Annotated in this window: 203 protein-coding genes and 4 pseudogenes; 115 read left to right on the forward strand and 92 right to left on the reverse strand. The window is 72.5% G+C overall.

The window, feature by feature from the left end:
* Positions 1-213: 213 nt before the first annotated feature.
* Positions 214-1,848 carry an amidohydrolase gene (locus ACPA54_RS28575; RefSeq protein WP_423534260.1) on the forward strand — a complete coding sequence of 545 codons (1,635 nt, stop codon included), beginning with the start codon at positions 214-216 and terminating at the stop codon, positions 1,846-1,848.
* Positions 1,845-2,978: a C45 family autoproteolytic acyltransferase/hydrolase gene (locus ACPA54_RS28580; protein ID WP_423534261.1), complete on the forward strand. Its 1,134-nt coding sequence runs from the start codon at positions 1,845-1,847 to the stop codon at positions 2,976-2,978. Before ACPA54_RS28575 ends, ACPA54_RS28580 begins: the two co-directional genes overlap by 4 nt.
* 952 nt (positions 2,979-3,930) lie before the next feature.
* Here the strand turns inward: ACPA54_RS28580 and ACPA54_RS28585 are convergent.
* From ACPA54_RS28585 to ACPA54_RS28600, 4 genes are all read right to left on the reverse strand, one after another.
* Entirely contained in the window at positions 3,931-5,049 is a 1,119-nt protein-coding gene (locus ACPA54_RS28585) for a CAP domain-containing protein (protein ID WP_423534262.1), read from the reverse strand.
* A gap of 215 nt (positions 5,050-5,264) precedes the next feature.
* Positions 5,265-5,780, reverse strand: a complete 516-nt coding sequence (locus ACPA54_RS28590) for an NUDIX domain-containing protein (protein ID WP_423534263.1) — start codon at positions 5,778-5,780, stop codon at positions 5,265-5,267.
* A gap of 30 nt (positions 5,781-5,810) precedes the next feature.
* The gene (locus ACPA54_RS28595; RefSeq protein WP_423534264.1) at positions 5,811-6,428 is read right to left on the reverse strand and encodes a HEAT repeat domain-containing protein; all 618 of its coding nucleotides are present in this window, start codon (positions 6,426-6,428) and stop codon (positions 5,811-5,813) included.
* An 11-nt stretch (positions 6,429-6,439) separates the two neighbouring features.
* Entirely contained in the window at positions 6,440-6,793 is a 354-nt protein-coding gene (locus ACPA54_RS28600; RefSeq protein ID WP_423534265.1) for a hypothetical protein, read from the reverse strand.
* 140 nt (positions 6,794-6,933) lie between these two features.
* On the opposite strand from ACPA54_RS28600, the gene ACPA54_RS28605 reads away from it, so the two are divergent.
* The 3 genes from ACPA54_RS28605 to ACPA54_RS28615 are packed head-to-tail and all read left to right on the forward strand — an operon-like array spanning position 6,934 to position 9,907.
* Positions 6,934-7,989, forward strand: coding sequence for an ABC transporter substrate-binding protein (locus tag ACPA54_RS28605; RefSeq protein WP_423534266.1), 1,056 nt, complete (start codon positions 6,934-6,936; stop codon positions 7,987-7,989).
* A 17-nt stretch (positions 7,990-8,006) separates the two neighbouring features.
* Positions 8,007-9,119, forward strand: coding sequence for a FecCD family ABC transporter permease (locus tag ACPA54_RS28610; protein ID WP_479729412.1), 1,113 nt, complete (start codon positions 8,007-8,009; stop codon positions 9,117-9,119).
* Positions 9,116-9,907 (forward strand): ABC transporter ATP-binding protein, encoded by a 792-nt coding sequence (locus ACPA54_RS28615; RefSeq protein WP_423534267.1) that lies wholly within the window; start codon positions 9,116-9,118, stop codon positions 9,905-9,907. The genes ACPA54_RS28610 and ACPA54_RS28615 overlap by 4 nt, the downstream gene beginning before the upstream one ends.
* Positions 9,908-10,146: 239 nt before the next feature.
* Here the strand turns inward: ACPA54_RS28615 and ACPA54_RS28620 are convergent, their stop codons facing one another.
* Together ACPA54_RS28620 and ACPA54_RS28625 are read right to left on the reverse strand one after the other, a co-directional pair.
* A complete protein-coding gene (locus ACPA54_RS28620; RefSeq protein WP_423534268.1) occupies positions 10,147-10,575 on the reverse strand; it encodes a PaaI family thioesterase in 429 nt (142 codons plus the stop codon).
* A gap of 83 nt (positions 10,576-10,658) precedes the next feature.
* The gene (locus tag ACPA54_RS28625; RefSeq protein ID WP_423534269.1) at positions 10,659-11,975 is read right to left on the reverse strand and encodes an acyl-CoA dehydrogenase family protein; all 1,317 of its coding nucleotides are present in this window, start codon (positions 11,973-11,975) and stop codon (positions 10,659-10,661) included.
* 111 nt (positions 11,976-12,086) lie between these two features.
* Between ACPA54_RS28625 and ACPA54_RS28630 the strand changes: the two genes are divergently transcribed.
* From ACPA54_RS28630 to ACPA54_RS28640, 3 genes are all read left to right on the forward strand, one after another.
* Positions 12,087-12,977, forward strand: coding sequence for an SDR family NAD(P)-dependent oxidoreductase (locus ACPA54_RS28630; protein ID WP_423534270.1), 891 nt, complete (start codon positions 12,087-12,089; stop codon positions 12,975-12,977).
* A 110-nt stretch (positions 12,978-13,087) separates the two neighbouring features.
* Complete coding sequence (locus ACPA54_RS28635; protein ID WP_423534271.1) at positions 13,088-14,068, forward strand: NADPH:quinone oxidoreductase family protein; 981 nt, start codon at positions 13,088-13,090, stop codon at positions 14,066-14,068.
* Between the two features lie 3 nt (positions 14,069-14,071).
* Entirely contained in the window at positions 14,072-14,668 is a 597-nt protein-coding gene (locus ACPA54_RS28640; RefSeq protein ID WP_423534272.1) for a TetR family transcriptional regulator, read from the forward strand.
* 3 nt (positions 14,669-14,671) lie between these two features.
* Here the strand turns inward: ACPA54_RS28640 and ACPA54_RS28645 are convergent, their stop codons facing one another.
* Positions 14,672-16,789, reverse strand: coding sequence for a hypothetical protein (locus ACPA54_RS28645; RefSeq protein ID WP_423534273.1), 2,118 nt, complete (start codon positions 16,787-16,789; stop codon positions 14,672-14,674).
* Positions 16,790-17,039: 250 nt separating this feature from the next.
* Between ACPA54_RS28645 and ACPA54_RS28650 the strand changes: the two genes are divergently transcribed.
* Together ACPA54_RS28650 and ACPA54_RS28655 are read left to right on the forward strand one after the other, a co-directional pair.
* Entirely contained in the window at positions 17,040-17,486 is a 447-nt protein-coding gene (locus ACPA54_RS28650; RefSeq protein WP_423534274.1) for a hypothetical protein, read from the forward strand.
* Positions 17,487-17,581: 95 nt separating this feature from the next.
* Positions 17,582-19,159 (forward strand): glycosyltransferase family 39 protein, encoded by a 1,578-nt coding sequence (locus ACPA54_RS28655; protein WP_423534275.1) that lies wholly within the window; start codon positions 17,582-17,584, stop codon positions 19,157-19,159.
* Positions 19,160-19,207: 48 nt separating this feature from the next.
* Here ACPA54_RS28655 and ACPA54_RS28660 read toward each other — a convergent pair whose 3' ends face one another.
* Together ACPA54_RS28660 and ACPA54_RS28665 are read right to left on the reverse strand one after the other, a co-directional pair.
* Entirely contained in the window at positions 19,208-19,441 is a 234-nt protein-coding gene (locus ACPA54_RS28660; RefSeq protein WP_345679455.1) for a hypothetical protein, read from the reverse strand.
* Between the two features lie 171 nt (positions 19,442-19,612).
* On the reverse strand, positions 19,613-21,829 hold the full coding sequence (locus ACPA54_RS28665; RefSeq protein WP_423534276.1) for an MMPL family transporter: 2,217 nt from the start codon (positions 21,827-21,829) through the stop codon (positions 19,613-19,615).
* Between the two features lie 436 nt (positions 21,830-22,265).
* On the opposite strand from ACPA54_RS28665, the gene ectA reads away from it, so the two are divergent.
* The 6 genes from ectA to ACPA54_RS28695 all read left to right on the forward strand — a co-directional run bounded on the left by ectA (position 22,266) and on the right by ACPA54_RS28695 (position 26,595).
* Positions 22,266-22,781: a diaminobutyrate acetyltransferase gene (gene ectA / locus ACPA54_RS28670; protein WP_423534277.1), complete on the forward strand. Its 516-nt coding sequence runs from the start codon at positions 22,266-22,268 to the stop codon at positions 22,779-22,781.
* A gap of 58 nt (positions 22,782-22,839) precedes the next feature.
* Entirely contained in the window at positions 22,840-24,102 is a 1,263-nt protein-coding gene (gene ectB / locus ACPA54_RS28675; protein WP_423534278.1) for a diaminobutyrate--2-oxoglutarate transaminase, read from the forward strand.
* 25 nt (positions 24,103-24,127) lie between these two features.
* On the forward strand, positions 24,128-24,559 hold the full coding sequence (locus ACPA54_RS28680; RefSeq protein ID WP_423534279.1) for an ectoine synthase: 432 nt from the start codon (positions 24,128-24,130) through the stop codon (positions 24,557-24,559).
* A 26-nt stretch (positions 24,560-24,585) separates the two neighbouring features.
* Positions 24,586-25,458 (forward strand): ectoine hydroxylase, encoded by an 873-nt coding sequence (gene thpD, locus ACPA54_RS28685; protein ID WP_423534455.1) that lies wholly within the window; start codon positions 24,586-24,588, stop codon positions 25,456-25,458.
* A 367-nt stretch (positions 25,459-25,825) separates the two neighbouring features.
* A complete protein-coding gene (locus tag ACPA54_RS28690; protein WP_423534280.1) occupies positions 25,826-26,194 on the forward strand; it encodes an RNHCP domain-containing protein in 369 nt (122 codons plus the stop codon).
* Positions 26,191-26,595 carry an RNHCP domain-containing protein gene (locus tag ACPA54_RS28695; RefSeq protein ID WP_423534281.1) on the forward strand — a complete coding sequence of 135 codons (405 nt, stop codon included), beginning with the start codon at positions 26,191-26,193 and terminating at the stop codon, positions 26,593-26,595. Before ACPA54_RS28690 ends, ACPA54_RS28695 begins: the two co-directional genes overlap by 4 nt.
* 57 nt (positions 26,596-26,652) lie before the next feature.
* On the opposite strand, the gene ACPA54_RS28700 is transcribed toward ACPA54_RS28695, so the two are convergent.
* The 9 genes from ACPA54_RS28700 to argG form a co-directional block, all read right to left on the reverse strand.
* Complete coding sequence (locus tag ACPA54_RS28700; RefSeq protein WP_423534282.1) at positions 26,653-27,420, reverse strand: polysaccharide deacetylase family protein; 768 nt, start codon at positions 27,418-27,420, stop codon at positions 26,653-26,655.
* Between the two features lie 79 nt (positions 27,421-27,499).
* Entirely contained in the window at positions 27,500-27,661 is a 162-nt protein-coding gene (locus tag ACPA54_RS28705) for a hypothetical protein (RefSeq protein ID WP_345679446.1), read from the reverse strand.
* Entirely contained in the window at positions 27,658-29,007 is a 1,350-nt protein-coding gene (locus ACPA54_RS28710; RefSeq protein ID WP_423534283.1) for a glycosyltransferase family 2 protein, read from the reverse strand. The genes ACPA54_RS28705 and ACPA54_RS28710 overlap by 4 nt, the downstream gene beginning before the upstream one ends.
* A gap of 269 nt (positions 29,008-29,276) precedes the next feature.
* Positions 29,277-30,482, reverse strand: coding sequence for a cytochrome P450 family protein (locus ACPA54_RS28715; protein ID WP_423534284.1), 1,206 nt, complete (start codon positions 30,480-30,482; stop codon positions 29,277-29,279).
* 129 nt (positions 30,483-30,611) lie between these two features.
* Positions 30,612-31,676, reverse strand: coding sequence for a phosphotransferase family protein (locus ACPA54_RS28720; protein ID WP_423534285.1), 1,065 nt, complete (start codon positions 31,674-31,676; stop codon positions 30,612-30,614).
* The gene (locus ACPA54_RS28725; protein WP_423534286.1) at positions 31,673-32,470 is read right to left on the reverse strand and encodes an SDR family NAD(P)-dependent oxidoreductase; all 798 of its coding nucleotides are present in this window, start codon (positions 32,468-32,470) and stop codon (positions 31,673-31,675) included. Before ACPA54_RS28725 ends, ACPA54_RS28720 begins: the two co-directional genes overlap by 4 nt.
* 53 nt (positions 32,471-32,523) lie before the next feature.
* Positions 32,524-33,594, reverse strand: a complete 1,071-nt coding sequence (locus ACPA54_RS28730) for a fatty acid desaturase family protein (RefSeq protein WP_423534287.1) — start codon at positions 33,592-33,594, stop codon at positions 32,524-32,526.
* 156 nt (positions 33,595-33,750) lie between these two features.
* Entirely contained in the window at positions 33,751-35,529 is a 1,779-nt protein-coding gene (locus ACPA54_RS28735) for an arabinofuranosyltransferase AftB family protein (protein WP_423534288.1), read from the reverse strand.
* 432 nt (positions 35,530-35,961) lie between these two features.
* Positions 35,962-37,419: an argininosuccinate synthase gene (gene argG, locus ACPA54_RS28740; RefSeq protein ID WP_423534289.1), complete on the reverse strand. Its 1,458-nt coding sequence runs from the start codon at positions 37,417-37,419 to the stop codon at positions 35,962-35,964.
* A gap of 336 nt (positions 37,420-37,755) precedes the next feature.
* Here argG and ACPA54_RS28745 point away from each other — a divergent pair, with 336 nt between their 5' ends.
* Complete coding sequence (locus ACPA54_RS28745; protein ID WP_423534290.1) at positions 37,756-38,034, forward strand: hypothetical protein; 279 nt, start codon at positions 37,756-37,758, stop codon at positions 38,032-38,034.
* Here the strand turns inward: ACPA54_RS28745 and ACPA54_RS28750 are convergent.
* Positions 38,025-39,899 (reverse strand): glycoside hydrolase family 3 protein, encoded by a 1,875-nt coding sequence (locus ACPA54_RS28750; protein WP_423534291.1) that lies wholly within the window; start codon positions 39,897-39,899, stop codon positions 38,025-38,027. The two genes, ACPA54_RS28745 and ACPA54_RS28750, sit on opposite strands and share 10 nt — an antisense overlap.
* Positions 39,900-40,018: 119 nt before the next feature.
* On the opposite strand from ACPA54_RS28750, the gene ACPA54_RS28755 reads away from it, so the two are divergent.
* Positions 40,019-41,098 (forward strand): Lrp/AsnC family transcriptional regulator, encoded by a 1,080-nt coding sequence (locus ACPA54_RS28755; RefSeq protein WP_423534292.1) that lies wholly within the window; start codon positions 40,019-40,021, stop codon positions 41,096-41,098.
* Between the two features lie 21 nt (positions 41,099-41,119).
* On the opposite strand, the gene ACPA54_RS28760 is transcribed toward ACPA54_RS28755, so the two are convergent.
* Positions 41,120-41,647: a nuclear transport factor 2 family protein gene (locus ACPA54_RS28760; RefSeq protein WP_423534293.1), complete on the reverse strand. Its 528-nt coding sequence runs from the start codon at positions 41,645-41,647 to the stop codon at positions 41,120-41,122.
* A 114-nt stretch (positions 41,648-41,761) separates the two neighbouring features.
* Here ACPA54_RS28760 and ACPA54_RS28765 point away from each other — a divergent pair, with 114 nt between their 5' ends.
* From ACPA54_RS28765 to ACPA54_RS28780, 4 genes are all read left to right on the forward strand, one after another.
* On the forward strand, positions 41,762-41,941 hold the full coding sequence (locus ACPA54_RS28765; protein WP_423534294.1) for a ribbon-helix-helix domain-containing protein: 180 nt from the start codon (positions 41,762-41,764) through the stop codon (positions 41,939-41,941).
* Positions 41,931-42,305 carry a VOC family protein gene (locus tag ACPA54_RS28770; RefSeq protein ID WP_423534295.1) on the forward strand — a complete coding sequence of 125 codons (375 nt, stop codon included), beginning with the start codon at positions 41,931-41,933 and terminating at the stop codon, positions 42,303-42,305. Before ACPA54_RS28765 ends, ACPA54_RS28770 begins: the two co-directional genes overlap by 11 nt.
* Positions 42,298-43,167, forward strand: a complete 870-nt coding sequence (locus ACPA54_RS28775) for a class I SAM-dependent methyltransferase (RefSeq protein ID WP_423534296.1) — start codon at positions 42,298-42,300, stop codon at positions 43,165-43,167. The genes ACPA54_RS28770 and ACPA54_RS28775 overlap by 8 nt, the downstream gene beginning before the upstream one ends.
* A gap of 154 nt (positions 43,168-43,321) precedes the next feature.
* Entirely contained in the window at positions 43,322-44,074 is a 753-nt protein-coding gene (locus ACPA54_RS28780) for a dienelactone hydrolase family protein (protein ID WP_423534297.1), read from the forward strand.
* Between the two features lie 35 nt (positions 44,075-44,109).
* Here the strand turns inward: ACPA54_RS28780 and ACPA54_RS28785 are convergent, their stop codons facing one another.
* Positions 44,110-44,928 (reverse strand): YqjF family protein, encoded by an 819-nt coding sequence (locus tag ACPA54_RS28785; protein WP_423534298.1) that lies wholly within the window; start codon positions 44,926-44,928, stop codon positions 44,110-44,112.
* 175 nt (positions 44,929-45,103) lie between these two features.
* Here ACPA54_RS28785 and ACPA54_RS28790 point away from each other — a divergent pair, with 175 nt between their 5' ends.
* Positions 45,104-45,511 carry a hypothetical protein gene (locus tag ACPA54_RS28790; RefSeq protein ID WP_423534299.1) on the forward strand — a complete coding sequence of 136 codons (408 nt, stop codon included), beginning with the start codon at positions 45,104-45,106 and terminating at the stop codon, positions 45,509-45,511.
* A 27-nt stretch (positions 45,512-45,538) separates the two neighbouring features.
* Here ACPA54_RS28790 and ACPA54_RS28795 read toward each other — a convergent pair whose 3' ends face one another.
* Positions 45,539-45,907: a YciI family protein gene (locus ACPA54_RS28795; RefSeq protein ID WP_423534300.1), complete on the reverse strand. Its 369-nt coding sequence runs from the start codon at positions 45,905-45,907 to the stop codon at positions 45,539-45,541.
* Positions 45,908-46,063: 156 nt separating this feature from the next.
* Between ACPA54_RS28795 and ACPA54_RS28800 the strand changes: the two genes are divergently transcribed.
* Positions 46,064-47,497 (forward strand): pyridoxal phosphate-dependent decarboxylase family protein, encoded by a 1,434-nt coding sequence (locus ACPA54_RS28800; RefSeq protein WP_423534301.1) that lies wholly within the window; start codon positions 46,064-46,066, stop codon positions 47,495-47,497.
* A gap of 67 nt (positions 47,498-47,564) precedes the next feature.
* Here ACPA54_RS28800 and ACPA54_RS28805 read toward each other — a convergent pair whose 3' ends face one another.
* From ACPA54_RS28805 to ACPA54_RS28815, 3 genes are all read right to left on the reverse strand, one after another.
* Entirely contained in the window at positions 47,565-48,014 is a 450-nt protein-coding gene (locus tag ACPA54_RS28805; RefSeq protein ID WP_345679425.1) for a PPOX class F420-dependent oxidoreductase, read from the reverse strand.
* A gap of 472 nt (positions 48,015-48,486) precedes the next feature.
* Complete coding sequence (locus ACPA54_RS28810) at positions 48,487-48,918, reverse strand: glutaredoxin family protein (RefSeq protein WP_423534302.1); 432 nt, start codon at positions 48,916-48,918, stop codon at positions 48,487-48,489.
* Between the two features lie 76 nt (positions 48,919-48,994).
* On the reverse strand, positions 48,995-50,437 hold the full coding sequence (locus ACPA54_RS28815) for an MFS transporter (protein ID WP_423534303.1): 1,443 nt from the start codon (positions 50,435-50,437) through the stop codon (positions 48,995-48,997).
* A gap of 109 nt (positions 50,438-50,546) precedes the next feature.
* Between ACPA54_RS28815 and ACPA54_RS28820 the strand changes: the two genes are divergently transcribed.
* The 6 genes from ACPA54_RS28820 (at position 50,547) to ACPA54_RS28845 (ending at position 56,062) form a co-directional block, all read left to right on the forward strand.
* Positions 50,547-50,828 (forward strand): metal-sensitive transcriptional regulator, encoded by a 282-nt coding sequence (locus ACPA54_RS28820; RefSeq protein ID WP_423534304.1) that lies wholly within the window; start codon positions 50,547-50,549, stop codon positions 50,826-50,828.
* Between the two features lie 150 nt (positions 50,829-50,978).
* On the forward strand, positions 50,979-51,248 hold the full coding sequence (locus tag ACPA54_RS28825; protein WP_423534305.1) for a heavy-metal-associated domain-containing protein: 270 nt from the start codon (positions 50,979-50,981) through the stop codon (positions 51,246-51,248).
* A gap of 136 nt (positions 51,249-51,384) precedes the next feature.
* Positions 51,385-52,425: a hypothetical protein gene (locus tag ACPA54_RS28830; RefSeq protein WP_423534306.1), complete on the forward strand. Its 1,041-nt coding sequence runs from the start codon at positions 51,385-51,387 to the stop codon at positions 52,423-52,425.
* Positions 52,426-52,585: 160 nt separating this feature from the next.
* On the forward strand, positions 52,586-54,952 hold the full coding sequence (locus ACPA54_RS28835) for a heavy metal translocating P-type ATPase (protein ID WP_423534307.1): 2,367 nt from the start codon (positions 52,586-52,588) through the stop codon (positions 54,950-54,952).
* A gap of 163 nt (positions 54,953-55,115) precedes the next feature.
* Complete coding sequence (locus ACPA54_RS28840) at positions 55,116-55,541, forward strand: SRPBCC family protein (RefSeq protein WP_423534308.1); 426 nt, start codon at positions 55,116-55,118, stop codon at positions 55,539-55,541.
* Between the two features lie 71 nt (positions 55,542-55,612).
* Positions 55,613-56,062 carry a GNAT family N-acetyltransferase gene (locus ACPA54_RS28845; protein ID WP_423534309.1) on the forward strand — a complete coding sequence of 150 codons (450 nt, stop codon included), beginning with the start codon at positions 55,613-55,615 and terminating at the stop codon, positions 56,060-56,062.
* Here the strand turns inward: ACPA54_RS28845 and ACPA54_RS28850 are convergent.
* The 4 genes from ACPA54_RS28850 to ACPA54_RS28865 all read right to left on the reverse strand — a co-directional run bounded on the left by ACPA54_RS28850 (position 56,046) and on the right by ACPA54_RS28865 (position 59,138).
* Complete coding sequence (locus ACPA54_RS28850; protein WP_423534310.1) at positions 56,046-56,531, reverse strand: carboxymuconolactone decarboxylase family protein; 486 nt, start codon at positions 56,529-56,531, stop codon at positions 56,046-56,048. The two genes, ACPA54_RS28845 and ACPA54_RS28850, sit on opposite strands and share 17 nt — an antisense overlap.
* Positions 56,532-56,634: 103 nt before the next feature.
* The gene (locus tag ACPA54_RS28855; protein ID WP_345679414.1) at positions 56,635-56,919 is read right to left on the reverse strand and encodes an SHOCT domain-containing protein; all 285 of its coding nucleotides are present in this window, start codon (positions 56,917-56,919) and stop codon (positions 56,635-56,637) included.
* Positions 56,920-56,964: 45 nt separating this feature from the next.
* The gene (locus ACPA54_RS28860) at positions 56,965-57,417 is read right to left on the reverse strand and encodes a DUF6325 family protein (protein ID WP_423534311.1); all 453 of its coding nucleotides are present in this window, start codon (positions 57,415-57,417) and stop codon (positions 56,965-56,967) included.
* 212 nt (positions 57,418-57,629) lie between these two features.
* Positions 57,630-59,138, reverse strand: coding sequence for an MFS transporter (locus ACPA54_RS28865; RefSeq protein WP_423534312.1), 1,509 nt, complete (start codon positions 59,136-59,138; stop codon positions 57,630-57,632).
* Between the two features lie 251 nt (positions 59,139-59,389).
* Between ACPA54_RS28865 and ACPA54_RS28870 the strand changes: the two genes are divergently transcribed.
* Both ACPA54_RS28870 and ACPA54_RS28875 read left to right on the forward strand, forming a co-directional pair.
* On the forward strand, positions 59,390-59,761 hold the full coding sequence (locus ACPA54_RS28870) for a YciI family protein (protein WP_423534313.1): 372 nt from the start codon (positions 59,390-59,392) through the stop codon (positions 59,759-59,761).
* A complete protein-coding gene (locus ACPA54_RS28875) occupies positions 59,758-61,008 on the forward strand; it encodes an RNA polymerase sigma factor (protein WP_423534314.1) in 1,251 nt (416 codons plus the stop codon). Before ACPA54_RS28870 ends, ACPA54_RS28875 begins: the two co-directional genes overlap by 4 nt.
* Here the strand turns inward: ACPA54_RS28875 and ACPA54_RS28880 are convergent.
* Positions 61,005-61,895 (reverse strand): IclR family transcriptional regulator, encoded by an 891-nt coding sequence (locus ACPA54_RS28880; protein ID WP_423534315.1) that lies wholly within the window; start codon positions 61,893-61,895, stop codon positions 61,005-61,007. The genes ACPA54_RS28875 and ACPA54_RS28880 overlap by 4 nt on opposite strands.
* A 146-nt stretch (positions 61,896-62,041) precedes the next feature.
* On the opposite strand from ACPA54_RS28880, the gene ACPA54_RS28885 reads away from it, so the two are divergent.
* The gene (locus ACPA54_RS28885) at positions 62,042-63,070 is read left to right on the forward strand and encodes a carboxymuconolactone decarboxylase family protein (protein WP_423534316.1); all 1,029 of its coding nucleotides are present in this window, start codon (positions 62,042-62,044) and stop codon (positions 63,068-63,070) included.
* 34 nt (positions 63,071-63,104) lie between these two features.
* Here the strand turns inward: ACPA54_RS28885 and ACPA54_RS28890 are convergent, their stop codons facing one another.
* Positions 63,105-63,644 carry a hypothetical protein gene (locus ACPA54_RS28890; RefSeq protein ID WP_423534317.1) on the reverse strand — a complete coding sequence of 180 codons (540 nt, stop codon included), beginning with the start codon at positions 63,642-63,644 and terminating at the stop codon, positions 63,105-63,107.
* Between the two features lie 206 nt (positions 63,645-63,850).
* On the opposite strand from ACPA54_RS28890, the gene ACPA54_RS28895 reads away from it, so the two are divergent.
* Entirely contained in the window at positions 63,851-64,387 is a 537-nt protein-coding gene (locus tag ACPA54_RS28895) for a hypothetical protein (RefSeq protein WP_423534318.1), read from the forward strand.
* Positions 64,388-64,417: 30 nt separating this feature from the next.
* Here ACPA54_RS28895 and ACPA54_RS28900 read toward each other — a convergent pair whose 3' ends face one another.
* On the reverse strand, positions 64,418-65,104 hold the full coding sequence (locus tag ACPA54_RS28900; RefSeq protein WP_423534319.1) for a hypothetical protein: 687 nt from the start codon (positions 65,102-65,104) through the stop codon (positions 64,418-64,420).
* Positions 65,105-65,259: 155 nt separating this feature from the next.
* Here ACPA54_RS28900 and ACPA54_RS28905 point away from each other — a divergent pair, with 155 nt between their 5' ends.
* The 4 genes from ACPA54_RS28905 (at position 65,260) to ACPA54_RS28920 (ending at position 68,885) form a co-directional block, all read left to right on the forward strand.
* Positions 65,260-65,406: a hypothetical protein gene (locus ACPA54_RS28905; protein WP_423534320.1), complete on the forward strand. Its 147-nt coding sequence runs from the start codon at positions 65,260-65,262 to the stop codon at positions 65,404-65,406.
* A gap of 35 nt (positions 65,407-65,441) precedes the next feature.
* A complete protein-coding gene (gene mtnK, locus ACPA54_RS28910; protein ID WP_423534321.1) occupies positions 65,442-66,686 on the forward strand; it encodes an S-methyl-5-thioribose kinase in 1,245 nt (414 codons plus the stop codon).
* Positions 66,687-66,757: 71 nt separating this feature from the next.
* Positions 66,758-67,888: a PfkB family carbohydrate kinase gene (locus ACPA54_RS28915; protein WP_423534322.1), complete on the forward strand. Its 1,131-nt coding sequence runs from the start codon at positions 66,758-66,760 to the stop codon at positions 67,886-67,888.
* Positions 67,889-67,952: 64 nt separating this feature from the next.
* Complete coding sequence (locus ACPA54_RS28920; protein WP_423534323.1) at positions 67,953-68,885, forward strand: pseudouridine-5'-phosphate glycosidase; 933 nt, start codon at positions 67,953-67,955, stop codon at positions 68,883-68,885.
* A gap of 42 nt (positions 68,886-68,927) precedes the next feature.
* Here the strand turns inward: ACPA54_RS28920 and ACPA54_RS28925 are convergent, their stop codons facing one another.
* The 3 genes from ACPA54_RS28925 to ACPA54_RS28935 form a co-directional block, all read right to left on the reverse strand.
* Positions 68,928-70,667, reverse strand: a complete 1,740-nt coding sequence (locus ACPA54_RS28925) for a protein kinase domain-containing protein (RefSeq protein ID WP_423534324.1) — start codon at positions 70,665-70,667, stop codon at positions 68,928-68,930.
* 120 nt (positions 70,668-70,787) lie between these two features.
* Complete coding sequence (locus tag ACPA54_RS28930) at positions 70,788-71,501, reverse strand: hypothetical protein (RefSeq protein WP_423534325.1); 714 nt, start codon at positions 71,499-71,501, stop codon at positions 70,788-70,790.
* A gap of 66 nt (positions 71,502-71,567) precedes the next feature.
* Positions 71,568-72,557 carry an intradiol ring-cleavage dioxygenase gene (locus ACPA54_RS28935; protein WP_423534326.1) on the reverse strand — a complete coding sequence of 330 codons (990 nt, stop codon included), beginning with the start codon at positions 72,555-72,557 and terminating at the stop codon, positions 71,568-71,570.
* 125 nt (positions 72,558-72,682) lie between these two features.
* Here ACPA54_RS28935 and ACPA54_RS28940 point away from each other — a divergent pair, with 125 nt between their 5' ends.
* Positions 72,683-73,984: a CaiB/BaiF CoA transferase family protein gene (locus ACPA54_RS28940; protein ID WP_423534327.1), complete on the forward strand. Its 1,302-nt coding sequence runs from the start codon at positions 72,683-72,685 to the stop codon at positions 73,982-73,984.
* Between the two features lie 125 nt (positions 73,985-74,109).
* Here the strand turns inward: ACPA54_RS28940 and ACPA54_RS28945 are convergent.
* A pseudogene (locus ACPA54_RS28945) lies at positions 74,110-74,220 on the reverse strand (MerR family DNA-binding transcriptional regulator); the annotation flags it as partial.
* 251 nt (positions 74,221-74,471) lie between these two features.
* Between ACPA54_RS28945 and ACPA54_RS28950 the strand changes: the two are divergent.
* From ACPA54_RS28950 to ACPA54_RS28965, 4 genes are all read left to right on the forward strand, one after another.
* Positions 74,472-75,182 (forward strand): TetR/AcrR family transcriptional regulator, encoded by a 711-nt coding sequence (locus tag ACPA54_RS28950; RefSeq protein WP_423534328.1) that lies wholly within the window; start codon positions 74,472-74,474, stop codon positions 75,180-75,182.
* Between the two features lie 137 nt (positions 75,183-75,319).
* Positions 75,320-75,772, forward strand: coding sequence for a large conductance mechanosensitive channel protein MscL (locus ACPA54_RS28955; RefSeq protein ID WP_423534329.1), 453 nt, complete (start codon positions 75,320-75,322; stop codon positions 75,770-75,772).
* 242 nt (positions 75,773-76,014) lie between these two features.
* Positions 76,015-77,469, forward strand: a complete 1,455-nt coding sequence (locus ACPA54_RS28960; protein ID WP_423534330.1) for an aldehyde dehydrogenase family protein — start codon at positions 76,015-76,017, stop codon at positions 77,467-77,469.
* A 121-nt stretch (positions 77,470-77,590) separates the two neighbouring features.
* Entirely contained in the window at positions 77,591-78,460 is an 870-nt protein-coding gene (locus ACPA54_RS28965) for an eCIS core domain-containing protein (protein WP_423534331.1), read from the forward strand.
* 125 nt (positions 78,461-78,585) lie between these two features.
* Here ACPA54_RS28965 and ACPA54_RS28970 read toward each other — a convergent pair whose 3' ends face one another.
* Entirely contained in the window at positions 78,586-80,112 is a 1,527-nt protein-coding gene (locus ACPA54_RS28970; protein ID WP_423534332.1) for a COG1470 family protein, read from the reverse strand.
* 259 nt (positions 80,113-80,371) lie between these two features.
* Between ACPA54_RS28970 and ACPA54_RS28975 the strand changes: the two genes are divergently transcribed.
* Positions 80,372-80,995, forward strand: coding sequence for a helix-turn-helix transcriptional regulator (locus tag ACPA54_RS28975; RefSeq protein ID WP_423534333.1), 624 nt, complete (start codon positions 80,372-80,374; stop codon positions 80,993-80,995).
* Between the two features lie 131 nt (positions 80,996-81,126).
* Here ACPA54_RS28975 and gcvH read toward each other — a convergent pair whose 3' ends face one another.
* Complete coding sequence (gene gcvH, locus ACPA54_RS28980; protein WP_423534334.1) at positions 81,127-81,522, reverse strand: glycine cleavage system protein GcvH; 396 nt, start codon at positions 81,520-81,522, stop codon at positions 81,127-81,129.
* A 247-nt stretch (positions 81,523-81,769) separates the two neighbouring features.
* Between gcvH and ACPA54_RS28985 the strand changes: the two genes are divergently transcribed.
* The 3 genes from ACPA54_RS28985 to ACPA54_RS28995 are packed head-to-tail and all read left to right on the forward strand — an operon-like array spanning position 81,770 to position 86,902.
* Positions 81,770-84,145 carry a VWA domain-containing protein gene (locus tag ACPA54_RS28985; protein WP_423534335.1) on the forward strand — a complete coding sequence of 792 codons (2,376 nt, stop codon included), beginning with the start codon at positions 81,770-81,772 and terminating at the stop codon, positions 84,143-84,145.
* 7 nt (positions 84,146-84,152) lie between these two features.
* A complete protein-coding gene (locus tag ACPA54_RS28990; RefSeq protein ID WP_423534336.1) occupies positions 84,153-84,848 on the forward strand; it encodes a Pvc16 family protein in 696 nt (231 codons plus the stop codon).
* Positions 84,845-86,902 (forward strand): ATP-binding protein, encoded by a 2,058-nt coding sequence (locus ACPA54_RS28995; protein WP_423534337.1) that lies wholly within the window; start codon positions 84,845-84,847, stop codon positions 86,900-86,902. The genes ACPA54_RS28990 and ACPA54_RS28995 overlap by 4 nt, the downstream gene beginning before the upstream one ends.
* 115 nt (positions 86,903-87,017) lie before the next feature.
* Here the strand turns inward: ACPA54_RS28995 and ACPA54_RS29000 are convergent, their stop codons facing one another.
* Complete coding sequence (locus ACPA54_RS29000) at positions 87,018-87,350, reverse strand: type II toxin-antitoxin system PemK/MazF family toxin (protein WP_423534338.1); 333 nt, start codon at positions 87,348-87,350, stop codon at positions 87,018-87,020.
* Positions 87,351-87,559: 209 nt separating this feature from the next.
* On the opposite strand from ACPA54_RS29000, the pseudogene ACPA54_RS29005 reads away from it, so the two are divergent.
* Positions 87,560-87,823: pseudogene (locus ACPA54_RS29005) on the forward strand (transposase); the annotation flags it as partial.
* A 56-nt stretch (positions 87,824-87,879) separates the two neighbouring features.
* Here the strand turns inward: ACPA54_RS29005 and ACPA54_RS29010 are convergent.
* Positions 87,880-88,281: a hypothetical protein gene (locus ACPA54_RS29010; RefSeq protein ID WP_423534339.1), complete on the reverse strand. Its 402-nt coding sequence runs from the start codon at positions 88,279-88,281 to the stop codon at positions 87,880-87,882.
* A 27-nt stretch (positions 88,282-88,308) separates the two neighbouring features.
* Entirely contained in the window at positions 88,309-91,941 is a 3,633-nt protein-coding gene (locus ACPA54_RS29015; protein ID WP_423534340.1) for a hypothetical protein, read from the reverse strand.
* A gap of 298 nt (positions 91,942-92,239) precedes the next feature.
* Here ACPA54_RS29015 and ACPA54_RS29020 point away from each other — a divergent pair, with 298 nt between their 5' ends.
* The 13 genes from ACPA54_RS29020 to ACPA54_RS29080 all read left to right on the forward strand — a co-directional run bounded on the left by ACPA54_RS29020 (position 92,240) and on the right by ACPA54_RS29080 (position 105,490).
* Entirely contained in the window at positions 92,240-93,772 is a 1,533-nt protein-coding gene (locus ACPA54_RS29020) for a phage tail sheath family protein (protein ID WP_423534341.1), read from the forward strand.
* Positions 93,773-93,790: 18 nt separating this feature from the next.
* On the forward strand, positions 93,791-94,234 hold the full coding sequence (locus ACPA54_RS29025) for a phage tail protein (protein ID WP_423534342.1): 444 nt from the start codon (positions 93,791-93,793) through the stop codon (positions 94,232-94,234).
* A complete protein-coding gene (locus tag ACPA54_RS29030) occupies positions 94,234-94,695 on the forward strand; it encodes a hypothetical protein (RefSeq protein WP_423534343.1) in 462 nt (153 codons plus the stop codon). Before ACPA54_RS29025 ends, ACPA54_RS29030 begins: the two co-directional genes overlap by 1 nt.
* Positions 94,692-94,835 carry a DUF6760 family protein gene (locus ACPA54_RS29035; protein WP_345678816.1) on the forward strand — a complete coding sequence of 48 codons (144 nt, stop codon included), beginning with the start codon at positions 94,692-94,694 and terminating at the stop codon, positions 94,833-94,835. The genes ACPA54_RS29030 and ACPA54_RS29035 overlap by 4 nt, the downstream gene beginning before the upstream one ends.
* A gap of 153 nt (positions 94,836-94,988) precedes the next feature.
* Positions 94,989-97,136: a hypothetical protein gene (locus ACPA54_RS29040; RefSeq protein ID WP_423534344.1), complete on the forward strand. Its 2,148-nt coding sequence runs from the start codon at positions 94,989-94,991 to the stop codon at positions 97,134-97,136.
* Positions 97,137-97,267: 131 nt separating this feature from the next.
* Entirely contained in the window at positions 97,268-97,699 is a 432-nt protein-coding gene (locus tag ACPA54_RS29045; RefSeq protein WP_345678814.1) for a phage tail protein, read from the forward strand.
* A 3-nt stretch (positions 97,700-97,702) separates the two neighbouring features.
* Complete coding sequence (locus tag ACPA54_RS29050) at positions 97,703-98,491, forward strand: CIS tube protein (RefSeq protein WP_423534345.1); 789 nt, start codon at positions 97,703-97,705, stop codon at positions 98,489-98,491.
* A gap of 4 nt (positions 98,492-98,495) precedes the next feature.
* On the forward strand, positions 98,496-100,412 hold the full coding sequence (locus tag ACPA54_RS29055) for a VgrG-related protein (protein WP_423534346.1): 1,917 nt from the start codon (positions 98,496-98,498) through the stop codon (positions 100,410-100,412).
* Between the two features lie 14 nt (positions 100,413-100,426).
* Entirely contained in the window at positions 100,427-100,699 is a 273-nt protein-coding gene (locus ACPA54_RS29060) for a PAAR domain-containing protein (RefSeq protein ID WP_423534347.1), read from the forward strand.
* A 4-nt stretch (positions 100,700-100,703) separates the two neighbouring features.
* Entirely contained in the window at positions 100,704-101,111 is a 408-nt protein-coding gene (locus tag ACPA54_RS29065) for a GPW/gp25 family protein (protein ID WP_345678810.1), read from the forward strand.
* A complete protein-coding gene (locus tag ACPA54_RS29070; RefSeq protein WP_423534348.1) occupies positions 101,108-103,063 on the forward strand; it encodes a putative baseplate assembly protein in 1,956 nt (651 codons plus the stop codon). Before ACPA54_RS29065 ends, ACPA54_RS29070 begins: the two co-directional genes overlap by 4 nt.
* A 1-nt stretch (position 103,064) precedes the next feature.
* Positions 103,065-103,604, forward strand: a complete 540-nt coding sequence (locus ACPA54_RS29075; RefSeq protein WP_423534349.1) for a phage tail protein — start codon at positions 103,065-103,067, stop codon at positions 103,602-103,604.
* A gap of 1,334 nt (positions 103,605-104,938) precedes the next feature.
* Entirely contained in the window at positions 104,939-105,490 is a 552-nt protein-coding gene (locus tag ACPA54_RS29080; protein WP_423534350.1) for a discoidin domain-containing protein, read from the forward strand.
* A gap of 52 nt (positions 105,491-105,542) precedes the next feature.
* Here ACPA54_RS29080 and ACPA54_RS29085 read toward each other — a convergent pair whose 3' ends face one another.
* The gene (locus ACPA54_RS29085) at positions 105,543-106,361 is read right to left on the reverse strand and encodes an AfsR/SARP family transcriptional regulator (protein WP_423534351.1); all 819 of its coding nucleotides are present in this window, start codon (positions 106,359-106,361) and stop codon (positions 105,543-105,545) included.
* Between the two features lie 369 nt (positions 106,362-106,730).
* On the opposite strand from ACPA54_RS29085, the gene ACPA54_RS29090 reads away from it, so the two are divergent.
* Complete coding sequence (locus ACPA54_RS29090; RefSeq protein WP_423534352.1) at positions 106,731-108,152, forward strand: DUF2252 domain-containing protein; 1,422 nt, start codon at positions 106,731-106,733, stop codon at positions 108,150-108,152.
* Positions 108,153-108,159: 7 nt separating this feature from the next.
* Here ACPA54_RS29090 and ACPA54_RS29095 read toward each other — a convergent pair whose 3' ends face one another.
* Both ACPA54_RS29095 and ACPA54_RS29100 read right to left on the reverse strand, forming a co-directional pair.
* Positions 108,160-109,401, reverse strand: coding sequence for a threonine/serine exporter family protein (locus tag ACPA54_RS29095; protein WP_423534353.1), 1,242 nt, complete (start codon positions 109,399-109,401; stop codon positions 108,160-108,162).
* Positions 109,402-109,484: 83 nt separating this feature from the next.
* Positions 109,485-110,708, reverse strand: coding sequence for an MFS transporter (locus ACPA54_RS29100; protein ID WP_423534354.1), 1,224 nt, complete (start codon positions 110,706-110,708; stop codon positions 109,485-109,487).
* An 816-nt stretch (positions 110,709-111,524) separates the two neighbouring features.
* On the opposite strand from ACPA54_RS29100, the gene ACPA54_RS29105 reads away from it, so the two are divergent.
* The gene (locus tag ACPA54_RS29105) at positions 111,525-112,040 is read left to right on the forward strand and encodes a hypothetical protein (RefSeq protein WP_423534355.1); all 516 of its coding nucleotides are present in this window, start codon (positions 111,525-111,527) and stop codon (positions 112,038-112,040) included.
* Positions 112,041-112,089: 49 nt separating this feature from the next.
* Here the strand turns inward: ACPA54_RS29105 and ACPA54_RS29110 are convergent, their stop codons facing one another.
* The 4 genes from ACPA54_RS29110 to ACPA54_RS29125 form a co-directional block, all read right to left on the reverse strand.
* Positions 112,090-112,440: a hypothetical protein gene (locus ACPA54_RS29110; protein ID WP_423534356.1), complete on the reverse strand. Its 351-nt coding sequence runs from the start codon at positions 112,438-112,440 to the stop codon at positions 112,090-112,092.
* 140 nt (positions 112,441-112,580) lie between these two features.
* Positions 112,581-113,234, reverse strand: coding sequence for a pyridoxamine 5'-phosphate oxidase family protein (locus ACPA54_RS29115; protein ID WP_423534357.1), 654 nt, complete (start codon positions 113,232-113,234; stop codon positions 112,581-112,583).
* An 89-nt stretch (positions 113,235-113,323) separates the two neighbouring features.
* On the reverse strand, positions 113,324-113,881 hold the full coding sequence (locus ACPA54_RS29120; RefSeq protein WP_423534358.1) for a nuclear transport factor 2 family protein: 558 nt from the start codon (positions 113,879-113,881) through the stop codon (positions 113,324-113,326).
* A 91-nt stretch (positions 113,882-113,972) separates the two neighbouring features.
* The gene (locus ACPA54_RS29125; RefSeq protein WP_423534359.1) at positions 113,973-114,449 is read right to left on the reverse strand and encodes a GNAT family N-acetyltransferase; all 477 of its coding nucleotides are present in this window, start codon (positions 114,447-114,449) and stop codon (positions 113,973-113,975) included.
* Between the two features lie 259 nt (positions 114,450-114,708).
* Between ACPA54_RS29125 and ACPA54_RS29130 the strand changes: the two genes are divergently transcribed.
* Together ACPA54_RS29130 and ACPA54_RS29135 are read left to right on the forward strand one after the other, a co-directional pair.
* The gene (locus tag ACPA54_RS29130; RefSeq protein WP_423534360.1) at positions 114,709-115,314 is read left to right on the forward strand and encodes a hypothetical protein; all 606 of its coding nucleotides are present in this window, start codon (positions 114,709-114,711) and stop codon (positions 115,312-115,314) included.
* Positions 115,311-116,555, forward strand: a complete 1,245-nt coding sequence (locus tag ACPA54_RS29135; protein ID WP_423534361.1) for an FAD-dependent monooxygenase — start codon at positions 115,311-115,313, stop codon at positions 116,553-116,555. The genes ACPA54_RS29130 and ACPA54_RS29135 overlap by 4 nt, the downstream gene beginning before the upstream one ends.
* Before the next feature lie 618 nt (positions 116,556-117,173).
* Here the strand turns inward: ACPA54_RS29135 and ACPA54_RS29140 are convergent.
* Positions 117,174-117,689: a DinB family protein gene (locus tag ACPA54_RS29140; RefSeq protein WP_423534362.1), complete on the reverse strand. Its 516-nt coding sequence runs from the start codon at positions 117,687-117,689 to the stop codon at positions 117,174-117,176.
* Between the two features lie 67 nt (positions 117,690-117,756).
* The gene (locus ACPA54_RS29145; protein ID WP_423534363.1) at positions 117,757-118,167 is read right to left on the reverse strand and encodes a VOC family protein; all 411 of its coding nucleotides are present in this window, start codon (positions 118,165-118,167) and stop codon (positions 117,757-117,759) included.
* A gap of 223 nt (positions 118,168-118,390) precedes the next feature.
* Between ACPA54_RS29145 and ACPA54_RS29150 the strand changes: the two genes are divergently transcribed.
* From ACPA54_RS29150 to ACPA54_RS29160, 3 genes are all read left to right on the forward strand, one after another.
* The gene (locus ACPA54_RS29150; RefSeq protein WP_423534364.1) at positions 118,391-118,927 is read left to right on the forward strand and encodes a VOC family protein; all 537 of its coding nucleotides are present in this window, start codon (positions 118,391-118,393) and stop codon (positions 118,925-118,927) included.
* A gap of 288 nt (positions 118,928-119,215) precedes the next feature.
* The gene (locus ACPA54_RS29155; protein WP_423534365.1) at positions 119,216-119,782 is read left to right on the forward strand and encodes a GlcG/HbpS family heme-binding protein; all 567 of its coding nucleotides are present in this window, start codon (positions 119,216-119,218) and stop codon (positions 119,780-119,782) included.
* Positions 119,783-120,067: 285 nt separating this feature from the next.
* On the forward strand, positions 120,068-120,685 hold the full coding sequence (locus ACPA54_RS29160; protein WP_423534366.1) for an ankyrin repeat domain-containing protein: 618 nt from the start codon (positions 120,068-120,070) through the stop codon (positions 120,683-120,685).
* Between the two features lie 102 nt (positions 120,686-120,787).
* Here ACPA54_RS29160 and ACPA54_RS29165 read toward each other — a convergent pair whose 3' ends face one another.
* On the reverse strand, positions 120,788-121,231 hold the full coding sequence (locus ACPA54_RS29165; RefSeq protein WP_423534367.1) for a YybH family protein: 444 nt from the start codon (positions 121,229-121,231) through the stop codon (positions 120,788-120,790).
* Positions 121,232-121,348: 117 nt separating this feature from the next.
* On the opposite strand from ACPA54_RS29165, the gene ACPA54_RS29170 reads away from it, so the two are divergent.
* Entirely contained in the window at positions 121,349-122,248 is a 900-nt protein-coding gene (locus ACPA54_RS29170) for a LysR substrate-binding domain-containing protein (RefSeq protein WP_423534368.1), read from the forward strand.
* A 408-nt stretch (positions 122,249-122,656) separates the two neighbouring features.
* Here the strand turns inward: ACPA54_RS29170 and ACPA54_RS29175 are convergent, their stop codons facing one another.
* Positions 122,657-124,135, reverse strand: a complete 1,479-nt coding sequence (locus ACPA54_RS29175; protein WP_423534369.1) for a long-chain-fatty-acid--CoA ligase — start codon at positions 124,133-124,135, stop codon at positions 122,657-122,659.
* Between the two features lie 180 nt (positions 124,136-124,315).
* Here ACPA54_RS29175 and ACPA54_RS29180 point away from each other — a divergent pair, with 180 nt between their 5' ends.
* From ACPA54_RS29180 to ACPA54_RS29210, 7 genes are all read left to right on the forward strand, one after another.
* A complete protein-coding gene (locus ACPA54_RS29180) occupies positions 124,316-125,323 on the forward strand; it encodes an AraC family transcriptional regulator (protein ID WP_423534370.1) in 1,008 nt (335 codons plus the stop codon).
* A gap of 265 nt (positions 125,324-125,588) precedes the next feature.
* Entirely contained in the window at positions 125,589-126,659 is a 1,071-nt protein-coding gene (locus ACPA54_RS29185; RefSeq protein WP_423534371.1) for a beta-keto acid cleavage family enzyme, read from the forward strand.
* 55 nt (positions 126,660-126,714) lie between these two features.
* On the forward strand, positions 126,715-127,689 hold the full coding sequence (locus ACPA54_RS29190; protein ID WP_423534372.1) for a quinone oxidoreductase family protein: 975 nt from the start codon (positions 126,715-126,717) through the stop codon (positions 127,687-127,689).
* A 48-nt stretch (positions 127,690-127,737) separates the two neighbouring features.
* Positions 127,738-128,661, forward strand: coding sequence for a TauD/TfdA dioxygenase family protein (locus ACPA54_RS29195; RefSeq protein WP_423534373.1), 924 nt, complete (start codon positions 127,738-127,740; stop codon positions 128,659-128,661).
* 26 nt (positions 128,662-128,687) lie between these two features.
* Positions 128,688-130,067 carry an MFS transporter gene (locus ACPA54_RS29200; RefSeq protein WP_423534374.1) on the forward strand — a complete coding sequence of 460 codons (1,380 nt, stop codon included), beginning with the start codon at positions 128,688-128,690 and terminating at the stop codon, positions 130,065-130,067.
* Entirely contained in the window at positions 130,064-130,654 is a 591-nt protein-coding gene (locus ACPA54_RS29205) for an RBBP9/YdeN family alpha/beta hydrolase (RefSeq protein WP_423534375.1), read from the forward strand. The genes ACPA54_RS29200 and ACPA54_RS29205 overlap by 4 nt, the downstream gene beginning before the upstream one ends.
* 91 nt (positions 130,655-130,745) lie before the next feature.
* Complete coding sequence (locus ACPA54_RS29210) at positions 130,746-131,333, forward strand: HutD/Ves family protein (protein WP_423534376.1); 588 nt, start codon at positions 130,746-130,748, stop codon at positions 131,331-131,333.
* Positions 131,334-131,364: 31 nt separating this feature from the next.
* Here the strand turns inward: ACPA54_RS29210 and ACPA54_RS29215 are convergent, their stop codons facing one another.
* Entirely contained in the window at positions 131,365-132,195 is an 831-nt protein-coding gene (locus ACPA54_RS29215; protein WP_423534377.1) for a glutamate racemase, read from the reverse strand.
* A 179-nt stretch (positions 132,196-132,374) separates the two neighbouring features.
* Between ACPA54_RS29215 and ACPA54_RS29220 the strand changes: the two genes are divergently transcribed.
* The gene (locus ACPA54_RS29220) at positions 132,375-133,211 is read left to right on the forward strand and encodes a hypothetical protein (protein ID WP_423534378.1); all 837 of its coding nucleotides are present in this window, start codon (positions 132,375-132,377) and stop codon (positions 133,209-133,211) included.
* A 12-nt stretch (positions 133,212-133,223) separates the two neighbouring features.
* Here the strand turns inward: ACPA54_RS29220 and ACPA54_RS29225 are convergent, their stop codons facing one another.
* Positions 133,224-134,939, reverse strand: coding sequence for an IclR family transcriptional regulator domain-containing protein (locus ACPA54_RS29225; RefSeq protein WP_423534379.1), 1,716 nt, complete (start codon positions 134,937-134,939; stop codon positions 133,224-133,226).
* A 217-nt stretch (positions 134,940-135,156) separates the two neighbouring features.
* On the opposite strand from ACPA54_RS29225, the gene ACPA54_RS29230 reads away from it, so the two are divergent.
* Together ACPA54_RS29230 and ACPA54_RS29235 are read left to right on the forward strand one after the other, a co-directional pair.
* Entirely contained in the window at positions 135,157-136,335 is a 1,179-nt protein-coding gene (locus tag ACPA54_RS29230; protein ID WP_423534380.1) for a thiolase family protein, read from the forward strand.
* A 140-nt stretch (positions 136,336-136,475) separates the two neighbouring features.
* Positions 136,476-137,249: a TetR/AcrR family transcriptional regulator gene (locus tag ACPA54_RS29235; protein WP_423534381.1), complete on the forward strand. Its 774-nt coding sequence runs from the start codon at positions 136,476-136,478 to the stop codon at positions 137,247-137,249.
* A gap of 98 nt (positions 137,250-137,347) precedes the next feature.
* Here ACPA54_RS29235 and ACPA54_RS29240 read toward each other — a convergent pair whose 3' ends face one another.
* On the reverse strand, positions 137,348-139,900 hold the full coding sequence (locus ACPA54_RS29240) for a DUF7617 domain-containing protein (protein ID WP_423534382.1): 2,553 nt from the start codon (positions 139,898-139,900) through the stop codon (positions 137,348-137,350).
* A 267-nt stretch (positions 139,901-140,167) separates the two neighbouring features.
* Here ACPA54_RS29240 and ACPA54_RS29245 point away from each other — a divergent pair, with 267 nt between their 5' ends.
* From ACPA54_RS29245 to ACPA54_RS29260, 4 genes are all read left to right on the forward strand, one after another.
* Positions 140,168-141,040, forward strand: coding sequence for an alpha/beta fold hydrolase (locus ACPA54_RS29245; RefSeq protein ID WP_423534383.1), 873 nt, complete (start codon positions 140,168-140,170; stop codon positions 141,038-141,040).
* A gap of 63 nt (positions 141,041-141,103) precedes the next feature.
* Positions 141,104-141,376 carry a BlaI/MecI/CopY family transcriptional regulator gene (locus tag ACPA54_RS29250; RefSeq protein WP_423534384.1) on the forward strand — a complete coding sequence of 91 codons (273 nt, stop codon included), beginning with the start codon at positions 141,104-141,106 and terminating at the stop codon, positions 141,374-141,376.
* Positions 141,373-142,179 carry an HAD family hydrolase gene (locus tag ACPA54_RS29255; protein WP_423534385.1) on the forward strand — a complete coding sequence of 269 codons (807 nt, stop codon included), beginning with the start codon at positions 141,373-141,375 and terminating at the stop codon, positions 142,177-142,179. Before ACPA54_RS29250 ends, ACPA54_RS29255 begins: the two co-directional genes overlap by 4 nt.
* A gap of 72 nt (positions 142,180-142,251) precedes the next feature.
* Positions 142,252-143,361 carry a cation diffusion facilitator family transporter gene (locus tag ACPA54_RS29260; RefSeq protein WP_423534386.1) on the forward strand — a complete coding sequence of 370 codons (1,110 nt, stop codon included), beginning with the start codon at positions 142,252-142,254 and terminating at the stop codon, positions 143,359-143,361.
* A gap of 52 nt (positions 143,362-143,413) precedes the next feature.
* Here the strand turns inward: ACPA54_RS29260 and ACPA54_RS29265 are convergent, their stop codons facing one another.
* From ACPA54_RS29265 to ACPA54_RS29275, 3 genes and pseudogenes are all read right to left on the reverse strand, one after another.
* A complete protein-coding gene (locus ACPA54_RS29265; RefSeq protein ID WP_423534387.1) occupies positions 143,414-143,800 on the reverse strand; it encodes a VOC family protein in 387 nt (128 codons plus the stop codon).
* A 65-nt stretch (positions 143,801-143,865) separates the two neighbouring features.
* Positions 143,866-144,048: pseudogene (locus ACPA54_RS29270) on the reverse strand (ATP-binding cassette domain-containing protein); the annotation flags it as partial.
* A 114-nt stretch (positions 144,049-144,162) separates the two neighbouring features.
* Positions 144,163-145,428 carry a tetratricopeptide repeat protein gene (locus tag ACPA54_RS29275; RefSeq protein ID WP_423534388.1) on the reverse strand — a complete coding sequence of 422 codons (1,266 nt, stop codon included), beginning with the start codon at positions 145,426-145,428 and terminating at the stop codon, positions 144,163-144,165.
* Positions 145,429-145,585: 157 nt separating this feature from the next.
* On the opposite strand from ACPA54_RS29275, the gene glsA reads away from it, so the two are divergent.
* Together glsA and erm are read left to right on the forward strand one after the other, a co-directional pair.
* Positions 145,586-146,956, forward strand: coding sequence for a glutaminase A (gene glsA, locus ACPA54_RS29280; RefSeq protein WP_423534389.1), 1,371 nt, complete (start codon positions 145,586-145,588; stop codon positions 146,954-146,956).
* A 318-nt stretch (positions 146,957-147,274) separates the two neighbouring features.
* The gene (gene erm / locus ACPA54_RS29285) at positions 147,275-148,123 is read left to right on the forward strand and encodes a 23S ribosomal RNA methyltransferase Erm (protein ID WP_423534390.1); all 849 of its coding nucleotides are present in this window, start codon (positions 147,275-147,277) and stop codon (positions 148,121-148,123) included.
* Here erm and ACPA54_RS29290 read toward each other — a convergent pair.
* Positions 148,062-148,883 (reverse strand): APH(3'') family aminoglycoside O-phosphotransferase, encoded by an 822-nt coding sequence (locus tag ACPA54_RS29290; protein ID WP_423534391.1) that lies wholly within the window; start codon positions 148,881-148,883, stop codon positions 148,062-148,064. The genes erm and ACPA54_RS29290 overlap by 62 nt on opposite strands.
* 10 nt (positions 148,884-148,893) lie before the next feature.
* Positions 148,894-150,336: a MocR-like pyridoxine biosynthesis transcription factor PdxR gene (gene pdxR / locus ACPA54_RS29295; protein ID WP_423534392.1), complete on the reverse strand. Its 1,443-nt coding sequence runs from the start codon at positions 150,334-150,336 to the stop codon at positions 148,894-148,896.
* Positions 150,337-150,383: 47 nt separating this feature from the next.
* Between pdxR and ACPA54_RS29300 the strand changes: the two genes are divergently transcribed.
* From ACPA54_RS29300 to ACPA54_RS29310, 3 genes are read left to right on the forward strand one after another with little or no spacing between them, the layout of a single operon-like run.
* Positions 150,384-150,836 carry a carboxymuconolactone decarboxylase family protein gene (locus tag ACPA54_RS29300; RefSeq protein ID WP_423534393.1) on the forward strand — a complete coding sequence of 151 codons (453 nt, stop codon included), beginning with the start codon at positions 150,384-150,386 and terminating at the stop codon, positions 150,834-150,836.
* A gap of 27 nt (positions 150,837-150,863) precedes the next feature.
* On the forward strand, positions 150,864-151,034 hold the full coding sequence (locus ACPA54_RS29305; protein WP_423534394.1) for a hypothetical protein: 171 nt from the start codon (positions 150,864-150,866) through the stop codon (positions 151,032-151,034).
* A 60-nt stretch (positions 151,035-151,094) separates the two neighbouring features.
* On the forward strand, positions 151,095-152,285 hold the full coding sequence (locus tag ACPA54_RS29310; RefSeq protein WP_423534395.1) for a hypothetical protein: 1,191 nt from the start codon (positions 151,095-151,097) through the stop codon (positions 152,283-152,285).
* A 41-nt stretch (positions 152,286-152,326) separates the two neighbouring features.
* Here the strand turns inward: ACPA54_RS29310 and ACPA54_RS29315 are convergent, their stop codons facing one another.
* Positions 152,327-153,271, reverse strand: coding sequence for an alpha/beta hydrolase (locus ACPA54_RS29315; RefSeq protein ID WP_423534396.1), 945 nt, complete (start codon positions 153,269-153,271; stop codon positions 152,327-152,329).
* Positions 153,272-153,406: 135 nt separating this feature from the next.
* Between ACPA54_RS29315 and ACPA54_RS29320 the strand changes: the two genes are divergently transcribed.
* Together ACPA54_RS29320 and ACPA54_RS29325 are read left to right on the forward strand one after the other, a co-directional pair.
* Positions 153,407-154,063 carry a TetR family transcriptional regulator gene (locus ACPA54_RS29320; protein WP_423534397.1) on the forward strand — a complete coding sequence of 219 codons (657 nt, stop codon included), beginning with the start codon at positions 153,407-153,409 and terminating at the stop codon, positions 154,061-154,063.
* Positions 154,064-154,188: 125 nt separating this feature from the next.
* Positions 154,189-156,477 (forward strand): FdhF/YdeP family oxidoreductase, encoded by a 2,289-nt coding sequence (locus ACPA54_RS29325; RefSeq protein WP_423534398.1) that lies wholly within the window; start codon positions 154,189-154,191, stop codon positions 156,475-156,477.
* A gap of 52 nt (positions 156,478-156,529) precedes the next feature.
* Here the strand turns inward: ACPA54_RS29325 and ACPA54_RS29330 are convergent, their stop codons facing one another.
* Positions 156,530-158,662 carry an FAD-dependent oxidoreductase gene (locus ACPA54_RS29330; protein ID WP_423534399.1) on the reverse strand — a complete coding sequence of 711 codons (2,133 nt, stop codon included), beginning with the start codon at positions 158,660-158,662 and terminating at the stop codon, positions 156,530-156,532.
* A 346-nt stretch (positions 158,663-159,008) separates the two neighbouring features.
* Here ACPA54_RS29330 and ACPA54_RS29335 point away from each other — a divergent pair, with 346 nt between their 5' ends.
* Positions 159,009-160,979 (forward strand): hypothetical protein, encoded by a 1,971-nt coding sequence (locus ACPA54_RS29335; protein WP_423534400.1) that lies wholly within the window; start codon positions 159,009-159,011, stop codon positions 160,977-160,979.
* Between the two features lie 92 nt (positions 160,980-161,071).
* A complete protein-coding gene (locus tag ACPA54_RS29340) occupies positions 161,072-162,106 on the forward strand; it encodes a YihY/virulence factor BrkB family protein (RefSeq protein ID WP_423534401.1) in 1,035 nt (344 codons plus the stop codon).
* Between the two features lie 32 nt (positions 162,107-162,138).
* Here ACPA54_RS29340 and ACPA54_RS29345 read toward each other — a convergent pair whose 3' ends face one another.
* The gene (locus ACPA54_RS29345) at positions 162,139-162,363 is read right to left on the reverse strand and encodes a hypothetical protein (RefSeq protein ID WP_423534402.1); all 225 of its coding nucleotides are present in this window, start codon (positions 162,361-162,363) and stop codon (positions 162,139-162,141) included.
* A gap of 136 nt (positions 162,364-162,499) precedes the next feature.
* Here ACPA54_RS29345 and ACPA54_RS29350 point away from each other — a divergent pair, with 136 nt between their 5' ends.
* Positions 162,500-162,907 (forward strand): VOC family protein, encoded by a 408-nt coding sequence (locus ACPA54_RS29350; protein ID WP_423534403.1) that lies wholly within the window; start codon positions 162,500-162,502, stop codon positions 162,905-162,907.
* A gap of 12 nt (positions 162,908-162,919) precedes the next feature.
* On the opposite strand, the gene ACPA54_RS29355 is transcribed toward ACPA54_RS29350, so the two are convergent.
* The 8 genes from ACPA54_RS29355 to ACPA54_RS29390 all read right to left on the reverse strand — a co-directional run bounded on the left by ACPA54_RS29355 (position 162,920) and on the right by ACPA54_RS29390 (position 170,758).
* Positions 162,920-163,975, reverse strand: a complete 1,056-nt coding sequence (locus tag ACPA54_RS29355; RefSeq protein WP_423534404.1) for an NAD(P)-dependent alcohol dehydrogenase — start codon at positions 163,973-163,975, stop codon at positions 162,920-162,922.
* A gap of 306 nt (positions 163,976-164,281) precedes the next feature.
* Positions 164,282-164,791, reverse strand: coding sequence for a YybH family protein (locus tag ACPA54_RS29360; protein ID WP_423534405.1), 510 nt, complete (start codon positions 164,789-164,791; stop codon positions 164,282-164,284).
* A gap of 155 nt (positions 164,792-164,946) precedes the next feature.
* Complete coding sequence (locus ACPA54_RS29365; protein WP_423534406.1) at positions 164,947-165,408, reverse strand: DUF3237 domain-containing protein; 462 nt, start codon at positions 165,406-165,408, stop codon at positions 164,947-164,949.
* 66 nt (positions 165,409-165,474) lie between these two features.
* On the reverse strand, positions 165,475-166,263 hold the full coding sequence (locus tag ACPA54_RS29370; protein WP_423534407.1) for an ABC transporter ATP-binding protein: 789 nt from the start codon (positions 166,261-166,263) through the stop codon (positions 165,475-165,477).
* Positions 166,256-167,257 (reverse strand): ABC transporter ATP-binding protein, encoded by a 1,002-nt coding sequence (locus ACPA54_RS29375; RefSeq protein WP_423534408.1) that lies wholly within the window; start codon positions 167,255-167,257, stop codon positions 166,256-166,258. Before ACPA54_RS29375 ends, ACPA54_RS29370 begins: the two co-directional genes overlap by 8 nt.
* Complete coding sequence (locus tag ACPA54_RS29380) at positions 167,254-168,141, reverse strand: ABC transporter permease (RefSeq protein WP_423534409.1); 888 nt, start codon at positions 168,139-168,141, stop codon at positions 167,254-167,256. Before ACPA54_RS29380 ends, ACPA54_RS29375 begins: the two co-directional genes overlap by 4 nt.
* Positions 168,138-169,082: an ABC transporter permease gene (locus ACPA54_RS29385; protein WP_423534410.1), complete on the reverse strand. Its 945-nt coding sequence runs from the start codon at positions 169,080-169,082 to the stop codon at positions 168,138-168,140. Before ACPA54_RS29385 ends, ACPA54_RS29380 begins: the two co-directional genes overlap by 4 nt.
* A complete protein-coding gene (locus ACPA54_RS29390) occupies positions 169,079-170,758 on the reverse strand; it encodes a CocE/NonD family hydrolase (protein ID WP_423534411.1) in 1,680 nt (559 codons plus the stop codon). The genes ACPA54_RS29385 and ACPA54_RS29390 overlap by 4 nt, the downstream gene beginning before the upstream one ends.
* 144 nt (positions 170,759-170,902) lie before the next feature.
* On the opposite strand from ACPA54_RS29390, the gene ACPA54_RS29395 reads away from it, so the two are divergent.
* Entirely contained in the window at positions 170,903-171,466 is a 564-nt protein-coding gene (locus tag ACPA54_RS29395; protein ID WP_423534412.1) for a TetR/AcrR family transcriptional regulator, read from the forward strand.
* Between the two features lie 83 nt (positions 171,467-171,549).
* On the opposite strand, the gene ACPA54_RS29400 is transcribed toward ACPA54_RS29395, so the two are convergent.
* The 7 genes from ACPA54_RS29400 to ACPA54_RS29430 all read right to left on the reverse strand — a co-directional run bounded on the left by ACPA54_RS29400 (position 171,550) and on the right by ACPA54_RS29430 (position 185,074).
* A complete protein-coding gene (locus tag ACPA54_RS29400) occupies positions 171,550-172,995 on the reverse strand; it encodes an amidase (RefSeq protein WP_423534413.1) in 1,446 nt (481 codons plus the stop codon).
* 54 nt (positions 172,996-173,049) lie between these two features.
* Positions 173,050-174,675, reverse strand: coding sequence for an ABC transporter substrate-binding protein (locus ACPA54_RS29405; RefSeq protein ID WP_423534414.1), 1,626 nt, complete (start codon positions 174,673-174,675; stop codon positions 173,050-173,052).
* Between the two features lie 819 nt (positions 174,676-175,494).
* Positions 175,495-177,495 (reverse strand): CocE/NonD family hydrolase, encoded by a 2,001-nt coding sequence (locus ACPA54_RS29410; protein WP_423534415.1) that lies wholly within the window; start codon positions 177,493-177,495, stop codon positions 175,495-175,497.
* A gap of 106 nt (positions 177,496-177,601) precedes the next feature.
* Positions 177,602-178,543 carry an alpha/beta hydrolase gene (locus tag ACPA54_RS29415; protein ID WP_423534416.1) on the reverse strand — a complete coding sequence of 314 codons (942 nt, stop codon included), beginning with the start codon at positions 178,541-178,543 and terminating at the stop codon, positions 177,602-177,604.
* 125 nt (positions 178,544-178,668) lie between these two features.
* Positions 178,669-181,494, reverse strand: a complete 2,826-nt coding sequence (locus ACPA54_RS29420; RefSeq protein WP_423534417.1) for an ABC transporter permease subunit — start codon at positions 181,492-181,494, stop codon at positions 178,669-178,671.
* Entirely contained in the window at positions 181,491-183,731 is a 2,241-nt protein-coding gene (locus ACPA54_RS29425; RefSeq protein WP_423534418.1) for an ATP-binding protein, read from the reverse strand. Before ACPA54_RS29425 ends, ACPA54_RS29420 begins: the two co-directional genes overlap by 4 nt.
* A gap of 32 nt (positions 183,732-183,763) precedes the next feature.
* Positions 183,764-185,074 (reverse strand): type 1 periplasmic-binding domain-containing protein, encoded by a 1,311-nt coding sequence (locus ACPA54_RS29430; protein ID WP_423534419.1) that lies wholly within the window; start codon positions 185,072-185,074, stop codon positions 183,764-183,766.
* Positions 185,075-185,193: 119 nt separating this feature from the next.
* On the opposite strand from ACPA54_RS29430, the gene ACPA54_RS29435 reads away from it, so the two are divergent.
* Together ACPA54_RS29435 and ACPA54_RS29440 are read left to right on the forward strand one after the other, a co-directional pair.
* Positions 185,194-186,039, forward strand: a complete 846-nt coding sequence (locus ACPA54_RS29435; protein WP_423534420.1) for an alpha/beta fold hydrolase — start codon at positions 185,194-185,196, stop codon at positions 186,037-186,039.
* Positions 186,036-188,399 (forward strand): alpha-L-rhamnosidase-related protein, encoded by a 2,364-nt coding sequence (locus tag ACPA54_RS29440; RefSeq protein ID WP_423534421.1) that lies wholly within the window; start codon positions 186,036-186,038, stop codon positions 188,397-188,399. Before ACPA54_RS29435 ends, ACPA54_RS29440 begins: the two co-directional genes overlap by 4 nt.
* Here the strand turns inward: ACPA54_RS29440 and ACPA54_RS29445 are convergent.
* A complete protein-coding gene (locus tag ACPA54_RS29445) occupies positions 188,369-189,007 on the reverse strand; it encodes a TetR/AcrR family transcriptional regulator (RefSeq protein WP_423534422.1) in 639 nt (212 codons plus the stop codon). The genes ACPA54_RS29440 and ACPA54_RS29445 overlap by 31 nt on opposite strands.
* Positions 189,008-189,080: 73 nt before the next feature.
* On the opposite strand from ACPA54_RS29445, the gene ACPA54_RS29450 reads away from it, so the two are divergent.
* Complete coding sequence (locus ACPA54_RS29450; RefSeq protein WP_423534423.1) at positions 189,081-191,552, forward strand: beta-glucosidase; 2,472 nt, start codon at positions 189,081-189,083, stop codon at positions 191,550-191,552.
* A gap of 125 nt (positions 191,553-191,677) precedes the next feature.
* On the opposite strand, the gene ACPA54_RS29455 is transcribed toward ACPA54_RS29450, so the two are convergent.
* On the reverse strand, positions 191,678-192,745 hold the full coding sequence (locus ACPA54_RS29455; RefSeq protein ID WP_423534424.1) for a LacI family DNA-binding transcriptional regulator: 1,068 nt from the start codon (positions 192,743-192,745) through the stop codon (positions 191,678-191,680).
* 173 nt (positions 192,746-192,918) lie between these two features.
* Here ACPA54_RS29455 and rhaI point away from each other — a divergent pair, with 173 nt between their 5' ends.
* The 6 genes from rhaI to ACPA54_RS29485 all read left to right on the forward strand — a co-directional run bounded on the left by rhaI (position 192,919) and on the right by ACPA54_RS29485 (position 200,706).
* Positions 192,919-194,085 (forward strand): L-rhamnose isomerase, encoded by a 1,167-nt coding sequence (gene rhaI / locus ACPA54_RS29460; protein ID WP_423534425.1) that lies wholly within the window; start codon positions 192,919-192,921, stop codon positions 194,083-194,085.
* A 49-nt stretch (positions 194,086-194,134) separates the two neighbouring features.
* Positions 194,135-196,183, forward strand: a complete 2,049-nt coding sequence (locus ACPA54_RS29465) for a bifunctional aldolase/short-chain dehydrogenase (RefSeq protein WP_423534426.1) — start codon at positions 194,135-194,137, stop codon at positions 196,181-196,183.
* Positions 196,184-196,303: 120 nt separating this feature from the next.
* Complete coding sequence (locus ACPA54_RS29470) at positions 196,304-197,803, forward strand: rhamnulokinase (protein WP_423534427.1); 1,500 nt, start codon at positions 196,304-196,306, stop codon at positions 197,801-197,803.
* Between the two features lie 40 nt (positions 197,804-197,843).
* Entirely contained in the window at positions 197,844-198,623 is a 780-nt protein-coding gene (locus tag ACPA54_RS29475; protein WP_423534428.1) for a (Fe-S)-binding protein, read from the forward strand.
* On the forward strand, positions 198,620-200,056 hold the full coding sequence (locus ACPA54_RS29480; RefSeq protein ID WP_423534429.1) for a lactate utilization protein B: 1,437 nt from the start codon (positions 198,620-198,622) through the stop codon (positions 200,054-200,056). Before ACPA54_RS29475 ends, ACPA54_RS29480 begins: the two co-directional genes overlap by 4 nt.
* Complete coding sequence (locus ACPA54_RS29485; protein WP_423534430.1) at positions 200,053-200,706, forward strand: LutC/YkgG family protein; 654 nt, start codon at positions 200,053-200,055, stop codon at positions 200,704-200,706. The genes ACPA54_RS29480 and ACPA54_RS29485 overlap by 4 nt, the downstream gene beginning before the upstream one ends.
* A gap of 119 nt (positions 200,707-200,825) precedes the next feature.
* On the opposite strand, the gene ACPA54_RS29490 is transcribed toward ACPA54_RS29485, so the two are convergent.
* Positions 200,826-202,766: a flavin-containing monooxygenase gene (locus ACPA54_RS29490; RefSeq protein WP_423534431.1), complete on the reverse strand. Its 1,941-nt coding sequence runs from the start codon at positions 202,764-202,766 to the stop codon at positions 200,826-200,828.
* A 222-nt stretch (positions 202,767-202,988) separates the two neighbouring features.
* Between ACPA54_RS29490 and ACPA54_RS29495 the strand changes: the two genes are divergently transcribed.
* The 4 genes from ACPA54_RS29495 to ACPA54_RS29510 all read left to right on the forward strand — a co-directional run bounded on the left by ACPA54_RS29495 (position 202,989) and on the right by ACPA54_RS29510 (position 206,804).
* Positions 202,989-203,945 (forward strand): alpha/beta hydrolase, encoded by a 957-nt coding sequence (locus tag ACPA54_RS29495; RefSeq protein ID WP_423534432.1) that lies wholly within the window; start codon positions 202,989-202,991, stop codon positions 203,943-203,945.
* Between the two features lie 63 nt (positions 203,946-204,008).
* Positions 204,009-204,650, forward strand: a complete 642-nt coding sequence (locus tag ACPA54_RS29500; protein ID WP_423534433.1) for a TetR/AcrR family transcriptional regulator — start codon at positions 204,009-204,011, stop codon at positions 204,648-204,650.
* Between the two features lie 93 nt (positions 204,651-204,743).
* Positions 204,744-205,499, forward strand: coding sequence for a TetR family transcriptional regulator (locus tag ACPA54_RS29505; protein WP_423534434.1), 756 nt, complete (start codon positions 204,744-204,746; stop codon positions 205,497-205,499).
* 546 nt (positions 205,500-206,045) lie between these two features.
* A complete protein-coding gene (locus tag ACPA54_RS29510; protein WP_423534435.1) occupies positions 206,046-206,804 on the forward strand; it encodes a FadR/GntR family transcriptional regulator in 759 nt (252 codons plus the stop codon).
* A gap of 353 nt (positions 206,805-207,157) precedes the next feature.
* Here the strand turns inward: ACPA54_RS29510 and ACPA54_RS29515 are convergent, their stop codons facing one another.
* On the reverse strand, positions 207,158-208,105 hold the full coding sequence (locus ACPA54_RS29515) for an alpha/beta hydrolase (RefSeq protein ID WP_423534436.1): 948 nt from the start codon (positions 208,103-208,105) through the stop codon (positions 207,158-207,160).
* A 118-nt stretch (positions 208,106-208,223) separates the two neighbouring features.
* Between ACPA54_RS29515 and ACPA54_RS29520 the strand changes: the two genes are divergently transcribed.
* Positions 208,224-208,775, forward strand: coding sequence for a TetR/AcrR family transcriptional regulator (locus ACPA54_RS29520; RefSeq protein WP_423534437.1), 552 nt, complete (start codon positions 208,224-208,226; stop codon positions 208,773-208,775).
* A gap of 42 nt (positions 208,776-208,817) precedes the next feature.
* Here ACPA54_RS29520 and ACPA54_RS29525 read toward each other — a convergent pair whose 3' ends face one another.
* Positions 208,818-209,330, reverse strand: a complete 513-nt coding sequence (locus tag ACPA54_RS29525; RefSeq protein ID WP_423534456.1) for an MFS transporter — start codon at positions 209,328-209,330, stop codon at positions 208,818-208,820.
* Between the two features lie 109 nt (positions 209,331-209,439).
* A pseudogene (locus ACPA54_RS29530) lies at positions 209,440-210,336 on the reverse strand (MFS transporter); the annotation flags it as partial.
* Between the two features lie 364 nt (positions 210,337-210,700).
* Here ACPA54_RS29530 and ACPA54_RS29535 point away from each other — a divergent pair.
* Entirely contained in the window at positions 210,701-213,349 is a 2,649-nt protein-coding gene (locus ACPA54_RS29535) for a family 78 glycoside hydrolase catalytic domain (protein WP_423534438.1), read from the forward strand.
* 98 nt (positions 213,350-213,447) lie between these two features.
* On the opposite strand, the gene ACPA54_RS29540 is transcribed toward ACPA54_RS29535, so the two are convergent.
* Complete coding sequence (locus tag ACPA54_RS29540) at positions 213,448-215,055, reverse strand: ABC transporter substrate-binding protein (RefSeq protein ID WP_423534439.1); 1,608 nt, start codon at positions 215,053-215,055, stop codon at positions 213,448-213,450.
* A 371-nt stretch (positions 215,056-215,426) separates the two neighbouring features.
* Between ACPA54_RS29540 and ACPA54_RS29545 the strand changes: the two genes are divergently transcribed.
* Positions 215,427-215,597: a hypothetical protein gene (locus ACPA54_RS29545; RefSeq protein ID WP_423534440.1), complete on the forward strand. Its 171-nt coding sequence runs from the start codon at positions 215,427-215,429 to the stop codon at positions 215,595-215,597.
* 74 nt (positions 215,598-215,671) lie between these two features.
* Here ACPA54_RS29545 and ACPA54_RS29550 read toward each other — a convergent pair whose 3' ends face one another.
* Both ACPA54_RS29550 and ACPA54_RS29555 read right to left on the reverse strand, forming a co-directional pair.
* A complete protein-coding gene (locus ACPA54_RS29550) occupies positions 215,672-216,853 on the reverse strand; it encodes an acyl-CoA dehydrogenase family protein (protein ID WP_423534441.1) in 1,182 nt (393 codons plus the stop codon).
* A complete protein-coding gene (locus ACPA54_RS29555; protein WP_423534442.1) occupies positions 216,850-218,034 on the reverse strand; it encodes an acyl-CoA dehydrogenase family protein in 1,185 nt (394 codons plus the stop codon). Before ACPA54_RS29555 ends, ACPA54_RS29550 begins: the two co-directional genes overlap by 4 nt.
* Positions 218,035-218,313: 279 nt before the next feature.
* Here ACPA54_RS29555 and ACPA54_RS29560 point away from each other — a divergent pair, with 279 nt between their 5' ends.
* Positions 218,314-219,363 (forward strand): hypothetical protein, encoded by a 1,050-nt coding sequence (locus ACPA54_RS29560; RefSeq protein WP_423534443.1) that lies wholly within the window; start codon positions 218,314-218,316, stop codon positions 219,361-219,363.
* Between the two features lie 86 nt (positions 219,364-219,449).
* A complete protein-coding gene (locus ACPA54_RS29565) occupies positions 219,450-219,932 on the forward strand; it encodes a nuclear transport factor 2 family protein (protein ID WP_423534444.1) in 483 nt (160 codons plus the stop codon).
* A gap of 118 nt (positions 219,933-220,050) precedes the next feature.
* On the opposite strand, the gene ACPA54_RS29570 is transcribed toward ACPA54_RS29565, so the two are convergent.
* Positions 220,051-220,794, reverse strand: a complete 744-nt coding sequence (locus ACPA54_RS29570) for a helix-turn-helix domain-containing protein (RefSeq protein ID WP_423534445.1) — start codon at positions 220,792-220,794, stop codon at positions 220,051-220,053.
* A 260-nt stretch (positions 220,795-221,054) separates the two neighbouring features.
* Between ACPA54_RS29570 and ACPA54_RS29575 the strand changes: the two genes are divergently transcribed.
* Positions 221,055-221,729, forward strand: coding sequence for a DUF4097 family beta strand repeat-containing protein (locus ACPA54_RS29575; RefSeq protein ID WP_423534446.1), 675 nt, complete (start codon positions 221,055-221,057; stop codon positions 221,727-221,729).
* A gap of 104 nt (positions 221,730-221,833) precedes the next feature.
* Here the strand turns inward: ACPA54_RS29575 and ACPA54_RS29580 are convergent, their stop codons facing one another.
* The 4 genes from ACPA54_RS29580 to ACPA54_RS29595 form a co-directional block, all read right to left on the reverse strand.
* Positions 221,834-221,980 (reverse strand): hypothetical protein, encoded by a 147-nt coding sequence (locus tag ACPA54_RS29580; protein WP_423534447.1) that lies wholly within the window; start codon positions 221,978-221,980, stop codon positions 221,834-221,836.
* A gap of 108 nt (positions 221,981-222,088) precedes the next feature.
* Complete coding sequence (locus tag ACPA54_RS29585; protein ID WP_423534448.1) at positions 222,089-223,450, reverse strand: dihydrolipoamide acetyltransferase family protein; 1,362 nt, start codon at positions 223,448-223,450, stop codon at positions 222,089-222,091.
* A gap of 88 nt (positions 223,451-223,538) precedes the next feature.
* Positions 223,539-224,609 carry an alpha-ketoacid dehydrogenase subunit beta gene (locus ACPA54_RS29590; RefSeq protein ID WP_423534449.1) on the reverse strand — a complete coding sequence of 357 codons (1,071 nt, stop codon included), beginning with the start codon at positions 224,607-224,609 and terminating at the stop codon, positions 223,539-223,541.
* A complete protein-coding gene (locus tag ACPA54_RS29595; RefSeq protein ID WP_423534450.1) occupies positions 224,606-225,745 on the reverse strand; it encodes a thiamine pyrophosphate-dependent enzyme in 1,140 nt (379 codons plus the stop codon). The genes ACPA54_RS29590 and ACPA54_RS29595 overlap by 4 nt, the downstream gene beginning before the upstream one ends.
* 170 nt (positions 225,746-225,915) lie before the next feature.
* Here ACPA54_RS29595 and ACPA54_RS29600 point away from each other — a divergent pair, with 170 nt between their 5' ends.
* Together ACPA54_RS29600 and ACPA54_RS29605 are read left to right on the forward strand one after the other, a co-directional pair.
* A complete protein-coding gene (locus ACPA54_RS29600) occupies positions 225,916-226,521 on the forward strand; it encodes a TetR/AcrR family transcriptional regulator (protein ID WP_423534451.1) in 606 nt (201 codons plus the stop codon).
* A gap of 575 nt (positions 226,522-227,096) precedes the next feature.
* A complete protein-coding gene (locus ACPA54_RS29605; RefSeq protein ID WP_423534452.1) occupies positions 227,097-228,029 on the forward strand; it encodes a Tat pathway signal sequence domain protein in 933 nt (310 codons plus the stop codon).
* The last annotated feature ends 32 nt before the right edge of the window (positions 228,030-228,061 follow it).

Consider the following 228,061-nt stretch of genomic DNA (forward strand, 5'->3'; position numbering starts at 1 on the left):
CTTCTTCTATCCCCCCCGCCGGGGGGGTTGGCGCGCGGGGGGGGGTTTGTGGGGGGCGCCCCCCCCCCCCCCCCCCCCCCCCGGGGGGGGGGGGGGGGGGGGGGGGCGCCCCCCCCCCCCCCCCGCCGCCGTCTCCGCAGGCACCCCGCCGACCGGTACCGCGCCGACCTGTACCGCGCTGAACCTGTACCGCGCTGAACCGAAGGAACCCCCGTGTACGCCGACGCCATCGTGCTCGCCCACCACGTCGAACACCCTGCGGACACCGTCCCCGGCCCGGCCGCCGACGCCGTCGCGATCGCCGACGGGCGGATCGTCGCCGTCGGCACCCGCGACTCCGTCGCGGCGCTGCGCGGCCCGGACACCGCCGTCCACGAATTCCCCGGCGCCACCGTCCTGCCGGGCCTCGTCGACGTGCACGCGCACCCGGTGTGGGGGTCCATCTCGATCGGCAGCGGCGTCGACCTGTCCCGCGCCGCGACCCTCGGCCAGGTCCTCGACCGCCTGGCCGAGGCCGCCGCCGGACTGCCCGACGGGGCCTGGATCACCGGGTACGACCTGGACGTGAACGTCTTCGACGGCGACCCGACCGGGGACGCCTTCGGCGCGCGCTTCCCGGGCCGCCCCATCTCCCTCATGACCCGCGACGCGCACGCCCTCGTCGTCAGCCCCGCCGTCGTCGACCAGCTCGGCCTCACCGGCGCGGAGACCTTCACCGACGCGTCGTCGATCGAGGTCGGCGTGGACGGCCGACCCACCGGCTACGTCGTCGAACTCCAGGCCATGGACCTGGTGTTCCCGCACTACCCGGAGATACCCGTGCCGACCGCCGCCGGGTACGTCCGCGACCAGCTCGACATCCTCGCCGACAGCGGCCTCACCGGACTGCACGCCCTCGACTTCGGAGACCCGTCCGAAGACGTCTACCGGCACCTCGAAGAACACGGCGACCTGCCGCTGCGGATCCGCTGCTCTCCGCTGGTGCCCGCCGACTCCGGCCCCGACGTGTGGCAGGAAGTCGCCGACCTGCAAGGCCGCGGCGGCCGCCGCTGGCACGTCGAAGGCGCCAAGTTCATGCTCGACGGCACCGCCGACAACGGCACCGCCTGGTTCGACCACCCCGACATCCACGGCGAGAACCGCGAACCGCTGTGGCGCGACATCGACGCGTACCGTGCCGCCATGCGGTTCTTCACCGAACGCGGCATCCCGACCGCCACCCACGCCATCGGCGACCAAGCCGTCCGGCACGCGCTCGACGTCATCGCCGAGATCGGCCCCGTCGCCGCCGCCCCGCACCGCATCGAGCACATCGAGTCGATCCCCGACGACCTCCTGCCCCGCTTCGCCGAACTCGACGTCGTCGCCAGCCTCCAGCCCGTGCACGGCACCCGCCACACACGCGCCGACGGCACCGACAACTGGTCCCGCCGCATCGGCCCCGAACGCGTCGCGCACGGCTGGCGCACCCGCGACCTCCTCGACCACGGTGCCACCGTCGTCCTCGGCTCCGACTGGCCCATCGGCCCGGGCGACCCCCGCGTCGGCCTCGCCGACTGCCAGCTCCGGCGCCCCGTCGAAGAACCCGACACCAAGCCCGTCCAACCGGGACAAGCCCTCACCGCCCGTGAGGCCTACGCCGGCATGACCGCCGCCGCGGCCCACGCCGCCGGCGCCGCCGACACCCTCGGCCGCGTCGCCCCCGGCTACCTCGCCGACCTCACCGTGTTCGCCGCCAACCCCCTCGACCTGGCGCCCGACGCGCAGCCCGGCAACGCCGTCCTCGCCACCGTCGTCGGCGGCGAGATCCGGCTGACCGCACACTCCCGGAAGGACGCCCGCCCGTGACCACCCTCCCCGACGGTGCCGCCGCGGGTATCGCCGCCGACCATGCCGCGTTCCTCGCCGGCCGGCGCCCCGCCGAACGCACCCACGTCCGCGTCGACGCCGCCGACCCGCACGCCCGCGGCCGCGCCCGCGGCGCCCGACTCCGCGACGCGATCCCCGCCGCGTTCGCCGTCTACGAACGCTTCTTCACCCTCGGCGGCCTCACCCCCGACCGCATCCGCACCGACGCGGAACGCGCCCTCGACGCCGTCGGCGCGTTCCGCCCCGCCGCCCGCGCGGAAATCGAAGGCATCGCGGCCGGCGCGGGCCTCGACGTGTGGCAGATCGCCGCGCTCAACGCCCGCACCGAAATCCTCGCGGGCAGCACCACGATCGCCCCCGGCGAATGCACCACCATCGTGCGCACCGGCGGAGACGGGCCCTTCGGCGTCCAGACGTGGGACTGGCACGTCGAACTCGCCGCCCACTGGCACACCCTCGAATCGCACGGCGGCCCCCGCACCTTCGTCGGCCTCACCGAGGACGGCATCCTCGGCAAGATCGGCATCAACGACGCCGGACTCGCCCTCCACTTCAACATCCTCGGCCACGAACGCGACGGCATCGGCGGCATCCCCATGCACGTCCTCGCCGCGATCGTCCTCGGCGAAGCGGGCAGCGTCGCCGAAGCGGTCGACATCGTCCGGACGGCTCCGGTGGCTTCCTCCGGCTCCTTCGCCCTCTTCGACACGGCGGACGCGGCGCTGCTCGACCTCAGCCCGGTCGGCGTCTTCCCCGTCCCGGCGAACGGCTACCTGCTGCGCACCAACCACTTCCTCACCCCGGAACCGGCCGCCGGCGAGAAGACCTGGCTCTACCAGCCGGACTCCGGCGACCGCCGCGACTTCGTCGCCGCGCGCCTCGCGGCCGCCGAACCGCCCGCCTCTGCCGCCGACTTGCCGGTCCTGCTGCGGACCGGCCCCGGTGAACCCCCGGTGACCTGCCTCCCGGACCCGACCCAGCCGACCGGCCAGCGCTGGGCCAGTCTGGCCACGGTGACCCTGTCCCCGGCCACCCGCACCGCGGCAATCCTCGACGGGACGCCGGCGGAGGCGGACAGCCGTCCGTGGCGGGTGCTGCGGGCGGGGTGAGTGCGGGCGAGTGTGGGCTGAGCGGGTGGTGCGGGGCGCGGCTCGTTGTCCGGGAGGCCGACTGCCGCTCGGCGACGCCGGAACGCCGAACGGCCGGGCGGCCGATCGGGCGGTTGGGAGTCGGGCGGGTGGTCGGGTGGGCGAGCCCAGCAGCAGCAGCGGAAGCGCACGGCCTCCGGACGGCGCGCGTCAACGGTGACGGGGGACGGCTGCGGACGCGAGGGGCGGCTGACGGGACTGCGACCTGGTCCCGCACTGGTCCCGTACTGGTCCCGCACCGCCGCGGCCTTCGCGGTCGTCTTTCCGCGCCCCCAGGCCGTGTCCGGTGGATCCTCGGACCCCTCACGGCGCCGCGCCCCGGCACCGCATCCGGGCCGGGCGGCTCTCCCAAGGCGGCGTTCCAGGCTCTGGCACGTACGGCCGAGTACGAGCTGCGGGCCTGCGCCTTGGGATGCACGGCACCGGACACCGTGAGGGGTCCGAAGATCCACCGGACACGACCCAGCCCTGCGTCACGTCGGCTCGCGGACATCCGCGTCGTGCGCAGCCGTGCGCGGACTTCGGCCGCCGAGCCGTCGCCGTGTCTGCGCGGGCGGCTCGGCAGCGGCGCGAGAACGGTGACGGCCGTCGGGGCGGGTGACGGCCGTCGGGGCCGCGTCGGCGACCTCCGGGCCGGGCCGGGCGGTGCCCCCTTCGTCTCCGCGATCGTGCGCCTCGACGAAGGCCGGACCGTGCAGAGCACGTCGCCTACACCTTCGCCCCGCGCTCCTGAGCCACCGCCACCCGCAGAAACGACTCCCCACATAGCGCCCAGGCGGCCGGGTGGTTCGTCGTCCGCATGGGCGCCGGACGACGAACCCCGCCGGTTCTCGGACGTGTCGAAGGCGCGGGCCGCCGGGCCCGTGAAGTCGGGCGACCGCCATTGCGGTCACGCGGACCTCATCCCTCCGGCTCAGCTTGTCGACCCGAAGTTCTGCGTCCACCACGGCCCGCCGCTGCCCGTGGTGACGCCGACGCCGATCTCCGTGTAGCGGCACTGGAGGATGTTGGCACGGTGGCCCGGGCTGTCCATCCAGGCCTTGACGACGTCCTCGGGAGTCTGCTGGCCGCGGGCGATGTTCTCGGCCCAGGACATCGCCGCATAGCCCGCCGCGTCGATACGGTCCCCGGGGTCGGAGCCGTCCGGCGCGGTGTGGTCGAAGTAGCCGCGCTTGGCCATGTCGTCCGAGTGGCCTTGCGCCGCGGCGGTGAGCTTCGTGTTGACGGTCAGCGGGCCGCACCCGTTCTTCGAGCGCTCGACGTTGACCAACTCGACGACACGCTGCGCGTAAGCCGAGGCGGTCGACGTGGTGCCCGGAGCCTTCGCCGCGGTGGTTTTCGGGGTGGCGGCGGGGCTGAGCTTGGGAGTCGCGGCCGGCTTCGTGGCGGGGGGAGCGGCCGCCGGGAGAGTGGCGGGAGCCGCGGGTGGCTTCTCCGGGGTGGAGGGCGCCGCGGTCGCCGCGTCGGCGGGCTGCGTCGACGGCTGCCCGGCCGGCTGCCCCGGGGTCTGCGAACCGCCCGGCGCGGGCGCGGTGTTCGGTGCCGCGGTGTCCGGCTTGGTGGTGAGCCGGGTGTCCGGGGCGCTCGGGGTGTTCGGGGCGCTCGGGGTATTCGGGCGGGACTGCGGGACGCGGGACCCGCCGCCGACCGGTATCGCCCGGGACTGCGTGTCCGCCGCGTCCGCACCCGGGAACGGGAGTCCGGCCGCCGCGTTCGCCTGCGCCGTGTCACCCGTGGTCCGTCCGTCCGGACCGCCGACCCCGAGACCCGCAACCAGCCCCAGCCCGGCAACCAGCCCGACACCGACCGCCAGCGGCCCCGCCTTCCCTTGGTACGGCGGCGGTTCCTTGCGGTGCCGGTGCGGCGGCCCGTCGACACCACTCGAACCGGCGACGCCGATCCGTTGCCCGCGCTCGGCCCGATGCCGCCCGCGCGAGCTGCGCGCCGTGGGGCGGCGGTGGCGACCGGGAGGGGCCGCCTCGTCCGACCGCCCGCTGTCGTCCGGCGCGGTCGGCCATCGATACGTGTCCATGCGTCCTTCCGACGGAAACGGCACGTGTCACCTCGCCGCGCCCGCACCTGCGGGCCGGCGAACGTCGGCAACACGGCCCGGCATTCGTCCCGACGCGACCGGGGGGAACGGGCCGCGACCGAGCTGGTGCCTCCGACGCTACGACCCGCCGACCCCGTTCCCCCGCTCCCCAAGGAACCCCTAACCACGTCTTCGGACGCTGTTAAGCCAAGCCGTCAATCCGCCGCCCCACGAGCGGACACCCCGTACCCCGTCACCCCTGCCTCCCGCGCCCGATACGCACGGCACAGCCGGTCGTACCCGGCCGGGCCCTGCAAGGCCGCCGCTTCGCCGAGTGTCGCCCAACGCCACGACAAGGACTCCGCGTCCAGCCGAATCGGCGTGTCCGCGGGCACCGTCCCCCCGTCGAACACGAACTGGAGGACGGGCGCGGCCATCGCCCCGTCCTCGCGCGGATCGGCCGGCCGCCAGTCGACATCGAGCAACGCCCCGACGGGCAGCCGCAGTCCGGTCTCCTCGAACAGCTCCCGCACCGCACACGCGGCCGGATCCTCCCCGTGATCCGTACAGCCGCCCGGCAGCAAGTACCCCGCCCGGTAGCTCGCTTCGAGCAGCAGCACCCGTCCCGCGGGATCCGTCACCAACACCGCCGCCCCGACGTAATGCCGAGGCAAGGTCGCCAACCAGTCCTCACGAGGGAGAAACCCGTCGGGTGTGCCGGTCGAAGTCATCGCGTCTCCTACGTCGTGCGAACGCCGCGGTCAGTCGGGCCACGGCGACGGATCCCACGCGGCGTGCGGCGCAAGCATGTCGTGCACGCAGAGCCGCAATCCGCTGGTGGGGTCGACGGGCCGAAACCACGGCACCCACTGGAATAGACACCCGTGCCGGGCGGTGTCCGGATCGGTGAGGAAGGCCCGGAGCTCGTCGGGTGCGGGCTCGTCGACCAGGCACAGCCAGGCAATCCCCGCGGCGATGCGGACATGCCGCTGCCGCTCGGGATCCGACCACCACTCCCGCGCCCACGCGACCGTCCGCTCGTCGCGCCGCTCCCGGCCCAGTTGGGCGAGTGCCAGGACCAGGCTTGCCTGCGCGGCCGGGTCGTCCTCCATCCCGAGACGGCGGTGCAGCGCCGACTCGATCGCGGATGTCTCACCGATCGCGAGCGCCAGGACGAACACAGCCGCGGCGCGGACTTCCGGGTCGGCGTCGGCGAGAAGCGGAAGCAGCAGGTGCCGGTCGTCGGTGATGACGGTGCGGGCGGCCTGGAGCGTCCAGTCCACGGGGCAGCCGACGGCGCCGATCATCATGCGGTCTTCGGCGACGCGCAGGAGTCCGTCGCGGGTCGAGTCGCCAAGGTGCTGACACCGGGCACTCACCGCGACCAGCGTCAGCACGTCCGCGCGCAGACCCGGCACCCCCGACGCCGCCGCCCGGAGCAGAAACGGCAGCGCCAGAGCCGCTGCTTCGGTCGTGCTGCCCTGATGATGCAGCGCGTCCACAGCCCCGACAGCGCACGCGCGGCGGCGTCGGGGTGGTCGGAGACCAGAGTGGCCAGCAGGCCGGGGACTTCGTCGCCGGGGCCGTAGAAGTGCGGGAACCGCGCCCACGGGAGCGCGTCGTAGCGCAACTCGTCGATGGCCTTCCGCGGAACGGCCTTCATGGCGGCACGAACGTCGCCGGGACCGTCCACCCACCGCTCCGGCCAATCCGCCCACGGGTCGTCCTCCACGACCTCGGACATCCCCGTCCTCCTCCCCGATACGACCGTAACGAGCGGCAGCCAACCAAAGGGGCCGGATGCCGGGAACTCCGCCGCCCCGGCATCCGACTACCAGGGGGCACGAGCGCGGACCAGCGCGCCGGCGACGACGAGGAGTGCGGATGTTCCGGAAGCGGATGCTCACCGCGGCAATACTCGCGGTGGCTTGCCTGGGGGTGTCGGCGTGCGGCAGCGACAGCGGAGGTACGAAGCCCGCCGCGGCGAACACCGATACGGGACCGGTGGGGCGTACCGCGTATCCGCTCACGATCGAGAACTGCGGCAAGACGTACACCTACGCCAAGGCTCCGTCGCGGGTCGTGGTGATGAGCGGCGGTTCCGTCGCCGAAGTGTCGTCGATGCTGGCGCTCGGGCTCGGTGACCGGATCGTCGCGAACGCGCAGGCGTACGGCGTGTCCGACGAGCCCGGGCGGGCCGAGGCGATCGCCGCGCTGCCGACCGGCGGGGTGAAGAAGAACGAGATGATGGACATTCCGCGCGAAGCCATGCTCGCCCAGCGCCCGGACTTCGTCATGTCGACGTACGGCGGCGGCTTCGCGGCCGACAGCGGCTTCGCGACGCGCGACGACCTCGCCGCGGTCGGCGCCAACACGTACGTTCCCCGCGCGACCTGCGGCGGTCCGGGCTCGATCGACGGCACCCAGACCATCGAGGACAGCTACGCCCTGCTGCGCGACCTCGGCCGCATCTTCGACGTCGGCGACCGCGCCGAACAGCTCATCGCCGCCTCGCGGAAGCAGATCGGCGACGTGACCGCCAAGGTGGCCGGGCAGCAGTCCAAGCCGAAGGTCATGCTCATCATCCCCGGCATGAACATGGGCTCCGCCGAGTTCAGTTCGATCGGTGCCAACGGCATCTGGAACGACATCATCGGCAAGGCGGGCGGCGTCAACGCCTTCGACGGCACGACGAAGGAACTCTTCGCGAACCTCAGCAAGGAGCAGGTCGCCGCCGCGCAGGTCGACGCGGTGATCATCGTCGACTACCTGAACCCGGACCCGGCCGCCGACGCCGCCAAACTCTTCGCCCGGTTCCCGCAGTGGGAGGCCGCCAGGAACAACACGTTCGTGGTGCTGTCCGACTCGGTCTACCTCGGTCCGAACAACGCCACCGGGGTGGATCGGCTCGCCCGGCTGCTGCATCCGCAGGCCTTCTGAACTCCGGGAAACAACAGATGACTTCGGATACCCAAGTGGCGCCGCGCCGCGGCTTGCGTACGGTGTCGCGGAAGGCGGACGTGCGCCCGCCCCGTCCCGCGCCGCTGCACGGTGTGCCGCTGCTGCCGTGTGTGCTCGTCCTGGCCGCCGTGCTCATCGCCGTCATGCTGGCGGCGGTCGGGGTCGGATCGGTCCGCATTCCGCTCGGCGACAGTTGGCGGATCGTCACCGGCCACCTCACCGGGTCGACCGGCGGACTCGACCCCGTCCAGGACCAGATCGTGTGGCGTTTCCGCGTCCCCCGCGTCCTGCTCGCCGCGCTCGCGGGCGCCGGACTGGCCGTCGCGGGCGTCGTGCTGCAGGCGCTGGTCGGCAACCCGCTCGCCGACCCGTACGTGCTGGGCATCTCGTCGGGCGCCTCCACCGGCGCGGTCCTGGTGATGACCGGCGCGGGAGCCGCCGCGGGCGGCATCGGCGTGTCGGCGGCCGCCTTCGCGGGGGCCGCCGCGGCCACCGTGCTGGTCTTCGTCCTCGGACAGCGCCGCGGGCGGCTCTCGCCGCTGCGCCTGGTGCTGTCCGGAGTCGCCGTCGGCTACCTGTTCACCGCCGCCACCGGCTACTTCCAGCTCAAAGCGTCCCCGAACGAACTGCGGCAGGTCATGTTCTGGATGCTCGGCTCCGTCGCCGGCGCCCGCTGGGAACAACTGCGGGTCGTCTCGGTGGTCGTGGCCGCCGTCACCGGCATCCTCATGCTGTTCGGCCGCCGCCTCAACGCGCTCGTCACCGGCGAGGAACAAGCCACCGCCCTCGGTCTGGACGTCAACCGGCTCCGCATCGGGCTGCTCGCCGCATCCGCCCTGCTGACCGGCGTCGTCATCGCCGTCACCGGCGGCGTCGGGTTCGTCGGACTGCTCGTCCCGCACATCGTCCGGCTCGCCTTCGGCGCCGACCACCGGCGCGTCCTGCCGCTGTCCGCGCTCCTCGGCGCCATCTACCTCGTCGGCGTCGACCTCATGTCGCGCACCGTCGACACGCCCAACGAAATCCCCCTCGGCGTGTTCACCGCCGCCGTCGGCGCACCCGTGCTGCTCTGGCTGCTCCGCCGCGACCGACCGGGACAGGACGCATGAACCTCACCCTGACCGCCGTCCGCGCCGACCTCGGCGGCATTCCTGTCCTCGACACCGTCGGCCTCGAGGTCGCCGACGGCGACGTCGTCGGCCTGGTCGGGCCCAACGGCAGCGGCAAATCCACCCTGCTGCGCACGGTCTATCGAGCCCTGCGGCCGAGTTCGGGGACCGTGCTGCTCGGCGGCGACGACGTGTGGACCCTGCCGGTCCGCACCGCGGCGCGCCGCACAGCCGCCGTCCTCCAGGACACCGCACCGCCGGAAGGCCTGACCGTCACCGAAACCGTCGCGCTCGGACGGACACCGCACCACGGCCTCTTCGACCGCGACACCGCCCACGACCGCACCGTCGTCGAGGCGGCCCTGCGCCGCACCGGCGCCGACGTCCACGCCGACCGGCTGGTCACCTCCCTCTCCGGCGGCGAACGCCAACGGGTCATGCTCGCCCGCGCCCTCGCTCAGGAACCCCGCCTGCTGCTCCTCGACGAACCGACCAACCATCTCGACATCCGGGCCCGCTTCGAACTCCTCGCCCTGATCCGTGAACTCGGCCTGACCACCCTGGCGGTCCTGCACGACCTCGACCTGGCCGCCCGCACGTGCGACCGGCTCGTGGTCCTGGACCACGGCCGCGTCGCCGCGGCCGGACCGGTGCCGGACGCACTCACCCCGGAGATCCTGCGCGAGGTCTTCGGCGTGTGCGCCACGGTCGCCGTGCACGCGGACGGCGTCACGCGGATCACTTATGCGGCCGAACCACTTGCGGAACGTGTACGCGCGGAGGGGTAGGCGGGCTGGGCGGGATAGGCGGGATAGGCGGGGGAGACGGTCAGGACGCGATGCCGGGGCCGGCGACGGTGCCTTCAGGACTCCGATCGCGAATCACGCGCGCGGCCGCCACCCGCTCCGCCCCTTCCTCCCGCCGGTTCGGCCCTCAGGCCCCGGCGCCCCGGCGACGCCTTCCGTGGCGGCAGGGGAGCCTGGCACAGCGAGCGGCCCTGACCAAGCCGATGGGCGGCCCTTCGCTCTCAGGCCTCCCCCTGCCTCGTCCCCGTGGCCACGATCGTGCCCTGGGCCACCGCGACAAGGTGTTCCGTCCCGTCGCGGACCACGAAGACCGAGCACTGGCACACCGCTTGGCGGCGGGTCGTGGCGACGGCGCGGGCCCGGGCGATCACCGTCTCGCCCACCGCAGGCTTCACGTAGTTGATCTTGTATTCGGCGGTCAACGCATCCCCGCCGAGCGCCAACCCGCCCGCGAACGTCAGCGCATTGTCGGCGAGATAGCTCAGCACCCCGCCGTGCACGAAGCCGTGCTGCTGGTGCAGTTCCGGGCGATTGGCCACCCGGATCTCGGCGGAATCCGGGCCCACGGCGGTCAGCTCCGCACCCAGGAAACGGGTGAACGGCTGGGCGTCGAAGATGCCGTGGGCGAAGGTGGCGAGATCGGTGGTCATGCCGCCCATCATCGCCGATCACCACCGCCGATCACCTCCGCCGTTCGGCCGGCCGCCGACCCCACCCCCGCTGGGCCGGCCGCCTATCCCGCCGCCGCTCGGCCGGCCGCCAACCCGGCCGCCGCCCGCAACTCCGCCCACTTCGCCTCCGCCGCCGGGCGGCGGCTGGGCACGTGCTCCGTCGGCCACCCCTCGACCGGCGTGTGCCGGGCCAGCAGCGTGCGGGCCAGCACCGACTTGTGGAGTTCGTCCGGACCGTCGCCGATCGACCCGAAACGCGTCGTGCGGTACCACGACTCGATCGGCAGATCCGCCGAGTAACCCAGCGCCCCGCACACCTGGATCGCCCGGTCGAGGACGGCCAGCACCACCTTCGACACGTGGGCCTTCACCATGCCCAACTCGGCACGCACCTCCCGCGCACCCAGCCGGTCCATCCGCCACGCGGTCTGGAACGTCAGCAGCCGCGCCGCCTGAATGTCCGTGTGGGACACGGCGATGTAGTCCTGCACCATCTGGTGCTGCCCCAGCGTCCGCCCGTGCGACGTCCGCGACACCGCCCGCTCGCACATGATGTCGAGCGCCCGCTGCGCCTGGCCGAGCCAGCGCATCGCGTGGTGGATCCGACCGCCGCCGAGCCGCTGCTGGGCGAGGACGAAACCGTCCCCGGGTCCACCGATCAGGTGATCTCCCGAGACCCGGCAGTCGCGGAACACGATCTCCGCGTGGTTCCCGGGACGGCCGAACGACCGCTCCGGATGCCCCATCGTCGGAATGTCCCGCACGATCTCCATACCGGGCGTCCCGGCCGGGACGACGAACACCGACGCATGCCGGTGCGGACGCCCCTCCGGGTCGGTCTCCGCGAACACCAGCACGAAGTCGGCGACGCTGGCGTTGGTGATGAACCACTTGTGGCCGTTGATCACCCAGTCGTCGCCGTCGCGCACCGCCGTCGTGCCGATCACCGTCGGGTCGGCGCCCGCGTGGAACGGCTCGGTGAGGGCGAACGCGCTGGAGATCTCGCCGCGCAGGTTGGGCCACAACCAGCGTTCCTTCTGCGCCTCGGTCGCGCCGTGGGCCAGCAGTTCCATGTTGCCGCTGTCCGGCGCCTGGACGCCGAAGATCGTCATGGACATCATGCAGCGCCCGATGACCTCGGACATGAGCGCCAGCTTGAGCTGCCCGAAGCCCCGGCCGCCGAGCTTCGGGTCGAGGAACGCGCCCCACAAGCCCTGCGCCTTGACCTGGTCCTGGAGGTGCTTCTTGACGGTCTTCCACTCGTCGGGCGGGAGTTCGTCGAAGACGGGTTCGAGCGGGATCAGATGGTCGTCGACGAAGCCGCGCATCCAGGCGAGCTGTGCGGCGAACTCGGGGTCGGTCTCGAAATCCCATGCCATGGACGGGGATTACAGCGTAATCACGATGTGATGTCGAGAGGTTCCGGGCTCGCGGCCGCCTTGATAGAACGGCGCTGCCCGTGGTCCGGTGGCCGGTCGAGGAGGTTCGCGGTGAGCGAAGCAGCAGGGGATCCAGGTCGCATCGCGGGGCAGACGCCCCGTCTGGACGGACGTACCGCGCTGGTGACCGGCGGCGGCACCGGGATCGGCAAAGCGATTGCGTTCGCCTTGGCCGAGGCCGGGGCAGTGGTGACGATCTGCGGGCCGGACGCCGACATGCTCGCGGACGCGTGCGCCGAGTCGGTCGCCGCGGGCTGGGGCGAACTGCGGGCGGCGACCGCGGATGTGACGGACGAGGAGCAGATCACCGCGGCCGTCGACGTGGCCTCGCGTGACGGCGCGTTGGACATTGCCGTGGCCAATGCGGGTGTGGCCAGGCCGGGTTCGCTGCTGCACCTGACTGCCGACGACTGGATGGGGCCGATCGGGGTCAACGTGCTGGGGACCGCGCTCACCATCAAGAGCGCGGCGCGGGCGATGCGGGCCAAGGGCGGGTCGATCGTCACGATCTCGTCGATCGCGGCCGTGCGGCCGGTCGCGTTCATGGTGGCCTACTCGGTGTCGAAGGCCGCGCTCGACGAGCTGACGCGGTGCGCGGCCGCGGAACTCGGGCGGTTCGGGATCCGGGTCAACGGCGTGCGGCCGGGCTGGATGCGCACCGAGGCGGGTGCCGCGGCCGCGGCCAGTGACGCGAATCAGGCCCTGATCCGGGCGTCGACGCCGCTGGCCGGGTCCGGGGCCGCGGACGATCCGCTCGGCGACCCGGCCTACGTCGCGCGGGCGGTCGTGTATCTGGCATCGGACCAGGCGGCGTGGACCACGGGGCAGTTGCTGGGCGTGTGCGGCGGATCGTCGCTGCCGCCGCCGGCGGGCGACTTCGGGTATGTGGCGCGGATGCTGTACCCGGGAGAGATGGCGCGGGATTTCGCCGGGCCGGAGTAGCGGCGACCGGTGGTCTCGAACCGGGTGGACAGCCGGTGGACAGCCAGGCGGACGGGCTGTCGCGGAGGCCGTGGCGATTGTGGTGGCCGTGGGTGGAAGGAGAGGGTCGCATGCGTGCGTGGCGGGTGAGTGGGCCGGGTGAACCCGGCGACGTGCTGGGCTTGGCCGAGGTCGAGCTGCCGGAGCCCGGGCCCGGGCAGATTCGGATGCGGGTGGCGGCGGCCGGCATCGGGCTGCCGGACGTGCTGATGTGCCGAGGGTCGTACCCGCTGACGCCCGCGGTGCCGTTCACCCCCGGGCAGGAAGCCGTCGGCGTGGTGACGGCGGTGGGGGAGGGCGTGGATATCGCGGTCGGCGCCGAGGTCATGGCCGTGACGGCGTTTCCGACCGGGCACGGGGCGTTTGCGGAGGAGTGTCTGGCGTACGCCGGTTCGACCTTCGCACGGCCGCCCGGTCTCGACGACGCGGCCGCCGCCGGATTCTGGATCCCGCATCTCACCGGGTGGCTGGGATTGGTGACCCGCGGGCAGGTCGCACCGGGGGAATGGCTGGTCGTCCTGGGGGCGGCCGGAGGCACGGGAATGGCCGCGGTGCAGCTCGGGCGGGCACTCGGGGCGCGCGTGATCGCGGTGGCCGGCGGCTCCGAGCGGACGCGGTTCTGCCGGGAGCTGGGCGCGGACGCGGTCGTCGACCATCGCGAGGGGCCGTTGGCTCCTGCGCTGCGGGAACTCACCGGCGGACGGGGCGTCGACGCGATCTACGACCCGGTGGGCGGCACCGCTGCCGAGGACGCCGCCGGGGCGCTGGCGCGGGGTGGCCGGTTGCTGGCCGTCGGCTTTGCGAGCGGGGCGTGGGCGGAGGTCCCCACGGCGCGGTTGGTGATGGCCAATACGTCGGTGGTGGGGGTGTATGCGGGGGGCATTCCGCGTCACGAGTTGGACTTTGTCCACGAGCAGTTGTGCGGCCTTGTGACGGAGGGAAAGCTGGGCGGGGCGGTCGGGTCGGTTCGTCGTTTCGAGGAACTTCCCGATGCGCTGGAACAGTTGGGGGACCGTCGGGTCGTGGGGAAGCATGTGCTTCGGGGGGTGTGACGGGTGAGCAGAACCGACGCGTTCGCGTTGGATGCGGAGCGGATCGTCGATGCGGCGATGGCGATCCTGCTCGAGGACGGGCTTGGCGCGGTCAGCATGCGGAGTGTCTCCGCCAGGCTCGGCGTATCGCCGGTGCCGCTCTACAGCAGGGTCGGCAACAAGGAAGCGCTGCTGGAGGCCGTCGCCGACCGGCTGCTCGCGGATGTGTCGCCCGTGTGCGGCGACGAGGAGACATGGGACGTCTACGCCCGCCGCTGGGCCGAGCAACTGCGGCTGCGCCTGCGGTGCGTGCGGGACAGCCGACTGATCGCGGCGCCGGGCCGCCGGGCATACGTCGAGGCGTCCCGGCCGCTCATCGCGGCGATGCGGCGCGACGGCTTGGCCGCCGACGAGGCGGTGCGCGCCTGTCGGCTGATCACGTGGGCGACGGTGGGGTTCGTGGCCTTGGAAGCGGGCGCCGAACCGCCGCCCGTCGGACGGCACCGGGGCGCCGGACCGGGAGGCGATGCGGAAGGTGTGACAGCGCAGGACGCGGATGCACTGTTCGCGTCGCAGGTGCGGTACGTGGTGGAGGGGGTCGTGCGGGACCGAGCCCTGTGACGGTCAGGCGCGTTCGAGGGATTTGGTGCGGGTCTGTCCCGGGCTCCGGGTGACGGCCCCGCTGTTCGGTGTTGCCGGGGTGGGCGACGTCGAGATTCCCGGGTGCATCGGCGAGGGTAGGGGAGTGGCCATGCCCCGCCCGGCGGTAACGGCTATGGCCGATGCCAGGTGCCGGGGTGGGAGCGGTCCGGCGAATCCGCCCTGGACGGCTTCCACATGGGCGATCTGACCGGCGAACGCTTCGGCGCCGCCGTGGGGCCCCGCCCACTGCATGAAGTGGCCGCCGGGGAACTCCATGAGGCGGACGTCCGCGCCGGCGCGGGCCGCGACGCGCGCGTACGGGAAGGTCTGGTCCTGCGCGTACGTGCGCGTGTCCTGCATCCCGAAGCTCAACAGTATGACGGGCGATGGTGCCCCGGAGTGCCGCACAATGCCGTGGTCCCGCATGTGCCCGTAGGCACAGGCCGCGGACAGTTCCGGGCCGAACGAGTTGGCGCCGGCGTTGCAGAACCCGATCCCCTGCGAGAGTCCCTGGGCGTCGAAGCGCAGGAACACCGAGCGCAGTGCGGCACCCCGGAACAAGTCCGAACGCAGCCGGACGGCTTCGGCGGCCGGGCCCGCCTGGGACGAGCCGCCCATGAGGAACATGCGTCCGGGCTCCGCCGCGCCGCGTTCGGTCAGGGCTTCGGCAGCGCCGATCAGGAGACCGGGCAGCTCGGCGACGCCGTTGCCGCCCTGGCGCGGGTGGTCGTGGTACACGACGGCGGTCGCGCCGCCCGCGGCGTGGACGGCATCGTCCACCATGTGCTGGTCGGGCGACCGGCCGCTCTGGATGTATCCGTAGAACGGATAGGCGTCGCGCATGACGACGGTGGGGGGCCGGCCGCTGCCACGGGCCTTCGCGGGGGCGGTCAAGCGCACGACTCCGGTTTGGCCGGGCTTGCTGCCGAAGCGGAACGGGATGTCACGGGTGACGGTCGGGGTGGGCCCCGGGCCGCGTGTGCGCAGGTCCTGGGACAAGCGCGGCTCGTGAGGGCCGGATGCGGCGTTCGGGTAAGCGGTGAGCCGCTGGCCCCCGATGTCGTTCCAGACGATGACGAGTTGCCGGGTATTCGTGCGGCTGTCCGTCACTTCGGAGGCGGCGGCGATGGAGGCGAACGGGGTGCCGGGGGAGGTGAACTCCCGGACCTGGGTGAGGCGCGGGCCGCGAGAGGTTTCGTTGACCTGGTGCAGAACGAGGGAGTCCCGGCCGTGGTGCGTCTTGGTCAGCGTGACGCGGCCGTCATCGTGGACGGCGAAGGCACGGAGGTGGATGCCGCGTGCCTTGTCGCCGGTGGCGAGGGTTTGGCGGCTGCCCGGGTTGCCGAGCTTGTGCAGCGGGGCCCGGACCAGGGCGCCGTAAGGGCGGCGGCCATGGTCGGTGGTGAGGAAGTAGGCGTAGCCCTGGTGGATTTTGAGGGACTTGGATCCGGCGCTGGTGGTGTCGACGAACGCGACCCGCGTCGGGCGGCGTGGGTCGGTGGTGAGGTCGTAGACCGAGGCGCGGTGCTGCTGTCCGGTGCCGGAGGTTTCCGACACCACCAGCCAGCGGTTCTCGCCGTCCTTCTGCACCGACATTTCCGGGATGAACGTCTCCGAGCCCCAGCGGGGCGGCGCCAGTTCGACCGGGACGTCGGGTGCGGGGGTGTCGGCGAGGGGATTCTCGCGCAGCATGACCCGGACGGCACTGAGCTGCGGCTTGTCCGTGTGGACGACGTGGTAGAGGCGGCCCGGGCGGTCGCCTTCGGGCACGTCGTATGCGGTACCGCTGTCCCGGCCGAGGCCGAAGGGGCCGCCGCCCACCGCGCGGCGGGTCTCCGGATCGACGACGACCCAGGGGCCGAACTCGGACCCGTCGGCTATGCCGGCCAGGACTTTCGAACCGACCATTGTCCAGTGGGCGATGTTGCCGCCGTGAACGAAGTGGGCCGGGTCCACGACGGTTTCGACCGTGTCGAGGCCCGCTTCGGGGCGGACGCGGACGATTCGGGTCTTCGGCCACTCCGGCAGGCGAAGACCGAGGTACCACCAGCCGTCGGCGGCGACGGGAACCCCCGTCACGACCGCCGACCTGGCTGCCATGGCGCGAGTCCACCGCTGGAGGGCCGCGGGGGGTAGCGGAGTGTCGGGCATCGCCGGTTCCTTCGCGCCGCGTGGTGACTGTTGTCGACGGGTGCAGTGTGATGGGCGCGGTCGCGCGGTGACGAACCGGAGTGCGGTTGCCGCGAAAGTCCTGCGCACCGGGGATGGGACAAGACGGGGCGGGCACAGCCGAGAGGAGGAAATCGGACTGCGGAGTGCCCCTGCCGAATGCCGTGCGAGGCTGTGCGGCATGGCACCTTCCCTGGTCCGCGGACTCGCGCTGCCCGACCGGCTGATCGCCCTCATCGACTCCGGACGTTGGCGGCACCCGGGAGATGACGTGCTCGCGGACGTCATCCCGTGGTTCGCGTCCCCGCTCGACTTCCTGTCGACCCCGGAGGCTATGGAGTGGGAATCCGGATCGATGGACGTGCTCGCCGACCGCACCTTCTTCCACGAGGCACGCGGCAGCACAGCACCCGTTCCGCTCGAACTGCCGTGGCTCGACGTCGAACAAGCCGTGCTGATCGCCGTCAACCGCATCCCCGGCGACGACGTTGCGCTGGCGCTCGACTACCGCTCCGATCCCACGGACCCGCGTGTTGTCGGCAGCGACTTCTGGACGGATCCGCCCGCGTGCCAATGGCGTTTGGTAGCACCCGCGTTCTCGTCATTCGCGGCGAGCTTGGGCCTGTAGGCCCTCGGGTGCTACCGGCGGAGGACGTCGTCGCCGTATCCTTCCGCTGCTTGCCGCGTGCAGTGTCCCGGGGATGGGGGAGAGGGGAACGCTCGGTGGTGCAGGACAGACAGGTCGGGCGGGTTCGGCAGAGCAAACCGGCGGAGCGGGCCCAGCAGGCCAAAGACCCCGATGCGCCCGCGCCCCGGGAACCGCTGCCCCCGTTGGCCGTCCTCCCCCTCGCCACCACAACCCTCACCCTCACCGCACTCCTCACCGCCCTCGCCCCCCGTTACGGCTTCCACCGCGACGAGCTGTACTTCCTCGCCGCCGGCCACCACCCCGCGTGGGGCTACGACGACCAGCCGCCCCTCACCCCGCTGCTCGCCCGTTTCTCCACCGCGGTCTTCGGCGAGACGCCCGCCGGGCTCCGCGTCGTCGCCACCCTCGCCGCGGTCGTCATCGTCGTCCTCGCGGCCCTGATCGCCCGCGAACTCGGCGCCGGGGCAAAGGCGCAGACCCTCGCCGCCGTCTGCACCGCGTCCTCCGGCCTCGTCCTCGCCGTCGGCCACATGGTCTCGACCGCGACCTTCGACCTGCTCATGTGGCTGCTCGTCACCTGGATCGCGCTGCGGCTCCTCCGCACCCGCGACCCCCGCTGCTGGCCCGCCCTCGGCCTCGCGGTCGGGGTCGCCGGACAGAACAAAGACCTCATCGTCCTGCTCGTCGCCGCACTCCTCGCCGGCATCCTCACCGTCGGCCCGCGCGACGTCCTCCGCGGATGGCGGCCGTGGCTCGGCGCTCTCATCGCCCTGGCGATCGTGCTGCCCGACGTCGTGTGGCAAGCCCGCCACGGCTGGCCCCAGCTCACCGTCGCCCGCGGCATCAGCGAAGCCGACGGCACGCTCAACCGGACGATGTTCGTCCCTCAGCAGATCCTCTTCCTCTCCCCCCTCCTCGTCCCCGTCTGGGTGCTCGGCTTCCGCCGCCTCCTCCGCGACCCCGCCGTCCGCTGGGCCCGCGCCGTCGCCGTCGCGTACGCGGTCACCTGCGCCGCGATGCTCGCCATCGGCGGCAAGGCCTATTACGCCCTGGCCCTGCTCATCGTCGTCATGGCCGCCGGCTGCGAACCCCTGCTCGCCTGGATGGGCGGCCACTGGCGAACCCGCCGCGCCCGCCTCGTCCTCACCGTCGGCGTGCTCCTGGCCTCCGTCAACGCCGTGCTGGTGCTGCCCCTCCTACCGCCACGCCACCTCGGCATCCCGAACGCGGTCGACCAGGAGCAGGGCGAACAAGTCGGCTGGCCCGCCTTGGTCCGCACCGTCGCCGACGGCTGGGCGCAGATCCCTACCGACCAGCGCGCCAACGCCGTCCTCTACGCGGTGAACTACGGCGAAGCCGGCGCCCTCGCGCACTACGGTCCCGACCGCGGCCTCCCGTACCCCTACTCCGGCCACGTCGCCTTCTACGGCTGGGCCCGCCCCCCGGACTCCGCCACCGGCCCGGTCCTGCTCGTCGCCAAGGAGTCCAAAGTCGACCGGCAGCGCCCCTACTTCACCGGCTGCCGCCAGGTAGGCCGTGTCGACAACGGCCACGGCGTCGACAACGAGGAACAACACGCCGTCGTCCTCTTGTGCGCGGGCACTGCGGAACCGTGGTCCCAACTGTGGCCCCACCTGCGCAAGTACTACTGATCTCGACCGGCGCCGGACAACTCCCGGGGGCGCAATACGCCCCCGCATTCACCTCCGCGGCGGCGGCGTCCCCGCCACCAGATCCACGTACTCCCGCATCCCCGTCACCACGACCTCCACGGGCACGCACCCCTGACCTTCGTCCAGCGCCCCCGCCGCCGCGTTCAGGAGTTTCACGACCGTCCCCTGCAGATGCCCCAACTGCCACGCGACGCCCGGCTGTTCCAGTGTCGGGACCGCCGCGACGGCGGCCGCCAAGCCACGGATCTCGTTGCCCTGCATCAGCGGATCTCCCTCCGAAGGCGAAGCGGCCGACCACCGCTGCACCGACCACCCCCCGAAGCTCAACGACCGGGACCCCGCCGGGGATACGGACTCGCAAGGTGAACGCATGTTTGCCAACAGGCCCGTTCGCGCCCGCACGGCCGCCGCGTTCACCATCCGTGCGAGCCGCTACCCTTTCCTCCCCGCCTCCTCTTTTCCCGCATCCGCCGCCCACAGCGCGTCCTGCCTTTCCTCCAGCCGCTTCCCCTCGATGTCCGGGTCGGGGACATAGCGGGCGAACCACTGCGGGTGGTACCAGAGCTTGGCCTTCGCCATCGCCATCACCGCGGGCACCAGCGTCAGCCGCACCACGAAGGCGTCGAGGAACACCCCGACCGCGAAGCTGAAGCCGATGGCCTTGATCGTGGGGTCGTCGGTGAACATGAATGCCACGAAGATGAAGAACATGATGAGCGCGGCCGCCGTCACCACGCGGGCGGACTGCGCCGTGCCGCGTTCCACCGCGCCGCGGGCGTCCCCGGTCTTCGTGAAGTCCTCTTTGATCCGGGAGACGACGAAGACCTCGTAGTCGCTCGACAGGCCGAAGATGATCGCCAGCATGATGATCGGCAGGAAGCTGATCGTCTCCGTCGGCGTGATGCCGAAGATGTGCCGGCCCCAGCCCCACTGGAACATCGCCACCTCGGCGCCGAATGCCGCGGCCACCGAAAGCAGGAAGCCGAGGATCGACTTGATCGGCACCAGGATCGTCCGGAACGCCAGCGTCAGCAGCACGAACGCCAGCCCGACCACCACCACGAGGAACACCGGCAGGGCGTCGGCGAGCTTCTGCGACACGTCGATGTTGGACGCGGTCGTGCCGCCGACCAGGATCGGTGCGCCGACCGACGCCTCGATCGTCGCCCGGTTGTTGCGGATCTCGTGCACGAGGTCCGCGGTCGCGGTGTCGTTCGGCCCGCTCTGCGGGATCACCCGGACGACGCCGACCTGCCCGTTGTTCGCCAGCGGCGCCGCCACGGCGACGTCGGGCTGCTGCGCGAGCACCCCGGCGAGCTGCACCAGAGACGACTGCTGGACCGCGCCGTCGGCGACCACCAGCAGCGGCCCGTTGTAGCCGGCGCCGAAGTGCTCCGCGGTCAGGTCGTACGCCCGGCGCTGTGTCTTCGACGTCGGCTGCGACGCCCCGCTCGGGAGGCCGAGCTGCATGTCCAGCGCGGGCACCGCAAGAAGAAGGAGGAACGCCACGCCCGCCACCGTGACCACGATCCGGTTGTGCACGACGAACCGGGCCCACCGGGCCCCGAACGTGCGGGCCGGTTCCAGCGCCGACGTCTTGGCGACGTCCTCGTGGTGGTGAGGGCGCAGCCGCGTGCTGATGAACGAGGTGACCTTGGTGCCGGCGAACCCGAAGAGCGCCGGAATCAGGGTGAGCGCGATGAGCAGCGCGATGGCGACCGCCCCTGCCGCGCACAGTCCCATGACGGTGAGGAAGGGGATGCCGACGACGGACAGCCCGCACAGCGCGATGATCACGGTGAGGGCGGCGAACACGACGGAGCTGCCCGCGGTGCCGGCGGCGAGTGCGGCGGAGTGTTCGACGTCCATGCCGCGCAGCACTTGGTTGCGGTGCCGGAAGAGGATGAAGAGGCCGTAGTCGATGCCGCAGGACAGACCGAGCATGATCGCGACGGTCGTGGAGGCCGACGCGATGTTGACCACCGAGGCCAGTGCGGTCACGCCCATGAGGGCGATGGCGACGCCGATGATGGCGGTGAGGATCGGCATGCCGGCGGCGACGAGAGCGCCGAGGGCGATCACGAGGATGACGAAGGCGACGCACAGGCCGATGATCTCCGGCACCTCGGAGACCACGATGCGCCAGCCGGGGAAGACGCTGCCGGAGTATTCGACCTGGACGCCCGCGGCCTTGGCCGGTGCGTTGGCGTCTTGGAGGGCGTCGAGGGACGCGTCCTTCACGTCCGCGGGCTGCCCGTTGTACTGCACATAGGCGAGGGCGACGCGCTGGTCGGGGGAGATGCCCTGGTCGGTGAAGGGGTCGGAGACGGAGACGACCTGCGGCACTGTCTTCATCCGCCCGACGGCGGATTCGATGCCGTTGCGGTACGCGGCGTCGCCGACCTTCGCGCCCTCGGGTACCGCGAACACCACCTGCGTCTGCCCGCCCGCGAGCGCGGGGAGCTTCTTCTGGAGCAGATCGGTGGTCTGCTGCGACTCGGTGCCCGGGATGGTGAAGGTGTCGTTGGTCTTCCCGCCGCTCGCAATCGCGGTCACGATGGTGCCGACGGCGATGAGCAGCCAGATGCCGAGCACGAGGCGGCGGCGCCGGAACGCCCAGCGTCCGAGCCGAAAGAGATACGTGGACAAGCGTTCGCCTCCGCGATCGACCGCACGATGTCATAATCTGTCCGGATTATCCGGTTTTGGCGGTGATCTCTCCGGAGGGCGCGCCGTCAGGTGGCGATCCTCACAATTCTGTGACGCGTGGTAGCGCTGAGGTGGGTGTGGGGCGATTTCCGGCCTCCCCGCACTTGCGTTCGAGCGGTGCCGTCGTTCGGGGGAAAGCCGAGAATCTCCGCCGCTACGTCAACGCGGCGAAAAGATCTGCGGAATCGTGCCGCGGATAAGAGAGAAAAGCCGGAAAACCGGGCGTTCGACACGCCGGTATTCAGTCGTGATGTTTGCCGTCCGGGTGGCTGGGCTACGCGCGGGCGGGGGCACGCGGAACGTAGCCGATCACGGGCCGACACGGAACCCCAGGGCGAATCGGCCCGGACGCGGGACCTCGGTAAGTTGCCTAGGCATGGCTCAGAACCCCTTTGCCGAAGACCTGGTGCTCGAAGCTCCCGGCATCGACGACGGTGCGGATCTGTGGCGGCTGACGCGCGATGCCGGTTCGCTCGATCTGAACTCGGCGTACCACTACTTGCTGTGGTGCCGGGATTTCGCGGCGACGTCGGTGGTCGCCCGACACGACGGAAGGATTTGCGGATTCGTCACCGGATACGTCCGGCCCGATGTGCCCGACACCCTCATGGTGTGGCAGGTCGCGGTTGCTCCGGACGCCCGCAAGCGCGGCCTCGCGGCCCGCATGATCGACGAACTCCTGGAGCGTCGAGGCCGGTTCGGCCAGAAGTACGTGGAAGCCACGGTCACCCCCGGGAACACCGCCTCGATGGCGCTGTTCCGCGGCTTCGGCCGCGACCGCGGCGCACCCGTGCGCGAGTGCGACCTGTTCGCGGCCGCGCAGTTCCCCGGAGGCGGGCACGAACCCGAAGTCCTGTTCCGCATAGGACCGGTCGACCCGATCGGCGGCTAGCCCTCGGCCGCCGGCACCAAGCCCCCTCACCATCACAACGTCAGGAATGCTTTTGAGCGTGACGGACCTGCCCCCCGTCTTCACGACCCTCGAATCCGAAGTGCGCGGCTACTGCCGCACTTGGCCGACGGTCTTCGACCAGGCCCGCGGATCCCGCGTCTACGACGCGGACGGCCGCAGCTGGGTCGACTTCTTCGCCGGCGCCGGCGCGCTGAACTACGGGCACAACAACCCGCGGATGAAGCGCCCCCTTCTCGAGTACCTGGAACGCGACGGACTCACCCACGCGCTGGACATGGCCACGCACGCCAAACAGGCGTTCCTGGAGACGTTCGACGAGGTGGTCCTCAAACCCCGCGCGCTCGACTACAAAGTCCAGTTCCCCGGCCCCACCGGCACGAACGCCGTCGAGGCGGCCCTCAAACTGGCCCGTAAGGTCACCGGACGCGAAGCGGTCGTGGGCTTCACGAACGCGTTCCACGGTATGACGCTCGGCGCGCTCGCCGTCACCGGCAACTCGATGAAGCGCGCCGGCGCGGGCATCCCGCTCGTGCACGCCACGCCGATGCCGTACGACAACTACCTCGGCGGCCGCACCCCCGACTTCCTGTGGTTCGAGAGCCTCCTCGAGGACAGCGGCAGCGGGCTCAACAAGCCGGCCGCGGTCATCGTCGAGACCGTGCAGGGCGAAGGCGGCATCAACGTCGCGCGCGCCGAATGGCTGCGCGGGCTGGCCGAGTTGTGCAAGCGGCACGACATCCTGCTGATCGTCGACGATGTGCAGATGGGCTGCGGCCGCACCGGCCCGTTCTTCAGCTTCGAAGCCGCCGGGATCACCCCCGACATCGTGTGCCTGTCGAAGTCCATCAGCGGCTACGGCCTGCCGATGGCGGTCACCTTGTTCCGCCGCGAGCTGGACGTCTGGTCGCCCGGCGAGCACAACGGCACGTTCCGCGGCTACAACCCGGCCTTCGTCACGGCGACCGCCGCGCTGGACTACTGGCGCGACGACGCTCTGGAGAAGGAGGTGTTCGCGTCCGGCGAGCAGATCGGGCGCGTCCTCGGCGACCTCGTCGACGAGTTCGCCGGGCTCGGCGCCGAGCAGCGCGGCATCGGCCTCGTCCGCGGCCTCACCTTCGAGGACCCGGACACCGCCGACCGCATCAGCGCCGAGGCGTTCCGCCGCGGTCTGCTCGTCGAGACGTCCGGCCCCCGCGGCGAAGTGGTCAAACTGATGCCCCCGTTGACCATCGCCCAGGACGAACTCGACGAAGGCCTCGACCTGTTCACCTCCGCCGTCCGCGCCGCCGCGCGCGGCTGACCCGCCGGACCGGGAAGGAACCCGCATGATCGTTTTGTCCATCGACGACCTGGACGGCACCGACCGGGACGTCAAAGCCGCCACGTGGCGCAGCCGCCGCATGATCCTGGCCCGTGAACGCGTCGGCTTCTCGCTGCACGAGACCGTGATGTACGCCGGCACCGAGACGTCGATGTGGTACGCCAACCACATCGAGGCCGTGTACTGCGTGCAGGGCCACGGCGAGCTGACCGACGAGGAGACCGGGCAGCGCTACCGCATCGGGCCGGGCGACCTGTACGTCCTGAACGGACACGAGCGCCACACCATGCGCCCGGCCTCCGACATGCGCTTCGTGTGCGTGTTCAACCCGCCGGTCACCGGCCGGGAAGTGCACGACGAGGACGGCGTCTACCCGCTCGTCAAGGAGATCGACGAGATCGGGGAAACCGCCGGAATCGAGGGGGTCGAGGCGTGATCGCACACGTGGAGGAGGCCACGGACATGTACCCCACCCGGGCATCCGCCGGTGTGCACGTCGAACTCCCGCGCCGGGAGCCGGCCGTCTGGGGCGGCGACGTCCCCGGGCCGTGGAGCGACGCCGAGCTGGAGGCCTACGAGCAGCGCGGCTACGCGACCGTCGAGGGTCTCCTGTCGCCCGCCGAAGTCGCCGCGGACCTCGCCGAACTGCACCGGCTGCGCAGCGAACCGATGCTGGCCGACGACGAGCGGGCGATCCGGGAACGCGACTCCGACCAGGTCCGCTCGGTCTTCGAGGTGCACCGGATCAGCGACCGGCTGCGCGCGCTGGCGCACGACCCTCGGCTGGTCGACCGGGCCCGGCAGATCCTCGGTACGGACGTCTACATCCACCAGAGCCGGGTCAACTACAAGCCGGGCTACGGCGGCAACGGCTTCTACTGGCACTCGGACTTCGAGACGTGGCACAGCGAGGACGGCATGCCGGCCATGCGCGCGCTGAGCGTGTCCATCGCGCTGACCGACAACCACGCCACCAACGGGCCGCTGATGATCATGCCCGGGTCGCACCACGGGTTCGTCCCCTGTCCGGGCCAGACCCCCGACGACCACCACCGCGTGTCGCTGCGCGCCCAGCAGGTCGGCACCCCGGGGCCGGCGCTGGTCCGCCGCCTCGCGGACCGGCACGGAATCGACGCGATCACCGGGCCGGCCGGCTCGGCGACGTTCTTCGACTCCAACTGCATGCACGGTTCCGGCGACAACATCACGCCGTACGACCGCGCCAACGTGTTCATCGTCTACAACAGCGTCAAGAACACCTTGGTCGCCCCGTACGGCGCGCCCAAGCCCCGCCCCGCGCACATCGCGTCGCGGGACTTCACGCCGGTGCCCTGACCCGGCAGCGGTAGCGGCGCCCCGAAACGGGCTCCCGGCGAGCACACGGAGCCGCCCGCCGGGAGCCTTTCGGCGTACCCGGAGCCGCACCCGGAGCCGTGCCCCGAGCCGTACCCGGAGGCCGCCGGGAAATCCGGTGGCCTCCGCACCGGCGCCGTGGTTAGCCTGGCCGCACGCCAGTTGTGACCACGTACCGGGGCCGTCCGCGCGCCCGGTGACCGGGCCGCCGTGCCCACGGAGAGGGTGTCTTGATGTCCCGGCACGCGCCGAGCGCGCTTCGCCGCACCGTCTGACGGTTCGCCATGCCGACGCCGCTCGGCCTGCTCTTGCTGCCCCGAATTCGTTTCCCGGCAAGGAGCACACCCGGGTGTCCACCCCTCATCATCGACCGACCACCGACACGTTCTCGTGCGTGCGCTGCGGCCTGACCGTGTCCGCCGCCGCGCCCGACGGGAACCCGCGCCACCACTGTCCGTCCTGCCTGCACGCGCGGCACATCGCCGACCCCGCGGACCCCGCCGGGGGCGGCCGCGGCGACTGCCGCGGACGGATGGCGCCGATCGCCGTCGCCGTGCTGCGCACGGGCGACTGGATGCTCGTCCACCGCTGCGTGCGGTGCGACGGACTCGCCTCGTCCCCGGTGCACGCGGACGACAACCAGCTCGTCCTCATGCGGATCGCGGTCCGGCCGCTGGCCGAGCCCCCGTTCCCGCTCGAAGCGTTCGGAGCGCTGTGAAGCGGCGGGCGGCACGTCGGCCGCAACGTGCCAAGGACGTCCTGCACGGGCAGGGCAGCAAATCCACCGGAGAGTTCCGGTGCGCCGGCTGCCGGCTCGCGGTGCCGCTGCGGGCGCCCGGCACCGGGCACCGCAACCACTGCCCGAACTGCCTGGCCAGTCGGCACGTCGACCGGCGTATACCCGGCGACCGCGCGGCGGACTGCGGCGGCCGCATGGACGCCGTCGGCCTGACCGCACGGGCCGACGGCGAATGGCTGCTCGTCCACCAATGCCGCTCCTGCGGCGCACTCGGCACCAACCGCATCGCGGGCGACGACAACGCCTTGGCGCTCGTACGCCTCGCGATGCGGCCGTTGGCCGATGCCGCGGTGGCCCGTCGGGTGCTCCTCACCTTGTGAGGCGTCCCCCGGCGGTGCGTCGGCGGCGGACGGGGTGACCGGGGCGCCGCCGACGTGTCACCAGTGCGCGGCGGTGGCGTAGAAGGTCGTGCCCGGCCACGCCTCCACGGGCGTGGCCGACGGCACGACCTTTCCGGCGCACAGTCCGCGGGCGGCGAGGCCGTCGACGATCCGCGGGATGGCGGAGAGCGTGGTGGCGTAGCCCTCGTGCAGCAGGATGATGCCGCCCGGCTGGACCTGGAGGGCGTTGTCGACGATGGCGTCGGTGGTGATGCCGTTGTAGTCGAACGAGTCCGTGGTCCACAGCACTTCGGTCATGCCGAGGACGGCGGCGTCCTGCCGGATGTCCGCGTTGGTGCGGCCGTAGGGCGGGCGGAACAGCGTCGGGGCGGTGCCGGTCTGCGCGAGCAGGATCTGGTTGGTGCCGAGCAGCTCGTTGAAGGCGGCGGGCTCGCCCTGTTCGTCGAGGAACGGGTGGGAGTAGCTGTGGTTGCCGATCCACTGCCCGTTCTGCGCCAGCAGGTCGACGTTCTCCGGGTAGTCCAGGGCGTGCGCGCCGGTGAGGAAGAAGGTGGCGCGCACCCAGCCGGCGTCCTGCAGCGCACGGACGTAGTCGGGGGTCATCGCCGTGGGGCCGTCGTCGAAGGTGATGGCGACATAGCCGTTGGCGCACGGCGTGGCCGCGCGGGCCGCGGGTGCCTGCGGGCCGACGGCCAGGAGGCAGACGGCGGCGGTGGCCGCGGCCAGGCGGGCGACGCCCCGGCGGGCCCGGGTGCGGCGCCGGGAAGCAGGGGCAACAGGGGATGCGGGGGATGCCTTGGGCATCTGGTCCTCCGAGTCGGGGTCCGCGGGCAAGGCACAACAAGCGTCGGCCCACGCGGTCTGCGGGGGCCGACGCCTGTCGTCAGCGGGTGCGCGCCGGGAATATCCGCTTCAGCGCCAGTCCGGCGCTGAACAGCGTGAACGCCGCGACGAGCGCCCACATCAGGTTCACCGCGCCGGTGGCCGCGAGGACCCCGCCGGTGCCCGCGGCGGCGGCACCCGTACTTGCGTTGTACAACCTCACCACTTCCTTTCCTTGTTGCGAAGGGCATCCCAGAACGCTTTCGCCTGGGCGGCTTGGAGGAACAGGTCGAAGGCCATCTCCACGACCACGAGACCCCCGAGGAACATCTGCAGGGGGCCGCGGCTGCGGACGGTGACCGCCCGTTCGAGGGCGAAGATCGCGGTGACGATCATCCAGACCGGTTGGACGTTGACGCGCCCGGTGGTCGCGAACGCGAAGACCAGCGACGACAGGTAGATGAAGATGACCAAAAGGCCGATCAGGGAAAGAAATTGCCGACCCCAGTAGCCGCGGGTGACGCGGGTCCATCCGTAGTCGGTCAGGTTTTCCAGTGCGCCTCTCTTCCAGCGCAGGCGCTGATTGAACAGATCGCGCCAGGTGAGCATCACTTCGGTTTCCAGCGTGCATTTCGGCGGGCAGATGATGCGCAGCCCCAAATGCAGGATGGCCAACGTGAGTTCGTTGTCCTCGGTGAGCACGCGGGTGTCGTAGACCTGCGGGCTGCCCGGCAGCTCCTTGGCGCGGCGGGCCTCGACAACCTCCTGCAGGGCCACGGCGCGGAAGAGCGTCGCGGTGCCGGTGAGGACGAGTGCGCGGCCTTGGAGGCGCTGCACGTCCCGCACGTAGCGGGCGTACTCGTTGCGTTGCAGCATGCCGACGAATCCGCCGCCCGGCTTGCCGGTGAAGGTCCCGCCGACGCCGGCCCACTGGCCGGTGGCGAGGCGTTCGAGGCCGTGGCCGAGGAACTCCGGGCCGAGGGTGGAGTCGGCGTCCATGACGAGGACGGCGTCGAGCGGCCCCAGGTCGGGCAGCAGCCGGTCGAGGACCTGGTTGAGGCCGCCGGCCTTCTTGTGCTGGTTTTCGACGGTTTCGTAGACGTCGACGCCCTTGGCATGGGCGATCTCGATCGTGCGGTCGCGGCAATTGTCCGCGATGACGATGATGCGCTCCGGCGGCCGCTGCTGGGCCAGCAGCGAATCGATCGTGTCGCCGATCTGGTCCTCTTCGTTGTGTGCCGGGACCAGGGCGGTGATGCGCATGTCGGCGACATCGACCTCGGGCAGCGAGCGGCGCCGCCGCCGCTTGGTGCGGAGGCGGAACGGCGCGGCCTTGCGCGGCGCGTGCTTGGCGCGGCGCCCGGCGGCGGCCTGCGGGGTCGGCGCGGCGGGTGCGGCGGGCGCGGGCGCGGCGGGTTCGAACGCGGGCACCGGCCGGGTCAGGACGGCGGTGGAGGTGTCCGCGGAGAGGTGGGTGACACGTATCGGCGAGGCGGCTCCGGGACGGAACCAGTCGTCGGGAACTGCCGTGTCCGGTATGCCGGGCACGCTCGAGGGCTGTTCGTCCATGTCTCCGCCGCTGCTTGCCGCCTGCCCCTGCGGGCAGGCGTGCCGAATTGCATCAATTCGGAGAGCGGAACGACATCCCCCACCCGGCGTCCCCCCGGACGCCGCGTTCGGCTAACAGCAGCGATGGCACCGCATTGAATGCGCTCCCCAGGCGTCACCGCGCACAGGAATTGTGTGGCACCGGGGGGCGAAAGTAAACGTGAGGGCCATCACGCCCATTCGGCCAAATGGTTGATCGAAATGCCGTTTCCGGGAGTGGGATCTGTCATTTACCGATGACCAGGTCGGGCGGGCTCGCCGCCGACGACCGGCAGTGCGGCCAATCCGCGTACCCGCAGCGACTGGTGCCAGACGGCGGGGTCCTCGTCCGACAGGCGCAGGTCCGGCAGCCGGTCGAGGAGCGCGGTCAGCGCGACCTCGGCTTCGAGGCGGGCCAGGGGAGCACCGATGCAGTAGTGGACGCCTTGGCCGAAGCTCAGGTGGCGGTGCAGGTCGTCGCGGCCGAGGTCGACCGTGTCCGGGGCGGTGAAGCGCCGCGGGTCGCGGTTGGCGGTGGCGAGCGCGAGCATGACGGTCTCGCCGGCCGGGACCACCGCGCCGCCGATCTCGACGTCCTCGACCGGGAAGCGGCGGATGGCGAGCAGCGCGGGGGACTCGTGCCGGGCGACTTCCTCGACCAGGGCGGCGATGCCGTCGCCGCGGGCCGCGGCCCGGACGCGTTCGTCGGCGAGCGCGGCGTAGGCGGCACCGGCGATCAGGTTGGCCGAGTTCTCGTAGCCCGCGAACAGCAGCAGGAACGCCAGCGAGGTGAGTTCGTCCTCGCCGAGCCGGTCGTCCGCGTCGCGTGCCGCGACGAGGTCCGACAGCAGGTCGCCGGACGGCTGCGCCCGCTTGTCCGCGACCAGGGTGGTGAAGAAGGCGTACATCTCCCGGACGATCGCCGCCATGCCCTCGCGGGTCGCCTCCGCGCCCAGCAGCCCGGCCGTCCACTCCCGGAACCGGCCGCGCGACGCCGCGGGCACGCCGAGCAGTTCGGAGATCGCCAGGACGGCGTACGGCGTCGCGAAATCGGCGACCAAGTCCGCCGACCCCTCGGCCGCCAGCCGCGCCGCCACGGCGTCGGCCAGCCCCCGCGCCGCATCCGTCAACGCCGGGCGCAGCTCCGCCACCCGCCGCGCGGTGAACGCGGGCCCGGCGAGGCGGCGCAGCCGGGTGTGGTCCGGCGCGTCCATGTTGAGCAAGTTGGCGTCGAGCGCGGGCGGCAGCGAAAAGCCTTGGTAGCCGCCGGGTTTGGCGTTCCGCTTGGACAGCGAGAGTCGCGGGTCGGCGAGTGCCCGGTGGACGTCCGCGTAGCGGGTGACCAGCCACACCGACGTCCCGTCCGGCATCGTCACCTGGTGCACGGGCCCGGCCTCCCGCAGCCGCGCGCCGATGCCGTGCGGATCCGCCGCGTATGCCGCCGCCATGTCGCTCATGGCGGCGATCATCCCATCGCGGCGGACCCGCGGCGGACCTCGAACACGCGTCACACAGGCGTGGCTCAGGCCCGCTCAGGCCCGCTCAGGCCTCGGGCGGCCGTCGAACGGCCTTCGGCCGGACCGGAATCAGGCCCCGATCTCGTCCAGGAGCTGCCGCAGCGCCGTGGCCGGCGGGTTGTCGCGCCAGATGGTCTGGGCGGCCGGGATCTCGCCGCGGGCGACACGGCGGTTCATGGCGCGGACCACGATGGCGGCGTAGCGGAAGCCGGCGAGGACCTCGAAGGGGGTGGTGTCGCCGGGGTCGCGCCCGGCCGCCGCGGCGTAGCGGGCGCGCTGCTCGGCGCGGTCCGGTTCGCCGTCGAGACGGGCGATGCCGAGGGCCTCGTGCATCGTGCGGTCGAAGAACAGCCACCAGCCGAGGTCGAGTTCCGGAGGTGCGATGGCGACGGCCTCGAAGTCGGTCACGCACACCGGCTCGATGCCGCGCCAGATGATGTTGCCGGGGCGCGCGTCGCCCCACGCGATCCCGGGCTCGCCGCCCTCGGGGAGGTTGGCGTGCAGCCAGGTGCGGGCCCGGTCGAGGACCGGGTGGTCGCGGCCATCGAGTTCCCGGTCGGCGTATGCCGACCAGATGGCGAACTGACGGGCGGCCGTCGGCTTCTCACCGGGCGGCACGAGCCAGTCGAGGCCGGCGGCGTGCCGGTCGGCCCGGTGCAGCCGGGCGAGCACGTCGAGGCCGTTCGCGATCATCGTGCGCCGGTCGGCGGGAGCGGCGTCGAGGAACGGGCCCGCGGCGGTGTACGGCGGGTTCTCGACCGGCACCCAGCCGTCCACGAAGCCCATGACGAAGAACGCCGACCCCAGCACGGCCGGGTCGTCCTCGTAGCCGATCAGCGGCGCGACGGGGATGTCCGCGGCGACGGCCAGGCCGCGCATCGTGCGGTACTGGATGGCGATCTCGGGGCCGTCGTTGGCCGCCTGCGCGGGGTACATCGCCGGGTCGGCGGTCTCCCGGCGCAGCACGAGCCGGTGCTCGGTGTCGGCGGTGGTCGCGCGCAGGAGGACCGTTTCGGCGGAGAATCCGCTGCCGGGGCGGCCGTCCAGGGCGACCCGGACATCGCCGCCGCCGAGGTGCGGGGACAGCCAGCGGGCGAGCGCGTCGACGCCGTCGCCGGTGAGGTCGCGGGTCACGATGCCGCCTTTCCCGCCGCGCCGTTCGCGGCCGCCGGAGCGGACACCGCGGTCATGTCGCGCAGCCACACCGGGGACGTCAGGACGCCGAGGATCGCCGCGGCGGCCTGGTCGAGGGTCATCGGGCCGCCCGGGCCGTTGTCGTGGACGTAGCCCAAGGCCTGCCACTGCGGGGACAGTTCGAGGAGCAGGTCGCGGTCCCACGACGCCATGATGTCGCTGCCGAGCGCCGAGCCGATCCGGACGTTCGCGACGCAGACGTCGGGGTGCTCGGCCTGCCACGCGCGGGCCATCGCTTCCAGGGCGGCCTTGCTGGCCGCGTATACGCCCATGCCCGGCAGCGGCCGGTCGACCGACGACGCGGACACCAGCACCGCCCGGCCGCCCGACGCCCGCAGGTGGGGGAGCGCGGCGGCGGTGACACGTGCCGCGCCGAAGACGTTGGTGGCGAAGGTATCCGCCCACGTGTCCATGTCGGCGTCCGCGATGCGGCACAGCACGTCGACGGCCGCCGCGTACACCACCGCGTCCAGGCCGCCGAGCGCCGCGGCGGCGTCCGCGACCACCGCCGCACAGGAATCCTCGTCGCGGACGTCGCACCGCAATGCCACCGCGCCGCCGCCCGCCTCCGCCGCGGCCGCCTCCACCCGGTCGGCCCGCCGCGCCGCGAACGCCACCGCGGCGCCCGCTTCCGCGGCCTGCGCGCCGAGCGCGCGGCCGATTCCCGAGGACGCACCGATGATCAGGATCCGCGAGCCGTCGAGTGCGCCCGTGCCCTTGCCGTCCCTGCCCATACGACCGCCTTCCGTTCTGCCGTGCCGATCAGGCGGTTTGTATCTTGACCAAGTCAAATAGACAAGCGGGCTCCGTGTGACGTCCGCAGCCCCGCGCCGACCCCGTGCATGTGGGACAGCGCCTGCCGGTACGACTCCACCGCCCCGGTCTCCAGGTACGGCACCCCCAGCCGCGCGCAGTGCGCCCGCACGATCGGCTGCGCCCGCCGCAGGCTGAACCGCGGCATGTTCGGCACCAGGTGGTGCTCGATCTGGTAATTGAGCCCGCCCATCAGCCAGTCGGTGACGCGGCCGCCGCGCACGTTGCGGGACGTCAGCACCTGGCGGCGCAGGTGGTCCCACTTCTCGCCCGGACCCGGCATCGGCATGCCCTTGTGGTTCGGCGCGAACACCAGGCCCAGGTGCACGCCCATCAGCGCGTGCTGGAGCAGGAAGAACGCGATCGCCTTGCCGGGCGACATCGCCGAGAACAGCACCCCGAAGTAGAGGCCGACGTTCGCCGTGATCAGCGCGCCTTCGACGCGCCGCTCCGCACGCGACCGGTTCCGCAGGTCGACGATGCTGCCGATCTTCAGGTTGAGGCCTTCGAGGAGCAGCAGCGGGAGGAACAGCCGCGCCTGGTGCCGGGTCAGCCACCCGGCGAAGCCGCGCCGGGAGGCCGCCTGCCCGGCGTCCCACACCAGGACGCCGGCCCGCACGTCCGGGTCCTTGTCGAGGTGGTTCGGGTTGGCGTGGTGCCGGTTGTGCTTGGCGATCCACCAGCCGCTGCTCATGCCCATGAGGAGGTTGCCGTGCAGCAGCGCCATCGCCCGGTCGGTGCGGTGGCTCCGGCCGATCTGGCGGTGTCCGGCGTCGTGGCCGACGAACATCGCCCGCACCCCGAACAGCGCGGCCGGAACGGCCAGCGCGAGCTGCCACCAGGTGTCGCCGAGCAGCACGACACCGGCGAACGTGCCGACGAGCAGTGCGATGCCGGTGCCGATCGACAGCGCGTAGCGGAGCGGCCGGCGGTCCAGCAGCCCGGCGGTCTTGAGGTCGGCGAGGAGCGGGGCGAAGTCGCTGCCGCGCCGCCGTTCCTCCGCGGTCTTCGCTGGGGCAGGGGCGGCCAGTGCGGTCGGTGCCATGGGAACTCCCGGGAGCGGATTACGGGTTCCCTGGTGACGCTAGGTGCGCGGATGGTGCTGCTTCGATCCGGCGAGCCCCCGGGCTGCGGCGGACCGGCCCCCGGGGAAAGGTGGGGCCAGACCCCCCGTGCCGGGGGCCTGGCCTCCTGGACGCCGTCAGCGCGCCCCGCAGAATTTCGCCTCGGCGGCGAACGGGTCGCGGGGGATGCGCAGTGCCGTGCGGTGGTAGGCCCCGGTCAGGTTGCGGAGGAAGCGGGATGCGGTGAGGGGTTCGCGGACGGACGCGAGGAGTTCGCGCAGGTCCCCGCACCCGAGCGCGTGCCGGGCGGCGGCCAGCGATGCCGGGGTCACGGCGGCGATCCCGGGGACGTCGGCGACCGACGGGTCCAGTTCCAGGGCGAGCAGCCACACGTCGCCGAGGGGCTTGCGGTGCCCGGGCCAGTTGCGGTGCGCGCCGGGGGCGTACTCCAGGTGGGCGCCGACGGTGTTGGCGAGGCCCCAGGTCTCCACGATGTACTGGTCGAGCGGCACCAACGCGCCCGTGACGCCGAGGAATCCGCCGGGGAACGACACCCGGCTCGACCCGTGCCCGGGGCCGAGCGGCAGCAGTTGCCCGACGCTCATGTCGGGGGCGAGGCGGACGAACACGGGGCGGTCGGCGGCCATGCCCTCGGCGACGGCGTCGCGCAGCTTCGGGAACGCGGCCGTCCACGCGGCGACGTGGTCGGCGTTCGGCGAACCGGTCAGCGCGATGTCGCTGTCCCGGACCCGGATCGAGATCGCGGTGTCCCGGGCGTGGTACGCCGCCGGATGCCACGGCCCGACCACCGCCACGGCCCATACGGACGTTGCCGCCGCGACCGCGATCGTCCCGGCGCGCACGGGCACCAGCAGGACCGGGAGCAGCGCGAGGAACAGGGCGGGGAGCAGCATGCGTCCGTGCATGTAGTCGCCGCCGATCCGCACGACGTACCCGGCGTGCAGCGCGGCGGCCGCGACCGGGACGAGCGGAACGACCCACCGGGCGGGCGCCGGACGGGAGCGGAGCAAGTGCGCCACGGCCAGGGCGCCGAGGAGGGCGAGGGGCACGTACAGCCACAACGGCCCGGCGAAGTCCGCCGCGTAGCGGAGCCCGCGGACGGGGTCGCTGTCGCCGGGCTCCTTGGTGAGGCCGGGCATCGGGACGAGCAGGCCGTAGTAGCCCGCCCGGAAGATCTCGTACGCGACGGGCAGTGCGAGCGCCGCGGCGAGTTGCCCGGCGGCCTGGCGCAGGCCGGGCCGCTGCACCCACCACAGCCCGGTGAGGAACACCGCGGTCACGATCGCGAAGTCGGGGCGGACGAGGAACCCGAGCCCCGCCCACACCGCGTACGCCGCCCGGCTGCGTGCCTCGGGGAAGCGGTGCGCGCGGACCAGCAGCCACCAGCACCCGGCGAGCCAGAACGTGCCCAGCCCGCTGTCCAGTCCGGACCCGGCGAAGTCCCAGAACACCGGCACGGCGAGCAGCACGAGCGCCCCGGCGGGCAGCAGATGCCGCGGGCCAGCCGTGGTGTGCAGGCGGCGGGTGGCGTCGAGCGCGACCGCGAACCCCGCGGCGGTGAGGAGGATGCCGGCGAGGACCGCGGTGAAGCCGAGGTCGCCGGGGGTCACCGCACCGAACACGACGAGCAGCCACTGCCACAGCGTGCTGGTGTCTGCTTCGACGCGCTCGCTCAGGTTCACGGTGGGCCCGTGCCCGGCGAGGATCTGCCGGACGGTCCGCAGGAAGATCGTGCCGTCGTCGGTGAGTGCACGATGCCGCCACCCGAGTACCGCCAGGGCGAGGACGGGCAGCGCGACGGCGAGCGCGTTCCCCCACCGGGCGCGGGGGACACGCGGGGACTCCGGAACGGTGGATTCCGCGGGTGCGGCGGAGATCGCCGTGGCGGTGGTCACGAAGGCTCCTGGGGTGGGTGCGGCGCGCCGACGGGCGTCGTGAGCAGGCGCTCCAGTGCCCGTTTCCCCACCCCCCGAACCGCCCCACCCGAGACACGCCCCAATTCCGCCGAATCACCACGCCGTCTGCTCGTCCGCTCGTGTGCTCGTCTGCCTGGTCGCCCGCTCGGGCTGCTTGCCTGCTCGCGTGCCCGCTCTCCTGCTTGCCTGCCCGTCTGCCCGTCTGCCCGCTCTCCTGCTTGGCTGTTTGCCCGTTGCCCGTTGCCCGTTGCCCGTTGCCTGTTTGCCTGCGTGCCCGTTTGCCCGCTCGGCCGCCTCCCGCGAGGAAACGCGAAACGCCGGGCTTCGCAAGGGCGGTGCCCTGCGGAGCCCGGCGTCGTGTGCGCGGGGTGCCGTCCGGTTCGCGGTACGTGCCGGTGCGGCGTGTCCGGCTTAGTCCACGCCGAATTCCATCGCGGCGCGGTCCAGCAGCTGGTCCTCAAGCTGCTCTTCCTCGTCGACCTCGCCGCGGGCGGCGATGGCCTCGGCGCCGCCCTCGGGCAGGTTGCCGATCAGGCCGGTCGCGGCCGCCTGGGCGGCGCCCATCGCCGGGTGCGCGGTGCCGATCAGGCCGATGCCGGTGTACAGCTCCAGCTTGGCGCGCGAGTCGGCGATGTCGAGGTTGCGCATGGTCAGCTGGCCGATCCGGTCGACCGGGCCGAACGCGGCGTCCTCGGTGCGCTCCATCGACAGCTTGTCCGGGTGGTAGCTGAACGCCGGGCCGGTGGTGTTGAGGATCGAGTAGTCCTCGCCGCGGCGCAGCCGCAGGGTGACCTCGCCGGTGACGGCCGCGCCGACCCACCGCTGGAGCGACTCGCGGACCATCAGCGCCTGCGGGTCCAGCCAGCGGCCCTCGTACATCAGGCGGCCGAGGCGGCGGCCCTCGATGTGGTACTGCGCGAGGGTGTCCTCGTTGTGGATGGCGTTGACCAGCCGCTCGTAGGCGGCGTGCAGCAGCGCCATGCCCGGCGCCTCGTAGATGCCGCGGCTCTTGGCCTCGATGATCCGGTTCTCGATCTGGTCCGACATCCCCAGGCCGTGCCGGCCGCCGATGGCGTTGGCTTCCATGACCAGGTCGACGGCGGAGGGGAACTCCTTGCCGTTGATGCTGACCGGGCGGCCCTGCACGAAGCCGATCGTGACGTCCTCGGTGGGGATCTCCACGGAGGGGTCCCAGAACCGCACGCCCATGATCGGGTCGACGGTCTCGACGCCGGTGTCCAGGTGCTCGAGAGTCTTGGCCTCGTGGGTGGCGCCCCAGATGTTGGCGTCCGTCGAGTAGGCCTTCTCGGTGCTGTCCCGGTAGGGGAGGTCGTGCGTGACCAGCCACTCGGACATTTCCTTGCGGCCGCCCAGCTCGGTCACGAAGTCCGCGTCGAGCCAGGGCTTGTAGATCCGCAGGTTCGGGTTGGCGAGCAGGCCGTAGCGGTAGAACCGCTCGATGTCGTTGCCCTTGAACGTCGACCCGTCGCCCCAGATCTGCACGTCGTCCTCGAGCATGGCCTGCACCAGCAGGGTGCCCGTGACGGCGCGGCCGAGCGGCGTCGTGTTGAAGTAGGCGCGGCCGCCGGAGCGGATGTGGAACGCGCCGCAGGCGAGCGCGGCCAGGCCCTCCTCGACCAGCGCCGCGCGGCAGTCGACCAGGCGCGCGATCTCGGCGCCGTACGTCTTGGCACGGCCGGGCACCGACGCGATGTCGGGCTCGTCGTACTGGCCGATGTCGGCGGTGTAGGTGCACGGGACGGCACCCTTGTCGCGCATCCACGCGACCGCGACCGACGTGTCGAGCCCGCCGGAGAAGGCAATGCCGACCCGCTCGCCCGCGGGAAGAGAGGTGAGGACCTTGGACATGGGAAGAGTATGCAGGGTTTCGCATGAACATGCAAAGCCGGTTTCTCCGGCGCGTCGGCGAGATCCCCGCCGCAGAGCCGCCGAGCGCTGGGCCTAGGCCCCGGCGTCCTCGTCGCGTCGTACGGACAATACGCCCTGCACGTCGGACAACCGGCACAGCAGAGCATGCGGGTCCCCCGGCCCCTCCAGCGCGAGGTTGAGTGCGGTGGTCCGCCGCCGCGCGGCCGCGCTCCGGAAGCGCGGGATGCGGCAGGTCCGCGTCGGGGAGGCCGCCGAGCCGCTCGGTCCGTGTTGGGCGTGAACGCCTTGGCGAGGTACGGGTGCACGCCGCCGGCCGTGTCGTTCACCATCAGCGGGTCGAACAGCGCGTTGGCGAGCAGCAGCATCGGCTGGCTGACCAGCGTCGAATCGGCCGGGTCGACCTTGGCGAACGGCCGGTCGAGGCCGACCCGCAGCGTGCCGCCCTCCTTGGCCGGTCCCGCGGCGGGCGCCGCGGGCTTGCCGGACACCGCGTCGTCGGAGGTGGAACAGGCGCTCGCGGTCGCGAGCAGGCCCGCGACGGCGGCGGCCGCGACGGCGATCCGCGCGGCGCCGGAGGGAGCGGATCATGCGTAGTCCTCGCTTTCTGAAGAAGCGTCGGGCTGTGCGTGGGGCCCTGTGTGAGCCGATGTGTCGGCCGATGTGCGGGGCGGTGCGTCGGGTGCGGTGCGCGGCGCGGACGGGTGCCCGAACCGGAACAGCGGGTCGGCGGTGTCGAACGGCACGTCCTCGCGCGATTCCTCGACGGCGCGCATCGACGACGGCAGGTCGAACGGCAGCCGCCCGACGGCCTGCGCGCGGCCGAACACGACGTCCAGCACCAGGTCGTCCGCCGCGCCGAAGTCGCCGAGCAGCAGGGCCGTGCCGTCCGCCAACCCGGTGAGTACCGCGGGCCGGTCGAGGCAGATGCTCACCGCAAGCGGCACCGCGGCGCCGAGCTTGCGGAGCCGGTCGAGTTCCTCGGCCCGGAACGCCAGGGAGCCGGCGTGGAAGCCGCCCTCCAGGAAGCCGTCGCGTTCCTCGTAAGGGGCCGCGAGGCGGACGACCGCGGCGTCGGCGTCCTCGGGACGGGCGACGACGGTGCCGTACGCGGCGGCGGCCTCCGGGTCGACGTTCTCCACGTAGATCCGGCTGCCCGCGGGCAACGGATCCCCGGCCAGCCGCACGAGGGCCCGCTGTTGGACGGTCCGCCCGAGCGTGCGCGTTTCCGCGGCGCCGACCAGCTCCTCGGCGGCGTCCGCGTCGACGTACGGGTCGTCGAACAGCCCGAGCCGGAACTTGTCGCGCAGGATCCGCCGCACCGACGCGTCGATCCGCGCCTCGGTCACCGCGCCGGACCGCACCGCGTCCACGATCAGTTCCGGCCGCGTCTCGCCGCCGAACTGGTCCACATCCGCGTCGAGCAGCATCCGCACCTGCTCCGCCAGCGGCAGGTGCTCGACGCCCCAGTTGCGGGCGGGCAGCGTGCCGCGGCCGGGGATCGTCATCCCGGCGAGCAGGTTGAAGTCGGTGCAGATGACGCCGTCGAAGCCGAAGCGCTCACGCAGCAGCCCGACGAGGACGTCGCGGTTGAAGCACGCGCCGACCTCCGCCATGCCGGTGCCGGCCGGGATGCCGTAGCCGGGCATGACCTGTGCGCAGCCGGCCTCCAGTGCGGCCCGGAACGGCCGCAGGTGGTAGTCGAGGTTGCCGCCCGGATAGGCGCCGAAGCGGCCGTACGAGAAGTGCGGGTCCTCGCCGTCCGCGGTCGCCCCGCCGCCGGGGAAGTGCTTGACCATGCACGCGACGCTGTCCGGCCCCAGTTCCGCGCCGCCCTGGAAGCCGCGGATGTACGCGACGAGCATCCGCGACGCCAGGTCGGCGTCCTCGCCGAACGTGCCGTGGATCCGTGCCCACCGAGGCTCGGTCGCCAGGTCCGCCATCGGGTGCACCGCGACCCGGATGCCGACCGCGCGCAGCTCGCGCGCCGCCGCGGCGGCGAACTCCTCGACGAGTGCGTCGTCGGCTGTCGCGGCCAGCCCGATCGGCTCCGGACCGCGGCTGAACCCGCCGGTCAGATGCGCGACCAGGGGATTCGCCGCGAAGCCGTGCCGTGGGTCGGACGCCAGCGTGACCGGGATGCCGAGCCGCCGCGCCGCCGCCAGATCCTGCAGGTGGTTGTTCCAGCGGGCCATCACCCCCGGCCCGGGCATGGTCATCAGCAGGAAGTTGGTGATGCCCAGGTTGCTCAGCTCGGCGGATTCCTCTGGGAACACGCCGGGGTTGAGGGTAAAAATGCGCCCGTGGCACATCTGCGCGGCCTTTTCGGCCAACGTCATGCGGGCGAGCAGGTCCGCGACCCGGTCCTCCACGGGCAGGCGCGGGTCCTCGTACGGCTCCATCGTGCCGTTGTGGTTGAGATCGCGGAACAACGTCCCGTCGTGATGGCGCAGCAGTTTCACCGTTCGTCCTTGCGGGTGTCGTCGGCGGTACACGGACCGGCCGGGGATCACCGCCAGAGTTGCCGGTGCACGCCGCACGTCCCCGCGGATGGCCGAAGTCGTCCTGAGAGGCCCTACCGATGCACGATTTGAACGCCGCACCCGGCCCCGATGCTCTGGATGAACTCGACCTGGCGCTGGTGAACGCCCTCCAGCTCGCGCCGCGCGCGTCCTGGTCCGACCTGGCCCCCGTCCTCGGCGCCGCTCCCGCCACGCTGGCGCGGCGGTGGCGCCGGCTGGCCGGGACGGGGGCGGCCTGGATGACCGGCTTCATGGGCGTGCCGCAAGGGATTCCCTCGCAGGTCGGCAAGGCGGTGCTGGTCGAGATCACGGTCGCGCCCGGCCGCATCCCGCACGTGGTCGCCGAGCTGTCGCGGCAGCCGAACATCATCAACATCGAGCACCTGACCGGCGGACGCGACCTCTTCGCCTGCGTGTACGCGCCGGACGCGGGGCGCCTCGCGCTCTACCTCCAGGTGCGGCTGCCCGCGGTGCCGGGCATCACCGGGATCCGTGTGCAGATGCCGCTGCGCCTCTACAAGGACTCGGCCGCGTGGCGGCTGCGGGCGCTGGACCGCGACCAGCGGCGGCAGCTCGCCGAGCTGGGCCGGGTGACCGCGCCGGCGCCGTTCGCCCTGGACGCCGACGACCTGGCGATCGTCGAGCAGCTCGGGCCCGACGGCCGGATCAGCACCGCCGAACTCTCCCGGCGGTTGGGACTGAGCGGCGTGACGGTGGCGCGGCGGCTTTCCCGGCTGATGGGGGCCGGATACGCGCGTTTCCGGTGCGAGGTCGCCCGGTCGTTGACCGGCTGGCCGTGCACGGCGACCTGGTGGCTGCGAGTGCCGCCGGACGAGCTGGACGCCACCGCCGCCGAGCTGTCCGGGGGCGGGGACGTGCGGATGTGTGCGACGGTCACGGGCCCCGCGAACGTGATTCTGGTGATGTACCTGCGGTCCGCGGCCGATGCCAGTCTGCTGGAAGCGGACTGGGCGCGCCGCTTTCCGCGGATGGCCGTGCAGGACTCGGCGATGACGCTGCAGGTCGTGAAGTGTCTGGGCTGGCTCGTCGACACGAACGGTTTCGGCACCGGGTTCGTGCCGTTGGGGATGCCCGACGAGGGCGGCGCGGAGCGGGGGATGGCGTCGGTGCCGGCGTGACCGCGACGGCACCGCACGGCCTCAGCCCAGGAACTGCCGCGACGGGTCGGCGCCGTCTCGGGACGATCCGCCTTCGTGCTTCTCGATCGCGGTCATCGCCGCGTCGTGGAGCGTCACCGACTGCAAGTCCGGGACGTGGCGGCGCTCGTCGATGGCCCAGCGGCCGTCCCGCAGCGACCAGCGGTCGAGGTAGCGGCCGCGGACGACCGTCTCCGCCGTGCGGTCGGGGCCCGCGGCGGACTGCAGGGTGACCGTCACGTACGACTCGCTGACCGCGGTGTCACCGTCGACCTCGACCAGGACGTTGGCGATCTGGTGCGAGTGCCCGGTCATCGCCGCATGCTGGACCCACACCCAGTCGACGAACTCCGCACCGGTGCCCTGGAAGAACGGCCGGTAGTCGGCGGTCCCGCCGGGATGCCAGACGGCCAGGGCCGCGTCGCGGTCCATCCGGTCCAGGGCGCGGCAGTAGCGGTACAGGACCTCGGTGATGGCCTGCTTGGCGAGCAGGACGGACAGGGCATTGCCGGACACGGCGTCGTCGGTCATGGCGCCCGAGTATTACCTGACGACCTATCAGAAACAAGGTGATCGAACAGCCCGCGGCGGCCTTCGTCGGGCCGCCGTTCGCGCGACGGCGTCTAGATTGCTAGCATCCTAGGCATGGCGGCCGAGCGACAGGTCAAGCAGTTCAACGTCTATCTACCGGTCGACCTCGTCCGCGAGGTCAAGCATCACGCCGTCGACACGGAGCAGTCACTCTCCGCAATAGTCGCAGCGGCACTCACGCAATACCTCCAACGCGCGGCGGACGCCGGAAAGGAGCACACCGATGGCGACTGAAGGCATCGAAGGATTCCTCGTCGAGACCCGCAACTACGGTGCGACGGCGGCGTTCTGGAAGTCCCTGGGCTTCCGGAGCGTGCTGGAGACCGAGCACGGCTCCGGGCACTGGGCTCACCCATCCGGCGGGCCGTACGTGTTCATCGTCGAGCAGCAGGACCGCGAGCTGACCACGCACCCGGTCCTCAAGGTCGCCGACTCCGCGGCGTTCGCCCCCGAACGGGAGCCCGACTTCGCGCAGCCGTTCACGCCCACCCACTGGGGCGTCGACCAGGCACTCGTCCGCGACCCGGACGGGCGGATCGTCGCCCTCGAAGCCCCGCTGCCGGAAGGCAGGCACGCGGAGGGACACCACCATGGCTGAGCCCGTGCGCCCGGACGGCGAGCAGGAGCCCGACCACACCGCGGTGCGCGTCGCCTTGTGGCGTGCTCTGCACGTGCAGGCCGACGCGCCGCCGCACGTCCTCGACGACGAGGTCGGCCTGAAGCTCGCCGACCCGGGCGACGACTGGCGGGCGCGCGGCGACATGACGATGCCCGGCGTCGAAGGCGTCCGTGCGTCGATCGCCGCCCGCGCCCGGTTCGTCGAGGACCTGGTCGCGGAGCAGGCCGACGCGGGCGCGACGCAGTACGTCGTCCTCGGTGCGGGCCTGGACACGTTCGCCCAGCGGCGCCCCGAACTCGGCTCCCGCATCCGGGTGTTCGAGGTCGACCAGCCCGGCACCCAGGCGTGGAAGCGGCGCCGGCTCGCCGAACTCGGCTATGCCGTCCCGCCGTGGCTGACCTTCGTCCCCGTCGACTTCGAAGCGGGCGACTCGTGGTGGGACCGCCTCAAGGACGCCGGCTTCGACCCGGCACAGCGGACGGTCGTCGCGTCGACCGGAGTCAGCATGTACCTGACGCGCGAAGCCAACATGGCGACGCTGCGGCAGGTCGCCGAGCTGGCACCCGGGTCGGTGTTCGCGGGCACGTTCCTGCTGCCGCTGGACATGCTCGAGCCGGACCAGCGGGCGGTGCAGGACTTCTCGATGCGGAACGCCGCCGCGTCGGGCACGCCGTTCCTGAGTCTCTACGCGCCGGACGACATGAAGTGGGCGGCGTGGGACGCCGGGTTCTCGAAGGCCCGGCACGTGTCCCCGGACGAGCTCGCGGAGCGCTACTTCGCGGACCGCCCGGACGGGCTCCGGCCGCCGCGCGCGGAGCAGTTCCTGGTCGCCGAGGTGTGACCCGGCGGGGGCCCGGCACCGGGCCCCCGCCTGCGCGTTGTCCGCTGCGCGCGGGCCGGCTGCGTTTCCCGCCGCGGGAGCGATCACCGGCGAATATCGTGGCGCACGCGGCTCGGTGGGGCCGCGTCCGCTACGGGGAGAGGCAGCGACCGGAATGAACGTCGTCGGGCAGGACGTGGAGATCGATGTCGACGGCTCGGCCATGGCCGCCTACACCGCCCGGCCGGCCGACGCCCGGCTGCGGCCCGCGGTGCTGGTGTGCTCGGAACTGTGGGGGCTGACCGACGACGTCCGGGCGCTCGTCCGGGACGTCGCCGCGCTCGGCTACGTCGCCGTGGCACCGGACCTGTACCACCGCCTCGACGCCGACACCGCGCGCGGATTCACCGAGACCGACGCCAACCGCACGCGCGCCTTCGAACTGGTCGCGCAACTGACCCGCGAAGGCGTCGAGCAGGACCTGCGCGCGTCGCTCGACCACGCGCACGCCCGGGCCGATGCTGCGGGAAAGCCGGGCATCCTCGGCATGAGCCTCGGCGGCCACCTGGCGTTCTACGCCGCGAGCCGCCTCGACCTCGCCGCGGCGGCGATCTACTACCCGGGCTGGCTGCCGGTCGCCGGGACCGCGCTCAGCCGTCCCGAACCGCTGCTCACCGTGGCCCCCGCGATCGCGCAACGCGAGGTGCGGCTGGAGCTGTTCTTCGCCGAACTCGACCACGTCATCGACGCCGAGCAGCGCGACGCGATCGCCGCCGGGCTCACCGCGGCGGGCGTGCGCCACGAGATCACCGTGTACGAAGGCGCGGCCCACGCCTTCTTCTTCCCGGGGCGGGAGCCGTACCACAAGGCTTCGGCGGACGACTCGTGGCAGCGCGTGGCGGGACTGTTCACGTCCGAACTGGGCTGACGCGCGGCACCTCGCCGGTCGTCCCGGGGCGTGTCCTAGGGGCACCGCAGCGGCGGCCCGAACCGGGTCCGGACCCCCGGCGAGAACAGCACGCTGACCGGGGGACCGGACACCGGCGGGAGGCCCGCGCCGACCAGCAGATCGTCCTCCCACGCCAGCAGCTCGGCGTGCCGGAGCGGCCACGGCGGGTGCTCGTTCGGGAGGTACAGCGTGCGGCCGTGCCAGGCCACGTGCAGGCCCCAGCGGGCGGTGAGGAAATCCGCCAGGTCGTCGGCCTCGTACGGCGGGCCGACGCGGATGTGGACGCTACCGCCCGCGCCGCGCGGTCCGGGGACGCGGCGGGCCGTCGTGTAGCGGAATTCCGGGTGCTCCGCCGTCCCGAGCCGCTCGACGCGCATCCGCGCCCACATGTACGGCAGCGCGAACGCCGCCCGCGCCACGGCCACCGGCAGCAGCCGCGCGGCTTCCAGGGAGCGGAAGACGACGCCGCGCCGCCCGGCCCGGTCGACCGAGTACAGCCGCACATTGGTCTCGGCGAAGCTGCCGAAGTAGGGGATCGCCGGGCGCGGGCCGAGCGAGATGCGGTCCATGCGGAAGGGAACCAGGCCGACGTAGGTAGCGCCGTCGATCGTGTCCGGCACCGTGCCGGGCGGCAACAGCGGTGCGACGAGGGCGGGTTCGACCGGCCAGTGGAGGAACGTGAGGTCCAGCCAGCCCTGCGCGAGCAGGGCGGGACGCACGGGGCGCGGTGCGGTGCGGGTGACCGGCTCGGGCTCGGGGGACAGCGGGGACGAGGGGGCCGACGGGTGCGGCGCCTCCGGGTGCTCGGGCTGCCGCGGCGGGGAGGTGGCCATGCCCCAGTGTGCCTCGGCCGGCCGCCCCCGCGCGCCAAGCGGGGCGGCCGGGGGCGGCCGATCAGCAGGGCGCCCAGGGCGCTGCCGGTACCGGCGCGCCGTGGCCGGCCCCAGGCCGGCGGCTTTGCCGAGCCGATCACGGTGGAGAGGCGCCCCGGCCGGGTAGCCCGACAGTATGCGACTCGGTAAGAAAACCCCGCCGCCGATGCACGTGGCGATGATCGTCCACGAGCCCGAGTCCGGCCCCGCCCCGACGCGCGGCACCCGGCGCCCCGGCAAGCGCGTGCGCGTCGCCGTCGCGGGCTCCGTCGCGGCACTCCTGGCGTGGCCGGCCGTGCGGGCCGCCCGCGCCCACTGGAACCCGCCGCCGCCGGAACTCGACGCCCCCATCCCCCCGACCCGCGCCGACCCCGAGCGTCCGCCGCCGCAATTCCACCTCGCGCCGGGACCGCTCGCCGGCCACTTCGAGCCCCGCGAACCGATGGAGATGCCGCACAGGCACATGCGCGACCGGACGCTGCCGCAGGAGCTGACCGGATACGGCAACCTCGGGACGCGGCCGCGGCACCCGCCGGAGGAGTGAAGCAGGCCGCCGACGGCGGTGGCCGCGTCACTCGCCGCCCATGCCGAACCAGTCGTGGACGGCGCGCACCTCCACGGCCACCACATGGAAGTCCAAGAGCCGCCGGGCGATCTCCACTGCCCGCTCCCGCGACGCGCACTCGACCACGTAGTACGCCGTCGCCTGCTCGGTCGCGGACGTCAGCGGCCCGCCCGCCGCGGATGCCGGCTTGGCGCCGCGCCACCGCAGCGTGGTCGTGTCGGCCGGATAACCCAGTCCCGCGCCGTTGAGCATCTCGCCCGTCTCCGCCAGATCGCGGTGCAGCGCTTCGTGGCGGGCGAACACGTCGGCGCGCTCCGCCTCCGTCATCGCGGCGGTGGCGGCCGGGTCGGCGTACATCAGCACCAGGAACTTCATGCCGTGGTCCTCACCGCGAACTCCATGCCGGGCTCCTCACCGGGGACATCCATCCCGCGATCCTCGCACCTGGCCGCGAACTTCCCTGGCATTCCAGACCAGTTCGCGCGATATGCAACCGGTGCGCGGCGGCTGCCGGGCTGATTGACTGGCAATATGACCGACCCGATCGACGACCGCGACGAAGCCGCCGCCGCGCTGGAGCGGGTGTTCCGGGCCGCGGGCCCCTACCTCGACGGGCTGACCGACCGGCCCGTGCGCGACGCCAAGGCCGAAGACCTGCTGCTCGGCCACCTCGGCGGGCCGCTCCCGGAAACCGGCGACGGCACTCTGGCCGGCGTCGAGGAGCTGCTCCGGATCGCCACCGAAGCCGCCACCGGAACCTCCGGCCCGCGCTTCTTCCACCTGGTCGTCGGCGGGGCGACCCCCGCCGCGATGGCCGGCGACTGGATCACCTCGCTGGTCGACCAGGCCGCCGGGCTGCACGTGGCGTCACCGCTCGCCGCGCGCGCCGAGACGACCGTCCTCGCCTGGCTCAAGGACCTCTTCGGCATCCCCGCGTCCTACGGCGGCGTGCTCACCCCCAGCGCCACCCTTGCCCACGTCACCGGCCTCGCCTGCGCCCGCACCTGGTGGGCCGGGCAGCACGGCGTCGACGTCGCCGCCGACGGGCTCTCCGGCCTGCCCGCGATGCCCGTCCTCACCAGCGGCCTCGTCCACCCGAGCACGCGCAAGGCCCTGCAGATCCTCGGCTGCGGACGCGACACCCTCCGCACGTTCTCCCGCGACGACACCGGACGCCTGGACCTCCCCGTGCTGGCCGAGGCCCTCGCCGAACTCGGCGGCGCCCCCGCGGTGCTCGTCGGCAACCTCGGCGACGTCTACTCCGGCGACTCCGACCCGCTCGACGCGCTGGCCGACCTCGCGGAACGCCACAACGCCTGGCTGCACGTGGACGGCGCGTTCGGCCTGTTCGCCGCCCTGTCGCCGCGCACCGCGCACTTCGCCCGCGGCGTCGAACGCGCCCACTCCATCACCGCGGACGGCCACAAGTGGCTGAACGTCCCCTACGAGAGCGGCTTTTCCTTCGTCCGCGACCGCGAGTTCCTCGCCCGTGCCTTCGGCGGCTGGGGCGTCTCCTACCTGCCGGAGGCCGACGGCGCGGAAGTCGACTACAACACGCTCGGCCCGGAATCCTCGCGCCGCGCCCGCGCCCTGCCGATCTGGGCGACCCTGCGCGCGTACGGCCGCGACGGCTACCGCGCGATGGTGGAACGCCACCTCGACGCCGCCGCCCACCTCGGGCGCCTCCTCGACGCGTCCGACGACTTCGAACTCCTCGCCCCCGTACGGCTCTCCATCGTCTGCTTCCGCTACCGCCCGCCCGGCGTCCCGGACGACCGCCTCGACGACCTCAACACCCGGCTCGGCGAAGCCGTCCTGCGCGACGGCCGCTTCTTCGTCGGCACGGCCGCCTACCGCGGGGCGAAAGTCCTGCGCTGCGCGCTGGTCAACTGGCGGACCACGGACGCCGACGTGGAGGCCCTGCTGCCGGTACTGCGCGAGGTGGGGCGGCAACTGACGGAATGACCGCGCGCCGGCTTGCGCGGGGCCGCCGGATCCCGGCCGCCCCGCAAAGCCGGCGCCAGGGCGCTCGTCAGTCTTCCGCGGCGATCTGCCGGGCGCCGCCCGGCTGGTCGCTGTCCTTGAGCCCGCCCCAGCCGTGCCAGCGGTCGATCTCGATCCAGGCGCTGACCCGGGCCCGGTCGCGGATCGCATACGCCTCGCCGCCGTAGTGCCGGGAGAGCCGGTCGATGTCCGCCAGGTCCTTGTCGTCGCGGAACTCCACGACCCGGCCGATGAGGGACAGGTGGGTGTACCAATTGCCCTCGTCGAGGATGGTCAGCGTCACGCGCGGGTCGTTGCGCACGTGGTCGAGGCGGCGGCGCCCTTCGTCCATGTTGACCAGGACGCGGCCGTCGTCCTCCCACAGGTACCAGGTGGCGGTGGAGACGGGCTGGCCGTCCTTGCGCAGCGTCGTGATGACGGCCGGGTTCGCCTTGCGCGCCATGGCGATCGCCTGCTCGGGCAGCGGCGGCTTGCTCACAGGGGTGTCCTTTCGGTCGCGCCGCGGCACCGGGGACCCGTGGTCGACGAACACGCCCGGCGGGTGCCCGCGGCTTCGGTCATGCCCCAGCCTTGCACCTGCCCGGGGCCAAGGCCGGGCGTGTCGCACCATGATCGGCAAAAAGAATGCGCGCCTGCCCTGCCCCGGCCCGGTCGGCCCCTCCGCGATGACGAGGATCATGAAGTACGACGTGGGGTGGGGTGTCCGGGAGCGTGGTTGCCGCAGGCCGAGCCACGTGGAGCCGTGTGCGTTCAGCCCGCGCAGCGCGGCGGATTCCGGCGAAGGGGTGCCGGTGTCCCCGGGCCCGCGCCGCGCGGGCCGGCAGCCTGTCGCATCGGGTGCGGTCCCGCCTCGTTCACCTTCCGCAGTGCGACACTCAGCAGGCACGCCGCGAGGCATTTCGCCACGGGGTGGCGCAACGCCCGGCGCAAGGTCTCCGGTTGCGGCGGGGTCACCGGTCTTCGCCCGCCGGCCGTTCGCCGGACCGGTGAGGTGCCCGGCCGGCGGGCCGGCCCTCCGGCGGCCGCGCCGCCTGCTCCCCAGGCCGATCGTGGTCGGGCCGACCACCGACTTGGCCGCCGGACAGCCCCGCGGGGCCTCGCTCGCCGGGCAGTCCCCCCGCCTCCCCGGCTCCCGAACCGCCCCACCCGGCAATCATCCGCTCCACCTTGGTCACGTCCGGCTCCACCACCAGTGTCCCGTCCGGCAGGGTGAGCGTGGGGACGCGCCGGCCGCCCTGTTGCAAGCGGTAGACGGCCTTGCGGGCCTTCTTGTCCTCGTCGATGTCGAAGTACTGGTAGGGGATGCCGCGTTCGTCGAGCAGGGCGCGGACTTCGGCGACGCTCGGGCACCAGGACGTTCCGTACATGCGGATCTCCTCCATGGCGCGGGCTCCTTCCGGAAGTGGCCTGTGCCACCGACCGTGAAGCGCAGGTCGGTGGCACAGGGCGTGAGAGACGTCAGGCGACGTCGGCCGTCTCCCGCTCCGCGCCCTCGGCGTCGGCCGGCGCGGACGAGCCGCGCAGGGTGACGATCGCCAGCAGCGCACCCGCGGCGGCGATGCCCGCGGCGCCGAGGAAGGCCGCGGAGAAGCCGTCGGTCAGGGCGGACGCGTTGCCGATCTGCCGCGAACCGTGCGCGGCGGCGACCGCCGTCATCGCGGCCAGGCCGAGCGCCGAGCCGATCTGGTACGAGGTGTTGACGATGCCGGACGCCAGGCCGCCCTCTTCCGGCCGCGCGCTGGAGATCGCGGTGCCGAGCGACGGGATGAAGGCCAGGGACATGCCGGTCGCGGCCACCAGCGACGCGGGCAGCACGTCGACCCAGAAGGTGCCGTCGGCCCGGACGAACGACAGCCACAGCATGCCGCCCGCGAGCAGCGCCATGCCGGCGACGATCAGGTTCTTCGGCCCGAACTTGGCGATCAGGCGCGGCGCGACGGTGATCATCATGACCATGATCGCGACGGTCATCGGCAACAGCGCAGAGCCGCTCGCGAACGCCCCCAGACCCAGCACCTGCTGCAGGTAGAGGTTGAGGAAGAACCACATCGGCACCCACGCGCCCGCCATCAGCAGCTGGGCGAGGTTCGCGCCGCCGAGGTTCGGGGTGCGCAGGATCCGCAGCGGCATCAAGGGCTCGGCCTTCTTCGCTTGGACGAGCAGGAACAGCAGCACCAGGGCGAGGCCGCCGGCCAGCACCAGCAGGGTCTCCGCCGAGCCCCAGCCGACCTCGGGCGCGCGGACCACCGAGTACACGACGACGGCCAGGCCGCCGGTGGCCAGGATCGCGCCCAGCCAGTCGATCGAGCCGCGGCGCGCCGGGGCGGACGGCATCAGCGACGGGGTGAGGACCAGGGTGAGAGCGACGACCGGCAGGTTGATGTAGAACACCCACGGCCAGCTCGCGTACTCGGTGATCAGGCCGCCGAGGAACACGCCCGCAGTACCGCCCGCGGGGGCCGCCGCGCCGTACAGCGCGAACGCCTTGGTCAGTTCCTTCGGGTTGCCGCCGAACAGCATCATCAGCAGGGTCAGCGCGGACGGGGCGATCAGCGCCGCACCCGCGCCCTGGACGGCGCGGCCGGCCAGCTCGACCCACACGTCGCCGGCCAGTCCGGCGACCAGCGACCCGACGCCGAGCACCACCCATCCGGCGGTGAACATCCGCTTGGCGCCGAACAGGTCGGACAGCCGGCCGCCGAGCAGCAGCAGTCCGCCGAAGGCGATCACGTAGGCGTTGAAGACCCAGGACAGGTTCTCCTGCGAGAAGCCCAGGTCGGTCTGCATGTCGGGCAGCGCCACGCCGATGATCGACGTGTCCATGATGACCATGAACTGGGCGAGCGCGATGAGCGCAAGTGCGGCCCAGCGGCGCGGGTTGGGTACATCGGGCGCGGACATCTCCACCACTTCCGATACGGGGTACGGGTACCTCTGGATTTCCGAACGCCGCCGAACATACCCTAGGGGGGTACCGTATGTGAAGGCGAAAGTTCGAGGAGGAGCTCCGATGGCCGGATATGCGGCGGACAAGAAGGCCTGCATGGCGCGGTTGAAGCGGGCGGAAGGCCAGGTCAGGGGCCTACAGCGGATGGTGGAAGAGGATGCCTACTGCCTGGATGTGCTGACTCAGGTCTCCGCGATCACCAAGGCCTTGCAGGCTGTCGCGCTCGGATTGATGGACGACCACCTGGGTCATTGCGTGGCTGCGGAGGCGGTCGAGGGTCGCGGCGCGATCGAGGTGAAAGTGCGCGAAGCGGCCGAGGCGATTGCCCAATTGGTGCACGCCTGAAGGGTGTTCGTCGATCCTGCGGACCCTTCGCCGGGGGTCGAGTCAGGGGGAGTCGGCTTGACAAGATACCCAAGGGGGGTATGTTGTGAGTCGTGAAGCCGCCCGGACCGGCCGGCGGCGCCCCCACGATCCCCGCCCAGGAGGCATCCCATGAGCACCACCACCGCGACCACCGCCGAGTACTCCGTCTCGGGCATGACCTGCGGGCACTGCGTCTCGTCGGTCACGGCCGAGGTGCGCAAGCTCGACGGCGTCACGGCCGTGAACGTCGACCTGGCCGCGGGCCGGGTGACGGTGTCCGCAGCCGGGGCGATCGACGACGCCGCGGTCGCTGCCGCGGTCGCCGAGGCCGGCTACCAGGTCGTCGAGGCCCCGAAGGACGAGAACCCGGGCGCGTCCTGCTGCGGCAGCTGCCACTGAGCACCGCCGATACCCGGCCGGGGTGTCGGCGAGCCGAGCCGGCACCCCGGCCGGGACTGCTGCCCGCACACACCGCGCCCGAGCGCCACCCCACGACCCGAATCCCGAGCACCACCCCACGAAAAGGAGAACGGCCATGAACACGGCCACTCGCGTCGGCGCGTTCGCGGCCGGCCTCGCCCTGGCATTCGGCGCCGCGTACGGCGTCGGCAACGCGGTCGGCCCGGTCGGCGGCGGTTCGTCGCCGCACGGTCACGACTCGGCCGCGTCCCCGAGCGCCGCGGGCGACGGCCACTCCGGGCACACCACCCCGACGGTCGCCGCAAATGCGGCAGCCGCCAATGCCGCGGTCGCGGGCGGCCTCCAGGTCTCCGAACGCGGCTACACGCTGGTGCCCCAGCGGGAACCCCTGCCGGTAGGCGTCCCGACCGAGTTCCGCTTCCAGGTCCTCGGCCCCGACGGCCGCCCGTGGACCCGCTACGACCGCGCCCACGACAAGGACCTGCACCTCATCGTCGTCCGCCGCGACCTCTCCGGCTTCCGGCACGTCCACCCGACGCTCGGTGCCGATGGCACGTGGCGTATCCCGCTCACCTTCGCGGCCGCGGGCGACTACCGGGTGTTCGCCGACTTCACGCCGTCCGGCGACCCGGCCGGCGGGCTGACCCTCGGCGCCGACGTGGCGGTGCCCGGCGACTACCGCACCGTGCCGCTGCCGGCGCCGTCGCGGACCGCCGAAGTCGACGGCTACACCGTCACGCTGAACGGCGACCTGGCGACCTCGGCGAGCATGCTGACGCTGTCGGTGAGCAAGAACGGCGTGCCGGTCACCGACCTCCAGCCCTACCTCGGCGCGTTCGGCCACCTCGTCGCGCTGCGCCAAGGCGACCTCGCCTACCTGCACGTGCACCCCGAGGGCGCGCCCGGCGACGGCAAGACGCCCGCGGGCCCCGGTATCTCGTTCCACGCCGAAGCGCCCAGCGTGGGCACCTACCGGCTGTACCTCGACTTCCAGCACGAAGGCATCGTGCGAACCGCCGAGTTCACCGTGACGGTCGACCCGGGCGCGGCCCCCGCCGCCTCGCCGACCCCGTCGGCTCCGAGCGGCACGAGCGGCACGAGCAGCCCGAGCAGCCCGAGCGGCACGAGCGACGAAGGCGCCGGACACGAGCACTGACCGCACCTCGTACCACCACCCCCGGCCGGCCTCGCGCGCCGCGGAGCCAAGGCCGACGGTTGTTGACTACATACCCCCCTAGGGTATGCTGAGCACGTGATCGCGGGACGGCGTGGGCCGCCACCGCCGGAGTACCACCCGTACCCCGCACCACCGGGACATGACGAAGGAGCAGGCGATGAGTCCGGACACCGGGACCTCGGCGCCGCGGGACGCCGCGCAGATCGAATTGGCGATCGGCGGCATGACCTGCGCGTCGTGCGCCAACCGGATCGAGCGCAAGCTCAACAAGCTCGACGGCGTCACCGCGACCGTCAACTACGCCACCGAGAAGGCCAAGGTCACCTACGAGGGAGACGTCACCCCCGAAGCCCTGGTCGCCCAGGTCGAGGCGGCCGGCTACACCGCGGAACTCCCGCCCCCGCCCAAGGCGTCCGGCGCCGCGGCGGACCCGGTGCCGGAGACCGACGCCGAGGGCGGCCGGATCCGCGCGCTGCGCGACCGGCTGATCGCGTCCGCGGTGCTCACCGTCCCGGTGATCGCGATGGCGATGGTCCCGGCCTGGCAGTTCACCAACTGGCAGTGGCTGTCGCTGGCGCTCGCGTGGCCGGTCGTGCTGTGGGGGGCCTGGCCGTTCCACAAGGCGGCGTGGACCAACCTCAAGCACGGCACCTCGACGATGGACACGCTGGTGTCGATGGGCACCCTGGCCGCGCTCGCCTGGTCGGTGTACGCGCTGTTCTGGGGCACCGCGGGCGAGGCCGGCATGACCCACCCGTTCTCGTTCGCCATCGAACGCAGCGACGGCGCCGGGAACATCTACCTCGAAGCCGCCGCGGGCGTCACCACGTTCATCCTGGCCGGCCGCTACTTCGAGGCCCGTGCCAAGCGCCGCTCCGGCGCCGCGCTGAAGGCGCTGCTCGAACTCGGCGCCCGCGACGTGGCAGTGCTCCGGGACGGCCGCGAGACCCGTATCCCGGTCGAACAGCTCGCCGTCGGCGACCTGTTCGTGGTCCGTCCGGGCGAGAAGATCGCCACCGACGGCACCGTCGAACAGGGCACGTCCGCTGTCGACGCGTCCATGCTCACCGGCGAATCGGTGCCCGTCGAGGTCGGCCCCGGCGACACCGTCACCGGCGCGACCGTCAACGCCGGCGGCCGCCTGGTGGTCCGCGCCACCCGGATCGGCGCCGACACCCAGCTCGCCCAGATGGCCAAGCTCGTCGAGGACGCGCAGAACGGCAAGGCGCAGGTCCAGCGGCTCGCCGACCGGATCTCCGGGGTGTTCGTGCCGATCGTCATCGCCCTCGCCATCGCCACGCTCGGGTTCTGGCTGGGCACCGGCGAAGGCATCGCGGCGGCGTTCACCGCCACGGTCGCCGTGCTGATCATCGCCTGCCCGTGCGCCCTCGGCCTGGCCACCCCGACCGCGCTCATGGTCGGCACCGGCCGCGGCGCCCAGCTCGGCATCCTCATCAAGGGCCCCGAAGTCCTGGAGTCCACCCGCCGCGTCGACACCGTCGTCCTGGACAAGACCGGCACCGTCACCACCGGCCGCATGACCCTCGTCGACACCCGTCTCGCGGAAGGAGAGGCCGAGGCCGACGTGCTGCGCCTCGCGGGCGCCCTGGAGAACGCCTCCGAGCACCCCATCGCGCAGGCGATCGCCAAGGCCGCCGCCGAACGCACCGGCGACCTGCCCGAGCCGGAGGACTTCGCCAACGTCGAAGGCCTGGGCGTGCAGGGCATCGTGGACGGGCACGCGGTCCTGGTCGGCCGCACCCGGCTGCTCACCGAATGGGCCCTGGACCTGCCCGCCGACCTCGAACGCGCCAAGGCCGACGCGGAAGCCCTCGGCCGCACCGCGGTCGCGGTCGCCTGGGACGGCAAGGCCCGCGCGATCCTCGTGGTCGCCGACGCCGTCAAGCCGACGTCGGCGGAAGCCATCCGCCGGTTCAAGGAACTCGGCCTCACTCCGATCCTGCTCACCGGCGACAACACCACGGTTGCGCAGGCCGTCGCCGCGCAGGTCGGCATCGACCCCGACAACGTGTTCGCCGAGGTCATGCCGAAGGACAAGGTCGACGTGGTGACCCGGCTGCAGGGCCAGGGCCAGGTCGTCGCGATGGTCGGCGACGGCGTCAACGACGCCGCGGCGCTCGCCAAGGCCGACCTCGGCCTGGCGATGGGCACCGGCACCGACGTCGCGATCGAAGCCTCGGACCTGACCCTGGTCCGCGGCGACCTCCGCGCCGCCGCGGACGCCATCCGGCTGTCCCGCAAGACGCTCCAGACCATCAAGTCCAACCTGTTCTGGGCGTTCGCCTACAACATCGCGGCCCTGCCGCTGGCCGCCTCCGGCATGCTCAACCCGATGCTCGCCGGCGGCGCGATGGCCTTCAGCTCGGTCTTCGTCGTCTCCAACAGCCTCCGCCTGACCCGCTTCAAGGCACTGGCCGACAAGACGCCGGTCCTCGACGGCCCCGTGGCCCTCGCGGAGAACCCGCGGGTGGGTGCCGCGGTCTGACCACGGCACCCGAGGAGTGGCCCCGTCGCACCACGCGGCGGGGCCGCTCGGCATTGTGGTCCAGGTCATATCGGGCCCGGCGATGACTCCGCGGCCCCGCCCCGGTCTAACCCCTCGACGACAGCAGCCGCGCAACGCGGCGCCGAACACGAGAGGTTCCGACATGAGCGAGAACACCACCACCGGCTTCCCCTACACCGTCACCCGCGTCATGAACGCCTCCGTCGCCCGCGCGTGGGCCGCGTACACCACCGCCGCCGAGTGGCCGGCCTGGTTCGGCGCCGCCGAAGGCAGCGTCGAGATCGACGTCCGCCCCGGCGGCGCCTGGAAGTCCACGCTGCTCACCCCCGACGGCGGGCAGTTCCCGCTCACCGGCACGTTCCTCGAGGTCGAGGACGGGCACCGGATCGTCCTGTCGATGGACGTGCCGGGCGCCCCCGCGGAGGTCATGGCGATCACGTTCGCCGAGCACCCGGACGGCGTCGAGGTCGTCATCGACCAGACCAACGCCACCGAGGAAGCCCGCGACATGGCCCGCGAGGGCAGCACGATGATCCTGGCGGGCCTCGCCGCGCACATCGAAGCCTGACCGGGCGCCGACGGAATCGGTTCCCTCCGGGCCTCGGAGGGCCGTCCGGAACGGCCCGCTAGCGTGGGCCCATGCACGCCTGGCACCTGCGCCCCGCCTCGGCGGCCGACGTCGAGCCGGCCGCCGAACTGCGCGCCGTCGTGATGCGGCCCGACCTCGAACGGCTCGGCCGCTACGACGACCACCGCGTCCGGCAGCGCCTCCGCGACGCCTTCGAGCCCGCGCACACGTGGGTCGTCGAAACGGGCGGAGCGTTCGCCGGATGCGTGGCGCTGCGCCCCGCCGACGGCGGCTATTGGCTGGAGCACTTCTACCTGGCGCCCGACGCGCAGGGCGCCGGCATCGGCTCGGGTGTGCTGCGCCGCCTGCTCGACCGGTGCGACCGCGAACGGGCGCCGGTCCGGCTGAACGTCCTGCAAGGGAGTCCGGCGCGGCGCCTCTACGAGCGGCACGGGTTCGTCCCGGAGTCCGAGGACGCCGTGGACGTGTTCATGGTGCGGCCGCTCAGCCCTGCGCCGTGACGGCCGGGCGCACCGGGTGCTTGCTGAGGATCGACACCCGGTTGAACGTATTCATCGTGATGGCGACCCACAGGACGGCGGCGATCTCGTCGTCGGTCAGGACCGGCCGGGCCGCGGCGTAGGCGGTGTCCTGCGCGGCGGCGTCCGCGATGGCGGTGGCGGCTTCGGCGAGCGCCAGCGCGGCGCGCTCCCGGGCGGTGAACAGCTCGGTGTCCCGCCACGCGCTCAGCGTGCCGAGGCGCTGCGTCGTCTCGCCCGCGCGCAGCGCCTTGCGGGTGTGCAGGCTCAGGCAGTACGCGCAGCCGTTGATCTGCGAGACCCGCAGGTTGACCAGCTCGATCAGCAGCGGCTCCAGGCCGGTGTCCGCGGCGCCTTGGCGGACCGTCTCCCGGGCGGCGACGAACGCCTTGAACGCCTCGGGCGTCTGCTTGTCCAGGTAGATCCGGGCGGGCGGCGTCGGGACGGCCATGGGGACTCCTCGCTGAACAGGCGGAACACGCGTCGATGCGGCGCCCTCGGGGGCGCCGCATCGCCTAGTGGATCACGCTCGGTGCCGCAGCGGGCACCGGCCCTCAGCCGTTCAGAATGCGCTGCTTCTGCGCCTCGAACTCGGCGTCGGACAGGACGCCCTGCTCCTTCAGGTCGCCGAGCTGCTTGAGCTGGGCGAGCTTGTCGTTCATCGGGTCGGACGGCGCCTCGGCGGGCGGCTGCTGCGCGTACACGACCTGCTGCGGCTGCTGGGGGGCTTCCTGCTGCGCCCAGCGGCCGGCCTGGCGCCGCGAGACCCGGTTGGACACGGCGGTGGCGGTGCCGGCGACGACGGCGGTCCGGGCGACGCCGCGGAGAAGACCTGGCATGGTTTCTGCCTCCTGCTTTCGGTGCGGGCGAACGGGTGCGGCGGCTCAGCCGCCGGCTTCGGCGGCCTCGAGCGCTTCGAGCGCGTCGACGACGGCTTCCACCGGGATGCGGCCGCTCGCGACGACCCGCGCCCCGTTGCGGCGCAGAGCGGTCGCGAAGGGGGCGGCCCACAGGTTCTCGTAGACGATGATGCCCGCGGCGGTGCCGGTCTCCAGGGCGGCGCCGGCCTCGGCGAGGTCGTCGTCGCCGAGCAGGCCGGAGGACGCGCCTTCGAAGACGGCCAGGTCGAGTTGCCCGTCCGCGTCGAAGTCGGCGATGTCGATGCCGACGATGGAGCCGTCCGGCTGCTTCGTGACGAACAGCAGGTCGAGAATGCGGATGATGCCGCGGTCGACCAGGTCGACGAGCAGGGGCAGCCCCTCGCCCTTCATGCCCTCGCTGGGGAACTCGACGACCAGATAGTCGATCGGGCCCGTTTCGATGAGATCCTCGCTCACCTTGACTCCTCGGGTGGGTGGCCGCCTGCGGCGGGAGAGCGTCGACGGCCGTGGTGCAGTCGCGGCACAGCCGAACGAGGCAGTCGTCGGTTTTTGAAACCGGCGCGGCCTTATCTCTCCACCATGCGCACCACGGCTCCGGCCTCGCCACCGGAGCCGCGGTGCGGAACCCGCCCGCCGGGCCGTCTCCCGTCGAACGGCCGAGACACGGCCTACGCGTCGACCTCCTCGGGCACCGGAGTTTCGGTGTCGGTCGTGTCGTCGGTCGGCGCGGCGGGCCGCATCGTGGTGACCAGGACCGCCGCCAGGACGAAGATGCCCGCCGCGACCAGGCCGGTGACGTGCAGGCTCGCGGTGAAGGCGTCCCGGGCGTCGTGCAGCAGCGACGTGCTCCGGTCGGCCGGGAGGGTGCGGCCGGCGGCGACGGCGTCGGCGATGGTCTCGGACGTGCCGCCCATGCGGTCGCGGTAGACGGCCGCGGCGAGCACGCCGAGGAAGGCGAAGCCGAGGGACCCGCCGAAGTAGTTGCCGGTCTCCGACATCGACGCCGCCGATCCGGCGCGCTCGGGCGGCACGGACCCGACGACCAGCCCGGTGCCCAGCGCGAACAGCGGCCCGGTGCCGAGCGCCAGGACGGTGATCCCGGTGATGACCAGCGGCAGCGCGACCGCGCTGCCGGGTTCGACGGCGACCAGAAGGAGTCCGCCGAGCGCCGACACGACCAGGCTGCCCGCGATGGCGGTGGTCTGCGGGATGCGGCGGGCCAGGGCCGGGGCGGCCATCGTGCCGCCGGCCACGCCGAGGCCCATCGGCGCGAACAGCAGCGCCGACACCGCGGGGGAGTAGCCGAGGACGCTTTGCAGATACTGGGTCACCAGGAGCCCGGTGCCCGCCATGGCGATCCCGGCCAGCACCAGGCCGACGAGGACGGCGGTGAAGGGGCGGTTGCGCAGCAGCCGCAGGTCGAGCAGCGGCGTGGCCAGGCGCAGCTGGCGGCGGACGAAGACCACGCCGATCGCGGCGCCCGCGATCAGCGCGACGGCGGGACCCGCGGACGCGTTCTCCACGGCGAGCTGCTTGATCCCGTAGATCATCGGGAGGACGGAGGCGAGCGACAGGGCGACGCTCGCCGGGTCGAGGCGCCCGGCGTGGTCGCTGCGGAACTCCGGGAGCAGGATCGGTGCGGCGACGAGCAGCAGCAGCATCGCGGGCACGGCGACCAGGAAGACCGAGCCCCACCAGAAGTGCTGGAGCAGCAGCCCGGCGAGCACCGGGCCGAGCGCGCCGCCCGCGAACTGCCCGGTCGCCCAGATCGCGATCGCCTTCCCGCGCTGCCGGTCGTCGCGGAACATGTTGGTGATCAAGGCCAGCGTCGACGGCGCCAAGGTCGCCCCGGCGACCCCCAGCAGCGCCCGGACGACGATGAGCATCTCGGGACTGGTGGAGAACGCGGCCACCACCGACAGCACCGCGAACGCTGCCGCGCCGATCATCAGCAGCCGCCGCCGGCCGATCCGGTCGCCGAGCGTGCCCATGGTGATGACGAGGCCCGCCACCATCAGTCCGTAACTGTCGCTGATCCACAGTTGCTGCACGCTGTCCGCGCCCAGGTCGGCGCTGAGCTGGGGGAGCGCGAGCAGCAGCGCCGTCATGTCCATGGCCACGAGGAACGTCGGTAGGACGAGGAGGCCCAGTCCCAGCCATGCCCGGTCGACTCGCATGTCGGAAGCTCTCTTCTGTCGTGGTGTCACAGTCGTGATGCCGTGATGCCGTGATGCCGTGATGGGGTGGTGCCGTGTGCGTGTGTCGACCGGTGGTCGGAGCGGCGCCGGGCTTCTTGACGTCGGGCGGCGGAAAATCGGTGGCGGAAAATGCGTGCGGAAAACCGGGCGGGGGATGTCAAGACGACGGCGTCGGCTCCGACCACCACGCGAAGGCCCCGCCGGGGCCCGCGCACCAGGAGGAGAACGAGATGCAGTTCCTGATCAGCATGCACGTCAACCCGGCCGTGCTGGACGCGCTGACCGACGCGGAGAAGGCGGCGATCGGCGAGGGCCACGGCAAGTTCATCGCCGGCCTCAAGCAGTCCGGGGAGCTGATCACCACGCAGGCGCTGGTCGACCCGTCGCAGGCCGTGGTCGTGAAGGTCCGCAACGGGCAGCCGGTGGTGACCGACGGGCCGTTCCTGGAGTCGAAGGAATACCTGGGCGGCTTCTACCTGGTCGACTGCGAGAACAAGGAGCGGGCGATCGAGCTGGCCGCGCAGATTCCGGACACGGCCGTCGAAGGCCTGGGTGTCGAGGTGCGTCAGGTGATGTTCGCCGACGGACAATTGGAGGCATGACGGCGCCACCCTTCGAGGACCTGCTGCGTGAACTCACGCCGCAGGTCCTCGGCATGTTGATCCGCAGGTACGGGCAGTTCGAGGGCTGCGAGGACGCCGTCCAGGAAGCCGTCCTCGCGGCCGCCGTGCAGTGGCCCGCCGAGGGGGTGCCCGACAACCCGCGCGGCTGGCTGGTCACGGTGGCCTCGCGACGGCTGATCGACGCGATGCGCAGCGACCACGCCCGCCGCGAACGGGAGACCGCGGTGGCGGCCGAGGTGGTGCCGGAGGACGTCCCGGACACCGACGACACGCTCGTGCTGCTGTTCCTGTGCTGCCACCCGACGTTGACCGCGGCGTCGCAGACCGCGCTGACGCTGCGCGCGGTCGGCGGCCTGACCACCGCGGAGATCGCCCGCGCGTTCCTGGTGCCGGAAGCGACGATGGCCGCCCGGATCAGCCGGGCGAAGCAGCGCATCAAGGCCGCGGGCAGCTCCTTCCGGCTGCCGGAGCCCGCCGACCGCGAAGACCGGCTGCGGGTCGTGCTGCACGTGCTCTACCTGATCTTCAACGAGGGCTACACCGCGTCCTCCGGCACCGAACTCCACCGCGCCGACCTCGCCCGCGAGGCGATCCGGCTGACCCGCATGGTCCACGCGCAGTTGCCCGACGACCCCGAAGTCACCGGCCTGCTGGCCCTCATGCTCCTCACCCACGCGCGCCGGGCGGCCCGCACCACGCCGTCCGGCGACCTGATCCCGCTGGACGAGCAGGACCGGACGCTGTGGGACGCGGAGTTGACGGGGGAGGGGATAACGCTGGCGAAGACCGCGCTGGCCGGCGCCGCCCTCGGTCCGTACCAACTCCAGGCCGCCATCGCCGCCACCCACGCCGACGCGGCCGCCGCCGAGGACACCAACTGGCAGCAGGTGCACGCCCTCTACATGATCCTGGAGCGCATCGCCCCGAACCCGATGGTGACCCTGAACCGCGCCATCGCCCTGGCGGAGGTGGAAGGCCCCGCGGCCGGGCTGGAGTTGCTCGCGACGCTGGACGACGACGACCGCATGTCCGGCCACCACCGCCTGCTGTCGGTCCGCGCGCACCTTCTGGAAGAGACCGGCGACCGGGCCGCCGCCTACGACCACTACCGGCGCGCGGCCAAGGCGACGGCGAGTCTGGCGGAGCGGCGGTACTTGGAGATGCGCGCGGGACGGGTGCGGCCGGATGCGGAGAGCGCGGATCGGCCCATGTCCGACCCGGCCTAGGCCGTCCAGGGGTTGACGCCGCCGAGGGCTTTCGTGGCCGCTGTGGTGGTGGCGACGAGGGTGTCGGCGATGCGGCGCCGGGTGTCGGGGTCCGGAGTGCCGTCGACGACGACGGTGAAGACGTACGGCTGGCGGCCGTGGTGGTCGAAGATCGGCGCGGTCATGTGCCGGACGACCGCGTTCGGGACTTCCTCGCCGGGCAGTTCGTACTCGGTGAAGGTCAGCGGCGGCAGGTGGCGGAAGAGCTTGCGGAGGACCGCCTGCGGGAGGTGCGAGGAGACGAGCTGGGCGATGACGGCGTGGCCGATGTCGTCCGGACCCGCTTCGCACTCGACGACGTAGCCGCGCTGCCGGGCGTCCGCGGCGAGGGCGAAGACCCGGTCGGGGCTGCCCGCGAGCGGGACCAGCGGGGTGCGGGCGAGCCACGCGTGGAGGTCGGCGTCCGGGTTCCAGAGATTGTTGACCAGGCCCAACGGCGCTGCGGCGGGGAAGCGTTCGCCGACGAAGTCGCGGGTGTCGCCGGTGGCGAGGACGCCGCGGCGGTCGAGCACGACCACGTGGGCGTCGATGTTGGCGACCAGCATGCAGCTGCCGGCCTCCCGGTGCAGGGCCTCCAGGTGCGGGCGGATCAGGTCGAGCGGCGCCACGCTGCTCTCCGCCGCGGTGCCCATGCGCAGCAGGGCCGGGCCGGGGCCGTACGTCTTGGCGTCGTCGCGGGTGAGCAGTCCCGCCGAGCTGAGGCTGGCCAGCACGCCGAGGCAGGTCGGCTTGCTCATCTCCAGCCGCTCGGCGATCTGCGTGAGCGTCAGGCGTTCGCCCGGGTGGTCGGTGAGCAGCGTGAGAATCCGCACCACGCGGTCGGCGGAGGGGGATTGCCGGTCGGTCATCGCGCGCACGCCTCCCGCGGCCGGTCGATGGTTGACGGTGTGTCAGATCCGAGCCTAGCATCGAATTCTCATATGCGAATCCCGAATTCAGCATATGGAATTTCTGGCTGAGCAGGCAAGCGGACGTCGACCCGACAGGAGCGCACATGGCCGGCTGGTTGTCCCGTATCGAGGCGGAAGCGACGGACTTCCCGGGGACGTTGGGGTTGTTCCCGGAATTGCGGACGAGCTACGCCGACTACTTCACCCGGCTGTGGAACCCCGGGGTGCTCGACCCGCGGACCACCGAACTCGTGCGGCTGCGCATCGCCCAACTCCACGAGTGCGAGACGGAACTCGCGGTTCGGACGCGTCCCGCGGTCGACGCCGGTCTCGACGACGCCAAGGTCGCGGCGCTGGCGAAGGGCGGGGGCGACCCGGCGTTCGACGCCGTGGAGTCGGCCTGCCTGGACTTCGCCGAGCAGTTCGTCATGGCGCCGGGCGGCGTCTCCGACGAGGACCGCACGCGCCTGACCGAACTGCTCGGGATGCCGCGCGTCGTGGGCCTGGCGATGGCCTGCGCGGTGTTCGACGGCTTCGCCCGGTTCAACGTCGTGCTCGGCACCCACACGATCACACCGGGCACCGGTGTCACCGTCGCCGAACTGCCCGGACTCGACCCGGCGGCGCCGGCCACGCCGCCGCCCACCGACCCGGCGGACCCGATCGCGTCCAGCCCGTTCGCCCTGCAGCCGGATCTGCTGGCGTCGTTCCTGCGCCTGTACGGGACGCTGTGGTCGAACGGCGTCGTGGACCACGCCTCGAAGGAGGTCGCCCGGCTCCGCAACGCGCGTGTCACCGACTGCCGTTTCTGTCGTGCGGTCCGGTACGACCAGGCCACGGCGGCCGGGCTCACCGAGGACTTCGTCGAACTCATCGACGACGGATTCGAAGCCAGCGCGCTCCAGGAGCGCCACAAGACGGTGATCCGGCTCGCCGACGTCTTCCTCGGCAACCCGCACGGCGTCACGGACGAACTGCGGAACGAACTGGTGGCCGCCTACGGCGCCGCCGGGACGGTGGAACTGACCGCCGGGTTGGCCTTGTTCATGGGCTTCTCGAAGATCGCCGTGAGCCTGGGAACGATCCCGGAGGGCCTCCCGACCCGGATCCCCTTGCCGACGCCGCGACGCTAGAGGGAGGATGCGCCCCGCCGCGGCTGCCGCTGCGTCAGCGTGTCGGGGCGTTCTCGATGATCCGGGTGGCGTTTTCCGACATGACCGCATCGATTTGACTGGGATGACCCGTTCCGAAGGGCTCCGGGGTCGGCGTCGGAGCCCGGGTCCGGGCCGCTTCGACCAGCGGGCCGATGTTGCGTTGGGCCATGGCGACCTGGCAGTTCATGCCGTGGAAGTCCGTGCGGCAGGCGGGGATGTCTTTCACCAGCGGCCACCAGCGCACGAGTTCGGGGTCGTTCCCGGGCGGAACGTCCTCGGCGGGCGGCGGCGAGGCGGGCGGCGCGTCGGTGGTCGGGGCCGCGGTATCGGACGGCCCCGGAGTGGGGTTGTCCGCAGGCGGAGTGTCCGTAGCGGCGGTGAGCGCCGGGGTGATCGGCTCCGGGGCGGTCGCGACGACTGCGGCGCCGGTGGCCGCTTCGGCGGTCACCGGGTGCGACGACGACGTGCGGCTGCACGCCCCGATCGTCGCGAGTACCGCCGTCATCGCGACGGCGAACGGTATCCACACTCTGGTCCTGCCGGTCCTGGCCATGCTGCGCTCCCCCGAACAACCGGTCGTCCACAAGATCGTCGGACGGGCGTCATTGTGGGATCGGCGCCGTGGGGTGGCAAGAGAGAACCGGCTGCGACGCCGCAGGGTTGGCAAACGCTGGGTGGTTGCTTGGTGCGGCCTTGACCAAATGCGTGGGGATCAGCAAGATCGCTCACCGGTTCAGGATCCGTATCGGGGGGCGTTCCATGCCTGCGAAGAAGTGCACGAAGGTTGTCGTCGGCGGGGTTGCCGCGGCGGCCATGGTGCTGGTGTCGGGGTGTTCGTCGCCGGCCAAGGCCAAGAAGGTGCCGGACGACCTGTGTGCGGTGATGACCGCCCCGCCGCTCACCCGGCTCCTGGCCGGGGGAACGCCGCAGCACCGGGCGAAGAACGACAAGCTGACCTCGCGGGCCGACTGCGAGCTGTCGAGCGGCGCCGACGACTTCGAGGTCGACCTCGAACGGCACGGCGGCACGAAGAAGCACGGGGCGAGCTACTGGTCCCAGCGCGCCTACAAGTCCACGAAGGACTCGCACACCTGGACGTACCGCTGCTCGAACCCGCCCGCCTCGCCGCGCCTGGGCAAGGACTCGTTCGAATGCCGGTCGGACAAGCGGCTGGAGATCACCGTCCGGAAGGGCAAGGACGTGCTCTCGCTGGTCCTCACGGGTCCTCGGGCGGCGCAGCCGGACGCGATCGAGGTGCTGCGGGGGTATGCGGACCAGATCGTGAAAGCGCTGTAGGGAGGCTGATCGGCAGCCGGGTGCCGTTGGTCAACCCTCCTGCCGCACAGTGCCGTTCGTGTCCCTTGCATAGGCCTGCCGTGCCTCGGTGTTCTGTCCGTGGACCGCGTGGAAGGACGCCTCCGCCAGCAGCCGGGCGGCGGTCGCGGCGCGGGTCATCGCCTGCGCCCCGGAAGCGATGACGCACGCCGTCGCCGTGCGGAGCGCCAAGTCGACGGCGGCGGCGCGGACCGCCAGGCGTTCGGCGAGGGCCTCGGTGGGCGGTTGACCGTCCGTCAGGGCATAGGCGCGTGTGCGGAGTTCGGCCGCTCGCCGGGTAGCGTGCGCGGCCCGGGTGGTGAACGGCGGGTGGGCGCCCAGGAAGGCCGTCGTGGCGTGCAGGTTGCCGAAGAGGGCGGGGTGGGCGTTCGCGCTCTGTGTGTGGTGGTCGCGGAGCCACGGGGCCACGGGCCGGAGCGACACGATCTGCGGCGGCGCGACGCGCAACTCCGTGACGCGGACGGACACCGCGTAGGTGGCGTTCATGCTCCACAGGTCGTGGGGGCGGACCGTGCCCGCGTCGGCGAGTTCGGCGGATGAGAGCAGGGCGAACAGGATCCGCCGGTCGGGCGTCGACGCGCCGAGGAGGACCGCGTCGACCAGTCCCCAGCCGGTCAGCCACGGGATGTGACCGGACACCCGCCACCCGCCCGCGCCGTCGGGCGTCGCGGTGAGCATTGGCGGGCCCGGGCGGGCGAGGTGGGAGACCGCGTGCCCGCACAGGACCCGGCCGGTGCGCAGGGGCGTGAGCCGGCTTTCGCGCGGGTCCGCGGCATGCCGCGGCGTGGCACGTATGGCGGACCGGGCGTTCCCCCGAGCAGGTTGCCCCGCGCATGCGGGCGCCGGTGCCCGGGGAAGCCGTGTACGTCGTCAGCGACTGCTGGACCGGCGACCCCGGCTCGATCCCCGGCGTTCTCCGCTGCGCGGAGGACGTCCTGCGCGACCACCTGGGCCTGCCGGAACCGCCGTGGCTCGGGTAGCCCGGTAGCCCCACATTCCACCGACGAGGAGGACCATGACCGACCCCGCCGCCCCGACCGACCCCACCGCGCTGCTGGGGCACCTCGCCGGGCATCCCGCGCTGGCCGACCGGCTCGGGGGCGACCCGGCACGCTGGTCGGTCCGGGAAATCGGCGACGGCAACGTCAATTTCGTGTACGTCGTCCGCGGCCCGAACGGCGCCGTCTGTGTGAAGCAGGCTCCGCCGTACGTGCGCGTCGCGGGCCCGAGCTGGGCCCTGACCCCGCGCCGCGTCCTTTTCGAGCACCGAGCCGTCGTGGAACACAGGTCCCACGCACCCGAGTTCGTCCCGAGGCCGTGGTACGTCGACGCCGAATCCCACCTGCTCGCCGTCGATTTCCTCGAAGGACACACCGTCATGCGCGGCGAGCTGGTCGACGGAGCCCTCCACCCGCACTTCGCCGCGCAGGCCGCGCGCTATTTGGCGGACACCCTCTTCGGTACCTCCGACCTCGCGCTGACCGCAGCTCGCAAGCGCGAGCTGACCGCGTTCTTCGAGACCAACACCGCCATGTGCCAGATCATGGAGGACATGGTCTTCACGGAGATCTACCTGCCGCACCCGCGGAACCGGTGGACCAGCCCGGAACTCGACGATGACGTACGGCGGTTGCGTGACGACACCGAGCTGAAGCTGGCCGTCTCCCGCCTGAAGTCCCGCTATCTGTCGTCGCGGGACGCGCTGCTGCACGGCGATCTGCACACCGGGTCGATCATGGTCTCGGCCGACGGAATCGCGGTGATCGACCAGGAGTTCGCGTGCTACGGGCCGATGGGGTTCGACATCGGCACGCTGCTGGCGCACCTGCTCATCGGCTACTTCGCCGCGGGCGCGCACGGGCCGGAGCGGACGGTGCAGCGCGCGTGGCTGCTGGTGGCGGTCGAGGAGGTGTGGGAGGGCTTCCGCGCCCGGTTCGCGGAGCTGTGGCGGACGCGGGCGGCCGGGGACGCCTACCCGGCGGCGCTCTTCGACGGCGCGGATCTGGAACCGGAACGGCAGCGCTACCTCGACGCACTGTTCACCGAGTCCCTGGGCTTCTGCGGCGCCGAGATCCTCCGCCGCGTGATCGGCTTCGCCCGCCCGGACGACTTCACCACGCTGAAGGACCCGGCAACCCGCGCGGCCGCGGAACGCCGCGCGCTGGCCCTGGCGAGGTCTTTGGTGACGGAGCCGGGGCGCTATCGGACCGCGGCGGAGGTGACGGAGGCGGCGCGGGGAGGCGTGAGGGGTGAGACGTGAGGCGTGAGGGGTGAGGCGTGAGCGCTTCAGTCGTTTGCATACATATCTAAAGGAGCTTTATTCTTCTAAGCATGGCCCTGACCGACCGAGAGCGCGAGATCGTCGACCTGCTGCGGGTCGATCCCCTCCTCACGCCTGCCGAGATCGCCGACCGCCTGGGCACCACGCGGGCGGCGGTCAACGTGCATCTGTCGCATCTCACCCGCAAGGGCGTGCTCCGGGGCCGCGGCTACATCCTCAGCGAGGAGCCGTCCGCCGTGGTGATCGGCGGCGCGAACCTCGACATCAAGGCGCGCAGCGCCGCCCCCGCGATCCTCGCCACCAGCAATCCGGGCTCGGGCTCGATGGCGGCCGGCGGGGTGGGCCGCAACATCGCGGAGAACCTCGCCCGGCTCGGCACCCCCACGTACCTGGTCGCCGCGGTCGGCAACGACGCGATGGGGGAGCGGCTGCTCGCCGACACGTCCGCGGCGGGGGTCCGGCTCGACCACGTGCACCGCAGCGGGCATCCGACCGGCACCTACACCGCCGTCCTCGATGCCACCGGCGAACTCGTGCTCGCCGTCGCCGACATGACCGCCACCAGCAACCTCATGCCGGAACACCTCGGCCCGCTCCGCGAACTCCTCGCGCACGCCGGGCTCCTCGTGGTCGACGGCAACCTTTCCGCGCCGACCGCCTCGCACGCCCTCGACCTCGCGCTCGCCGCGGGCGTACCCGCCCTCTTCGAGCCGGTGAGCGTGCCGAAGGCCGCGGTGCTGGCTCCGCTGATCGCCGCGGACCGCCCGCTGTTCGCCGTCACCCCGAACCGCGAGGAACTCACCGCGCTGACCGGTCTGCCCAGCGGCACCGACACGGAACTCCTGGCCGCCGCGGCGAGTCTGCACGAGCGCGGCGTGGCGCACGTGTGGGTCCGCCTCGGCTCCCGCGGCAGCCTGCTGAGCAGCGTGGACGACGAACCCGCCTTCGTCCCGGCGCTGTCCGCGGCCGTCGAGGACGTCACCGGCGCGGGCGACGCGATGCTCGCCGCCTTCGCGCACGCGCTGCTGGCCGGGCATGCCCCGCGGCAGGCCGTCGACCACGGCACCGCGGCCGCCGCGCTGACCATCGAAAGCGCGCACACCGTCCGCCCCGACCTGTCGCCGCGCCTGCTCGCCCAAGCCCTCGCCGAGCGCACCGACCGCCGGCCGACCCCGGCCTAGACCCGCGACTCCGCGACTCGGCGACTCCCCACCTCCGACCCCGCCACGAGCACCAGGAGCACCAGTGACCCGCACCCCGCACCCCGACCTCGTCCTCACCGAGGAAGTCCGGGACGCCCTCGCGGCCGGCCGGCCGGTCGTCGCGCTGGAGAGCACGATCATCAGCCACGGCATGCCGTACCCGCAGAACGTCGCGATGGCCACCGAGGTCGAGGACATCATCCGCGCCCACGGCGCGGTCCCCGCGACCATCGCGGTGCTCGGCGGCCGGGCCCGCATCGGGCTCACCCCGGACGACCTGGAACTCCTCGCCACCGCGCCGGACGTGGCCAAGGCCAGCGTGCGCGACCTGCCGTACGTGATGGCCCGCGGCGCGCACGGCGCCACCACCGTCGCCGCCACCATGCGCCTCGCCGCGCTCGCCGGGATCCGGGTCTTCGTCACCGGCGGCCTGGGCGGTGTGCACCGCGGCGCCCCGCAGAGCTTCGACATCAGCGCCGACCTCGTCGAACTCGCGCAGACCGACGTGGCCGTGGTCAGCGCCGGCGTGAAGAGCATTCTCGACATCGGCCTGACGCTCGAACACCTGGAGACCGGCGGGGTCCCGGTGATCGCCTACGGCACCGACGAGTTCCCGGCGTTCTTCTCCCGCAGCAGCGGCTTCGCGGCGCCGATGCGGGCCGACTCCGCCGAGGAGATCGCCGCCATGATGCGCGTCAAGTGGGACCTCGGCATCGCGGGCGGCCTGAACATCGCCAACCCGATCCCCGAGGCCGACGAGATCCCGGTCGCCGAGATGGACGTCGTCATCGACCAGGCCCTCGCCGACATGCGTGCGCTCGGCATCACGGGCAAAGAGACCACGCCCTACCTGCTCGGCCGGATCGTGGAGATCTCCGGTGGCGCAAGCCTCAAGGCCAACATCGCGCTGGTGAAGAACAATGCGCGGCTGGGTGCCGCGATCGCCCTCGCCTACGCGGCCGACCCGGCCCGCTGACGGGTCGGCCGTGCGGGGGCGGACCGGGGCGGACGGGGTCGGCTAGCCGGACTTCTTGTCCAGCGGCCCGGTCGGGTTGCCGGTGTTGGGATCGACGGCGGTGAACAGGAGCTTGCCGTCCGGGCGGAGCGACAGCGTGATGTCGCCGCCGCTCGTGCAGAACGGGTTGGTCGCGTTGCCGCTGCCCTGGACGTCGGTCAGCTTCACCGCGTTTCCGTCGACGCCGGTGAGCTTCATGCTGCCCTTGCACTCGATCCCGAACGCGCTCATGGTGCTGGAGGCCACGACGTCGCCGTACTTGCCGGCGCTCACCGTGATGGTGACCTGTTCCTTGAGGACGCCGTCCCGCGTCGTCGCGGTGCCTGTCCAGGTGCCGACGAGGGCGGGCGGGAGGCTGCCTTGCCCGGTCGGCAGGCCTGGCGGAGCCGTGGAAGGCGGGGGCGACGGCGTACCGTTCCCCCCGCCGGTGACCGGCGTGACGGTGGCCGTGGCCGGAGCGGTGGGGGTCGGCGTCGACGCCCCGGACCCGCCGTCGTCGGTGCTGTTGTCGCCGGTGGCGAAGTAGATCCCGGCGGCGATACCGCCGATCACGAGCACGGTGACGTACGGGACCAGCCGCTGCCACTTCGGTTTGTCGCCCGGCTCGCCCTCGCCCGGCGGGTGCTGCGGCGGTTCCCCGAACGGCCGGGCGTCGTACGGCCCCGGCCCCGCGGCCGGCGGTGATCCGGTCTCCCGCCCCTGCGTCGGCAGCGCCTCCGGCCCCGGTGCGGTGACCTTGTCCCGCGCCCAGTCGGGCACGGCGTCCGCGGGCCCGGAAGGCTCGGCGGGTTCCGGTGCGCCGACATAGGCGGCGTCCGTCTCTGCCGCGTCGCCCGGATCCTCCGCGTCGTGCTCCAGTTCCAGCAGCGCCACCGCGCGGCGGCTGACGTCGTTGGCCACCTCCGGAGGCAGCCACGCCGCGGCGAGCAGCGCGTCGATGTCCCCGTCCGGGACGGCCGCGCGCCGGACTTCGCCGGGCGTCGGACGGTCGGCCGGGTCCTTGGCCAGGCAGGCCGCGACGATCGGACGCAGCGCTTCGGGGACGTCGTCGAGCTGGGGCTCCTGAGCGAGGAGACGGAACAGCAGGGCCTGCGCGTTGCCGTCGCCGAAGGGGCCGGTGCCGGTCGCGGCGTACGCGAGCACCGCGCCGAGCGCGAAGACGTCCGTGGCCGGGCCGATCGGTTCGCCGCGGACTTGTTCGGGGGAGAGGAAGCCCGGCGAGCCGAGGATCGTGTCCGTGCCGGTCAGTACGGTGGCGTCCATGGCGCGCGAGATGCCGAAGTCGATCACGCGCGGGCCGTCCGGCGACACCATCACGTTCGACGGCTTCAGGTCCCGGTGCACGACGCCCGCTTCGTGGATCGCGGTGAGCGCCGCGGCGAGACCGCCGGCGAGGACCCGCACCGCGGGCTCGGGCAGGGGACCGCGCGTGGCGACCGTCTCGTGCAGGGAGACGCCGGGGACATAGCCGGTCGCCAGCCACGGCCGCTCGCCCTCGGTGTCGGCGTCCAGGACCGGCGCCGTCCACACCCCGGCGACCCGCCGCGCGGACTCGACCTCGCGGCGGAACCGGCTGCGGAAGCCCGGATCGTGGGCGTAGCCCGGGTGCACCACCTTGAGCGCGACGGTGCGTCCGGTACGGCTGCGGCCCACGTAGACGCGTCCCATGCCGCCCGAACCGAGCAGGGCCAGCACGCGGTAGGTGCCGAGCCGACGCGGATCGTCGGCCCCGAGAGACCTCATGTTCCTCCTCACCCGGGTGGTGCCCGGCCTTGCCCCGCCTCGACCCTACGGTGTGGCGCGGGGCGGGAGGCCAGGGAAAACCCTCGGATGACCGCGCCCGCGCCGCGGCCGAACGCCCGTTCAGCCGCGCCGGAACCAGCGCCGCTTGGCGTCGGCGTCGGCGTCGGCGTCGGCGTCGGCGTCGGCGTCGGCGTTGGCGTCCACGGCCGGGGCCGCCGGGCCGCCGGTCTGCGCCGGGACGAACGGCGCCGTGGACCGGAACGTTTCCGCAACGCGGACCGCGACGGCCTGCCGGGCGAGCACGGCCCGGACCCGGGTGAGCGGGTGGTCGGGGAACCGGGCGTCCCACTCGGGGGCGTCGGCCGCGCTGTAGGGGAGGGGGAGTTGCGCGTCGGGCGCGTAAGGGTGCGGGAGGAACACCTTGTCGGGGGCGCCCAGGGAGTTGAACACCAAGGCCTCACGTAGACCGGTCATGCCCTCCTCGGCGGCCTGCACCTTGACGACCACGCTGCGGTCGGCGCGGGGGAGGGTGAACGAGCCGATGAACACGAGCCCGTGGTCGCGGCCCGGGATCCGGGTCTTCAGCACCTGCCGTATCGCCGGAAGCCCGTCGACGGCGACCACGTCGATCTCGATGGCCGCGACGCCCTGCCCGGCCGCGTCCAGCGTGTTGAGACGACGCAGCGAGGCAAGGTCGTCCAGGGCCGCGGGCACGTCCGGGACCAGGCCGAACTCGTGGACGCTGAGCACGCTGCCGGCGTCGTCCGTCCAGAAGTCCGGCCGGTCCGGGACCGGGGTGAAGCCGGCGAGGTCGAGTGCGGTGAGGAAGTGCATCGGTCGATCATGGCGTGCCGCGGCGACGGGTTCCAGGGCGGAAGCGGCCGGACCCGGCCGCGCGCGCTATCCGGCCGGAGGCTGTGCGCCTTCCGGCGGTTGCCCGCCCTGCGGGGGTCGTCCGGTGGGCGGTTGACCGGTCGGCGGTTGTCCGCCCCCGGGCGGTTGTCCGCCGGGTGCCCCGCCGCCCGATGCGCCGCCCGGAGCCTGCCCGCCGCCGCCGTCCGTCTGGTTCGCCGACGGGTCGATGCCGAGGGTGAGCGTGCCGACGTACCCGGCCGCGGGATTGGCGGAGTCGACCGCCGTGACCGTCATCAGGCCGTCCTTCGTGCCGCCGCCCGTGTAGACCATGTCGCCCGCCAGCTTGGTCGGCGTGCCGGTGTGCCGGGTGTACGGGGCGAGCTTGTAGACCGCCTCGCCGATCGCGTCGTCGAAGAACAACTGCCCGGTGAAGTTCGTCTTGCCGCCTTGGTAGGTGCCGTCGGCCTGCTGGCCGCCGGTGTGCACCTTCACGTGGATGTGCGTGACGCGCGGCGTGTACCAGCCCGGCACGATCGTGGTGAACTCGACGACTCCGTCCGCACCCGCGATCTGGTAGCCGCGCAGATACGTCTTGTCGTTCGCGCCGCCGGTGTCCTCGCTCTCCGCCGGCGCGTTCCCGCCCGGGCTCGCCGTGGTGTAGCCCGAGTAGTACCCCCACGCGTCGCAGTGCCAGATCTCCACGGCGGCGCCCGCCACCGGATTGCACGAGGCCGTCGTGTCCTGCACGGTCAGGCGCACGGTGAGCGGCACCCCGGCCTTCCCTTCCCGGATGTCGCGTCTGACCAGCGCTTTGTCCAGGTAGTACGGGCCCTGCGTGACGTTCGTGGACAGCACGCACTGCGTCGTCCCGGCGGAACCGCCCGCGGACACGCTCGCGCTCGGCTGCGCACCGCCCGCCGCGCCGTCCTTCCCGCCCCCGGAGGAGTCGCTGCAGGCGGTCAGGGCCAGTCCGGTCGCCGCCGCGCCCGCCCCGAGGGCCAGGAAACGCCGCCGGTTCATGTCGTGTTCGGTCATGGCGCCAGCATCCCGGCCGCGGATGAGAAGGCGGTGAGAACCGTATGAGGAACACGACATCGCGATCACTATGCGATTGTCCTGGGCAGGATGACCACCGGAGTTCGGCGGACGACGGGAGTGCCATGAGCGGCTGGGGCAACGCGGAGAGTGCGGCGTACCGCGAGGCGGCGTACACCGAGGTGGAGGGCGACGGCGGTCCGCGCGGGTTCGGGAGGCCGCTGGACGGCGTGCGGGTCCTGGCCGTCGAGCAGATGCAGGCATTGCCGTACGCGACCCAGATGCTGGCGCGGCTCGGCGCCGAGGTGATCAAGGTCGAGGCGAGGGACGGCGGGGACTCCGGCCGCGGCTCGCTGCCGTCGATGGCCGATCCGGACGGCCGTCCGGTGGGCGCCACGTTCCTGCGCAACAACTTCGGCAAGCGCAGCATCGCCGTCGACCTGAAGAACCCGGAGGGGCTGGCGGTCGTCCACGCGCTGGCGGCCAAGGCCGACGTGGTGTGCGAGAACTTCAAGGCGGGCGTCGCGCGGCGCCTCGGTCTCGGGTTCGAGGACATCGCGGCGATCAACCCGCGCGCGGTGTACCTGTCGGTGTCCGGGTTCGGCAACACCCGGGAGACGCCGTACGCGACCTGGCCCGCCTACGCGCCGGTCGTCGAAGGCATGGCCGGCCTGTACGAGTTCAAGCGCCCGCCCGGCGTGCCCCCAATCGTGTCGCCGCTCGGCGGCCTCGGCGACACCGGTTCCGCGCTGTTCGCGGTCATCGGCGTCCTGGCCGCGCTGCGGCACCGTGAGGCGACCGGGCGTGGCCAGTACGTCGACATCGCCATGTACGACGCGATGATCGCGCTCAACGACACCGGCATCGGCTACTGGTCGATGGGGCTCGAACACGGCGGCCTCGCCCCGCTGATCAACGACGCCTTCATGGCGCGCGACGGTTACGTGATCGTGCAGTGCGGCCGCCCGCACATGTTCGAGGCGCTCGCCCGCCTCGTCGGCCGCACCGAGTGGCTCGACGATCCGCGCCTGGCGGGCCCGCAGGACTGGTTCGACCACCTCGACGACCTCATCCGCCCCGGCATCGAGGCGTGGGCCGCCGACAAGACCCGCCGCGAGGCGTGCGCCGCCCTCACCGCCGCGGGCATCGCCTCCGGGCCGGTCAACACGCCCGCCGACGTCATCGCCGACCCGCACGTCAAAAGCCGCGACATGCTCGTCGCCATGGACCGCACCGACGACGTCCCCGGCCCGGTCCTGACCCCCGGAAACCCGGTCAAACTGTCCCTCGCCGAAGAACAGCCGGAGACCCGCGTCCCGTGGCTGGGCGAACACACGGACGAGGTCCTCCGCGACGAACTCGGCCTGAGCGACGCGGAGATCGCCCACCTGCGGGAGGCGGGGGCGGTGGGGGCGGCGGGTTCGTGACGGGTGGCTCGACCGGCCGGCCATCGACCGGCGTCGGTGTCACAGCCGGCCCTCGGCTCCCGCGATGCGCGCCGTGTCCGTGCGGAATCTGCGGCAAACGGGCGGTCGGTGGCGTCCTACCGCAGGTACCCGGCGTCGCTGCGGCCGCTCGGGGAGAGCAGTCCGGCTCGGTCGTCATGATGCAGCGTCCGCACCGTCACCTCGGCGAACGCCGCAACCTGCCCCACGGAGTACATGCCGTGCCCTTTCGTCGGGCCCAGCTTCGGGCCTGACGCAGGGTGAGGGGCAAACCGGCGGCCCGGTGTCCACTCCGGGGCCGCCGCAGCGGTCACTCCGCCGCGTGGACGAGCCTTCCGCCGACGTACGTCCGCGCCACGCGGGTCGCGGCGATCTCGTCGGCCGGGCCCGTGTACGGGTCGCGGTCCAGGACGTTGACATAAGTCGGGCGGCGGCCGGGGAGGCCTCCGGGTGCCGTAAGGTCGCGGGTATGGCGGAGCGTGTGGTTTCCGAGCCGCAGCGGCGGCGCCGACGGCCGACCCGGAAGGGGGCGGTGCTGTCGCACGCGCTGATCGTGGAGACGGCGCTGGCGCTGGTGGACGAGCACGGTGCGGATGCCCTGTCGGTCCGGCGCCTCGGCGCCGCGCTCGGCGCGGACCCGACCTCGATCTACCGGTACTTCCGCAACACCGACGACCTCCTGCTCGCGGTCGCCGACGAACTCCTCGGCCACGCCCAGGAAGGCTGGGCGGAGACCGGCGACTGGCGCGCCGATGTACGGGACCTCTCCCTGCGCCTGCACGCCGCCTACGCCAAACACCCGCGGGCGGCCACGCTCGCCGGGCACCGCACCACCGGCCGCGCCCACGAGATCCAGGCCGTCGAGACCCTGCTGCGCCTGCTCCGTGCGGCGGGCTTCCCGGACGACGATGCCGTGCGGTACTACCACGCCCTGGCCGACCAGACCCTCGCCTTCGCCGTCCAGCACGCCGCGGCGCTGAGCCTCCCGCCGGACGCCCTGGCCGCGGACCGCGAGGTCTGGCAGGGCACCTACGCGAAACTCGCCCCGGAAACCCACCCGAACATCGCCGCCACCATGCCGCTGCTCGACGCGGAAATGCAGCACGGGGCCTTCCCCTTCGCGCTCGACCTGCTCCTGGACGCGATCGCGGCACGGCTTCCGGCCGCCGCGAGCGACTGACGGGGCGCCCGCGGCCGGGTTCCGCCGGTCGGGGGATTGCCCGGGTACTTTCGGCGAGTTGAACCGATTATCGGGATATCAACTGGCAATCTGAGCCCGAAAAGTCGTATTAATTCGGGCTTAGGTGGGTGGCGATTGTGCTCAAAAGTTTCAAAGGCTTCCTCATGCGGGGCGACATCGTCACGGTTGCCGTTGCCCTGATCATCGCGCTGGCGTTCAGCACCCTGATCAAGGCCTTCACGGACTTCGTGATCAACCCGATCGTCACCCGGTTCCAGGGCGGTTCGTCGGTCGGACTGGGCTGGCAGCTCGGCAAGTCCGGCAACGTGGCGACCTACCTGAACATCGGCCAGTTCATCTCGGCGGTCATCTACTTCATCATCTTCATGGCGGTCGTGTTCTTCCTGATCGTGCTGCCGTACAAGTCGTACCAGCAGCGGCGCGGCGTGAGCGTGTTCAAGGAGGACGGCCCGGAGAAGACCTGCCCCGCGTGCCTGTCCGAGGACCTGCCGAAGGCCGCGAGCAAGTGCAAGTACTGCGGCACCGACCAGCCGTCGCCGGGCGCCGCCACGGCGGGCGCCTCGATGTAGCCAGGCGGGGCCGGTCGGGGCCGGTCGGGGCCGGTCTGGGCCGGTGTCTGGGCCGGTCAGGGCCGGTCGCAGTCGGTCGCGGATGGTCGTGATCCGTCGCGGTCGGTCGCGGCCGCAGGGCCGTGGGGGCCCGGGTGGGAACGGCGGGTGCTCTCTCTCACAGTTGGTGCTTGATTCGATCAACCTCAAGGGATTGGGTTTAGCCTCCGCAGGACGCCGTACTACCTGACAGGGGTTAATCCGTGCACCTGAGCCTCGACGCCCTCGAAACCACCGGCCTGCTCGTCGACGGCGCGTGGCGGTCCGGCGGGCTCGGCCGGTTCGACGACGTGTCGCCGGGCACCGGGGCCGCGTTCGCGACCGTGCCGGACGGCGACACCGCGGACATGGCGGCCGCCGTCGAGGCCGCCCGCCGCGCGTTCGACGCCGGGCCGTGGCCGCGCATGTCGGGCGCCGAGCGATCCGCGTGCCTGACGCAGCTGGCCGAGGCGCTCAAGCGGCACGAGCCGTTCTTCGACCACCTCGCCCGGGTCGAGTGGGGCGTCGCCAACGACCGGCCCGGCCAGGTCATGGCGGCCGCGATGATCACCGCAGGGGCGGCGCAGCTCGCGCTCGTGCCCGCCGAGGAAGAGCTGGCCGCGCCCGGCGCGTCCGGCACCCTCGTGCACGAACCGCACGGCGTCGTCGCGGCCATCACCCCGTGGAACTACCCGCACACCCTCAACCTCACGAAGGTCGCGTCGGCCATCGCCGCGGGCAACACGCTCGTCCTCAAGCCGTCGCCGCTCAGCCCGCTGGCCGCGGTGGCGCTCGCGTGGATCGTGGCGAACGAGACCGATATCCCGGCGGGCGTGGTCAACATCGTGCCGACCACGTCTCTGGAAGCCGCCCAGGCGCTGACCGCCGACCGGCGTGTCGACATGATCTCGTTCACCGGCAGCACCGCCGTCGGCAAGACCATCGCCGCGGACGCGGCGGGCACCCTCAAGCGGCTGGTCCTCGAACTCGGCGGCAAGTCCGCGGCGATCCACCTGGGCGACCTGGACGACGCCGCGTACGACACGCTCGCCGCCCGCGCGCTCTTCGACGGCTGCCTGCGCCACGCCGGGCAGGCCTGCCTGCTGCAGAGCCGCCTGCTCGTCCCCGCGGACCGCGAACAGGACATCGTGGCGCGCCTGGTGGCGGCCGCCGAGAAGGTCCGCGTGGGCGACCCGCTCGACGACACGAGCGACATGGGCCCCTTGATCAGCCCCGCGCAGACCGACCGCGTCCTCGCCGACATCGCCGACGCGGTGGCCGACGGCGCCACCGTCGCCTACGGCGGCACCCGCGTGGAAGGGCCGGGTACGGGCAACTACCTGGCGCCGACGATCCTCACCGGCGTCGCCAACGACATGCGGATCGCGCAGGACGAGGTCTTCGGACCGGTCCTCGCGGTCATCCCCTACCGCGACGAAGAAGAAGCCGTCGCGCTCGCGAACGACTCGCGGTTCGGCCTGGTCGGCTCGGTGTGGGGTGCGGACACCGACCGCGCGGCCGGGGTCGCCAAGCGGCTGCGCGCCGGGCAGGTCACGGTGAACGGCGCCCGCGCGCTCGGCCCGTTCGGCGGGTTCAAGGAATCCGGCATCGGCCGGGAGCAGGGCCTGGAAGGCCTGCGCGAGTACACCGAGACGAAGACGGTCAGCCGGCCTGCGTGATCCGGTGCCCTTGCGGGCAAGCCGCGGTGTCCGGGAGCAGGGCACCGCGGGATGGACGGCGGGGCGGCACGCGCGGAGGGTCGTGGGGAGGGCGGTTCGCCGAGGGGCCCCGGAGGTGTCCATGCGCGCGCACGACCACGACCACGACCACGACGAGGACCGGACGGGAACCCGCGCCGGCCCGGAACACGACCACGAGCACGCCGCCCTGGTGTACCGCGCGGCAGCGCTCGGCCGACCGGACGTGGTCGGGCGCGCGGGCCTGAGCAGCCTGCAGCGGGCCGCGGGCAACGGCGCCGTGCGGGCGATGCTGGCCGACGACGAGAAGGAGCGCGCGCCCGCGGCACAGCGGGCCGCCGCGGAACCCGCGCCCCGGTCGCGCGTGCACGAGGTCGTCGGGTCGGGCGGCGGCGCGCCGATGGACGGGGACACCCGCGCCGACATGGAAGCCCGGCTCGGCGCCGACTTCGGGGACGTGCGCATCCACACGGACGGGCGGGCCCACGAATCGGCCACCGAGGTCGGCGCGCACGCCTATACCGTCGGCAGCGACGTGGTGTTCCAGCGCGGCATGTACGACCCGGCCTCGCACGACGGCAAGACGATGCTCGCGCACGAACTCACCCACGTCGTTCAGCAGCGCAGCGGACCCGTGGAGGGCACGCAGACCGCGGGCGGCATCCGCGTGAGCGACCCGTCGGACCGGTTCGAGCGGGAGGCGGTGGCCAACGCGGACCGGGTGATGTCCCTCCCGGCCCCGACCGCGCCCACGCCGGACGTCGGAACGGGCGCAACGAGCGTGGCCGCCGCACCCGCGGGACCGTCGGCACCGGTGCAGCGGGCCGTCGACGAAGGCGCCGAGGGGGCCGCGACCGCGGCGGCGGTGCAGCGCGAAGAAGACGAGGACGAGGAACCGGCGGACGTACAGGGGGCGTTCGTTCAGCGGGCGGAGGACAAGTCGGACGAGGAAGAGGACGAGCCTGCGGAGTGACAAGCCGCGCCAGGATCCGATCCGGTGCCCGAGTCGGCGGAGCGACGAGCCGCGTAGGCAACCGGCCCGGTCCCGAGGCGGTCTCGCCTCGGGACCCGGATCGGGCTCCGCGCTGCCTCGCGCCGCTACGCCCCCGGCTTCAATATCCCGCCCAGCAGCAGCGATTCCACACACCCCGACGGCGCCGGGGCCGCCACCGGGCGGCCGACCTGGGCGCAGTTCACCGTCATGGTCAGCGACGCGCCGCCGGGCACCACGACCGGGGTGACGAAGTGGTAGTCCTGGTCGCGGAAGTTCTCCAGCGCCAGGCTCAGAATCGGCTTGTCCTGGTTGGCGATGACCAGCGTGCCCGCGTCGCCTTGCGGGTTCTGCACGACCAGGTCGGTGAGTTCGAAAGCCTGTCCGGCCGGCACCTCGTACGCCGACGAACTGCTGTCCCCGCCTGCGGCATCCGTGACTTCGAGACGCGCGCTCGTGGGCTTGGCGCTCGCCGCACCGCCGGGCGCCCCGCCGCCGGGCTGCCCCGGATCGCCGTCCGGGTTCCGGCCGGGCTGTCCGCCGCTCTGGCCGGGGCGCGGGCTGCCGCCGCCGGAGCCGCCTGAGCCGCCGCCGTTCAACTGCCCGCCGTTGGCACCGCCGTTGGCGCCCGGGGACGGTGTCGCGCCCTTGCCTTCCGGGTTCTGCGCCTTCTCCTGCGCGGCGTTGACCACATCGGGGGTGACCGCGTCGCGCGCGGCTGAGCGCACCGTCGGGCGGAGCACGCCGAACCACAGGCCGACCAGCAGGCCGGCGACGACGACCAGGGCGATCAGGGCGCGCGGCGTCCACCGGGGCAGCAGCGCGCGCTGCTCGAACGTCCCGTCCAGCAGCACGGTCACCGGCGCCGGAGTATGCGGTGCCTCGCCGGACGGCGAGGGCGGCGGGGGCGGCGAGGCGGGCGGCGAGGCGGGGGCCGAGGCGGGCGGCGGGGGCGCCGGGGCAGCGGCGGGCTCGCCGGGCTTGGCGCCGTCCGTGGCGCCCGGTGCCGTCGTGGGAGCGGCGGCCGCCGCCATCGCCGTCGACACCGCGATCTGGAACGGGTGCGTCCGCGGCGGCCCGAACCACACCAGCTTCGTCGGCCGCATGCCGACGTCCGCGAACTCCGCGCGCCCCGGCGGAATGGCGAACTCGGCCTTGGCGAACCGCGGCACGGCACCCCGGCCGCCCGGCTGCGCGACCAGCTTCGCGGTGACCGGTGTGTTGCCGCGGTTGTCGACCGCGACGCGGTGCTTGCCCTTTCGGGCGGACTGCGATGACCGCGGGAGCAGTTCCGCGGTGATCTCGGTGAACGGCAGGACGGTCACGGTGCCCTCGGGGACGACCGCGGTGTCCGGGTTGTTCGTCGGCACGACTCGGATCCCGTACGGCGCTTCGCCGGCGGCCGTGCCCGGGTCGCGCGGCGGCCGCAGCCGCACCGTGACGGTCTCCGCCGTCTCCGGGTACAGCGACACGCGGTCCGGTTCGACCGTCGTCCACGCCGCGCACGGGCCGACCACCTCGAAGCGGTATTCCTCGACGGTGCTGCCGGAGTTGCGGATCTGCAGGGGGACGTCGGCCGCGCCGCCCGGCTCGACGGAGACCTCCGGCGTGTCCAGGGTTGCCGTAGCACTCATGAACCGCACCGTAGGGGCGGGCGGGTGCCCCTGGCAGGAGTGCGCGAGGAACACTTTCGGGCACCGGGGATGCCCGTCGAGTCCCCGCCGTTGAGCGCTTGTTGACCGCTCGTGGACCGCTTTTCGGCATACTGCGAGTCCGGAATCCGGGCAGCGGGCACCGCTCCCCGGATTCCGACGGCTGCCCGCACGGGCGAGCCGACCGGGGGCGGTGGGGAGAGGACGGGAAGACGGACGGGAAGACCACGGGGAGGAAGCGGTGGAACGCATCACGGTCGGACTGCGGGCGCAGGATCCGGTCCTGGAGGCGGGACTGGCCAGCCAGGTCCGGGCCAGACCGGAACTGTCCCTGCACAAAGGGGAAGAGGAAGAGTCCGCGGTGGTCATCGTGGTCGTGGTCGACCACGTCGACGACAACGCGCTGCGGGAACTGCGGAACGTCAAACGCACCACGTCCTCCCGCGTCGTGCTGGTCGCCTCGCACCTGGACGACCAGCACCTGGTCAGCGCCGCGGAATGCGGCGTCGCGGGCATCATCCGCCGCACCGACGCCACCCCGGAACGCCTCACCAACGTGATCCGCGCGGTCGCCCGCGGCGAAGGCAGCGTCCCCGCGGACCTGCTCGGCCGGCTGCTGGAACAGGTCGGCCGCTTGCAAGGCCAAGTCCTCGGACCGCTCGGCCTCAACGTCAACGGCCTCGCGGAACGCGAAATCGAGGTGCTACGCCTGATTGCGGAGGGCTACGAGACCGCCGACATCGCCACCAAGCTGTCGTACTCGGAACGCACCATCAAGAACGTGCTGCACGGGATCATCTCCCGCCTGCACTTGCGCAACCGGGCTCATGCGGTGGCATATGCGCTGCGGCAGGGGCTGATCTGACGCCGGACTCGTGACCGGACGCGGACCCCTACCGGCCGCCCGTCCGCGGTTCGACGCCGGCCTTCCGGCAGACGGCCGCGGCATGGGCGGCCGGCACGGCCGACAAAGGGCAACGCGAAGGACACGTCGCCCTAGTCCGCCGCCTCTTCCTTCAGGTAGTCGGCGTACGCGGCGGCGTCGAGCAGGCCGTCCGGGCTCGCCGGTCCGTCGGTGCGGAGCCGGATCAGCCAGCCGTCGCCGTAGGGGTCGTCGTTGACCTGCTCGGGGCTTTCGTTCAAGAACTCGTTCACCTCGACGACCTCGCCCTTCAAGGGCACGTAGATCTCCGACACGGCCTTCACCGACTCCACGCTGCCGAACGGCTGGCCGGCCTCGAAACGGTCGCCCACGTTGGGGACCTCGACGAAGACCACATCGCCGAGCTGGCGCTGGGCGAAATCCGTCAGGCCGATCAGGATCCGGTCGCCCTCGATGAGGACCCATTCGTGGTCCCTGCTGTACAGGCGATCGCTCGGGATGTTCGCCATGCCGGCCTCCGGGGCTGGGTTTTCGCACGTGATGGTTGGGCGACGGCAAGCCTGCTACACGCGGGACCAGGCGTGAAAGCGGTTCCACTCGGACGAGTGAACGGTATGGGGAGCCGGGGACCGTCGGGCCGGAATTGCCCCTGCGGACCATGCGCCGTTCCCTCCGCACTGTCCGGGTCCACGCTGCGCGCCGGCCGCCCGCGCCGGGAAGCTGGTGGGGTCGGGTACCGAACGCGGAGGGGGCGCTGTGCGGCGGCGACGTGTCTGGCCCGGGGGACCGCTGTCGTACCACCATTTCCCCGGCCGGGCCTTCCGCGCCGATGCCGTGGCCGTCGTGCTCGTGCTCGTCTCGATCTGCGGGACCGCGCTGAGCGTCAGCCTGACCGTGGGCGTGGGCCCCGGCGGCTCGCCCGGCGGGTGGCCGGGCCCCGGGTCGCCGTGGCCGACCACGACGGGCGCGTCGGGGACGACGCCGGGAAGCACCGCGACCGGTGGACCCGGCGGACCCGGCACGAGCGGTCCCGGATCCGGCACGCCGACGACGCCCCGGCCCACCGGCACCGGCCTCGGCACTCCGACCACCATTCCGCAGACCACCATCCCGCCGACCACCGCGCTCCCGACCACCACCGCCCCCACGTCCGGCAGTCCGACCGCCACCGGCACCTCCACGCAGCAGCCCGACCCCCCGGCCCCCGCCGTCATCCCCCATGCCGTCGATCTCCCCCTGAAGCCCGGCACGTCCACGGTCGTCGACAAGAGGGTCCGCACCCCCGCCATCCCGCCGCGCCCCGACATCGTGCTGCTCGTCGACGGCACCGCCAGCATGCAGCCGTCCATTGACGACGTGCGCAAGGACATCGGCACCATCACCGGCAAAGTACGGGCGAGCCAGCCCGATTCGCGGTTCGCCGTGGCCACGTTCGGGGACCAGGAGGTCGACAAGGAGCGGGTGTTCCAGCTCTTCCAGCCGCTCACCTACGACCTGGACGCGGTCGAGCGCGGCGTGGGCAAGCTCGACGCGACGCGCGGGAATTACAGCAAAGGCCCGTCCGAGGACTGGATCAACGCCGTCTGGCAGATCGCCCAGGGGGCCGGCGGCGGCACGCAGTTCCGGGCCGGGTCCAGCCCCATCGTGGTCCTGGTCGGCGACGCGTCGAGCCACGACCCGAGCAAGAGCCACTCGCTCGCCGACGCCATCCGGGCGGCCAAGCAGCGCGGGATCCGGGTCATCGCGGTCGACGTGGCCACCGACATCGGCGACGGCCTCAACGGCAACGGCGACAACGGCAAGGGCTACAAGGACGATCCCCTGCACGACCCGAACCAGGCGACCACGCTGGTGAACGCCACCAACGGCAAGCTGTTCCGCGGCATCGACCCCGCGAAGGTCGCCGACACGATCGCCGACGGCCTCGCCAACCTGCCCACCACCGTGGGCTACCGGCTCGTGGACTGCCCGCCGTCGGTTTCGGTGTCCCTCGCCCCGCCCACCCGCACGGTGACCAGCGGGCAGGACGCCACGTTCAAGGAGACCGTCGCCGTCGACGGGAATGCCCCGCAAGGCACCGAACTGACGTGCACCGTGCAGTTCGTGATCGGCGCCGAGACCCCCGAGCAGCAGGTGGTCGGGCCGGGCGACGACGGCGAGCCGCGGCTGCGGCAGAGCATCACCATCCCCGTCGCGGACGTCACCCCGCCGGTCGTCACCGTCGACAACCGGCGCGCGGTGGCCGGGTGGGACCAGCCGGGCGCACGCATCGACTACACCGCCACGGCAGTGGACGCGATCGGCGGCCCGTTGCCGGTGACCTGCGCCCCGCCGTCCGGCACGGTCTTCCCGGTCGGGACGACGACCGTCGTCTGCGCCGCCGCGGACGCCTCGGGCAACACCGGCCGCGCCACGGCCACCTTCACCGTCACCCGGGCCCCGGAACCGCCCGCGCCACCGCCTCCGCCGTCCGCCGACGTCACCGTGGCGGTCGCGGTCGCCCCGACGCCCGGCTACACCGGGACGCCGGTCACCGTGCGGTACACCGTGACCAACGCCGGTCCCGACACCGCCACCGGCATCGTCGTCTCCGGCGACGCGCCCCCGGCGGCGGCGCCCGGCACGCTCGACGCCCGCCCGCAGTCGGCGTGCACCCGGCAGAACCCGTGCTCGCTGGCCGCCGGCGGGCGCCTCGAAGTCGTCCAGGACCTCGTCTACACCGGCCCGGTGCGGAACGGCACGCTGCGCGGCGGCGTCGCCGCCGGGCAGCCGGATCCGAACCCCGCCGACAACACCGCGACAGCGCCGGTCACCGTGCTGCAACCGCAGCTCACCGTGTCGCCCGCGGTCGCGTCCACCGGGCAGGTCGTGCAGGTGCACGGCACGGACTTCCCGCCTGGCACGACGCTGACGTTCGCGTGGGACGCCGGCATCACCGCCACGGCCGCGCCGACCGTGGTGCCGGCCGGCGGCGGCTTCGACGCGCAGGTGCTGATCCTGCGCAAGGACCGGGTCGGGCCGCGCAACCTCGTGGTCGGGCAGTCGGGTTCGCCGTCCGCGCAGGTGCCGGTGCTCGTGGTGCCGCGCAACGACCAGCCGCCGGGGCTGGGCGCGGCCCCGGCGGCGGGGTGAGCCGCGCGTGATCCACGAAGTCGACGACGCACTCCGGGCGTTGCTGCGCGCCGAGGCGTTGGACCGGACCTCGGTGTCGGTGGTGTTCGACGCGCCCACGCGCGATTGGGCGGCGAAGGTCAACGCGCCGACGGTCAACTTGTACCTGTACGACATCCGCGAGGACATGCGGCGCCGCGAACGCGGGCTCTACAACGAGTACGACGAGCAGGGGATCGTGGTCGCGCGCCGCCGGCCGCCACGGTACTTCAAGCTGTCGTACCTGCTGACCGCGTGGACTCGCCGACCCGAGGACGAACACCGGCTGCTGTCCGAGCTGTTGGCCTGCATGCTGCGCTACGAGGCGCTGCCCAAGGAGCGGATCGCCGGGACGCTCGCCGAACTCGGCGTGCCCGTACCGCTGTCCATCGCACTGCCGCCGCCCGAGGACCGCTCGTTCGCTGACGTGTGGAGCGCGCTCGGCGGGGAACTCAAGCCGTCCCTGGACGTGGTGGTGAGTGTCCCGGTGACCGCCTCGCCGGTGTACGCCGCCGGACCGCCCGCCGGGGAAGGCATGCAGGTGTCCCTGGACGGCTTCGCCCCGCCGCCGCGCCCGGCCCCCGGCAGCCCCGAGGAGAAGCCCGTCTACGGCCGCACCGACCGCGAGCGCGCCCGCCGGGCCATGACCCGGCGCTCCGGCGGCGCGCCGAAGGGGAAGACATGACGGACCCCGGCGACGCCACAGGCCTCCGGCACTTGCTCGCTCGCGTCGTCCTCGTCGAGGAACGGGTACGCCGCGAGGTCGAGCGCCGCCAAGCCGACGACCCTGATCCCGACGACGCCTTCCGCGGCCTCTACCTCAGCGACGACGCCGTCGCCCGCCTCCTCGCCACCCGCCGCTCGCCCGAACCCCCGGCCCCGGACGCGGCCGACCGCCTCGCCGCGGTGGAAGCGGAGGCACCCGCGTCCTCCCGTCTGCTCCGCCTCGCCCGGGACTTCGGCCTGACCCCCCTCGACGTCGAGATCCTGTTGATCACTCTGATCCCGGACCTCGACGAACGCTTCGAGTCCTTCTACGGCTACCTCAACGACGACGTCACCCGCCGCCGCCCCTCCATCGGCCTCGCCCTCGCCCTCTGCGGCGTCTCCCCGGCCGACGCCGGAGCCCGGGCGCGCCTCAACGCCCACGCACCGCTTCGCGCGCACCGCCTCGTCACCGTCGAAGACCCCGAACGCCCTTTTCTCACCCGGGCCTTGCGCGTCCCCGACCGGGTCACCTCGCACCTGCTCGGCGACGACGCCCCCGACCCGCGGCTGACCGGACTGCTCACCGACTGGGCGGGCCCCGGGGCGGTCGGCGACCCGGCGCCGCTCGCCCGCGTGTTCGCCTCCGGCGTCGGTCTCGCCTACCTGCGCGAGGAACAGGGCGGCGCGGGCACGGCGTTGGCCCTTCAAGCGCTGGCCGCGGCCGGCTACGGCGCACTCTGCCTCGACCTCGACGCCCTTGCCCGCGACCCGCACCACCACGACGTGGTGGATGCCGCGGTACGCGAAGCCCGACTCACCCACGCGGGACTGGTCTGCGCACCCCTCGACGTCGTCGCCCGGGAGCACACCGCGGTCGTCCGGAACCTGACCGCCGCCCCGGACCTCCCCATCGCCCTGGTCGGCCGCCTGCCCTGGGACGCCTCGTGGTCGGCCCGCCCCCCGCTGCACCTCGCCGCCCCGCGCGTCGCCCCCGGGGGCCGCGCGGACCTGTGGCACCACGCCTACCCGGGCCCCGCGCCGGTCGACGTCGACATCGAGGCAGCCCTGGCACCGTTCCTGCTGACCCCCGCGCAGGTCGCCGCGGCCGCGCACGCCGCCGCCCAGCAGTCCGTCCTCGACACCGGACCGCTCACTCTCGCGCACATCCGGCACGGCGCCCGCGCGCAGAACGCCGCCGGACTCGACCGGCTCGCGCGGCGGATCACCCCCGAGGTGGGCTGGGACGACCTCGTCCTCCCACGCGGCACCAAAGACCGGCTCCGCGAACTGACCGCCCGCGCCCGGCACCGCGACCGCGTCCTCGGCGACTGGAGCATGCGCCCGGGCGGCGGCCGGGGCCGCGGCGTCGCCGCGCTGTTCGCGGGCGACTCCGGCACCGGCAAGACCATGTCCGCCGAGGTCATCGCCGCGGACCTGGGCCTCGACCTCTACACGGTCGACCTGGCCACCGTCGTCGACAAGTACGTCGGCGAGACCGAGAAGAACCTCGAACGCATCTTCTCCGAAGCCGCCGGCGTCAACGGCGTCCTGCTCTTCGACGAAGCCGACGCCATTTTCGGCAAACGCTCCGAGGTCAAGGACGCCCACGACCGCTACGCCAACGTGGAAAGCGCCTACCTCCTGCAACGCATGGAGTCCTTCGACGGGCTGGCCATCCTCGCCACCAACCTGCGCGCCAACCTCGACGACGCCTTCACCCGCCGCCTCGACCTCGTCGTCGACTTCCCCGTGCCCGACGAGCACGACCGCCGCCGGCTGTGGGACCGCTGCCTCGGCGGCTCCCTCCCGCGCGCGGCCGACCTCGACCTCGACTTCTGCGCCAAGTCCTTCGAACTCGCCGGCGGCAACATCCGCGCCATCGCCGTCACCGCCGCCTACTTCGCAGCCGACGCCGGCACCCCGGTCACCATGCCCCACCTGATCCACGCCATCCAACGCGAGTACCAGAAACTGGGCAGACTCACCTTGCCCCACGAATTCGGGCCGTACATGGACCTCTTGACGGCCTAGTACTCCAGCTGTAGATCGTGATCCTGCGAGTGGAGGCGCCGCCGATATGGCGCGGCCACCGTTGACCATCTCGACAAGACCGGCCGTGCCATCGGCGGTGTCCGTCCCTCTCGGCCTACTTGAGCCCACCGAGACGAAGGGCCTCCTCGATCTCGCCGAGCTTCGCGGACGGCAGCACGCCCGCCTGCCCGAGCAGGTCCTCCCTGGCCAGGGTGACCAGCCACGTGCAAGGGATGAGGCCGGGACGTGGAAGTGCGACTCTAAGGACGCCTTCGAGAGGCAGTCCTTCGGGGGCACCTACTGCCACCTCAACGGCCACGCCGCTGATATCGGTGCCTGCGGGAGCGACGACCTGCATCGCCAAGAAACCGGACGCCTCTTCTCCCGACAGCAGTACGACTGCCGTCTGCTCGTCGAAATCTGCCCACCAGACTTCGCCACGTCGCATATGTCCTCCTGACACGGGACGGCGTGCCTGCATCGCCCCTTCGGCCGCCGCCCACTCCAGCCACAGATCGTGACGTTGGCTGTCAGAGCCGGTGAGAAGGCGGCTGTGGCCACCGGTGATCGTCGTGAGTTGTGTGGACCAACGAAGAGACGGTGGCCCCATGTCACAGCGTAGATCCCGCCCGCCGGCGGGATGCGTTCGAGGGCTTGATGGGCCGGATCGCGGGGCGCTTCACCCGGGTCGAACCCCGGCGCAGGGCGGCGCGGTTGGTACTCGGGCTGTTGTCGGACCTGCCGAGAAAGAACTGCTGGACCATCGCCGAGTGGGCGGGCGAGACCACTCCGGACGGCATGCAGCACCTGTTGAGCAGGGCCACATGGGATGCCGATCAGGTCCGCGACGACGTGTGCGGTTACGTGGTGGAGCACCTGCACGACGACCAGGCGGTGCTGGTAGTCGACGAGACCGGCGACGATTACCGGCGACAAGCCACATCCCAGGCATGAAGACCACCTCTACAGCTGGAGTACTAGGCACCATCGGGCCGGACGGGAATCCACTCGTCGTCCTCGTCGGCGCCCGGTGGCTCCGCATAGACGGCGAAGTGCCGCGCGGCCTCGCCGACGAACTCGCGGAAATTATCGACGGTGATCCGCGACGGCCAGTCGGCCAGCAGCGCGACCAAGGCTTCGACCTCCTCGCCGTATTCCACGCTGATGCGGAGGCCGCGGCCGTCGCTGACGCGAGTGAACTCGAACAGGACCCGCTGCGCGAATCCCTCGTGGTCCAGATGGACCCGCAGGCCTGCGTTGACCATTTCGAAGTCCGCCACGCCGACGAGCTGGTGGCGTTCGGTCGGGTTCCATCCGGATGCGGTGAGCCGGGTCAGCTCCTCGTCGCCGGAGTCGTCCAGGAGACGGTCGAGATCCATGGTGCCAACTTTCGCAGATCGCGGGACTCAGCCCAACTTGACGATCGGTTCTTTGAGGTTCTTTTCGTGGGTCGCCGCGAAGTCGTGCGACCGGCGCAGCAGATCCTGGAACGCGTCGGTGGGGATCAACAGCGAGCTGTCGGCGTTCTTCGTCGCGAGATGCCCCTGCTGGTAGAGCTTGTCGAACGCCATGTCCGCCAGAATGTCTTCGCGCACTTCGATACCGGCTTGCCGCATGACCTGCAGCCCGTCCAGGGCCGCCGTGCTGTTCTTGCCCTTGTACGCCGCGAGCGAATACACCACCGGCCGGACGCTCACATTCGCCGCCACCTGTCGCGCCAAGCCGTCGAAGCCGCCGATCTTCTCCCCGCACGGCTCGCACGGACTGCGGGTCACCTTGATGGTGAAATCGCCGCTCAGCGGCTGATTGGCGACCATTTTGGCGACGAGGGCGGGGTCGACGTGCGGCAGATTCCCGGATTTCAGCTTCCGGAGCACGATGAGGACGTCTCGGATCAACTTGGCTTCGGCGTGATGCCAGTCGTCGGCTTTCGGGTCGATGGCGGTTTTACCGCTGCGCCGTATGCCGAGCGGTATGTCGACCCCGCCGAGTCGGAGGCTCCCCGCCGCTGCGGTGGGCGTGTCCATGTTCGCGAAGTCGAGGTCCTTGGCCGTGAACGACATCTTGAGGTGCCGGTTCTTGAGCTGGATCCGCGCCGTGAGCGCGGGCAGCTTCGGACTTGCCGTGACGTAGATCCGGTACTTGCCCGGTGCATTCGCGATCGGCTGGACATCGAGTTCCTTGAGCCCGGCCTTGCGGTACTTGGCGTACACACCGTGGATGACCGGAGAGACCGCGCCCGGTTCGTTTTCCCCGGAGAGCCTGCTTTCGAGTTCGGCGACGACCTTGGCGCGGACATCGGGATCCTTCTTGCCGCCGTCCTTCTCGTCCTTGCCGTCTTTGTCGTTCTTGCCCTTGCCGGTGTTCTGCGGCTCGTCGTCCTGCTTGTCCCGATCCTTCTTGCCGGGGCCCTTCTTGTCCTTGCGCCCGAACTTGTCCTTCAGTTTCTGCTTGCCCGACGCGTACTTGTCCTTGAGCTTGTCCTTGCCGGCCTTGAGCTTGTCCTTCGTGGGCTTGAGCTTGGCCTTGAGCTTGTTCCAGATCCGCTTTCCAGCCGCGGCGATCTTGTCGACGATTTTGTCGATGGCCCGGTTGACCGGCTTCGAGACGGACTGGATGGCCTTCTTGACTTTGTCGGCGAGGCCGCCGACGCCCAGCAGGGCGGCGAGGACGCCGATCAGGACCGGGATGCTCTTGGCCAGGGCGTTCTCGACCAGAGCCGGGACGCCGCCGCCTCCGCCGTCGGCGATGGCGATGACGGCGTCCAGGACGGTGTTGACGAACTCGATGATCTGGGCGCCCTGCGTCACGATGAACGTGACGATGTCGATGATCGCCTTGACGGCCTTCACGAACGCCGACGCCGGGTTGAAGAGGGAAATGACCCAGGTGATCCCGGCGATCAGGACCGTCGGGATCAGGAACGCGGCGATCTTCTCCAGCAACGTCGCCTTGAGGTCGCCGACTTCCGCCGCGATGTGGTCGACGGCGCCCGCCGGGCCCTCCTTGGCCAGCGCCGACGCGACCGGCACCGAGGACTCCACCGCGGTCATCGCCTGGTCGGGGACGCCCTTGCGGGTGATCCGGGACTTGATGTTCTCCCAGGTCAGCCCCAGCAGCGAGGCGATGAGCCCGATGATGCCCTTGAGGTCGAACTTCGACGGGATCTCGATGCCCGAACTCGCCGACACCCCGAGCAGCCAGGAGACCAGGCCCTTCTTCAGGTGGTCGCCGATGTTCTGCAGGAACCGCTGGAGGCCGTCGCCGACCGCCGAGACGAGGTTCTTGAGGAAGCCGATCGGGTCCTTGATGATCTTCATGACCGCGCTCGCGGCCTTGGCCAGGACCCCGAGGAGCATGTCCTTCAGCTCCATGATGGTCTTGATGACGCCCACCACGGCGTCCTTGACCTTGTCCCAGAGGCCCTTGTTCTCCTCCTGGAGCTTCTTGATCTCCTCGTCGATCTTGTTGAGCGCGTCGGTGTACTTCTGGGCGAGGTCGGTGACGAGCTGCTGGGACTTCTCGTCGACCTGGGAGTCGAGGTCGTCGAACTTCCCGGCGAAGTCCTTCGCGGCGTCCTCGCCGAACTTCTTGAGGTCGGCGGGGAGTTTGTCGACCTCGGCTTTGAGGTCCCGGCGTCCTTGGGAGATGCGGTCCTTGGCTTTGCCGAGTTCGGTGCCGATGACGTCGGCGACGTCCGAGATGACGCCCTGCATCTTCGCGACGTAGAGCTTGCGTGACTCGGCGAAGATCTCGTTCGCCTCGGCCGGCATGCCCAGGAGCTTGTCCTTCGCCCACTTGAGCTTCCCGGTGAAGCCCGAATAGCGCTTGTCCTTGTACGCCTTCATCCGCCGCTTGTGGTCGGCGGTGAAGGCGTCCCGGGCGGCCTTCTCGCCGGCGTCGAACTTGTCGTCGACCAGCTTGTCGAGGCCCGACAGCGTCGACTCGACGTCCTTCTTGGTGGCGTCGAAGACCTTCTGGAGCTTCGCGGTGACCTCGGCGCGCTTCTGCTCGTCCTTCGACTTGGTGTCGCCCTTGCCGCCGTCGACGGCCTTGCCCGCCTGCTGCCGCGTAGCGGTGAGCTTCTCGACGGCCTGCGCGCCGACCGCCGCCGCGCCCTGCTTGGCCGCGTCGCGCTGCTTGTCCTCGGCGGTGCGGGCCTGCGTCGGGGCCTTCGCGGAGTGCTGCTCGCCCTCCTTCTTCGCTGACAGCGCATCGTCGAACTCGGGCTCGTTGCCCTTCTTCAACTGGTCGTCGGTGACCTCCGCATCGGCCATCTGCCGGTCGGTGTCCTGCTTCCCCTCCGAGAAGTCGGTCACCGCGGCGGGCTGCTTGTCGGGCACCGCGCCCGCCGGGTCCGGGGCACCAGGGTTGGCGGGTGCCTGGTCCGGCTGCATCGGGGTGACCGGTTTGTCCTTGGCCTTGGACGTGTCCGGCGCGGCCTTGGTGGTCGTCGCGATGTCCTTGGCGGACTTCTCCTTGCCCTGGCCGACCTGCCCGTCGACTTCGCCCTTGACCTTCTCGGCCTTGCCGGAGCCGGAGAACTTGTCGGCCTCGTCGAGGTTCTTCGGGGCCTGCTTGGCGATTGCCTCGTTGACCGCTTTGACGAACGCGGCCTTGTCGAACCCGCCCGGCTTGGCCGCGTTCATCTTCTCGGCCTGCGCCGCCTTGCCTTGCGCTTCCTTGTCGTCCGGGGGCGCGACGGCGGCGTCCTGGGCCGACTTCGACTCCGTGGCCGCCGGGTGGTGCGTGCCGATGTGCCGCTTCTTGGCGGCGACTTCGTTCTGGGTTTTGCGGAAGCCGGGGGCGTGTGCGGGCGGCGGCTTGACGATCGGGGCATAGCGCTGCGCCACGAGGCGGGCCACCGCCTTGTTGCCCGCGCCTCCCGCGGCGAGACGTTGGACGCTGCGGCGGTCGAGGCGGGGCGCCGACGCCGACGCGGCGGCGACCGGCTCGGCGGATGCCGTTTCCGGCGGGCTCGCGGCATGCGGGCGCGGGTCCCGGGAGGGCACCTCCCGGTCCTCGTGCGGGGCTTTCACGCACGCTCCCGTTCGCTGCCGGCGCACATGCCCTCCACGCTGCGGGTGCGTGCCCGGCGGCGGCGAGGCCGCACGGGCAGGCGTGTGGGCACAGTTGGCTGCCCGCAGCCGCCGCGACCGCGGAAGCGGTGCCCGCGGCAGGCGGCCGCTTTGGGTGCGGGCTTGCCTGTTCGGGCAGTTCGCGGTGTACGGCCGGGCGGTCGCCGCGGCGTTCCGCAAGATCCCGTTTCGTGGCGACAATCCAACTCGGCCATGGCCTCGGTCGGGGGCGCGGGAAGGCACGGGAGGAAGACACCACATGCCGTCGTATCTGTCGCCGGGCGTCTACATCGAGGAGATGGAGTCCGGCTCGCGGCCGATCGAGGGAGTGGGCACCTCGGTCGCGGCGTTCATCGGCTTCGCGGAGCGGGGGCCGGTGAACGAGCCGGTGCTGATCACGAACTGGAGCCAGTTCACCACGACTTTCGGCGACTTCGTCGAAGGTACCTATCTGGCGTCGGCGGTGTACGGATTCTTCGCCAACGGAGGCGGGATCTGCTACGTCGTCCGCATCGGCGCGCGGTCCGCGGCCGACGGCACCGACGCCGTCGAGGCCGCCGCGCAAGCGCAGCTCGGCGCGTATGTGGTCCGGACGCTGCCCGGCGTCACCGGCGACATCACCGTCGAGATCGGCGACCCGGAGGGCGAGAGCCCGCCGCAGGAGGCCTTCCGGCTCGTGGTGCGTCGGGACGGGGAGCCCGTCGAGACGTATCCGGCCGTCACCGCACGCAAGGGCAAGGACAATGCCGCGACCCAGGTCAACGCGCGGTCGCGGGTCGTGAACCTCGAGGAGACCGCCGCGCGCGGTGCCGCGGCGGCGCGTCCGGCCGCGCAGACCGTCGCCCTCGCCCCGCCGCCCGGCGCGGGCGGGGCGCTCGCCGCGCCGACGGCCGAGGACTACGTCGGCGACGCGGATCAGCGCACCGGCTTCAGCGGCCTGGAGGCCGTCGACGAGGTCACGATGGTGGCCGTCCCGGACCTGATGAGCGCCTACGAGAACGGCGCGATCGACCTGGACACGGTGACGGCCGTCCAACAAGCCCTCATCACGCACTGCGAGCTGATGGGCGACCGCATCGCGATCCTCGACCCGCCGCCCGCACTGAGCCCGCAGCAGCTCAAGACGTGGCGTACCGACACCGCCGGCTTCGACTCGAAGTACGCGGCGCTGTACTACCCGTGGATCCGCGTCCTCGACCCGTCCACCGGGCGCAAGGTGATGATCCCGCCCAGCGGCCACATGGCCGGTGTGTGGGCTCGTAACGACGACACACGCGGCGTGCACAAGGCCCCGGCGAACGAAGTGGTCCGCGGCGCGGTCGCGCTCGCCACCGCGCTCACCAAGGGCGAGCACGACCTGCTCAACCCGATCGGCGTCAACTGCATACGGGCCTTCCCCGGACGCGGCATTCGCGTATGGGGCGCACGCACGCTGTCCGGCGACGCCGCGTGGCGGTACCTGAACGTGCGAAGGCTGTTCAACTACCTGGAGGAGTCGATCCTCTCCGGTACCCAGTGGGTGGTCTTCGAGCCGAACGACGACGCGCTGTGGGCCCGCGTGCGGCGCACGATCTCCGCGTTCCTGGTCAACGAGTGGCGCAAGGGCGCCTTGTTCGGCCTCACCCCCGACGAGGCCTTCTACGTCAAATGCGACCGCGAGACCAACCCGCCGGAGAGCATCGACGCCGGGCAGGTCGTCTGCGAGATCGGGATCGCCCCGGTGAAGCCGGCCGAGTTCGTGGTGTTCCGCCTGGCGCAGCTCTCCGGCGGCACCGGCGGGATCGACGAGTAACCGAAGGAGCGAAGCAGGATGCCACTTCCCGATCTCGACAGCTCGGTAGGCCACGCGTTCGGCCTCGAGTTCGACAGCGTGCTCATCAGGCAGATCACCGAGGTGAGCGGCCTGAAGATGGAGCAGGACGTCATCGAGCTGAAGCAGAACACCTTCGACGGCAAGTACGCGGTCAAGAAGCTCCCCGGCAAGCCGAAGGCGGGCGAGGTCACCGTGAGCCGCGGCCTGACCGAGGACAGCAGTTTCGAACGCTGGGTCAAGGACTCGCGGTTCGGCCGGATGACCGGCGCGCGCCGCAACGGCGCGATCATCGTCTACGACTACGAGGGCCTGCCGATCAAGCGCTACAAGCTGATCAACGCGTGGCCCAAGTCCCTGGAGATCAGCACCCTGAAGGCCGGGGACACGTCGGTGATCACCGAGAAGCTGGTGATCACGTACGAAAGCCTGGAGGTCGAGTAGTGCGCCGCACGATCGGCGCGACGGCCCCGGTCGGCGAGCTGCCGGACGACGCGACGGCGCCGGCACCGGTGTCCGCGGGACCGCCGCGGGCACTGCGCACCGAGTTCGACTTCGAGCTGCCGCGGGGGTACGTCGACGCCCGGGGTGTCGTGCACCGCAGCGGCACGATGCGGCTCGCCACCGCGCGGGACGAACTCGTGCCGCTGCGGGACGACCGGGTTCGGGAGAACCCGGCGTACCTGTCGGTGGTGCTGATCTCGCGCGTGCTGACCCGGCTGGGGACGCTCGACGAGATACATCCGGGGATCGTCGAAGACCTGTTCGCGTCGGACCTGGCGTTCCTGCAGGACTTCTACCGGCGGATCAACGCGGAGGGGCACACCCGGGCGGCCGTGACCTGCCCGTCGTGCCAGGAGGGCTTCGTGGTGGATCTCGCCGGTGGCCGCCTGGGGGAATCGTGACGTACGCGGCCGACCGGATCCACGAGGAAGTCGCGTACTTGGCCTACCACTTCCACTGGTCGTTGGACGACCTGCTGGATCTCGAGCATGCGGATCGGCTGGCTTACGTGGCGCAGGTGGCGCGGTTGAACGCGGGGTAGGCGGCGCTCGGGCGACGGCAAAGTGCTTGTCGACCGGCGTCGGACGTGGATCAGGTCCGCTCGCCCGTCACCGTGGTCCACGCCGCGTGAGCGATGGCGCGGGAGCGGAGCTGTTCCGGCGGGGCGATCCGACCGTTGGGGGAGGTGTGGTGCATGGGGTTGGTGTCGTGGTGGCGAGGGCGCGCCGGGGCTTCCGACGGGGCTTCCGACGGGGCTTTTGACGGAGCCACGGACGGGGCCGAAGGCAGCACGAGTGGTGCCGCCGAGGGCGCTTCCGCGGGGGAGGGCCCCGCTCCGGTCCGCGAAGCACCCGCGTGGCCGCGGCTGCCTCCGCTCCAGCGGACGCTGTCCGGTGCCGCGCTGACGATCGATCCGACAGGCTTCCAGGGGGCGTTGACGACGCGCCGGGACAACACGTTGGGCACGCCGCTGGGGCACCTGGTGGATCCGGCTGCGCCGGCGGGCCTGGCGCACGGCATCGCGGAGTCGGCCGCAGGCGGCGGAGCCGCGGCGGGTGGAGCGACGTCGTCGGACGGCACGGAATCGTCGGGTACGTCGGTCGCCCGCACGGTTTCCGGCGGCGCGGCGGCGCCCGTGGTGCCGCGCGCCGTTGCCTTCCCCGCGCCGCCTGCGCCCGTCGACATGCCGATGCCGCGGGCGATTCCGCTCCAGCGGGCGACGCCGGACTCGATGGTGGCGGCGCCCGTCGACGCCGGGCCCTCGTGGCATGTCCCTCACGCTCCCGTGCCCGAGGGCGGGTTCGCTGTGCCGCCACGCGGCCACGGCGACCTGCCGGACGGGCGAGACGCGACCGGCTCGGGGCCGTCGGTGCAGGCAGCGCCGGCCGGCGGGGACGGCACCGGGCTGCCGGGCCTGCCCGGTCCCGGCCAGGTGGACGCCGGGACCTCCCCCCGGCCCCCCTCGGCCACAGACGCCGCGGTCGCCGTCGACCCCCCAGCCGACCGCACGCCGCCGGGCATGCCGGTGCAGCGCGGACGCGGCGCGGGCGGCACGGGGTCGATGACGTTCCGGCCCGGCTTGCACACCGGACCCGGGGCGACGCTGGGACTCGGTGCCCCGCTGTCCGAACTGCCGCAGACCGCACAGCGATCGGCAGCCGCCCGCACGGGGCCGGGGGCTCCGGCGCCGGGTGCCGCGGACGGCGGGGCGGCCACCGGCGGTTCCGCGGATCAGCCGGTGGCGCCCCTCCTGGGCGGCGCCGCGCCGTCGTCCGGCGACTCGGGAGACGCGGAGAGGGGTCTTCCAGGCCCGGGCACGGACGCCGCGCAGCGGGCGGTGGACCCGGCGTCGGCCCTCGGCGACGCCGGGCGACTCGGTGGGGCTCCGACCGGCTCCGGCGGCTTCGGCCGGAGTGCCGCGGGGATGCCGGCCGCGCGCGGGGGAGATGCCCTGGGGTCCGTTGCCGCGTCGCGGGGCTCCGGGGGATACCTCCAGCGGTCGCCGGACCCGCTCGGGGCGCGAGGTGCCGCGTCGGACGTGGGAGCGTCCGCGTCCTCGTCCGGGTCTCACACGATCGCGGGGGCAGATCCCAGCACCTCCTTCTCCGCCTTCCCCGCGCCGCTGCTCCCGCCCGCGTCACCCCTGCCCGTGGCGCAATTGCTCGCCGGCCGCAGCCTGCCGCTGTACTCCGGCGCGCAGGTCCCGGGTTCGGTCCCGTCGAGTGTCGGCGCGGGATCGTCCGGTAGCCCCGCCGGGCTCGCCGACAGCGCGGGCCCTCGGGCGGTACCGGTGCGCTGGGAGCCCGCGGACACGGTTCTCCGGACGTCGGTGCAGCGCACCGCGGCCGCGGGAGCAGCGTGGGACGGAAAACGGGGCGCGTCGTCGGGCGCCCCCGCCGTCGGTCCCGCGGCCCACGCAACCGCGCCCGGCACCACCCTCCAACGCTCCGCCGCCACCACCCACCCCACCGCCGGCGACACCGCTCTGGCCGCCGGTCTCGGACACCGGGCCGCCGACGGCTCCGTGGTGTTCGACCTCCCTCTTCAACGCGCCGAGGAAGGCGAGACCGGTATCGAACCCGAGCCCGCCGCCGACCCGGCCACGCCGGATCAGCCGACCTCGACGGCGATCCCCACCGCCCCCGGGGACCCGGCCGAGCCCATGGGGCAGCCCACCGAGCAGCAACCGCCGCCCCAAGGCCAGGAGAAAGCCCCCGACAAACCGCCGGCCGTCACCGACGACCTGGTCCGCGCCCTCTACACCCCCCTGAGCCGCATGCTGCGTGCCGATCTGCGGTTGGAGCGCGAGCGCGCCGGCTTCCTCATCGACACCCGGCATTGACCGCGGCATCGACCGTGACATCGACATCGAACACCCACATCGACATCGAGCATCGACCTTGACAGCGACATCGACCGCGACCCGTCCGTCGCATCCGCCGCCGCCCGTACCGAAAGCCCGAGGGGGACGCCTTGTCCGTCACCGATGACCCCGCGGTCAGCGTCTGCTTCGTCGTCACGATCGACGGCATCGAGCTGGGTTCCTTCAACACTTGCGAAGGCCTCGGCTGCGAGGTTGTCCTCGAACAGCGCGAGGAGGGCGGAAACAACGGCCACGTCTGGCAGTTGCCGACCCGGCTCAAGTACTCGAAGGTCAAGCTCTCGCGCCCGTTGACGCGCGAGACCGAGAAGGTCGCGCGGTGGTTCGCCAGCATGACGACCGGGTTCAAGCGGCGTACCGCGCACATCGAGGCCCGCACCGGGGACGGGCAGACGGTGGCCACCTGGGGCCTGTTGGAGGTCATCCCGGTGCGCTGGAGCGGGCCGACGTTCAACCCGGACTCGCCGAAGGTCGCCATCGAAACCATCGAGATCGTGCACCACGGCTACGTGATGGGAGCGTGAGCCGTGACGTCGCCGATCGCGTTCAGTGCCGCCGGGACCGGGCCCGCCGCGGGCGCCGGAAGGGGTGGTACGCGGCCGAAGCTGGAGCACGCGTTCCTGGAACTGCGCACGCCGCCGACGGGCGGCGGTCTGACGCCCGGACCGCCGTGCGGGCGCGTCGACTTCCAGTTCAACCCGAAGGAACTCACGCTCACCAAGGCCGCTTCGTGGAAGCGGACGCCCGCCAAGGGCGCCAAGAGCGCGGGGCCGCCGGAGTACCAGGGCCCACAGCCGAGCAAGCTCAAGCTCGAAGTGTTCTTCGATGCGAGTGACACGCAGGACAACAGTGTGGTCAAGGCCGTCGAGCAGTTGTTCGCGTGCTGCGTACCGACGGGGGAGACGCGGCAGCAGAAGAAGGCGTCGCCGCCGTGGGTGGTCTTCCACTGGGGCGGGCTCACCGGGTTCCCCGCGTACGTGAGCCAAGTGCAGGCCAAATACACGCTGTTCACGACGTCCGGGGTGCCGATCCGGGCGGTGTGCCAGGTGTCGATCGAGGAGATCAGCGGCGAGACGCCCGGGCAGAACCCGACGTCGGGTGCGCTGGCCGCGCAGCGCGTGCACCGGCTGCGGTCGGGGGACACGCTGCAGGCGGTCGCGTACGCCGAGTACGGCGATCCGGCCGCGTGGCGCGCGATCGCCGAACTGAACGGCATCGACGACCCGATGCGGCTGGTCGCCGGCCGCGACATCATGCTGCCGGACCCCGACCGGCTGGGCCGATCCGCCGACGGCGGCCCGGCGCGGGGGTGGTGAGCCGATGCCGCACGAGAGCGTCGCGAAGTCCCTCGTCGTCGAGGTCGGCGGCAGTCCGCTGCCCGCGGATCTCGCGAACAGTCTGGTCGAGGGCTATGTGGACGACAGCCGCACACTGCCCGACCTGTTCGTGCTGCGTTTCCGTGACCCGTCGCACCTGCTGCTCGACAAGGCCGGCATCCGCATCGGCACCGAGATTCGGCTGCTCGCCCAGTCCGGCGGCCAGGGCGGGCCGAAGCCGCTGCTGGTCGGCGAAGTGACCGCGCTGGAACTGGAAGCCGACGGGACGGGCACGTTCACCGTAGTCCGCGGGCTCGACAAGTCGCACCGGCTGTTCCGCGGGCGGCGCGTCGTCGGGTACCAGAACATGACCGTGGCGGACATCTGTACACGCGTGGCCACCCGGGCCGGGCTTGCCGCGGGCACCATCGACGTGTCCGGGCCGGTGCTCGCGCACGTGGCGCAAGCGAACGTCACCGACTGGGAGTTCCTGCGCACGCTGGCCGACGAGGCGGGCGCGGAAGCATACGTCGTCGACGGCAAGCTCAACGTGACCCGGCCTACCGCACCCGACAAGGCCCCCGACGCTTCCGTGCGCGCGGAACGGAACCCGCTCGTCCTGGAGTTGGGCGACAACCTGGTGCGCTGCCGGGCTTCGGTCAGCGCCGCCGAACAGGTCACCTCCGTCGAAGTCCGCGGGTGGGACGCCAAGACGCAGCAGCCGCTGGTCGGCCGCGCGGAAGCGGGCAAGGCCGCGACCCTGGACCTGGGGGTCAGCGCCGCGGAGGTCACGCAGCCGTTCGGCGAGGCCGACTATGTGGTGACCGACACCGTCTACGCCGAACAGGCACAGGTCGACCAGGCCGCCAAGGCCCTCGCCGAGCGCATCGCCGGATCGTTCGCCGAACTGGACGCGGTGATCCGCGGCAATCCGGAGGTCCGGGCCGGCGGGGCGGTGACGCTCGCCGGGGTCGGAAAGCCGTTCGAGGGCCGCTACACCGTCACCTCGTCCCGGCACGTGTTCGACCCGGTACGCGGCTACGAAACGTGGATCACCGTCTCCGGACGCCAGGAACGCTCCCTGTTCGGCCTCACCCAGGGCACCGGCACCAAGGCCGCCGCACCCGACCGCGTGCCGGGATTGGTCGTCGGCCTGGTCACCGACACCCAGGACCCGGCGGGGCTGACCCGGGTGAAGGTGAAGTTCCCCTGGCTGTCCGAGGATTACGCGAGCGACTGGGCCCGCACCGCGCAGTCGGCCGGCGGCGACGCGGCGATGTTCCACCCGGAGGTCGGCGACGAGGTGCTGGTCGGCTTCGAACAGGGGCATCTCGACCGGCCGTACGTGCTCGGCGCTCTGAAGAGCGGCACAAGCGGTGGGAGTTCGCCCGCGACACCACCGGGCGGCGGCGCCCCGCAGCCGGGTTCGCCGTCCGCTCCCGGAGCAGCCCCGGATTCCCCGGCCGTCGACGGGACGAGCGGTGCCGTGAACCGCCGTTCCTTCGGCTCACCGAGCGGCAACCGCCTCGACCTGCTGGACGCCGCCAACGGCCCGCAAGGCGTCCGCATGGTCACCGGCGACGGCAAGCTCACGCTCGACCTGGACCGCAAGGGCACGAAGATCACCGTGCACAGCGACGGAACCGTGGAGATCAAGGCGGAGCAGCAGGTCACCATCGACGCCGGGAACGGCGTCAAGCTCGACGCGGGCCAAGGCGCCCTCGAACTGCACGGCAGCTCGGTCAAGCTGAGCGCCGCGTCCGGTCTCGAACTCGACGGCGGCAACGGGCGCCTCACGGTCACCACAACCGGCGCGCTCGACGTGCAAGGCGCGCAGCTCGGGCTGCACGGAACCAGCCGTACCGAGATCCAGGGCGGCGCAACGTGCGCCATCAACGCCGGACTCGTCACGATCAATTGAGGGGACGGAACGCCATGCCAGCCGCCGCACGAGTCGGCGACCCGACCGGACACCCGGGCGCGGTCGGCCCGCCCGGCGTCCCGACCGTCCTGATCGGCGGACGACCCGCCGCTACCGTCGGGACCACGCACACGTGCTCGGGCATGCACCCGCCGTCGACGCTGCTGCCGCCCGGCTGCCCGACCGTGCTCATCGGCGGACGCCCCGCCGCCCGCGTGGGCGATGTCGCCGGATGCGGCGCGGCGGTCGTCTCCGGATACCCGAGCGTGCAGATCGGCGGAAGGTGACCGCATGGGGACCCAATTCATCGGCGCGGGCTGGGCGTTCCCGCCGCACACCGATGCCACCGGCCGCGTCGCGCTGGCGCGCGGCGAACGCGAGATCGAGGAGGCGATCCGGCTGATCCTCGGCACCGCACCCGGCGAACGGCCGATGCGCCCGGAGTTCGGATGCGCCGTCCACGACTACGTGTTCGCCCCCGCCGACGTCGGCACCGCCGGGCAACTCGCCTACGAGGTACGGCTGGCACTGGAGCGCTGGGAGCCGCGCATCGACGTCGCCGAAGTGTCCGTACGCTTCGACGCCGTCGACGACGGCGTCCTCTACATCGACATCCGCTACGCCATCCGCGGCACGAACGATCCGCGGAACCTGGTCTTCCCCTTCTATGTGATCCCCCGGCACGAGGAGGGGTTGTGAACCTGCCCGCGCCCAACCTGGACGACCGCCGCTTCCAAGGCCTCGTCGACGACGCGAAACGCCTGGTGCAGCGCCGGTGCCCGGAGTGGACGGACCACAACGTGTCCGACCCCGGGGTCACGCTGATCGAGGCGTTCGCCGGGATGGTCGACGAACTGCTGTACCGGCTCAACCGGGTGCCGGACAAGAACTACCTGGCGTTCCTCGACCTGATCGGCGTGCGCCTGCACCCGCCGACCGCGGCCCGCACCAAGGCGACCTTCCGGCTGTCCGCCCCACAGCCGGAGACCGTCACGGTGCGGGCCGGCACCGAGGTCGCGACGGTCCGGACCGAGACCGACGAGGCGGTGGTCTTCACCACCGTCGGCGACCTCGCCGTCGTACCGTGCTCGTTGGCGCACCTGGCGACCAGGACCGCGTCCGGCACCGACGTGGACCGCACCGACGAACTCGCGCTCGCCCGCGACGTGCCGTGCTTCGGCAGCACGCCCGCGCCCGGCGACGCGCTGTACGTCGGCCTGTCGACCGCCGTGCCCGCGTGCGTCGTGGCACTCCGTCTCGACTGCCGGGTCGAGGGCGTCGGCGTCGACCCGCGGCGGCCGCCGTTCGTGTGGGAGGCGTGGGACGGCGCCGCGTGGGCGGAATGCGAGGTCGAGGCGGACACCACCGGCGGCTTCAACCGGCCGGGCGAGGTCATCCTGCACCTGCCTGCCGCGCACGCGGTCTCGTCGGTGGCGCGGACCGCGGCGGGTTGGCTCCGCTGCCGCCTGGTCGAGGCGGTGCCGGGTCAGCCGGTCTACACGGCGTCCCCGACGGTCCGCGAACTCGTCGCGTTCACCATCGGCGGCTCCGTCGACGCGGTGCACGCCGAGACCGTCGAGGAGGAGGTGCTCGGCCTGTCGGAGGGCGTGCCCGGCCAGTACTTCGAGGTCGCCCGGCCGCCGGTGGTGCCCGGCGACGAGCCGCTCGTCGTCGACGTGGCCGACGGCGCGGGCTGGACGGCCTGGCAACGCGTCGACGACTTCGCCCACTCCGGACCCGGCGACCGGCACTTCACCCTCACCCCGGGCACCGGCCGCATCGAATTCGGCCCCGCGGTGCGCGAAGCGGACGGCAGCGTGCGGCAGTACGGCGCGGTGCCGCCGAAGGGCAGCCCGATCCGGGTCCGCGGCTACCGCACGGGCGGCGGACGACGCGGCAACGTCGCGGTCGGGGCGATCCGGGTGATGCGGACGTCCATCCCGTTCGTGTCCCGCGTCGAGAACCGGTCGCCCGCCCTCGGCGGCGTCGACGCCGAGACGATCGAGAACGCCAAGATCCGGGGCCCGATGACGCTGCGGACCCTGCACCGCGCGGTCGTCCCGCATGACTACGAGCAGATCGCCCGCCAGGCGGCCCCGGACATCGCCCGGGTGCTGTGCGTCCCCGTCGGCGACGACGCGGCGCAGGCGGGCGGGGTGCGGCTGCTGGTGATCCCCGCGGCCCCCGACGACGGGACGGGCCGCCTGCGCTTCGCCGACCTGGTGCCCCCCGAGCCGACGCTCCGGCAGATCGCCGCGCACCTGGAGGAACGGCGGCCGGTGGGAGCGCGGTTGGTGGTGCAGCCGCCGTACTACCAGGGCGTCACCGTGGTCGCCACCGTGCAGGCCACACCCGGCGCCGTCGACGACCGGCTCCGCGCGCTGGGCCTTGCCGCGCTGTACCGCTACTTCAACCCGGTGACCGGCGGGCCGGCGGGGGAGGGGTGGCCGTTCGGGCGGCCGGTGCAGGCGGGCGAGGTGTACGCGGTGCTGCAGAGCGTGCCCGGCGTCGACCTCGTCCAGGACGTCCGGCTGTTCGCGGCCGACCCGGTCACCGGCGAACGCCGCACGGAGGCCGTGAGCCGGATCGAACTACGCCCTCACGCCCTGGTGTTCTCGCACGGCCACCAGCTGCGCGTCAGGGGGGCATGAGATGCGCGGGACGGTCGAGGGGCTGCCCACCGCCCACCCGCTGGTGTACCGGCTGCCGGGGGTGTACCTCGGCCACCCGTTCCTGGAGGGTTTCCTGGCGGGTCTCGACGAGGTGCTGGCACCGGTCCTGCTGACCCTCGACAACCTCCCGGCGCACCTGGATCCGCGCACCGCACCGGAGGACTTGCTGGCGTGGGTGGCGCAGTGGGTCGCCGCGGAGGCGGACGCGGACCGGCCGCTCGCCCAACGCCGCGCGGTGGTCGCGGACGCCGTGGCCCGCCACCAACGCCGCGGAACGGCACGGGCGTTGGCCGAGGTGGTGCGGGTGGAGACGGGCGTCGTCCCGGAGCTGACGGAGACGGGCGGCACGAAGTGGTCCACGGACCCGGGCGAGTCGCTGCCCGGCGAGGCGCGGCCGTGGGTGCGGATCGAGCTGCGGGTGCCCGACCCGGGGGCGGTGGACCGGGGGCGGTTGGAGCGGCTGATCACGGCGGAGATTCCGGCGCACGTGGGGTTCACGTTGGAGATCGAGGCGTCATGAGGACGTGTCCGGAGTGCGGGCGGGAGAACGCGGCGGAGGCCCAGTTTTGCGCGGGCTGCGGGGAGTTCCTGGCGTGGGACGAGACACTGCCGGGGTTCGCGCACCTACCGGACACGCCGGTGCCGGGGACGCGGGTGCGGGAGGGGGAAGCGGACGGTTCCGACGAGCGTGCGGCTGCCGGACCGCCGGATTCTGTGCCGGCGCCGGACCCGGCCCGGCGGGACGTGCCGCCGCGCCCGTCGAGCGCGCCGCCCGCCGAGGGACGCGGCGGGACGGAGCAACCACCCCCGCCGGCGGGGTCGGCATTTGCCCGGTTCCCGCCGCCGGATCGCGTGGGCGGGGGAGCCGCGGGGGACAACCGCGGTGGCGATCGGCCTGCGGGGGGCGATGGCCGCGAGGCTGCGTCGTCGCGGCCCGGGGCTGCCGCGCCCGTCCCTTCGACCGGACCCGAGCGGGGTGGCGTGGGGCCGGGCGGAGGTGGCGGAGGCACCGGGGGAGCGGCGTGGGGGCGCGACCCTGAGCCCGGTCCAAGCTCCTCCGCGCCCGAAGTCGCCCCCGGAAGCGAACCGCGCGACACACGCAGCCCTCGGCCTGGTGCCGCCCGTGAACCCGAGCCCTCTCACCCTGCCGCGGGCTCCGCGCCCCCGGCCGGCAACCTGCCCGCTTCCGCCGACACCCGTCCCGGCGTCGGCAATGCCCAGGAGCCCGCGTCCTCCGGCGTCCCCTCTCCACCCTCCAACCCGCCCGACCCCGCCAACTCGCGCCCCGGCGTCGGCGCAGCCGGGAACGCCGCGTCTTCCGGCGCCGGGCGTGGATCGCAGCATCCGACTCCCCCCACGCCTTTCACCCCCGACCCGCCCGACCCCGCCACTCCCCGCCCCGGCGTCAGCATCGACCGGGACCCCGCGTCCTCCACTTCCCGTCCCGGTCGTGCGTCGCGGCCCCCCTCCTCCGCACGTCCGACCTCCGCGCCTCCGCCCGCGGTCCCGCCCCGCCCCATCGCGCCTCCCTCCATCCCCTCCTCCGACGCGACCTCCGCGGGGCTCGCCGGGGCGCAGTTGCGGCGGCCGGGGGAGCGGGAGGCGGAACCGTACGTGGGGCCCGCCGGCAGTGAGCCGGGACGGACCGTGGACGCGGTCGTTCCCGGCGGCAGCCGGTGCCGGTCCTGCGGGGTCGACAACGCACGCGAGCGCACGTTGTGCGTGCGGTGCGGACAGCCCTTGGCCGCCCCGACACCTCGGCAAGCCGCCACTCCGCCACCGCCGGCGCCTTGGTGGAAGCGGCTCTTCGGCAAGGCTCCCGCGGAGCCACGCCTGGCCGGCGAGCGGCCTCGGGTGCGGGTGCGGCGCCGCCGCCGGGTCGTCGTGCCGCTGCTCGTGGCCGCGCTGCTCGCCGCGCTGTGGTTCGGGCGGCCGCTCTACGGCGGCGCGTTCGACTTCGTCCGCGACCACACCACCGATCCCGAAGCCGCGCCCCCGACCGGCAAGAGCGCGTCGAGCGAAGCGCCGGGGATGCCCGCGGCGGCCGCGTTCGACGGGGTGAGCAACCGCGCGTGGGCGCCGGGCGAGCCCGGACCGGGAGCCGAACTCGTCGCGACGTTCGACCACCCGGTCCGGCTGCTCAAGGTCATCGTGTCGCCGGGGACGTCCGGCAAGCCCGAGGACTTCCTGGCCCACGGCCGCCCCGAGCGGCTCACGTTCCGGGTCGTGGGCGCCGACGGCAAGGAGAGTGACGTCGCCATCCGCCTGCGCGACCAACCCGGACCGCAGACCTTCGATCTCCGCCACACCGACGTCCGCGAAGTACGCATCCGCATCGACAGCGTCTACGCCCCGGCCGACCAGCCCCCCGCCATCGCCGAAGTCGAGTTCTTCCGCGGCCGCTGACCCCACCCGGACACCGCGCGACCCACCCGGCCCCCGCCCGGCCGGGACCCCCTCAAGCCGATTGCCTCCCCCTCCCCGGCTCCACCCCCAGCGCCGCCAGCATCTCCCCGTATCTCCGCCGGTCCCGTACCGCGGCCGCCCGCTGTCCGGAGCGCTCCCGTGCCCGGATCAGGGTTTCCCACGCCGAGTCGCGGAACGGGTCGATTTCCAGACAGCGTTCGGCCGTCTCCACGGCATCGCCCAGGCGGCCCTGGCGGAGGCGGAGTTCGGCGAGCGTGCCGGTGGCCCACGCGGCCTGTTGGCCGAGGCGTTCGCGTTCCGGGACGACCCAGTCCGCGGCGCCCTCCTCCGGCAGCAGCGGGCCGGTGTACGCGTCGCGGGCTCCGCACAGCGCGTCGGTGGCTTCCTGCCACCGGCCCAGCCGGCGGGCGGTGCGGGCCTCGCGGACGTCGCGTTCGAAGTCGGCGACGTCGCACGTGCCGCCGCGCGGCAGCCGCAGGCGGTACGACAGGCCCTGGCGCACCACCACCCGCGCCTCGCCGCCCACCCGTTCCGGTTCCAGGAGGCCCCGCAGGCTCGACACCGTCACCTGCAGGTTGTGGATCGCGGCCGACCCCGCGAGCCCCGGCCAGAACGTCTCGACCAGCCGGTCCCGGTGCAGCCAGTGCCCCGCGCGCATCGACAGCAGCCGCAGCACCGCGCGGGCTTTGGGGCGGACCGAGTCCCAGTCCGGCTCCCGGCCGTCGACGGTCAGCACGAACCCGCCGAAGCAGCGGATGTGGACGGTGGGGGACGGGCCCGGCGGGGATTTCACCTCCTCTTCGGGGGCACGCGCGACGCGCGTGGATTCCAGGGGGTCGTTTCCGGACATGCGTGTTCCTCCCCGTGTGCCTGCGCTCCCGGCCCCGCGCCGTCGCACCTGGGGGGGCAGGCTCGCGTGCGCCGCTACGACGGCACCGGGACGCGGCGGCAGGAGCACCTGTACGCAGCGTCGTGTTGCCCGGAGTTCACCCTCCGCAACCACGAAGCGCCGAATACGAACCGGGGGTATCCGTGGCGCGTGAATCGCCAGGCCGCACCGCCACCCGGCCGCCACCCCACCGCCATCCCAGGCGCACCAGAAGAACCCGGCGTAACGTCATAAAAAGTCATCAAACCTTTCCGGGTCTCCCGGTGAGGCGCTGACGCGCACCCGCCGCAGGACCCACGCGAACACCGCCGCACCCCAGGAGGCCCCGCCATGGCCCGGAAGCCCCTCAAGTCTCCGAAGACCGGGCCCTGGCTGTCCCCGCGCAAGCGGGCCGAGCGGGGGAGAGCGGCGCGCAAAGCCGCACCGCGGGCGAGCCACGCCGTGTTCGAGCCGGGACCGGACCGGTTCGACCCCGTGGACGTCATCGAGAAGCAGTCCGACAGCCGGGTGCCGGAGCTGGTGCCGATCCGGTACGGCCGGATGTCCGAGTCGCCGTTCCGCTTCTACCGCGGCGCCGCCGCGATCATGGCGCGCGACCTGGCCGGCACCCCGGTCTCCGGGCTCCGCACCCAGCTCTGCGGCGATGCGCACCTGCTCAACTTCCGTCTGCTGGCGTCGCCCGAGCGGCACCTTCTCTTCGACATCAACGACTTCGACGAGACCCTGCCCGGCCCGTGGGAGTGGGACGTCAAACGGCTCGCCGCCAGCATGGTCATCGCGTCGCGGGAGAACGGCTTCACGGACAAGGAGCGCGCCCGGATCGTCCAGGCGACCGTCCGCTCCTACCGCGAGCGCATGCGCACGTTCGCCGGAATGCGGAACCTCGACATCTGGTACGCCAAGGCCGACGCCGAGCAGGTCCAGGCCGTCGCCGACGGCCGGCTCCACAAGCGCGGCCGCAAGCAGCTCGCCGAGTCGCTCGCCAAGGCCCGCAAGCGCGACAGCCTCCAGGCGTTCGAGAAGCTCACCGAAGTGGTGGACGGCGAACGCCGCATCACCTCGTCCCCGCCGGTGGTCGAGCGGATCGAGGACCTCCTGCCGGGCCTCGAAGGCACCGCGCTCCAGAAGATGCTCACCGAGCTGATCACGCGCTACTCGCACAGCCTCCAGACCGACCGCCGCCACCTGCTCGAACAGTTCCGGCTCGTCGACATGGCCCGTAAGGTGGTCGGCGTCGGCAGCGTCGGCACCCGCTGCTGGATCATCCTGCTGCTCGGCCGGGACGGCGAGGACCCGCTGTTCCTCCAGGCCAAGGAAGCCGACGAGTCCGTGCTGGCCGAGCACGCCGGCGCGTCCGGATTCGCCACCCAGGGCGAACGCGTGGTCGCCGGCCAGCGGCTCATGCAGGCCGCCAGCGACATCTTCCTCGGCTGGGAACGCGTGAACGCCCCCGACGGGGTGCAACGCGACTTCTACGTACGCCAGTTGCGCGACTGGAAGGGCATCGCCGAACCGTCCCTCATGGTGCCGCGCGGTCTGCGGCTCTTCGGCGAACTCTGCGGTGCCACGCTTGCCCGTGCGCACGCCCGTTCGGGTGACCCCATCGCCATCGGCGCGTACCTCGGCCGCAGCGACGTGTTCGACCGGGCGCTTGCGGACTTCGCGGAAGCGTACGCGGACCGCAACGAGCGCGACCACCAGGCTTTGCTGGACGCGGTGAAGGAGGGGCGGGTGTCCGCCCGGTCCGCCTGACGGGCGCTCAGGCCTTCGCCCGCGGCTGCGTCAGCGCCGCGCCCACGACCAGGCCGACCGCGATCGCGGTCACGATGGTCACCAGTTCGAGCAGGTCCTGGAAGCCCTTGATCGGGAAGCCGCCCGCCAGCGTGGTCAGTCCGCGCATGCCGAGCGAGCCGACCGTGAGGGTGAAGAAGCCGGGCAGGACGAGGATCAGCCGCGGCGGCCGCCGCGGACCCCGGGAGTACAGGGACGCCGCGGCGGCCAGCGCCACCGCCGCGACGAACGTCCCGCCGGTCTCGCCGATCAGCTTGGTGAACCCGGACTGCACGCTCACCGTCAGGTAGACCAGCACGAGCAGCGGGCCCAGGAACCGCCACGGGATGGCGAACGCGAAGATCGTGCCGACGGTGAACACGATCCACCCGAGGAACAGCGCCCAGCGGGGCAGGTCCGCCGTCGCCGCGACGTCGAACAGCGCGTGTGTGGACGTGCCGGTGGCGTACACGCCGAGCAGCACGCCGACGTACAGCTGGAGCAGCAGGAAGACCGCGTAGACCAGCCGCACCGCGCCCGTGGTGATCAGGCCCGCCGCGAGTTCCGCCGAGGCCGCGCTGAGGTAGTCGCCCGGCACGAAGTAGAAGAGCGCGGGCAGCATCAGCAGCACCGGGCCGCCGCGGGACGGGTCGTCGGCGAAGACCTCGATGGTGACGACCGAGACGGCCGTCGCCACCACCAGCGGGAGGATCTTGGCGAGCCGGGGAACGCGGTCGGCGGCGACCGCGAAGGCGGCGGCGATCGCGGCGAGGACCGCGGTGGCGCCGATCTCGTACCACGTGGGCTGCATCAGCGGGGCGAAGCCGAGCGCGAACAGCACGATGCCGAGGAACTTCAGCCACCACGGGTACGGCCCCGGCATCGCCTCGATCCGGGCCAGCCGCCGCTCCGCCTCGGCGAGCGGCAGCCGTCCCGCGGCCACCTCCTCGGTCAGCGGCTTCAGAGCGGCGACCTGGTCGAGCCGGAACACCTCCGGGAACCCGCGCACGGTGACCGTACGGGCTGCCTCGCCGGGCGCGGCCACCGTGAGCGCGGCGGCTTCCGGCACCAGCAGCAGCGACGCGTCCGCGCCGTAGGCCCGCGCGATCGACGTCACCGTCGGCTCGATCAGGTGCGCGCCCTCGCCCGACGAACGCAGCAGCAGCCCGGTGAGCCGGGTCAGGAACGCCGTCAGCTCGTCGGCATCGGTGGCCTCCCCACACGGCGTCACAGCCACCTCCCACGTCCGGCACTCATTCGGCAGATGGCGACATATACCAACAATCCGCCGCGGTCATGCCCGGCGGTGCGGGCTCAGCGCTCGCCGCTGTCGACCCGGTCGGGCCGCTCGGCCGCGGGCGCCGCCACCGGATGCCGGACCAGGTAGAGGCCCGCGACCGCCACCAGCAGCACCATGCACGCGATGAACACCAGCCCGGCGCTCTCCAGTCCGATCGGCGACACCAGCAGGCCGACGCCGATGACCGGGACCGAGATCCCCAGATAGGCCACCACGAACAGGGCGGAGATCACCGCCGCCCGGTGCTCCGGGTCCGCGGCGCCGGCCACCGCGGACAGCGCGCCGCGGAAGGACATGCCTTGGCCTGTCCCGCCGATCAGCGCACTCAGCACCATCAGCGCCAGCAGGTCCCAGTGCAGCGCTCCGGCCAACAAGGCCAGGCCGACGAGCAGCACGGCGCAGCCCGCCGGCAGCGACCGGGCGAGGCCGATCGAGCCGGCCGCCCACTGCCCGGCGGTCGACGCGAAGAACGCCAGGGCGACGAGCAGGCCGACGAGCGCCAGGTTGTGCACGTCCAGCGACTCGCTCAGGAACGCCGGAGAGACCGACGTGAACACGCCGAGCAGCGCGAACCCGGCGAAGGACGCCAGGGCCGCGGGCCCGAAAACCGCCCGCACCGACGGCGGCAGACTCGGCTGCCGGGGCCGCACGGTCCGCAGCGGACGCCGGTCCCGCACGGTCTCCGGCAGCCCGAGCAGGACGAGCGCCGAACCGGCCAGCAGGGCGACGTGGACGGCGAACGGGAGGTACAGCGGCCAATCGGCGTACTGCGCGAGCACCCCGGCCAGCAGCGGCCCGCATCCCAGCCCGCCCATCGTGGCGGCGGTCGCCACCAGCGTCGCGGCGGAGCTGCCGCGCGGCGCCAACTCGATCACGTAGGCGGACGCGGCCCCGGTGAACAGCCCGGCGGAGAGGCCCGACAGCAGCCGCCCCGCGTACAGCCAGCCCAGCGCATTCGCGCCGAGGAAGCACCCGGCACTCGCCGCGGCAAAGCCGAGGCCCCACAGCAGCACGGGCCGCCGGCCCACGGCATCCGAGGCATTGCCCGCGAGCAGCAGCATGGCGATGACCCCGGCGGCGTACACCGCGAACACCACGGTGACGGTCAGCTCGGAGAACCCGAACTTCTCCCGGTAGAGGCCGTACAACGGCGTCGGCAACGTCGTCCCGATCATGCACACCGCAAACACCGTCCCGCCGAGCAGGCAGGGCAGCCAGCCTCGAAGCACACCGCGCATGGGGCCGACGCTAACCGCGCGAACGATCACGGCCGGGAGCGGCGCGCCGCCGGAGGGACCGCCGCGTCGGATCGGGCGCCCGATCGGCCCGCCCCGGGGCGACGGCCACTCGGCGGCATCGAGGAAGCCGTCGCCGACGGACCGGGCAAGGCGGCGGTGGTGGCGTAGGCGGGGTCTGCCAGGGCGCGGTGTTCGTCCGTCGGCTCGTGGCGGTACAAGAGGGTGAGGCGCCGGATCGGCGTGGCTTGCTCGTCGGGTGCGAGACCGCCGGCGGCGAGGCGGGCGTCGGCTTCGGTGGCGTCGGGGGTAGCAGGGTTCCGCGGCGGCAGGTGGAGCGCGGGGCGGCGATCTGGGCGGGGCCGGGTTCGCGGGCAGCGCGGCCGACCGGGGAGACGGGGGTCAGGCGGTGGACGCGGTCGGGGAAGCGGGCGGCGTACTCGTGTGCGGCGAGAGCGCCGGCGGCGTGGCCGAGCAGGTCGACCCGGTCTCTCCCAGGTGGCGGCCCAAGGCTCCGGGGTCGTCGGCCCGCGCGGCGAAGGCGAACGTCGTTCTGTGGGCGGGTGCGTCCGACTCCCTCTCCGCGCAGGGCGGACTGTCCGCGACCAGGCGGCAGGTGCGGTCGAGGCGTCAGCCGCGCGATCGCCGCCGACGCCGGCGGTTTCGTCCGGAAGGTCGGTCCCGCAGCGCCCGCGGCCGTGTCGGGGTGGAGCCAGGTGGGGTCAGGGTTGGGTCAAGGGTGCGTTGTGGTGGGGGAATCGCGCGTACTCTCGGCGGCGGGTAGGGGATGCGCGAGTGGGGGTGTCGTGGATGCGGCGAGTGCGTAGCGCAACGGCCTTGGTGGCCTTGGGGATTGCTTTCGTGGTCGGGTGCTCGGATTCCGGGTCGGGCGGCAACGCGTCGGCGACGAAGAGCGGGGTGCCGTCGGCGTCGGCCGCCGCCGGGGCGAGCGGCGGGACAGCCGGGGCATCGGCTGCGCCGGGCGGGGGCGGCGGGTCGGTGCCGGGCGTCGCGGGCGAGCCCACGGCGAAGGTGTCCGAGACGTCGAAGTCCGAGGGCGTAGCCGGGGGTTCGTCCGCGTTCTGCAAGGACGTCCTGCCGCCGCTGGCCGACAATCAGACCAAGTCCGGTCCGCCGACCGCCAAGGACGTCGAGATCTGGGACCACCTGGACGGCGAAGCGCCCGCCGGGGTCAAGTCCGACGTCGACAAGGTCGATCAAGGCCTGCACGAGAGCCAGGCCGGAACCGCCATGAGCGACATCACCGGCTTCGGCATCGCGATGCAGGACATCCTGCAGTGGGTCGGGGCGAACTGCGGGCTCTCGCGGCAGTGACGGGCCGCGGTCCCGGCGCCCCGAGACGCCGGGCCCGCGCTGCCGCCCGTCAGCTGAAGACGACCGAGCGCAGCTTGAGGCGGTCGGTCGCCTTCCCGCCCGGGCGGAGGCTGTAGTAGTCGCCCTCGCAGTCGGGGTCGGTGAACATCGTGACCGTGCTGTCGGTCATGTTCCGCGGGGCGAAAGCGGGTTCGGTGCTGCCCGGGTCGGCGACCTCGGGCAGCGTGATGCACACGCCGCTGTCGGGGTTCTCCAGGCTGCCGGTGATGCGGTCTCCGGATTCGCCGGCATACGTGTACTGGAACTCGCCGGTGGCGGCGCTCGCCGCGTGCGGCAGGGTGACGACGAGGGCGATCGAGGCGGCGGCGGCCGCGATCGACCGGCGCAGATACTTGGGCATGGGGGCCTTTCGGCGTGCGGGGACCGTCCGGCGATTGCCGGCGCACACACCGTAGAGGGCGCGCGGAGTGCGAGAACGTTCCCGCCAACCGTTTCGCTGGCGATGTCCACCATTCGCCGGAACGCGGCCCGGGCGTCGGCTCACCCGGTCGGCTGACCGCCGCCCCGCCGGAGTTCCGTGACCTCGGCCATCAACTCGGCGTTCCGTGCCTCCAGTTCCGTCACCCGGTCGTGCAGCTTGCGGATGGTGTACTCCACGGCGTCGCGCGGGAAGAGCTGCGGGATGTGCTGGCGGCAGTTCCAGTCGTAGGCCTCGACGTCGACGAGCACGGCGCGTTCGACCTTGGCCGGGTAGCCGGGCATGGCGAGCCGGGACATCAGGTCGGGGTCGTCCGTCGCCTCCACGACCCTGGCGCGGCCGAACACCTTCATGCGGGCGGCGTTGGCGTAGTCCATGAGGAACAGCGCCACGCGGTCGTCGTGGTCGAGGTTGCCGCGGCTGATGTACTGCCGGTTGCCGCGGAAGTCGGCGAACGCCAGCGTGTGCGGGTCCAGGACCTTGAGGAAGCCCGCGGGTCCGCCGCGGTGCTGGATGTACGGCCAACCCGTCTCGCTCACGGTGGCCAGGTAGAAGCTGTCGCGCTCGCCGACGAAGTGCGCCTCGTCCGGCCCGATCGGGTCCGGGACCGGGGCCGCCGCCTCGGCCATGCGCGCGTACGGGCCGCGGCTGCCGTGCCGTTCCTGGTGGCGCTGCACGTCGGGGGTGAAGGCGATCTGGGCGTAGCGGCCGGTCATGACGGGTCCCCTCCCTAATGGCTGTGAGTTGCTATAACCATTAGGGAGGGGGTGCTATTCCCGGCTCGGCCCGACAAATATCCGAAGGACTAGCCCGCCGTCAGATACACCGCGGAAGGCGCGGGCGGGATCTCGTCCGCCGCGAGCTTGCGCAGCCCCGCGAGGCCGTCGCCGGTGGGGTAGGTGTCCTCGGCGCTGACCAGGCCGTCGGCGTCGAACGCCCAGAAGATGGCCATGCGCGACTCGTACAGGTAGTGCGCGTCCGGGTCGTCGACCTCGCGGCCCATCGCGGCGACGATGCGGCCGGGGTAGGCCATGCGCATATGGCCTTGGATGAACGCGGTGTCGCTGTCGAGGGTGATGGTCTCCACGTCGAGCGCCTGGCGGTAGCAGTCGCCGTCGGCGAGGCGCTGGTAGAAGGCGCGGATCTCGGCCGGGTTCTTCGGGGCGCGGTCGACCGGGCTCGCACCGAGGTTGCGGTACGAGGCGTGCGGGGAGACAGTCGCCATGATGGCGTCGACGTCCGCCGCGGCCTCGGCGCGCATGTGGGCGATCATCGTGGTGAGGATGCCGCGGCGCCGCGGGTCGGTTTCGGCGGCCAGGCGGGTTTCCGCAAGGCGCCAGGTGATGGTCGGGTCGATGAGCATGGGGTCCGGCCTCCGCGACGAACTGATCTGATGGTTCGTCAGGCATGCTGGCGCGGACGGATGCAGGGTTCAAGATCCGATCCGGCTGCGGTCAAACGGAGAGCGTCAGCACGACTTCGTCGATCTCCGCGCCGCGGGCCTCGGCGAAGCCGCGATCGTGGCCGGTCACCACGAAACCGCACGCGGCCAGGACGCGGAGGGAGCCGGTGTTGTCGGCCGCGGCGCGGGCGTACACCGGGCGTTCCGGGACGTCGGCGAGCAGCGCGCGCAGCGCGGCGGTGGCGGCGCCGCGGCCCCAGAACTCGCGGCCGATCCAGTAGGTGACTTCGCGCTCGTCGGGCGGCCCGTACACCGAGATGTGACCGACGATCTCGCCGTGTTCGCCGACGATCGTGCGCATCACGACCTGCGGATTGCGGCGGTTCCGGTCCCAGTGCGCGTCGAACCACGCGCGGTCCGACGGGTCGGCGGCGGTGAAGGCGGCCATGTGGACGCCCTCGGGGTCTTTCATCTGGGTGAAGAAGACCGCCAGGTCGTCGTCGTGTACGTCGCGCAGGGTGATGTCCATGGACGTGGTCCTCCGAAGGGGGGAGCGGGGACGAACCGTTCCGCGGCAGGGCGAACGCTGCCGCGCCGAGCGATAGCGGCGGGGTCCGACATCGGCCCGGCGGCTATGTGGGTGACCCCGGATGCGGAGAAACGTTCTGTCCCGCAAAACCTGACGAACCGGCTGTTAGGTTCGCCGCGTGCGGGCGGCCCCGGCGTTGTGGTGCCGGTGGTCCGTCCGCGACTCATGTGCCCTGCTCGTCCGCGTCCCCCGAGGTGCCATGCCTGCCGTCCTCCCGTGCGCTGTCGTCTTCCCCGATCTGCTCCCCGGCGCCACCGCCGCCGGGGAACCGGCGGAGGTGCCGGCCCGGATCGGCCGGTTCGCCTCCGCGGCAACCCGGCTGCTGCTCGGCGGCGACGGGCTGACGACGAGCCTGCTGGAGGCGTGGGTCGGCGGCCCGGTCGCGGTCCGCCAAGCCGACCACCGGAACGTCCGGTCGGCGGAAGCACCACCGGGAGCAGACGAGTTACTCGATGCGGACGCCGACGAGACGCTGGTGGTGCGCCGCTCGGTACTGGCGTCGCCGATCGGGGAGGAACTGTCCCGGAACCTCGTGGTGGCCCGGTCCGGCCTCTCCGCGGACGTCGAACGCTGCCTCGGCGACCCGTCCGCTCCGCTCGGCGCGGCATTGCGCGACATCGGCATCGGCATCCGCCGGGCGCTCGTCGCCGTCGGCCGCCAACGGTGGGACGAGCAGGCCGCGGCGTACAAGACGTATGTGATGTGGCACGGCACGCTGCCGTTCGCCGTCATCGCCGAGCTGTACAACCCGGCGGTGGTCCCCGCGGACCTGCGCCCGGCACCGGCCGTCGGGGGCGCCCGGTGACCGGCTTCCCGGTGGTCGTCGTCGGCGCCGGGCCCGCCGGGCTGGTGCTGGCCAACGTGCTGCACCGGGCGGGTGTGCCGGTCGAGGTGCTGGAACGGCGCAGCCGGGCCGAGGTGGAGACGCAGGCCCGCGCGGGGCTCGTCGAGCACCGGGTGGTGGAGTACCTGCGCGAGCACGGACTGGCGGACGGGCTGCTGGCCGCGGCCGGGCGGCACGACTGGTGCGAATTCCGGGTCCTCGGCGAACGCTTCCGGGTGCCGTACGGGGAACTGTCCGGCGGCGCGAGCCACCGGGTGTACCCGCAGCAGTTCCTGGTGCGCGACCTGATCGCCTCGCTCGAAGCGGCCGGCGGCGCGGTGCGGTTCGGGACGCCGGCGCTCGCCGTGGAGACCGCGGGCGGACGGCCGCGCGTGCACGGTGCGGACGGGGTACGGGAGGCCGGATACGTCGTCGGCTGCGACGGGCCGGACAGCACGGTCGCCCGCGCCTTCCCCGCCGGTTCGGTTGTCGAACGCCGGTACCCCTACGACTGGTTGACCGTCCTCGCCGAGGTCGACCGCCCCGTGGACGGCGTCCGCTACGCCCTCCACGAGGCCGGGTTCGCCGGGATGATGCCGCGCACGCCCCGCTTGGCGCGCTGCTACCTCCAGGTGCCCGCCGACGCGGACTCGGCCGCGTGGCCCGAGACCCGCATCACCGAGCAACTCTTGGTGCGGCTCGGTGGGGTTGCCGAGGACCCGCGGCTGGGCGCGGTCGTCGAGTCCTCGATGCTGCGGCTGCGCGGACGCGTGCGGGAACGCCTGTGCGCCGACCGGCTGTTCCTGGCCGGCGATGCCGCGCGCGTACTGACGCCGTCCGGCGCCAAGGGCATGAACTCGGCGGTGGCCGACGTCGCCGACCTCGCCGACTGCCTCGTACGCCGCTACCGCGACGGCGACCCGGACGGCCTCGCGGGGTACGAGCACCGGCGGCGCGAAGCGTCCTGGGCGGCCCAGGAGTTCTCCGACCGGCTGCTCGACCTGCTGCACCTTCCGCCGGACGCCGCCACCGCGTTCACCCTGCGGCTGCGCCGTCAGCGGATCGCCCGCCTGGCGGCCCCGGGCCCGGAGGCGGAGGCCTTCGCCCGGGTGTACGCCGGGGCGGGCCGCCTGGACGGCGGCCCGCCGGCGCGGGTCCCCGGCCAGGGAGACGCGGCCGGATCCGCACGGGAGACCGTCGCGGGAGAGCAAGCATGCCCCTGACGGCCCACCCGGCCGACCGTCGGCGAGGCACCGACATCCGGATTCTGTAGGGGCTTTCGCATGGCAGGCAGAGCTCGTTGAGCATCGCGTGGCTGTTGCCGCCGTGCCGCCGTGCCGCAGTGCCGCAGTGCCGCCGTGCCGGCGGTCAGCGCGGCGTGCCTGCACGGCATGGGCGTCGCGCCGGTGCTGCCGCGGCTGGGGGCAGCACCGGCATCCGCGCACACTCGCCGCCGAGGTGCGCGGCAAGGACGGAACTCGTTCCCAAACGCCGGGTGTTGGAGGGCCCGCATGCTTATCCGGAGAAGAACTGGGGCCCTTCGTCCCCGTGCCACCGGTGGCGGGGGCAAGCACACGGCTTCGACCGGCCGGACGTCTCCGTGGCCTTCGCGCGCGGCGAACCGGCTGCCGGGTCGGCGGCGCATCGGCCCACCCATGTGGTCGCCCGGCACGGCGGCGAGCTGCCGCCCCCGGTAGTGCGGCCCGGAGTCGGAGCGCCGGCGGGGCCGGACCGTGGGCCTCGACCACGGCCGGGCCGGGGACGGCCGGATGCCTCGCGCCGCGGCTTTCTCCCACCCCGCCGCACGCGGTGCCGAGCCTGCTGGACACCCCGCACGGCGGTCAGGCGCCTTCCGGCGGCGCCGGATCCGCCAAGACCTGCTCGCGGAGGATGTCCGCATGGCCGCAGTGCTGGGTGAACTCGCGGAGGACGTGCAGGTAGACCCAGCGCAGCGGGAGCGGGCCGCGGCGGTTGCCGGGGAGGACGTCGTCCAGCGACAGGTCCGCGGTGGCCTTGCGGGACGCCGCGCAGGCTTCCTCGTGGGCCGACCGGATCGAGGCGATCGTGTCCCCGTCGTCGAGGTCGAACGAGTCCTCGGCGGACTCCGGGATCCCGATCTCGGCCCGCGACCGCCCGGTGACCGCCTCGTCGAACCACACCTTCTCGACGAACGTCGCGTGCTTGACCAGCCCGAGCAGCGTGGTCTTGGAGGGCACCAGCCGGCGCCGGGCCTGCTCCTCCGTCAACCCGTCCAATGTCGCGCGCAGGGCCGCCCGGTACTCGCCGAGGAACGCCTCGAACTGCGTGCGGATGTCCGCATGAAAGACCGGGGGCTCCAGCGATGGCGTGGTGGTCATGAGCGCCACCCTAACCGCCGCGGTGGCGGCACCGGACGGCCGCCGGGCCGTAGGACACGCCGATCCGTCAGGCCGGCAGGTTGAGCTGCCACGAGACGCCGAAGCGGTCGTTGACCCAGCCGAACTTGGCGCTGAAACCGTAGTTGCCGAGGGCCATGAGCTCGTTGCCGCCCTCGGAAAGGGCGGCGTAGAGGCGGTCGAGTTCGGGTTCGTCCCGGCACTGCACGAAGAGGGACATCGCGGGGGTGAAGGTGAAGGCGTGCTTGACCGCGCTGTCGATGCACATGAATTCCTGGCCGGCGAGCGCGAACGTGGCGTGCTCGACGGTGCCCTCCGGCCCGGCGCCGCCGGCGCCGTAGCGGTTGACGTTGACGACGGACGCGTCGTCGAACAGGGACAGGTAGAAGGTCATCGCCTCCTCGGCGTTGCCTTGGAACATGAGGAAGGTGGTGATCTTCTGCGAGGCCGTGATCTGCATGGGAAGCCTTGTCGGTGTCGGTGTCGGTGTCGGTGTCGGTGTCGGTGTCGGTGTCGGGTCCGGTGCCCTCGGTACGGATCGGCAACCCCCGCGGCGCCCTTGAGCGCGGCGCGCGGAGGACGGGAAATAGGAACGCATCGGACCTGTTTCCTGCCTAACGTCGATCTCGACAGCGCGACGCCGCGCAGATCGCCGGCGTGCAGACCGAACGGAAGGACCGCTCATGTCCGAGCAGCAGACCAGCGCCGCCCCCGCCGGATACACCACCGTCGCCCCGTGGGTCGTCACCGACGACACCGGCGCGTTCCTCGACTTCGTCGCGCAGGCGTTCGACGGCAAGGAACTCGCGCGGGTGCGGACCGCGGACGGTCTGATCGGGCACGGCGAGATCCGGGTCGGCGACACCGTCGTGCTCGCGTTCGACCGGCGCGCGGACTGGCCGGTCATGCCGAGCCTGCTGCGCGTGTTCGTGCCGGACGCGGACGCGGCGTTCGCGCGGGCCGCGGCGGCGGGGGCGCAGGTCGTCACGCCGTTGGGCAACGACGCGTTCGGGCAGCGCGGCGGGCGCGTCAAGGACCCGTTCGGGAACATCTGGTGGGTGACGGCACGCGTCGAGGAGGTGTCCGAGGCGGAGATGTGGGCGCGGCTGCAGCAGCCGGTCTACGCCGAGGCCATGCGCGTCGCGCAGGAGACGCTGGACAGCGAACTGAGCGGCCGGGAGAGCGGCCGGAGCAGCGCCCCGCTGCCGTCGGACGACTGACGGCGGAGCGCGGGCGGGCATGCGCGGCGGCGGCGTTGCCGGGCACGCCCGCCCGTCCTGCCCTCTCCCGAGCCCGTCGCATCATCCGATCGGTCGACCCCTGGTTCATCCGTCCTGGCGCGCGGACGCATCCACTCCGGGGACGGGAAGGGGCCGGTTCCGGACCCAGGCTTGAGGCACGGCGGAAAGCACCGGAAGCCGCAAGGCCGCAGGTGGCCACCGCCGTCCCGTCCGCCCGGGGAGCCGCAGACGCTCCCCAGGTCCGTACCGCCGAACCCGGAGTTTCCCATGAACAAGCTGTCGCGCCGTGCCCGTATCGTCACCGGCTCCGCCGCCCTCGCCGCCGTCGGCATGGGCGCCTTCGGTGCCGTCGCCGTCGCCGCCCCGGAGGACGCCAAGCCCGCTCCGCAGCCGGCCGCGGCGGTCAAGGCCGATGTGAAGACCCCGGACACGTTCCAGACGGATCACCTGACGATCGACGCCGCGTCCAAGGCCGCGCAGGCGACCTTGGACGCCGCGAAGAAGGCGAACCAGCGCGTGTCGGTCGCGGTCGTGGACCGCAACGGCAACACCATCGTCACCCTCCGCGGCGACGGCGCGGGCCCGCAGTCCTACGACGCCGCGCAGAAGAAGGCCTTCACCGCCGTCTCCTGGAACGCCCCGACCTCCACCCTGGTCCAGCGCCTCCAGCAGAACCCGACCCTGAAGGACATCCCCGGCACCCTGTTCCTCGGCGGCGGCGCCCCGGTCACCGCCAAGGGCGGCCCGATCGCGGCCATCGGCGTCGCCGGCGCCCCCAGCGGCGACCAGGACGAGCAGTTCGCCCAGGCCGGCGTCGCATCCCTCAACCAGTAACCGGACCGGCCCGCACCGGGCCCTACGGCGGCGGGTGCGCGGCGGCACCCCCATCTCCCCGGGGATGCCGCCGCGCGGCACGCAGGGGAGGGGCCGCAGAAGGAGCCGCAAGGGAGCGTTGTCGTGCGGAATCGACAGGCAGGACACAGGAATCGCGCCTCGGGGCCGGTCCGAATCGCGGTCGCGGGCGCGGCGGGCGTCGGCGTGCTGCTCGGCGTCGCGGCGTGCACGGATTCCGGTACCGCGGGCGACCGACCGCCCGCCTCGGAAAGGAGCACCCCGAGCATGAACGCCGGCAACACCACCGACGCGAGCGCGGCGACCAAGGCCCTGTTCGACGCCGCCCGGAAGAACGACGTCGCGGCCGCCCGCAAGGCGCTGGCCGACGGCGCCGACCTGGAAGCCCGCGCCGAAGCCGCCCGCACGCCGCTGATCCTCGCCACCCGGGCCAACGCGGTCGACGTCGCCCGGCTCCTCCTGGACGCCGGCGCCTCGCCCAACTCCAAGGACTCCCTCGAAGACTCCGCTTTCCTCTACGCCGGAGCCGAGGGCCTCGACGCGATCCTCCAGGCGACCCTCGACCACGGCGCCGACGTCACCAGCACGAACCGCTACGGCGGCACCGCGCTGATCCCCGCCAGTGAGCACGCCCACGTGAGCACCATCAGGATCCTGCTCAAGGCCGGCGTCCCGGTGAACCACGTCAACAACCTGTCGTGGACCGCGCTGCACGAGGCGATCGTGCTCGGCAACGGCTCCGCCGACCACGTCGAGACCGTCCGCCTCCTCATCGAAGGCGGCGCCGACGTCACCATCCCCGACGGCAACGGCATCTCCCCCCGCGAACTGGCCGCCGCCCAGGGCTACGACAAGATCGTCGCGCTCATCGACGGGGCGCGCTGACGGACCCGCCTCGGTCGGACACGGCGGCGTGGATCCGTCGGCTCACATACTCGGGGCACCCTGCGGCCGCCGGGCGAAGTGTCGCTCGACTCCTGTGGCCTGTCAGGGCGCGAGGTCGACGGCTCCCTTGCCGCTCGCGATGTCGAGCGGTACCGAGACCTGGTCGTGCGCGATCAACCAGGTGTCGTCGGTTTTCCGGAAGCCGTACGTGACCCTGACCCACATGCCGCTCACCGCGGTCCCGTCCGTCAGCACGCCGCCGAGACGAGCGAAGGCGTACCCGAAGGCCACATCCGCGCCCACGGTGAGGGTCAGGTCGCGGACCTCGTAGCGCACGGTCTCGAAGAGTGTGCAGACGGGCGCCCAGTTCGTGAGCTTCGCCTCCACCCCCACGTGCTGGAGCGGCGGCTCGATGTCGAAGGACACCACGTCGGGTGCGTACAGCTTCCGAAGCCTCTCAAGGTCCTTGGCGCGGAGGCCTTCGACGATCTTGTCGACCTGCCCGCGGATGGCGGCTTCGTCCAGTTGGCGCTGTGGGGTCGTCATCGGCCTGGTCCTTCTCTCGCGGCTTCCTGTCATGTCTTGTCCTGCGCCTCCGAAGTTATGACTGCTGAGTTATCGTGTCCAAGACGAATATTGCTATGACGCTATGCCTCGGGGGCCATGGTGGAGTTGAACGCGCTGAGGCAGTTCCTGGTGGTGGCACGGCTGGAGCACCTCAGCAGGGCCGCGGACGAACTGCGCATCGCCCAGCCGTCGCTGAGCCGGACCATCGCCCGGCTGGAGGGTGAACTGGGCGTACCGCTGTTCGATCGCAGCGGTCGGCTCCGGCTCAACGACATGGGCCGGCTCTTCCGTGACCACGTCGAACGCGCCCTCGGCGAACTCGACGCGGGACGACGCGCGGTCGCCGAGGCCACCAGCCTGGGCCTGGGCGCGGTGCGGCTGGCGTCGGAAACATTCCTCACCCTCACCGGGCCGCTGGCCGCCTACAAGCGCGCCCACCCCGCGGTCGAGATCGAGCTCCACTGGTCGCCACCCGAGGACATGGCCCGCCGACTGCGTGCCCGGGAAGTCGACCTTTGTGTCGCCTCGCAACCGATCCGCGCCGAGGGGCTGGGGTCGGCGAGGCTGTTCGACGAGCCGGTGGGAGTGGGGGTGCCGCTCGACCATCCGCTGGCGGGCCGTACCTCCGTGACCGTCGAAGACCTCGCCGACGAGCCTTTCGTCACCGCCCGCGAGGGGCATTGGCTGCGCCGGTTGCTCGACCGGCTTTTCGCCGCGCACGACCTCACCCCGAAGATCGTCTGCGAAAGCGACGAACACAGTGCCATCGCCGACCTCGTCAGTGTGGGGCTCGGCATCGGCCTGGCGCCGGCCATCGCCCGCCGCAGCGCCACGCGTGCGCCCGTCGCCTGGATTCCGGTCGACCACCCCGACTGCCGCCGCACCCTCACGCTCTACTGGGGCACCGACGGCCACTTGTCGACCGCCTCCCGGCTGATGCGCACCACCATCGCCAACTGGGACTGGGACGCCGGCGAACCCCAAGACACCACCTGACGGGACGCGCCGGACTACGCAGACCCGGGCCGATCGGGTTCCCGGGCGTTCTCGTGGTCCGGCCGTGCCTGGACGGCCGCGAGACCGCGGGCCGGCTGACCGCACCGGCGTCGGGCGAGCGCCATCTCCTCGTCGTCCTCCACCACAAGCACCCGCAACGCCCCGCCTCCACGCCACTCGGCGACCCCGCGCCTGGCAGCCCAACTTTTCCCACGCGCATGCCGAACAACGCGCGCATCGCCTTGGTGCGCCGTACGAGGAGGTCCTGGACCACCAGCGTGGTCGCGAAGGTCAGCGTGCCGTCATCCCGACAGTTTCGGGCCGGGAACCGTCCTCCTGCCAGTACGTCGCCCGGCCGCTCCAGGCGCCCCGTGGTTCGAAACGGAACCCTGCTGCGGATCCGAAATGTCAGCGGTGCACGGTGATTTCGCGTTTCAGGATCTTGCCGGTGCCGCCTTTGGGGAGAGCCGTCGCGACGGTGACGATGCGCGGGTATTTGTAGGCGGCGAGGCGGTCTTTCGCGAACTCCCGGAGGGTGTCGGCGGACGCCTCGGCACCGTCGCGCAGGACGACGACCGCGGCGACCTCCTCGCCGTGCACCGGGTGCGGGACGCCCACGACGGCGGCTTCCGCGACGGCCGGGTGCTCGTACAGCACCTCTTCGATCTCGCGGGGGTACACGTTGTAGCCGCCGCGGATGATCAGGTCCTTCTTGCGGTCCACCACGAAGTAGTAGCCCTCGTCGTCGACCCGGGCCAGGTCGCCGCTGTGGAACCAGCCGCCGCGCATGGCCTCGGCGGTGGCGTCCGGGCGGTTCCAGTAGCCCTTCATGACGTTCTCGCCGCGGATCGCGATCTCGCCGACGCCGCCCGGCGGCACCGGGCCGCCGTCGTCGGCGACCAGCTTGAGGGCGACGCCGCGGACCGGCAGGCCGATCGACCCGGCCTTGCGCGGGCGGTCCGGCGGGTTGAAGGCGGCGACGGGGGCGGTCTCGGACAGCCCATAGCCCTCCAGCACCGGGACGCCGAAGCGCTCTTCGAACGTGCGCAGGACCTCGACCGGGAGCGCCGCGCCGCCGGAGACGGCCAGCCGCAGCGGCGCGGCGTCGTAGCCGTCGGGCCAGGCGGTGTTCAGCAGCGCGGCGTACATCGTCGGAACGCCGAGGAAGGCCGTGACCCGGTCGCGGTGCAGGATCTCCAGGGCCTGCCGCGGGTCGAAGCGGGGCAGCAAGGCGAGGGTGGCGCCGGCCGCGACGACGGTGTTGAGCGCGCAGGTCTGGCCGAAGGCGTGGAAGAGCGGGAGTCCGCCGAAGACCACGTCGCCGGGGCCGACCCGGATCAGCGTGTCGACCGTGGTGGCCGCGTTGGACAGCAGGTTGCGGTGGGTCAGTTCGGCGCCTTTGGGGGTGCCGGTGGTGCCGGAGGTGTAGAGGATGACGGCGGTGTCGTCGGAAGCCCGGTCGACGCAGTCGGGCCAGGCCTCGGCGTCGGGCCACGCGGCGGTGTCCGCGACGAGGCAGGTGGCGTCGAGTTCGGCGGCGGCTTGGGCCACCGGCTCGGCGCACACGGCTGCCGTGAGGGCCAGGCGGGCGCCGGAATCGCGGAGGGTGTAGGCGATTTCGCGGGCTTTGCAGAGCGGGTTGACCGGGACGACGACGCCGCCCGCGCGGAGGATGCCGTAGTAGGCCGCGGGGAAGAGCGGGATGTTCGGCATGGCCAGGGCGACCCGGTCCCCGGGGACGAGTCCGTGTCCGCGGAGCAGGCCGGCGACCCGGGCGCTCGCGTCGTCGAGTCCGCCGTAGGTCACCGCGGTGCCGGCGTGCCGCAGGGCGGTCCGGTCGCGGTGCGCGGCGGCGGTGTCCAGCAGGATCGACGCGAGGTTGGCCATGGCGGCGGTCTCCTTCGGCGGTGACGGAGCAGGGGACAGGGCGGGGGCGGCGGAGGAGGGAACGGCGCCATGCTAGATTCCGGATTTCCCCGGTGCTTGACGTCACGTGACATCCGATTTGACCATCGGGGACAGCCCGCGCGCCGGGCCGCCCTGGACCCGCCACTCGGGAGTCCGCGTATGAAGCCCCTCGTCCGCGTCGCGGCGCTGAACGGCTACGTCGAACTGTGCCGTTCGCTCGGCATCGACGCCCACGCCCTGATGAAGCGCGTCGGCCTGACCGCCGGCGACCTCGCCGTACAGGACCGGTGGATCTCCGGCGCGGCCGTCGCGCAGCTCCTGGAGCTGTCCGCGGCCGCATCCGAGCACGAGGATTTCGGGCTGCGCATGGCCGAGTTGCGGCGCTTCTCGAACCTCGGCCCGATCAGCCTCGCGGTCCGCGAAGAGCCGGACGTGCGCAGCGCGCTGGGGCTGCTGCTGCGCCACGAGCGCATGTACAACGAAGCGCTGCACACCCGGCTGTCCGAGTCGAACGGCCTGGCCGCGCTCAAAGTCGAACTCCGGTTCGGCGAACCGGCCGCGGCCCGGCAGGGCACCGAGCTGGTGGTCGGCGCGTTCCACCGCATCCTGCGCGCGTTCCTCGATCCGCACTGGCAGCCGCTGTCGGTGTGGTTCGCGCACCGCGCGCCGGCCGACACCTCGACGCACCGCCGGTTGTTCGGCCCGGTCGTGGAGTTCGAGCGCGAGTACGACGGCATGGTGTTCTACGCCGACCAGCTCGACGCCCCCAACGCGATGTCCGACCCGCAGCTCCGGGCGTATGCGCGGCCGTACTTCGAAGCGATCGCGGTCAGCGCGGAGAGCACCGTGCCGGACCGGGTGCGCGAACTCATCGAGGTGCTCCTGCCGGTCGGACGCTGCTCGATCGAGCAGGTGGCGCGCAGCCTGGGCGTCGACCGGCGCACGGTGCACCGGCATATGGCGCAGTCCGGCGAGACGTTCTCCTCGCTGGTAGCGGCCACCCGCAGACAGCTGGCCGAGAGGTTCGTGGCGAACGGCCGGCGCTCGCTCACCGAGATCTCCGACCTGCTCGGCTTCTCGTCGCTGAGCGCGTTCTCACGGTGGTTCCGAACCCAGTTCGGGTGCAGCCCCAAGGAGTGGCGCCGCCGCGCCGACGCGGGGGAATGACCACTGCGGGAACGTTCCTCGCGTGAGCAGGGGGTGATGCCCGTCACTCGGATGTCCCCAAATGTCAAATCTCTTGTCACCTGACGTCAAGCAGGCCATCACGTGCGGCCGTACCGTGGCAGGACCGCAGCACGAAGCCGCGGGTCCGGCGCACACGGCGCCCCCAGCCCCGGCCAGCTCGAGCGCCACCCGCAGGCCGCCGCCCCTCGCGCGGCCCACCCCCCACTTCCGAACCGGTCGGCCATCCGACGAACGGAGCTTCGGCATGCACTTCCACGACGATTCGCTGTACCCGGAGAACCAGGAAAAGCTGGTCATCCAGGCCGCCCCCTACGGCCCCGAGTGGCTGCCCGGCGACGCCGACGACATCCCGGTCACCCTGGACGAGCAGGTGCAGACCGCCGTCGACTGCTACAACGCCGGCGCGACCGTGCTGCACGTGCACGTCCGCGAACTCGACGGCCACGGCTCGAAGCGCATGTCCATGTTCAACGAGATGATCGGCCGCCTGCGCCAGGCCGTCCCGGACATGGTCCTGCAGATCGGCGGCTCGATCTCCTTCGCCCCCGAGGACGAAGGCAGTGAGGCGAAGTGGCTCAGCTACGACACCCGCCACCTGCTCGCCGACCTGGACCCGCGCCCGGACCAGGTGACCATCGCGATCAACACCAGCCAGATGAACATCGTCGAGATCATGGACGACGACGACCTGCGCGGCACGTCGATCGCCAACCCCGCGATGTACAAGGCCTATCGCGACATGGTCGTGGAAGCCGGACCGGACTTCTACCTCGAACACCTCAAGCGGCTGCGCGCCAACGGAATCCAGCCGCATTTCCAGCTCGCCACCCTCGCGCAACTGGAAACCGTCGAACGGCTCATTCGCTCCGGCGAGTACACCGGCCCGCTGGTGCTCAACTATGTCGCCATCGGCGGCGGATTCGCCGGACGGCACCCGGCCGACCTGATCGAATTCGTGCGCCGCGTGCCGGACGGCGCCGTTCTCACCATCGAGAGCTCGATGCGCGCCGTCGCACCGATGAACGCGATCGGCATCGCGCTCGGCGTGCACGTGCGCGTCGGCAACGAGGACAACCTGTGGGGCCGCAAGGGCGAACGCATGTCCAGTGTCCGGCAGATCGAGCAGATGGTGAAGATCTCCCGGGCGCTCGGCCGGGACATCGCCGACGGTGCGGAAGCCAAGCGCATTTACCATATCGGCGAGTACTACGCGGACGCCGACGAAACGCTCGCGCGCCTCGGCATGGTGCCGAACCGTCGTCCCGGACAACGCGGATTTATGCTCCGGGAAACGCCCGCCGCGGCGCTCATTTGAAGATGAGCGCGGACGACAGCCGTTCATAAATCCGCAACGAATTCGGAGTACTCTCATGGCGCACGCCATTCGCTTCAAGGAATCCGGCGGACCCGAGGTCCTCACGTGGGAGGAAATCGTCGTCGGCGACCCGGGCCCGGGCGAAGTCCGGGTCAAGCACGGCGCGGTCGGCCTCAATTTCGCCGACACGTACTTCCGCACGGGCCTGTACCCGGCGCCGCTGCCCGCCGGCATGGGCGTCGAAGGCGCGGGCGTCGTGGAAGCGGTCGGCGCGGGTGTGACCGGGTTCGCCGCAGGCGACCGCGTCACCTACACCGGCAGCCCCCTCGGCGCCTACAGCACCGAACGCGTCATGCCCGCGGGCTCGTTGATCAAGCTCCCCGACGCGATCCCGTTCGACATCGCCGCCGCCACCACCATGCGCGGCCTCACCTCCGCCTACCTGATGCGGCGGATCGCCCCGCTGAAGGCCGGGGACACGATCCTCCTCACCGCGGCGGCAGGCGGTGTCGGCCTCATCGTCACCCAGTGGGCCAAGCTGCTCGGCCTCACCGTCATCGGCACCGTTTCCACCGAGGAGAAGGCCGAACTGGCCCGCGCCCACGGCGCCGACCACGTCATCCGGTACCGCGACGAGGACGTCGCCGCCCGGGTCCGCGAGATCACCGGCGGCGAAGGCGTGCCCGTCGTCTACGACAGCATCGGCGCGACGACGTTCGCGTCCTCGCTCGCGTCGCTGCGCCGCCGCGGCCTGCTGGTCTGCTTCGGCACCGCCTCCGGCCCGGTACCGCCCATCGACGCCATGCAACTCGCCCTGCACGGCTCGGTGTTCGTCACCCGACCGGGCCTCGCCGACTACATCGCGGACCCCGCCGAAAAAGCCGAACTCGCCGGTGAACTGTTCGGCCACATCACCAGCGGGCGCATCAAGATCGCCGTCAACCAGCGCTACGCCCTCGAGGACGCCGTCCAGGCACACCGCGACCTGGAGTCCGGTACCACGACCGGCTCTTCGGTGTTCGTGCTCTGATCGGCGCCCGTCGCTCCCTCCTGAAGGAACCACCCCGAAGGAACCACCATGGACCACACGCTCCGCCGCGCGGCGGGCGCGTCCACGCCGGCCCGGCCCACCCCGGGCCGGGCGCGGCGCCCGATCCGCGTCGAACCGCTCACCTGCACCATCGGCGCCGAGCTGCACGGCGTCCACCTCGGCGACGCGGCGCGCGACGACGCGCTGTTCGCCGAGGTCAAGGCCCTGCTGCTGCGCCACAAAGTGCTGTTCCTCCGCGACCAGGACATCACCCGCGCCGAACACGTCGCCTTCGCCGAACGGTTCGGGCCGCTCGAAGACCACCCCGTGGTCGGCGGCGACCCCGGACACCCGGGCCTGGTCCGCATCTACAAGGACCTCGACAGCCCCGCCGAGCACTACGAGAACGCCCTGCACACCGACGGGACGTGGCGCGAGAACCCGGCCATGGGCGCGGTCCTCCGCTGCGTCGAAGCACCGTCCGTCGGCGGGGACACCATCTGGGTCAACATGGCCGAGGCCTACCGCCGGCTCCCGGACCCGGTCAAAACGCAGATCCGGCACCTCCGCGCCCGGCACAGCATCGAAGCGACCTTCGGCGCCGTCCTGCCCGAAGCCGAACGCCACGCCCTCAAAGCGAAGTTCCCGGACGCCGAACACCCCGTCGTACGCACCCACCCGGAGACCGGCGAGGAAATCCTCTTCGTCAACGGCTTCACCACGCACTTCGTCAACTACCACCGCCCCGAGAACGTCCGCTTCGGCCAGGACTACGCACCCGGCGCGAGCAACCTCCTCACCTACCTGATCAGCCAAGCCGCCATCCCCGAATACCAAGTGCGCTGGCGCTGGACCGAGAACAGCGTAGCCATCTGGGACAACCGCTCGACCCAGCACTACGCCGTCCAGGACTACTGGCCCGCCGTGCGGCGCATGGAACGGGCCGGAATCGCGGGCGACAGACCGTTCTGATCCGCCGACCGGAAGCAGGTGATGGGATGACAACCGGGTTCCGCACCAGCACCAGCGCCACCACCACCGCCCCCGACCCCGCCGCGCCCGCCGCCGGCGGGTGGGCGGTGCCCCGGCGCTACGCCTGGGTGGTCTTCGCACTCAGCTTCGGGCTGCTGCTGTCCGACTACATGTCCCGCCAAGTGCTCAACGCCGTCTTTCCCATGCTGAAGGACGAATGGCTGCTCTCCGACGCCAAGCTGGGGTCGCTGAGCGGTGTCGTCGCCCTGATGGTGGGCGTGCTCGCCTTCCCCATGTCCCTCGTCGCGGACCGCTGGGGACGCGTGAAGACGCTGCTGTTCGCCGCCACGGTGTGGAGCCTGGCCACCCTGGGCTGCGCGGTCTCGGCGACCTACGGCCAGATGTTCGTCGGACGCGTCTTCGTCGGCATCGGCGAAGCCGCCTACGGCAGCGTCGGCATCGCCTTGGTGCTCAGCATCTTCCCGCACGCCCTGCGGGCCACGCTCTCCGGAGCGTTCATCGCCGGCGGGGCCTTCGGGTCGGTGCTGGGCACCGCCCTCGGCGGCCTCATCGGCCACCAGTTCGGCTGGCGCTGGGCGTTCGCCGCGATGGGCTTCTTCGGACTCGCCCTGGCCGCGGTCTACGGCTTCGTCGTGACCGAGAAACGGCTGGAACCGCGAGGGAGTTCGGAACGCGCGCAGACGGCGGACCTCGGCGGCGAGGCCACCACCGGCGGCCTGCGCCCGCTGCTCACAAGGCTGTTCTCGTCCGTCTCGGTGGTCAGCGCCTATGTCGGCAGCGGCCTGCAAATGGCCATCGCCGGCGCGCTGATCGCCTGGCTGCCCAGCTACTTCAACCGCTACTACGACCTGTCCACCGGCAAAGCCGGCGTCGCCGCAGGCTGCTTCGCCCTGGTCATCGGCATCGGCATGATCGGCGGCGGCATCGTCTCCGACCGGATCTGCCAGGCCTTCCCGATCCGGAAATGGACGGTCGCGATCGCCTGCAGCGCCGGGTCGTTCGTGTTCCTGACCACGGCGTTCCTCCTGCCCACCGGGCCGCCGCAGGTGCTCGTGCTGGCGGTCGGCGCCCTGCTCGCCGCGGGCACCGCGGGGCCGGCCGCGGCCATGGTCGCGAACCTGACCCCCGCCGCCGTCGCGGCCACCGCCTTCGCCACCCTCACGCTCGCCAACAGCCTGCTGGGGCTGGCCCCCGGGCCCGCGGTCACCGGCATGCTCGCCGACCGGATGGGGCTGCGCGGCGCGATGCGGGTCATCCCGCTGGTGGCGATCGGGGCCACCGCGATGTTCGCGCTCGGCCGCCGCCACTACGAACGCGACCTGCGGCGCCTCGGTATATCCGCCGCCCCCGACACCGCCCGTACCGCAAAGGAGACACCGTCATGAGCCCGACCGCCGAAGCGACCGTCGTGGTCGTGCCCGGACTGCGCGACCATGTCCCCGAGCACTGGCAGACGCTCCTGGCCGAACGGCTCGCCGCCGCCGGAACCGCCGTGCAGACGGTTCCGCCGCCCACCGCGGACAAGCTGAGCCGGACCGCCCGGGTCGCGGCACTGGACGCGGTGCTCGCCGGGATCACCGGGCCGGTGCTGATCGCCGCGCACAGCGCCGGTGCTGTCGTCACCGCCCACTGGGCGCAGGACCACCGGCCGGACGCGTCGCCGTTCCGGATCCGCGGGGCGCTGCTGGCCACCCCGCCGGACCTCACGACGCCGCTGCCCGCGGGCCACCCGACGTTCGCCGAGCTGGAGCGGAACGGCTGGCTGCCCGTGCCGCGGACGCCGCTGCCGTTCCCGTCGCTCGTCGCGGCCAGCTCCGACGACCCGCTCGCGGCCCCCGGCTACGCCGCCGGGCTGGCCCGCGACTGGGGGAGCCGTGTGGTGGAACTCGGCGCCGTCGGGCACCTGAACCCGGCGTCCGGATTCGGCGCGTGGCCGCGGGCCGAGGAACTGCTGCACGCCGCGGCCGCTTGAGCCCGCGTCGGCCGGGTCCCCGCTGCCCTGGCCGACTCCGTCGCCCGGGACCGGGAGCGGCCGCGAAACCGGCAGCCGGGATACTGGCACGGTGAGCAACCACGCGGATTTCGCCCCCTTCCACGTCTTCGACACCGACCTCCTGCCCGTGACGCCGTGGCGCAACGGGGGCGGTGAAACCCGCGAGGTCGCCGCCGAGCCGTCGGCCGACGGCGGCTTCGCGTGGCGGGCCAGCATCGCGACGATCGCGCAGGACGGGCCGTTCTCCGCGTTCCCGGGCGTCGACCGCACGATCACCCTGCTCGAAGGCGCCGGCGTGCACCTGGTCGGCGACGGCCTCGACCACCTGCTCGACCGGATCGGAGAGCCCTTCGCTTTCCCGGGCGAGCTCGCGATCGACGCCGCACTGCTGGGCGGAGTCAACCGCGACCTCAACATCATGACCCGGCGCGGCGAATGGGCGGCCTCGGTGCACACCACCTCGGCACCCGTGGTCCCGACCCCGGGCCACGCCGGGCTCGTCCACGTCCTGCGCGGCCGCTGGGAATGCGGCCGTGCGCTGGAGCCGGGCCAGGGCGCGTGGTGGACGGGCGACGCGGTCGCCACGTCCGCCACGTCCGCCGTGACCCCACTGACCGACGATGCCCTCGCGATCCGGGCGGACATCCACCCGGTCTGAGCCTGCGCTCTCGTGGGCGACCAGCCGGACGTCACTCCAGCAGCAGAGTGTCGCTCCTGGAGTGCGGGGCCGACACCGCAGGGGTGAGGAAATCCGGCGGCACCGCCGCCGCGGTCGCCAGAGCGCGGCCCACGGGGTAGCGGCTCGCGGCGGGTGGGAGCGCGCCCGGCCGGCCGCTGAGGATGACGTCCACGCGGCCTGGTTCCCCGGACTCTCCGGGGTGGGTGCCGATCCTGCGGAGGGTCTGGCGGGCGACGGCTTCGGCACTGTCGTACAAGGTGGCGGCGGGGAGACCGCGCATGATCTGCTCGGCGACCAGCGGGTAGTGCGTGCAGCCGAGGACGATCGAGCTGCACGCACGCGGTGTCTGCTCGATGGCCGCGGCGATGGCACGGTCGGTCGCGACGGTGTCGCCGCGGTCGACCGCTTCCGCGAGCCCGGGGCACGCCACAGGGAACACCGGCACGCCGCCGGCGTGTTCCGCGATCAGGCGCTTCTGGTAGTCGCTTTCGGTGGTCCGCACGGTGGCCCAGACGGCGACGGGGGCTCCCGCGCCGGCGGCCGGTTTGATGGCCGGGACGGTGCCGACGACCGGGATCCCCGGCTCGAAGTTCGCGCGAAGTGCGTCGATGGCGGTGACCGTGGCGGTGTTGCACGGCACGACAAGGCCCTGCGCTCCGCGCTCGACCGCGATCTCGCCGGCGGCAAGCAGCCGCTCGGTGACGAACTGCGCCGACTTCGATCCCCACGGCATGCCGTCCGGGTCGAGCAAAAGGAGCAGATCGGCACTCGGCGCAAGCCGGCGCAGCCAGCCGGCCGTGGGGAGCAGTCCGAGACCGGAGTCGATCAAAGCCACCGTCATTCCGCGAACCTAGCAAGAGCACCGCAACCCCATGCGCATCGCCACCAAGTGATGCCGTGAGAGTCGACCGTGCCGCTGGACGGTTGGATCACCGCGCGAGACGATGCCGGGCGTCGCGGGGAGCGCGGCGATCGGGCCCCGGGGGTGGGGTCCGCGGCTGAGTCGTGGGGAGACGTGTCGTGGTCGATTCGGTGCAGGCGTTGAGCGGTCGTTTTGTGGATCTGACGGCGGCTCTGCTGCAGGGGCGGGAAGCACAGCCGTCGCCCGGTCAGCCCGGCGGGCTGCGTGACCGGTTCTCCCGGGCGATGACGGGTGCCGGGCTGAAGGTCGACGTGGCCGCGGGGATGCGTGACCTCGTCCTGCGCGGCACGGCGCTCGGTCCGCAAGGCCAGTGGATCGTCGCCGCCGCCAACTCCGGCCTGGCCACGCTCGCGTTCAAGCACCGCAACTACGACGCGGCGCTCAGCCACCTCGGCGGTGCGGTCGCTGCCGGGTACAGCAACTGCGTGGCGTTGAACGACCCGATCTTCCGCCCCTTCTGGGGCGACCCCCGGTTCACCGCGATCTACGGCCGGATGCGCGTCAGCGAGGCGGACCTCGACGAACTGCTGTGGCTGACCCGGGAAATCCAGGCGATGAGCCGGGAAGCGACGCAGGCGTCCATCGACAACATCGGACGCCACGACACCGGGGTGTCCCTCCTTGCCCAGGCCCCGCTGCCCATGCGGGAACCGCAGACCGCCGGGGTGTTCGTGGCCCGGTTGGAGCTGATCGCCGTGCAGCGGGTGCTCCAGCAGGTGGCCATGAACGCGGATATCAACCGGAGCTCCAACAACATCTCGTTGTCGCTCATCGACGATAGCTGGGACGATCGCCAGGCGCGCCGCGACAGTTGGGAAGCGGACCGCGTCGAGCGTGCGCGGCAGCGCGCCGCCGAGGCCCGCGCGTTCCGGGAACGGCCGGGAGCCGGGCGGGCGTTGATGCCGTGCCCGCCGCTGGGGTCGCTGGTCGTGTAGCCGCGCCGCGGCTTACCTGACCCGGGACCACTGCCCCAAGGCCCGCAGGTCCGCCTCCGCTCGCGCGGCTGCCAGGCGCAGCGGGGGCAGGATCTCGTCGCGCGTCTCGTCCGGCGTACCTCGAGACGCGTGGTGGGCGACGTTGACCGCCGCCACCACGTGCCCGTCGGCGTCGCGTACGGGGACGCTCAACGAGCGCAGGCCTTCTTCCAACTCCTGGTCGACTTGGGCGTATCCGTCGGCCGCGGCGCGGTCGACGGCGGCCGCGACCTCCGCGGGGGTGGACGCGCTGCGCGGGGTGCGCGGTTCGATGCGGACGCGTGACAGGTAGTCGGCCCGTTCGGCGGGCGGGAGGGCGGCCAGCAGGACGCGGCCCATCGAGGCCAGGGCGGCGGGCATGCGCGTGCCGACGGTGATGTCGACGCGCATGATGCGCCGGGTCGGCACGCGGGCGATGTAGCGGATGTCGTCGCCGTCCAGGACCGCCGCAGATGCGGACTCGCCTACCGTGCGCACGAGTTCGGTCAGATGCGGGAGCAGGACCTCGGGCAGGGTGAGGCCGGCCAGGCGGGCGTAGCCGAGGTCGAGGACGCGCGGCGTCAGGGCGAAGCCCTTGCCGTGCGGCTCCGCGTAGCCCAGGTAGTCGAGGGTGATGAGCGACCGCCGTGCCGTGGCGCGCGGGAGTGCCGCGGCGCGGGCGACGTCGGCGAGGGTCATGGGGCCGCGCGTCGTGCCCAGGGCACGCAGGACGTCCAGGCCGCGGGCGAGCGATTGCAGGTATTCCGCGCCGAGTTCGTCCTTGAGCCGCGGATCCGCCGCGGGTGCGTGCGGCCGAGGGGCGGGGCCGGGGGCGTCGGGGCGGATGGCGGCCGCCATCGCGGCGGCGGTGTCGAGGGCGGGGCCGAGGGCGATGTCGGCGAGGGTTGCGGGGGTGTGCCTGCTGGTGTGGCTGACCACGCTGAGCGCGCACACGATCCGCCCGTCGCCGTCGCCGTCGCCGTCGCCGTCGCCGTCGTCGCTGTCGAGGACCGGGACGGCGATCGCGATGAGCCCGGGTTCGATCAGGCCGCTGTCGGTGCTGTGGCCGTGGGTGCGGGCAATGTCGATGCGGTCCGCGAACTCGACCTCGCTGGAGGCGTGTGCGTCGCGAGGACGGCGCAGTGGCAGGGCCGGGAAGGCGGTGTCGCCCTGCTCCCGGGCGCGTCGGGCGCGCCACGCCTGCCAGTCGGCGTCGGTCCATGCCGCGGCGAACAGGGCGCCGGGTGCGCAGCGTTCCGCGGGGAGGAGGTCGCCGATGCGGAACGAGACGGCCATCGCGCGGCGGCGGGTGGCCTGGACGACGAAACGCACGCCGTCGCCGTCCGGGACGGCCACCGACACCGATTCGTCGAGCCGGTCGGCGAGGGCCTCCGCGTACGGCCGCACGGCCGCGGCGAGCCCCGACGAGGCCAGGTAGGCGTTGCCGAGTTCGGCGGCCTGTGGGGTGAGGGCGAGGTCGCGGCCTTCGTGCCGGACGTAGCCGAGCCGGATCAGGGTGGCGGCGATCCGGTCCACCGTCGCCCGGGCGAGCCCGGTGGCGCGGGCCAGGTCGCCGGGGCGGGTGCGCGGGTCGGGGTCCATGGCCATCGCGCGCAGGAGCGCGAGCCCGCGTTCGAGGGGGCGGACGGCATCCGCGGGCGGTTCTCCGTCGGCCGGGGGATGGCCGTGAGCGGGCTCCGGCGGGGACATGGCGAGGGGCCTCCGGCGACTCGGGCGCGGGAGCCGGCAGCCGAAAGAAGCCGTTGACAGACACCGCACGCACCACCAAACTCTGCGCAGCCACAATTATGCACAAGAGTTCATCAGGCGAACAACACTCCGGATGGACGGGAGAGCGGTCGCCTGGCGACGACATCTGCCCCACCGGTACGCGCTGCGCGCCTGCGCTCGCTCCCGTGGAGGCCACATGACCACGCGTGACGTCTACATCGTCGACGCCGTCCGCACGCCGATCGGCAAGTACGCCGGTGCTCTGTCCGGCGTCCGCCCCGACGACCTGGCCGCGGGCGTGCTGCGCGCGCTCGTCGACCGCAGCCCGGCGCTCGACCCGGCGCGTATCGACGACGTGTACTTCGGCAACGCCAACGGCGCGGGGGAGGAGAACCGCAACGTCGCGCGCATGGCGGTGCTGCTCGCCGGACTTCCGGTCACCGTGCCCGGCGTGACCGTCAACCGGCTCTGCGCGTCCGGGCTGGAAGCCGTGGTGCAGGCCTACCGTGCGATTGCCGTCGGGGATGCGTCGATCGCAGTCGCGGGCGGTGTGGAGTCCATGAGCCGCGCGCCGTGGGTGATGGCCAAGCCGGAGCGCGGATTCCCGGCGGGCGCGCAGCAGTTGCACTCCACCACCCTCGGGTGGCGCATGGTCAACCCGCGGATGCCGGGGGAGTGGACCGTGGGGCTGGGCGAGGGCGCGGAGCTGATCGCCGACAAGTACGGCATCACGCGCGAGGCGCAGGACGCGTTCGCATGGGCGAGCCACCGCAAGGCCGCGGCGGCATGGGCGGCCGGGGCGTACGACGGCGAGGTGGTGCCGGTCGCCGAGCTTCCGCGCGACGAGACCATCCGTGAGAACACCTCGATGGAGGCCCTGGGCAAGCTCAAGCCCGCCTTCCGGGCCGACGGCTCGGTGACCGCGGGCAACTCGTCGCCGCTGAACGACGGCGCCGCGGCCTTGCTGATCGCCGACGAAGCCGGGCTCGCCGCACTCGGGCGCGAGCCGCTGGCCCGGATCAGTGCCGGGGCGACGACCGGGATCGAACCGCAGTACTTCGGGCTCGGCCCGGTGGAGGCCGCGCAGCGGGCGCTGGCCAAGGCCGGCCGAAGCTTCGCGGACCTGCGGACCGTCGAACTCAACGAGGCCTTCGCCGCCCAAGCGCTGGGGTGCTTGGCGGCCTGGCCCGAGCTTGATCCGGCCGTGGTCAACCCGCGCGGCGGAGCCATCGCGCTGGGGCACCCGCTGGGGGCGTCCGGGGCCCGGCTGGCCGGCGCGGTCGCGCATCAGCTGGCCGCGGCCGGGTCGGGGCTGGGAATGGCCACGCTGTGCATCGGTGTGGGGCAGGGGACGGCGCTGCTGCTGGAGAGGTGACGATGCGTCAGGGCCGGTGCGCCGCAGGCAAGGTGGCGGTGGCCCAATAAGTCAGGTCTCCTGACGGTGCGGCCGCGTCGTTGCGTAATCTGAGGGCAAAACGCCGGTCGGCGCCCGTGTGGCGCGGTGAAGGGACACCCATGGTTCAGGAACCGGAGAACGCCGCCGCGGTCGCTCCGGCGCGCGGCCGCGGACGGCCGCCGCGGCTGTCCCGCGAGCAGATCATGGACGCGGCGGTCGCGCTGGTCTACGCCGGCCCGGCGGTGCCCCTGACCGTTAAGCGGGTGGCCGAAGCCGTCGGGTCCGCGCCGATGGCGTTGTACCGGTACTTCCCGGACCGGGACGATCTGCTGCACGCGGTGGCCGACCGGATCGCGGCGGACATGCACTACGACCCGCCGGACGGCTCGACCTGGCAGGACAAGCTGCGCGCCTGGATGCTGGCAAGCATGGAACACCTGCGCCCGTACCCGCAGTTGCTGCCCTACATCGCCTCCACGCGGCAGCCCGCGTGGCTGCCGTCCTTCGTCATGCTCACCGAAGTCCTGGCGCCTTTGGGACTGGACGACGAGGATCTCGCGCTGGCCGTGGCGCTCATCGGCACCACGGTCGTCGGGCAGGCCAACCTCGCGGCGCGGAGAACCCCGGCGGACGAGATGGTCGACATCATGCAGGAGGCCTTGTCCGCCGCGGGCGCCGAGCACCGGGCGCGGGTCGGGGCGGTCCTGACGCGCCTGCCGCAGGCGTTCGAGCGCCTGTACGCCGTGGTGATCGATACGACGATCGCGGCGGTGGAGGAGCTGGCCGGGACGGGGACGCGGGCGACGGGGCCCGCAACGCCGTTGTTCGCCCCGCTCACCCCGCTGTCCGCCGAGTCTCCGCTGTCCCCGCTGTTCAGCAGCCCCGGCGCCTGAGCCGCCCGGCCCCTGCCCGAGCGGTCCCTGCCCGAGCGGGTCCCTTCCCGCCCGGCGCGCAGCCGGGCGGGAAGGGACCGAGGACTAGCGGATCCGGATCACTCCTTGCCGCCCACCACGAGGATGCACAGCAGCGAGCAGGCCACCGCCGAAGAAGATGCGGTGGTGGTGGGCGCGGTGCCCGCGGGCGAGTTCGCGGCCACGAAACTCGCCGACGCGGTGTTCTTCACCGGCAGCGCCAGCAGCAGCGAGTCGCAGTAGACCTGGCGGCTGCTCCCGGCGGCCAGGGCGAAGGTGCCGGCGGCTTGTCGGCAGGCGGGCACGGTGGCGTCGTTGACGGTCACGGTCGCGGCGTCCACGGGGCCCGCGTTGCTGACGGTGATCCGCCAGTGCGCGGTGCCGAGCAGGCCGAGCAGGCCCACCGGACTGTTCTTCGCCCATGGCCCGGGTCCGCCCGGTGCGCAGTCGTGCGGGTTGAGCGACCCGCAGATCTCCTTCTCCACGCTGACCTGGGGCTGGCACGCCGCGCCGGGCGCGACGGCGGTCGTGACGGTGTTGGACGTGAACGTGCCGGTCGGGTCGGTGCCGGTCGCGGTGTTGCCGACCGACGTGGCGGTGCAGTTGGCCGTGACGGTGGTTTTGAAGCAGATCTGCGGCGCGTCGCCCTTGTACTCGACGACCAGCGCCGGGTGGTTGCCGTTGTCGAAGTCGCCCGCGGTGGTGAGGACGAGTTGCGCGGTGACGGTGATCGACGGGTGCGCGGCGGGATCGATGCCGGTCAGGTCGACCGTGCCGTCCGCGGCCAGGCCCGGAGTGGCGATGACGGTGCCGTCCGGGTCGGTGACGGTGGCGCGGGAGGCGGCCATGTCGACGTGCGTCAGGTCGAGGCCGGTCAGCCGGGCCCGCGTGTAGCCCTGGATGTTGCCGCTGCTGCCGTCGCAGTAGAAGTCGGCGGGCTTGAGCGTGACGCTGGCGCCGCTGTGCACGCACGGGCTGGCGCCGGTCGTCGGGTCGAGCGAGAACAGGTAGCCGGCGTCACCGAGGCCGATCAGGCAGCGGGAGGTGGCGTCGTAGGTGTACCCGTAGTCGCGGGTGGCGCCGCCGTTGACACCCGGGTGGGTGGCGGGCAGCGGGAAACCGGCGCAGGGTGCGGCGGTCGTCCAGTCGTGGCAGATCGTCCCGCCGGCCAGGCTGCCGCCCCAGGCGGGGAAGTAGCTGCGCGTCCCGGCGGGGGTAGTGACGGTTTCCGGGCTGAAGGTCAGCGTGGTGCCGGCCAGCGAGTTGAGCGACGTGGGCGCGGCGTGTGCGGAGCCGTCGAGTCCGTAGCAGGTCGTCAGGACGTTGGGTCCGCCGGCGGTGCTGGTGCACACGCCGTCCGCCTGCCCGGCGGTGTTGTAGGCGGCGAAGGCGTTGTACGTGTAGTACGCGCTGCTCGGCCCCGCGGTGTGCGGGGTCGTCCAGCCCGCGCAGGTGGTCGCGGTCGCGGTGTCGAAGCAGCCGAGAGCGGGCGGCCCCGAGACCGTGGAACCCCCGCCCTGCGGCGAGGACGAGGCGAAGACCCGGCTGCCGACCGTGGTCAGGCCGCCGAGGTAGAGCGCCGCGGGGGTGCCGGGCAGGTCGTGGTTCGCGGCGACGATCGGCGCGAACGGCTGACCGGCGCACGGCGTGCGGGTGGCCAGGGTCATGCACAGCACCTGGCCGGTGTTTGGGACGCCGTACAGGTTGTCGCCGACCTGGACCAGGCCCGCCAGGTTGTTGGCGCTGCTGGGCGAGCCGCCCATGGTGGCCAGCGGGACGAAGCCGCAGTTGGCGCGCGCGGTGAGGTCCAGGCAGCCGACGCCGACGGCGGACGCGGTGACCGCCGGGTAGAGCAGCTGGTCGGGGTTGCCCGGGTCGAGCACGTACTGCGGGGTCAGCGGGCTGCCGATGTTGCCGGTGGCGCCGCTGCCGAGCGGTCCGGGCGTGGTGTTGAGCGGACGCGGCCAGGGGCCGCCCGCGCACGGCTGACCGAGCGTCAGGTTGATGCAGACGACCTGCGGCGCGGTGGGCGCGGCGTGGTGGTAGATGTTCCACGACTCGATCTCGCCGCTCGCGGTCCGGTGCAGGACGGGCGTGAACCCGTCGCCGCCGGTGGGCTGCGGGGTCGGCTTCACCGGGCCGAGGGCCAGGGTCGCGAGGGAGGTGCCGCCGGCCAGGGCCAGCGAGTTCTGGGCGCGCACCGCGGTCGTGGCCGCCCCCGTGTCCGCGGTGCCGAAGGTGGTGCCGTCGGTGGACCAGCCCGCGGTCCAGCCGGGCGGCACCTTCAGCGAGCCGGGCACGTAGGTCTGGGCGCTGCCCGCGCCCGCGATCCGGTCGGTGACGGAGGCGGGTGCGGGGGTGTCGCCGGTGGTCGCGTTCCGGTAGCGGACGGTCCAGTCCAGCGTGTCCCCGTGGTCGGCGGTTGCGGCACCCGGGTGGGTGGCGTTCCGGACGCTCTTCTCGAGCGTGGACGTGGTGTCGGCGGCGGCCGGGACGGTGGCGCCCAGGCCGAGCAGCAGCAGACCGATCGTGAGCAGGACGGCCGTGGCTGCGCGCAGCGGGCGGACCGCGGCGGACGGGCGGGTCGAAGTGGGCTGACGGTTCGGAGCGGACGGACGCGGGCTTCTCAGCACAGGTTCTCCACCTCGGATCGACGGACGGACCGACCGGTTGTCGGGCCGGGCCGTGGATCAGGCTAGGGCGGCGAACTGGCAGGAACAGACCCGTTTTTCCCTATTGGTCACATGATGATTGAATACTATGAGCTACCGACCGATCGCCTAGCGTTCTCTTGGCGGATCGCGGAAAAACTAATGGATAAGAAGCTATCTATTCATTAGAGTGGCGATGATCCCGCACCGGGCTCCCACCGCGCTCCACCGCGAGAAATCGAGACCGCCATGCCCGCGCTCGCCCTCCCTCAGGTCAGGCACCGCCGCATAGACGTCGACGGCATCGGCGTCTTCTACCGGGAGGCCGGGCCCGCGGACGCGCCCGCGCTGCTCCTGCTGCACGGATTCCCGTCCAGTTCCCGGCAGTTCGCGCGGCTCATCGACGCGCTCGGCGGCGACTACCACCTCGTCGCGCCCGACTACCCGGGCTTCGGCCACAGCGATGCGCCGTCCGCCGACGCGTTCGCCTACACCTTCGACGCGCTCGCCGACCTCACCGAGAAGTTTCTCGTCGCGCTCGGGCTCGACCGATTCACCCTCTACGCCTTCGACTTCGGCGGCCCCGTCGGCTTCCGCATCGCGACCCGCCACCCGGAGTGGATCGAGGGGCTCGTCGTCCAGAACGCCAACGCCTACCTCGACGGGCTCTCCGACGCCGCCCGCGAACTCACCGCGCTCAAGCCCGGCGTCCCCGGTGCGGAAGACGCGATCCGCGGCATCCTTGCCCCCGACGTCACCCGCGGCCAGTACGAAGGCGGCACCGCCGACCCGGAACTCGTCGCCCCCGACGGCTGGACCGCCGATCAGCACTTCCTCGACCTGCCCGGCCGCGCCGACATCCAGATCGCCCTGGGCCTCGACTACCACACGAACGTCGCGCTCTACCCGGACTGGCAGGAGTGGCTGCGCACGCACCGGCCGCCCGCGCTGGTCGTCTGGGGCCGCAACGACCTCTTCTTCCCGGAGCCGGGCGCGCACGCCTACCTGCGCGACCTGCCCGATGCCGAACTGCACGTCCTGGACACCGGGCACTTCGCGCTGGAGGACAAACTCCCCCAGATCGCGCCGCTGATCGCCGCGTTCCTCGACGCCCGCCGCTGAAGGTACGGTCTGGAAGTAGACCGCCCCGGGTGACGGGGGCGGCGGACCGGACGGGAGGCCGCGGTGGACGAGGCGCCGCGCGTGCAGGGCGGGTTGCAGGCCGAGACCATGACGGTGCTGCGGCGGATCGGCGCGGGCACCGTGGAGCAGGTCCGCGGCGGACTGCCCGAGGGCTCCGGGAGCGCGTACCCGACGGTGCGGACGGTGCCGAACCGGCTCGCCGAGCGGGGCCCGCTCGTGCGGGCGTCGGCAGTCCGGTCGGCAAGCCCGTCCGCAACCCGATCGGCCTCGGAGCCTCCGCAGCCGGCGCCCGAACCCGCCGCTTCCGAGACGTGACCCGCGTCCGGACCCCGGCGGCGAGCGCGGGCATGCGCGGCATCGCGGCGCTCGCGATCGACTTCAGCGGCACCCTGGCCCGTCCGGGCCCGAATCCGGACGGCGCCAGGGTGGCCGACATCGTGGCGTCCCAGCTCGACCGGGACATGCCGCCCGGTTTCGCGCCGGCCTTCGACACGGCGATCGCGCGGATCCACCGCGCCGACCACGCCACGGAGCGGCACACGCCGTTCGCCGACGCCATCGCCCAAGCCGCGCGACGCAGCGGGCTCACGGACCTCGACCCCGCCGCCGCGGCCGAAGCCGTGTTCGCCGCGGTGCCCGATGCGGCCGTCGACGGCCGTGCCGCCGACGCCGTGCGTCGGCTGACGCGGCAAGGCTGGCGGTGCGTGCTGGCCTGCAACACCGAGCGCTCCGGCCGCGCCCGGGCGCGCACCCTCGACGCGGCGGGTCTCACCGGGTGCTTCGCGGGCAGCGTCCTGTCCGGCGAAGTCGGTTACCGCAAACCGCATCCGCGGTTCTACGAGGCCGTGGTCACGGCGTGCGGGGTCCCGGCGCCGCACATCCTGTTCGTGGGCGACCACCCGGAGAAGGACGTGCTGGGGCCGCGCCGGCACGGCATGATCGCCCTCCGCGTCGCACGCCTCGGCAGCCCCGCACCGGCGGCGGGCGGGATGCTCGGGCACCTCGCCGACCTGCCGGACTTCCTGGCGTCGATGGGCGCGTGGCCCCGGCCGGGAGCGGCCGAGGCCGTCCGCGGGCTTTCCGCCGTCTCCACCCGGCCGCCGCCTGCGCGACACTGAAACCGCAGGTCACCGACCTGTCGCCGGCCTCCGCGTTTCCGTTGCCGCGCCCCCACCAAACGGGAGGTACATGTGCCGACACCCCCGCACGGCCACGACGACGTCCATGAGGCCGGCCGCGACCACGGCGCCGTCGGACACGACCACGACGCCGACCACGCCGACCACGACCACGGTGCCCACGGCGACCACGGCCACGCCGGGCATGCGCACGGCGTCTCCGTCGACGCCGACCGCCGATGGCTGACGGCCGCGCTGTCGCTCATCGCCGTCTTCATGGTCGGCGAAGTCGTCGTCGGTATTGCCGCGTCGTCGCTCGCGCTGCTTTCCGACGCCGCGCACATGCTCACCGACGCGGCGTCGATCGTGCTCGTGCTGGTCGCCATGCGCTTGGCCGCCAAGCCCGCGCGCGGCGGTTACACCTACGGGTTGAAACGTGCGGAGATTTTGTCGGCCCAGGCCAACGGCCTGACCCTGGTGCTGCTGGCCCTGTGGCTCGGCTACGAGGCGATCCGGCGCCTGATCCATCCGCCGGACGTGGCGGGCGGGCTGGTCCTGATCACGGCCCTCGTCGGGATCGCGGTCAACATCGCGGCGGCGTGGTGCATTTCGCGGGCCAACCGGACATCCCTCAACGTCGAAGGCGCCTTCCAGCACATCCTCAACGACCTTTTCGCGTTCGTCGGGACCGCGGTGGCCGGTGCCATCGTGCTGACCACAGGCTTCAGCCGCGCCGACCCGATCGCCACGCTGCTGGTCGTCGTCCTCATGCTCAAGGCCGGCGTCGAACTGATCCGCGCATCCGGGCGGATCTTCCTCGAGGCCGCCCCCGCGGGCATCGACCCGGACCAGGTCGGCGACCGCATGGCCGCGGCCGACCAGGTCGTCGAGGTGCACGACCTGCACATCTGGCAGATCACCACCGGGCAGCCCGCCCTGTCCGCGCACGTGCTGGTGACGCCCGGCGGAGACTGCCACGCGGTGCGGCGGGCCATGCAGCGCGAGCTCAAGACGGCGTACGGCATCACCCATGCCACCTTGCAGGTCGACCACCTCGGCGAAGACACCGACGAAGGGCTGCTGCAGATCGGCACCCCGCCCCGCGCCGACGCGCACGGCCGCCACGACGACGGCGAGGACGCGCACGGCCCGGTCCACCGGCCCGGGCCGCACGAGCACTGAGGTCCGTCAGGTACTTGCGCCGTCCCGCCGTCCCCGAAGCGGCGGGTGAGGGTCAGGAACTCTCGGCCGCGGAGCGGTCGGAGGCGCTGCGGAGGACGCAGAACTCGTTGCCTTCGGGGTCGGCGAGGACCGCCCAGCCCGTGCCGTCGGGGTTGCGGTGGTCGGCGACGAAGGTCGCGCCGAGGCGCAGCAGCCGGGCCACCTCGTCGTCGCGTGTGGTCTCGGGGCGCAGGCACAGGTGGATGCGGTTCTTGACGGTCTTGGGTTCGGGGACCTGGTTGAAGTACAGCGCCGGGCCCTCCGCGAGCGGCACCTGCGTCTCGCGGTCGCCCGGCCGACTGTCCGGGTCGAGCGGACGGCCGGTCACCCGGCTCCAAAACCGGGCCAGTTCGTAGGCATCCGCACAGTCGATCGCCACGTTCTGCACTACCGAGACCATGCGCGCGAGCATTGCCGATGTCCCGAACCGGCGCAAACGCAGCGGATCGCGGAGCTCCGCGTACGGTCGACGAGCGCCCGCCCCGAGGTGGGGCGGTCGAGTCCCATGACCATCCGCATCGTCGTCGACTTCCCCGCGCCATTGGGCCCGAGGAAGCCGGTGACCTGCCCGGGCCTGACGACCAGGCTCAGATCGTCGACGGCGACCGCGTCCCGGAACCGCTTGCCGACTCGTTCCCATGTGATCATGCCCCGACGCTACGAGCGGCCGTGGGCCCGGCACATCTCCCGAACGTCGCCGGGAACTCTGTCTTTCGACAGAGGGCGGGCGGCGGTCCTACGGCCGCCGCCCGCCCCCGGCCGTCACACGAACCGCGAGCTGCGCACCGGCCCGGCGGACGCCACGCGGTCGCGCGGCCCGACCGCCCAGGCCGCGGATATGGCGGCGGTGAACGCGGCGGGAGCATCGTCCGGGTCGGGCGGGGACTCGCCGTCGCCCGTGTCGGTCTCCGCCGGTGCGCCGACGATGTCCGCGGCGACGGCGGCCGCGTCGCGGTCGTCCGGCGGGCTGCCCTCCGGGTCGGCGGTCAGCTGCTTCTCCCACGGCGCCGAGCCGGTCTGGCGCAGCAGGCCGATCACGTCCGCGGGGACACCCGGCGGGTCGGTCCAGCAGGACGCGTGCTCGTAGAGCACCTGCCCGGGGGCGCGTTCGCGCAGCGACCGCACCGTGCCCTCGTCGACGTCGTCGAGGCGATACGCGACGACCACCGTGTCGGGCCGGTCCGGCTCGTACGGCACCGCGGGCAGTCCGAGCACCTCGGCCGCCGCGAGGCCCATGATGTGCGCACCGCGCTCGTCGAGCAGGGACACCGTCGTGGGTGCGCGTCCCGCGGCGTGGAGGACGAGCCCGAGGCGGTCCAGCCCGCGCCGGCACGATGCGTGGCTGTCCTGGTGGAAGGCATACCGGCCGGTCATGCCCTGCGCGAAGCCGTGCGGCGAGATCTCCGCGAGGACGGCGCCGGTGAGCACGAACTGCCAGCCGCGCAGGTCCTGATGGTCGAGCGGGCGCACGCCGCGTGCCGTGTCGGTGCGGTCCAGCATGCGGCGCAGGCGGTCGCGCGCCCACAGCCACTTGTCGTCCGGTTCGGCCAGGCGGGCGAAGACGTCGCGGGCCGGATCGGGGGTGCCGGCCAAGAGGAGGTGGTACGCGAGCATGTAGCGCTCGGGCCAGTCGGACAGCGCGGGCTCGGCGGCCCGGAGCACGGCAACGGCGTCGCTGTGCCGCAGCTCGTCCTCGTAGGCGGCGACCAGCTCGGTGCGTGCGACGGGCGAGTCGGGCGCGAGCCGGACGGCCTCCACGAGCGCCGGGATCGCGGCGTAGGACGCGCCGTGTTCGATGCAGGCGTACCCGAAGTCGAAGAGCCGCCGGGCGTCGTCCGGCTCGGCGGCCAGCTCGGCCGCGGCCTCCGCCAGGTCGCCGAAGCCGACGAGCCCCGCGGCCTTGCCGACCACTCGCGCCAGATCCGCCACCGGGATCTGTTCCGCGGTGAACCTCAGGTGCCGTATGACCCCGGCCGCGTCACCGTCGTCGAGAAGCTCCCATGCCTTGTTCAGTTCGGTATTCGTCATCGGGACGAGGGTTCAGCAGGACGGATGCCGTCCGCAACCGAGATTCGCCACGGCACCTGTGGGCCGAAACCGTCCGGCGGCGACCGGGTGCTCGGTCGCGGCCGCCGTCGCACCCGCTGCGGTTGCGGGGGCCGGGGGAGCGGGTGAAGGTGGCCGGATGGAGCCGGTGACGGATGCACTCGAGGAGATCTGCCGCCGTTTGGCCGGCGTGGCGGACGGCGCGGTCGCCGACTACATCCCGCAGCTCGCCCTCGCCGATCCCCAGGCGTTCGGCCTGGCGCTCGTGAGCATGGACGGGCACCGCTACCAGGCGGGCGACGCGCACACCCCGTTCACCATCCAGTCGGTGTCCAAGCCGTTCGTGTACGCGCTGGCCCTCGCCGACCTCGGGCCCGACGCCGTGGCGGCCCGCGTGGGCGCCGAGCCCAGCGGCGAGGCTTTCAACGCCATCAGCCTGGAACCGGGCACCGGCCGCCCCGCGAACCCGATGGTCAACGCCGGGGCGATCGTGGCCACCTCGCTCGTGCGCGGCGCGGACGCGGGCGAGCGCTTCGAGCGCATCCGCGCCTGCCTGTCGGCGTTCGCGGGCCGCGCGCTGGACGTGGACGAAGAGGTCTACGCCTCCGAAGCGGCCACCGGCGACCGCAACCGGGCTTTGGCCTACCTCATGCGCGCCGCGGGCGCCCTCGACGGCGACGTCGGGGAGGAGGTGGACACCTACTTCCGGCAGTGCTCCGTCCGGGTGACGGCGTGCGACCTCGCGGCCATGGCCGCGACCCTCGCCCACGGCGGCGCCAACCCCGTGACCGGCGAGCAGGTGGTCACCGAGGACGTGGCCACCCGCGTCATGGCGGTCATGGCCACCTGCGGCATGTACGACCGCGCCGGCACCTGGCTCCTCGACGTCGGGCTCCCCGCGAAGAGCGGCGTCGCGGGCGGGCTCATCGCCGTGAGCCCGGCGCGGTTCGGCATCGCGGTCTACAGCCCGCCGCTGGACAAGACGGGCAACCCGGTGCGCGGCGTACGCGCACTCACCGAAGTCTCCCGCCGTTTCGGCCTGCACATGATGCGCCCGGCCGGACGGCACGCCGTCACGGTGACCGAGGCCACCACGGGACGCAAGGCGGGCGCGGCCCGGTCCGAACGGGTCCGCGGCCCGGAGGAGGACGCGCGGCTCGCGGCCGAGGGCCACCGCATCGTGCTCGTCGCGGCGCAAGGCGGCCTGGAGTTCACCGAAACCGAGCAGATCCTGCACGCCGTCGACATCCGGGTGCCCGAGCAGCCGGGCTGGATCGTCCTGGACCTGACCCGGGTCACCGCCATCGCGCAGGGCTCCGCGATGATGCTCGGCGCGGCGCTGGCCGCGTTCGCCCGCCAAGGCCACCACATCGTGATCGCCGCACAGCGCGACTTCCCCGCACCGGTGCCCGACACTCCCAGCTGGCACACGTTCCCGGACCGCGAGGCCGCACTCGCCTGGAGCGAGGAGCAACTCCTCGCGGAGACCGCGGACCTCCGAGATACCTGACGAACCTCCCGACGGGGCCCGCGGCGCCGTGCCCGGGTCGGGTCCCGAGGCGCTGTTAGACTCCCGGGCATGGCAGCCAACTTCTTCATCCGTACCCGCCACGCCTAAGCGGCGGGCCGGATTCCGGCGGCAATAGCCGTCTTCCTTCGTGTTCTGTGCTCCGCCGTCGCCGTGATTCCCGCCGGTGCGGCTCCTTTGTGCGTTCTTCCCGGTGATCGGCCTACCTCTGCCGGTCCCCGGTCGGTTGACCTTGGCGTCCACCGACCGCGTGTCACGCTCGCTGCCCGGCTCCGCCCTTCACTTCTGCGGAGCAGTCCCTTGCCGTACTCCACTCCTCGCCCGGACGCGTCCTTCGGCGGCCGCCACGAGCTGGGCCAGAACTTCCTCGTCGACCGCGACACCATCGCCGCCGTGGTCCGCCTCACCGACGACACCACCGGCCCGATCGTCGAGATCGGTCCCGGCGACGGTGCGCTGACGGTGCCGCTCGCCGCAACCGGCCGTCACGTCACCGCGGTCGAGCTTGATCCGCGCCGGGCGCGCAGGCTGATGCGGCGGGTGCCCGGCACCGTCGACGTGGTGAACGCCGACGCCCTGCGCTTCCGGTTCCCCGCGCACCCGCACACCGTCGTGGGCAACATCCCGTTCCACCTGACCACGCCGATCCTCCGCAGGCTCCTGGCCCTCCCGCACTGGGACGCCTGCGTCCTCCTCGTACAGTGGGAAGTCGCCCGGCGGAGAGCCGGGGTGGGCGGGGCCAGCTTGCTCACCGCGAGCTGGTGGCCGTGGTTCGAGTTCGGGCTGTACGGACGCGTCCCCGCCCATGCCTTCCGGCCGCGCCCGTCGGTCGACGGCGGCTTGCTGGCGATCCACCGCAGGCCCCAATCGCTGGTCGAGGACCGCACGGCCTACCAGTCGTTCACCCGCCGGGTCTTCACCGCCCGCGGCCGCGGACTGCGGGAGATCCTGCGGGCGTTCCTCCCCGCACGCCGCATCGACACGTGGCTGCGAAGGCACGACGTGCCGCCCCACGCCCTGCCCAAGGACCTGGACGCGGCCCAGTGGGCTGCGTTGTGGGCGGCGGTGGAAGGCGCGAACAGGCAGGTCATCCCCAGGTCAGCGGATCGAGGTCGAGGTAGAAGCGCAGGCGGTCCCGGTCCAAGGTGAGGCCGTAGCGCTCGGCGAAGGCCGTGTCCGCGGTGCGGGCGCGGTCTTCGTCCGGCCAGGTCTCGCGGGAGTTGGCGAGGAGCAGGGCCAGGTCGGCGTAGCGGTCGGCGGTGCCGAGGCGGCCCAGGTCGACGAAGCCGGACACGTCCCAGGTCCGCGGGTCGAGGACGATGTTGGGGAGGCACAGGTCGCCGTGGCAGACGACGGTGTCGGCCGGCTCCTGTGCACGGCGGGTCGGCAGTTGCGCGGTGATGTTCGCCAGCAACTCGGCGGCGGGCACGTGCTCCTGCTCCGGCGGCAGGAACTCCGGGTTGACCGCGTCCCGGGCCACGACGTCGCGCGCCAGGGCGACCATCGTGTCGAGTCCGCGGGAGAACGGGCACTCCGACACCGGGACTTCGTGCAGGCGGCGGACCGCGTCGGCGATGCGGTCCCAGGCGGTCCGCAGGTCTTCCGCGGCGACTTGGTCGGCGGGGACGCCGGGCACGGCGCTGGTCACCAGGCACGCGCCGGCGTCGTTCGCGGACCAGTCGGCGACCCGCGGACCCGGTACGCCGTGGTCGCCGAGCCAGGCGACCCGGTCGCGTTCGGCCGCGAGGCCGGCGGCGTCCGCGGCCGACACGCACTTGGCGTACCGGGCCGCGTCCGCGCTGCGGAAGACGGACGCGCCGGACTCGCCCGCGGCGACCGGCAGCCAGTCGGCACCGCCGATTCCGAACAGGGCGGGCGAGAGGGCCTGGGACTCGGACCGGTAGCTCACACCGGCAACCCTAAACCGGGAGCTCCGAAGCCCCCGGTCCCCCGTCGGGCAGGCACAAGAGCAGGGCGTCCAAGGCGCGGTTGAACGCGTGTTCCGCGGGTGTGCCGTAGCCGATCACGAGGCCGTCGCGTGGCGGGAGGGTGCTGTCCGGGTGCCGGTACGGGGCCAGTCCGTCGATGGCCAGGCCCAGGCGGGAGGCCGCGCGCAGGGCGGCCTGCTCGGTGCCCGGCGGCAGTTCGAGGACCGCGTGCATGCCGGCGGCGATGCCGCTGACCCGGATGTGCGGGGCCGCCTCGGCGAGCTTGGCCGCCAAGCGGTCCCGGCGCCGCCGGTAGGCGAGGCGCATGCGGCGCAGGTGGCGGTCGTACGCGCCGCACGTGAGGAAGTCGGCCAGCACGAGCTGGTCGAGCGAGCCGGACCAGCGTTCGCGCACGCCTTTGGCGGCCAGGACGCGGTGCACCAGGGCGTCGGGCAGCACCATCCAGCCCAGGCGCAGCGCGGGGGAGAGGCTCTTGCTGATGGAGCCGAGATAGACGACGCGGTCCGGGTCGAGGCCCTGGAGTGCGCCGACTGGGGCGCGGTCGTAGCGGAACTCGCCGTCGTAGTCGTCTTCGAGGACGATGCCGCCGGTGGCGCGCGCCCAGTCGACGACGGCCGCGCGGCGTTCCGGGTGCAGGGGGCCGCCCATCGGGTACTGGTGGGCGGGGGTCAGCAGCACCGACCGGGCACCGGTGGCGGCCAGGCCGTCGACCACCGCACCGTGCCCGTCCACGGGCAGCGGCACCGTGGTCCGGCCCGCCGCGGCGAGGAGGCCGCGGTGGAAGCCCAGGCCGTACGCCTCGACCGCGACCGGGTCGCTCAGCAGCGGCCCGAGCAGCTCCAGCGCGTGGGCGAAGCCCGCGCAGACCACGATCCGGTGCGGTGCCGTGCGCACCCCGCGCGACCGCGCCAGGTACTCGGTCAGGGCGGTCCGCAACTCGATACGGCCGCGCGGATCGCCGGGGCCGAAGGCGTTGTGCGGTGCGGCGTTGAGGGCCCGCCGTGTCGAGGTGAGCCAGGCCGCGCGCGGGAACTGCGTGGCGTCCGGCGCACTCGGCCAGAGGTCGTGGTCGACCCGGCGCGCCGCCGTGACGGGCGCCCGGGGCGGCTCCACGGGCAGCGGCTCGGCGCGCTGCGCCACGCGGGTGCCGCCGCCTTGGCGCGACGTGAGCCAGCCTTCCTCGACCAGCTCGGCGTACGCGTCGGCGACGGTGTTGCGGGCGATGCCCAGGTCGACGGCGAGCGTGCGGTACGGCGGCAGCCGGGTCCCCGGTGCGAGGCGCCCCGAGCCGATCGCCTCGCGCAGCGCCCGCATCACCTGCTCGCGGCGGTTCCCCGTGCCGTCGAGCACCAAGTGGAGATCGGCGCCCGCCGCCGCGCTCGCGTCCGGGGATTTGACCCATGCTTCTGCCATGAGGATGAACCATACATGTGGGCCAACAGCGCCCTAGCGTTCTTCCCATGACAGCCGTTCAGATCCCCCGGCGCCTCGACTTCCCGACCGTCGCGCCCCAGGTCTTCAAGGCCGTGCTCGCCCTCGACGGGGCCTCCCGCGACGGGCTCGACCCGGTCGTGCGCGAACTCGTCCAGCTCCGCGCCTCGCTGCTCAACCGCTGCGCGTACTGCCTCGACTACCACACCAACGACGCCCGCAAGGCCGGCGAATCCGAGGACCGCCTCCTCCAGCTCGCCGCGTGGCACGACGCCAGTGCGTTCACCGCCCGCGAGCGCGCGGCCCTGGCCCTCGCCGACGCCATCACCCTGCTGCCCGGCGGCATCCCGGACGACGTCTTCGCCACCGCGGCGGCGCACTTCGACGAGCACGAACTCGCCCAGCTGATCGCGATGGTGGCGACGGCGAACGTGTGGAACCGCATCAACGTCGCCTGCCGCACGACCCCGGGCAACGCCTGATCTCGACCATACCCGACCCGGGCGTCGATGCCCGACTGCCTGACCGGGTCTGCCGCGACGCGCCGGGCCGATCAGGTCTTCGCGGACCGGCTCGGACTGCCGCTGATCGACATGCCCGGCAGCCACGTGTGGGCGATCAGCGAACCGGCCGAATTCGCCCGCGCCTTGGAGCCGCTGCTCGAACCGTCCGTGACGTGATCGACTCGCGCGGAGTCGAAGGGGGTGAGGAACGAGGTTCGTTCCGAGGGGAGTTCGATAATGCGCAGGATTGCACGTGCCGCGGTGGTGACCGCGTCCGCGCTGGTGTTGAGCGGTGCCCTGGCAGTGCCAATGCAGGCTTCGGCTGCGCCGCTGCCCCCTGGGGGCGTCGTGTGGACCGAGTCCCATCTCGCGCCGGGCACGCAGATGCTCCCGTACGCGGGTGTGGTGCAGTTCCGGGACCGTTCGATGTGGGTCGGGGGCTCGGACCTGGCGGGGAAGCCGTCGAAGTTCACGCCGAAGCTCGTGTCGGGCAACGGCGGCGACGCGTGGTCGGAGGTCCCGATGGCGCCGCTGCCGCCGACGGCGAACGTCCAGGCGGAGAGCATCGACGGGCTGTCGCGGACGAGCGCCGTCCTGGTCGGCGACAGCGCGGCCGAATTGGGCGGCTTCCTGGCCGAGCGACTGGAAGGCGGCAGCTGGCACCTGGACACCGTTCCGGCGCCGGCGGACACCCTCAACGGGGCGCTGCTGAGCGTCAAGGAGCTGGCGCCCGACAACATCTGGGCGGTCGGGTTCGCGACGATCGACCTGAAGATCAAGGACGACGACGGCTTCGACCTCGTCCGCTGGGACGCGATCATCCGGCACTGGGACGGCACCGCGTGGCGGGTCGTCCCGGTGCCGGACACCGTCAAGGACAGCGCACTGTTCTCCTTGACGGTGTCCGGCGGCCGGATGTGGGCGGTCGGCCGGACGTTCCGCGGCGACGGCACCGCCGCCCCGGTGATGGTGGAGTTCGACGGCAGGTCGTGGAAGCAGACCGCGCTGCCGCCGATGCCGGGCGATCTGAGCGAACTGCGTGCCGTGGCGGCCCGTTCCCCGTGGGACGTCTGGGCGGTCGGCGGCTACCGCGACGACGCGGGGAACTCGCACGGGCTGACCCTGCACTTCGACGGCCGTTCGTGGCAGACGGGTCCGGCGCTGCCCGCGGCCTCCGACGAGGTGCTCGACTCGGTCGCGGCCACCGAACGCGGCATCGTCGCTTTCGGCAACCGCAGTGACACGGACGCGGCCTTCGGCGTGCAGTTCGCCGCGGGCGCGTGGTCGCCGGTGTACCTGCCGGACGGCCAGAAAGAAGGCATCTTCACGGCACGCCGCCTCAACGTCACCGACGGGCGTATCGCGCTCACCGGCACCCGGTGGGCCGGGGACCACATCGAGGGGGTGGTGCTCACCGGGCGGATCTGACCTGGGGCGTCGGGGCCGCGGCCGTTCTCAGGCGTTCCCCGTCACGTTCCGAGGGCCGCGGCCAGGAACGCGAAGATCTCCGCCCGGGCGGCCTCCGCTTGCGGTTCCAGGCCCGGCAGGGTGAGGAACGCGTGCTTGGCGCCCGGGTATTCGGTGAGCCGCACCGGAACCCCGGCGTCGAACAGCCGTTCCGCGTAGCGGCGGCCGTGGTCGGCGACGGCGTCCTGGGTGGGCACCACGACGAGCGTCGGGGCGAGCGCGCCCAGGTCCTCCGCGTACAGCGGTGAGACCGCGCGGGCGTCCCTGCCCGACGGTGCGGCGAGCCGCCGGAAGAGCTGCAGGAGCGGCTCCGCCCGGGACGGCTGGTACGCGTACTCGGCCATCGACGGGTAGTCGAACATGCTGCTGGTGACGTCGACGACCGGGTTGACCAGCACCTGGGCGCGGAGCCGCACCCCAGCGTCCCGGGCCCGGACGGCGGTGAGGGCGGCGATCAGTGCCCCGCAGCTTTCGCCGAACACCGCCGTGCGGGCCGGGTCGACACCCCACTGCGCGGCGTGCCGCAGCACGTGGTCGAGCACGTCCCAGCCGTCGTCGGCGGCATGCGCGAGCGGATCCGCCGGGGCGAGAAGCCGGTGCTCGACCGACAGGACCAGCGCGGGAAGGCGGGCGGCCAGGTGGCTGCTCGTCCAGTCGCACTGCGCCGCCGTGCCGACGAAGCCGCCGCCGTGGACGTGGACCACGAGCGGCAGTTCGGTGTCGCCGGCCGCGGCCGGCCGGTACACCCGCACCGGCAGGTCGCGGCCGGGCAGCGCGATCTCCCGCCAGGCGATCGCGGCGCCGGGATCCGGTTCGCCGAGGAACGGGCGCGCCGCGTCGGATGCCCGCCAGCGGTTCTCGGCCTCGCGGTAGGCGAGGAGGTCCCCGGCCGTGACGGACGCGAAGTCCGGCTCCGGCGGACGCGTGGCGGCGGTGGTCTCGTTCATGTGCCCTTCTCCCTCCCCCGGACGGATGCCCGGGGGTTTCGTGTGTGCTCGGACAGCCTGTTGCCCTCATTATGCACGCGGTGCGTGCAACAGCAAGTGCATAGGTTAGGCTCGGGAAGTGACGAGAGGGGTGCGATGACCGGCCGAAGACGATGGTCGACCGACGAGATCCTGGACACCGCGGCGGAACTGCTGCGCGACGGCGACGCCGAGTCGTTCAGCGTGCGCAAACTCGCCGCCACGCTCGGGACCGACTCCTCCAGCCTGTACCGGCACTTCCGCAACAAGACCGAGCTTTTGCGCGCGGTCGCGGACCGGGTCCTGCTGGCCGCCATGGACGGCTACCAACGTCCCGAAGGCGACTGGAAGGAGCGCGTGACGACGCTGGCGCTGCGCCTGCGCGCGGCCTTCGGCGAGCAACTCCAGCTCGCGGCGGTGTGGGGACGCTACGGCTCCGGCGGCACCGGGTCCCGCCTGCTCATGGAAGAACTGCTGCAAGCCCTACGGGCCTCCGGCCTGCCCGACGAGGAAATCCCGGCGCGCTACCACCGCATCGTGATCCTCCTCGCCGCGCTGATCACCGCCGAGGCCGGCATGGGCACCATGACGCCGAAGGAGTACGAGCAGGGCATGGAGCAGTTCCGCGTCGCGGTCCTCGGCGCGGACCCCGAACGGTTCCCCGCCCTCGCGCACTTCGCCCGCGACATCCGCCCCCTCGGCGCCGACCGCCTCGCCGCCTTCGAGGACATCCTCGCCGCCCACCTCGCCGACCTCGAGGCCCACATCCCCTGACCCGGACCGCTGTCCGCGGGCTGCGCCGAAGCGGTGATCTTCGGGGGTCGCGGTCCGTCGGCTCGGCTTCCGGTGGCCGGGTACGGATGTACTGGAGCGTCCGACACCGCACCGGGAGGGTTGCCATGAACGCGCACGAGGGCGAAATCCCCGGCGGAACCCCCGCGCCGGAGCCCCGATACGAGCACCCGTCGGCCGGGTGGGGGGCCGCGCTCGCCGTCGGGAAGGTCCTGCTGCGGAAGGACGGCGCGCCGGTGGACGGGGTGCGTGCCACGCTGCGGATGAACCATGCCGGCGAGGGATTCGACTGCCCCGGCTGCGCGTGGCCCGACGACCCGGGCAACCTGCACCTGGACGTGTGTGAGAACGGCATCAAGCACGCCGTGTGGGAGATGACCCGCAGGCGGGTCGGCCGGGAGTTCTTCGCCGCGCACACCGTCACCGAGCTGGCGGGCTGGAGCGACCACGCGCTGGAGGACGAGGGCCGCCTGACCGAACCGATGGTGTACGACGCGGACACCGACCACTACGTGCCCATCGGCTGGGACGCCGCGTTCGAACGCGTCGGCAGCACGCTGCGCGGCCTGGACAGCCCCGACGCCGCGGCGTTCTACACGTCCGGGCGGCTGAACAACGAGGCCACGTTCCTGTACCAGCTGATGGTGCGCGAGTACGGCACGAACAACCTGCCCGACTGCTCCAACATGTGCCACGAGGCCAGCGGCCGCGCCCTGACCGCGTCCATCGGCACCGGCAAGGGCACCGTCGACATCCTCGACTGGGACCACGCGGACACGTTCTTCGTGCTCGGCGTGAACGCCGCTTCCAACGCCCCGCGCATGCTGACCTCGCTGGCCGCGGCCTACCGGCGCGGCGCCCGCATCGTGCACGTGAACCCGCTCGTCGAGGCCGCCGCGACCCGGACGATCGTGCCGCACGAGTTCCGCGCGATGGCGACGTTCACATCCACCCCGACCGGCACGCTCAACCTGCAGCCGCGCATCGCGGGCGACATGGCGCTGCTCCGGGGCATGGCGAAGGCACTGCTGGAGACCGCCGAGCACGACCCCGACGCGGTGGACCACGTGTTCCTGGAACGGTTCACGTCCGGCTTCGCCGAGTACCGGGAGCTGTGCCGGACCACGCCGTGGGAGGACCTGGAGCGCGGCTGCGGCCTGACCCGGCAGCAGATGCGGCACGCTGCCGAGGTGTACCGGCAGGGTGCGCACACCATCATCGCGTGGTGCCTCGGGCTGACCCAGCAGGAGCACGGCGTCGACACGATCCGCGAGATCGTCAACGTGCTGCTGCTGCGCGGCAACATCGGCCGAGAAGGCGCGGGCCCGTGCCCGATCCGCGGGCACAGCAACGTGCAGGGGAACCGCACCTGCGGGGTCGACCACCGGCCGAGTGCGGTGTTCCTCGACCGGCTGGCGGGCGTGTGCGGCATCGACCCCCCGCGCGAACCCGGTCTCGACACGGTCCGCGCACTGGCCGCCATGCACGAGGGCAGCGTGCGGGTGTTCGTCGGCATGGGCGGCAACTTCGCGCGGGCCACGCCGGACACCGCCTACACCGAAGAGGCACTGCGGCGGTGCGAACTGACCGTGCACGTCAGCACGAAGCTCAACCGCAGCCACCTGGTGCACGGCCGCCAGGCGCTGATCCTGCCGTGCCTCGGCCGGACCGAGAAGGACCACCAGGCGACCGGCGTCCAGTCGGTGTCGGTCGAGGACTCGATGAGCATGGTGCACCTGTCGCGGGGCATGAAGCAGCCCGCGTCCGCGCACCTGCGCTCCGAAGTGGCGATCATCGCAGGGCTGGCGAAGGCCACGCTTCCGGACAGCACGACACCGTGGGACCACTACGTCGGGGACTACGACCGGATCCGCGACGTCATGGCCCGGGCGCTGGACGGCTTCGACGACTTCAACCGCCGCGTACGGCTGCCGCACGGCTTCCGGCTGCGCCAGCCCGCCCGCGAACGGGTCTTCCTCACCCCGTCCGGCCGCGCCGAGTTCTCCCTGGCCGCGCTGCCCGCCCGGGACGAGACACCCGGCCGCCTGGTCCTGGGCACGATGCGCTCGCACGACCAGTGGAACACCACCGTCTATTCGGAGGACGACCGCTACCGGGGCATCAAGGGCCTGCGCACGCTCGTCTTCATGCACCCCGAGGACATGGCGGCCCGCGGCATCCGCGACCGCGACCGCGTTTCGGTCACCAGCTTCGCCAAGGACGGCAGCCGGCGTTCCGTGCAGGGCTACACCGCCGTGGCCTACGACATCCCGGAAGGCTGCGCCGCGGGCTACATGCCCGAACTGAACGTCCTGTGCTCCGCGGCCGACTACAGCGCGCAGAGCGACCAGCCGCTGATGAAGCACCTGAACGTGGAAATCACGCGCGACGCCTAGTGTCCGCCGCGAGACGCGCGGCGCCCCGACGGCGGTCGGGGCGCCGTCCCGGTCAGCCCGTGTGGGCGTGCAACGCGGTCCGGACGGCGGATTCGAGGGCGCCCTCGATCCAGGCCGGCTTGATGGACGTGTGGTCGCCCGCGAAGTGCAGCGGCCCTTCCGAGGTCGGGATGTCGGGGAACAACTCGGTGTGCTGGCCGGGGAAGAGCACGGACGCCTCGCCGTAGGCGTAGTGGTCGCGAATCCACGACTGCGTCTTGCCCTTGCCGGTGTGGAAGACCTCGATGCGACGGCCGAACACGGCCTGCGCACCGGCCAGCGCGCGCAGGTAGCGCTCGTCGTCGGCGTACGCGTCCCACTTCAAGGCGTCGTCGGACCAGCTGTAGGAGGCCAGCAGGATCCCGCCGTCGCTGCCCGCCATGGGACTGGCGTGTTCGAAGTACATGAACCGGTTGGCGTTGTCGCTCACCGAACCGCCGCCGCGGATGCGGGCGGCCTCCGGGTCGTCGCCGACCGCGGGCCGGAACGCCGCGAAGCACTCCTTCAGTTCGTGGGGGATCGCGACGCCCAGATCCTGCACGGACCGGTGCGCGCCGAGGTACCGGCCGTCCCTGACCTGGCCCGACCGGTACTTGGCGTAGAGGCCGGGTTCGATCGAGTCCAGCGCTTCCTTCCACTGGTCCTCGGTGAACTCCCACCAGCGCCGGGAGAACTCCAGCAGCACCTTGGTGGCCGCGTCGTAGTGGAGTTCGGTGATGGCGCGGCGCTTCCCGTAGGCCAGGGGCGGGTCGAACGCCACGTGGCGCAGTCCCGAGAAGGGGACGGTGACGATCGCCTCGTCGCCCTCGAACACCTCCGTGACGCCGCCCTTCCCGGTCTGGCAGTCCTCGGAGACGGTGTGCACCCGCACCTTGCCGCCGCCGTGTTCGATGCGGACGGCGCGCCGGTCGAGACGCACCTTGCTCTTCACGGGTGCGTACAGCGCGTCGACGAGCAGCGCGGTGCCGCCCTTGATCTCCCAGAACGTGGTCTTGGGGTCGATCAGCGCGCTGCCCAGGAAGCTGTGCAGGAAGGAGAGGTGCAGGCGCGAGGTCAGGTTCTGGATGGTGCCGACGAGGTCGACGGTCCGGACGTCGAGCCCGGCGGCCTCGGTGAGGTACCGGTACATCGACCAGTGGCCGTACCGCTTGAGGACCTCGACCCAGCCTTCCACGAGCGGCGTTCCCTGCTTGCCGCGGATGAGTCGGTGCACGGGTTCGAGCGCGTCCGCGAGGATCGCCGCGGCGGTCTTCGTGCGGTTGGGGCCGGTGATGCCGAAGGTGTCGTTGACCTTCTCGGGGCTCTTCTCGTAGTCGGCCCGGCGCACGTGGAGGCCGTTGACGTGGATCCAGGCGCGGTTGGCCCGCTTCGTCGGATCGTCGACGTCCACGTCCACCAGGTAGAACTCCTGGCGCGGGAGGTCGAACTTCTTGAGCAGTGCCATCAGCAGCGGGTGGCTGTCGGGGAGCCGCATGGCCCCGCCTTCGGCGTACTGCCGCGGGTCGGCGAAGGGCTGCTCGCCGTTCTCGTGGCCGCCCTTGCGGAACGTCTTGATGCGGCCGCCGACCCGGTTGCCGTTGGCCTCGATCACCGTGACGTCGTGGCCCGCCCGGTTGAGCAGGTCGGCGGCCAGCAGGCCGGCCGGACCGGCGCCGACGATGAGGATGCGCTTGGTGCCCTTCCCGGGGTTGGGCGGCAGGCCGTTCTCGACGGCCTTGAGGTACGCCGGGACCAGCGAGGTGTCGTGCTCGTCGTAGACGACGATGGCGCGGGCGACCGCGGTGTACGCCTCGGCGGGGACGCCGGGCGGCGTTCCGGCGGGGTCGGCGGCGGGCGCGGTCGAGGGCGCGGTGCCCGGGCTCAGCGCGGTCGCGGGCCCGGCGGACGCGGCGGCGAGCCCGGCCGCGAGCGCCGACACGCCGGTCGCCGTGACCACGGTCCGCCGGGACGGCCGCGCGCCGCCTGAAGGCCGCCGGTGATCCCGGTCCCGGGGAGGATCGGAGACGACGCGCCGGCCGCCGGATAACGTCGTGGTGTCCGCAGCCGTGAAGGCCGCGTCTTCGGCAGGCAAGTCGTGCTGACCCATATGCGCGTCGTCGCCGTTGCTCGTGCCGCGGTTCTGGGTGTCGAAGTCCTTTGTGCTCATGGCCGATTACTCTGCGGGCCCGTGCGACACGGAGGAAGCGGGGTCACCCGGATGAGTGGTTGGACGTCACTCGTCCGGCGGTAATCCTGGGTCCGGGAGTGCTGCTCGGCAGCTACGACCCGGCGCCGATGAGGGAGCCGCGGTGGGATCGGCTGGGTCGCACCGTTCCCGGACGTGCTTGCCGACCGTCGAGGGGAATCCCTCGGTTCTCGGGGATTGCCGCGGGCGGTGTTGTCCCCGGACGCGGGCGGTGGTCGGATGGGGCGGTTCGGGTGGGGAGCGAACGGGTCGGGGGGCCCGGAGGCTTCGGGAGGGCTGAGCTCTGGGCCGGCGCAAGTGGGCGGTCGTGACGACCGTCGGAATTGTCCTTGCCGGATTGCTCGTCGCGTGGTTCGTCGTCGGGCGCGACGACGGCTCGGACCCGGCGGACGCGAGGTCCGCGGCGCAGCAGACGCCGCCCGCCGCGGGGGTGGATCCCGGACCGCCGATCCGCGGACTCGACCTCGGCGCGGGCAACCGCCGTGCGCCGTTGCCGGGCATGTACGACTGGTCGAAGGCCGGATTCCGGTCCGGTGCGCCGCTGCCCGGCGACAGTGCGATTCGCGGGGACGCGCAATGCCGCGTCACGCCGGAGACGCTCGCGGGCGAGTTCGGCGTGAAGCCGAACGACGGCAAAGACGACACCGACGGCATCCAGAAGGCCGTGGACCGGATCAAGTCCATGTGCTCGCCGACCGGTTCGTACGACAAGGAGAGCCTGCTCCAACTCCCTGCCGGGCAACTCGACATCAGCCACGAGATCCACCTCGATGCCGACTACCTCATCGTGCGCGGCAGCGGATCCGACCCGGCCACCGGAACCCGCCTGGTCTACCGTCCGGACGAGAACACCCGCTACGACAAGCTGACCAAGGACGGCAGCCGCTGGGACCAGGACAAGACCGACTACCAGGACGGCAGCGGCGGTTGGCTGTGGCCCGGTCGCGGGCTCTTCCGCGTGCAGTCCCGGGCCGTGCACCCGGACTACGCGAAGGCGTACGCATCCGCCCCGGCCGACCGCAAGGACCTGTTCGAGGGCACGGTCAACGTGCACTGGAAGGCGGGCCTCAAGCTGCGGGAGAAGAACGGCGGCGGGGGATACGCGGCCCGTACCGGGGACACCGTCGTCCCGCTCGCGGCGGACGCCAAGGTCGACACCCTCAAGCCCGGCACGCTGGTCAACGTGCGGGCGGCGAACACCCGCAGGTTCTACGAGCAGATGAACGCGGTGCCGGCCGGCGGCAGCGACGGTCAGCTGGAGAACCTGCACATGCGGCAGCAGATCTTCACCGTTACGGCCGTCGACCAGGCGAACAAGACCGTCACCCTCGACAAGCCCCTCGAATACGACGTGCCGGTCGACTCGGGTTCCGACGGCTCGGCCCTCATCGACAACAAGAAGTACGACTCCAAGGTGTCGCCGTTGGTCGACCCGGTCGTCGGCGTCGGGATCGAAGCGCTGGCCATCACCCAGGAGGAGCCCAAGCTCGACGCCGCCGACTCGACGCACAACTACGGCAACATGGACCCGGCCGCGGCGATGAACGGCATCGTCTTCAAGTGGGCGGCCGACTCGTGGGTCAAGGGCGTCACGACGACGATGACCGGATCCCACCCGATCGTCACCGAGGAAGCCACGCACCTGTCGATCCTCGACAACTCCCTGAACGGCGCCTGGAACAAGGGGAAGGGCGGCAACGGCTACTTCCGCGGATCGCGCGTCTGGGACTCGCTGTACGCCGGCAACACGTCCCGCAACCTGCGGCACTTCACCTTCCAGTGGTCCGCGTCCGGCAACGTCGTCATCGGCAACAGCTTCGACTCCGACCTCAACCTGCACGGCGGCTGGGAACGTCACAACCTGTTCGAACTCAACAAGGTCGCCGTCCCCGCCGGACACCGCCCCGACAGCTGCCGCGCGAACTGCGGCGACGAAGGCGGCTCGGACCCGGACAACGCCGACTGGTACCCGATCTGGTGGGCCGCCGGACAGAAGGCCGTGAAATGGTCCGGCGCATCCGGCCCCGACAACGTCTTCTTCCGCAACGAGATGACCAAGCAGACCACCAAGGACGGCCCCTACCAGCCCTATTACGCCGACCGCACCCGGATCTACCGCTTCGGCTGGGACGGCACCGGCTACCGGCCGTTGTCCCAGTCCGGCACCCCGATCACCGACTGGGCGGGCAACGAGCAGAAGGACTTCACCGGCGGCCAGGGCGTCGACGCCTCGGGCACGTTCGACGGGCCGTCGATCTTCCTGAAGTCGGTACCGTGACGGGGGAGCGTAGTGTCGGCCGTGGCCTTGGAGGACGGGCACTGCGGAACGCCGGATTGCATAACAGGCGTCAATGGGGTTAGTCGCCCCTCATGGCAGGGAAACCGAAGGCGCGCCGACCCGACGCGCGCACGCACGAAACCGGCGACTCGTCCGGGCCCGGACCCGAGGTCGAGCGCGACGAGCCCGACGAGCCGTCGGACCTTCCCGAGCGGTCGTGGTGGCGGGTGTGCAAGGGCACGATCGCCGAGTTCAAGGACGACGAGCTCGCCGACCGCGCCGCGAGCCTCACGTACTACGGCGTTCTCGCCCTCTTTCCGGCGCTGCTGGTACTCGTGTCGCTCCTCGGCATCGCGGGCGACTCGGCGACCAAGGAGGTATCGGACAACATCCACCAACTCGCGCCCGGTGCCGCACGCGACGTGATCGACAACGCCATGCGCGACCTCCGGGCCGGCGCCGGCGTCGGATCGGCGATGGCGGCGGTCGGCCTGCTGCTGGCGGTGTGGTCGGCATCCGGATACGTCGCCGCGTTCATCCGCGCGGCCAACGCCGTCTACGACGTCGCCGAAGGCCGCCCGGTGTGGAAGCTGACCCCGCTGCGCCTGGGGCTGACCGTCGTCCTGATGGTCCTGGCGTGCGTCAGCGCCCTGACCGTCGTCTTCACCGGCGCGATCGCGCGCCAGGCAGGCACCGCGCTCGGTGTCGGCGACGGCGCGGTGCGGGTGTGGGACATCGCCAAGTGGCCGGCTCTGGTCGCCGTCGTCGTGCTGATGATGGCGCTCCTGTACTGGGCCGCGCCGAACGCCAAAGGGCGCGGGTTCCGCTGGATCACTCCGGGCAGCCTCGTCGCGCTCGTCATCTGGCTCGCCGCGTCGGGCGGCTTCGCGGTGTACGTCGCCAACTTCGCCTCGTACAACAGGACGTACGGCGCATTCGCCGGAGTGATCGTCTTCCTGATCTGGCTGTGGGTCACGAACCTGGCGATCCTGCTGGGGCTGGAGTTCGACGCCGAGCTGTCGCGGCAGCGCGCGATCGCGGGCGGTATGCCGCCCGACGAGGAGCCCTACGTCGAGCCCCGGGACACCCGAAAGTGGCCGTCCGAGGACGCCGCCGCGGGCGCGTGATCCAAGAACAGGGCCTTCCGCACCGGCCTCCCCTACTCGTCGTCCGCCATGACCTCGTACTGCAGGCCCGTCGACTTCAGCGCGGATTCGAGGTCCAGGCGGCGGTCGCCGTCGAAGACCGCTTCGACGGTGCGGAGGCCGGAGCCTTCCTGGCCGAGTACGGGCGGCAGGTCGTCCCGGAACGGGCGGAGGGCCTCTTGCGCCGTCGTGGCCTCCGCGTCCGACTCCACGGTGATGCGGACAAAAGTGGTCGTCATGGTCCACATGGTCACCCCTGGCGTCGCATATACGCGTGGCGCCGCGCCGCCGTTTCGGCCTCGCCGGGTTGCGTCACCCGAGTGCGTATCGTCGTTCGCCGATCCGCCCTCGTCCGAGAACCGCAAGGGAGCCGCCGTGACCGACACGCCCGCCGTTCGTGAACTCCGCCTGGTGGTCACGGCCGCCGACTACGACGCCGCCCTGCACTTCTACCGGGACGTGCTCGGCCTGCCAGAGCGCGGCGCCTTCGCGTCCCCCGACGGGCGGGTCACCATCCTCGACGCGGGCCGCGCCACGTTGGAGCTGACCGATCCCGGGCACGCCGCGTACATCGACGAGGTCGAGGTCGGACGGCGCGTCGCGGGCCACCTCCGGGTGGCGTTCCAGGTCGACGACTCCGCGGCCGCGACGGCGACCCTGGCGGCGGCCGGGGCGGAGGTGATCGCCGCCCCGACGCGCACGCCCTGGGGCTCGCTGAACGCCCGACTCGAAGCGCCCGGCGCCCTCCAGCTGACGCTGTTCAGCGAACCGGACACGGCTTAGGGCGTGTCTGGGTCAGTCCGCGAAGGTGACGACGGCGCGGCCGTGCAGGGTGCCGTCGTGCAGGGCCTTGTACGCCTTCTCGATGTCGGCGAACGGGAACTCGTCGACGAGGTTCCGGATGCGCCCGCTCTCGGCGAGCGTCAGCACTTCGCGGACGTCGGCGATGCTGCTGCCCTGGAAGGTGAACGCCTCGCCGTCGCGCGGCAGCCCGCCGTACCAGGGGGCCTGAAGGCGGCCCATCGCGGCGCCGATCAAGCCGTAGGCGCCGGCGGGGCGGACCGCGGCGGTGCCGGCCGCGATGGTGGCGTCCACGCCGACGAAGTCCAGGACCGCGTCGGCGCCGTAGCCGTCGGTCAGGGCGCGGATCTCGGCCGCGGTCTCGTCGTGCGTGCCCACGAGCGCGGCGTCCGCGCCGAGATCGCGGGCCACCTTCAGCCGGGCCTCGTCGGTGTCGATCGCGACGACCTGGGCGCCGGTGAGCAAATGCAGGTACTGCACCGCGAAGGCGCCGAGACCGCCCGCGCCGATGACGACGGCGGTGCCGCCGGGACGGATCCGCGGCAGGGCGCGGCGCACCGCGTGGTACGAGGTCGCTCCGGCGTCGGTCAGGGGGCCCGCCGTGCGCGGATCGAGCCCGTGCAGGGGCAGCAGGGCGCGCAGGTCGTCGACCAGGACGTACTCGGCGAGGCCGCCGTCCCGGCCGAAGCCGCGTCCGGCGGGCGCGTGGGGGCAGCTGCCGTCCAGGCCGCGCACGCAGAAGGAGCAGGTGCCGCAGGAGGACGGCGACACCAGCGCGACCGGATCCCCCGGGGCGAATCCGGTGACGCCGGGGCCGAGTTCGGCGATCCGCCCGGCGGTCTCGTGCCCCAGGGTGAACGGCATGGACCAGCCCCAGGCGCGACCGGCCTCGGCCGGCATGTCCAGCATCGTGAAGTCGGAGTGGCACAGTCCACACCCCGACACTTTGACCACGGCCTGCCCGGGCCCCGGTGTCGGGACGGGCACCTCGACGACCTCGGCCGGGTGCTGCCACTCCGGAATGCGGTACGCCTGCATCGTGCGTCCCATCGCGCTCTCCTCTTCCGTCGTTGCCCTCTACACGCATCCGACCGTAGCGGGCCGAAGGGCGGTTGGCGGCGGCGGGTCCGTCCCGGGTTTCCGAGCCGGCAGCAACCGCTCGCCCGGGTCGAGGACCGCGGCGCGCACCTGCTCGTCGGTGATGCCGGCGCATGCGGCGCGGGTCGCCAAGAAGCCGCGAAGGCCGCCCGGGAAGCCAAGGCCGCCGAGAACCGCGCGGGTGTGTAACCCGTTCGCTTCGGACCGCAGCCTCCGGACGCGCGTATGCGGCCGGAGGCTGCGGTCCGAACGCGGTGGTCAGCTGCCGCCCAGGGCATTCGCGAACAACGCGATCACCCGGGACGACTCGGCCGTGTTGTAGATGTCCTCCTCGTAGCACCACTTGCCGTCGCCCGCGTACACGAGAATCGTCGCGGAGACGAACTGGTAGCCGGGGCCGCCGTCCGGTGCGGGGAACCGGTTCGGCACGTAGATGAAGACCACGTCGTTGTCGATGAGCGCGAATTCGATCGGGAAGACCAGGTCCATGACCTGGCCCTGCATCGTGGACGTGATCCAGGAGCGGATCGCCTCGCGCCCCCGCATCACCCCGAAGTGGTGCTCCACATAGATGGCGTCCTCGGTGAAGCGGTCGGCCCACGCGTTCCAGTCGCCGGAGCGGACCGCTTCCCGGCCCGCCTTCTCGTAGTTCCGCAGGGCCTCTTCGACCTCCGCGCGGTCGAACGTGCGGCCGCGCCGCACCTCGCCGCCGAGGAACGTGAAGCCGCGCTCGGGATGTTCGGGCGCGCCGGGCTCGGACGTGGACACGGGCAACCTCCGTCGTTCGGCGGACCCGAGGCCCGCTCGGCGGACCCCGGCTGAGCAGCAAGGATTATGCGAGGACGATCCGGCGAAGTCGAGCCCACCGAAGGGTTTTCGGGCCTTGCTGCGGCGGGGCCTCCGCGGGCGCCGCAGGTCCGGCGCTACCGCACGGCGTACATGCGGATCACCACCACACCCTCGCCGTCCGGGCGGGCGAGGCCGACGAACACCGTGGCGGCGAGCCAGCGGTGGGCGGCGGCGTCGGTGCGGAAGACCGGCGACGTGCGGTAGTAGTGGCCCGCCTCGGTGACCTGGAGGGCGTCGTCGTACTGGTCGGGGCTGCCGGCGTCGGGGTGGTAGAACCCGCGGTTGACGATGTCGACGACGGCGCCGTCGTCGGTCCGGATCAGGTAGCGGGCGTCCAGCTCGCAGACGTCGCCGCGGGTGCTGCTCCAGTCGCCGCCGCCGGGCAGGACGGTGCCGTTGAGGCGGGGTCCGGCCACGGTGCCGCCGGTGATGGGGGTGAACTCGGTGAGTTCGCCGTCGCCGTGGCCGATGTGCAGGGTCGGGTCGACGTGTGCGCGGATCTCGAAGGCGAATTCGAGGGCGGGGGAGAAGGGCATGGGACGGCTCCGTTCCGTGGGTGTCGGGCTGCCGGGATGGTGAGGCCGGGGGATGGCCGGGGAAGGTCAGGCGGCGGGGAGGGGCCGACGGCGGCGCGGTTTCCAGCCGGGCTTGGGGATCGAGTCGATGAGGCGCCGGGTGTAGGCGTGCCGCGGGTCGCCCAAGACCTCCTCGACCCGGCCGTGCTCGACGACGCGTCCTGCCTGCATCACCAGCACCTCGTCGCTGATGTGTGGGACCGCGCCGAGGTCGTGAGTGATGAACAGCAGCGCGGTGCCCGTGGTTGCGCGGATGCGCGCGAGCAGGTTGAGGATCTGCGCCTGGATCGAGACGTCCAGGGCGGCCACGGCCTCGTCCAGGATCAGGACGCTCGGTTCCGCGGCCAGCGCGCGGGCGATGGCGACCCGCTGCCGTTGGCCGCCGGACAGGCTCTTGGGCAGGGACCGGGCCTGGCGCTCGTCGACGCCGACCATGTCGAGGAGTTCGGTCACCCGGGAGTGCAGGGCTTCGCCCTTCATCGGGCGGTTCAAGGCGACCGCTTCGGCGATCGCGTCGGCCACGCGCTGCCGGCGGTCGAGGGACGCGTACGGGTCCTGGAAGACCATTTGGATCTGCCGTGCCCGCGCCCGGCGGTCGGCGTGCCGTACGCGTCCGGCGCGGCGTTCTTCCCCCGCCACGACGATGCGCCCGGCAGTGGGGGCCTCCAATCCGGCGATCATGCGCGCGGTGGTGGTCTTGCCGGAACCGGACTCGCCGACGATGGCAAGCGATCCGCCTGCGGCCAGCGCGAACGCGACTTCGTCGACGGCCACGAAGTCGCCGAAGGTTTTGCGCAGCCCGTGTACCTCAAGCATGGTTGCCGACCTCCTTCGGGGCGTCCGCCGCCGGGTCCGGGTGCGGGAAGTGGCAGGCCGCCGTCCCTGCGCCGACCGGCCGCGGCAAAGGCAGCGCCGCCGAGCACCGCTCCTCGGCGCGGGGGCAGCGCGGTGCGAACGCGCAGCCACCGGGGACTTCGAAGCCGGAGAGCGGGCGGCCGGCGATGGCGCGGAGTTCGGCGTGCGGATCGCCGACGCTGGGGCGGGACGCGAGGAGCGCCCGGGTGTACGGGTGCGCCGCGTCGTGGTGCAGCGCGGCGGCGGGCAGGTCCTCCACGGTCGAGCCCGCGTACATCACGACGATGCGGTCGCAGACGGCCGCGGCCAGTTCGAGGTCGTGGGTGATGAAGAGCATGGCCAGGCCGCGGGCCTCGCGGGCTTCCGCGATGATCGCCATCACCTCTTCCTGGGTGGTCACGTCGAGCGCGGTGGTCGGCTCGTCGGCGAGCAGCAGCCGGGGTTCGGCGGCGAGCGCGGCGGCGATCATGACGCGTTGCAGGAGTCCGCCGGACAGTTCCCAGGGGCGTTGCCGCATGCGGCGTTCGGCGTCCTCGATACCGACTTCGCGCAGGATCCCGGCCACGCGGGTGCGCGCTTCGGCGACCGGGACGCCGCGGGCGGTGGTGAGGCCCTCGATGAGGAAGTCGCCGACGCTGCGGGCCGGGTTGATGTGCGCGCGGGGGTCCTGGAAGACCATGGCGACCTCGCGGGCGCGGAAGGCGCGCAGGCGGGCCTTGTCCATGTCCGGTACGGACTCGCCCGCGAACGTCAGCGTGCCGTGCTGCCGGGCGCCGGCGGGCAGCAGCCTCAGCACCGATCGCGCGGTGAGCGACTTGCCGGATCCGGACTCGCCGACCAGGGCGATGGCCTGGCCTTCCGCGACGGCGACGTCGGCGCGGTGGACGACGGTGCGCGGGGTTCCGTCGATGGGCAGGTCGAGCCTGAGCCCGCCGATCTCCAGCAAGGGTGTCATGCGTTCTCTCCCAGGAGTCGCCGGGAGAGCCCCGATCCCAGCAGGTTGAAGGCGACCACGACGACGAGGATCACCAGGCCGGCGTACAGCGACTGCTGCGGTTGTCCGGACAGGATTCCGGGCGCGCCGTTGGAGACCATGAGGCCCCATTCCGGACTGGGCGGCCGGCTGCCGAGGCCGATGAACGAGATGGCGGCGATGTCGAGGAGCGCGTAGCCGAAGCCGATGGTGGCCTGGACGAGCACCAGCGGCGCGAGGTTGGGCAGCAGATGCCGGAGCCAGATGCGGTGTGTGGGCGCGCCGAGGAGGCGCAGGGCGGCGATGTACGGAAGACCGCGTTCCTTCGTCGCGGCGGCCCGGACGACCCGGGTGACCAGCGGCAGGTAGGCGATCGACAGCGCGACGACGGGCGCCCCGAGCCCGGCTCCGAACACGGCGACGGCGAGCACCGCCAGGATCAGCCCGGGGAACCCGAACACGACGTCCAGCAGTCCGGACACGATCCGGTCGGTCCAGCCGCCGAACCACGCGGCGCACAGGGCGAGCAGGGTTCCGACGACGGTGGACACGAGCACCACCAGCGCGGGCGCGGCCATCCCGGCGCGGGCCCCGCAGACGATGCGGGACAGGATGTCTCGGCCGGTGTCGTCGGTGCCGAGGAGATGGGCGCCGGACGACCCGGCGTTGACGTCGAACGGGTCGACGGCGTTCGGGTCGTGCGGCGCGATCAGCGGGCCGAACAGGGCGAGCAGGACGAACACGCCGACGACAACGGCGGCCGCGAGCGTGACGCGGTCGCGGGGGCGCTTGGCCGCGCGGACGCCGGTGCCGGTCCCGCTACCGGTGCCGGTGCCGGTGCCGGTCTTCGCCAGGGTGGCGCTCATCGGTTTCCTCCCTGCGCGGTGCGGGGGTCGAGTGCCGCGCTGACCAGGTCGACCGCGGTGTTCACGACCACGAACAGGACGACGAACAGCAGGGATACGGCCTGGACGACGGCGAGGTCCTGTTTCGCGGCGGCGTCGATCATGAGCGCGCCGAGTCCGCCGATGCCGAACGCCTGCTCGGCGACCGCGGTGGTGGCGATGAGTCCGGCGATGCCGACGCCGGAGACCGCGAAGATCGGTCCGGAGGCGTTGCGCAGGACGTGGCGCCGGATGACGACGGATTCGGGCACGCCGCGGCTGCGCGCCGTCTCGACGTGTTCGGAGCGCATCTCGGCGCGTACCGAGGCGCGGGTGACCTGGGCGACGTACCCGATCCACGACACCGCGAGGGCGACGGCGGGCAGGGTCAGGTGGGACAGCGTGCCGGTGAAACCGGTGCCGGAGCCGAACACCGGGAACCACGGCAGTTGGACGGCGAACAGCCAGATGAGCAGGACGGCCATGACGAACGTGGGAACCGCCATCAGCCCGGCGGTGCCCGCGGTGATCAGGGCTTCGGTGCGGCCGCCACGCAGGGCGGAGACGGTTCCGGCGACGGTGCCGAGCACCAGGACGAGGATCGCCGCGTAGCCGACGAGGGCGAAGGTGTCTCCGGCCCGCGCGCCGATGAGGTGCGCGACGCTGTCGCGGTAGACGAGAGACTTGCCGAAGTCGCCGTGCAGGCAGCCGCTCAGCCAGTGCCACCAGCCTTGCAGGAACGGGTCGTCGAGGTGGTATTCGCGGTGGATCTGCGCGAGGACCTCGGGATCGGGCTTGCGTGCCCCGCCGACGAGGAGCGTGGCGGGGTCGCCGGGCGCGAGCATGAACGCGCCGTAGATGCCGAGGCTGGCGACGAGCACGGTCACGACCAGCGTGGCCATCCGGGTCGCGACGAATTTCACGGACACGGCTCCTGGCCTTTCTCCGCGGGCAGCACGGTCAGGCGCAGCCGGGTCGGGTGCGCGGGCCCGGTGCGCAGCGTCTGCAGGCCGGCCTTCGGCGCGGCGGTCAGCCACGGGTTCTCGGTGGTGCCCGAGTTCGGCACGTGGTTGGGGAAGTCGCTGGACGTGACGAGCAGCACGAGCCGGTGTCCGGCGCGCAACCGGTAGCCGGTGTGCCCGAGTTCGACCTGCCATGCGCCGGGGGCGTCGGGCTGGGCGCAGCCGCGCAGGATGAGCCGCGCGGTGCCGTCGGGGGCGAGGTCGAGCAGTCGGACGAAGAGGTCGAAGGTCGGCGCGGTGCTTTCCGCGTGCAGGACGGCGTGAACGGGACCGGCCAGGTCGAGGGGTTCGGCGCGCACGGGGCCGGTGAAGACGAGGACGTCGTCGCGGTCGGCGGTGGCGCGCTCGTCGGGGTGGTCGTGCAGCACCATGAAGGTGTTGGTGACCGCTGACGGGACCAGGTTGTCGGGGTCGTACCGCCAGGAGACGGACTCCTCGGCGGAGGGCGGAAGTTCGGCGAGCGCGCCGCCCGGAAGGGGGCCGGTCGCGTTCTGGGGTGCGCACAGGTGCAGGTCGAGTGCGATGGCCTCGGGCGGCGGCCAAGCGGTCGCGGTGCGCCAGCCGACGTGGCCGAGCTTCCAGCGCACGCGCGGGAGGGTGTCGGGGTGGGCCTTGCCGGCGAGGAAGACGTCGAAGAAGTCGAGGGCGGGTCCGGTGTACGCGTCGAGCATCCGCTCGAGCGCGGCCTCGTCGGTCATGTGGTCGGTCTCGGGGGTGACCGGCGCGTTCTCCAGGAAGTAGTTCTCGTGGTCGATGGCGTCGGCGTGCAGGTACTGGACGGCGGCCCACGCGGGGCGCGCGGCGAGTTCGGTGTAGTCCCGCATGTGGGCGATGCCGAGGTTGTCGAACCAGCCGACGCACTGCAGGACGGGCACGGCGCGCGCGTCGTACGGGTGCGGGCCGTTGTACGCGGCGAGTTCGATGCCGCCGACGATGAGGTCGAATCCGGCCGAGCGCTTGCCGATGGCCGCGAAGGCCTCCTCGTAGGCGGCGATCAGCGGCCGCTTGGTGAGGTCGGGTTCGAACTCGTAGCTGTCGTTGTCGACCCAGTGGTGGGCCTGGTAGTCGGCGCCTTCCAGCCAGGTCGGCCGGCGCACCGCGCCGTACGCGGCGACGCCGGGCACGACGTTGGTGGAGGTGACGCGGGGCACGATGGCGCGCAGCGCGGGGTGTTGGCTGGAGACGGCGGACCACTGGGTGAAGCCGTAGTACGAGTCGCCGAACATGCCGACGACACCGTCGGACCACGGCTGGTGGGTGATCCAGTCGATGGTGTCGTAGCCGTCGTCGACCTCGCCGGTCCAGCCGAGTGTGCGGCCTTCGGAGCGGAACTTGCCGCGCACGTCCTGCACGACCATGACGTAGCCGCGGGCGGTGAAGCGCTCGGCGGCTTTCTCGAAGAAGACGTAGCGGCTGTTCTTGTCGTAGGGGAGGCGGACCAGCACGGCAGGAGCGGGCGCGGGTCCGGCGCCGTAGACGTCGGTGGCGAGCCGTATGCCGTCGCGCATGCGCACCCTGTACTGCTGGGCGTGCGCGGGGACCGGCTGGGCGGCGACGCGTTCGAAGGCAAGGCTCATGAAGCGCTCCAACGCGGAGAGAACCGGGGGTTTCGGGGGAACGAGCAGGGAAATCGACGCAGAACGCGTGGAAAACGTTGTGATATAACAGCGTTGCATCACGTGAAGTTCAACGTCAAGTCCCTGCTGAGCTAGGTTGCCCTCATGCCGATCGACGTCGACGAAGTCCAGCGCCGCAAGGCCATCGCCAAGGCGACCCTCACGGTCGCCGCCCGCGACGGCGCACGCGCCGTGACCATCCGCGCCGTGGCGAAGGAACTCGGCGGCAGCACCGCGATGGTCACCAACTACGTGCCGACCCGCATCGCGCTGATCACCAACGCGGTCGCGGCCGCGGAGTCGCGCTGGCGCGCCGACCTCGACGCGCACGTGGGCGAACTCGCGGGCGAGGAGCGGCTGCGCGCGACGCTGGAGTGGAACCTCAGCACGGAACCCGACGACCTGCTCCTGCGCCGGCTGTGGGTCGAGATGCTCTCGTCGCTCCAAGGCGGCGGCGACGCGGCGGAGACCCACGAGCCCGAGGAGACCCTCGCCGAACTCCACGAGGCCGCCGAAGCGGCCGGAGTCGCGGACCCCGAGCTGGCCGCCGACCTGCTGTTCCTGCTGACCCGCGGCTACCTGATCTCCACCGTCGAGGACCCGGCGATGTGGACGCCGGAGCGGGTCGGCCGGGTCGCGGGCGTGGTCGTGGAGATGCTGACGCGCTGACGGCGCGGCCGGAACGACGCAACCCCCGCACGCGGCTCGCGTGCGGGGGTTGCGTGGTGTCTGCGGCGGGTCGAGAAGGCCGGTCAGCCGTCCGCGCCGAGCAGCGCCGGCCGGGTGCGCGGCGTAGCGGCCTCGATGGCTGCCGCCGCGTCCAGCAGCAGATCCTCCCGGAAGCGGCCGCCGATCAGCTGCACGCCCGACGGAAGTCCGTCGGTGACGCCGGTCGGCACCGCCAGCGCCGGGAACCCGAGCACCGGCACCGCCTGCAACGGCCACTGCGCGGCCAGGACTTCGCGCATCCGGGCGTCGCCCGCGAGGTCGGCGTCCTGTTCCAGCGGAGGTTCGGCCGACACCGGGGTCAGCAGGATCCGGTCCCCGCTCAGGTACTGCTGCAGCCGGGTGATCAGCGTGCCGCGGCGCGCGTACCCCTTGATGTACGTCTCCAGCGTCGGCTGCGGTCCCCAGATGTCCGCGGCCGCGCGGAAGGTGGAGGCCAGCGAGTCCCGCACGCCGGCGTCGCCGAACATCTCGATGTCGTGCAGCATCGTGCGCAGTTCCTCGAACAGGAGGAGCGACCACAGGCGCGCCGCCTCGCCGAGCAGCGGGAGTTCGACCTCCTCGACGGCGTAGCCCGCTTCGGCGAGCACGCGCGCCGCCGTGTCGACGGCCGCGTCGACCGCCGCGTGCGGCTTGGCGATGCCGGCATCGCGGACCACCGCGACCTTCACCGGGCCGGGCGCGCCCGGCCGCGGCGGCGCGGGAATGCCGACGGGGTCGCGCAGGTCCGGCGTCGCCATCACCCGCATCGCGACCCGCAGATCCTCGACCGTCCAGGCCATGGGCCCTTGGACGGCCATGGTCTGGAACGACATCGGGCTGTCGAACTCCACCTCCCCCGCGGGTTCCCACGCGGAGACCAGCCCGACCGTCGGGCGCAGGCCGACCGCGCCACAGCAGTACGCCGGGTAGCGGATCGAACCCCCGATGTCGTTGCCCTGCGCGATCGGCACCATGCCGGCGGCCAGTGCCGCAGCCGCCCCACCGGACGAACCGCCGGGCGTGCGGCCGCTGTCCCACGGGTTGAGGGTCTGGCCGTGCAAGTCGTTCCGGGTGAACCAGCGCACCGCGAACGCGGGGCTGTTGCTGCGCCCGAGGAACGTCGCCCCGGCATCGCGCAGCGCGGCGACGCACGCCGCGTCCTCGGACGCGACCAGCCCGGCCCACGCCGGGATGCCGTGCGTGGTCGGGAATCCGCGCTGCGGCGTGTTGATCTTGGTGGCGACCGGGACCCCGCTCAGCGGCCCCTGCTCCTCGCCCGCCGCGATCCTCCGGTCGGTCTCCGCGGCCTGCGCGAGGATCTCGTCGGGGCGGATGTCGACCAGGGCGTTCACCGCGGGGTTGACCGCGTCGACGCGGCGCAGGAAGGCCTCCGCGACCTCGACGGCGCCGAGGTCCTTGGCGCGGATCGCGGCGGCCAGATCGACCGCCGAGCGGTTCCACGGCGCGGTGGGGTCTGCAGTGCCTGTCATGTCGTGTTCTCCAGGGGTGCGGGTGTCTGCGGGGCTCGGCGCGGGTGGCAGAGGCTACTGCGTGGTGCCGCCGAGGTAGGCGGCCCACGGCATTCCCATGTACGCGAACGACGAGGGGGCGCCGCTGATGCGCTTGTTCATGAACATGCGTTCGTAGGGGGCGGCGAGGTAGACGACCGGGATGGTCGGCGCGAAGCGGGACTGCGCGTCGATGTACGCCTGTGCGGACGCGACCGGGTCGGACGTCGACCGGGCCTGCCCGAGCAACCGGGTCACGTCGGCGTTGTCGTAGTTCGTCCAGTTGAACAGCCCGCCGGGTGTGACCATGTCGGCGACGTACGCGGTCGCGTCGGGCGCGCCGACGTAGCCGAACGTGAGGATGAGGTCGAGGCCCTGCCGGATGGACGGGTCGTAGAACAGCGAGGACATCTCGGTGGGCTGGAGCTGCCGGATCTGCACGTCGACGCCGGCCTTCTTCGCCGCGGCCTGGACGAAGGTCATGATCTGCAGGCTCCGCTGATCCCCGGCCGGCATGGCCGCGACGAGGGGACGCGAGGGCACGCCGGCCTGGGCGACGAGCTGCTTGGCCTGCTCGATGTTCGGCTGCTCGGCCGACGGGAGCGCGGCGTAGGCGGCATTGAGCTGGACCGCGGCGGGGTCGCCGCCCCAGGTGAGCGGCGGCGCGAGCGATTTCAGCGGGGCCGCGGCGCCGCCGAACACGTTCTTGAGCAGCGCGTCGCGGTCGACCGCGAGGGACAGCGCGTCGAGCAGGCGGCGGTCGGCGGCCGGGCTCTGCGCGTTGCCGGGCACGAGCATCACGTTCTGCGTCGCGGGGCCGAGGTAGGTGGTGCCGTTCCCGGCCTTCGCGAGCGCGGTCGCGCTGGTCGGCGGCAGCTCGTACACGCCGTCGACCTCGCCGGAGAGCAGCGCGCTGGTGAGCGTGTTGCTGTTGGTGACGAAGCGGAAGACGACCTGGCCGACCTTGGGCTTGATCTGCGGGTCCCAGTAGGCGTCGTTGCGTTCGAGGGTCACGCTGTCGCCGGACTTCCACGAGCCGAGCTTGTACGGCCCGGTGCACATGACGCCGCCGGTGGGCGTGCCGTAGGCCGCTCCGGCCTTCTTGGCGTAGGCCTCTTGGTTCACCGCGCCGAAGGGGGTGGCCAGCGCCTTGATGAGGGACTGGTCGTAGGCCTTGGTGCGCACCGTGACCTGGTTGGGGCCGGTGGCGTCGATGGAGGTCACCATGGCGAGCGCACTGCCGTAGATGCCCTGGGTCTGCGGATCGGTCTGGCGCTTGAGGCTGTAGACGACGTCCTGGGCCTGCAAGGGGGTGCCGTCCCAGAACCGGACGCCGGCCCGCAGGTCGAGCACGAGCGTGTGGTCGTCGGTCCAGGACGCCTTCTCCGCGAGGCCGGGGCCGACGGAGAAGTCCGGCTTCATGCGGAGCAGCGTGTCGCAGAGGTTCGCCTCGACGGTCTGCGGCGAGTAGTCGCCGACCTTGGCGGGGTCGAGCGTGGTGGGCTCGCCGTACGGCAGGGCCCAGGTGACCCGGTCGACGGCGCCGGCGCCGGGCGGTGTCGTGCTGACCAGGCTCGCGGCGGAAGGTGCCGCGGGGCCGCCGCCGGAGCCCGCGCAGGCCGCCGTGGCGACCAGTCCGGCGCTCGCGAGCACGACGGACATCCGTCTGCCTGCTTGTCTTCTTGCTGCCATGGCGGACGCTCCTCGGGACGGAGGGGGACTCGGGGGGCACGCTCCGCCAGGCCTCGCAAGCGGCGGCGTGCCGAGATAAACGAACGTCATATAACGTTGTTTCATCTCACAGGCTTCCATCACCCGAACAAGACCGTCAAGCCCCCGACGGAAGAGCGCCGGGGGCTGTGGGTGCGGGACGTTCGACCGCGAGGGTGCGGTGGGGGGCTCCGTGTGGGCACCGGTCGTGGCGACGGGCGGCCTTGTGCAGGGCGCTTGCGGGGGCGGTTGCGCGGGGCGGCCCCGTGATGCCGAGGCTGTGTGCGAGGGGCGGCTGTGCGGCGGGGTTGGGTGCGGTCGGCGTGGCGACGTGTGGAAGGGGCTGCCGGTGCAGGGGCGGCGGCGCGGACGACTTGGGGGTGCGTGTGTGGGGGCGTTTGTGCGGCGGGGGCGAGCGCGCGGCGAAGGTCGTGCGCTGCGGGCTGCGGGCCGCATGGGCGGGGGCGCTCGTAGGGCGGGGCTGTGTGTGCGGTGGTCGTGCGGTGGGGCTGTGTGTGGCGAGGTGTCGTGCATGGTCCGGGGTGAGCCGCCAGGCGGCGGGGACGGCTGGGCGGCCCAAGCTCCGAGCGGCGCCGCAGACGGTCGGCGCGAGGCCGGCGGCAGTCTCGTGGCGGTCCGGTGCCGGGACCGCCCCCGCGCACGCAGCACCGCGCACGACCACCATGTGCAAGCGCCCCGCGAAGCACCCCGCGGCAACGCGGAACGGCCGCCCCGGACGGATGTCCGGGGCGGCCGTCGGCGGATGGGGAACTACGGGCAGACGCTGGTGCAGGGGGTGCCGAAGCCGGTGGCCGGGGCCAGCGGGACGGTGACCGACGACGGGGTGTCCGGGCCCGACTTCAGCTGGTAGACGCCCGCGAGGAGCTTGAACGTCTGGGGTGTGGTGGCCGACAGGTGGGGCGTGTCGGCGGTGGTGATGACCACGCGGATGCGGTGGCCGGGGGCGAGCGACGCGAACGTCGGGAAGATCTCCAGGTCGTAGCGGGTGGTCTGGAAGGCGGGAACCGGGGTCGTGGATGCCTGGGTGGACGGGTGGTACGGCATCTGCAGCGACCCGTCCGGGGCGTACCAGCTCCGCGCGGGGTCGACCGCGCGGTGCGTGCCGGCCAGCGCGCCTTGGCTGAGCGGCACCGAGGAGCCGTCGGGGCCGACGTCCGTGACGGTCGCGACGAACTGCGTCTCGTTCGTGTTGGCGGAGGCGTACAACGTCGCGCCGATCGGGCCCGCGAGGACCGTCGTCTCGGTCACCGGCGCGGTCGTGTAGACGAGCGCGTCGGGTCCGCTCTCCCGCGCGAGGTTCGAGTTGTCGCACGCCGGGTTGCGGAGGAACCCGCCGAACCACTGCGTCGACGACCGCGTGCACGGGTTGTTCGACGCCGTCCAGGTGATGAACTCCGAACCGCCGGAGGTCGGCGGCGTCGGCGTGAGCAGCCCGTCGTTCGCCGAGGAACCGGCGGTGCCGGTACGGCCCTTGTCGAAGTACAGCCGCGACGCGGTGGTCTCGGCGAACGGGTAGTTGCGGGTGTCGAGCCAGCGGCCGGACCCCAGCTCGTTGACGTGCAGCGGGTTCGTGGTGCCGGTGATCCCGGTGTCCATGCCCTTCAACCAGTGGTCGTACCAGCGCAGTTGCAAGGCCGACAGGTCGAATCCGGGGTCCTGGCGCGGATCGTGGTACCACGGGCCCATCAGGAGCTGGTAGCGGTCGGTGACCTGCTGCCCGGCGGCCATCGGCGCGCCGACCGGGCGGCCCGCCCACGCGTTCTGCAGACCGGCGTAGTTCATCAGCGCACCGCGCTGGAACAGGTCGTACCAGCCGCCGACCAGGAACGCCGGCACGCCGTTGGCGACCACGTTCGCGAGCTGGTCGGCCGGGCGCCGCGCCTGCCAGAAGGCGCCGTCGTAGGACTGCTCGCCGCCGGTCATCAGCCCGTTGAGGATCGGCAGGTTGGCCGTCGCGATGCCGCTGATGTGCTGCAGCTCCAGCGAGAGCGTGTCGAGGATGTTCTGCGACGAGCCCCCGTTGAGCGCGTCGGTGATCGGGTTGGTCAGGTTGCCGAGCCCGGTGTAGAGCAGCCAGAACGGCATGAACTCGGCGTTCGGCAGCCCGCCCATGGTGACCAGTTCGCGGTACAGGTCGTTCCCGGCCACGACCGGGAAGATGGCCTTGAGGTGCGAGTCGGGCCCGACCGCGGCGGCGGTGGAGATCTGGTTGATACCGGTGTACGAGTCGCCGTACAGGCCGACGCCGCCGTCCGCGGACGGCAGCGCCGCCGCCCAGTTCACCAGCGCCGCGCCGTCCTGCGCCTCGATCGGTGCGAACGGCGACCACGAGCCGGTCGACGAGCCGGTGCCGCGCACGTCCACGGCGACCGCGATGTAGCCGCGCTGGACGAAGTACGCCAGCTCGGCCTGCTTGAGGCCCCGTCCGTACGGCGTCTGGTTCAGCAGCACCGGGAACGGACCCGGTGCCGCGGTGGTGGTGCCGGGCAGGGCGGGCGTGTAGACGTCCGCGCGCAGCACGGTGCCGTCCGCCATGGTGACGGCCACACCCTTCTGCGCGCTGACCCCGTAGGCCACCGGACTCGCGGCCGGGGGCGCCGCGGTCGCGGCCGGCCCCGACCCGACGAGGGCGGTCGTCACGACGAGGGCGCCGGCCACGAGGGCGCCGATGCGCCGGCGCAGCGGGCGGGACGGGTGACGTCTCGTTCCGGTTCTTCCGGTACGGGCAGTGCGGAACAGCTGGTGGAGCACCGTGACCTCCCAGGGTCGCGCGACAGGGGCTGCGTGGTGCGTCTTGCTGCGCATTCCGGATCCCGGAATGCGGGTTCGGGGAGGGAACCGGGAAGCGGAGCCCGGATCAGGGCACGAGCGTCGCCGCGAACGCGTGCCGCAGTGCCGCGGCGCGCACCTCGCGGACGAGGGTGAACGTCGCGGTGATCGGGATGATCCACGTCCCGTGTCCGTGCGCGGCCACGCGGAACGCGGAGCCGGGCACGCCCGCTTCGTGCAGCCGGGCCAGGTACCGCTCGCCCTGCCCGCACAGCACGTCCAGCTCGGCGACGGTGAGGACGGCGGGCGGCAGGCCGCTCAGGCCGGGAGCGTGCAGCGGCGACGCCAGCGGGTCCTTCGGGTCGCCGTGCTCGCCGAGGTACCAGGCGGCGTACTGGTTGACTTCGCTCGCGGTGAGCCCCTCGGACGGCTCCTCGTCCGGGACCGGCATGGGGGTCAGGTCCAGCGCGGGGACGTCGAGGAGCTGGAGGCACGGGGCCGGCAGGCCCCGGTCGCGCGCCGCCAGGCACAGCGCGGCCGCCAGGTTCCCGCCCGCACTGGCGCCGCCGACGGCGACCCGGGCCGGATCGATGCCCAGCTCGGCGGCGTTCGCGTGCAGCCATGCGTAGCCCGCGACGCAGTCTTCCAACGGGGTGGGGAAGGGATGCTCCGGTGCGAGCCGGTAGTCCACGGACACCACGATGCACGGCACCAGGGCCGCCATCGGGCCGCACTCGACCTCGCCGGTGTCGAGGTTGCCCAGGGTCCAGCCGCCGCCGTGCACGAAGTAGAACGCCGGGGCGGGGGAGGGCAGGTCCGCCGGCCGCAGCACGCGCACGGCGATCTCGCCGCCGTCGACGGCGATGCGGTGGTCGGTCGCGACGACGCCCGGGCCGCGTCCGGTGGACGCGAGGACCATCGTCGCGGCCGACATCCGGCGTCGTTCGTCCAGGTCGGCGGCCTCCCGTTCGGCCGCTCCGGCCGCGGCGAGCGCGTCGACCAGGGCGCGGATCGGTGGGTCCAGTGGCATGGCTCTGCCCTCCGTGCTCGGGGAAATCGGGCGCGGGATGCCCGGGATAGAAGAATCCGTCGAAGTATTCGGGGTGTTCGTGGTGTTCGGGGTGTTCGGGGTGATCCGGCGGTGCAGGGCGGGTGTCAGACCACGCCGGACCGGTCGATGGCGCGGGCGTCGGTGCCGAGGTACCCGGCGATGACGGCGGGGTCGGTGCGCACCTGTTCGGGTGTGCCCTCGGCGATGACGCGGCCGGCTTCCAGGCAGTACAGCCGGTCGGTGAAGGACATCAGGAACGGCATGTCGTGCTCGATCACCACCATGGCCGCCCCGAGTTCGCGCCGCAGCCGGAGCAACAGCGGGCCGAGCGCCTCGGTTTCGCGCTGCGCGACGCCGGCGGTGGGCTCGTCGAGGCACAGCACCCGTGCGTCGAGCGCGAGCAGGTTGGCGAGTTCGACGATGCGCCGGGTGCCGGTCGACAGCCCCGCCACCGCTTGGTCCGCGTAGGCGCCGAGTCCGACCAGGTCGATCAGGTCCGCGGCTTCGGCACGCCGCCGCCGCTCGGCGCGCACGGCGCCCGGGAGGAAGGCGGCCGTGGCGACCAGCCCCGACCGGCCGCGTGCTTCCAGGGCGACGAGGACCGTCTCGCGCACGGTGAGTTCGGGGAACAGCCGGGCGGCCTGGAACGTCCGTCCGAGGCCGAGCGCCGCGCGCCGGGCGGGCGGCCACCCGGAGACGTCGTGGCCGAGCAGTTCCACCGTCCCGGACGCGGGGACGAACCCGCCGATCGCGCCGAGCAGCGTCGACTTGCCCGCGCCGTTGGTGCCGATCAGGCCCACGATCTCGTCGGCGTGGACGTGCATGCTCACGCCGTCGACGGCGGTGTTCCCGCCGAACCGCACGGCGATGTCGCGGACCTCCACCACCGGTTTGCCCACGGGGAGTCCGGGACGTGTCCGGCGCTCGGCAGGTGCCGCGGCGGGCACGCGCGCGGCGATCGGTGCCTTGGGTGCCCCGGCTTCCGCGGCGGCCAAGCGCCGTTCCGCGAGATCCAGCACCGCGCCGCGCAGCGCGTACCCGATCTGCACCAGCCCGCCGGGGAAGTACATCAGCAGGACCAGCAGCCCGAGGCTGGAGGCGAACAGCGGCACCAGCTCGTTGTCGGGGAAGAAGGCCGGAAGGCCGATCACCCACACCGCGCCGAGCACGGGCCCCCAGACCGAGCCCAGCCCGCCGATCACCACGATGGCCACCAGCATGAGCGAGTCATCGACCTGGAAGAACCGCTCGGTCACCGGCACGGACTGCACGGCGCCGGCGAGCAGTCCGCCGCCGAGTCCGGCCAGCGCGCCGGACAGGGCGAACGCGACGATCTTCGTGCGGGTCGGCCGGATCGTCGCGGCGGCGGCCGCGTCCGGGTTGTCGCGCACGGCGATCATGCGGCGGCCGGGGCCGGTCCGCCGCAGCCGGGACAGCAGCGCGACCACAAGGGCCAGGACCGCCAGGAGCACGTAGTAGTAGGTGCGTTCGCGCGACAGGTCCAACCCGAACAGCGTGCCCCGGGGGAAGGCCACCGAGTCGCCGGTGCCCGCGCCGAAGATGTCCATCCGGTACAGGAACCCGACCGCGGCGACGCCGAGGGCGAACGTGCTGATCGCGAGCGGCATCCCGTCGACCCGCAGGGCCGCGAACCCGATCACCGCGGCGAGGAGCGCCGTGCCCGCCGCGGCCGCCAGGACCGCGGCCGGGAACGGCATCGCGTCGACGATCAGCCGGGTGTCCCCGCCGAGCCCGATGGTGAGACCGCGGGTCAGCAACGCGGCGGTCAGCGCGCCGAGTCCGGCGAACGCCATCTGGCCGAGCGAGAGCTGGCCGGCCCAGCCGGTCAGCACGGTCAGCGAGCACGCGCAGACGGCGTAGGCGAGGACCGTCGCGTACAGCAGATGCCGGGACGACTGCGCGACGACCAGGGGCAGGAGCACCGCGGCGGCGAGCACCGGCAGCGCGGCCAGCAGACCCAGGTGCCGCACCCACCAGACACGCCGCAGGTGTTCGGGAACCGTCCGGACGCGCGGGCCGAACGCCACGGTCTCCGTCCGGCCGCGGTCGTCCCGGCGGGCGTAGGCCCACACGGCGGCGAGCACGGCGCCGAGCAGCAGCAGGTCCACGAGGCCGGGCTGGGTCACGTACTCGAAGCGCACGTACGCCTGGAGCACGCCGATCGCGACGCCCGCCAGCATCGACCAGCGGAACGAGACCATGCCCGCGACCACGGCCGCGGCGAGCGCCCGGACCATGGTGCCGGGGCCCAGGTCGGTGACCGCGGTGACGCCGCCGGACAGCCCGGAGACGAGGATCATCGCAAGGCTGGAGAGCAGGCCCGCGATCGTCCACACCAGGGTGGAGATCAGCTTCGGGTTGATGCCGAGGGTGCGGGCCAGCGGCATGTTGTCCGCCGACGCGGTGACCGCGCGGCCCACGGTGGTGTGGTTGAGCAGCAGCGAGAGCGCGCCGGCCACGAGCGGGACGACGACCAGCACCGAGGTCTGCGCCCCGGTGACGGTGATCCCGCCGACCGTCCAGGTCCCGTGGACGGGGACCGGGTACTGCGCGCTGAGCCCGTTCCGGACGTCCGGCAGGGCGGTCACGACGGCGACGGCGGCTTGGGACACGCCGATCGTCGCGATCAGGACCGTGACGCGCGGCGCGGTGAACAGACGGCGGATCACCGACAGTTCGACCAGCGTGCCGGTCAGCGTTCCGACCGCCAGCGCGGCCGGCAGCGCGATCCAGACCGGCCAGCCGTAGTTGAGGCACACGAGTGGCAGCAGCGCCGCCGCGATGACGCCGAGGTTGCCGACGGCGAAGTTGACGACGCGGGTGGACCGGTACACCAGGACGATGCCCTGGGCGATCAGGCCGATGGCGAGGCCGTTGACAAGGCCGTCGAAGAGGACCTGGCTGTTCATGTCGCCTCGCCGTCGTCGCTGCGGAAGAACACCGCGCGGGCGATGTCGCCCGCGGCGAGGTCGGCGGCGGAACCGGTGAAGCGGATCCGGCCCTTCTCCAGGTAGACCGCGCGGTCCGCGATGGACATGGCGACGTTCAAAGACTGCTCGACGATGATCATCGCGAGACCCGACTCGCGGAGCCTGCGGACGACGGCGAGCAGTTCGGCGACGACGCCGGGTGCCAGGCCGAGCGACAGTTCGTCGATGAGCAGGACCTCGGGGTCGTGCAGCAGCGCCAGCGCCAAGGCGAGGACCTGCTGCTGCCCGCCGGACAGCGTCGAGGCCCGCTCGCGCTGCCGTTCGCGCAACTGGGGGAAGATCTCCAGCACCCGGTCGATGCGGCGCGCGACGTCGTCCGGGTCGCCCCGGTAGACGAACGCGCCGAGCTCCAGATTCTCCCGGACCGACATGCTCGGGAACACCCCGGCGCCGCCCGCGAGGGAAACGACGCCCAGCCGCACCCGCTGCTCGGGCGACACGTACGTGATGGTGCGCCCGTTGAGCCGGACCACGCCCCGCTCGGGGGTGGCCATGCCCGAGACGACGCGCAGGATCGTGCTCTTGCCCGCGCCGTTGGTGCCGAGCAGCGCGAGGACTTCGCCGCGGCGCACCTCGAAACCGACGTCGAACAGCACCTGGACCTGGCCGTACGAGAAGTCGATGCCGCTCGCCTGGAGCACCGGGACGTCGTCCGGCGCCGCCGCACGCCGCCGGTGCTCCTCGTACTCCTCGCGCAACTCCTCGGCCACGTTGGCCAGGTCGCGCTTGACGAGCCACGAGCTGCGCATGATGAGGAGGCCGCCGACGATTGTGGACGGGATCATGGTGACGAGCACCGCGGTGCGGATGCCGAAGCTGTTGATCAGGGGGAACGAGATCAGCGCGCCGCCGGTCGCCCCGATGAAGAACACGTACACCGAGCCCATCGCCGAACCCATGCCGCGCAGCCGGTAGGGGACGATCGTCTGCAGCAGGGGGCCGATCATCGCGAAGGCGGCGGACAGCAGGACCACCGGCCCGACGCTGAAGAGCGCGAACAGCTCCACGTTCGGCGCGTAGTACTGGAACGGCAGGAAGAACGCGGACGGCAGGGTGAGCAGCCCGATGAGCCGCAGCGCACGCGCCGGGTCGTGCCGGAACTGCCGGTCGTAGTACCGCCCGACGAAGGGGAGGACCAGCAGCCCGGCCGCCCCGCCGACGGTGCCGACGACCCCGCGGCCGAACACGCCGAGCCCGAAGTGCTGCTCCAGATACAGGTTGCCGAGTACCGGTGCGGTGAACAGTCCGAAGCCCATCGCGGCGAACGCGAGGACGACGGTCTTCAGGGTCCGGATGCGCCCGAGCCGGGCGAACGCCGCTTCGACGGAGATGGGCGGCGGCTTCTCGTCGACGACCACCTCCCCGACGACCGCGGTCTTCTCCCATTGGCCGCGCACCGGTTCGCGCAGGAAGAACGCGGCGCACGCGGCGACCGCGACCGGGAGCCCGAGCAGGAAGTACGCCCAACGCCAGCCGTCGTCGCCGCCGAACGCGGCCGCGATGCCGCCCACGATCAGCGGGCTGAGCACCCCGACCAGCCGTCCGCCGACTCCGATCGCCGCGCCGATCCGCCCGCGGATGCCGATGGGGTATGTGTCCGCCAGGAGCGACCCCTGCACGGGGCCCTGGTTGGACTTGGCGACGCCCGCGCCGAAGCGGGTCCAGAAGAACATGAAGGCGTTGGCCGCGAACCCGGACGCGAACACCATCGCGGCGAAGAACGCGCTCGCCGCGCCGATGACCGGGCCGCGCCGGAACCGGTCGGCGACCCAGCCCATCGGGACGGCGCCGACCACGATGAACGCGCCCGCCGCGACGGACAGGAACACGATCATCCCGTCGCTGACGCCGAAGCTGTCGCGGATGTTGGGCGCGAGTACGCCGAGCGCGGCGCCCTCCAGTTCGTCGAGCGAGGTCAGCAGGAGCAGGACGACGAAGGTCGCCGGTCCCGCCCGGCGCAGCCCGGCGCGCAGCGTCGTGGGTTCCGCGCTGTCGCCGAGGACACCGCCGCCCGGTAGCCGGGGATCGTCCCGGCGCCGTTCGGCTGTGTCCTCCCTGTCCTCCCTGTCCTCCCTGCCCTGCGATGGGGGTTCGGTGTGCAGCAACGCACCCGCGAGGTCCGCGAGTCCGTCGTCGCGGGTCATGCGGTCGTTCATGGTCGGCCTCTCCGCCGTGGTCCCGGAACGCGTCAGCCGGCCGCGGCGACGGCCGGGCCGGCCGGCACCATCTGCGCGGTCGCCGAGTCGAACCTGTAGACGCCCACGGCGTCGCCGACGCTGTGCTTCCCAGGGCCCAGCGAGCCCATCGGGACGCCCGGCAGGGTGACCTTGCCGAGCCCCTCGGCTGCCGCCTTCCATCCGTCGAGCGTGATGTCCTTCCCGGCCTTGTCGGTCGCCTGGACGAACAGGCGGAAGGCCGCGCACTGGTGCGCGATGCCGCTCAGCGTCTCCGCGGACGCCGCCGCCGGGTCGACCCGCGCGGCGGGGAAGGCGTCGTTGTACTCGGTGACGCACTGCACCAGGCCCGGGTCGGCGGTCAGTTCGGCCTTCGTCGGGGCGTACGGGGCGGCGACGACGAGTGGTGCCATCGTCGCGGGCTTGATGCCGGTGGTCTGCATGACCGCCGGGCTCAAGGCCTGCTGCGAGGTCGCCAGGATCTGCCGGGGCAGCCAGCTTTTGCGCTGGAGCGCGTTCATGAGCCCGGCGAAGTTCGAGGTGTTCAGCACCGTGTCGGCGCCGGACGACTTGAGCTTCTCGACGATGGTGTCCATCGCCTGGTTCTGCGCGGCCTGGTCGGTGCCGAGGTTCGGGAGCGGCGTTTCGACGACCACGTCGACACCGGCCGCCTTCAGCAGCGGCTTGACGACGTCCTTGGTGACCGCGTCGTCCTGCGCCTCCCAGTACAGCGCGACCTTGTGCCCGGTGAGCAACCCCTGGTCCAGCAGCGCCTGGACGCCGGCCTTGCGCTGCCGGTCGTCGGCCATCTCGACGGCCAGGAACGGCGCCTTGGTGGATTTCGCGTCACGGTCGGCGGACTGCCCCCACAGGCCGATGTACGGGACGCCTTCGGTCTGGGTGAAGCAGAGCGGGGTGTCGCCGGTGAAGATGCCGATCGCGGCGAACACGCCTTGGTCCTTCGCGAGCGCGACGCAGGCGGACTGCGCCGCGGCCGGGCCGGTCGGCAGGAACGGCTGGAAGGCCAGCTCGATCTGCCGCCCGCCGGTGCCGCCGCGCTTGTTCTGCGCGGCGATCCACGCGGTGTAGAGGTCCTTGGTCGCCGGGCCGTCGGCAGGTATGCCGACCGCCTTGAGGGCCGCGGGATCGGTACCGGCGACGCCCAGTTTGACGGTCGTCGCGGTGACCCCTCGGGCGGGCGCGGCGGCGGCCTTGCTGCCGCCGTTGCTGCTCGTCTCCTTCGGAGTTCCGCTGCTGACCGAGCAGCCGGCGACGGCGACGAGCACGGCCACGGCGGGGACGGAAACCCGGAGTCTTGGTCGCATGCGACGCATCCCTTTCCTGGGAACTTCCTGGATTTGACTTCGCGGAGAAATGGGCGTCACAGCGAAGCGCGGCGATGCTAACATCCAATACCTGCCAGATGGAAGGGTTTCATGAAGGCATGACGAACGCCCAGCTCACCGCGGGTGACACCGCCCTGAACTACGAGGACCACGGCCGTCCGACGCCCGGTACGGAACCACTTGTCCTCCTGCACGGATTCGTCGGCAGCACCGCGGATTGGGCCGGTGTGCTGCCCCGGCTCGCAGCCGACCGGCGCGTGCTGGCGTACGACCACCGCGGCCACGGCCGCAGCGCCAAACCCGGTCGCGCCGACGCCTATACGTTCGACGCGCTGGAAGCGGACCTGCACGCCTTCCTGGACGCGCTCGGCCTCGGGCCGGTCGACCTGCTCGGCCACTCGATGGGCGGCGTGGTCGCGCAGCGGTACGCGCTCGCCCACCCCGACCGGGTGCGCTCGCTCGTCCTCATGGACACCGCGCCCGAACCCTCGGGCGGCCCGCTGTCGTTGCTCATGAGCCCGCTCGGCGGGCTGGTGCGCCGACGCGGCATGGGCGTGCTCGGCACGCTCGCCAAGCTGCTGCCGAAGCCCAAACCCGCCCCCGGGGGCAGCGGCGCGGACGGCGGACTCTCGGCGGAGCAACGCGACCGGCAGGCCGCCGCGTTCCTGGACACGGACCCCGAGGCCTTCGCGGCGTTCGCCCGGGAGCTGCGCAGCTACCCGGCACTCACCGCACGGCTCGGCGAGATCGCCTGCCCGACCACCGTGCTGGTCGGCGCGGGCGACAAGGCGCTGCGCCGCGGCGTCCGCCAACTGGCCGACGGCATACCGGGCGCCCGCCTCGTCGTCGTCGACGGCGCCAAGCACAGCCCGCAGACCGAGCAGCCGCAGGCGTGGCTCGCCGCGGTCCGGGCCCACTTCGACCGGCTGGAGGGCCGCCGATGACGAACTCGCTCGCAGGCCCGGCCCCGATACCCGGCGACTTCCCGCCGGGACGGTGGCGCGGGCGATGGATCTGGGCCGCGGAGCGCGCGGCCGGCGGCGGACGCGAGGTGGTCGCGCTCCGGCACACCCTGGCCCTCGCCTCGGTACCCGACCGGGTGCCCGCCCGCATGGCCGCACTGTCCCGGTACGCGCTATGGGTCAACGGAACCGAAGTGTCCCGCGGGCCCGTTCGCGCCAACCCCCGGCAGCAGCCGTACGACGAGGTCGACTTGGCCCCGTACCTGCGCTCCGGCGCCAACGTGGTCGCGGTGCTGGCCTGGCGCTACGACGGACCCAAGCCGTGGTGGATGCCGCCGTCGCCGCTGGCGAACGACCTGCACGAAGGCGCTTTCGTGCTCGAAGCCCGCCTCGACGACGGGTGGTTCGTCTCCGACGAGCACTGGCAGTCCCGTGCCCTGCCCGGGTGGGGCGAGAACGTCGTGGACCGGCTGTCCGGCCGCGGCGAAGAACACGTCGACTGCCGAGTGCTGCCCGCAGACTGGGCCACGGCCGTCGACGCCGCCGAGGCCGGCGGCTTCGCCCGCGACGTCGGCTGGGCCCCGGCGGTCGCGCGGCGGGCGATGACCACCGGCGAACCCGGGCGCGCCGAGCCGCCCAGTTTCCCCGGCGGCCCGCTCGGTGCGCGCCCGATCGCGCAGGCGATGCCGGTCGAGGTGCCGCTGCGCCGCACGGCCGCGGGGTCCTATGTCGCCGACCGGATCGAATCCGGCACGCTGGTCCTGGACGTGTCCGGGCCGCACGGCGCATCCGTGACCGTCCGCGTCGCCGAGTTCCTCGCCGACGGCGAGCCGTCGCCGGGCGAGCACGACGCCTGCTTCACCGTCACCCTCGACGGCACCCGGCGCACCGCCGAATCGCTGGACCTGTACGGCCTGCACGGCGCGCTCGTCGATGCCGGCGACGGGGTGACCGTGCACGGCATCGGCGTGCGCACCCGCACCTACCCGGTGACCGGGGGAGCCTCCTTCCGCTGCTCGGACCCGGTCCTCGAACACATCTGGGAAGTCGGCCGCCGCACCGTCACGCTGTGCTCAGCCGACGCGTACATCGACTGCCCGACCCGCGAACAGCGCGCCTGGGTCGGCGACGCGGTGGTCCACCAGATGGTGGACTTCGCGACGAACACCGACTGGCGGCTGGCCCGCTGGTACCCGCAGATGGCCGCCTCGCCGCGCAGCGACGGCATGCTGCCGATGGCCGTGGCCGGCGACGTGGAGTACGCCGACTTCACCGTCATCCCGGACTGGTCACTGCATTGGGTGCACGCGGTCTGGAACTCCTACCGGTACGTCGGCGACCGCGACGAGATCGCCGGGCTGCTGCCGGTGGCCGAGCGCGTCCTGCGCTGGTTCCTCCCGTTCCGCAACGCCGACGGCCTCCTCGAGGACGTGTTCGGCTGGGTGCTGATCGACTGGGCGTCGGTCACCACCGAAGGCGTCTGCGCCGCACTGTGCGGTCTGTGGGGGAGGGCATTGCGGGAATTCGCCGACATGGCCGCATGGCTCGGCGACGAGAGCCGCGCCGCCTGGGCGCTCGACGTCCACCGGCGGCTCGCCGCCGGGTTCGACCTCCTGTGGGACGGCGAGCGGGGCCGGTACGCGGACGCGCTCGTCGGCGGGAGCCGGGTGACCGCGGCCTCGCAGCACGCGCAGGCGGCCGCGATCGTCGGCGGTCTCGCACCGCGGGAGCGCTGGGCGCGCCTGGTGGACGTCCTCACCGACACCACCGCGCACGTCGACGCGGCGTTCAGCAGCCCGGACGCGCCCGCCGTGCCCGGCGGCGATCTCCCGGTCGGCGGCGACTACTTGCGCATCGGCCACCCCGAACCGTGGTGGGACACCGACAAGCAGGTCGTCCGGGCCCAGCCGTTCTTCCGGTACGTCGTGCACGACGCGCTCGCCGCCGCCGGGCGCGCCGACCTCGTCGCCGGGCAGTGCCGGGACTGGACGGCCGCGCTGGAGCGCTGCGCGACCTCCTGGTCCGAGACCTGGTACGGCGGCACGGTCAGCCACGGCTGGTCGTCGACCCCGACCCGCGACCTGGTGGTGCGGGTGCTCGGCGTCGAACCGGCCGAGCCCGGGTTCGGCGTGGCGCGCATCGAACCGGCGCTCGGCACGCTCGATTCGGCGTCCGGCGAAGTGCCGTGCCCGGCCGGGCTGATCACCGTCGCGGTCACCCCGACGCGCTTGGACGTCGACAGTCCCGTCCCGTTCCGGCACGGTGGCGACGCCTACGCGGCGGGACGGCACAGCATCACGCTGTCCGCCGGTCAGCCCGCCGCGTCGGTCGACGTCAGATAAGTGAGGAAGCGGTCCACGAACTGCCGGTACGCGCTGACCATGTCGACGTGCTCCGGATCCAGCAGCCACTGGATCTGGAGACCGTCCATGGTCGCCAGCAGCGATTCGGCGGCCGCTTCCACGTCGGTGTCCGCCCGGATGTCGCCGTTCGCCCGGGCGAACTCCAGCTCCCGGGCGACCAGGCCCCGCGCGACGGCGTAGCGCTTGACGAAGTAGGCGTGCGCGGGGTGGTGCGGATCGGTCGCCTGCACCGACAGCGTCGCGAACAGGCGGATCACCAGCGGCTGCCGGGAGTTGAACGCGACGACGTCCACACTCGCCCGGATCCAGTCGACGCCGTGCACCTCGACGCCGCTGATCTCGTGCTCCGGGTCGGGCGTGAGCGACACCTGGTCGTTGTAGTGCAAGACCGCGGTCAGCAGCTCCTCCTTCGAGGCGAAGTGGTGCCGCAGGCCGCTGTGGGTGATCCCCACCTTCGCGGCCACCTCCCGCAACGACACGGCGTCGTAGGTCCGCGCCGCGAACAGCTCCAGCGCGGCCACGACGATCTCCTCACGCCTCGCGACTCCGCTGGCGTACGGCCCCCGACGCCCCGTCTGCTCCGCCATTGCCGCCCTGCTCCCTGCGATCCCGTGTCCGACAGTGAATACATGCCATCTGGAAGGTATTATGCACCGCGTAGTGAACACCGGTCATGATGACAGCTCGTCACCGGCATCCCCCAGTTCCCTCGACGAGCAGGTGGAGAGCGCCCTCGCCCGGCTCGACACCCAGGCCAAGATCCGCCTCCTGACCGGTTCCGGCTTCTGGCGCACCCACGCCGAGCCCGCCGTCGGGCTCCGTGCCCTGGTGCTCTCCGACGGTCCCGCCGGGGTGCGCGGCGAGCGGTTCGACGAACGCGACCCGTCCGCCGTCCTGCCCAGCCCGACCGCGGTCGCGGCGAGCTGGGACCCCGCACTGGCCCGACGCCTCGGCGGCCTGCTCGCGGCCGAAGCCCGCCGCAAGGGGGTGGACGTCGTCCTCGGCCCGACCGTGAACCTGCACCGCAGCCCGTACGCCGGCCGCAACTTCGAGTGCTACTCGGAAGACCCCCTGCTCAGCGGCGCGATGGGCGCGGCCACCGTCGCCGGCCTCCAGGCCGCCGGGGTCGCCGCGACCGTCAAGCACTACGTCGGCAACGACTTCGAGACCGACCGCTACACCGTCGACGTCCGCATCGGCGAGCGTGCGCTCCGCGAGGTGTACGCGGCACCGTTCGAGCACATCGTCCGCACCGCCGCGCCCTGGGCGCTGATGGCCGCCTACAACTCGGTCAACGGCACGACCATGACCGAAAGCCCCCTCCTCGACGAACCGCTGCGCGGCGAATGGGGATTCGACGGACTCGTCGTCTCCGACTGGTTCGCCGCCCGCAGCACCGAAGGCGCCGCCCTCGGCGGCCTCGACCTGGCCATGCCCGGCCCACACGGGCCCTGGGGCGACGCCCTCGCCGCCGCCGTGGAGGCCGGCCGCGTCCCGCTGAAAGCGATCGACGCCAAAGTCCGCAACCTGCTCCGCCTCGCCGCCCGGGTCGGCGCACTCGGCGACCCGGGGGAGAGCACCCTGCCACCGCACGAGCCCGAGGACGAGCGCGCACTGCTGCGCACCGCGGCGGTGTCCGGAACCGTGCTCGTCCGCAATCACGACGGGTTCCTGCCGCTGTCCGCCGAAGGGCTGCGCCGTGTCGCCGTCCTGGGGCCGAACGCCGCGACCGCCCGCGTCCAAGGCGGCGGCAGTGCCACCGTCCAGCCCCGGCTCACCGTCAGCCCTGTGGACGGCCTGCGCGCGGCGCTCGGCGACGGCGTCGAGATCACCCACGCGCCGGGCGTCCGCACCCGGCCCCGGCTGCCGGCCCTCGACCACCGCCACGCGACCGACCCGGTCACCGGAGCTCCGGGGTTCCGCGTGCGCTTCCACGCCCCCGACGGCTCCGTTGTCCTCGACGAACTCCGGCTCTCGGCAAGGCTGTTGTGGCTGAGCGACGCCACCGTCCAGCAGGCCTGCGCGGTCGAGGTCGAGGCCGACGTGCGGATGCCCGGCGGCGGTCCGCACCGGATCGGGGTCGCCGGTTCCGGCCGGTTCCGGCTCACGGCCGACGACACCGTCCTCGTCGACGAGGACATCGCCAAGGACGACCCGCTCAGCGGCATTCTCCATCCCCCGGAGCGGTCGACGACGCACCACCTGCCCGCCGACGGCCGCGTACGGCTGCGCCTCCGGCACGAGTTCCCCACCGGGGCCCTCGTCGTCGGCTTCCTCCTCGGCATCGAGGCGCCCGACACCCCCGCCGACGAGGAGATGTGCCGGGCCGTGGCCCTCGCCGCCGACGCGGACGTCGCCGTCGTGGTGGTCGGCACCAACGAGGAAGTCGAGTCCGAAGGCGTCGACCGGACCACTCTCGGCCTTCCCGGGGCGCAGGACGAACTGGTGCGGCGCGTCGCCGCGGCGAACCCGCGCACCGTGGTCGTCGTCAACGCCGGCGCCCCGGTCCTGCTCCCGTGGCGCGCCGAGGTCGGTGCCGTGCTGCTCACCTGGTTCCCCGGCCAGGAGTTCGGCCACGCGCTCGCGGACGTCCTCCTGGGCCGGTCCGAACCGGGCGGCCGCCTGCCGGTGACCTGGCCCGCGGACGAGGCTTCCCCGGCGCTGCGTTCGACGACGCCGGTCGGAGGCGTCGTCACGTACGGCGACGACCTGGACGTCGGCTACCGCGGCTGGGCGGCCGGAGGCCACCGGCCCGCCTACCCGTTCGGCCACGGACTCGGCTACACCACCTGGGAGTACGTCGCGGTTTCGGCACCCGACGACGTGCCCGAGGACGGCGACACGGTGGTCCACGTGACCGTGCGCAACACCGGCTCCCGCCACGGCCGCCACACCGTGCAGGCGTACCTGCGGCGTGAGGACTCGGCCGTGGCCCGGCCGGCCCTGTGGCTGGCCGGGTTCGCGACCGCCGAGGCGGCCCCGGGGGCCGAGACCACGGTGGCCCTGCGGCTCGCCCCGCGCGTGTTCGCGCACTGGGCGGAGGGCTGGCAGGTCGAACCGGGCGCGTTCACGCTGCTGATCGGCGACAGCGCGGAGGCCCATGCCCTGTCGACGACGCTGCGCGCCGGCTGAGGGCCGACCGGTCGCGTGCGCGCGGGCCGGCGGCGGGACAAGCGGTCACGAAGGCCGCCCCGCCGTCGGCCCCCGGCGAACCCTTGGGCGATTCGCATGGTCGGGCCGGTCCGCGCCGCTCGCGGTCAGGACGACGGAACGCGGGCCGCGCTCGAATCCCGGACGACCAGTTCGGGCTGCAGGACGATCCGTCGGTGGGTGTGCGGGACGCCTTCGGCGGTGATCTCCTCAAGGAGGAGGTCGGCGGCGGTGCGGCCGAGGAGGCCGGCCGGCTGGCGGACGGAGGTGAGCGGGACGGCGGCCGCGGCGGCGAACTCGATGTCGTCGTAGCCGACCAAGGCGATGTCCTCCGGTACCCGGACCCCGGCGGCGTAGAGCGTCTGGAGGAGCCCGAGGGCCAGCAGGTCGTTGGCGCACAGGACCGCGCTGGGACGGGGGGAGAGGCCGAGGAGGCGGGCTCCCGCGTCGCGGCCGGCGGCGACGTCCAGCCGGTCCGTGGCCAGGTGGAGCAGGACGTCGTCGGCAAGCCCGGCGGCGGCCACGGCGGAGCGCGCACCGGCGAGCCGGTCGCGGACCTGCGGGAGGTCGGTCCGCCCGCCGACGAAGGCCACGCGGCGGTGCCCCGCGTCGAGCAGGTGGGCCGCCGCGAGCGTGCCGCCGCGGACGTCGTCGACCGACACCGAGCAGCCTTCCTCGGCGGCCAACGACCGGTCGACGAGGACGAACGGCGTGCCCTGGCCGCGCAACGAGTCGACGGTGCGCCCGCCGGTGTCCGCGGGGGTCACCAGGACGCCGCGGATGCGCTGTTCGGCGAACAACGCCAGGTACTCGGCTTCCTCGGCCGGACTGGCGGCGCTGTTGCACACCATCACGCCCAGCCCGGCAGCCCTCAGCGCATGCTCCGCGCCCTTGGCCACCTCGGCGAAGAACGGGTTCGCGAGGTCCAGGACGAGCATGCCGACCATGCGGCTGTGCCCCGCGCGCAACTGGCGGGCGGACTCGCTGCGCACGTAGCCCAGGCGCTCGATGACCGCGCGCACCCGCAGGCGGGTCTCCTCGGACACCATCTCGGGGTTGTTGATCACGTTCGAGACGGTGCCGACCGAGACGCCGGCGCCGCGGGCCACGTCTTTGATCCCCACGCGCCCGGCGCTGCGGGCGGGCTCGTCGCGCTTCGGTGTCGATCTCGGCATAGAGGCCATCGTAGGCGGCTCGGCGCCCGGGGTGATCATCCGCGGTCCGACCGGGCCTTTTGAATCCTTCCGGAAGCGACGTTCTGTTGACAGGCATATGTTTCACCCCTACCTTACGGGCATCGGATTGAAACGTTTCAGAACCGTTTCCCGGGTGGGCAAGGAGCCGAGCCATGACAACTGCGTCCGCCGTGCGCGCCGCGCTGAAGGGCCAGCAGATCGAGACGCCCTCGTGGGCGTACGGGAACTCCGGGACGCGCTTCAAGGTCTTCGCGCAGCAGGGCGTCCCGCGCGACCCGTTCGAGAAGGTCGCGGACGCCGCGCAGGTGCACGCGTTCACCGGCGTCGCGCCGACCGTGTCGCTGCACATCCCCTGGGACAAGGTCGCCGACTACGCCGCACTGGCCAAGCACGCCGCGGACCTCGGAGTGCGCATCGGCGCGATCAACGCCAACGTGTTCCAGGACGACGACTACATGCTCGGTTCGGTGACCCACCCGGACCCGCGCATCCGCCGCAAGGCCATCGACCACCTGCTCGAATGCGTCGGCGTCATGGACGCGACGGGCTCGCGCGACCTCAAGCTGTGGTTCTCGGACGGCACGAACTACCCCGGCCAAGACGACATCCGGGCCCGGCAGGACCGGCTCGCCGAGGCACTGGCCGAGGTGTACGCGCGGCTGACCGGCGAGCAGCGGCTGATCCTGGAGTACAAGTTCTTCGAGCCCGCGTTCTACACCACCGACGTGCCGGACTGGGGGACCGCGTACGCGCACTGCCTCAAGCTGGGGGAGCGGGCCAAGGTCGTCGTCGACACCGGCCACCACGCGCCGGGCACGAACATCGAGTTCATCGTGGCGTTCCTGCTGCGCGAGGGAAAGCTCGGCGCATTCGACTTCAACTCGCGCTTCTACGCCGACGACGACCTGATGGTCGGTGCCGCGGACCCGTTCCAGTTGTTCCGCATCATGCACGAGGTGGTGCGCGGCGGCGGCCTGGACCCGGCGTCGGAGGTCGCCTTCATGCTCGACCAGTGCCACAACATCGAGCCGAAGATCCCCGGCCAGATCCGCTCGGTGATGAACGTCCAGGAGGCCACGGCGAAGGCTCTCCTCGTCGACGCCGACGCGCTCGCCGCGGCCCAGCGCGCGGGCGATGTCCTCGGCGCCAACGCGGTGCTGATGGACGCCTACAACACCGACGTCCGTCCGCTGCTCGCCGAGCTGCGCGACGAGGCCGGGCTGGCCCCGGACCCGATGGCCGCCTACGCCCGCTCGGGATACGCCGAGCGCATCAAGGCCGAGCGCGTCGGCGGCACCCAGGCGGGCTGGGGCGCCTGACCCGCTGTCCGCATCCCCGTTCCGTCTCGCACCCCCAGGAGTTCCCCCGATGTCCGGCATCCCGTCCGAGGCCGCGAAGCTGATCGCGCGCTCGCACGCCCTCGGCGCCGACCCGCGCAACACCAACTACGCGGGCGGCAACACCTCCGCCAAAGGCCTCGACCGCGACCCGGTCACCGGCGAAGCCGTCGACCTGATGTGGGTGAAGGGCTCGGGCGGCGACCTGGGCACCTTGACCGAGGCGGGGCTGGCCGTGCTCCGGCTCGACCGGCTGCGCGCGCTCATCGGCGTGTACCCCGGTGTCGACCGCGAGGATGAGATGGTCGCCGCCTTCGACTTCTGCGCCCACGGCAAGGGCGGTGCCGCGCCGTCCATCGACACCGCGATGCACGGCCTCGTGGACGCCGCCCACGTCGACCACCTGCACCCGGACTCCGGCATCGCGCTGGCGACCGCGGCCGACGGCGAGAAGCTGACCGCGGAGTGCTTCGGCGACCGCGTGGCCTGGGTGCCGTGGCGCCGTCCCGGCTTCCAACTCGGCCTGGACATGGCCGCGATCAAGGCGGCGAATCCGCAGGCGATCGGCTGCGTCCTCGGCGGCCACGGCATCACCGCCTGGGGCGAAACCTCCGAGGAATGCCAGGCGAACTCGCTGCACATCATCCGCACGGCCGAGGCGTTCATCGCCGAACGCTTCGACGCCGAGCGCCACCCCTTCGGCGACCTGCTGCCGCGGTACGCCCCGCTGCCGGAGCCGGCCCGGCGCGCACGCGCCGCCGAACTGGCGCCGGTGCTCCGGGGCCTGGCCTCGACCGACCGGCCGCAGGTCGGCCACTTCTCGGATGCCGGCGTGGTGCTCGACTTCGTCGGGCGCGCCGAACACCCGCGGCTTGCCGCGCTCGGAACGTCCTGCCCCGACCACTTCCTGCGCACCAAGGTCGCCCCGCTCGTCCTCGACACCGCACCCGAGGCGCCGCTGGAGGAGGTCTCGGCGCGGCTGCGCGAGCTGCACGCGGCCTACCGCGAGGAGTACGCCGCCTACTACGCGCGCCACGCCACCGAGGACTCGCCCGCGATGCGCGGTGCCGACCCGGCGATCGTGCTGGTCCCCGGGGTCGGCATGTTCTCGTTCGGCAAGGACAAGCAGACCGCCCGGGTCGCGGGCGAGTTCTACGTCAATGCCATCAATGTGATGCGCGGTGCGGAGACGGTCTCCACCTACGCCCCGATCGAGGAAGCGGAGAAGTTCCGCATCGAGTACTGGGCGTTGGAGGAAGCCAAGCTCGCCCGGCTGCCGAAGCCCAAGCCGCTGGCCACCCGGGTCGCGCTGGTGACCGGTGCGGGCTCGGGCATCGGCAAGGCCATCGCGCACCGGCTCGCCGCCGAGGGCGCCTGCGTGGTCGTCGCCGACCTGAACGCCGAGGCCGCCGCCGCGGTCGCCGAGGAACTCGGCGGCCCGGACCGGGCCGTGGCGGTGACCGTCGACGTCACCGACGAAGCGCAGATCAAGGACGCGTTCGCGGCGGCGGCACTCGCGTTCGGCGGGGTCGACCTGGTCGTCAACAACGCGGGCATCTCGATCTCCAAGCCGCTGCTGGAGACGACCGCGCGCGACTGGGACCTCCAGCACGACATCATGGCCCGCGGCTCGTTCCTCGTCTCGCGCGAAGCCGCCCGCACGATGATCGGGCAGGCGATGGGCGGCGACATCGTCTACATCGCGTCCAAGAACGCGGTCTTCGCCGGTCCGAACAACATCGCGTACAGCGCCACGAAGGCCGACCAGGCGCACCAAGTGCGCCTGCTGGCCGCCGAACTGGGCGACCACGGGATCCGCGTCAACGGGGTGAACCCGGACGGCGTCGTGCGCGGATCGGGCATCTTCGCCGGCGGCTGGGGCGCACAACGCGCCGCCGTGTACGGCGTCGAGGAGGAGAAGCTCGGCGAGTTCTACGCCCAGCGCACCCTCCTCAAGCGCGAAGTGCTCCCCGAGCACGTCGCCAACGCGGTGTTCGCCCTGACCGGGGGCGACCTCTCCCACACCACGGGCCTGCACATCCCGGTGGATGCGGGAGTCGCCGCGGCTTTCCTGCGCTGAGTCGCACCGGCGCGGGAAGCGCCGTATGCGCCGCGCCCGGTTGTTGAGGGACCCGGGCGCGGCGCCTACGGCATCCCGCCGTCCCCTTCTCCCGACCCGTCTGCCTTCGAGGTGTTCCGCATGCCAGCCGCCCCCCAGACCGCCGCCTTCGGCGCCATCGACCTCGGCGCGTCCAGCGGCCGGGTGATCGTCGGACGGGTCACCCCGGACGGCGTCGGCCTCGCCGAGGTGCACCGGTTCCCGAACCGGCCGGTGCGGGTCGCCGGAACGCTGCACTGGGACGCGCTCGGCCTGTACGCGGGCATCCTCGACGGCCTGCGCGCGGCAGGCACCGCCGCCGGGCGGCTGACGTCGGTCGGCATCGATTCCTGGGGCGTCGACTTCGGCCTCGTCGACGCGTCCGGCGCCCTGCTCGGCAACCCGGTGCACTACCGCGACGCCCGCACCGAAGGCGTCCCCGACCGCGTCCACACGACGGTGCCCCCCGCCGACCTGTACGCGGCCACCGGCATCCAGCACGCCGCGTTCAACACCGTGCACCAGCTGGTCGCCGCCCGGGACACGCCGCAGTTCGCCGTCGCCCGGCAGGCGATGCTGATCCCCGACCTGATCTCGTTCTGGCTCACCGGTGTTGCCGGCACCGAACGCACCAACGCGTCCACGACCCAGCTCCTGGACCCGGCGAGCGGGGACTGGGCCCACGCCGTCACCGATGCGTTGGGCATCGATCCCGCGCTGTTTCCACCGCTGCGCAGCCCCGGCGACCCCGCCGGATTCCTGCTGCCGGACGTGCTCGCCGAGACCGGCCTGTCCGGTCCGGTGCCCGTCGTGGCGGTCGGCTCGCACGACACCGCCTCGGCGGTGGCCGGGGTGCCCGCGGACGGCGGCAATTTCGCCTACATCTCCAGCGGCACCTGGTCGCTCGTCGGCCTGGAACTCGACGCCCCGGTGCGCACCGAAGCCGCCCGCGCCGCCAACTTCACCAACGAACTCGGCGTGGACGGCACCATCCGCTACCTGCGCAACATCACGGGCCTGTGGCTGCTGCAGGAATGCCTGCGGCAGTGGCAGGCCGACGGGCAGGACGTCGCCCTGTCCGACGTCCTGGCGGAAGCAGGCCGGGCGATCCCGCTGCGTTCCCTCGTCGACGCGGGCGACGACGCGTTCCTCGCCCCCGGCGGCATGCCGGGGCGCATCGCGGACGCGTGCCGTCGGACAGGCGAGCCCGTCCCCGAGACCCGCGGCGCCATCGTGCGGTGCATCCTCGACAGCCTGGCGCTGGCGTACCGCGCCGCGATCGCCGACGCGTGCCGCACCGCCGACCGCACGGTGGACACCGTGCACATCGTGGGCGGCGGCGCGCAGAACGAACTGCTTTGCCGGCTGACCGCGGACGCCTGCGGCCTTCCGGTCGTCGCCGGGCCCGTGGAGGCCGCCGCCCTGGGCAACATCCTCGTACAGGCACGCGCCCTCGGTATCGTGCACGGCACGCTCGGCGACCTGCGGAGCCTGCTGCGCGGCACCCAGCACCTGCGCCGGTACGAACCCGGCGACCGGCGGCCCTGGGACGCCGCCGCGGAACGGCTCGATGCCCTCCGCGCCGGCGTCCCGGCCGCCTGAACGCCGCCCGACCGACGACCACGCAAGGAGATCCGGCGTCATGCGTGTGGGCTTGTTCCTCACCTGCGTCAACGACCTGCTCTACCCCCGCACCGGGCAGGCGACCGTAACCCTGCTCGAACGCCTGGGCTGCACCGTCGACTTCCCCCTCGACCAGACGTGCTGCGGGCAGATGCACTGGAACACCGGCTACGGCCGCCGCGTCGAACCGATGGTGCGGTCCTTCGCCGAGACGTTCGCCGGCTACGACGCGGTGGTGACCCCGTCCGGCTCGTGCGGGGCGATGATCCGCGACAACCACCCCAAGGCCGCGGAACGCTCCGGCGACGCGCACCTGGCCGAGGCGGTCCGCGCGGTGGTTCCCCGCGTGTACGAACTGACCGAGTTCCTGGTCGACGTCCTGGGCGTCACGGACGTCGGGGCGTACTTCCCGCACCGCGTCGCCTACCACCCCACGTGCCACTCGCTGCGGCTGCTCCGCCTCGGCGACCGGCCGACCGCGCTGCTCGCCGAGGTCCGGGGCATCGACCTCGTCGAACTGCCCGGCGCCGACGAATGCTGCGGCTTCGGCGGCACGTTCGCGGTCAAGAACCCCGACGTCTCGGCCGCCATGGGCGCCGACAAGATCCGCAACGCGGAGTCCACCGAAGCCGACGTGCTGTGCGCCGCCGACAACTCGTGCCTCATGCACCTCGGCGGCATGGCCGGCCGCCGCGGATCGCCCCTGCGCACGCTGCACATCGCCGAGATCCTCGCCGCGACCGAGGCGGACCCCGTCGACCTCGCATCGGCCACCGCCCGGAAGGGGGCACCCCGATGAGCGCCGTCCCGCTCGGCATGCCCGCCTTCCCCAAGGCGGCCCGCGACGCGACCCGCAACCCGACGCTGCGCCGCAACCTGCGGCACGCCACCCACACCATCCGCAGCCGCCGCGCCGCCGCCGTCGCCGAACTCGACGACTGGGCCGAACTGCGCGCGGCCGGAGCGGCGATCAAGGACCACACCCTCCGGCACCTGGACCGCTACCTCGAACAGGCCGAGGCCGCGGTGCGGGCGGCGGGCGGCCACGTGCACTGGGCGGCCGACGCCGCCGAGGCGAACCGCATCGTCACCGGACTCGTGCGGGCCGCCGGCGAGGCCGAGGTCGTCAAGGTCAAGTCGATGGCCACGCAGGAGATCGGGCTCAACGAGGCCCTGGCCGAGGCCGGGATCACCGCATACGAGACGGACCTCGCCGAACTGATCGTGCAGCTCGGCGACGACCGCCCCTCGCACATCCTCGTCCCGGCGATCCACCGCAACCGCGGCGAGATCCGCGACATCTTCGCCGGCACGATGGGGGAGTGGGGCGTCCCGGCACCGGACGGCATGACCGACGAACCCCGCGAACTCGCCGAAGCGGCCCGGCTGCACCTGCGCGAGAAGTTCCTGCGCGCGAAGGTCGCCGTATCGGGCGCGAACTTCCTGGTCGCGGAGACCGGGACGCTGGTCGTCGTGGAGTCCGAAGGCAACGGGCGCATGTGCCTGACCCTCCCGGAGACGCTCATCTCGGTCGTCGGCATCGAGAAGGTCGTCCCGACCTGGCGGGACCTCGAAGTGTTCCTGCAACTCCTGCCCCGTTCGTCGACCGCGGAGCGGATGAACCCCTACACCTCCACCTGGACCGGTACCACCGACGGCGACGGGCCGCGCGAGTTCCACCTGGTGCTGCTCGACAACGGCCGCACCGGCGTCCTCGCCGACGAGGTCGGACGCCAGACGCTGCGCTGCATCCGCTGCTCGGCCTGCCTCAACGTGTGCCCGGTCTACGAGCGGGCCGGCGGCCACGCCTACGGCTCCGTCTACCCCGGCCCGATCGGCGCGATCCTGACCCCGCAACTGCGCGGCACCACCAGCGAGATCGACGCCTCGCTGCCCTACGCGTCGTCGCTGTGCGGTGCCTGCTACGAGGTGTGCCCCGTCGCCATCGACATCCCCGAAGTCCTCGTCCACCTGCGGGAGAAGGTCGCCGCACAGCCCGGACACCCCGTCGAACGCGCGGCGCTGGCCGTGGCCGCCTGGGTGATGAGCGACCCGAAGCGCTACACCGCCCTGCAGCGCACCGCCGTGCGCACCCGGGCCCTGCACCCGCGCAAAGCGGCGCTCCCCGGCTGGGCCAAGGCCTGGGGCGCCACCCGCGACCTCCCCGCCGTCCCCGCCGAATCGTTCCGCACCTGGTGGCAGCGCCGCGACACCTCCGGAGAGACGCCATGACCGACTCCCGCGCGCTGATCCTCGGCCGCATCCGCACCGCCGTCGCCGGATCCGACCGCGCCGCGCGCCCCGAGAACGAGCCCCTGGCCCGCGGCTACCGCGAGCGCCACACCGACGCCGACCCCGCGGCACTGACGGACCTCCTGGCGGAGCACCTCACCGACTACCGCGCGCACGTGCACCGCGCGTCGGCCGCGGGGCTGGCACAGACCATCCGGCAGCTGCTGACCGATCGCGGCGCACGCACGGTGGCCGTGCCCCCGGACCTGCCCGCCGCCTGGCTGCCGGACGACGCCGACGTGGCATTCCGTCGCGACGACGGCCTCACTACGGCCGCCGAACTCGACCGCACCGACAGCGTCGTCACCGGCTGCGCGCTCGCGATCGCGGAGACCGGCACCATCGTCCTCGACGCCGGACCGGCCCAGGGACGCCGCGCTCTCACCCTGGTGCCCGACCACCACATCTGCGTCGTGCGCACACCCGGCCAGGTCGTCGCCGCGGTCCCCCAGGCCCTGCCGTTGCTCGACCCGCGCCGCCCGCAGACCTGGATCTCGGGCCCGTCCGCCACCAGCGACATCGAACTCGACCGGGTCGAGGGCGTCCACGGCCCGCGCCGACTGGACGTGGTGCTGCTGTCGGACGGCTGACCGGGGCGGCGGGGACAGCGCTCGTCGACCGGGGTCGCGTAACCGGTACGCAACGGGAGACCGCCGCCGCGGTGCCGAGGCGGCGGTCTCTCGGGCGCGGGGGAGAACCCGGTGCGCCGTCAGTCGAGCGTGTATTCCGCCGGGTCGGGGGAGCGGAGCATCGTCCAGTAGTCGACCAGGCGCCACGGGCAGGAGACGACGACTCGGCCGGTGCTGTTGCGGTAGTAGCTGCGCACGCTGGGGTGGCTCCAGACGCGGCCTTCGAGGGCCTTGTCCACTTGCTCGTTGTAGGCGTCGTGCACGTCCTGGCGCGGTTCGAGGGCCCGGGCTTCGCGTTCCCGGAGCAGGTCGAGGCAGCCGATGATGTAGTGGATCTGGCTCTCGGCCAGGATGTTGACGCCCGCGCCGTGGTTGGGGGCGCTGTTCGGGCCGGCGAGGACGAACAGGTTCGGGAAGCCGGGGACGGTGGTGCCGAGGTGCGCGCGGGGGTTGTCGTGGCCCCAGACGTCGGCGAGCGGGGTGCCGCCGCGCCCGGTCACCTCGATCTGGCCGAGCATCGGCAGGACCTGGTAGCCGGTGGCGAGGATCAGGACGTCCGCCGCGGTTTCGCGGCCGTCCGCGGTGACCACGGCATCCGCGGTGACCCGGGTGATGGGGTCGGTGATGAGGTCGACGTGGTCCCGCTTGAGCATGCGGTACCAGTTGCTGTCCCGCAGGATGCGCTTGCCGAACGGGGGATAGTTCGGGATGGCCTTCTCGAACAGGTCCGGCCGGTCCGCGAGTTCCTCGCGGGCGTAGGCCAGCAGCCACTGCCGCATGGCCTCGCTCTCCTTGGAGACGGAGACGTCGGGCATGTGCCAGTCCGGGTCCACGACCACGCGCACGAAGTTGCCGTCCGAGGCGAACCAGTACGTGAGGAAGCGGAACCACTCGCCGTAGTAGGGGACGTGCCGCATCGCCCAGCGGGCGCCCTCGGGCACGGTCAGGTCGTCCTTGCGGCGCGGCATCACCCACGACGGCGTGCGCTGGAACACGGCGAGGCCGGCGACGTCGTCGACGATCGCGGGGCCGACCTGCATGGCGCTGGCTCCCGTGCCGACGATGGCCACCCGCTTGCCGGACAGGTCGAGGGACGGGTCCCACTCGGCGGTGTGCGCGACGGTTCCGGCGAAGTCGCCGAGCCCGGGGATGTCCGGGCGGACGGCGCCCTGGAACACGCCGATGGCGGTGATCACCGCGTCCGCCCATTCGACCTCCTCGGTCCCGTCGGGGCCGCGGGAGGTCACCGCCCAACGCCGGGACGCGTCGTCGTAGGCGCAGGACACGACCTCGGTCTCGAAGACGATGTGCTCCCGGACCCCGTAGCCGTCCGCGCACTGGCGCAGGTAGTCCAGGACGTACGCACCCCTGGAGTAGAACTCCGGCCAGTCCGGGTTCACTTCGAACGAGTACGAGTAGAAGTGGCTCGGGGTGTCCACGCCGACGCCCGGGTAGACGTTGGTGAGCCAGGTGCCGCCGACGTCCTTGTTGCGGTCGTAGATGCGGTAGCTGTAGCCCGCCTCGCCGAGTTTGATCCCCGCGCAGATGCCCGACAGGCCCGCGCCGACCACGACCACGTGGAATCCGTCGCCGCCGGGCCCGCGGTCCGCGGCGGCCGGTGCGCCGTCCAGCTTGGCGAAGCCGCACTGGTCGAGCAGCAGCGGAACGAACTCTTCGTCGACCGGCTCGTGGACGTAGGCGGAAGCCATGCGCCGGAAGAGATCGCTCGGCAGCGGACCCGTCTCCCGAGGTGCGGACGTGGTCAGGACGTCGGTGAGCAAGTCGCGTATCTCGTCCGCTTCCCGCTCGGCACCCGATTCCGCGTTGGCCGGGTCGCACACCGCGGCGAACCGGTCGAGGTGGGAAACGTCACGCGTCAGGTGGGTGAGCACCATCAGCAAGGTGCGCGGCTCGGCGTCGGCCAGCCGCGCACGGACCGACGCGGGATCGCCACCGGGGCCGGTGAGGGGGAGGTCGTCCGGGACGGGACGGCGGTAGACGGATACGGGGCGGTCGTTCATCGGAGGTCTCCGTAGCCAGAGAATAGACAGAGTGTCTAGCGAAGGTCATGATGCATACGGCGCCGGGCGATGTCCAGGGCGCCTTGGACGGGGAGGTTTCCTGCGGGGGCGTGACTCTGGACGCCGGGAGCTTGGCCGTGCATGATCGGCCCAAGGTAGACACGGTGTCTATTCAGGTGTGCGGCTGACCGCCGTGTGCGGTGCGGCCGGAGCGGAGGCGTGATGTCGGTCCCCGAGTCGGAACGATTCGTCCTGGTACCGGAGTTGGCCCGGATCATGGCGGTGATACCGCCGTTGCCCGAGGTCACCCCCGAATCCGTGGCCGCGATCCGCGCGCGCTCCGACGCGGCCGCGGCGCTCCAGCCGCGCCCCGAGGTGCACGCGCTGGCCGACCATGTGGTGCCGGGCCCCGGCGGCGGCATTCCGGTGCGCGTGTACTACCCGGCCGCAGGCGACCGCCTCCCCGCGCTGGTGTTCGCGCACGGCGGCGGGTGGTCGATCTGCAGCATCGAGACCCACGAGGGGCTGTGCCGGGAGATCGCCAACCGGAGTGGCTGCGCGGTGGTCTCGGTGGAGTACCGGCTGGCTCCCGAGCACGTCTTCCCGGCCGCGCTGGAGGACTTCTACGCGGCGGCCGCCTGGGTCGTCGAGCAGGCGGACCTGCTCGGCGTCGACCCGGACCGGGTCGCGCTCGGCGGCGACAGCGCGGGCGCCAACCTCGCCGCGGTGGCCGGGTTCATGGCGCGCGACCGCGGCGGCCCGCGCTTCGCGTTCCAGCTGCTGGCCTACCCGGGGCTGGACGCGCTGTCCGAGCGCCCCGCGACCGTCGCCCACGCGGACGCGCCGATGCTCAAGCGCAGCACCTCGCAGTCGATGTGGCGGGCCTACGCGGCCGGCGCCGACCTGCGCAACCCCTACCTCTCGCCGCTGTACGCCGAGGACTTCACCGGCCTGCCGCCGGCCCTGATCGTGGCCCCGCAGTACGACCTCAACATCGACGACGCATACGCCTACGCCGACAAGGTCGAGGAGGCGGGCGGCCGCATCACGGTGCTGGAGGTCAAGGGCACGACGCACGGCTTCCTCTCGTACTACGCCCGCGTCCCCGAGGCATCCGACGCGCTCGACCACGCCTGCCGCGCCTTGCGCGACGCCGTCGGGCCGGATCCGCGGGGCTGACCCGCGGTGGCGGAGCGTGACCGGCCGCCGCGGCGGCCGGACGGGGGCGACTACGCTGTGGGCATGCCTCCCGCCACGCGTCGACGGACCGCGCCGGGCTCCGGGGCCCCGGCCCCGGACCTGCGCGCGCAGCACAAGCAGCTCACGCGTGCCCGCCTGGTGTCCGCCGCCGTCGACGTCTTCGAGGAGAAGGGGTACGACGCGACCACCGTGGACGACGTGGCCGTCCGCGCCGGCGCCGCCCGTGCGACGTTCTATCTGCACTTCTCCGGCAAGGCCGACATCGTCGGCGAGCTGGCGGACCGTATCTGGGCGGACACCGGCCGCAAGTTCGCCGCGTTCGCCGAGCTGCCCGACTGGTCGGCCGCGAGCATCCGCGGCTGGCTGGCCGAGTACGTGGAGACCGGCGAGGAGAACAAGAAAGCCCTCAAGCTGTTCGCCGAACAGCTTCCGCACACCCTCCGCCGCCAGCACGCCGCGCACCAGCAGGAGTTCATCCGGTCGCTGACCCGGCCGGCCGAGCGGTGGTCGCACTTCACCCGCCCCGAAGCCAAAAGGCGCGCGTTTCTGCTGATCAACCAGCTCGAGACCCTCATGCCGTCGTGGCAGTCGGGCCGCTGGGACCGGGAGCGGTCCGCCATGCTCGACACGTTGACGGCGGTGTGGCGGGCCACCCTCGGGGCCGACCACGCGGACGGTTCCTGACCGGACCCGGGTCTGCCGGGTGGCGCACGGGCCGAACTGCGTACCCTGGACGCGCACGCACCGCCCGACGGGGGCGTGGCGAAGGGACGGAACATGGCTCAGCAACCCGACGACACCCCTCGGCGCGGCCGGGGCCGTCCCCGGCGGCTGTCGCGCGACCTGATCGTCGAGGCTGCGGTCGGCCTGGTGTACGAGGACCCGCATGCATCGCTGACCATCAAGTCCGTTGCGGACGCGGTCGGTTCGGCGCCGATGGCGCTCTACCGCTACTTCCCGGACCGCGATGACCTCCTGCACGCGGTGGCGGACCGGCTCACGAAGGACCTCAAGGTCTCGATCACCGAGCTGTCCCCCGGAACCTGGCAGGACCAGCTGCGCGAGTGGATGGTCCTGAGCATGGAGAGCCTGCGGCCCTATCCGCAGCTGCTGCCGTACATCGTTTCCACCCGGCAGCCCGCCTGGCTGCCCTCGTTCGTCATCCTGACAAGGGTGCTGGAGCCCCTGCGGCTGAGCGAGGACGACCAGGCACTCGCCATCACCCTCGTCGGCACCACGATCGTCGGACAGGCGTCGATGGCCGCCGCACGCAGGCCCGCCGACGAGACGGTGACGGTCCTGCGCGCCGCCTTGGACGAGGCCGACGAGCGCGACGACACCGACCGCGCCGAGATCGGCGCGATCATCGACCGGCTCCCGCAGGCGTTCGACCGGCTGTACGGCACGGTCATCGACGCCACCATCGCCGCGATCGAAGCCCTCACCGGCCCGCCCTCACCGGCCCGCCGGCCCGGGCCGGCCCGCCTGAGCGCGCCGATGTCGCCGCTGTTCAGCAACCCGGACCCCTGGTGAGCGCGTTGCCGCGCCCGCCGGGGCCGACCCCGGTGGCGGTCGGTGCGGTCCGTCTTCCTCCGCCAAGTGCGCGTAGGTGTCGCGTAGTTCGCGTGAGGATTTTGCCGCTGGGGTTCTTCGAGAGTGTGTCGGTGACGACGACGTATTTGGGGACTTTGAACCCGGCGAGGTTGGCGCGGCAGTGCGCGGCGATGTCGTCGGGTTCTGTCTTCTCGCCGGTTTGGTTGTGACCGTGTCTTTCTTGCGGTCGACGACGGAGCCCGGTGGGACGGGCCGGTCGCCCAGGACGTCGGGCATCCGGCGGGCACGGTGCGCCTGATTGCCTCGCCGTTGCGCATCGACGGGGTCCGGCCCCGCTGCGGAGGGGCGCCGTCGCTGCACGGCGAGCACACGGCCGCCATCCTCGAAGCCCTCGGTCCCGGCGGCGAATGACGGACCCGGCCCGGCCGGCGTTCGCGTCGGGAGACCGCAGGTCGGCGGCGGTGTCCGGCTACGCTGTCCCGTACAGGATCTTCTCCGACCGACCAGGATGCCGGACCCGCCGCGATGGCCGAAACCGCCGACCAGAACCCCGCTGTGACGTCTTGGCGTGCGCCGAAGTCGTCGCAGCGGCTCGCCCATGTGTTGGCGCAGCCGATTCTGTCCGGCCAGGTGGGTCCCGGCGAACGTTTGCCCAACGAGCAGGAGATGATGGCCCGGTACGGTGCCGGGCGTCCGACCGTGCGCGAGGCGCTGCGGCTTCTGGAGACCCGCGGGTTGATCGTTCTCAAGACCGGGCCCGGGGGTGGGCCGATCGTTCGCCGTCCGCCGAAGGCGAGCCTCAGCGAGGCTCTGAGCCTGGTGCTGCAGGTCGAGGGGGCGTCGTTCCGTGATGTCACGGACGCCCGCACCGCGCTGGAGCCGATGATCGCCCGCCGCGCGGCGGAGCGCATCAGCGACCGCCAGTTGGACGAACTCGACGCCAGCATCGCGGCGTTGCGTGCCGACCCGGGCGACCACGAGGTCTTCGTCGCGGAGAACCAGCGTTTCCACACGCTGATCGCGGAGGCCGCGCAGAGTGTCGTGCTGGACGTCTTCGTCAACACGCTGCACGCGATCGCGGACGGTGTCCGGGTCGGTGTGCAGTACTCGGCGCGGAAACAGGCTGCCATCGCCGACGCGCACGAGGCCGTCGTCGACGCGCTTCGTGCGCGTGATCCCGACCGCGCCGAAACGGCCATGCGCGAACACCTCGCCGAGGCCGAGAACTACTGGCGCCACCGCTACCCGGAGCTGATGGATCGCCCGGTGCGGTGGACGTACTGACGGGGCTGCCACACCGGCGGGCCGTCCTGCCCGCCTGTCGGACGGGCGTACCCCGGCCATAACGCTCGGCGGCCCTCGGCTCTTCGACCATGCGCGGCGCGCCATCGTGGACGGTCTCCGTGCGGCCGAGACGGACCGGCGCTTCGCCGGCGGTCGGGGCGGCGGCCCGGGGGATCTTCAGCGACACGTCGCCGCCGGCCGACCGGCTCGGCGCCAGGGACGACGATCCTCAGGCGACGGCCGCGGCCTTCGACGCCCGGACCGCAGGAGGAAAGAAGCCGTTCGGCCTCGCGTTCCCACCGCGGGGTCGCCTCGACCGCGGCGCCGCCCGAAGCGGTCGACATGCAGCAGGGTCAGAGCACGTCGTCGAGTGAGGCCGGGCCGCCGAGGAGGGCCGCGCCGTCCACGACGCGGCCCTCCGCGACGCGGTTGACGAACGACGCCGCGCGCTCCGCGGCTTCGGTGGCCTCGGGCACGAAACCGGCGGCGAGCTGCCACGCGTGGGTCATCCGCGGCCAGACCTCCATCTCGACGTGGACGCCCGCGCGGGCCGCGCGCCCCGCCAGCTCGAGCGAATCGTCGAGGAGCCGCTCCGCGCTGGAGGCCTGGATGAACAGGGGCGGAAGTCCGCGGAGATCGGCCAGGACCGGGGACACCAGCGGGTCGTCGGCCCGCTGCCCCCCGAGGTAGAGCGTGCTCATGGAACCGTCCGCGTCGCCCAGTACCGGGTCGGTGTCCGCCCGCTCCTGCCAACTCCCCGAAGCGTAGCGTTCGTTGCGCTGGTCGAAGACGCCGGCGTAGAGCACTCCGGCCACGGCCCGCCGGTCGTCCGCGGCCGCGCGCCGAAGCAGCACTCCCATGGCGAGGTTCGCCCCGGCGGACTCGCCTGCCACGACCACGCGGGGAGCGAGCGTCGCCGCGTAGGCGAAGGCCGCCTCGCAGTCGTCGAGCCCGGCCGGGTAGGGGTTCTCGGGTGCGAGGCGGTACTCGGGCAGGACGACCCGGGCACCGGTGCCGAGGGCGAGATGTGCGCCGAGCGCGCGGCATATGCCCGCGGTGCCCGAGATGAAGCCGCCGCCGTGGTAGTACACGATGACGAGGTCGTCGCGCGGCTCCTCGGGAGTCATGAGGTAGGAGCCGTCGCGCAGCTCGGTCGCCGGCTCGTCGCGCACTCCCGCCAGGGGGCGGTACATCGCGGCGTGCTCCGCGGCGGCGCGGCGCTCCGATGCGCGGTCGACCGGGGGGCTCGTCTTCCCGGCCCGGATCATGGTCTCCATCAGTGCGAACGCCTTGCTGGGCATGGTTCCTCCTCGGCCGCCGGGCGGAGCCGGCACACGGTGGGTTGGGTACGTTCGTCGGGTGACAAGTGACAAGCCGGCCGTCGGTGGCCGTAGGGCGCGGAAGCCGTATCCCAAGGGCGTGGCCCGTCGTGCGCAGATCCTCGAGACGGCCCTCGAGGTCTTCGCCTCCGAGGGGGACCGGAAGGCGTCGCTGCGGGCGATCGCCGAACGGGTCGGGCTCACCGACACCGGAGTGCTGCATTACTTCGGCTCGCGGGAAGAGCTGTTCCTCGCCGTCATCGACGAGCGGGACCAGGAGTCGACCGCGGCCGCGGAGGGGGCCGCGGACTCACTGGAGGCGATCGTCCGCACGGTGCGGCACAACATGGGGGTCCCCGGCCTGGTGCGGCTGTACGTGGCGATGACCGCGGCCGCTCCCGAGCCCGGGCATCCGGCGGGACCGTACTTCGCCCGCCGCTACGCGGAACTGCGGGCCGCGATCCGCACCGGCGTGGCCGTGATGCAGGAGGACGGCCGGGCCCGGGACGACGTCGACGCCGCCGTCCTCGCGCACCTGCTCGTGGCGGCGGTGGACGGCATCCAGCTGCAGTGGTTGATCGATCCGTCCGTCGACATGGCCGAGGTGGTGGACGCGCTGGTCACGATGATCACGAGTCCTGCGGCGCGCTGACGGCCGGGACCGGGGCCGTGCGCCTCGGTCCCGGCCTCTTGTTCAGCGAGGGGCGGCGACCGGGCTGTCGGCGGCGGCCGCGGCGGCGGTGCGCACCTTGGGGATGAAGAGGGCCAGGACGAGGGCCCCGGCCAGCATCACGGCCGCGGCCGTGTAGGCGGCCTTGTAACCGCCGTCGGTGTAGAGCGACGTGCCCTGGACGACGTTGGCCCGGTCGTTGAGGACGGAGAAGATGACCTGGGTGGAGATGGCGCTCAGCACGCCGCCGATCAGGCTGTTGACCCCGTTGACGGTGGCCTGGTCCTCGGCGCGTACGGCTTCGACGACGAGGACGGGGCCGGAGGCGATGACCAGGCCCATGCCGACCGCGAAGAGCGGTCCGAACACGATGAACTGCCACTTCTCGTAGTGGTAGTTGTGCGTCACCAGGAGGCCGGCGAGCGCCACGGCCAGCCCTGCCACGAGGGTGATCTTCGCGCTCCACCGGTTGGCGATCCAGCCGACCCCGAAGCCGCAGAGCAGCAGCAGGATGCTGGAGTGGACGCCGCGCGGCATTCTCGGTCGCGGTGTAGCCGAGACCGTCGGACATGCCGGGGATCCTGGGATAGAGGGCCAGGAGCTGGTTGATCGTGCCGGCGGAGAAGAGCACGCCGGCCCCGGCTCCGCCGGCGAGCAGGATCAGCAGCAGTCTGCGGTCCGCCAGTAGGCGGACGGGAAGCAGCGGGTGCGCGACCCGGTGCTCCACGACCACGAAGGCGGCCAAGGCGGCCGCGCCGCCGATCAGGTACGCGAGCGTCGATCCGGCGCTCCAGCCCCACTCGCTGCCCTTGCCGATGCCGTAGACCAGCGCGGTGGCGCTGCCGCCGAGCAGCAGGCCGCCGAGCCAGTCGAACGAGGTGCGGGCGCCGCGCAGCGGGCTCTCCGGTACGAACACGAGGAGGAGGACCAGGGCGACGAGACTGTTGACGGCGAGGAACCACAGGACGCCGCGGAAGCCGTGGTTGTCCTGGAGCCAGCCGGACAGCCAGGGGCCCGCGAGCGCGGTGAGTCCGGTGCTGGTGGCGACCACGCCGGTGGCGGTGCCCACCCATTTCGCGGGGAACACGTCGCGCACGATCGAGTACGTCAAGGCGGTCACGACCGCGTAGATCCCGACGAGGAAGCGCGCGGACAGCATGAGGCCCCAGGTCGGCGCGAGCGCGCACAGGGTTTCGCCGACGACTCCGGCGACCGACGCGACGACCATGACCCGCTTCTTGCCGTACATGTCGGCGGCCTTGATCAGGAACGGCACGCTCATGGTCGACACGAGCGTGGTGATCAGGGTGAACCAGGCGATTTGCGTGGTGTGGAAATGCTGCGCGATCAGCCCCTGGGCGTTGCCCAGCAGCAGGCCGGACATCGACAGCACGACAGTGGGCCAGGCCAAGGCGACCATCAGGACGATGTAGTACGCCTTGGGGTGCTCCGTTCGACCGCCGGGCGCGGCGCCGGGCGGGTCGGTCTGGTCCAGCGGAGGGGCGGTCGTGCTCATAACAGGTCTCCAAGACATTACCGGCATTCCCGGACGACCGGGAAGCCTGCCGCGGACCTTGCGGCGGGACGCGGGGCTGTGAATCGTTTCATTCGGAAGGTCGCCCGATGCCTTGGCGAAGGCGGGCGTGGGGTGAGCCTAGAAGTTAAAACCGAGGGGCGCCAGGTTTCGTGCACATGAACTTTTGTCACGATCCGGTCGAGGTGTGCCCCGGCGCCCAGTGCGGCTCTGTCGACGTTGAGGGGGGCGCGCGAGTCGGCGCCGTAGGCCGTCCGGCGTCGACAGCGGCCCGGGAGTCGCCCCAAGGCCCACTGGGGCGCAAAACCTTGCACCCCTTGTTTCTATTGGTTAGCGTCGCCGTTGATCGAAACGTTTCAATTGCAGGAGTGCCATGAACGCCCCGGACCGTCTCCGCGTCGAACACCTCGAAGCGCCTCTGGGGCTGCACGTGCGGAGGCCGCGCCTGTCGTGGCGGCTTCCCGCGGGCGCGACGCGGCAACTGGCTTACACGCTCAGGACCGACGTCTGGGAGTCGGAACGCGTCGCGTCGGACCGCTCGGTGCTGGTCGGCTACGACGGCCCGGACATCGGATCCGGGCAACGCGTCCCCTGGCAGGTCAAGGTCTGGACGGACCTGGGGGAGAGCGCCTGGTCGGAGCCCTCCTCGTGGGAGACGGGGCTGCTGGACCCCGGCGACTGGACGGCCCGCTGGATCGAGCCCGACGAGCCGGACCCGCGGCCCGAGGCCGGGCAGCGGCCCGCGTACCACCTGCGCCGGGACTTCACCCTGCCGGCGGGCGTGCGCCGCGCCCGCCTGTACGCCACCGCGCACGGCATCTACGAGGCGTTCCTCAACGGCCACCGCGTCGGCGACCTCGAGCTGACGCCCGGGTACACGGCCTACCGCGACATCCTGCACGTGCAGACCTACGACGTGACCGCCCTGCTCCGCGAAGGCCCGAACGCAATCGGCGCCCTGCTGTCGGACGGCTGGTTCCGGGGTCGCACGGGAGCCATGCGCCTCGCCGACAGCTTCGGCGAACGCACGGCGTTCCTGGCCCAGCTGCACGTGGAAGGCGACGACGCGTCGGTCTTCGTGGTCGGTACCGACGGCACGTGGCGCACCGCGCCCGGCGCGATCACCGCAGCCGACCTCATGGACGGAGAAAGCCACGACCTCCGCCGCGCCCGGCCGGGCTGGTCGTCACCCGGCTTCGACGACGGAGCGTGGGCGAAGGCGAGCGAGGGGCACGGAGACCTGTATGCCGACTTCGCCCGCCTGACCGCATCACCGGCGCCGCCCGTCCGACGGATCGAGGAGATCCGGCCGGCATCCGTCGCCGTGCTGCCGTCCGGCGTGCAGGTCGTCGACCTCGGCCAGAACATCAACGGGTGGGTCCGCACCACGGTGCCGCAAGGAGACACCCTCACCCTCGGCCACTCCGAGGCGCGCGGCGCCGACGGCGACGTGGACCTGGAGCACTTCCGCGGCGTGGAGTTCCAGACCGGCGCGCCGTTGCCCGCCGGGCAGGTCGACCGCGTCGTCGGCCCGGACACCGCGGACGGCGTCTTCGAACCGCGCCACACGACGCACGGGTTCCAATACGTCCGCGTCGAGGGCGCCGGCCGTCCGCTGGAGATCGCCGACGTCACCGGCGTGGTCGTGCACAGCGACCTGCGGCGCACCGGCACCTTCCGGTGCGCCGACGAGCGGATCAACCGGCTCCACGAGATCGCGGAGTGGAGCTTCCGCGGCAACGCGTGCGACATCCCCACCGACTGCCCGCAGCGGGAGCGCGCGGGCTGGACCGGCGACTGGATGCTGTACGTCCCGACCGCGGCGTTCCTGTACGACGTCGCGGGCTTCTCGGTGAAATGGCTGCGCGACTTGGCCGTCGACCAGTGGGACGACGGCTGCCTGACGAACTTCGCACCGGACCCGGGCGGCAAGGCCGTCCAGCATCTGCCGGCCGAACTGCTCGACCAATTCGCCGGGTCGTCCGGTTGGGGCGACGCGTCGGTGATCGTGCCGTGGGAGCTGTACCGCGTCTACGGCGACCCGGACATCCTGCACGAGTTCCGGCCCATGATGGTGCGCTGGGTCGAATTCGCCGCCGAACGCGCGCGGACCCGCCGCCACCCCCGCGTCGCCGCGCGCCCGGAGCCCGCGGCCCACGAGGAGTTCCTGTGGGATGCGGGCTTCCACTGGGGCGAGTGGTGCGAACCGGACGTCGACCCGGACGCGTTCCGTACCGCGGACCAAGGCGCGGTCGCCACGGCGTACTTGCATCGCTCCGCCGCGCTGCTGTCTCGCATCTCGACGCTGACCGGGCATCCCGGCGACGCGGAGCGCTTCGCCCGCCTCGCCGACGGTGCGCTGCGTGCCTGGCGCGCCGAATACCTGGCCGCCGACGGGAGGATGAGCCCCGACACGCAGGCGACCTACGTCCGCGCCCTGGCGTTCGGCCTCGTCCCGGACGAGCTGCGCGACGCGGCCGCCGATCGGCTGGTCGCCCTGATCCGCGAAGCCGGCACGCACGTCGGCACGGGATTCCTCGCGACTCCCTACCTGCTGCCGGTACTTGCCGACACCGGGCACCTCGATCTGGCCTTCGACCTGCTCTTCCAGGACACCGAGCCGTCCTGGCTCACCATGATCGACCGGGGCGCGACCACGATCTGGGAGGAATGGCACGGCATCGACGCCGAGGGCAAAGCCCACGCGTCGCTCAACCACTACAGCAAGGGCGCGGTCATTTCCTTCCTGCACACGCACGTGGCCGGGATCCGGCCGCCTGCCGAGCCCGGCCCGGACTCGGCGGGCTACCGCCGCTTCACGATCGAGCCTCGTCCCGGCGGCGGACTCACCTCTGCGGAGGCGCAGTTCGTGTCACCGTACGGGACGATCGCGTCGGCGTGGCGCCTGGCGGAGGGCCGCTTCGTCCTCGACGTCACGGTCCCCTCGGGGACGGAAGCCGACATCCGCCTTCCGGACGGGCGCAGGCTGACCGCCGGGCCCGGGAGCCACACCTTCCGATGAGCCTGCCCCGCCCGCGCGCTATGTGTGCAGCGCGCGGGCGGGAAGGTCCGGACGCTTCCGGTCGGCGCCGCCGCGCCCCGAGGCCGTTTCCCCGAGGGCTACTTCAGGCCGAGTCGGTCCATGAAGACGACGCCTGCGTTGTAGCTCTCGACGCCGGTGACTTTGCCGCTGTAGATCGTGCCGCACAGGGACTCCGCGTACGACCACAGCGGGACGTCGGCGACCAGGGCCTTCTGCAGATCCGAATAGGCCTGCTTGCGGACGGCCGGGTCGGTGCTCGCCCGGCCGGCCGCGAGGGCGGCGTCCGCCTGGGGGCTGTTCCAGCCGCCGATGTTGAACGGGCTCTGGGAGTACCAGTAGCCGAACAGCAGCGGTTCCGGGTCGGCCGCCCAGACCTGGGTCAGCGTCGCCTGGAACTCGCGCTGGACCGCGTACTTGACGATGTACGCGCCGATCTCCGCGGCTTCGACGCGCATCGAGACGTTCCGGAACTCCTTGAGCCGGCTGGCCATGTACTCCGCGACCGCGAGGGACGACGGGTTCTGCGGCACGAGGTAGCTGAAGTCCACCTTCTTGCCCTCGGCGGCGAGTTCGTCGAACAGCCGCTGCGCCTCCGCCTTGTTCTGCGGAGGCTGGGTCACCGCCGGGTCGACGAACGGGCTGTCGGCGGTGAAGAAGCTCTTCGCCGGCACGTAGCCGTTGTTCAAGGTCTTCGGGATGTCCGCGGGGTCCAAGGCGAGCGTCAGCGCGCGCCGGGCCCGCACGTCGTCGAACGGCGCCTTGCGCAGGTTGAACTGGATGATCTGTCCGCCGTCGGTCGCCGACTCGGCGACGTTCAACTCCTTCTTCGCCTGCTCGAGGACCTTGCCGTCGGAGCTGATGAACAGGTCGGCTTGGTCCGACTTGACGGTGTTGTACTCCTGCTTGATGTCCGGGATGCTCTTGATCGTGATCTGGTCGAGCTTGGGCAGCCCCTTGTCCTTCTGCCAGTAGGTGGGGTTCCGCTCGAATACCTGCTCGGATCCGCGGGTCCAGCTCTTGAGGACGAACGGTCCGGCGCCGATCGGCTCGGAGCCGTACTTCTCCGGGCCCTTGGCGATCGCGGACGGGGCCATGATGTACGTCAGTTCGGTCGCGATGCCGCGGTCCAGGTTCGGGTTCGGCGCGCCCACCGGGGTCAGCTTCAGCGTGAGGTTGTCGACCACGTCGGTCTTGACGGCCGCGGCGACCGCAATGTGCGACGAGCGGGTCGCCGGGTTGGCCTGCGTGTCGTAATTGAGCTTGACCGCGGCGGCGTCGAACGGTGAGCCGTCGCTGAAGACCACTCCGGGGCGGAGCTTCATCGTCCACGTGGCGCCGTTGTCGTTCGTGGTCAGCGACTCCCCGAGATGCGGCACGACCGTGCGCGACTTGGCGTCGATGACGAACAGCGGGTCGTACAGGGCCGCCATGCGCGGCTCGTCCGCCAGAGCGGAGTTGACCACCCGGAAGGGGTCGAGCGTGGCGGAGTCCTGGACCGCCAGCATGGTCAGCTTGCCGCCGGACCGCGCCGGTGCCGGACTGCCGGAGGCGGACGCGCTCTTGCCGCTGCCGCCGCCTCCGCAGGCGCTGATCGCCAGGCCCAAGGCCGCGAGGCCGGCGACGGCGGCGCTGCGGCGTCTGGACGGGCCGTGTGGTGTATGCCGTACAAAAATCCGTGCAGACATGATCGTGCCTCCCGGTGACGAGATGTGGCGCGTGGGCGATCGAGGTGGTGCCGCGTGGATTGCGCGCGCTACGAGGCACGTCCGGCGGGCGAATGGATGCATGTGAGGGCCCGCCGGGCGTGCCGACGCGGGGTGACGACGGTCGTTGCGCGCGGAGATGTGCGGTCACGGTAGCTGCACATCCCTGAGAAGTCAGCCACCTACGGCAAATTTGCGTACGCCATACACCCTGGAGTCCCGGCGGGAACCGGCTCGGCTGCCGTGCACAAGCCCGTCGGCGCACTGCCGGGCAGGGGCCGGCTGGTCCTCCGGCCATACCTGGCATGTCGTCGCCGACCTGTGGATCGAGCCCCACTCCCGAAGGTGCGGCGGTGCACTACTCCATGCTCGGCATGTTCAATACCGCCGTCGGCGAACGCGCGGGCGTCGCGCACACGTCCGGGCGCTTCGCCGACCATGCGGTCCGCACGGCCGCGGGCCGGCGCATCACTCGGCGGGTGTTCCGCATGGACGCGGCGAATACCCCGCCGGACCTGGGCTGAGCGGTCGCGGTGCGGGAGCCGCGGGTGCCTGCGGCGATCAGCGGTGTGCCCGTCCGATCGCCGCAGGCGTCGCGTTATGCGGGGATGTCCGCGAACTGCGCGAGAGCCGCGTAATGGCGGTCCGGTGTGCCGAGCATGACCGATGCGCTCATGGCGCGCTTGACGTACAGGTGCGCCGGGTGCTCCCAGGTGAACCCGATGCCGCCGTGCAGGTGCAGGCTCTCCTCCGCGGTGCGGACGGCGATCTCGCCGACGTGCGCGGCCGCCAGGGCGGCGGCGAGCGGGAAGTCGTCCGAGTCGTCGGCGGCGCACGCCGCCGCGTAGCGGGCGGTGGCCCGGGCCGCGGCCAGGTCCGACCACAGGTCGGCGGCGTGGTGCCGCAACGCCTGGAAGGACCCCAGCGGCCGGCCGAACTGGTGCCGGGTGCGCAGGTATTCGACCGCCGTCTCGAAGGCCTGTTCCGCGGTGCCGAGTTGCTCGGAGGCCAGCAGGGCGGCACCGGTCGTGAGGGTGTGCCGCAGGGCGGCCGCCGCCACGTCCGGGCCTGCCAGCACGCGGGCCTCGGCGCCGTCGAGTTCCAGCGCGCTCAGCGGGCGAGTGCCGTCCAGCGCGGTTTCGCGGGAGGCGGCGACGCCGGAGCCGCCGGTGCGGACCAGCGCGAGATGCGGCGCGCCGTCGACGACATAGGGGACGACCAGCAGATCGGCCCGATCGGCGGCGAGGACGTGGGGGACCGTGCCGGTGAGCCTGACGCCCGTGCCGCCCGTGCCGCCGGTGCCGCCCGGAACCCCGGCGACCGCGTCGGGGAAGGCCGCGTCGGGCCCGAGGTGGGCCGAGACCGCCAGGGTTGCCGTGCCGGATCCGGCCGCGAGCGCCGCCAGGTCGTCGGCGATGTCCGCCTCCGCCCACGGGCTGCAGCTGAGCATCGCGGTGGTGGCGAGGACGGCGCTGGCCAGGTAGGGGACGGGCGTGAGGAAGCGCCCGAGTTCCTCCAGCACCACGGCGGCCTCCCGGGCCGTGGCGCCGGCGCCGCCGAACTTCTCCGGGATGAGGAGGCCGGCGAGGCCGAGTTCCCGGGTGAGGGTGTCCCACAGCGGGTCGTCGTACGGCTCGTCGGGAGTGTCGAGGCGCGGCAGCACGCGCTGCCACGCGCTGCGTTCGCGCAGGAGCGAGCGGAGTGCGGCGCGCAGGTCGTCCTCGACGTCGCTGTTCACGAGCACGGGGATCGGCGGATTCGCCGGGCTGGTGGTGGTCACCGGGGGATGTCCTTCCAGGGGATCCGGGTGTCGGTGCGCGGTTCGCGGGGCAGGTCGAGCACCCGGTCGGCGATGATGCCGCGCAGGACTTCGTTGGTGCCGCCTTCGATCGAATTGGCGCGGGTCCGCAGGTAGTGGAAGCCGGTGCAGCGGACCTCGCCGCTGCCGGTCATGTTGCTGCGCCGGAACGTGTAGTCGTCGTACGTGAGCGCGTCCGCGCCGGTCAGCTCCAGATGCAGGCGGCTGGTGTCCTGGGCGAGCGCCGCGTACGCCAGCTTCGCGGCCGATCCCTCGGGGCCGGGCTTGCCCGCGGCGGACGCCTGCCGGGAGCGCTCGTTGCCGATGCGGGAGGCCTCGGCACGGGCCCACAGGCGGACCAGGCGGTAATGGAGGCCGGGGGTGCGGAGGTCGGGGCGCTCCCGCCACAGCGTCATCAGCTCGCCGAGGGGACCGCCTTCGCGGGGCGCGGCGGCGGCGCCGATGGCGACGCGTTCGTTCATGAGGGTGGTGGTGGCGACCGTCCAGCCCTGGCCGGGCTCGGCGACGCGCATCGTGTCGGGGATGCGGACGTCGTTGAGGAACACCTCGTTGAACTCGGCCTGTCCGGTGGCCTGCCGGAGCGGGCGGACCTCGACGCCGGGGGCCCGCATGTCGAGGATGAAGTAGGTCATGCCCTGGTGCTTGAGCGCGTCCGGGTCGGTGCGCGTCAGGAGCATCGCCCAGCGGGCGTGGTGGGCGAGCGACGTCCAGACCTTCTGGCCGTTGACGACCCAGGCGTCGCCGTCGCGGACGGCGCGGGTCGCCAGCCCGGCGAGGTCGGACCCGGCGCCGGGCTCGCTGAACAACTGGCACCAGACGTCTTCGCCGGTCCACAGCGGGCGCAGGAAGCGGGCCCGGTGCTCGTCCGTGCCGTGCGCGAGGACGGTGGGGGCGCCCATGCCGAGGCCGATGGGATTGCGTGCCCCGTTCAGCCGCGGGACACCGGCGGCTTCCAGCTCCTCCTCGACGACCGGCTGCAGGGCGCGGGACGCCCCGAGGCCGCCGAGGCCCTCGGGTGCGTGCACCCAGGCGAGCCCGGCGTCGAACCGGTGCCCGAGGAACTCGCGCTGCGTCATGGCACCGGGATCGTGCCGGGCGACGAGGTCCCGTACCCGGGCGCGAATGCTGTCGTGGTCTTCCAACGAGCCCTCCGTGGCGTCTCCGGGCGCAGGTGCTTCGCGCTCCGGCGCCGTACCCGACCAGTCATACATGCATCGATGCATGACTTCAAGATCGAGGGCGGAGGGCTACCGGGCGGAGTCTGCGGCCGCTATTTTGCGGATGGCATACAAAAAAACGGCCGCGTCCATTGATGTCGTGCCCGACGGCATGTATTCCTGTGCGGTGTAGGTCCCGACACCACGCTCGTTGCCCCAGGACGGCACGCGGGGTCTCGGCTGCCGTGACGTGAGGAGACTCCCATGACCACCGATGTGCAGCGGCTCAACGATGTGCTCCGGCCGGCGGCGCCGCCGCGGGTGATGCAGGATCTGTATACCGAGGACCAGCATGCGCGGATGCTGGGTGTGATCCGGGACCGCGGTCCGTGGCCGACGATCGGTGCGCATCACTTCGACACCGTCGAGGAGTTGGTCGCGACTTCGAACGGCGGTTCGGCGGAGCGGGTCGACTTCACGCTCGACGACATCGCGTCGGCGCACTTTCGTGGGTTCTTCGCGGAGAATTCCGTCGTGTACTACCCGGAGCTCCACGACTGCTTCTACAACGAGCGGTTCCTGGATCTGGCGAAGGACTACTGGGGTGGGGCGGGGTATGCGCGGCCCACGATGATGCTGTTCAACTTCTGCGGTCCGCACCGCAGCGGGTTGAACTCGCACATCGATGCGGTCACGTTCCGCGGGATCCGTATCGAGAACTCGCCGGTGTGGCTGCAGAACGTGATGGGCCGGTCGGGCTTGTTCACCGAGCACCTGGTGAAGATGGCGCAGGTCATCACGTGGTGGTACCTGGGGGAGAACGGCACGTTCACGTACTGGCCCGACGGCCCCCTCGGCGACCCGAAGCGCCTCGAACACCCCCTGTGGAACAAGGGGGTTGTCGTGCAGAACGAGGCGATGTTCCACCGCGGCGACCCGGTCGGCCGCCCCGAGGAGCGCGACGTCCCCGGGCTGAAGCACCGCTCGCTCATCGGCTACGACGCCGAGCACGGCGACTGGGCGGTCACCACGGACGACGAGGTGATCCGCCGCTACCGGCCAGAGGAGATGCGGCTCCTCGTGCACTGGAACGCCGAGGTCTACAGCGACCTCGACGAGGTCAAGAAGAACATGGACCACTCCGACGACCTCACCCACGACATCGTCTTCGACCGCCTGCTGGCCGACATGCGCACCCGCGGGGTCAAGGTCGCCGAACCCTCGGACCCGCTGCACGACAAGGACTTCATCCGCGCCTTGATTGCCACGTACTCGATCACCCCCGTGAACGACTGGGCCCGCCCTGCCGCCTGACAATCGCCGCCCGACGCACGCCGTCAGCCGAGCCTCGTCAGCCGAGCCGTCCCCTTTGCACCACGCCGACCAGGAGTGAGTTTCCCGTGACTGTGCACGACCATTTTGCGGCGCACCAGCTCGTCCACCGCTGGTGGTTCACCTACGACGAGGGCCGGCTGGACGAGCTTGCCGGCCTGCTCGCCGACGACTGCCACCTCAGCTCGCGCACCGAGACCGGGCAGCATCCGCACGAGGAGTTCATCCGGTCCGACTGCCGCGGCCGCGAGGCCGCCATGGCGTGGACCCGCGAGCACCGCCGGCACAGCCCCTATCCGCTGCGCCACCATGCCGCGAACATCCACGTCACCGCCGAACGCGACGGCGAACTCGACCTGGAGTCCTACCTCTTCGTCACCCAGATCGTGGACCGCAGGCCGAGCACCCTGTCCAGCGGCATCGTCCACCTCACCCTGGCGCGGACCGACTCCGGCTACCTGATCCGGCGCAAGGACGTCGTCCTCGACTCGATCGAGTCGGCGCCCTTCCACCAGGTCGACTTCGTGGCGGACCGTCAGAAGAGCTGGTGACCCACGCGGGCGGCAAGCGGTTGGCGGGCGAGCGCGTCGTGGTCACCGGCGCAAGCGGCCTGGCAGTACGCACCCTGGACGGGGACCCGCGCTAGGTCGGCTGCCGCCCGGGACGCCGTCAGCGTGACCGCGCCGTACGCGGCTCGGGCGGCGCCGGCTTGGCGGCGAGGACGTCGCGGGCCTGCTCGGCGGCCCGGGCCATGCTCTCGGAGACGAAGTCGCAGAAGCGCGCGATGTTCTCCAGCCGGGTACCGGCCGGGGTGCGGCTGCCGAGGACACCGGCGCCTTGCCGGGCGATCTCGACCATCCGGGCGGTCGCGCGGACGCTGGCCATCATCGACTGGTACCAGGCGTCGTCGTCGACGACGTAGCGTTCACGGCGGCGTTCGTCACGTTCCCGGCGCACCAGGCCTTGGGCTTCGAGGAGCGCGATGGCCTTGGAGACCGACGCCGGGCTGACCCGGAGCCGGTGGACGAGTTCCGACGCGGTGAGGCTGCCCTCGTCGGTCAGGTAGAGGCACACCATCACCCGGGCCGTCATCAGCGGCAGGCCCGATTCGACCAGGACCGTGGTGAACAGCTCCTCGTATGCGTGCACCGCCTCGGCGTCGCGGCCGTGCGCCGGCGCCGGGGCCGCCGCGTCCTGGCGTGCCGGGAGTCCGCGGCGCTGCGCGCGGCGTTCGGTCGCGCGGTGCGCGACGTCCGCGCGGTACGTCCCGGGGCCGCCGTTGCGCAGCACTTCGCGCGTGACCGTCGAGGTCGGGCGGTCGAGCCGCCGGGCGATCTCCGCGTAGGCGAGGCCTTCGGCCAGGCCGAGGGCGATCTGACGCCGCTCCTGCTGGGTGAGTCTGCCTCCCGGCATTGCGGGCCTCCTGTGCGGTCGGGGGATTCTGGGTCCTCGGGCGGTGCCGAGCGTAGCCTTCAGCTTCATTCATTGCAACGTATGGTCGAAGATTTGTTGCATTGACCTCCAGATGGTTGCAACGATATTGCAGCGATGAGCTGCGGTTTTGCTTCGTGCATGCAATGACTGTGTTGCCGAGACTGTAAACGCAACGTAGCGTTTCCTTCATCGGAAACACCGGGTCGACGAAGCGCCCGGACCGGAAGAAGGAGCCCGCCATGCAGAAGTTCGCCACCCCCGCCGCCGTCTCGGTCGTCCTCGACATCCCCGCCGGCCGCGTCCAGGTCATCGCCGCCGACCGGGCGGACACCACCGTCGAGGTGCTGCCGTTCAACGCGGCGAAGAGCCGCGATGTGAAGGCCGCGGAGGAGACCGAGGTTGCCTTCACCGACGGTGTCGTGCGCATCGTGTGCGCACCGCCCGCCAGGAACAAGCTCTTCGGGCCGTCGGGGTCCGTCGAGGTCACCGTGCAGGTGCCGGCCGGCTCCGCGGTCGAAGCGAAGGCGGGCGGCGCCGAGTTCCGCGGCGTCGGGCGGCTCGGCGACGTCGTCGTGGACGGCGGCCTGGGCACGGTCAAGATCGACGAGGCGGCAAGCGCCCGGCTCGCCGTCCTGGACGGCGACGTCGCCGTCGGACGCCTCGGCGGATCCGCCGACATCGGCACCCAGCGGGGCGGCATCGACATCGCCGAAGCGGTCGGCGGAACGGTGGTCCTGCGGACTCTCTCCGGCGACATCGCGATCGCCGCCGCCCCCGGGGTCTCGGCCGCGCTGGACGCCGGCACCACCCAAGGCCGTATCCGCAACTCGCTGAAGAACACCGACGGCGCCGACGCCGTGCTGGCGATCCAGGCCACCACCATGCAAGGCGACATCACGGCCCGCAGCCTCTGACACCTGCGGCCGATATGGCCCCGGCGGGCGGCTGCGCCGTCCGCCGGGGCCGCGGTTGGTTCCGCTGCCGGGCCGGTGGTCTCGTATCGGAGCGGCGTCCGCGGTCAGATGAGCAGCAGCAGGCACAGGGCGATCAGTCCGAGTGCCGCGGTGAGCCGAACGACCAGGACGACGCCGGGTCCGACGATCGCCGTCGCCGGGCGATCGTCGGGACCGCCGTGGCCCGGCGCGGGAGCATCGGTGGAAGGCACGGCATCTCCTTCGGGGGGTCTCGCCACTGCGTTGCTCGGCAACGTAGGTGACACATGCCCGCCGGGCGTCCCTGCGCAGCGGCTCTTGGCGGCGTCTTGACGCCCCCGCTACGCGATGATCCGCAGCGGGTTCTCCAGGAGCCCGATGAGCGTCGCGAGGAACTCCGCGGCGAGGGCGCCGTCGATGATGCGGTGGTCGGCGGTCAGCGTGCACCGCATGCGGGGGCGGACGGCCACCGTGCCGTCGACGACGGCCGGTTCGGGGGTGGCCGCGCCGACGGCGAGGATGGCGCCCTGCGGCGGGTTGACGATCGCGGTGAAGTGCTCGACGCCGTACATGCCCAGGTTGCTGACGGTGAACGTCCCGGCGGCGAAGTCCCCAGCCCCGAGCTTGCGTTCGTGGGCACGCGTGGCAAGGCGGCGGGCTTCGGCGGCGATCCGGGAGACCGGGGCGCGGTCCGCGTCCCGGATCACCGGGACGACCAGGCCGCCGGGTGCCGCGACGGCGATGCCGATGTGGACGCGGCCGTGCAGCAGCGTCGCGCCCTGGCCCTCGGGGGAGTACGACGCGTTGACGCCCGGGTGCGCCCGGAGCGCCAGCGCGCACGCGCGGACCACGAGGTCGTTGACGCTGACCTTCGGCGCGTCGGAGGCCGCAAGGGCGGCGTTGAGGCGTTGGCGCAGTGCGAGGAGTTCGCCCACGTCGGCCGCCGAGGTGACGCTGAACTGCGGTGTGGTGGTGCTGCTTTCGGTGAGACGGCGGCTCGTCGTCCGGCGGACCGCGTCGAAAGGCACGGCGATGGGCTCGCGCTCGTCGGCCGTGGCGAGGTGGGTGGGGGAGGGAGCCGAGGCCTCCGCCGCCCGGACCGCGGGCGGGCGGGCCGACGCTTCCTCCAGATCCCGCCGGACAATGCGTCCGCCCGGCCCCGAGCCCGGGACGGACGCGAGGTCGACGCCGCGTTCCCGGGCCAAGCGGCGGACCAAGGGCGTGGCGAACCGGCGTTCCGCGGCGGGCGAGGCCGTAGCGGCGGCACCGCGCGCGCCGGCGTCGGCGGCCCCGGAGGGTGCGGTGGAGGCCGCGCCGCCCGCCTGCGGCGCGGTCCCCGCAGCGCGTGCCCGAGCGCCGCCACCACCGCCCGGCGACCCGTTCTCCGGCTCGTCGGCGTCAGCCGACCCGCGGCCCTCCGCAGCCGCGCCGCTGCGCTCGTCCCCGTTGTCGCCCCCGCCGTCGCCCGAGCCGTCGTCCAACCGCGCGATCACCGCGCCGATCGGGGCGTTGCCGCCCTCCGGGACGAGGATCGCCGCGAGGATCCCCGCCTCGTAGGCCTCGAACTCCATGACGGCCTTGTCGGTTTCGATCTCGACCAGGACGTCGCCTTCGGCGACCGCATCGCCCGGCTTCTTGAGCCAGGCGGCGACCACGCCGTCCTCCATGGTGTCGGAGAGGCGCGGCATGCGGATGTCGATCATGATTCCGCCTTTTCTGGGACGCGGGGACGCGGGGAAGGGCCGGCGCGGCCCGGTTCCCCGGCAGGGGAGGGAACGGTGAGCGGCCGGGTCAGCGGCCGCGGCCGACCGCGCGGAGCGTGTCGCGGATCGCGGCGGCCACGTCGGCGGCGGACGGCAGCGCCGCCGCCTCCAGGGACTTCGCGTACGGCAGCGGCACCTCGGCCATGGCGACCCGGCGCACCGGGGCATCGAGCCAGTCGAACGCGCCGTCCGCGATGGTCGCGGCGATCTCCGCGCCGATGCCGTACGTCAGCCAGTCGTCTTCGAGGACGACGGCGCAGTGCGTCTTCCGCACCGACGCGACGACCGTCTCGCGGTCGAGCGGACGCAGGCTGCGCAGGTCGACGACCTCGACGTCGATCCCGTCGGTCGCGGCCAGGTCCGCCGCGACCCGGAGCGCCACCGCGGCCATACGCGAGTAGGCGACGACGGTGACGTCGGCGCCGGCCCGGGTCACCGCGGCCCGGCCGATCTCCGCGGGCACATCGTCGTCCGGGACCTCGCCCTTGGTGTTGTAGAGCCCGAGGTTCTCCAGGAACAGCACCGGGTCGTCGTCGCGGATCGCGGCCAGCAGCAGGGCTTTCGCATCCGCCGGGCTGCTCGGCGCGACGACTTTCAGGCCGGGCACGAAGGAGTAGTACAGCTCGACGTTCTGCGAGTGCGTCGCGCCGAGCTGCTGGCCGCCGCCGCCCGGCGTGCGGATCACCATCGGGGCCCGGGCCTGGCCGCCGAACATGCCGTAGATCTTCGCCGCGTGGTTGACGATCTGGTCCAGGGCGAGGAGCGAGAAGTTGATCGTCATGATCTCCACGACCGGGCGGAGTCCGAGCATCGCCGCGCCCACCGCGGCACCGGTGAAACCCTCCTCCGCGATGGGCGTGTCCCGCACGCGCTTGGGGCCGAACTCGTCGAGCAGGCCCGCGGTGATCTTGTAGGAGCCTTCGAAGACGCCGATTTCCTCGCCGATGAGGAACACGCGGTCGTCGCGCCGCATTTCGGCGGCCAGCGTGTCCCGGAGCGCTTCGCGGTAGGTCTTGACGGTCGTCCCTGCGGCGGGGCAGGGGTCGGTGCGCGAGTCGGCGCGTTGGCCGGTGCCTTCGAGGGTGTGTGCGTCGGTCATGCGGGGGACCCTCCGGGCGTCGCGGTGACCGGCAACTCGGCTGCCGGGAACAGCGGTTGACCGGGCAGGCGGCGGGTGTCGTTCGGAACCGGGGTGGCGTAGGTGTAGTCGAAGAGCGTGGCGACGTCGGGATGCGGGCTCGCTTCGGCGAACGCGGCCGCGTCGGCGACGGCGGCCCGGGCGTCCGCCTCCGCGGCTTCGACCGCCCCGTCGTCGAGCAGCCCGAGCAAACGCAGCCGGGCCGTGTACGACACGAGCGGATCCGCGTCCCGCAGCGCCTCGGCCTCGTCGCGGGACCGGTATTTGGCCGGGTCGACGACGGAGTGGCCCTTCAGCCGCCCGCTGACCGCTTCCAGCAGGAACGGACGGCCGTCGCGGGCGGCGGCCAAGGCGGCGCGGGTCGCTTCGTACACGGCGGCGGGATCGTTGCCGTCCACGCGCGCCGACGGCATGCGGTAGGCCGCGGCGCGCTTGTACAGGTCCGGTTCGGCGGAGGCCATCGCGGTCGTCGTCCCCATGCCAAGGCCGTTGTTGACCACGGCGTAGACGATGGGCAGGCGCCACAGCGCGGCCAGGTTCAGCGACTCGTGGAACGCGCCGATGTTGGTCGTTCCATCGCCGAGTACGCACAGCACGGCTTCCGAGCCGCCCCGGTAGTCGACGGCGAGCGCGGCGCCGGTGGCGAGCGGCAGTTGGCCGCCGACGATGCCGTAGCCGCCGAGCAGCCGCGTTTCGGCGTCGAACAGGTGCATCGAGCCGCCCCAGCCGCGGGACACGCCGTCGGTGCGGCCGTACAGCTCGGCCATGATCCGGCCGGGCGCGATGCCGCGGGCGAGGGCGTACCCGTGCTCGCGGTAGTTGGTGAACAGGTAGTCGGACGGCTCCAGCGCGGACACCAGCCCGGTGACCGTGGCTTCCTCGCCGAGGTTGAGGTGGCAGTAGCCGCCGATCTTCGCCTCGGTGTACGCCCGCGCGGCGCGCTCCTCGAACCGCCGCACCAGCAGCATCTCGCGGTGGAAGCGCAGCAGGAGGTCGTCGGGGAGGTGCGGGGCCGCGGTGGCGGCGGTGCCGGGGGTTTCGTCGGCCGCGGTGCCGGTGCCGGTGGCTTGGTCGGCGGCGGTGGCGGAAGCGGGCATGCGGAAGTCTCCTCTCACCCTCGTGGGGCAGGACGGGGGCCCGTTCGGGGCCACGACAGAAATGATACCTAAGCCGTTTCATTAATAGACTGGGCGGTGCCGCCCCCCGAGCGACCGGCAACCCGGCCGACCCGCCCACGACCGCCCCGCGACGAGGACCGATCCGCACCGTGACCCACGACCAGCCCCCACCCCCCGCGCGCAAGCGCGGCCGCCCCACCGCGCGGGAACGCGAGGAGCGCCGCGACCAGATCCTCGACGCCGCGGTGCGGCTGTTCGTCGCCAAGGGCTACCAGCGCACGTCGATCGACGACCTGGTCCCGGCCGCCCGCGTCACCAAGCGCACGGTCTACGGCTACTTCGGCGACAAGTCCGACGTCTTCACCGCCGCCGTCGAACGGCTCCGCGACCGCGCCCTCGCCGCCCCCGCCGCGGCGGCCTCCCCGGAACCGCTCGCCGCCCTCGCCGCCCGGATCGTCGCGACGCTGCACGGCGACGAAGCGGTGGGCCTGCACCGGCTGATGATCGCCGAGGCCACGACCTTCCCCGCACTGGCCGCCCGCTTCCACCGCGACGGCCCGCGCGGCTACATCACCGCGCTCGCCGGCCGGCTCCCCGGCCCGGACCCGGAGCCCCTCGCCGAGGCGCTCTTCACGCTCCTCCTCGGCGAACCCCACCGCGAACGCCTCCTGGGCCTGCGCCCGGCCCCGACGGAGGAGGAGGCTCGGCGGCACGCCCGGACCGCCCTGGAACTCCTCGGCATCACCGCGAAGTAGCGATGGCCGGGCCGTCGGCCGGTCATGCCCGAGCCGGTCGGCGTCGCAGATCCCGCCGCACAACCGGCGCACCCCCCGGCGGGCGCGTCGGCGGCCATCGCCACCCGCGCCCGCAAACGTCGATCCCACGGTCGGGAACCCGCCAATTGTCGGGGTATCCCGGCGGTGTTGCCGACAAACGCGCATGGCGCCCGCGGTTTCCTTTCGGTAATTCCGTGCGCGCACCCGCGGGAGGCCGAGGGTGATTGTGCGGATGCGCGGTCTCGCGGCCCCGCGGAGCCGTCGTCCGGAGGCGCGCAGTCGCGCGGCGACCGCGCTCCCACCTGCCTGTTCCTCTAGTAGAGCGGGCTGTTGCGCCTGGCCGGGCATGCCTCCGGGAATGTCCGGATTTTCGACGGCTATTCCGCGGGCTGCAATTCCGCTAATTAACGGGGCGGAAATGCAACGCGCCATTGTGCGTTACCGCGGACCTCGATCCTCCATTGCGGGCCCCGGCCGCGCGGCCGCCCGGGCCGGCAGCCGCAGAAGGCCGCAGAGGCCCGTGCAAACCCGTGGAAGTCCGTGCTGGAGGACACGTGAACAACAGACCCCCGGAAACCGGGGATATCCCGGCGGAGGAAACCCCGCCGCAGCAGTCGTCGGCTACGCCGTCCGCGGAGGCCGGGGCCGACGTCCCCCGGAGCCGGCGTCTGTCCCGCGTCCTGGTCGGCGCCGGACTCAGTGTGGCCGCGGCCGTCGCGTCGATCGCCATCGCCATCCCGATGGGGGCGTCCGGGGAGAGCGGCAAGCCCGCCGCGGCCGGATCGCCCGCACCCGGCGGCAGCGGTGCGGGGACGGCCGGCGCCGCCGCTCCCGGCGGACAAGCATCGGTGTCGCCCGGCGGCGACGTCCCCGCGGAGAGCGAGCCGATGGGCCCCGCCCCCGCGACGGGCAGCGGCCGGGATCCGCTCACCCCCGACGAAATCGACACCGCCCTGCGGCTGGCCGTCGACCCGGCGCTCCGCCAGTCGGCCCGCACCGTCACCGGGGCGGCCGGTCCCGAGCCGCTGACCGTCGACCTGTCCGACCCGCTGCCGGCCGAGACCGACCCGGGCAAGGCGCCCCGCCGCGCCGACGTCTACTTCTACAACTACGCCGACAACACCCTGGCCAAGCGCGTGGTGAACCTGACCGCCGGGGTGCTGGAACGTTCATCCCAGGCGCCGAACATGCAGCCCGCCCCGTCGCGGACCGAAACCGCCGAGGCACTCAAGCTGCTGGTCGCGTCCCCGTCCGGCGCTCCGCTCAAGGCCCAGTACAAGGCCGCCACCGGCACGGAGCTGGCCGGACCCGAGCAGCTCGACGCGAACGGCTCGTCGTACATCGCCGACATCGGCGACACGGCGACCGCCCAGTGCGGCGCGCACCGCTGCCTGATCCTCTTCGTCAAGGTACGCGGCGGCGTGTACCTCGACACGACGCGCACCGTGGTCGACCTGTCGGCCCGCGCCGTCTTCCCGCCCCAATGACCGCCCGCATGACCGCCCGTACGACCTCCCGC

Source organism: Uniformispora flossi (assembly GCF_049534875.1).
Lineage (GTDB): Bacteria > Actinomycetota > Actinomycetes > Streptomycetales > Streptomycetaceae > Yinghuangia > Yinghuangia aomiensis.

Coding starts and splice junctions, on each gene's coding strand:
- ACPA54_RS28585 (WP_423534262.1), bottom strand. CDS start 5,049: ATGGACACGTATCGATGGCCGACCGCGCCGGACGACAGCGGGCGGTCG.
- ACPA54_RS28590 (WP_423534263.1), bottom strand. CDS start 5,780: ATGACTTCGACCGGCACACCCGACGGGTTTCTCCCTCGTGAGGACTGG.
- ACPA54_RS28600 (WP_423534265.1), bottom strand. CDS start 6,793: ATGTCCGAGGTCGTGGAGGACGACCCGTGGGCGGATTGGCCGGAGCGG.
- ACPA54_RS28605 (WP_423534266.1), top strand. CDS start 6,934: ATGTTCCGGAAGCGGATGCTCACCGCGGCAATACTCGCGGTGGCTTGC.
- ACPA54_RS28610 (WP_479729412.1), top strand. CDS start 8,007: ATGACTTCGGATACCCAAGTGGCGCCGCGCCGCGGCTTGCGTACGGTG.
- ACPA54_RS28615 (WP_423534267.1), top strand. CDS start 9,116: ATGAACCTCACCCTGACCGCCGTCCGCGCCGACCTCGGCGGCATTCCT.
- ACPA54_RS28620 (WP_423534268.1), bottom strand. CDS start 10,575: ATGACCACCGATCTCGCCACCTTCGCCCACGGCATCTTCGACGCCCAG.
- ACPA54_RS28625 (WP_423534269.1), bottom strand. CDS start 11,975: ATGGCATGGGATTTCGAGACCGACCCCGAGTTCGCCGCACAGCTCGCC.
- ACPA54_RS28635 (WP_423534271.1), top strand. CDS start 13,088: ATGCGTGCGTGGCGGGTGAGTGGGCCGGGTGAACCCGGCGACGTGCTG.
- ACPA54_RS28645 (WP_423534273.1), bottom strand. CDS start 16,789: ATGGCAGCCAGGTCGGCGGTCGTGACGGGGGTTCCCGTCGCCGCCGAC.
- ACPA54_RS28650 (WP_423534274.1), top strand. CDS start 17,040: ATGGCACCTTCCCTGGTCCGCGGACTCGCGCTGCCCGACCGGCTGATC.
- ACPA54_RS28660 (WP_345679455.1), bottom strand. CDS start 19,441: ATGCAGGGCAACGAGATCCGTGGCTTGGCGGCCGCCGTCGCGGCGGTC.
- ectA (WP_423534277.1), top strand. CDS start 22,266: ATGGCTCAGAACCCCTTTGCCGAAGACCTGGTGCTCGAAGCTCCCGGC.
- ACPA54_RS28680 (WP_423534279.1), top strand. CDS start 24,128: ATGATCGTTTTGTCCATCGACGACCTGGACGGCACCGACCGGGACGTC.
- thpD (WP_423534455.1), top strand. CDS start 24,586: ATGTACCCCACCCGGGCATCCGCCGGTGTGCACGTCGAACTCCCGCGC.
- ACPA54_RS28700 (WP_423534282.1), bottom strand. CDS start 27,420: ATGCCCAAGGCATCCCCCGCATCCCCTGTTGCCCCTGCTTCCCGGCGC.
- ACPA54_RS28710 (WP_423534283.1), bottom strand. CDS start 29,007: ATGGACGAACAGCCCTCGAGCGTGCCCGGCATACCGGACACGGCAGTT.
- ACPA54_RS28715 (WP_423534284.1), bottom strand. CDS start 30,482: ATGAGCGACATGGCGGCGGCATACGCGGCGGATCCGCACGGCATCGGC.
- ACPA54_RS28725 (WP_423534286.1), bottom strand. CDS start 32,470: ATGGGCAGGGACGGCAAGGGCACGGGCGCACTCGACGGCTCGCGGATC.
- ACPA54_RS28730 (WP_423534287.1), bottom strand. CDS start 33,594: ATGGCACCGACCGCACTGGCCGCCCCTGCCCCAGCGAAGACCGCGGAG.
- argG (WP_423534289.1), bottom strand. CDS start 37,419: ATGTCCAAGGTCCTCACCTCTCTTCCCGCGGGCGAGCGGGTCGGCATT.
- ACPA54_RS28755 (WP_423534292.1), top strand. CDS start 40,019: ATGCACGATTTGAACGCCGCACCCGGCCCCGATGCTCTGGATGAACTC.
- ACPA54_RS28760 (WP_423534293.1), bottom strand. CDS start 41,647: ATGACCGACGACGCCGTGTCCGGCAATGCCCTGTCCGTCCTGCTCGCC.
- ACPA54_RS28765 (WP_423534294.1), top strand. CDS start 41,762: ATGGCGGCCGAGCGACAGGTCAAGCAGTTCAACGTCTATCTACCGGTC.
- ACPA54_RS28770 (WP_423534295.1), top strand. CDS start 41,931: ATGGCGACTGAAGGCATCGAAGGATTCCTCGTCGAGACCCGCAACTAC.
- ACPA54_RS28775 (WP_423534296.1), top strand. CDS start 42,298: ATGGCTGAGCCCGTGCGCCCGGACGGCGAGCAGGAGCCCGACCACACC.
- ACPA54_RS28780 (WP_423534297.1), top strand. CDS start 43,322: ATGAACGTCGTCGGGCAGGACGTGGAGATCGATGTCGACGGCTCGGCC.
- ACPA54_RS28785 (WP_423534298.1), bottom strand. CDS start 44,928: ATGGCCACCTCCCCGCCGCGGCAGCCCGAGCACCCGGAGGCGCCGCAC.
- ACPA54_RS28790 (WP_423534299.1), top strand. CDS start 45,104: ATGCGACTCGGTAAGAAAACCCCGCCGCCGATGCACGTGGCGATGATC.
- ACPA54_RS28795 (WP_423534300.1), bottom strand. CDS start 45,907: ATGAAGTTCCTGGTGCTGATGTACGCCGACCCGGCCGCCACCGCCGCG.
- ACPA54_RS28800 (WP_423534301.1), top strand. CDS start 46,064: ATGACCGACCCGATCGACGACCGCGACGAAGCCGCCGCCGCGCTGGAG.
- ACPA54_RS28810 (WP_423534302.1), bottom strand. CDS start 48,918: ATGGAGGAGATCCGCATGTACGGAACGTCCTGGTGCCCGAGCGTCGCC.
- ACPA54_RS28815 (WP_423534303.1), bottom strand. CDS start 50,437: ATGTCCGCGCCCGATGTACCCAACCCGCGCCGCTGGGCCGCACTTGCG.
- ACPA54_RS28820 (WP_423534304.1), top strand. CDS start 50,547: ATGGCCGGATATGCGGCGGACAAGAAGGCCTGCATGGCGCGGTTGAAG.
- ACPA54_RS28825 (WP_423534305.1), top strand. CDS start 50,979: ATGAGCACCACCACCGCGACCACCGCCGAGTACTCCGTCTCGGGCATG.
- ACPA54_RS28830 (WP_423534306.1), top strand. CDS start 51,385: ATGAACACGGCCACTCGCGTCGGCGCGTTCGCGGCCGGCCTCGCCCTG.
- ACPA54_RS28835 (WP_423534307.1), top strand. CDS start 52,586: ATGACGAAGGAGCAGGCGATGAGTCCGGACACCGGGACCTCGGCGCCG.
- ACPA54_RS28840 (WP_423534308.1), top strand. CDS start 55,116: ATGAGCGAGAACACCACCACCGGCTTCCCCTACACCGTCACCCGCGTC.
- ACPA54_RS28845 (WP_423534309.1), top strand. CDS start 55,613: ATGCACGCCTGGCACCTGCGCCCCGCCTCGGCGGCCGACGTCGAGCCG.
- ACPA54_RS28850 (WP_423534310.1), bottom strand. CDS start 56,531: ATGGCCGTCCCGACGCCGCCCGCCCGGATCTACCTGGACAAGCAGACG.
- ACPA54_RS28855 (WP_345679414.1), bottom strand. CDS start 56,919: ATGCCAGGTCTTCTCCGCGGCGTCGCCCGGACCGCCGTCGTCGCCGGC.
- ACPA54_RS28865 (WP_423534312.1), bottom strand. CDS start 59,138: ATGCGAGTCGACCGGGCATGGCTGGGACTGGGCCTCCTCGTCCTACCG.
- ACPA54_RS28870 (WP_423534313.1), top strand. CDS start 59,390: ATGCAGTTCCTGATCAGCATGCACGTCAACCCGGCCGTGCTGGACGCG.
- ACPA54_RS28875 (WP_423534314.1), top strand. CDS start 59,758: ATGACGGCGCCACCCTTCGAGGACCTGCTGCGTGAACTCACGCCGCAG.
- ACPA54_RS28880 (WP_423534315.1), bottom strand. CDS start 61,895: ATGACCGACCGGCAATCCCCCTCCGCCGACCGCGTGGTGCGGATTCTC.
- ACPA54_RS28885 (WP_423534316.1), top strand. CDS start 62,042: ATGGCCGGCTGGTTGTCCCGTATCGAGGCGGAAGCGACGGACTTCCCG.
- ACPA54_RS28890 (WP_423534317.1), bottom strand. CDS start 63,644: ATGGCCAGGACCGGCAGGACCAGAGTGTGGATACCGTTCGCCGTCGCG.
- ACPA54_RS28895 (WP_423534318.1), top strand. CDS start 63,851: ATGCCTGCGAAGAAGTGCACGAAGGTTGTCGTCGGCGGGGTTGCCGCG.
- ACPA54_RS28900 (WP_423534319.1), bottom strand. CDS start 65,104: ATGCTCACCGCGACGCCCGACGGCGCGGGCGGGTGGCGGGTGTCCGGT.
- ACPA54_RS28905 (WP_423534320.1), top strand. CDS start 65,260: ATGCGGGCGCCGGTGCCCGGGGAAGCCGTGTACGTCGTCAGCGACTGC.
- mtnK (WP_423534321.1), top strand. CDS start 65,442: ATGACCGACCCCGCCGCCCCGACCGACCCCACCGCGCTGCTGGGGCAC.
- ACPA54_RS28915 (WP_423534322.1), top strand. CDS start 66,758: ATGGCCCTGACCGACCGAGAGCGCGAGATCGTCGACCTGCTGCGGGTC.
- ACPA54_RS28925 (WP_423534324.1), bottom strand. CDS start 70,667: ATGAGGTCTCTCGGGGCCGACGATCCGCGTCGGCTCGGCACCTACCGC.
- ACPA54_RS28930 (WP_423534325.1), bottom strand. CDS start 71,501: ATGCACTTCCTCACCGCACTCGACCTCGCCGGCTTCACCCCGGTCCCG.
- ACPA54_RS28935 (WP_423534326.1), bottom strand. CDS start 72,557: ATGACCGAACACGACATGAACCGGCGGCGTTTCCTGGCCCTCGGGGCG.
- ACPA54_RS28940 (WP_423534327.1), top strand. CDS start 72,683: ATGAGCGGCTGGGGCAACGCGGAGAGTGCGGCGTACCGCGAGGCGGCG.
- ACPA54_RS28950 (WP_423534328.1), top strand. CDS start 74,472: ATGGCGGAGCGTGTGGTTTCCGAGCCGCAGCGGCGGCGCCGACGGCCG.
- ACPA54_RS28965 (WP_423534331.1), top strand. CDS start 77,591: ATGCGCGCGCACGACCACGACCACGACCACGACGAGGACCGGACGGGA.
- ACPA54_RS28970 (WP_423534332.1), bottom strand. CDS start 80,112: ATGAGTGCTACGGCAACCCTGGACACGCCGGAGGTCTCCGTCGAGCCG.
- gcvH (WP_423534334.1), bottom strand. CDS start 81,522: ATGGCGAACATCCCGAGCGATCGCCTGTACAGCAGGGACCACGAATGG.
- ACPA54_RS28995 (WP_423534337.1), top strand. CDS start 84,845: ATGACGGACCCCGGCGACGCCACAGGCCTCCGGCACTTGCTCGCTCGC.
- ACPA54_RS29000 (WP_423534338.1), bottom strand. CDS start 87,350: ATGCGACGTGGCGAAGTCTGGTGGGCAGATTTCGACGAGCAGACGGCA.
- ACPA54_RS29010 (WP_423534339.1), bottom strand. CDS start 88,281: ATGGATCTCGACCGTCTCCTGGACGACTCCGGCGACGAGGAGCTGACC.
- ACPA54_RS29020 (WP_423534341.1), top strand. CDS start 92,240: ATGCCGTCGTATCTGTCGCCGGGCGTCTACATCGAGGAGATGGAGTCC.
- ACPA54_RS29025 (WP_423534342.1), top strand. CDS start 93,791: ATGCCACTTCCCGATCTCGACAGCTCGGTAGGCCACGCGTTCGGCCTC.
- ACPA54_RS29040 (WP_423534344.1), top strand. CDS start 94,989: ATGGGGTTGGTGTCGTGGTGGCGAGGGCGCGCCGGGGCTTCCGACGGG.
- ACPA54_RS29055 (WP_423534346.1), top strand. CDS start 98,496: ATGCCGCACGAGAGCGTCGCGAAGTCCCTCGTCGTCGAGGTCGGCGGC.
- ACPA54_RS29060 (WP_423534347.1), top strand. CDS start 100,427: ATGCCAGCCGCCGCACGAGTCGGCGACCCGACCGGACACCCGGGCGCG.
- ACPA54_RS29065 (WP_345678810.1), top strand. CDS start 100,704: ATGGGGACCCAATTCATCGGCGCGGGCTGGGCGTTCCCGCCGCACACC.
- ACPA54_RS29075 (WP_423534349.1), top strand. CDS start 103,065: ATGCGCGGGACGGTCGAGGGGCTGCCCACCGCCCACCCGCTGGTGTAC.
- ACPA54_RS29085 (WP_423534351.1), bottom strand. CDS start 106,361: ATGTCCGGAAACGACCCCCTGGAATCCACGCGCGTCGCGCGTGCCCCC.
- ACPA54_RS29090 (WP_423534352.1), top strand. CDS start 106,731: ATGGCCCGGAAGCCCCTCAAGTCTCCGAAGACCGGGCCCTGGCTGTCC.
- ACPA54_RS29100 (WP_423534354.1), bottom strand. CDS start 110,708: ATGCGCGGTGTGCTTCGAGGCTGGCTGCCCTGCCTGCTCGGCGGGACG.
- ACPA54_RS29110 (WP_423534356.1), bottom strand. CDS start 112,440: ATGCCCAAGTATCTGCGCCGGTCGATCGCGGCCGCCGCCGCCTCGATC.
- ACPA54_RS29115 (WP_423534357.1), bottom strand. CDS start 113,234: ATGACCGGCCGCTACGCCCAGATCGCCTTCACCCCCGACGTGCAGCGC.
- ACPA54_RS29120 (WP_423534358.1), bottom strand. CDS start 113,881: ATGCTCATCGACCCGACCATCACCTGGCGCCTTGCGGAAACCCGCCTG.
- ACPA54_RS29125 (WP_423534359.1), bottom strand. CDS start 114,449: ATGGACATCACCCTGCGCGACGTACACGACGACGACCTGGCGGTCTTC.
- ACPA54_RS29130 (WP_423534360.1), top strand. CDS start 114,709: ATGCCTGCCGTCCTCCCGTGCGCTGTCGTCTTCCCCGATCTGCTCCCC.
- ACPA54_RS29140 (WP_423534362.1), bottom strand. CDS start 117,689: ATGACCACCACGCCATCGCTGGAGCCCCCGGTCTTTCATGCGGACATC.
- ACPA54_RS29145 (WP_423534363.1), bottom strand. CDS start 118,167: ATGCAGATCACGGCCTCGCAGAAGATCACCACCTTCCTCATGTTCCAA.
- ACPA54_RS29150 (WP_423534364.1), top strand. CDS start 118,391: ATGTCCGAGCAGCAGACCAGCGCCGCCCCCGCCGGATACACCACCGTC.
- ACPA54_RS29155 (WP_423534365.1), top strand. CDS start 119,216: ATGAACAAGCTGTCGCGCCGTGCCCGTATCGTCACCGGCTCCGCCGCC.
- ACPA54_RS29160 (WP_423534366.1), top strand. CDS start 120,068: ATGAACGCCGGCAACACCACCGACGCGAGCGCGGCGACCAAGGCCCTG.
- ACPA54_RS29165 (WP_423534367.1), bottom strand. CDS start 121,231: ATGACGACCCCACAGCGCCAACTGGACGAAGCCGCCATCCGCGGGCAG.
- ACPA54_RS29170 (WP_423534368.1), top strand. CDS start 121,349: ATGGTGGAGTTGAACGCGCTGAGGCAGTTCCTGGTGGTGGCACGGCTG.
- ACPA54_RS29175 (WP_423534369.1), bottom strand. CDS start 124,135: ATGGCCAACCTCGCGTCGATCCTGCTGGACACCGCCGCCGCGCACCGC.
- ACPA54_RS29180 (WP_423534370.1), top strand. CDS start 124,316: ATGAAGCCCCTCGTCCGCGTCGCGGCGCTGAACGGCTACGTCGAACTG.
- ACPA54_RS29185 (WP_423534371.1), top strand. CDS start 125,589: ATGCACTTCCACGACGATTCGCTGTACCCGGAGAACCAGGAAAAGCTG.
- ACPA54_RS29190 (WP_423534372.1), top strand. CDS start 126,715: ATGGCGCACGCCATTCGCTTCAAGGAATCCGGCGGACCCGAGGTCCTC.
- ACPA54_RS29195 (WP_423534373.1), top strand. CDS start 127,738: ATGGACCACACGCTCCGCCGCGCGGCGGGCGCGTCCACGCCGGCCCGG.
- ACPA54_RS29200 (WP_423534374.1), top strand. CDS start 128,688: ATGACAACCGGGTTCCGCACCAGCACCAGCGCCACCACCACCGCCCCC.
- ACPA54_RS29205 (WP_423534375.1), top strand. CDS start 130,064: ATGAGCCCGACCGCCGAAGCGACCGTCGTGGTCGTGCCCGGACTGCGC.
- ACPA54_RS29215 (WP_423534377.1), bottom strand. CDS start 132,195: ATGACGGTGGCTTTGATCGACTCCGGTCTCGGACTGCTCCCCACGGCC.
- ACPA54_RS29225 (WP_423534379.1), bottom strand. CDS start 134,939: ATGTCCCCGCCGGAGCCCGCTCACGGCCATCCCCCGGCCGACGGAGAA.
- ACPA54_RS29230 (WP_423534380.1), top strand. CDS start 135,157: ATGACCACGCGTGACGTCTACATCGTCGACGCCGTCCGCACGCCGATC.
- ACPA54_RS29235 (WP_423534381.1), top strand. CDS start 136,476: ATGGTTCAGGAACCGGAGAACGCCGCCGCGGTCGCTCCGGCGCGCGGC.
- ACPA54_RS29245 (WP_423534383.1), top strand. CDS start 140,168: ATGCCCGCGCTCGCCCTCCCTCAGGTCAGGCACCGCCGCATAGACGTC.
- ACPA54_RS29265 (WP_423534387.1), bottom strand. CDS start 143,800: ATGGTCTCGGTAGTGCAGAACGTGGCGATCGACTGTGCGGATGCCTAC.
- ACPA54_RS29275 (WP_423534388.1), bottom strand. CDS start 145,428: ATGACGAATACCGAACTGAACAAGGCATGGGAGCTTCTCGACGACGGT.
- glsA (WP_423534389.1), top strand. CDS start 145,586: ATGGAGCCGGTGACGGATGCACTCGAGGAGATCTGCCGCCGTTTGGCC.
- pdxR (WP_423534392.1), bottom strand. CDS start 150,336: ATGGCAGAAGCATGGGTCAAATCCCCGGACGCGAGCGCGGCGGCGGGC.
- ACPA54_RS29300 (WP_423534393.1), top strand. CDS start 150,384: ATGACAGCCGTTCAGATCCCCCGGCGCCTCGACTTCCCGACCGTCGCG.
- ACPA54_RS29305 (WP_423534394.1), top strand. CDS start 150,864: ATGCCCGACTGCCTGACCGGGTCTGCCGCGACGCGCCGGGCCGATCAG.
- ACPA54_RS29310 (WP_423534395.1), top strand. CDS start 151,095: ATGCGCAGGATTGCACGTGCCGCGGTGGTGACCGCGTCCGCGCTGGTG.
- ACPA54_RS29315 (WP_423534396.1), bottom strand. CDS start 153,271: ATGAACGAGACCACCGCCGCCACGCGTCCGCCGGAGCCGGACTTCGCG.
- ACPA54_RS29320 (WP_423534397.1), top strand. CDS start 153,407: ATGACCGGCCGAAGACGATGGTCGACCGACGAGATCCTGGACACCGCG.
- ACPA54_RS29325 (WP_423534398.1), top strand. CDS start 154,189: ATGAACGCGCACGAGGGCGAAATCCCCGGCGGAACCCCCGCGCCGGAG.
- ACPA54_RS29330 (WP_423534399.1), bottom strand. CDS start 158,662: ATGAGCACAAAGGACTTCGACACCCAGAACCGCGGCACGAGCAACGGC.
- ACPA54_RS29340 (WP_423534401.1), top strand. CDS start 161,072: ATGGCAGGGAAACCGAAGGCGCGCCGACCCGACGCGCGCACGCACGAA.
- ACPA54_RS29345 (WP_423534402.1), bottom strand. CDS start 162,363: ATGACGACCACTTTTGTCCGCATCACCGTGGAGTCGGACGCGGAGGCC.
- ACPA54_RS29355 (WP_423534404.1), bottom strand. CDS start 163,975: ATGGGACGCACGATGCAGGCGTACCGCATTCCGGAGTGGCAGCACCCG.
- ACPA54_RS29365 (WP_423534406.1), bottom strand. CDS start 165,408: ATGCCCTTCTCCCCCGCCCTCGAATTCGCCTTCGAGATCCGCGCACAC.
- ACPA54_RS29370 (WP_423534407.1), bottom strand. CDS start 166,263: ATGCTTGAGGTACACGGGCTGCGCAAAACCTTCGGCGACTTCGTGGCC.
- ACPA54_RS29375 (WP_423534408.1), bottom strand. CDS start 167,257: ATGACACCCTTGCTGGAGATCGGCGGGCTCAGGCTCGACCTGCCCATC.
- ACPA54_RS29380 (WP_423534409.1), bottom strand. CDS start 168,141: ATGAGCGCCACCCTGGCGAAGACCGGCACCGGCACCGGCACCGGTAGC.
- ACPA54_RS29390 (WP_423534411.1), bottom strand. CDS start 170,758: ATGAGCCTTGCCTTCGAACGCGTCGCCGCCCAGCCGGTCCCCGCGCAC.
- ACPA54_RS29395 (WP_423534412.1), top strand. CDS start 170,903: ATGCCGATCGACGTCGACGAAGTCCAGCGCCGCAAGGCCATCGCCAAG.
- ACPA54_RS29400 (WP_423534413.1), bottom strand. CDS start 172,995: ATGACAGGCACTGCAGACCCCACCGCGCCGTGGAACCGCTCGGCGGTC.
- ACPA54_RS29405 (WP_423534414.1), bottom strand. CDS start 174,675: ATGTCCGTCGTGCTCGCGAGCGCCGGACTGGTCGCCACGGCGGCCTGC.
- ACPA54_RS29415 (WP_423534416.1), bottom strand. CDS start 178,543: ATGCCACTGGACCCACCGATCCGCGCCCTGGTCGACGCGCTCGCCGCG.
- ACPA54_RS29420 (WP_423534417.1), bottom strand. CDS start 181,494: ATGAACAGCCAGGTCCTCTTCGACGGCCTTGTCAACGGCCTCGCCATC.
- ACPA54_RS29425 (WP_423534418.1), bottom strand. CDS start 183,731: ATGAACGACCGCATGACCCGCGACGACGGACTCGCGGACCTCGCGGGT.
- ACPA54_RS29430 (WP_423534419.1), bottom strand. CDS start 185,074: ATGCGACCAAGACTCCGGGTTTCCGTCCCCGCCGTGGCCGTGCTCGTC.
- ACPA54_RS29435 (WP_423534420.1), top strand. CDS start 185,194: ATGACGAACGCCCAGCTCACCGCGGGTGACACCGCCCTGAACTACGAG.
- ACPA54_RS29440 (WP_423534421.1), top strand. CDS start 186,036: ATGACGAACTCGCTCGCAGGCCCGGCCCCGATACCCGGCGACTTCCCG.
- ACPA54_RS29445 (WP_423534422.1), bottom strand. CDS start 189,007: ATGGCGGAGCAGACGGGGCGTCGGGGGCCGTACGCCAGCGGAGTCGCG.
- ACPA54_RS29455 (WP_423534424.1), bottom strand. CDS start 192,745: ATGCCGAGATCGACACCGAAGCGCGACGAGCCCGCCCGCAGCGCCGGG.
- rhaI (WP_423534425.1), top strand. CDS start 192,919: ATGACAACTGCGTCCGCCGTGCGCGCCGCGCTGAAGGGCCAGCAGATC.
- ACPA54_RS29465 (WP_423534426.1), top strand. CDS start 194,135: ATGTCCGGCATCCCGTCCGAGGCCGCGAAGCTGATCGCGCGCTCGCAC.
- ACPA54_RS29470 (WP_423534427.1), top strand. CDS start 196,304: ATGCCAGCCGCCCCCCAGACCGCCGCCTTCGGCGCCATCGACCTCGGC.
- ACPA54_RS29475 (WP_423534428.1), top strand. CDS start 197,844: ATGCGTGTGGGCTTGTTCCTCACCTGCGTCAACGACCTGCTCTACCCC.
- ACPA54_RS29480 (WP_423534429.1), top strand. CDS start 198,620: ATGAGCGCCGTCCCGCTCGGCATGCCCGCCTTCCCCAAGGCGGCCCGC.
- ACPA54_RS29485 (WP_423534430.1), top strand. CDS start 200,053: ATGACCGACTCCCGCGCGCTGATCCTCGGCCGCATCCGCACCGCCGTC.
- ACPA54_RS29490 (WP_423534431.1), bottom strand. CDS start 202,766: ATGAACGACCGCCCCGTATCCGTCTACCGCCGTCCCGTCCCGGACGAC.
- ACPA54_RS29495 (WP_423534432.1), top strand. CDS start 202,989: ATGTCGGTCCCCGAGTCGGAACGATTCGTCCTGGTACCGGAGTTGGCC.
- ACPA54_RS29500 (WP_423534433.1), top strand. CDS start 204,009: ATGCCTCCCGCCACGCGTCGACGGACCGCGCCGGGCTCCGGGGCCCCG.
- ACPA54_RS29505 (WP_423534434.1), top strand. CDS start 204,744: ATGGCTCAGCAACCCGACGACACCCCTCGGCGCGGCCGGGGCCGTCCC.
- ACPA54_RS29510 (WP_423534435.1), top strand. CDS start 206,046: ATGGCCGAAACCGCCGACCAGAACCCCGCTGTGACGTCTTGGCGTGCG.
- ACPA54_RS29515 (WP_423534436.1), bottom strand. CDS start 208,105: ATGCCCAGCAAGGCGTTCGCACTGATGGAGACCATGATCCGGGCCGGG.
- ACPA54_RS29525 (WP_423534456.1), bottom strand. CDS start 209,330: ATGCCGCGCGGCGTCCACTCCAGCATCCTGCTGCTGCTCTGCGGCTTC.
- ACPA54_RS29535 (WP_423534438.1), top strand. CDS start 210,701: ATGAACGCCCCGGACCGTCTCCGCGTCGAACACCTCGAAGCGCCTCTG.
- ACPA54_RS29540 (WP_423534439.1), bottom strand. CDS start 215,055: ATGTCTGCACGGATTTTTGTACGGCATACACCACACGGCCCGTCCAGA.
- ACPA54_RS29560 (WP_423534443.1), top strand. CDS start 218,314: ATGACCACCGATGTGCAGCGGCTCAACGATGTGCTCCGGCCGGCGGCG.
- ACPA54_RS29570 (WP_423534445.1), bottom strand. CDS start 220,794: ATGCCGGGAGGCAGACTCACCCAGCAGGAGCGGCGTCAGATCGCCCTC.
- ACPA54_RS29575 (WP_423534446.1), top strand. CDS start 221,055: ATGCAGAAGTTCGCCACCCCCGCCGCCGTCTCGGTCGTCCTCGACATC.
- ACPA54_RS29585 (WP_423534448.1), bottom strand. CDS start 223,450: ATGATCGACATCCGCATGCCGCGCCTCTCCGACACCATGGAGGACGGC.
- ACPA54_RS29590 (WP_423534449.1), bottom strand. CDS start 224,609: ATGACCGACGCACACACCCTCGAAGGCACCGGCCAACGCGCCGACTCG.
- ACPA54_RS29595 (WP_423534450.1), bottom strand. CDS start 225,745: ATGCCCGCTTCCGCCACCGCCGCCGACCAAGCCACCGGCACCGGCACC.